This window comes from Pantoea sp. nfd-35 (assembly GCF_056892255.1).
On record NZ_CP122403.1, the window covers coordinates 802989 to 1033674 of the forward strand.

Consider the following 230686-nt stretch of genomic DNA (forward strand, 5'->3'; position numbering starts at 1 on the left):
TGCTCCAGACCGGACTCTCAGCGCGTAACCGGTTTCGGTAAGCTTGTTTAATTTCATCCGCATTCATCACGCGGAGCGAATCCAGATCCCCGCGCAGTTGATGAGTGGCGTCGCTGCCGACCAGGTTTGCGCTTTCCAGATAGTAGCGACCGTCATCGTAACGCAGGCTCAATGAACCAAAGCGATACAGCTGATCGTTGTGGCTCAGCGCCCGGCTGTCCTGCGAGTAACGCAGAATGTTTTGCGCAATCTCGACAAAGCTGGAGAACAGCCGCCGCCTGACTTTTTGCGACCGCTCGTGATTCTCCAGAAACAGTTTGACCACTTCGCCCATCGCCGTGATGTTCTGCGGTGAAAAAAAGCCGGTATACTGCAATGCAATAAGGCCGGACTGCGATTCGGTATTAAAGGGCAGACCCCGTAGTGACTCGTTTTTCATTTTCTTCCCGGTGCAGTCAATAGCGAAAGCCAAACCAGGTGACGTCATCGCGTCGCGCCTGATTACCTTGCCAGCTTAAATAGTCTTGCTGAAACGCCAGCGATAACTCCGCCATAGGCAAATGCTGATAGCGCATCAGCAGAGACTGAATACGCTTATTGCCAAACATGATATTCCGTTCGCCACCCGGTTGATCGGTGACGCCATCCGTGAGGACAAACAGCATGTCGCCCGGATTAAACGCCAGGCTCTGTTCAGGCCAGTGATAGTCTTCCGGCGTATCGGTATAGCCGACGCCGACGCGATCCTGACTGAGCGAGATAATTTCATTGCTGATGTTGCTGAGCATAAATGCCTGGGTTCGGGCGCTGGCCCAGCGCAGCTGATGCAGTCCGGTATCAACTGACATCACGATGGCATCGCAGCCATCGTTAGAGAGTGAGGTTTGCTGGGAGGCGTTCAGCTGGCCCAGGGTTTGTTTAATATGGTGATTAAGGGCATGCAGGATGCTGGCAGGTGCCTGCAGATCGGCCTCGCGCAGCGCGTTTTCCAGCGCAGACTGCAAAATCACCGTCATAAAAGCGCCTGGAATTCCGTGGCCCGTACAGTCGGCGATGACCGCCAGCCAGCCATTGTCATGGCGGTGAAAAGCGTAGTAATCGCCGCCCACGCCGTCTCGGGGCTGCCAGTACAAACACCAGTCGTCGAGCAGGGAGGCAATCAGCTGGTTGGAACGATCCAGCATCGCGTCCTGAATGACTCGCGCGTAATCAATGCTTTGTAAAATTTGCTGATGCTGGCGCGCCTGCAAATCGGAGACGCGGCGAATCAGATCGATCCCCAAGCCAATGCCGATATAGTGCCCGTTCTCCGTCAGGATAAACCCATCGGCGACGGACTTATCCCCGTTGGCCACGACCTGCTGCGCAACGCTTTCCAGCGTATTTTCCACGTCAATCACCAGCGGGAACTTATCCATAAAGGCAATGCAGCTCTTGCGGTCATAGAGTTCGGGAAAGAAAGGGCGCGCCATCTGCGACAAAAAGATGTGGCGGTTGATCATGCCGAACGGCTTGCCGTTTTCCACCACGGGCAACCCGATCAGATCTTTGTGTTCGGCAAAGAGTGCCATGACGGCACGGTTATCTGTCTCCGGACTGACGAAAGGGACCTCAATGCATAACACCCGCGCGTCATAACGGCTTGAGGCGGAAACCACAGTATTCACAGAGGCGGGTAACTGCATGATGCGGCTCTTGATTGTCCAGGAATAATCTTAGAGTAATGAGCGCAGATGACGGATTTATGGCAAAAAAACGGTTGGTAAAAAGAGGGCCGATAAATCGCAGTTAAAGCAAAATTGCAGCGAAAAATAGCCTGCCAGAGGGCGTTCTGCAGCGCGAAAATCCGGCGGTTGATTGGGCGGATTGTTAAATTTTCGCCCGTTCCCCTTCCTGTTGATGGAAAACCCGTCAGTTGATTTCATTTTTGTGAAAAGCGTTTGACGCTGGGGCCTGCTTAAGGTTTAATGCGCCCCGTTGCCCGAATAGCTCAGTCGGTAGAGCAGGGGATTGAAAATCCCCGTGTCCCTGGTTCGATTCCGGGTTCGGGCACCACAAATTTGAAACCCTCGCTTCGGCGGGGGTTTTTGCGTTTGAGGGCTTTAACGCTGTGATGTTGTTGGGGTAAGGTTGATTTACGCGATCGTAATGTTCTGGTTTACGGTTTCGATGGTCGGCATTTTCACTATGTGATGCTGAAAGCATATGGGCGGGGATGGCACAGAGGCGCATTTCGTCATTGCCTTGCACAACACGCAGCTTCGCCGTGTGCGAGCTGATGAGATACCGCAGAAGCGAATTATTCCCTGGATAACCAAGCAGGCTAAACAGCAACAGGAAGCTGTATGATGAAACGTACATTATTTTTAGGCATCTTATATCCTGCGTTGGCATTCTCAGATACTCCCGGTTTTATGACACCCGAAGTGGAATGCCTCAATGACAATACGATTCCTTTCATAAACACAAAAATTCCAGCCAAAAAATCGTTAACGACGCATACATAAAATGCAAGTCGGAATTGGATGCCTGGTCAAAATCTCGTGAAATGCTTCCTAAAGAAATCAGAGAAAGCCAATATAAAGAATTTCATGATTTCTATATAAGAATGATCGAGAAAAGACGGGCATACGAAGCTAAGAAATAGTGTAAATTGCTCAAAAAGCATAAGGAAGTTTTACAGTTAATGAGCAGGCTATTGCTAAGCTGACTAATTTATTGAAATATATTTCAATTTTTAATTGTTAGTCCATGTAAAATACATATTTATTTAAGCTATCTGAGTATCACTACACTGTTTTTTATAGCTTATATGTTAATTTTGAGGAGTGGTTTGATTTGGTAAGGGGGTTATCTATTTGTGCAAAGGACGGGCTAATCATATAGCTAAAATAATGAACCCGATGAAAAATTAAAAGCAATAAAAAACTGATAATAATATTAATCCAGAAAGATTTGGTTAGCTTATTGAGGTGCGTGCGTTCTATACCTGTTTTTCCTGTTTCTTATATTGATGAAAAAACCGATTAGTGAAGCTAAGCCTCTTGTTACGTAGGAAACAAGATAAAGCACAAAAATAATTTTAATTGTGCCAGGGCTGAAACTGACTCGTCAAAGTCTTACGAAATGTCCATCATATTACCTTCATTCACGCTTAATTGGCGGTTTACCGCCTCCACGCTGTTTCTGCTCAGATCATTTGACTGACGGACTCCTCCGCTGCTCAAGAAGCTCTGTATGCTGAGCCGCAGAAAATGCATCACCTTTCATCTGTCCCCTCTGGCAGCCTACCGTCGAGCTCATACATCAGCGCGTGAGAGAGTACTGGTCGAAGGTGTTCGAGTTTCGTTAGCGGAGGGAAATCGAGTTGTGGTTGCATCTTACCTGGGGTCAGACTCAGGGGCTACCTGAAGGTGTGGGGCTGACTTAATCGCAACCTGCTAAAAGGCGTCCCTTTGAGAGATTCTGCCCGCGCCCTGCCCTGATGCAATTGGAAATTTTCTCCCGGCAGTGGCATTGCATGTTACGCACCAGATGGCCGGAAATGCTGTTGAAAATAACTTCTTAACCGAAAAAATAATTTCGAATGTTAATTCATAAAAGGGATGTCCACACTGATTACAGACATGTATTCGATTTGAACGATCGAAATATCGCGTTATGGACTGAAGCATTTAACGATGCCATGGGGGAACCCGCGTGGCATCTTCAGGTCGACGATGCTTACGGCCCACTTTTCGTACCGATCAATACGGTGGTGCATCTGAAGGAAAAGTTTGGCTTCGTCTATGACGCGGGTGTAGCGGCCGCGCATAACAGCGGCCAAAAGAATACAGACTGCTCAGCCTCGGCCGTTTTAGAGGGCACCATCTGGTCAGCAGAGCCCGGCAACTATTACTGCATGTCCAGAAACTGGGCGGGAAATAACAGGCTGACGATTGAGGTTAGCCGCACGTCTGATATAGCTGGTAGCTCCGCCACAAGGAAAGGAGCTTTATTAAATCGATGTATATCACATCCGATCTTAAGCTAGTCACTGATGCCTGGACGAAGCGTCTTTTCAGTCAGATTCATACGGGGACACGCATTGAAGAGGAGTAGAGCTGTCAGCTGGCACCGGATTGTACGGTGCTTCAGAACCATGAAGGAGAATGCTGACTATGAATGTGTGCTGCGAAGAGCATGCACACATTCATTACGTTGAGCCCTTTATTAACGCGACCTAATTTACTATGCCCGGTAAGCCTCTGGAGTGTTTATGAAGAATTTGCATAGTAAAATCAACTTACTGGATTCAGAGAGAGATACGGACATACAAACCGTAGAACGTCGAGAGCGTTCTGTAAAGCGTGCGGAGCGCAATCTGGTCCAGGCTGAGTGACCGCTGTATGAACTTTATATTCAGAGAGACATACTGGTGATTAAGTCTTGGGGAGATAAACCTAACTGGCAGGCCATTTATTATATATCGGCCCCAACACCTATAAAGAAGAACGTCAGAAAGGGAATTTATGCTGAGCGAAGAAAAAACCCGGAAACATATCACGGTACTGAATGGAAGGATCGTACTCACTCGGCTGCTTTCAACGGTTATGCCATGAACGAATAATGCCACCAACGTTATCTGTCCCAAAATGCGGATCTTATCACCCAAGATGAAAACAGGGGATTCAGTAACAGTCAAAGTGAGGCGTGTAAGATCAATTTATCCCCCGCCTTAAGCAATTTTCCAAAAGTCATTATCGTGGAGCTTGAGATAAGATAATTAACCTCGGATATAAGATAAATCTCATTTACTTGGAAGTGGCGGCACACGGAGAACGCTTGAGTATAAACAAATTAAAACAAAGTTTATTAACAAAAGAAACAAATTGTTTCGTACTAAAAGTTACATCAGAAAATACATAGAGTTAAAAACATGAATAAGTTTCATCTGTTACATGTTTTTTGTGGTGACTATCCTAAGTGTAAAAGATTGCTCTTTTCTAATGTTTAATATCGAATTGCCGCCATTAAATTTAATTTTAATTAAAGTTTAACAATGTAAAGTGTTGGTTTTAAGGGTTTTTTTGCAAAATTGACAAAAGATTACACTTTGATTAACAAATTGAAATATAAATTAAGTTGATAAGATTGTCGGGCGATAGCTATAAGATAGTTCACAGACATAAGCGTGACGGCAGTGATAAATCACGGTTAGTGTTTAACATTACTAATGTTGAAGCATTTTCAGTGTCGAAATACTCCAAACCAGATAGCCAGAATTTAAAGGCGTATTGAATAAACGAACGACTTTTTTCAAAAATTTTTTATTGATCATTTTATCACCACGGAAATGTAAAGCGTTTAGGCAGGCACTCTATAAGAGCGTCTTAATTTCTCATCTTTACGCATCAAAGGTGTTTATATGATCAAAAAACTTATTGCAGAAAAGGGTACTCTGATTTTTATTGAGGCCCATAATCCGCTCTCCGCATTAATTGCGTCTAAAGCAGAACAAACTAATTCAGAAGGCCGTATTGTCAAATTTGACGGTATATGGTCAAGCTCGTTAACGGACTCAGCATCTCGCGGTATTCCCGATAACGAAACACTGGCATTAAGCAGCAGGTTAGAAAATATTGCTGATATCCGAAATGTGACAGACATGCCCATCATCATGGATGCTGATACGGGGGGAAAACCAGAACATTTTAGTTATTACGTAAAAAGAATGATTAACAACGGTGTAAATGGCGTCATCATCGAAGATAAAACAGGATTAAAGAAAAATTCTTTGTTCGGCACTGAAGTAGAACAGACTCTCGCAGATATTAATGATTTTTCAGAGAAGATTAAAAGAGGAAAATCTGCAGTTTATATTGATGATTTTATGATCATAGCCAGACTTGAAAGTCTTATTGCAGGGTTCGACGTAGAACATGCACTCGAACGTGCCGACGCATACGTCGAAGCCGGGGCAGACGGAATTATGATTCATAGTTGTAAGAAGACTCCGGATGAGGTTTTCTTATTCAGTACGAAATTTCGGAAAAAATATCCATCAGTACCATTAATTTGTGTTCCTACTACTTATTCTGCAACCAGCAACAGAGAACTCAGTGAAGCGGGTTTTAACGTGATCATTTATGCAAACCATATGCTCAGGGCTGCTTATAAAGCAATGGAAAATGTTTCAAAAGAAATATTGAGATATGGCAGGACGGCAGAGATAGAAAAATCTTGCATGAGTGTAAAGGAAATTATTTCACTGATTCCTTAAAGAGAATGACCATGAAAAAAAAAGAGATGATAATAGGTGCCTATATATCGTATGGAACAGGACATCATCCTGCTTCATGGCGCGAAAGTGGCGTAAATGCAGCGGCAGCGCTTGATATTGATACGTATGCCAATCTTGCAAGAGTATGTGAGAAAGGATTAGCTGATTTACTTTTTCTTGCAGATACGCCTTCTGTATTTCAGGACAATATGGACGGTTATGGCAGCAGGGTATCTGTACTGGAGCCATTATCATTATTATCGTATTTAGCATCTCAAACACAAAATATTGGGCTGGTTGCGACGGCTTCAACGACGTACAAACACCCTTACAACATTGCGAGGGAATTTGCTTCGCTGGATTACATTAGCAAAGGAAGGGCAGGGTGGAATCTGGTGACATCCTCAAAGTCGGATGCGGCTAAAAACTTTGGCCTTGCCGCTCATCCAGAACATTCAAAGCGTTATGATATGGCCTGGGAAGCATGGCAGGTTATCAGTGGTTTGTGGGACAGCTGGGAAGACAATGCTTTAGTAAGGAATAAAACCAGTGGACAATTCTTCGTTAAGGATAAATACCGGGAAATAAATTTTGAGGGTGAATATTTTAATGTAAAAGGCCCATTAAACATAGCTCGCCCTCCTCAGGGCTATCCCGTCATCGTCCAGGCGGGTTCCTCTGAGGAAGGAAAAGAGTTAGCTGCAAAAACAGCAGATATTGTTTTTACTGCACAAAACAATATTGAAGATGCAAAAAAATTCTATGATGATCTTAAAGGGCGAATGGAAAAATACGGAAGGTCAAAGAGTGAACTTCTTATTCTTCCCGGATTAAGCTTTTATATTGCAAGTGACGAATCTAAAGCCCGTAAAAAGCTTAATGATCTCAACGCACTGATCCCTCAATCATTTGGCTTAAGTATGTTATCAGATTTACTGGGTGGGGTTGATTTAAAAAACAATGATCCTGAAGGACCATTACCAGATTTACCGAAATCTAATGGTAATCAGAGTAGACAAAAAATTATTATCGATTTAGCTCGAAAAGAAAAACTATCTATCAAGCAACTTTATGAAAAAATAATCATTTCAAGAGGACATTATACATTTACAGGTTCCTATCAAGATTTAGCAGATGAGATGATTAAGTGGGTTGAAAATGAAGCATGTGATGGTTTCAACATTATGCCTCCTCTCATGCCTGAATCTCTTATTAATCTTTTCGATCATGTCATTCCACTTATTCAGGCAAGAGGATGGTATAAAAAATCATATTCTACTGGAACATTAAGAGAAAAACTGGGGCTTAAAAGACCTACTAATAAATTGTTTAATCAATAATGTATTGCGAGGAAATATAAAATGCTTAATAAAAATCTGATTCTTGAAGATACCACTTTACGTGATGGTGAGCAGGCGCCAGGTGTTGCATTTACACCAGAGCAAAAAGTAGAAATTTTTTATCTACTTGCAAATATGGGCGTTAAATGGATCGAAGCCGGAATACCTGCGATGAAGGGTGATGAAGTAAAGGCTCTGTCGGAAATGTTAGAGAGAAAAAATGAAATTAACATCATCGCGTGGAACCGAGGCGTGCTTGAAGACATTGAGTACAGTATCTCACTTGGATTCAAAGCGGTGCATATCGGGCTACCGACTTCAGCTATCCATTTAGAGAAAAGCGTTAAGAAAGATAAGTCCTGGCTTGTAAAGACGGCTTCAGATTTAGTTAAGTTTGCCAAAGACAAAGGGATGTTTGTTTCTATCAGCGCAGAAGATATAGGCCGAACAGATATTGGATTCTTACAGGAGTATGCACAGGTAGTTGCTGAGGCTGGAGCCGATCGTCTTCGCCTCTCTGACACGATTGGTATTCTTTCTCCTGCACAATACAAAGAAAAAGTCTCTTTGTTAAATAAGAACGTCAACATCGATTTGCAGTGCCATTGCCACAATGATTTTGGTTTTGCAGTTGCTAACACGCTGGCAGGCATTGAAGCAGGAGCACGCTACTTTCATGTCTGCGTCAATGGCATTGGTGAAAGGGCTGGAATGCCAGACCTGGCACAAGTTGCTATGGCATTGCACTTTTTCCACGGGGTTGATTTAGGGCTCGATTTAACAAAATTAATCGCGTTGAGTGAAACGGTCGCCAGGTACAGCCATCAAAAAATCAGTCCATGGCAGCCGATCGTAGGCGATAACGTTTTTGCACATGAATCGGGCATTCACGCAAATGGTATGCTCAAAGACAGCAGTACTTTTGAACCCTTCGACCCAGCTACGGTGGGAGGAGAACGACGTCTGGTCGTGGGTAAACATTCCGGTCGCGCCATTATCAAACATTTTCTCGAAGAATCAGGCGTGAAAGCTGCCGACGATAAGGCTCTTGATCGCTGTTTAGAACGCGTGAGAAGTCATGCCGTGCGCCACCCCGGTGGGATCCCTCCACATGTATTAGTTGATCTGTATACCGCGGGGTAAACAGGTATGAAAAGTAATCAGCCGATTGTTAACCAGATCATTGCGTCACACAGTGGCAGAGGTCAGGTTTCAGCAGGTGAACTGATCACGGTAGATGTTGACTACGTCTATGTTCAGGATGGAAATTCACCGACCGTGGCAAAACTGTTTCAGGATTATCATCTGTCTGAGGTGCTAAAACCCGATAAAATCGGGTTCTTCTTCGACCATTCAGTTCTGGTACCTGATAAAACCATGGCTAAACGTGTCAACGAGGCCATGGAATTTGCAAAAAAACTTGGAATAAACATCTATTCACGAGGGGAGGGAATTAGTCACGTCATTGCCCTGGAGAGTAAAATATTTAAACCCGGCAATATAGTGCTGGGCGCAGATTCCCATACTTGTACAGGGGGGGCCGTACAGTCTTTAGCGCTGGGAATGGGGGCTTCGGATATTCTGGTTGCTATGTTAACAGGACAAACGTGGTTGAAAGTCCCTCAAACAGTCCATTTGTGTATTAAGGGTAAAACGGGAAAAGATGTGCGGGCAAAAGATGTCATGTTGGCACTTTTAAATAAGTACGGACAAACACCATTTCTTTATAAATCGATCGAAGTTTCAGGGGAATGGGCAGAAGAGCTAACGCTTGACGAAGCTGCAAGTTTTGCAAGTATGGCTGTTGAGTTAGGAGCCAAATGCATATTTATGCCAGATGGGCAAGGCAGGCCTGAGGGGCTATTGAAGGCGGATGCCTCAGTGGCAGACAGTGTCATCAATTTTTCTGTATCAGAATTAATGCCCCATATCGCACCACCTCACAGTCCTTTGTATGCTAAACCTGCAAATGACTTTGAGGGTCTGAAATTTGATTATATTTTCATTGGAAGCTGTACTAACAGCAGACTTGAAGATATCAAAGAGGTGGCCGAAATTGTTGCTGGTAAAACAATACATCCCGATATTCACTGCCTTCTGACGCCAGGATCGAAAAGTGTTTATCTAAAAGCTCTCCAGGCGGGATATATCGATACGCTTATCCGCTCGGGCATTATTGTCACCCCACCGGGTTGTGGAGCTTGTGTGGGTACCCAAGGAACCATTCCTGCGGATGGGGAGAAAGTATTAAGTACGATGAACCGCAATTTTAAGGGAAGAATGGGGAATGCTGAGGCAGACATCTTTTTATGTTCTCCACGAACTGCAGCGATGGTTGCATTGAACGGCACTGTTCCACATTTTGAGGGAGAGTCCGCATATGAGTAAAACTGCTGAAAATTATCGCGTCAGACGCGTGGAAGGGAACATCTCGACCGACGATATTATACCTGCGCGCTATAAACATATGTATACCGAGCCGGCCCAGCTGGCACCGCATCTTTTTGAGAGCCGTTTTCCCGGATTTAGGGAAACGCTCAGTATCAATGATGTGCTTGTATGTGATCAAATATTCGGTATAGGGAGTTCGCGGGAGCAGGCAGTAACAACTCTGTTGGCATGTGGTGTTAAATATGTATTTTCCCCTTCTTTCGGGAGGATTTTTTTTAGGAACTCTTGGAATTTGGGTTTACATGCGATTGAGGTCGATACGAGTGAACTTGCAGATTTAAGTGAAATTAAAATAGAACTGACTGGAGGGGTAATTTATACAGAAAATAATCAAATAAATTTTTTCCCTCCCAGCTCGCAGATGACGGCAATTGTCAGTGCAGGTGGCATAATACCCTACACCATAAATAAAATTATGGAAAAAAAAGGTGATATTTTAAGAGGTTATAGCAATGAAAAGTGAAAAGTTTGATGGTTTGGCTGATAACTATGATAAATATCGTCCCCGTTATCCTGCAATCCTTTTCAAGGAAATCCATGACTGGATGCAGCCGTCTGCCAAAAATATATACGATATTGGCGCAGGCACAGGTATTGCTATTGAAGGTATGACACGTGTCACTGGAAAACACTATGATTTCACGGCGATAGATATTTCTGAAGATATGATAAAAAAAGGAAGGGAAAAACTGCCTGGTACGACTTGGGTTAAAGGAAAAGCGGAAGATATTCTTTCTGATAAAAGCCGTATTGACGTCATTATGGCGGCACAGTCCTTCCAATGGATGGATAGAGCTAAAACATTAGAAGTTTCGATAAAATCTTTAAATAAGGGCGGGGTTTTTGCAGTTTTGCAAAACAATCGAGATTACAGAAATAATGAAATGCTTAACAAATATGAAGGTTTGCTAGAGAAATTTAGTCCAGGTTACAGCAGACATTATCGCGACTATGACTATGAAAATGAAATCACCAATGTTTTTAAATTGCCTATTGCTAACTTTAAGAAAGTCGTCACAGGGTGGACTATGGAAATGATTTCAGAAGATTTTTTTGGATTCATTTCTTCCTCAACCCAGGTACAAAGAGCTATTGAGAACGATCGTAATGGATTCTGGAAGGAGATTGAAATCTTGATTGACGAACACTCAGTTGGTGGAAAAATTAGCATAGATTATATAAGTGAGTTATTTATAGCTAAGAAGCGTGATGATTCATAGCATGACGATTCAGGACATCAGCATTGAACAAGCTTCGTATGAAGATGCGAAGCTGTTAAGAAAGGCTTTAGAAAAAGTTTACGAACCTTATACACTGAATTTCTCACCTACCGCTTTGCAGTTTACTGAAAATATCATTGCTCAGGAATCCTCGAAGTGGCTAGTCGCGAAATACAAGTCAGACATTGTGGGGGCAGTGAGATATGAACTTTATGATATTTATCTGGACTTCCATTTTCTCTGCGTCACACCACCATTCAGAAAAATGGGAGTAGGGAATGAATTATTTCATAAACTGAAGAAAATAGCGTATGAAAAAAGAAAGGATTTTATGAAGATCGTTTTGCGAGATTCGCTAAGCTATAACCGACGCTATTTTGAAAGTAAAGGATTTTACTTTTATCATAAATACCAGACAAATATGCATAGTGTATTTATTTTAAAATTAAACGGTGAAAAGCCATGAATAAAAAAGCATTGGTTATTGGGTTGAAAAGTAATATGGAAAGAGTCATCAAAGGGCTCAATGAGATAGAATTTATTATTATTGACAGAGGAACACTGGATAACGAAAGTATAGATTATATCATTAATCTTTCAGATGATTTAATGCATAAAAAATCATTCAGTTATGTTATAGCCAGTTCTGAGGATTTTATCGCTTTGGCTGGGTTATTGCGTAATCGTTATTCACTTTATGGTGAAAAATATTATAAAAGTACAATTGCAACCAATAAATTCCTGATGCGTAATTTTTGCTCAGGTTTTTTATCCTGTCCAAAGTTCTGGCTATCAGGTGAGATCATCAATTCAGAGAATCTTTTACTGTCATCCCAGAAAGATTACATCGTAAAACCTCTTACAGGTAGTTCTGCAAAACATGTCGAAACAGTCACACAGGAAGACTTAAACCAATATCTTAATGAAAATAACAAATTGATGTTAATTGAAGAAAAGGTTTTAATGAGAGATGAATATCATCTTGATTGTATAATCAAAGACGGTAATATCCTCTTTTCAACACTGTCAATTTACGACAGGCCTATACTCGAGGCAAAAAGTAAAAACAGAGCCAGTATCAACTTACCCGATGGCACACGGCTTCATGAAGATGCCTTAATACTTGCCACGAATTTGCAAAGTCATTTTGAAATGACTAATGGCGTTTTTCATATTGAAATGTATCATACTCAGGATGGATTTATACTCGGTGAGTTTGGTATCCGCCCTCCCGGAGCGGGTGTGACCGATATGTATTATATGTATAGAGGCGTCGATTTCTGGGAGGCATTTATTTATTCTCAGATTGATAAAGAATTTATTTTACCCCTAAATCATAAGTCCGATAAATATTGTGCTGCTATTGGGATATGTTCTTCTTTCCCGGTCGATGATATCAGAAGTACGTCAAAAGTATCCGTGGATAAATATGTAAATTTGCGTGAGAATGCTGCTAAACCCGCAGTTCCCAGTTCAACGTCTTTTAATCATATGATTTATGTTTCTTCATCATCCTTAGAAGAAATAAGGAATTTTTTGCATGATATTTCTGACAGACAAGAGTAAGATTCGATATGTTAAAATATGAAACCAAAAAAAACGCTTTCTTCCAGATATACAATTTTCTTTCATGCTCGGCTGAAGGGATTCAGACGGTTATATTTTTGTGGCTTATATATCATGAAACTCATAGTCCGATGCTTGTCAGTCTGACTATAGTTTCTTCATATCTTCCATCAGCCGTATTAGGATTCTTTTTCCTCAAAAAAGCTGATGCGAGCAGTCCTGGAAAACAGTTATTTATCAGTAATGTTTCTCTTAGTGCCATATCGCTAATTGTCTATTTTATTTTAATGAGAAATGAGGGTTTTGAACTAATCACGCTCAGTATCTTTTATTTGGCACAGGCCGTATTATCTGTTGTCAAAATGTTTAATAAGACATCCCAAAATCGCATTATCAGAACAGCATTCAGTAATAGTGATGCAATAAAAGCACTTCAGCTTGCCTCCTCTGGCATGCAGGCCGCTCAGGTTTTTGGCGCGGCCATAGGAGGATGGGCTATCAGTACGGGTTACTACATGCAAGCGCTCATGCTGACCTGCTGCATCTACCTTTTGAATATTTATATTTCGACACTTTTTGAGAAAGGGAATCCTGATAATAAAGACGCTGAGGTTATTGTGCAGATTCACTCTGTCACTAAGAAAAATGAATCCTTTACATATCTTTTTCGCAGTAAGGACTTTTTGTTACCCTTGATTTTTACTGTTCCATCAAGTGGAGCTTTACAATTTTTAAACACATCCCTTCCTTCATTATCTTCTCTATATGGTAATAGCGAGAAAATTTATCCAGTGCTGAATATGACTCTACAATGTGCTGTCATTATCTCGGGGATAGCAGCAGCACTCAATATGCTTTCTCTAAAGTCTTCATTACGGTTTTCTCTGTGTATTTCTGGCATCTGTCTGATTTTGATGTGTTTATCAACGAGAAATTATTATGCCGTATACTTTTTTTTATTTCTCACTTCTTTTTTTGTTTCATGGCATATGATTTCTATTAAGGTACTCACGAATCAAATGCCTGATATAGAAAATATTGGTAAATTCACAATGATGAGAAACTCAGTCGCTTCTGGTGTGAAAATTGTCTTTTCTATTTCGTCTGGTGCTTTTTTGACTTTTTACAGCATAACTACAACTTATCTAATACTTGCGATACTGCTTATTTTTTTCAATGTATTATGGGTTTGTCAGAGTCGCAGTTTTAACTATGAGGATTTAGGTGATGTTAAATTTCAAAAGTGATTTTTCTGAATTTATTACTGGTTTTTATCTTAAACAGTTTACTCATTTAAATACGCAGGAAAGAGAACATGTGCTTGAAACGCTTGGCGTCACACCCAGCGCAATCAATGAGTTTATAACATCAGAAGATATTTATATTACCTTACCTCATGCAAGTATGAATGTTTTTTTTCCAAGAGCGGGGGTCTCACGTTATGTCTACGATCTACAAAATAGTAACAAAAACGCGTTCCATTTAAGGTTTTTCTTGACCCATACCAACTTTAGCGATCTGAACTGGCGCCCTTATGCATGGTGGTTTAATAACGGCGGGAAAATAGATAAACTTACCTTTTTCACACGAAATAAAAAAAAGAAACATAATATCGTTTACTCGCTAAAACCAAATGAAATGCACTCTGCCTCTGTAGATCGACGTCTGCGTCATGACTTTGATACAAGTATGAAGTTTAAACGTATTTCTCTTAGCTTCATCTATATGACAGCCGTTCAAGAGGTCAATAGCGGTTTTGCACATAAAGGCCGTACCCTTTATCTCCCACTTGACGCATTTGTAGCTTTTATTATTCATCAGGCAAAAAACGATGTTATATCTTTTAATTTTTTAGAAGCTTTTTTAAGCCAGGCACAATGCAGAAGACTGAATGGCGAAGAATTGAGTTTTACCAGTGAATGGCGCGATGCATTTATCTTTGATAATTTTACAAACATTGCGCTGTTAAATTTTTTTCAGCCTGCAGCATTTGTGGGAGGCGAAAAAATGGATAACTACTGGCATCAGGTGATTGAAAAATGGAAAATGGCATTACCAAATCAATCTGAAGTTGAGTTTGCGTTACCCACTAATCTGGTCATGCCTGCCGTTCAAGAGTATATTTACCCTTATAAACCATCAAGCGATATAGCAGAACAGCTTATTAAAAATAACATCCCATACAGTCTTACCATGGCTATTCAGGAACATGATCTTTTTTCAAAGAAAGAATAATAAAACATAAACTAGAAATAACCTCTCATTTTGAAAAGGCGACATGGTTACCGGGTTGAAGGTTGTATATAAGAACCAGTTTAAAATATTTTAAAGTTACATGTCATTGCTCATTTAACATCATGCGATAACACCTCAACACTCATTGGAGCTCTATTATGCTAGATAAAAGTGCTTTTCGCCACGCAATGTCGCATCTTCCTACTGCAGTCACTATTGTAACATCAAGCGGCTCCTGCGGGGCTGCAGCATGTACAGTTTCATCCGTGTGTTCTGTCACCGACGACCCACCCACTTTACTCGTATGTATAAATCGTGCCTCCAATAACAATAGTGTTATAAGAAATAATGGCTCTTTGTGTGTCAGCATTCTTTCAGGAGAGCAAAGCAACATTGCAATGCAATGTGCTAATCATCAGGTTTCAGTTGAGGAGCGCTTAGCATTATTCGACGCAGACGTTCTGGTCACGGGGTCTCCTGCTGTAGTTGATTCCGTTTGCTGTTTAGATTGTCGTGTAGATAATATTGTGGAATCAGGAACCCACTCTGTCTTCTTTTGTCAGGTTCTTTCTTCTAAAGCTTTTGTGGGGAAAGATGCGCTGGTTTATTATTGCCGGAATTATCATCGTGTATCATAAGGCACTATGCCTAAAATGCTGTAATACTGTCTTTATTTCGTGGCATAAATATTCTGAGAAAAAACAGGCCGCATCATATTCATCAGATATAATCACCAGGTGTTAATATTCTTGTTTCTACATTAAAATAGAGTTGTAAGGTGTGTTTTTTTTAGGTGTTTAAATTATACCTTCCGTGTAAATATTAATTTTTTATTTGATTTTCACTTTCATTTAAATTCTGAATTTTTGCTTCCTTTTTCCTGAACCCATTATACCTGAATCCCAATTTAAATCAGATTCGGGAACCAGGTCAGGAAGTCAGGAAGGCCGTCAGCAGGAATCAGGGGATCTTCATCCACTATGTGTCCGTAATTAAGACGAAGGTTAAGCTGAGTTTTTACGTAATGCACTATAATTTTTGCAGAAGCCGTCTAATCATAATTCAGTAACATAAGAGGATTAGTCATCCTGATGTAATGCATAGGTACGATTCCTTAATAAAAAGGGAACCTTCCCAGAGGAAAATTATTTTTTTGAAGTGAGAATCAGGCACAAAATGCCAGATGAGTAAAACAGGTGTATGGGAGTGTGATGTGAAGTAGAAAAGGACCGGTGCTCTATTTTAAAGGTTAAACGGATTTGTTACCGCCCGATAGCGTCATCTCTCAGGTAATGATGACATTTGGATGTGGTTACCCCAAGGCGTTTCTCTCAATTCACTGGAACATAGGCAGTTGTTATGATGACAACAGCTAGCATTGATATCGTATTTTTTGATAAAACTAATGCCGATTTGTGGTCATTCTGGTCGTCTTGATGTAGTATTAATTCAGGTTTGGCTTACATATTAGACACTTGTTAGTAAAGGCGATTCCAGCCAAAGGACATGTATTGACGGCTTGCCGTCAGGCTCACAGTGCATGTATTATTATATTTAAGATATCGAAACTACATACTTATTTAGTGCGAGTTAGAAATTTAAATCTGGCATTTAGTTACTCTTTATAACCATTTTAGCTATTGAGTTAGTATTTTATAAACGTTCATTTTTCTATGGATGAAATTAAAGTAGCATAACTAAAGGTGTAAAATGATGAAAAGTTTAATTATTACGTCGCATTTTAATAGTGATTTATCCTCTATGGCATGCGATGAGTTTGGATTAAAAAGATCACTAATTTTCTATACTCCAAAAATAAATGAACTTAGCTTAGGTTTAAAATATGAGTACTACGATAAGATAGATTCTTACTCTGTAAGATTAATGGAGCTTGGGAATGAAATTGATTTTATATGGAGCACTTCCGGTTCTGAAATCAACTCGTTCGCTGAATTAAAAGCTGTTGAGTTGGCAGGATTAAGAAACATCTATCTAGGCATGAATGAAAATGCTTTTTCTACAGCTGCTTATAAAAGCATCACGCAAGAGTTAATGGCATTTTTGGGTGTTAGTATTCCCAAAGGGCTTCAATGTAACACAAAAAAAGAAATACATGATTTCCTTGAATATAATGGTGGAACTATAGTCTGTAAAGCTAACAATGGAGCAGGTGGTGTAAATCAATTTTATTGCCAAAGATTTGATGACATATATAAACTCCCTCATGAGGTAACTGATTGGTATGTAGAACAGTTTCTGAAAGGACTTGAGTTTTCTGTAAACGCTTATATGCTAAATGGGTTTTATATAGCCTCCCCGATAATGTTTAAAGGCGAAACTGATATTCATAGCGGGCACGCAATGGACAAATTCAGGTATATTAGCAAGCTAAAAAATAAAAGCTTAAATGAAAAAATAAATGCCATATTAAGTAAAATTAGTAATACCAATATCTTTAATGGATGGATAGAGGTTGAGTTTATAAAAACACATCAGGATTTGGTAGTTATAGAAATTAATGCGAGGTATAATGGAACAATCAGAGCTACTGGATATGCTTGTAATGAAAATTTATATCAATTGGATTTGGAAAGTAAAATTTATAATAAATTTTCTTCACAATTAAATCATGAAAACGAAGTCATTGAGATGCCAATTCATTTGAAACTTGAAACAGGTTTAAAAGAATTTGGTTTCGTCCAAAAAATGAAATCTCGAAAAACCAACACAGGAAGGGCCACAATATGGGGTGAAGATCAATGTGAACTATTAGAGAGGATCAAAAATACTGAATTAGAAATATACTCAGAAAGAATTATTCATGGCATAAATGAGAGTAAGGAGTTATTCGAAAAATATATTTAAATTTACATGTATTTGTAATATGCAGTTTTAAAATAGAAAACTATAAGTTTATTGGGGAAATAAAATAATTAACTGTATTATTTTGAGGTTGTCAAAAAAATTAGAATTAATTGATAAGTATGATGATTAATTATTATAGTAAACAGAGTGGGGTAGTAATTGATTAATTTAAAGATGGTTGCCCTCCCTGGTGTGGAATTAATTTTTTCAAAAAATGATCTATATTATTGGTTAGCTATGGTGAGACTATACGTGGTATTATATTTATTTAACTCGTAGGCAATGTTTTTGAAGGTCTGTAGATATTTAGATGTTCTGAGTTAATGGGAGTTTCGATGTTCAGAGGGGAGTTGTAATCTGCCTCAATGTTACTTCGCATTGATAAATATCATGTGTCTACGAATTGATGCCAATAATTGTTCATTTTGCCTCCCACAAATGCAGTTGGTATAAAAAGAGTTTAAAAGAACAATGTTTGTGATGTTATCAAAATTAAATGCTTCTTGCCATTAATAAGTTAGACTTAGCTCTTAACCATCAATTCTTCTGCAGCAAGCACTTTTTAAAAATTCATTTAAGATTTAATAATAGATAGTATCATATTTAGCTGTCAGCATCACGTCAAAGCGGACCATTCAACTTTAGAGATCTTTCGGCATAATAATTATTTTACCGGAGGAGATTGTCATGCGCAAAGCCCGATTCATCGAACACCAGATCTTTGCCGTTCTGAAGTCCGTGAAAGATGTCTGCCGCGAAGTCGGAATTTCAGAGGCCTGTGATATCAAAAACATGAAAGACCTCGAAAATGTAAACCGCCGGCTAAAACCGATGTTTGTGGACCTGAGTCTCGAGTGTCGGCATTGAAAGACGTTATTTAAAATAAATGTTAAAACCAGCGATAAAGCGTCAGGTAGTCAGCTGTCTGACCGCGCAGTTTGCTATGAGATGACGTCATGCCTGCAGGATATTTTCGCTGAGCAGGACGGTATTTCGATATCAGCCGGATACGCGACGTGATGAGCCGGCCATTATGGCACTGACCGTGACGGCTGAACGCTATCCGCGATAAGGCTTTAAAAGCTTTTTCAGGTGCTGCGCATGCAGGGCAATAGCTGGAACCATAAGCGCGTTTACCGGATTTATTGCCTGCTGAACCTGAATTTTCGCCATAAGGGAAAACAGCGCTTTGCCGGTGAGTAATCCAGGCTCGCTGCCTACGCCAGAGGCAATGAACCAGAGCGGGTCCATCTATTTTATGCACGATGCGCTGGTATGCGGAAGACGCTTCCGGACCTAAAATGGGTTGGGTGATTTTAACAGCGAAGTACTGGCGTTCGAATTGACCTGAATATCACAGCCCAACGTGTCATCAGGGGACTGGACAGGATAGTGGCGAACCGCGGATATCCGCTGAGGGTGCGGATATGGTTAATTGCCTGGAGCGGGTCTCGCTGAGCTGGCACAATGGGCAGAAGAGCATGGTGTGATGCCAGAGTTTATCAGGCCTGGCAAGCTAACGCATAATGCCTTTGTCGAGCGATTCTGCGGGACGTACTGGACAGAAATACTGGGTTTTTATCTGTTCAGAACCCTGAATGAAGCACAGGAAATTCTAGAGCGCTGGCTGATGGAATATAAAAGCGAGCGCCCTCATGAATCCCTGAATAACCTGACGCCGGAAGAATACCGGCTGATAACTGAAAACCCGGAAATCTCAAAAAGTGCGTGGAACTAAAAAGGTGTACTTACAAGGGAGGAAGCCCGTAGCGATTTTTTTGATTACATCGAAATGTTCTATAACAGTAAGCGTCGGCATGGTTCGAGCGATCAGATGTCACCGACAGAATATGAAAACCAGTATTATCAACGGCTCAGAAGTGTCTGGATTATCCGTGGCGATTCATAGTGGTAAACTTGTTAAAAAAACTTTAAAAGAATATTAAAGTGAATCTTATTAATTTCTCTATGCTTGTGCTTATTATAGTCACTTCTTATCTCTTGAGAGATTTTTTTTAATTTTTAGATGTTATATTCAAACCCAGAAAAATAATCAGTTAAAATAAAAAACCTCTCCACATCAACTTTATACTCGCCTTCACTAAATATGACTTTCATTATATAAGTAGAGTCATCAAATTTATAAAGAGTGAAGTCCTATGGATTAATTGCAACTTTTACTGCACTCATTATAAATCCTCACCTGTCTAAAGCCATTTAGCTATGTAATCTTTACTTTTAACCATACCCTCTTTATTAACTACTGCTTCGAGATCACTTTGGGGTAATTTTACTCTACGTATCCATTATTCGTCAGCACTGTAGTAGTCAACTAAAACTGGCAACCGCATAAGCATTTATCTCTGGCAGCTGAAACATTGGCTGGTTGTTGAGACAACAATAATAATGCCGTTAAAGCGAAATAACTCCAACCTAAATTCCCCTTCGGCTCAATGCCCCTTACCTTAAGCTCTTTCCGCAGTACCCGCTTTATCCACGTCGCCAGGTTGACGTCACCATCCTCACACGCCTGTTCTTCGAGCTGCGTCCGAAACTCGTGAGAAAGTCGGATTTGGTACTGATTTGTTTTGGTCTTTTCCTTAGAGATTGTCATCCCATCATCCTTGTTATGAGAGAGGTACACACTTCAATGACTGGGCATGATGCAACAAAAAGAGTGAAGCCCGGTCATGCTGAAATCGAACCGAGTTGCTGACCACACCGTAAAGATGAACCATGCGCCATAACGTGTAAATGATTAAGGTTGCCATGACGAACAGCGGAAATCTGACATGGATGACAAAAATGGGAATCTCTTTCCAAAAACATGCTGTCTGTTCATCACGATGATAAAATCCGTCAGGTGCACAACCCTGTGCACCTGTCCTCTCACGTCACCCGCTTCTGGCTTCGCAGCAGCGCCAGGCCGCTCAGCACCGACATCGCCATCAGGTAATAGCCGGGAGCCAGGCTGGTGCCGGTGGCGGTGATCAACAGCGTGCAGATCAGCGGCGCAAATCCGCCAAATACCGTCACCGCCACGTTATAGCTGATCGCCATGCCGCTGGCGCGCGTGCCCATAGGAAACAGATCGGCCATGACCGAGGGTACCGTGGAGAAGTAAATCGACTTGAGCAACGCCATCCAGCAGACCAGCACGATCAGCGTGGTGGGCGTGGTGTGATTCACCACCAGCTTAAAGGCAGGGTAGATGGTGACAATCAGTAAAATCAGCGATCCCCACATCAGCGGAACCCGGCCCACGCGCTCTGCCCACAGGCCCATAATCGGCGTCACCACGGTCAGGATCACCCCCGCCAGCAAGGTGGCGGTAAAGGCCACAGAGCCGGGCAGGTGGAGATTGCGGGTGGCGTAGGTCGGCACATAGTTGAGCATGTAGTTAACCGCCGTAGAGATAACCATCAGGCCAATCGCCAGCAGCATCAGCTCTTTCTGGCGACCAAACAGGCGCTTAAGCGGGGCGACCTCGGGCTGCCGGGTGGCGAAGCTGGCAGGTTCATGTACGTGGCGGCGAATATAGATCCCCAGCGGGCCGATCAGCAGACCAAAGGCAAAAGGAATGCGCCAGCCCCAGTCCTGGATCTCGCTTTCCGTCAGGATTTTCGTTAATCCCAGACCAAAGGCCGATGCCATCAGGGTACTTGCCCCTTGCGTGGCGAACTGCCAGCTGGCGATAAAGGCTTTGCGCTCGGGAAAATGCTCGACCAGAAACGCCGTCGAGCTACCAAATTCGCCACCGGCAGAGAAGCCTTGTATCAGACGCGCCAGCAGAATCAACAAGGGCGCAGCCAGACCAATGTGTTCGTAGCCCGGCATAAACGTAATGATGGCACCGCCCAGCATCATCAGATTGATGGAGAGCAGTAGCGCTTTTTTACGCCCGTGGCGATCGGCATAGTTACCCAACACAATCGCGCCCAATGGCCGGATCAGGAAGGAGACACCGAAACTGCCGAAGGTCAGCAGCATAGAAACGGACGGATCGCTGGTCGGGAAAAACGCATGGGCAATATAGCTGGCAAAAAAGCCGTAAACCGCAATATCAAACCACTCCAGCGCGTTACCGATGCAAGTGGCGAAAAGGGTTTTATGCAGGCTGGGTTTATTCGCGTGCAGCGGTGCAGCGGTGTTGAGCGTGCTCATGCGGCACCTCCGGCATGTTGACGGTGCTTCGCCACCAGTTCGCGGCCTTGCTCGCCTAAGTCCCATAACAGTCGGGTCATGATTTGCAGACCTTCACGCGCAATCGACTTCAGCATATGTTCGTTCACGCCGTGTTGGCCGCAGGCGGGATAGGAGTGCGGCACCCACAATGTGGGCAGGCCGAGGATGTCAGAAAACACCTCGTTGGGCAGCGAACCACCCAGGTTGGGCAGCAGAGCCGGTTTCTTACCGCTGGTTTCGGCGATGCTGGCCAGCACCCAGTCGACCAGCGGATCGGTGGGATCAAGGCGGGTTGCCGGCGATCCGCGCAGGAACTCGACCTTCACATAGCCAAAGCCGTGCTGCGTCAGATGTTCGCTGACGTGCTGCGCCAGCTTTTCCCAGTCGGTGCCCACCACAAAGCGCAGCTGACAGACGGCCGTTGCCTCACCCGGAATGGCGTTCATCGGGCGCGCAGGATTGCCGGTCAGGAAGGCCAGCACTTCCAGAGTGTTCCAGCCGTACAGGCGTTCCGTTGGCGTTAATGCGGGTTCGCCCCAGTTCGGATCGATCTCGGGATCGCCCGGCATCCCGCCCACGTTGATCTGGCTGAGAATGTCACGTACCTGCGGCGACAGTGAGTCAGGCTTCAGTGCTTCCACCTGAAGTACGCCCTGTGCGTTAACCAGCGCGGCAATGGCGTTGGCCAGCTGCGTGCCGGGATTGCTCAGCAAACCGCCCCAGTTGCCAGAGTGATAGGCGTTATCACGGGCCGTCACCGTCAGGCGGAAATTCACGGCACCGCGCGATCCCAGAAACAGGGTAGGTTGCACCGCATTCAGGCGCGGGCCATCCGAGGCGATAAACAGATCGGCTTTCAGCAGATCGCCGTGCTGCCGGCACAGCTGCGCCAGGCCGGGTGAGCTGATCTCTTCGCCCATCTCAAACAGCAGCTTGCAGTTGAAGCCCAGACGTCCGCCGCGTGCGAGAAACACCTGTTCCAGCGCGGCCAGATTCACGCAGTGCTGACCTTTATTATCTGCGCTGCCGCGGGCATACCAGCGATCGCCCTCTTCAACGAGCTGCCAGGGCATTAATCCTTCACGCCAGTTTTCATCATCGCCGAACACCACATCGCCATGGCCGTAACTCAGCAGCGTAGGGAGCGCAGGATCTTCGATGCGCACCGCCACCAGAAAAGGACGATGGGCCGCTTCGGCGTTCTCGATGAAGTGGAGGGTGAAACCCAACGCACTTAGCTGTGGGCCGATTTCGTCGTGTAAATAGTGGTGTAATTCACTGTCGCGATCCTGGCGCTGGCTCTCAGTTCGCTGCGAAACGCGGCGCGCCAGAACCTGCTGAAATTCCCCACTGTCGAACCAGGCGGTGGCCTGGTCTACCGCTTGTTGGGCTGTCATGTTTGCTCGTCTTTTATTCGTATTATGGTTTTCCCATCATTTCCGAAACGCTGCTTTGCCACAATTATCAATTTATCGAGTAAGATTTGCTTTTAAAGCAAAGCTGCCTGCCCGTTTTCGAGGCATGCACCAGCAAAAGGCGTTCGCATGATCAGTAATGAAATCCGCTATTTTCTTGCCGTCGCCAATGCCGGATCGCTCAGTGCGGCAAGCGAGCAGCTGTTTATTGCGGTATCGGCGATCAGTCGTCAAATTCAGCGGCTGGAGGCGCAGGTGGGCGTGCCGCTGTTTGATCGCCACGCGCGCGGCATGGTGCTGAATGAAGCCGGGGAAATTTTTGCCCATCACGTGCGCAAAAATATGCTGGATATGGAATACGCGCTGGCGGAAATCAAAGGATTAAAAGCAGTACGCCGCACCCTGATTCGACTGGTCTGTACCGATGGCCTGGCCTTCACGTTGCTGCCCCGCATGATCGCCGCATTTCGGGAGAATAATCCCGGCATCCTTTTTGAGATCAAGGTCGCCAGCCCACAGGGCGTATCAGAACTGATACGTAATGGCGACTGCGACCTGGCGCTGCAGTTCAGCCTGCACGCTGAGCACGGGGTTGAGATCCTCGGTTCCTGGCCTGCACCGGTGCTGTTAGTCATGCATCAGGGTCATCCACTGGCCAGCGCGCCGCAGGTAACGCTCAGCGATATCAGCCACTATCCACTGGCACTGCCGCAGCAAAACACCACGGTACGACAGCTGTTCGAGCTGGCAAGCCATATGAGCGGCAATCTGATTGAACCGGTCGTGACCTGCGACAATTTCTCAACCCTGTTCCAGTTCCTGCTGCATACGCCATTAGCCGTCACCATTTGCAGTGCGTTCAGCGTGATACAGGAAGCCGAAGCGCACGGACTGGTTTTGCGCTCCGTCGGCATCGATCAATTAAGCCAGCGCAATCTGCAGTTGCAGGTGCCTTCCGGCCGGCCCCGTAGCGCCGCGCTGGAGGTATTTCTAGCGTTTGCGCGGCAGCAACTGAACGCGCTGGACGAGTCGCTGACCATACAACCCGACCGTTAGCCCGATAATAATCAACAGCAGAGCAAGCATTTTTTGCGGTGAGATATGCTCGCCGAATATCATCATGGAACCTAAAATCCCGAAGACCGGCACCAGTAGTGAAAGCGGTGCGACTGTGGAAACCGGATACTGCTTGAGTAACGAATTCCATATCCAGTAGCCGAAAAGTGTATTGGGATAGACCTGGAACAAAACAGACAACAACGCGCGGTTGTCCATGTGGCTAAACATCTCTGTAAAGCCGCTGCTACCGTTAACCAGCCAGTCCAGGCCAAAAAGCGGTAGCGGCGAAAATGCGCTCGACCATACCAGAAAGGCGAATACCTGTTTTGTGCCTGCCTTTTTAATAATGATGTTGGCGACGCTCCAGGCAAGCGCACCGGCCATGACCAGCAGCATACCGCTCAGTGTAACCGAGCCATCCGTTACAAAAACAATGCTCAGTAAACCCGCACAGGCGATAACAAAACCGGTGATTTGATAGCGACTGAGGCGCTCCCGGAATATCAGGCTGCCCAGCAATAAGGTAAAAAAAGCGCTGAACTGCAGCGCAAGCGATGCTATCCCGGCAGACAAGCCTGTTTTGATTCCCAGATTGACCAGCCCCCACAAGCCGATGCCAAAAATCAGGCCGTAACCGATGAGGTAACGCCACGGCACATCGGGCTTTTTGATAAAAAAAAGGGCAGGCAGGGCACTCAGCGTGAAGCGAATGGCTGCCAGTATGAAGGGATCGATAGTGTGCAGGCCAAGTTTAATGACGGAAAAGTTTACGCCCCAGATTGCGGTAACCAGGATGGCGAGCAGAAGATGTGGGTATTTCATGATTAACGGGATCCTGACCAGATAAGAAAGGCACACGCGCTGACCGAGGCACCGGCAAGGCAGACGGCCTGCCATCCCCAGTAGGCATACAGTTGCGTTGCAATGAGGGCGCCTGCTGCGCTGCCCAGCGAATAAAAACACATATAAGCACCGACCAGACGGCTTGCTGCTGCGGGTCTGGCTGCAATGATGAGGCTCTGACTGGAGACATGAACGGCCTGCACCGCAAAGTCCAGCGCGATGATGCCTGCCACCAGCCAGCACAAAGAGTTTTCGACATATGCGACAGGCAGCCATGAGAACACCAATAGTGCCAATGCTAACCCTGTTGTGCGTTGGGCAAATCCTCTGTCAGCCCACTTGCCCGCGCGTGATGCCGCGAGCACGCCAGCCATTCCGGCTAAGCCAAACATACCTGTCTGGGTATGTGTCAGGGAAAGTGCCGTAAGTGGCATTACCATGGTTGTCCACAGCATGCTGAAAGCCGCGAAGATCAGGAGCGCAATCATCCCACGTTTTCGCAGTTGAGGTTCCGTGATAAACAACCGAAAAACCGACTTCAGCAGGGAGAGGTAACTGGGCCTGCAGGGCCGTGGCGGGGGCGATGGCATCACTTTCCAGACGAAACAGGTAATCAGCAACATCAGGCAGGCAGAGGTGAGATAAACAGCCCGCCAGCCGGCGATATCGGCAATGGCGCCTGAGATAAAACGGGATAACAGGATGCCTGTAACAATTCCGCTGGTCAGGGTGCCAATCACCTGGCCTCGTTTTTGTGGTGTCGCCAGCCTCGCTGCCCACGCTACGATAAGCTGCACCACCACGGCCATCAGGCCAATAACCAGCACGGCGCAGAGCAGGACCGTGATACTGCGTGATAACCCCGCCATAACTAACGCCACAACGGAGAATAACAACTGCGTCATCACTACGCGTTTAGGGTTCATCCAGTCCCCGAGCGGCACCAGAAAAAGCAAGCCGATGGCATAGCCCGCCTGTGTGGCAGTAACAATGCTGCCGATCATAGCGGGCGAGACTTTCAGGCTTGTCGCCATCGACTGGAGTAACGGTTGCGCAGAATACACATTGGCTACCGCCAGTGCACAGGTCAATGAAAATAGCATCGTCATCCCTGAACTCAGCGCAGTGACACTGGTCGATGCGATTTTCGTCCCGTCATTGCGACACGTACTTGCCTTACCTGCCATAAGGTGCCTTTATTCTGGTTTCTTTTTAAAACTAGGTTGCTTATAGAAGTAACAAGAGTGGTTTTTTTTTGCAACTGTTAAATGCGGGAATTAAGCTTACATCAGTAGACAGACTGACAGGGAGAACACTCATGGCAAAACAGGAATCACTAAGAACCAGCGAATGTCCCGTTGCGCGGACGCTGGAATCGATTGGTGAGCGCTGGTGCATGATGATTATCCGCGAGGCATTTGATGATGTGCGGAGATTCAGCGAGTTTCAAAAAAACCTGGGGCTTGCCAAAAACATCCTGGCTTCGCGCCTGAAACATCTGGTCGATATCGGCGTGTTCGACATTTTGCCAGCATCGGATGGCAGCGCCTACAGGGAATACGTCCTGACGGAAAAAGGGCGTTCCGTTTTCCCCATTGTTGTGGCGATGCGGCAATGGGGAGAGCGTTATATGTTTGAACAAGGGGAAACCTATTCTGTCCTGCTTGATAACGAACAGGGTAAGCCGGTTCAGTTTTTGGATGTGCGCTCCTCTCAGGGAAACAAACTGCAACCGGGCGACTGCCACCGCAGGCGCGTCGTTTCTGATAAAACCGCCGGGTGAATTGCTGAAATACCCGCAGTAAAAGGATGCAAAGCGCCTGAAGGTTATGGCGCAGCCTTCGATGGCTAACAGCTCGCTTACAAGGCGGCTATACCGCGCCGTGGTCACACCATGATATCTCTCGTTAGATAGTGTAAAGGACGTAAAAGGCTGTAAACAGGCGCGTTTTTTACCTGTGACACGCTTATCATTCCTGCTATGCGTTACTGTCACTCTGACGGTCATATGCCGATATAACAGAGAGCGGTGCACATACTGACCTGAACATTCATCTGCAAAGGAGAACCACCATGGATTCTTTCTTTCCTGAGGATGTCATTGATACCCTCAGTAAAACGTTCTGGCAGCGCGTCAGTGCGATGAAAGGGCTTATCGAACGTCACCAGAGTTTTCGCCTGCTGTGGTTTGGCGAGGCGCTGAAGCGTAACCGTAACTGGAAGGGCATCACTGCCGAACAGGCCGTTAATCGGGCGATTAGCGAAAGTCATGGGCTGCCGCTGTCCGACGTTAAAAAAATGACGATTGCCCAGAAGTGGGTGGCGCTGGTGCCGGTGAGAAAAGCGCTTTATTCCCGCCCGGATGGCAAAGCGTTTCAGTGGCTGGTGGAAAAGAAACTGGACGAGCTTGATCGTCCTTGTCGCTTTTCGGCCTAACGGCTTTCCCCTAAATGAGTCCGTAGGGGGAACACCGATGCTTAGCACAGCGCCTGACGGTAATTAATAACGCCCCGGATATCAGCCTGTCTCTGTATCCGGGGCGGTTATACTGCATGACGCCTCAGATGGTGGCGCAAAAGGTGATCAATATTCGTCATGCCCCGCGCAGCGTTGAGATGACGGTTTACTGACTGGAACGCGATCATCCACGGGGCATCGTCAGATAACATTGAGCACTATCATCCCTTAAACGTCCTCATTACGGCACAGGCGATTACCAACTCTTAAGCGCCTGTGCCGTTAGCGGCTTTTTGAAACGAAAACGGCATGGTCGGCCGTATGGCGATTTTCATCATCAAGCCAGCCCTTAAGATCATGCTCGATCTGCTCCAGGCTTCTGTTACGGGTTTCCGGCACGCATTTGATGCCAAAAATGGCACCAAAGAGTCCAATGGCGGCGAAAATAAAGAACGTACTCGCCAGACCGACCCAGACAAGAAGAAGAGGGAAGAAAAGAGAGATCAGGAAGTTCGCTATCCACATGGCGAATACGGCACCGCCCATAAAGATGCCACGCAGTCGCGTCGGAAATATCTCTGACAATAACAACCATGTCACGGTTGATAAGGCACCCTGCTGGAAACTGAGAAACATCAGCATGCCCGCCAGTACCCTATAAGGCCGTAGCGCATCTGGCTGACCATTAACCGTTTCAGGCAGCAGATAGCTCACCATACCGATAAAGATTAGGCAGGCGGTGCAACCAAACTGTCCCGTCATCACCATGGTTCGGCAACCCACTTTACCCAGCATCCAGATCCTAACGAACGTCATCAGGACGGACACCACGCCATTGGCGATGGTGGCAAAAAGCGCGGCGTTATACTACATACCGACTGACTCCAGCACGGTGGGGGCATAATACATAATGGTGTTAACGCCGGTTAGCTGCTGGATGGCTGATCTCCACTAATAACCTAACCCGCGATAATCAGGTACTGGCCTGACACCGGCAAAAGATTCACACCTGACTGTCGCTGTCCTCGCAGGGTGCTTAAGGGCATTTAAATGAAATGAAATTTCCATTTCATCAGGGATGCATTTTTTCACGTGAACCTGCCCATTCTTGTCAGGAAAAGAATAATGAACAGTTAGTTGTTAATTAAGAGAAATGGTGGGGTTTATTCTTTATTTTCTGGGTTATTTAACCGGGCGTTAACGTATTTGCGAGTGTCATCAAAGAACTTTATTTTCCTTTTAATCTAAAATGAAATAAATATTTTTATTATCCCATTGGGTTCGCTTGATGTTACCGGGTTCAGGAGAGTCGCATGACCATCGCCGCAGAACGTTTTTGTATTAACAGAAAGATCGCCCCCTCGCTGAGCATTGAAGCCTTCTTCAGGCTGGTGAACGGTTTAGGGTTGAATAAGGTGGAACTTCGTAACGACTTGCCCAGCGGTAACGTGATGGACAACCTGAGTGCTGCCCAGGTTTGCGCACTGGCTGAACGTTATGGCATTGACATTATTACCATAAATGCCGTTTATCCCTTCAATCAGCGTACGGAACAGGTTCGCCAACTGACCGAATCCTTGCTGGCCGATGCGAAAGCGGTGGGGGCGCGTTCGCTGGTGCTTTGTCCCCTGAACGACGGCTCGTCGGTTGCGCCAGAGGTAACATTAAACGCACTGCGCGATTTGGCACCGCTGTTCGCGACCTATGGAATAACCGGACTGGTTGAGCCACTCGGCTTCCCACAAAGCTCGCTGCGTTCGGCAGCGCAGGCGCAGAAGCTTATTCGCGATGCCCATGTTCCCTTTAAATTATTAATCGACACCTTCCATCATTATCTCTATCCCGATGCTGACGCCGAATTCAGTCAGGTGGATATCGCCCAAATTGGTCTGGTTCACCTGTCGGGCGTGGAGGACAAACGTCCGCGTGAAAGCCTGACAGATGCCGAGCGCATAATGTTGACGCCGGAAGATCGCCTGTTCACCTGTCGCCAGGTTAAACAGCTTGAAGAACGAGGCTATAAAGGCATTTATGCCTTTGAACCTTTTGCGCCAGAACTGGCGGACTGGGATGAGAACAAGATTCAGCATGAAATTAAAAACAGCATCCAACTGATTCAACATTCCTTGAAGTAAAGCGCCTCGCCTGTGAGGTTTAACCCGCTGATTTATCGATGATATCTCATGCATCTTCGGTTCGCAGAAACAGCATTATGAGGAACAGCCAACAGGGCGTAGAAGTAAACGCGCCCAGGCTTCGTTGATGCACTTACGGGCAATTATGCCCGTAAGTGTGATTCATCATCTGTCCGCTCTGAGAGACGACAAATTTCCCGGCAGAAAGGCAGGATGTTTTACTCTGTCGCTATCGGCGTAGCATTTTCGTCAATCTTCGTATCGCCCTGAATCGCCTGGATGCGTTTTTCCACCGCATTCACCTGCTCGCTGTTATTCAGCAAGGTATAGGTCAGATCGAAGGTTGCACTCGCGCCCGGTGCCAGCTGTTTCACGCGCTTCTGTTCTCGTTCAATGGTCACCGGATAGGCATAGTTGGTGCCGGGCTCAATCCCGGTGACATAGCCTTGTTTCAGCGTATCGGTATTTTTCCACAGGGTCAGCAGCGGCAGCTGTTGAGTATCAAACTGGATAGAGGCACCTTTGTTTCCGGCTTTATTCACTACGGCGGCGAGGGTCTGATGATCCTTGTCAGACAGCGGCTTGATGTTAAACACCATTTCATTGAAGTCTTTTGTCGGGCCCTGATAAGTTTGCCAGTTTTTCAAACCGGCTTTGGCATAGTCATTAAACGGACTGATTTGCGACATCGGGGCGAGAAACCGTGCGCCTTCTTCCAGAATTGGCGTGCTGAAGTTGCTGTGATAGATAATCTCGTAATCGTGTGGGTAATCGGAATGGTTGGTCAGCACGTCATGCAGGCTGAACTGATTGCTGCCCGGCACATAGCGCAATTCCGTCCACGTCTGGAGATCGGCTTTCTTGAAGGTGCTCTCTTTGATCAAACCGCGGATGCGGATTTCGTGCGGGGCCGCATCCGCCACCTCGACTTCAAGCTGTGAGACCGGCGTGTTACCAGCTTTGCCGTGCAGCGTATAGATGCGGCCTTTGTCGTTAACAGGATGGCCGGTCCATTCATAGCCGCAGCGCACCATCATCTCGTTGAACCCTTCCAGCCAGCCCAGGCCATTGCGACTTTCAAGGCTGATAAAAGCGGGATTCACCACCTCTTTAACCGGTGAATCCCAGCCCAGTCGGGTGCCAAAGCCTTCCACGCGGAGCAGGTTCATTCCCCGGGTGGGAACGAGCGTGATGGTCAGGCCATCCTGACTACGAATCTCCAGGATCTTACTGCCTTCCTGCTTACCGCCGTGCAACACTTTCTGCTCAATGCTGAACGGCTTGCCCTGGAATTTCAGCTCGCTGCTGTTAACCTGCCAGTTTCCTTTGTCTGTGCCTTGTTCAGCACTCGTCAGCACCCAGGTTTTGGCAGACGCAGAACCAGAAATCATCACGGCTAATACCGTCAGTGCGAGTTTTGTCTTCATCATTTACCCCTTTAGCTGAATCGTTTTTTCAATCATCAGAGGAATTTACTGATTCGGACGTAACGGAAACGTGATTTTCCTCACCTGCTGGAAAATGAGGAAGGATTAAGCGTGTTAGTGGGATGTTGCTCACATTTAAAATGCTTTTTAATGGTGTTAAGTCATCTTTTAATCGGCAGTAGTCAAAAATCTGTAAACGATTCAGCCACGATGGATAGGTAAGGCTTTTTTCGTAAAACCAGGATGTATAAGGGAAGCGCGAAGAAAGGGCCTCGCGCATTTCCCGCAGGGCAGATTCACGACAGATAAAACTGGCGCTTAAAAGCAAACATATCATTCAGCAGGCAGTACTCGGGATTGCCGAGCGTGATAACCGGCGCGCGTTGGGCAATCATGGTTTTCCAGTTTGCCAGTGAATGTCGCCAGGCGGCATCTTCGTCGTCGGTTAACGGCGCAACCTGATATCCCAGCGTAATATGAAACTGGTAACGATCGTGGCCCGGCTCGTGAATGCCGGTGACTTCAGACAGGCGATCGCGCAACTGGCGCAAGCGCTTCTCCGTATCGGCATCGGCCGTTAACAGGCGCAGCGTTAATGGGGTTTCATGCGCAGAGGGCGCGTCCGGATTAACGCGCATGCGATATGGCGCGGCATCTTCACCCAGCTTAAACGACCGCAGGCGATCAGCCAGGATCCGATCGCACTCTTCCATAGGCATATCAAGAGCCAACCCAGCAGGCCACAGGGGATAGCGTCTTTCCTTGTCGTTGGCACCGCCGAAAACGGTCATATGATAACTGGAGGGAGGCAGCGCGGTGACCTTTCGTGACCAGCTTTCACCGGGTAACTCACGATAGACATCAAGCAGGGCATCGAAGGGTTCCGAGCCTTCACCTTGCTGCGGCAGATGGCAAATAATCGTGTTTCCCCTAAACGGCACAACCCGGCCGTCCGCGGCAAACTTACGGCCCACGTCGTTAGGGCGGTGTTCCGCACCAATAGCGCGGGCGGCGGCCATACCGCCTAGAGTGGCAATCGTACCTTTCAACAGCATTCTCCGTGTTGTCATCGTCCTACCTCTGTATTGAGCAGATTCCGGCAAAATCATTAATGGGTTCCTCGCCTGTGCGATCTTGCACGGGCATGTAGAGAGGACGTCTTCTCTGTCTGGCCGGGATGTCACAGGACAGCAGAAGCCTGATGCAATGATGAGGGGGCGATAACACACCTGCGCGGGAGCACAGATCCCGGCATCATCGTGCTGGTTAATCAAGGGGACGCGCATCTCAATCGGCCATCCTGGCGAATGTCTGTGACTAAAAGATGAAGGGAGAGTGTAAAGTCCAGAAGAGGAACCGCGCGCCGGCGTTCTCGGCCGGGTTGGGTGCATTCAGCCTGCGGGACGCAACCTAATCGGCGGGGCGCAGCGGATCGTATTTGTCCTGTTAGCCAGGGCAAGAAGAAGCCAGCGTATTCAGCGCTGGCATGACTTTCCCACGTCTATACATTGAGCCGATGAATAACCGTCACGAATTCATTCACCCCGCGATTAATCTCCTGAAAACTGCGCGAGAGGTTGCTGATTTTGTCATTCTCGGCAGTAAGAAAGCGTTTAATTTCTTCAAGTTGCTGGGTCATGTTTTCAATAAGGGTGGTATTTTCTTCCACCACTCTGGTGATTTTAAGCGTCGCCTGCGATGTCGAGGCCGCCAGTCGCCGGACCTCCTCGGCCACCACGGCAAATCCACGCCCCGCTTCGCCTGCACGTGCCGCCTCAATCGCGGCGTTTAACGCCAGAATATTGGTTTGCCCGGCGATGGCGTTGATCGTCGAGACGATTTCTTTAATATCCATCGAAGAATGATTGAGCTTATCGCCAATTTCTGCTGCCGCACTGACCTGTGACGACATCGATTCCGCATTACGGATGGTTTCACCCAGTACATCATTCGCATTAAAGGTGATCTGAGACGTCTCTTCCGACGTTGTGACGGCAATGTCAGCAACCCGTTTAGCATTCTCAACACGTTCGGTAATATCAGATGCCAGTTTGATGACCTTATAAACGTGCTCAGCATCATCTTTTATAGGGTTGTAGCTGGCTTCCAGCCAGACGCGTTTGCCTGAGGCGGTGACCCGCTCAAAACGTCCAGTAAAAGCCCGGCCTTGCTGGATCTTTTGCCAAAAATCAGGGTGCTCTTTATAAAATTCATCATAGCAAAACATACGATGATGTTTGCCCTTGAGGCCATCAAGCGGGTAGCCCATTAATTTCAGAAAATTGTTATTGGCATCAACAACCTCACCCTGCGGGGTGAACTCGATCATAGCCATAGAGTTATTTAGAGCGGTGATAATGGCTTCTTTATGCTTCAACGCTTCATGTTTGTTAGTAATGTCGTTGGCGATTTTGATGACTTTTTTTACCGCGCCGTGACGATCCTTCACAGGAAAATACGTCGCGCTTAAATACAGCCGGCTGTGATTTTTGCGAAAGCGCTCAAAAATGCCGCTAAAGGAGTGACCGGCGCCCAGGGTTTGCCAGAAATGCGCGTAGTCGCTGGAGCGCACGACGTTATCATCGCAGAACAGGCGATGGTGCTGACCCGCAATCTCGTTGAGCGTGTAACCCGTCAGTTCAAGAAAGGGCTCGTTTGCCGTAATGATGCTGCCGTCAGGCGTAAATTCAATCCAGCCAATGTTGGCTTTGATCGCCTGCGTGTTGGTCTGGTCATCTGCGGACCCCCATGAAGCGCTACCGGGCATAAAACGTGTCAGGGCAAACATAACGCTCTCCATCTTTTTCAGATAAAAGGGACAAACGATTTGGGCCTGTGTCGGGGAGTTTGCTGCCTGTGAAAAGTAAAGCGTCCGGCGCGGGTCGTCTTAGATTATCGGCACTGATGGATTCATATTTAGAAATAGATTAAAAAAAGTGATGTTTATCACAATGGCAGGCAAAGCGATCCAGTGCGGTATAAGCACGCGGACTTTCTTGCCTGGCGTGCAGCCCGAAGATGAGATGGTGGTGTAAAATACGCGAGCAGCAGTAATTTAGCGGGTTCCCTCGCCATGTTTGCTGTTCCGACTGAAAAAACGCCAGGGGCAGCGGACGGCCTGCCTCAGGACGGAAGCCATTAAAAATTGCCAGCACACCGGTGGAATTGTTAATCATAACTTGTTGAATGATGACAAAAAACATTGGGGACGTTTTTGTTATCCAAATGAATCGGGGGATGATTCGATTGACAGGCGTTCGTTCAGCTGGACTGATTTCACTTCGGGCAACCCAGCTGCGTTTTTATCATCGGCTTAAGCGAGGGCGCTCTGCGTAAGACAACGAAATACCTGAGGAGCGCAGCGCAAGGTAATGGCGTCCGCACCCCTTTCTCAGACGGACAGCAAAAGATACCGGCGATAGCGCAATCCCCAGTACCGGCCTCTGCCGTGCTGACGCGCAGGCGGCGAAATTAAAATACAGGCGCGTAGAGGGCGGATAGTGGCAGGGGCTGACGAGCCAAACAATCACGCGCCAGCGGGTGGGCCTCTGCCGGGCTGACGCGCAGGCGACGAGAATAAAATACAGGCGCGTAGAGGGCGGATAGTGGCAGGGACTGACGAGCCAAACAATCACGCGCCAGCGGGTGGGGCGCTGGCGTGGCGATGACATCTCAGGCGGTGTCGCCAATGTCAGACTGCAACATCGCCTGTGCCGTCACACATTCAGTCGATGAATCACCGTAACGCATTCGTTCACACCGCTGAAAATTTCCTGAATACTGTCTGAGAGATGAATCATCTTGTCGTTTTCCGTCGTGAGAAAACTGTTGATGCCATCAAGTTGCTGATGCATGTCGCCGATAAGACTGGCATTTTCTTCAACTACCTTGCTGATTTTCTGCGTTGCCTGAGAGGTGGAGGCGGCAAGACGTCTGACTTCTTCCGCGACTACCGCAAACCCACGTCCCGCTTCGCCCGCGCGTGCGGCCTCAATGGCGGCGTTCAGCGCCAGAATATTGGTTTGTCCGGCAATGTTGTGAATCGTGGAGACAATCTCTTTGATGTCTTTGGCCGAATAATTCAGTTTGTCACTGATCTCCGCAGCGGCTGTTACCTGAGAGGCCATGGATTCTGCATTTCGCACCGTTTGGCTCAGAACCTCATTGGTATTCGCGGTGAGATGCGACGTTTTTTCAGAGGTATTCATGGCAATATCCGCAACCTCCTGCGCCGTGACGACACGTTGGGTGATATCCGAAGCCAGCTTAATCACTTTATAAATGTGCCCCGCAGCATCTTTCACCGGGTTGTAGTTGGCCTCAAGCCAGACACGTTTTCCTGATGCCGTTACCCTTTCAAAACGCCCGGTGAACGCGCGGCCATGTTGAATTTTCTGCCAAAAATCAGGGTTTTCTTTGTAAAAGGTATCAAAACAGAATATACGGTGGTGTTTACCCTGAATCGCCGCAAGATCGTATTCCATCAGCGTCAGAAAATTTTTATTGGCGTTGAGGATCTCGCCCTGCGGGGTAAATTCGATCATCGCCATGGAGTTGTTCAACGCAGTAATAATCGCTTCTTTATGCGTCAGCTCTTCGTGCCGGTCAGTGATGTCATTGGCGATTTTGATGATTTTCTTCACGGTGCCGTGTTTGTCTTTCACAGGGAAATAGTTGGCGCTTAAGTAGAGCAGACTTTTATTTTTTCTGTAGCGTTCAAAGATGCCGCTGAAAGACTGGCCTGATGCCAGGGTTGCCCAGAATTCGGCATATTCACGAGAGCGCACAAAGTCTGGCTTACAGAACATACGATGATGCTGGCCGGTAATTTCACTGAGCTGGTAGCCCGTGACCGCCAGAAAGACCGGGTTGGCCGTAAGAATGATGCCCTCGGGCGTAAATTCAATCCAGCCGCTACAGGCTTTGATCGCCTGTACGTTACTCCGATCGTCGGAGACATTCAGCGGGGTTTTGCCCGGTTTAAAACGCGTAAAGGAAAACATAGCACTCTCCATTTATAGCCGTAAAAAGGTCAAAGAGTTGACCACGTAGTGGAGAGACAGCGACCTGTTTACAGGGAGGTCGATCGGCTCGGGTCCACTAACGTTATCGGCATCGCGCGTGTCATATTTAGGTCACATTACGGACACAATTAAAGTCTGGTGAGGTGCATCACGCTATTCACAAAGGGCATGCGGTGACGTCAACAATGCGCATGCCCTTCAGCGTAGGTTTCGCTCTCAACACTGTCAGTGTCGGGGAGCGGATGGTGCTGCAATGAAGCGGCCTGAAGCCGCGTTATGACGGGTTATCCGGTATTGCACTGCGCAAAAATTCAGGGATGGCAGGGCGACCGTTTTCCAGACAGGTGCCGGTGAAAACCGCCTCGGCATAAACGACATTATTCACCAGAATTTGTTGGATGAAGTTAACGCGGTTGCGTTTTTCATTGGCCGCCAGTGTACAGGTCACCTGCATCTCATCACCTTTCTTCAGGCTCTTTTTGAAGCGCAGGGTGTACTCCAGCAGCATATGAATACGACCCGCGGTAAACTCTTCTTCGAGATCGACACCAATGTGCTCTTTCATAAAAGCGTGACGTGTCCATTCCATATAAAACGGATAGTAGAGTCCGTCCACCACGCCCTGAAAATCGATGTGCTTTTCGTCAACCTGATACGTTTTCGTAAACATAATAGCGCCAGTAGTGAGTGAGGTTATGCTCACTTTAGTGATCATTGGCGCTTTGTGAAATGCTTTTTATTGGGGATGCGCGGGGACCGCGTACGGTGATATATCATGCTGTAACATGGCCGGGCCAGCGAGGCGCTGGCCCGGGTGAGGCGATAAAACGCGGTTATCGGAAAAAAAGCGCGTCAGTTATCGGAAAGCCGGCGTCGCGAGAGTGCCGCTTCTTTCGGTGCGGAAAATAGACACTGCGTTGCGCAGCATCACGGTTTGTTCCAGCATGCCCTGCGCGGCGGAGGAAACCTGCTGAACGAGCGCGGCGTTCTGCTGGGTAACCTGATCCATCTGGCTAACGGCAATGCTGACCTGACCGATACCATTGCTCTGCTCATCCGATGCGATGGTTATTTCGCCCATAATGGTCGTTACGCCCTGCACCGATTTCACGATCTCCTCCATCGTATTACCGGCTTCTCTTGCCAGGCCTGAGCCTTTCGCCACATGCTCGACCGACTGTGTGATCAAATCTTTGATCTCTTTGGCCGCGGTTGAACTGCGTAAGGCCAACGAACGCACCTCACCGGCGACGACCGCAAATCCGCGCCCACCTTCGCCCGCTCTTGCGGCTTCAACGGCGGCGTTAAGTGCCAGGATATTGGTCTGGAATGCAATGCCTTCAATGACTGAAATGATTTCGGCAACTTTGCCCGAGCTTTCTGAAATAGAGCGCATGGTTTCCACCACCTGCTTCACGACATCCCCGCCCTGGATCGCCACATGTGATGTAGTGTCGGCCTGAGTATTCGCGTGACGTGCGTTGTCAGTATTCTGACGAACGGTGGCGGTAAGTTCTTCCATGCTGGCAGCCGTTTGTTCAAGCGCGGCAGCCTGCTCTTCTGTGCGCTGAGCCAGATCGATATTGCCCTGCGCGATTTCGTTGGCTGAATTGTTGATCAGCTCCGCAGACGACTGAATGCCGCTGACGATGGTGACCAACTGCTGACGCATAGCTTCAAGCGACGCCATCAGGCTGCCCTGGCCTTTAAGCGGAACAGCAATGTCCACGGTCAGGTTACCCTGCGCAATCATTCCGGCAATATCGGCCGCCGCTTTTGGCTCGCCGCCCAGTGCGCGGATAATGCTGCGCGTAATAATCGTACCCAGAATAATCGAAAGCAGAATCGTAATAATACCGGCCAGGCTCAGCGTCATTTTGGTGGCAAAGGCCAGGCTGTTCACCTCTTCAGAGCGTTTAGCTAACAGCGTAGCTTCAGCGTTGTTGAATTCAGCGGCAAGGGCGCGATAGCGATCCATAAATGCCTTATCGCGGCCCTCCTGAAAGAAATGCGTCAGCGTTTCCAGCGGTTGTTTGCCGCTGTTTACATCCCGGCGCAAGGCGATCAGTTGATCGTCCACAGCCTGAACACTGTTATGCAGTTCAAGCAGCGAGGTCAGCCTTTGCTGCTGCTCGGCATTATCCGCCGTCATGCTGCGAAGCTGATTGTATTTCTGATCGAAAGCGGTTTTACCAGCGTTAAACGGTGCCAGGAAATTGTCATTGCCTGAAACAACAAACCCACGCACGCCCGTCTCCATATTCACCATATCGGTCAGCATACTGTCGCTGACGCTCATGACCTGATAACTGTGGATGTTCCAGGTGTTGGCCTGACGCAGTTTAAGAAAATTGGCGATCGACAAGCTGCTGCCAATCAGCGAAACAATAACGATGATGCCGAACGCGAAGGCGATTTTACGGCCGGTTGTGATTTTCATGTTTTTCCCCGATAAGTGATCTTATTATTTTTGTGATAAAAGCCATTACATTTCGTTTATCGGCAAAGAAGAGTGGCAGTTTATAACCGCACCTCCTTTTTTTATAAAACCTGTCCTTAAGGTTAGCCGCAGATAATTACCTGGGTTATCTATAGAAAGGATACGATGCCGTGGGGATAACATAACCGTATGTTACGAGCAGTCACGTGACTTTTAGCCGTTCCATAAGCACGTGACAAAACAGCTTAATAAAGAGAAAGCAATTTCGCTTTGCGGAGGTGAAGGGATTCAAAACGCTAATGCAGAAAAAAACATGGAGAAAGTTGCTAATGGATATGTATAAAAAATGTCGCTTTCATTCGAAATAATGAAAGCGACAGAGCAGTTAAATAACGTCGTTTTTATTAACTGCGATGATTAGCCTTTACTCCCTGTCTGCGCATGAGCGCCCGTTTGGGTGTGGTGCATCGTTGGGCTCACAGGAAGCTCAGAATAGGTTTGAGTATCATAAATTACCCCTTCTTCAGCGGATTTCAGCAACATACCTGCCTGATAGTATTTGTCCTGTTTCATCATGGCGAGTGCGCTGGAAACATCGTTTTCAGTCTGCTGCAACGGCATCAGTTCCTGCGTTTCGGTAACGGCAACGCCTGCCAGTTTCAGCTCATCAAGCGCGCCCTGTTTATCACCCGCTTTGATGTGCTGGTTGGCCTGATCGATAGCATCATTTTTCTGTTTCGAAAACTGATAATCTTCTGAAACGGAGACGTCGGAACCGATACGAATATAGTTATCGCCATTCATAGGGGCTTTCTTGTCGTAGCGAATATATTTGGTCCAGTCCACGCTATTATCTTTCAGGTAGGTTTCTGCCTGGGTGGCCAGCGCTTTTGCCTGTTGCGTCTGACCGTTAAATAACGCGTTGCGAGAAAGCTGAATATCATTCATCGCCTGGGCCGCCTGCGCGGATACGACTTCGTTATTTAACGTGTGGCTGTCTTTAAAAGATTCAGCGGCAGCGGCTCCGCCAGTAAACACTAATACGGCTACAATCATTGAGCTAACAATCATCTTTTTCATGATATTAATCCTCTGTATGTATGCATCCGAAAGGTGCTAACGTCATTAATTACATAAAGCGTGCCTTATTACGGGTAATAAATCTTTCCGGAAAAATCATAGACAGTGATTGTCAGATGAATATCGCCGTCTGGGTTTTGCTACTGTGGAAATGATTATCCAGAACAGCATTACTGACACAGAAACGATCGGGAGCCGTGCTGTCTGAGGCGTAATCTTTTACAGGACAGTTGCTGCCGCGCAGTTGGGTAAAAAACATATCGCCTGAAAAGCATGCTTCGGTAAGGTGTACATCCTGCTGTGACGGGTTTTCACACTGGCTGCCGTGAAAAGAAAGGGTCATTAACCGGGCCATAATTTATCTCCTTGATGTCGTGCTGATGTCTTTAATTAACACCCGAAAGATATTTAAGTGTGATTATGAGTTTGCAGAAAAATGTCATCGTTACATTTGTCATCTTTATTTTTCATTAAAAGTCATTGAGTTAGATGAATGAGTTTGTAACAGGTCCTCCGTTCTTTAAGAAACCTGAGTTTTCTATAGAAGAAAACGTACAGGCTGACATCAGGTTGAATTTTCATCATCCTGTTAACGGGAAAATAAGGCGGGTAACGACAGAGGAAACACACTGTCTTTTTCCCCTTAAGATTTTGTCGTGTGCTGGCCCGGTGGCCGTTAAGCGTGGGAAATCCTGTGTGTGTGGATTTTATCCGCGTCTCGTCTTCTTTTGAGTAGGCTGCTTTACACAACCTCTGGCACTGGCAAAATAGTCATTTCCCTTTCCAGTAATCGCTATGTCTGAAGAAGCTCTGCGGCAGCAAATCGCGAATTTAAAAAAGCACAATGCGCGATTAAAGCGTATTGCGCACGATGCCCGTAATAAATTAAGCGCCGCACTGGACGGAACAGGACTGTGCTTGTGGCAGCTGGATATTCCCAGCGGCAAACTGGTCATTTTTAACCGACGCTGGGGATCGATGCTGGGTTTTCAGCCCAAAGAAGTTGGTGCGCATTTCGACGTATGGAAATCCTGCCTGCATCCGGACGATGCCAGCGACGTATTGAAGGCTTTCTACGATCATATTAACGGAAAGGCACCTTTCTATGAGGCGTTGCACCGCATGGTGGGCAAAACGGGCAAGATCACCTGGGTACTGGATCGCGGTCGGGTCAGCGAATGGGACGAGCAGGGAAGGCCCTCCAAAGTAACGGGCACCCATATTGATATGACCAAAGAGAAACAGTACGAAGAGCAGCTGGCGACACTGGCGATGCATGATCCTCTTACGCAGTTAACTAACCGCCATGCATTACTCACCCATTTTCGCGATATGAAAACGGAAGCCGTGTTTTGCATTGCCTTTATTGATTTAGATAATTTCAAACACGTCAACGATACGCTGGGGCATCGCAGCGGCGACGACGTTCTGATTCAGCTCAGCCAGCGCTTTATCGCCGCCTGTCCGTCTAATGTCATTATTGGCCGACTGGGCGGAGATGAATTTGTTTTGTTGATCCCTTTCGCCTTGTCCCATCCGCTCACAGATAAACTCACACAAGCCTGTCTTGAAGCTGCCCTGCAGCCCTTCGAACTGGCTAACGGTACAGCGTCCATTGGCGCTTCGATTGGTGTGGTTCAGGTTAACAGCCCCGAGAACTTTGACAGCGCGCTCGCCCGGGCCGATGAGGCCATGTACAGCATCAAAAAAAATGGCAAATGTGGCGTCGCCCTGTCACACGGGGAAGGCTTATAAGGACGCTTCCCGCGACTGGAACATTTTTCGCCCTCTGCCAGGCTTATGTGGTATCACCATTCTGCCAGCGCTGTCGCGGCAACATGAGCGGCGGAGGCCTGAGGCGTAATGACTTCCACCTGGAGCGAGGCACGCATGAGTCTGTTTAAAAGCAAAGATGGATATAATCTCTATTACAAAGACTGGGGTAAAGGTCAGCCAGTATTGTTTAGTCATGGCTGGCCGTTGGATGCGGACATGTGGGACAGTCAGCTCAATTTTCTTGCAGAACGCGGCTACCGCGCCATCGCCTTTGACCGACGTGGCTTTGGGCGTTCCGATCAGCCCTGGGACGGTTACGATTACGACACCTTTGCTGACGACATTCATTGCCTGATTGAACATCTGCAACTCAGAGACGTGACCCTGATTGGCTTCTCAATGGGCGGCGGGGATGTGTCACGCTACATCGGCAAATACGGGACAGATAAGGTTAAAAAGCTGGTGCTGCTGGGGGCGGTAACGCCGATTTTCGGCCAGACTGACGATCATCCCGAAGGTGTCGAGAAATCGGTCTTTGACGGCATTAAACAGGGGTTGTTGAAAGATCGCGCGCAGTTTATCAACGAGTTTGCTGCGCCGTTTTATGGCACCAATGCCGGTCAGCAGGTTTCAGAAGGCGTGCTCACGCAGACCTTAAACATCGCTTTACTGGCATCGCTTAAAGCAACGCTGGACTGTGTTACCGCGTTTGCCGAAACAGATTTCCGCGCAGATCTGGGGAAAGTGGATGTGCCAGCCTTAATTATTCACGGCAGTCATGACCAGATAGTGCCTTTTGAAGCCACGGGCAAGCTGGCACATGCGCTGATACCGGGTTCGGAACTTAAGATCTATGACAATGGCCCACATGGTTTTGCCGTCACGCATCAGGACCAACTCAATCAGGATTTACTGACGTTTTTACAACAGTAACGGAACAGAATAATCTGAAAGCAACGCCCGTCAGGGCGTTTTTTTTTATTCCTCAACGCTTCGCTTATTTAAAACACCTTTTTTACCTTCTTCTCTTTTATTTTTCATGACCGTTTTACTAATTGATGCTTTTTTGATTATTTAATGATCTGCTTTTAACAGAAACATCGATAATTAACGAATTTACCGCTTCGCTTATTTTCAGATGATGGAAGTGTGATGTTGTTGAATTTGCTTTATCAGGCGTGGTTAAAAAGAACATTTATTGATCATATTGACGACGTTCCGTGATGCTGATCCGATTTACCGCTTCGCTTATAAAGAAAAACGGGGTGGACTTTTTAATGAATCGATCGATTAATAGGGGCGGGAAGAGTGGCTGTCACAAGGCTGACATGATCGGCATTCTCGTTAAGTTTCTTGTTTAGATAGTTTCGTTACTAAAGAATTAAAGGGATGAGCAGCAAAAAGGTTTTGTCTGGCAACCCACGCCAGCGCTCAGCGTTTATGCTTGATAAGGTGATTTTTATGGCTACATTTAATTCTGTAGCCGTTAAGGTAATGCAGCTTTAACTGTGCCAGTTGAATAATGAAATTTGAGGAGAATACAGAATGACGCAATATCGTGGTGGCGCGGGTAATTTCGCCGCAGATAAAGAGCGCGCGGCAGAGGCCGGGCGTAAAGGCGGGCAGAACAGCGGTGGGAACTTTAAGAATGACCCGCAGCGAGCGATCGAAGCAGGCCGCAAAGGAGGTAAAGTAAGCCGTCGTAGTTAATCATTTACTTACAATGACTTGCTATTATCTTTGGCGGTTTAAAAAAGGGAAATACGTTCAGTACGCTTCTGTCTTCCCGTCTGACCTGTTGTGAAAACACGCTCTGGTGTGAGGTCGCAAGAATCTTACCGGAAAGAACGCCCCCTTTCCGGTGTCTTTTTCAGCGCTCCGCTGACATCAAAAAATAAATATAAAAAATGGAACCTCAATCCAATGGGCGGAATGGGCATTATTTTCCTTGGGTGCTAAGTTGTACGCGAATGGGAATATTCGTACAGATTTGGCTGAATTTAAACAGATCCTCATTTTTAATAAATTTAAATTAAAAAGATAAATCACTGGTAATGAAAGAAAAAATGCATTTTTAATGCCACTTATGTTGTCAGGTTTTGCAAAGTTAAACACTATTCCCGCCAACTCCACTAAGGTTATATAAAGTGCGATTGACTGAAGCGGCGCTGAAACCTCGGTGCTGCTGTCTAATTAATGAGGCTCTTTTCATGACTGTTAAAACGTTAAATGATCTTTTCATCCACGACCTGTCAGATGTTTACAGTGCAGAAAAACAGATTGCCCGGGCTCTGCCAAAAATGGCGCGCGCTGCCAGTGATGAAAACCTGGTTGCTGCGTTTAATCAGCACCTTGAAGAGACAAGCGGGCAAATTGAGCGTCTGGATGAATTAGTTGAGGCCACGCCCGAGGTAAAAATTAAACGTATGAAATGTCATGCGCTGGAAGGGCTGGCGGAAGAAGCACAGGAAGTTATCGAGTCGGTAGAAAAGGGAGAGGTACGCGATCAGGGATTGATCGGAGCGGCGCAAAAAGTTGAGCATTATGAAATCGCGACCTACGGTACCCTGCAGGCGCTGGCACTCAAGCTAGGCTACACCAAAGCGGCGAAGCTGCTGGCACTGACGCTTGAGGAAGAAAAACAAACCGATGTAAAACTCACCACGCTTGCTCAGGCAATCAGCACGGTTGAAGGAGCAGCAAAATGACCACGGCGATTGAAAACTATCATGACTGGCTACGCGATGCGCATGCCATGGAGAAGCAGGCCGAGAGCATGCTGAGCAAAATGTCGGGCCGCCTTGAGCACTACCCGGCACTGGAACAACGCCTGGCACAGCATCTGGAAGAAACCAAACATCAGCTTCAGCTGCTTGAGCAGCTGCTGGATCGTCACGGCATTGACCACTCCATCATGAAAGACGTGATGGGAAAAATGGCGGCAATGGGGCAGGCGATCGGCGGTATGTTCACCTCTGATGAAGTCGTGAAAGGGGCGATGAGCGGCTATGTGTTCGAGAACGCAGAGATCGCCAGCTATACCAGCCTGATTGCGGCAGCAGAACAGGTCGGTGACAGTGAAGGTGTCAGAGTGCTGAGCGAAATTCGCAATCAGGAGATTGCGATGGCTGAATGGCTGTTCCAGCATCTGCCTGAGGTGACGCAACAGTTCCTGCAGCGCTCCGCGCAGCCGGGCGTTGAAGCGAAGAAATAATGCGTTTGCGGTGCCGCAGGCGGTAAAAAGCCGGGAAATGTTCCCGGCTTTTTTACGTGCTTCTGGGGCGGTTAGTCAGCCATTAAATGACCGTACATCGCCATCAGGCGACGCGTTACGCCGTTTGTCCAGCCGAAGCCGTCCTGTAACGGATATTCGCCACCGCCGCCCGGGCGGGCACGATCGCCGCTGATATCGTACTTTTCTACCAGCTTATGGTGCAGCTGGTAGAAATTGTTCACCGTGGTCAGCCAGTTAACGGCAATCTCGTTCGCCAGCGACTCTTCCCCATAGTTGTTTAAGCCCACAACGGCCATCCACTGCATGGGCGCCCAACCGTTCGGTTTATCCCACTGTTCACCGCTTTCCACCATTGAGGTCAGCAGGCCGCCGTTGCTGAGCAGCAGGTGGCGCAGGGCGATAGCTTGCAGGTGGGCCTGATAGGGCGTTGCCAGCCCGACAAACAGCGGCACGACGGCGGCGGCGGTAAAGGCACCGAAGCGCGCACGGCGCCAGTCATAATCGCGAAAGACTCCTGCCGTGCTGTCCCACAGGTAACGGGTAATCGCCCGCTTACGCGCCTCGGCCTTTTTCTGCCAGGCCAGCGCAGTCAGCTCTTCACCTTTAGCATGCGAGAGCGTGGCTATCATTAACTCAAGCTTGTACAACAGCGCATTGAGATCGATAGGGATAAATTGTGTCGTGCGAATACTGGCCAGGCGTTTTGGGTTACGCAGCCAGCGTGACGAGTAATCCCATCCCGATGCCGCCCCTGCGCGCAGATCGCGGTAAACTTCGCTTGCCGGACGTTTTGAATGACGCGCCGTTTCCACATCTTCAATCCAGGATTCGTCGCGCGGCGTATCGCGGTCGTCCCAGTAGCGGTTCAGCAGCGAGCCGTCAGGCATTCTGACCACATGGCGGTAAGCCTGGTTTGGCATCAGCGAGCCCGCGCCATCCATCCAGAACTGATACTCTTTCATCAGTTGCTCCAGATAGCGCTGGGAGCCCTGCACACCATCTTCTTCGAACAGCTCAACCATCAGGGCGAACACCGGCGGCTGTGAGCGGCTGAGGTAATAGGTACGGTTGCCGTTTGGGACATGGCCGTAGTTATCGATCAGCCACGCGAAGTTGTCCGCCATGTGGCGCAGCAGGTCGTCGCGGCCCGACTCCGCCAAACCAAGCATGGTGAAGTAAGAGTCCCAGTAGTAGGTTTCACCGAAGCGACCGCCCGGTACGACATAGGGTTTGGGCAACGGCAGCAGCGATGAGTGCGGCATATGCTGCTGCGGCATTTTGGTCAGCACCGGCCAAAGATCGTCAATATGCTCGTTGAGCGTCTTGTCGGGATTCGAGACGTAAAAGCTTTCATTAATGCCCGGCATATAAAAATGCTCAGCAACAAAACGCGACAGGTCGAACTCCTTGCTGCGCTTTTGACGACGATAGCGCATCAGCACATCCAGAGGATCGTACTTAGGCGAGCAGTCGGGGAAAGTTTTACTGTCCTCGAAAATGCCTGACATCTGGACGGCTTCGAACAGCTCAAGGTAGCGATCGGCAGGCGTCAGCGCATCCGGAGCCGGTAAGCCTTCAATCAGCTCCGGCTCGGGTTCAGAATCTTGCATGCGGTCCAGCTTTAGTTCATGGGGATCGTATTGATACTCAACTTCCGCCCCGGCACGATTCTCTTCGAATGCATTGAGTTGCTGGCGATAAGTATTAATAACGGCCTCCTGAGCGAACGGGGTTGCACAAAGAAGGAATTATAGACCTCTCGCAGGCAGGAACAACAATGCAGATTGTCTATGAACGTAATAAAAATTGTCTATTAATCGTATGCATTGAATAAAACACAGTCAATTCAACTAAATATGGCGGGTTTAGCCGTAAATGCATTTCAGATGAATCTCTTAGGTAACAACGAAATAAATTTTAATCTACCCGGAGGGTAATGTTTATGACGCAGGTGAAGGTGATAATACACAAAAATGTCACGATGGAGCACAATGGCGTGAACAAGACCGCGAAGGACAATTTAGCGTGAAACCTTATACCTTACAGCGTCTCACTGACCGGGATATGGCGGCATTTCGGACTATCAGGCTTGACGGGCTCAAGCGTCATCCCGCTGCCTTTGGCGCAGATTATGACACTGAGCGTCATCAGCCTGACGCGTTTTTTGCGGCAAGGCTACGTGAAAACTGCGTGCTGGCAGGAGCAGACGATCGGGGCCGGTTGGGTGGCATCGTCGGTGTGCGCTTTAATGCCGCGCAGAAACAGCGCCATTACGCCACCATCTGGGGAATGTATCTGTGCCCGGAATGGCGTGGAAGCGGGCTGGCAAAGGCGTTACTCACGGCCGCGATAGCCGAAGCCAGTGAATGCTGCTGCCTGAAGCTCGCCGTGAGCACCACCAATACGGCGGCCGTCCGGCTTTACCGCTCGGCAGGGTTTCAGACCTATGGCACGGATGTGGCCGCGCTTTATGTCAACGGCGTTTATCACGATACCTTGCTGATGCGGCTGGACAAAGAACCCGAACGCTGAGCAATAAGCCTTACGTGCTTCGTCACCCGTAGAACTAACGGGCGACGTAAAGTGTGCGTCAGCTCAGGCTGATGTTGAACAGACGCTGAAGGGCCAGTTTGCCGCTGTCTGTCACAACCAGTTCCCGGTATCCCGCCGCCTGAACCAGCCAGTGCTTTTGCAACAGAAAGCGTAACAAGGCGGCACCCACTTCGCCTCCCGCATGGAAGCGTCTTTCACTCCAGTCCAGGCAGGGACAGCAGGCTTTTCGCCGGGAGCGGGGCGCAAGCGCAATCCCTGCATTTGCGAAATTAGCTGTGCCACGTGGCGTCAGCCCAGTGCCGTCCTCACATATCCAGCCTTCCAGTTGCAGAAAATCATAGATGGCTACGGCAATTTCGCCGGCCAGATGATCGTAGCAGGTTCGGGCTCGCCTCAGACGGTTTGGCGTCGTGGTTTTAAGCGGGGCGTCGGGCCTTACCGAAACGCCCATCAGATTTTCCAGCAGGCTGGCAACCTCGCGACCGGCCAGGCTGTAATAACGATGCCTTCCCTGCACTACACAGACGAGCAGGCCCGTCTCAAGCAGCTTATTCAAATGGCCACTGGCGGTTGACGGGGCGATATCGGCCACCACGCTCAACTCGGTGGCGGTCCATGCCCGGCCATCCATCAATGCACAAAGCATGTGCATTCTGGAGGCATCTGCCATCGCCGAGGCGACCACAGACATGCTGATCTCCAGCGAGGGCTGATTATCCTGATGATGGCGGGAAGGGATCAGTTTCATTCTGTCGCGCATGTCCATTGACGGGTCAGGTTGCCAGCCCGCAAATCGTCATCTGTGAGCAGGATGAGGCGGTTACTGTGATCGCTGTACTGAACGCATATATTAATGTCGTTTTGCGCAATAATCCGCGCAATTTCGCCCAGCTCCCCCGGCCGCGCCTGTGCCAGCTTTCTGATTAGTGGCTTTTTAACGTCCCTGACGTCAAAACCGGCCTGCGACAATACCTGTTGGGCTTTGGGGCCATCTTCAACAAGGAAGTGGGCATGGCTCTCCTGGGGCGTAGAAAACACACCGCCCCCTTCCAGACCAATGCCATGCTGGCCGAGAAGCGTGCCAAAGGCGGCAAGCGCGCCTGGCGTGTTGCTGAATACGACATGAATATCAAACATGATGACGTCCCTCCGGCCCTGAATAGTCGCGCATCACCTGAGCAACGCGTATCCGGTAATGTGAAAAAATATGGCTTTTACCTTCTTCCTGCGCTGACTGATGTTCTCTGTTTTCTCGCCAGTTTTTTACCGCACTCTCATCTTCCCACCAGGAGAGCGATAAGATCTTTCCGGGCGTGCTCAGGCTCTGGAACCTTTCAATCTGGATAAACCCCGGTAATTCAGCCAGCCCGGGCGACAACTCAGCCGCCAGCGCAAGATAGCGTTGTTGCGCTGCGGGTACGGCTTCTGCTTCAAAAAGAACAGCAATCATTTTAGATCTCCATGAGTAAGCATGCGGGCAGTTTACGCGCGGCAGAATGCGATGCTTCGGCGTGTACCGAACAATGGCGTGCTCCATGTGGAGAAGGGCAGGGCGAGAAGAGAGAAGGGACGTGCGCCTGGCAGAGTAAAAACCGACAGGGGAGAAATCCGCCGTTGCCTGCCGGCGACTCTGCTCCGGTAAACAACGGCGCGATCGCAGGGCAAAACGCCTGCGATTCGGCTGATCTTATCCTTGTACCAGCGTGGCGCGAATCACGTCCTGGTAAGGCGTGGTTGGACGACCAATAAGCTGGCTCAGCGCGCGGGAATCATCGAACAGACCGCCCTGAGACGCGCCGACATCAGAGTCCGCCAGTAAGTCCGCCAACGGCGCCGGTAAGCCTGCGCCTTTCAGCGCCGCCGCAAAGTCTGCCTGCGGCAGGTTAACGTAATCAACCTGCTCACCGCTTTGCGCGGCAATCTCAGCGGCAAATTCAGCCAGGGTGTAGCTGTGATCGCCTGCCAGTTCGTAGACCTTCCCTGCCTGATCGTCACGAACCATCACTTCAGCCGCCGCATCGGCATAGTCCTGACGCGCAGCAGACGAAATCCGTCCTTCGCCCGCCGCACCAATGAACGCATGATGTGCCAGAGCAGGTGCGATGCTCGCTGCATAGTTTTCCGTGTACCAGCCGTTGCGCAGCAAGGCATAAGGCACACCTGACGCCGCCAGCATGGCTTCGGTTGCGCGGTGCTCGATCCCGAGCGAAAGCGGAGAGGTATCCGCATGCAGCAGGCTGGTATAGGCAATAAATTTCACACCTGCGGACCTGGCGGCCTCAATAACGGCTCTGTGTTGAGGTTCACGCTGGCCGACTTCGCTTCCCGAAATGAGCAGCAATTTTTCGACTCCTGCAAAGGCGTCCGCTAACGTCTCAGGTTTATTGTAATCCGCCTCACGCACGTTAACGCCCAATGCGGCAATATCCGCCGCTTTAGCAGGCGTGCGCACGGTAGCAACAATCTTGTCTGCCGCAACTTTTTTGCTTAATGCATCAATGACTAAACGGCCCAGTTGGCCAGTGGCACCCGTAACAGCGATCATGAGGTTACTCCTTAAGATGACAGTTGGTAAAATGCAGCCTAAGCGATAAACTAACTTTTAGTAAGTACTTACAGAATTGTTAGCATGGGGTGAAAGCGTTAAATGTCTGAAAAACTGAGCGAAAAATTTAGCCGGGGCGAGTTGCTCAATGTTAACTGTCCGTCACGCGACCTGTTAAAGCGTATCACCAGTCGCTGGAGCGTGCTGATCCTGCTCGCGCTTAAAGATAAAACGCTGCGATTTAGCGAACTCCGTCGTGCGGTGGGGGGCGTCAGTGAACGTATGCTGGCCCAGAGCCTGCGCTATCTGGAAGAGGACGGCTTTGTGCAACGTATAGCCTATGATGTCGTGCCGCCACATGTGGAATACCGCCTGACGCCGCTGGGGCGTGAAGTCGGGGAGCAGGTCGTAGGGCTGGCAGACTGGTTAGAAGAGAATCTTGAGCGCATCCTGTCTCACCGCGAAAAGGACACTGCCGCTGAATAGCCTGTTGATCCTGACGGGCGAGCGCCTGCCGGGACGAAGCGACGTTCCCTGACCAGACGATGCCCGCTAACGAATGCGCAACGCTTAGTGGAGATAAACCGTCGGCCTTATCTGCAACCTGGCGATGATATCCCGTAGCTTTTAACATCATTTTTACTACGCGGTTATTTTGACAAGGCTGCACCCGTAAATAATGGCACTGCCAGTTAATGAACACCGGGTCATTTACATGTTCGATATTTTTTTAACATAAATAGCAAACTAATCCAGGCCGCCTGCGGCGGATAGACGCTTTTTTACAGTTCATTAAATATGTCCCAATCTGAAAAATAACCTCAGAAGGGGTAGATAAGATAAATACCCTGCTAAGGATATAAAAAAACACATAATTTCAGTGTGGGATGTGCATTTTAGCCGGAGGCAGGTGCGCGGAGTTGTGCTGAATAACAGCTAAAAACAGCGGGTTGCGCGTTTTTTCGTGCTAAGCCTGTCTGGACAGGAACTCACTTTTTTATCCCCTAATTTAATAACAATAATGTCACAAAGCTACGCTGTAATTAACCTTTCCTCGTTGTTTTTTAAATAAAAGATCTTTCAACAAAAAAATGATCTAAATCAAAAAATACTGTTATAGTTTTTACTTATCCAATTGTCTCTGTTTCACCAAGGCGAAGCGTTTTACATTCGCCATGGAATTTTTCTGTGCAATGGAATGACGTTCTTTGTACATAAGTTGTTAATTATAAGTAACTATACGGTGTTCTATGTGGCAAAGAGGTAAGCAATGTTTGGATTAGATGCCTTTCATCTCGCCAGGATCCAGTTCGCATTTACTGTTTCCTTCCATATTATCTTTCCAGCCATCACGATCGGCCTGGCCAGTTTTCTGGCTGTGCTGGAGGGAATGTGGCTCAAAACGCGTAATCAAACCTATCGCGATCTCTATCATTTCTGGTCAAAAATATTTGCTGTCAACTTCGGCATGGGCGTGGTGTCCGGGCTGGTGATGGCGTATCAGTTTGGCACCAACTGGAGTGGCTTTTCCCAGTTCGCGGGCAGTATTACCGGCCCCTTGCTGACCTATGAAGTCTTAACGGCGTTCTTCCTGGAAGCCGGTTTTCTGGGCGTCATGTTATTTGGCTGGAACCGCGTCGGTCCGGGCCTGCACTACTTTGCGACCTGCATGGTGGCGCTCGGCACGTTGATTTCGACGTTCTGGATCCTCTCGTCAAACAGCTGGATGCAAACCCCGCAGGGCTACCTTATTCAGAACGGCGTTGTCGTGCCGGAAGACTGGTTTAAAATTGTCTTTAACCCCTCTTTCCCTTACCGCCTGCTGCATATGTCTGTAGCGGCCTTCCTGGCCAGCGCCTTCTTTGTCGGCTCCTCCGCCGCCTGGCATTTACTTAAAGGCAACGACAATCCCGCCATTCGTAAGATGTTTTCGATGGCGCTGTGGATGGCCCTGATTGTCGCACCCGTTCAGGCAATGATTGGGGATGCGCACGGGCTTAATACCCTTGAGCACCAGCCGGCAAAAATTGCGGCGATTGAAGGCCACTGGGAAAATCCGCCGGGTGAGGCAACACCGCTCATTCTGTTTGGGCTGCCGGATATGGAGGAGGAGCGCACCAAGTACGCGCTGGAGATTCCTTACCTGGGCAGCCTCATCCTGACGCACAGCCTGGATAAGCAGGTGCCGGCGCTGAAATCCTTCCCGAAGGAAGATCGTCCAAACTCAACCATCATCTTCTGGTCATTCCGCGTGATGGTGGCGCTGGGGCTGCTGATGATTACGCTGGGCGTGGTCAGCTTGTGGTTGCGCTATAAAGGTCGCCTGTATCAGTCACGTCCCTTCCTGTGGTTTGCCTTGCTGATGGGCCCTTCCGGCCTGATTGCCATTTTAGCGGGGTGGTTCACCACCGAGATTGGCCGTCAGCCTTGGGTGGTTTATGGCGTGCAGCGCACTATTGATGCGGTGTCACCGCATGGTGAAATGCACATGAGTATCAGCCTGCTCGCCTTTATCCTGGTTTACTCCTCCGTATTCGGTGTGGGTTATCACTATATGATGCGGTTGATTAAGCAAGGTCCGGTCACGGGCGAAGGCGATATTGTTGAAACGGGTGGTCCCGGCCAGATTAAAACGCCAGCACGTCCGCTCTCTGCCGCCACTCACAAGAATGAGGAGCGTTGAGATGGTTGATTACTCTGTTATCTGGTTCGCGATTATTGTCTTTGCTGTTCTGATGTATATCGTGATGGACGGTTTCGACCTGGGCATCGGCCTGCTGTTTCCCTTTAATAAGGATGCAGGTGAGCGCGACATGATGGTGAATACCGTTGCGCCGGTCTGGGATGGTAATGAAACCTGGCTGGTGCTCGGCGGTGCGGGCCTGTATGGCGCTTTCCCACTGGCCTATGCGGTGATTGCGGATGCGCTTTCCATTCCGCTGACCGCGATGCTGATTGGGCTGATATTTCGCGGCGTGGCATTTGAGTTCCGCTTCAAGGCCGTGGAGCATCACCGGGCGTTCTGGGACAAGTCGTTTATCGCCGGTTCGCTGCTGGCAACCTTCAGCCAGGGGGTTGCGGTGGGTGCCATGCTGGATGGCATTCCGGTATCAGGTCGTAGCTTCGCCGGTTCCACACTGGACTGGCTGGCGCCGTTCCCGCTGTTCTGCGGCGTAGGACTGGTGGTGGCCTATGCACTTCTGGGCTGTACCTGGCTCATTATGAAAACCGAGCATGAGCTGCATCGCAAGATGTCCGCTCTGGCAACGCCGTTGCTTATCGCACTGCTGGTGATTATCGGCGTGATCAGCATCTGGACGCCGTTTACGCATGAGAATATTTCGCACCGCTGGTTCAGCATGCCGAATCTGTTCTGGTTCCTGCCGGTACCAGTCCTGGTCGTGCTGAGTGCCTGGGGGCTGAGAAGGGCGATCAAGCGTGAGGCGCACTATTCGCCTTTCCTTCTCACGTTAGCGCTGATTTTCCTGGGCTTCTCAGGTCTGGGTATCAGTATCTGGCCGAATATTATTCCGCCATCGGTATCGATCTGGCAGGCGGCGTCACCGCCTCAGAGCCAGGCCTTTATGCTGGTGGGTAGCCTGCTGATTATCCCGATGATCCTGGGCTACACCTTCTGGAGCTACTACGTGTTCCGCGGAAAAATCAAAGCAGACGAAGGATACCATTGATATGCAAACCCAGGTCGACAGCAAAGAACGTCAGAATGAAACCCGGTCGCCGTGGTGGAAACGTGTGCTGTGGCTGGTGGTCATCTATGGGGCAAGTGTGCTGGCGCTCGGTGTGGTGGCCACGCTGTTCAGAATGATGATGACCGCCGCCGGTATGCGAAGCCACTGAGGATTTATTCTCCGTACGTTTCTTAACCGCAGTACGCGCGCTTTACGCCAGGCTGCACTCTGCCTGTCTACTCAGCCAGCCTTCGGGCTGGCTTTTTAAATAGTAACCCAGGCAATTAATGCGCTTTTTGCCTTTCCACCCTCTCGTTTACCCGGTGCTTCATTACAATCCCTAAGGCTTTTTGTTACTCTTTTATGACGAATTTCCCTTCTGTTTTCTGTTCATACATCAATGCTAAGTCAAACCATAAAAAAACAGCATATTAATGATTTAGTCGACTGGATTGAGGCCAATCTCACCAACGACATCAATATCGACCAGATTACCCTCAAGTCTGGCTACTCCAAATGGCATATGCAGCGTCTGTTTAAAGAGATGACCGGGCAAACCCTGGCGGCCTATACCCGAAAACGACGCCTGACTCTCGCCGCCATGGCGCTGCGGCTGACCCGGATGCCGTTGATTGATATTGCGGTGCGCTTCGGCTTCGAAAATCAGCAGAATTTTAACCGGGTCTTTAAAAACCACTTTATGATGACGCCGGGCGCCTTCCGTCGCCACAGAGTCTTACCTGTGCGCCATTTTCACGGCCGCATTGCGCAGCGCGCACCAGTCAAGCAGGCGGTGCTGGTTATACGTGAAGAAGCCCTTCAGCTACAGGGTGAGACACTGGAGTGGGAGTGCCGCTATGGCGACTATATAAGCGACCGCCATCATCGCGTTGCTGAGCAGGTGCGCCAGGTTGTTCGCGCCCGTCACGGGGCTGCGCAGGGCTGGCTGGGGTTCCAGTACGGGCCGGGAAACGGCTCTGTCGAGCAGCAGCATATTAGCCTGTTTCGTGGCCTGGAAGCACAGCAAACGGCTGATGCACATTCCGCCCTGCCGGTTCGTACCATTGCGCCAGGCCTCTACGCCAGCCTCGCGTGGAGCGGGTCGCCGGACCAGCTCACGCGCTTCATCGCAGACATTTATTATCTGCATTTGCCTAAGCTGGGCGTAGCCTGTCGGCCGGGGATGGATTTACTGTGTCTGGACTTGGCCCGAAGCACGCAGGACAGAATCGAAGGCGTATTTTTCATCCCGGTGACCCAGGGCTGAATGCACATAACGTGCGCCATAATGTGATAAAGCGCACGATTTTATAAGCGGATTAGCTGTGCAGGCGTAAAATTCTTCCTGAAGCTCACAGAGGCGCCATTACCACGGCTTTTATTTCTCAGGGCTGGAATATTCACCTGCTTTCTACGCCTTATCAGGCTAAAACACATGATTAAAATCTCTCAGATATCAGCGATGCTGCTGGCTATCGCGCTGTGTGCGGCCCCAACGTTGGCTGCCGCACAACTGACCGATCCTGCCAATGTGCCCACAGGGTTACATCCTGGATCGCAGGGGACGCATAGCGAGATACTCGGTGACAGCTCCCTGCCGCAAGGCAGTGGACAAAACCCGGCGCGGTAACCACGTTATTACCGCTATCCCCTTAAAAGGCGCCTGAGCGCCTTTTTCGTTTTCTGTGCTTCCTTCCTTTTTGTCCGTGTTTTTTCACAACGTATCGCATTTTTAGTCATTGTTCTTAAGATATATCATGGCTATTCTTAGCGGGTTTATATGAGAATGATTTCTATTTACTTAAGCGGCGCGAAAACAGCTTCTTTGCATGCAGCCGCGTTTACGGAGAGTCCTCGTGCCTACATCTTATTCCCGCCGCTTACCTGAACGCGTGCGTAACGAACTGCGCTTCCGCGCTATCCACGTCGCCGAGAAAACCCGAATTGCCGGGACGTTTTGGCGCATTGTCTTCACGGGCGACGATCTGAAGGGGTTTCATTCTCCCGGTTTTGACGATCACATTAAGGTCTTCTTTCCCCCTGCTGACGGCGCGCCGCTGGCACTGCCGACGATCAACGATGACGGTATTCAGTGGCAAGGCGGATTGCGCCCTGTCGCGCGCGACTATACGCCGCTGGCGTTTGATGGTGCGTCATCGCTGACGCTGGATTTTTATATCCACGACAGCGGTGTTGCCAGCGACTGGGCATCCCAGGCACAGCCGGGTGACAGATTGATCATTGGTGGGCCGCGTGGCTCTCTGCTGGTGCCAACGGATTATGCTTTTCAGCTTTACGTCTGTGACGAAACCGGGTTGCCTGCTTTCAGGCGGCGTAGCAGTAGTGTGGAGGCTCAGGCGCTGCATCTGTTTGCCTGTGCTGATGAGGTGACCGGACAAGCCTACCTGGGCGATACCGGCAATGCCTCTGTTAACTGGCTTGGCAGCGGCAAGATGACGCTGGCGGATTTACCACATTTGACGGCCGCGCTGGACAGGATCGCGATTCCGCAGCACGACGCTTTTATCTGGCTGACCGGAGAAGGGCAGTTCGTAAAACAGCTGTGTGACTATTTCACCACACAGCGCGGGGTTGACGCTGACCTGGTGCGCGCCGTAGCCTACTGGCATCAAAAACCCGCTGTCGTTCGTTAACTGAATTTAAGTGACCTGCCGTTGATTGAATTTCGCCTGATGGCCCACTACCATCAGGCTCTTTCCACTGACTCAGGCAGATAATGAAAATGGATTCGGCACGTTCAGGGCAAGATAACCGCGATGCGCCCTGCAGTGGACGGCGCAAGCGCCGTGAGAAAATGCTGGATGCCAGCGAGATCCGTCTGCTGATGCTGCATTTTATCTCGCAGCGCGCCACACATGGCTATGAGCTGATTAAATGCATTGAAGACCTGTCAAAGGGCGAGTATTCGCCCAGTCCAGGCATCATTTACCCGAATCTGACATGGCTGGAGGAGATGGGGGCTATTCACATCAGTGACCCTCAGGCTGCACGTAAGGCTTACGTGCTCACCGAAACGGGGCAGGCCATGCTAAAGCACGATGCACAGCCGCTGTCAGGTCTCATCGACCGGTTATCGTCTTTGGCAGTGCTGGTCAACAACCGCAGCATTCCTGAAATTGAGCAGGCGATCGATCATTTTAAAACTGCCCTGAACATGCGTCTGGCGCAGCAGGACATTACCGATGAAACCCGGCAAACAATCGTCGCTGCTCTGATGACTGCGGCAGAGGATATCAGCCGCAGTTAATCTGACGTGGACGATCAGCTGTCGTCCGATCGGTTTTTATCGATATGCCCTAGCGAACGCTCCGGAAAACAAATATCCCTTACCCGCTGCTTGAGTGCCTGAGCATCCGGGAATCCGCCATCGCGCTTGCGCTCCCACAGCAGATGTTCATCCAGGGTGATTTCAAATACGCCGCCGGTGCCGGGACGCAACGTCACGCTGGCGAGATCCTGTGCGAAGGTCTGTAACAGTTCCTGTGCCATCCACGCGGAGCGCAGCAGCCAGTTACATTGGGTACAATAGTGAATGACGACCACGGGTTTTTGCATCTTTCCCTCTCTTTATCATTAATTAACGCTCAGGCCAGCAGGGGCCGCAAGCATGCCGGCCGGGCTTTTCGCATGGGTTTTCTGTTTTCTTTATACGTTGCTAACCCTGACGCGAATCCTCACCCGTGGCAGACAGCAGCGCAAACCTTACCGCATCGCTGGCCGAAACGGTACCGGTGTGCCCCTGCGTTTATTCTGATAAAACATCAAATTAGCGGCTCCGGAACCGACAGCGAAGGGGCCGGGGTAAGGCTGTCTGACGTGAGTGGGAAGCCCTAAAAAAACAGATGGCGGTAAGTCAGGAGGCCCTCTGTAAGATGCCTCGGGACGCTCGGGACGCTCGGGATGCTCGGGATGCTCAGGATGCTCAGGTAAGCCCATGAGCCAGGCTTGTCAGCAGTAATGCGAGCCTGCGGGCGGGGAAGATAGCCCGCCCCCAGGCTCAGTCTGGATGAGCCGGGCATTGCCAGCAGGTGAAGTTATCGCCCGCTGGCAGCACTTTCCCGGCAGCCAGAAGTGGTAAGGGAAGGGGCGAGCGGGGCAATTCAGGAACTAAGCGAATGACTGATGCGCCCGCCTTCGTCGCCCCTGGCGGAAGGCGAACGTTAAGCGCAGTCAACCACCAGACGGCCCCGAACTTTGCCATCCAGCAGATCCTGTGCGCCCTGGTGCACGTCACGCAATGGAATGACCGTTGTTATCTGGTTCAGTAACGCGTCATCCAGAAGCTGCCCCAGCCGCTGCCAGGCCTGCTGGCGCAGCGGTTTAGGGCACATCACGCTGTCTACGCCAGCCAGTGTCACACCGCGCAGAATGAAGGGCGCGACACTACCGGGCAGATCCAGGCCTTGTGCCATACCACAGGCCGCGACCACGCCGTCACGCTGGGTGCCGGCCAGCACGTTGCTCAGCGTATGGCTACCGACGCTGTCGATGGCGGCGGCCCAGCGCTCTTTCCCGAGGGGTTTACCCGGTTGAGCCAGCTCGTCGCGATCTATCACTTCGGCTGCGCCCAGGGTGGTTTTTAAATAGTCTTCATCGCTGGCTCGCCCGCTGGAGGCGATGACGTTATAGCCCAGTTTTGCCAGCAGAGAGACGCTGAAGCTGCCAACGCCTCCGCTGGCCCCGGTCACCAAAACCGGGCCGCTGGCAGGCGTAATGCCTTGTTTTTCGAGTGCCAGCACGCACAGCATGGCGGTAAAGCCCGCCGTTCCGATGGCCATGGTATTCAACGGAGTTAGCGTTTCAGGCACGGCTACCAGCCAGTCGCCAGGCACGCTGGCTTTCTGAGCCAGCCCGCCCCAGTGTTTTTCCCCGACGCCCCAGCCGGTGAGCAGCGCCGCATCGCCTTGTTTCCAGTCGGGATGGCGACTTGCTGTGACCCGTCCCACGAAGTCAATGCCCGGCACCATTGGAAACTGGCGCACAATCGGCCCTTTATTGCAGATGGCCAGCGCGTCTTTATAGTTGAGGGTGGAATAGCTGACGTCGAGGGTGACGTCTTCATCGGGTAATTGTGTTTCGGAGAGTTCTTTTAGCTGAGAGCGGTAACCTTGTTCGTCCTTATCAATCACCATTGCCTTAAACATGTATCCTCCGTTAGGCGTAAGAATAATCAGGCAAGTTTACGCCCGATGCGCCGATTAGGGTAGGGCACTGGCCCGACAAGTGCGAGGCTTGGCGCAAACCTGAGGCATTTCAGTGGCGATTTCAGTAGCAATGAGGGAGCGACTGCCAGCGTGCTGAAAAATGCATAATTGCGCATAAATAACAGAAACTTAAGCGGTTATTCACTGATATTTCTTTATAAGATATTGATATTTAATGGTTTTATATTTTGCATTTATTGACCTGATATTTAAAGTTGTCGGGTTGTTCCTGCGGATAAAAAATGACATTATGACGGCCACTTTTTTCTCGCCACCGCCCGATAACAGAGGACGCTGCCATGTTCGGTTCAATGTGCAACTGCACGTGTCCCCACTCGCCTGAATTCGCGCGCGATCTGTTCTTCGTCATGTCAGTTACACACACATCGTTCACTATGCGGTGAGGCCAACCGGGCCGCTGCTGTTGGACATGAGTAAGGACTACTCTTTACTGATGTCTATCGGTTTATCGCGTCAGACATTATTCGCCGGGGAAATTTCCCCATTGCCGTGCCTCAGGCACCCACTCCCTGACTGTTAGGGATTTGTGTTATGACACCACTGAAAATTGCTGCCAGCGCTGCTGTTGCGCCTAACCTGACCCTGAATACTGCGCGCGACGTGGTCACGCTGGATAATACTGATTTTACCGATGTGGCGGCTGTTGTCGTCTCGCTGGCTGATACGCGCAGTGGCGTGCTGGCGTTGTTACGCCACACGGGTTTTAATTTACCGGTGTTCGTTGCTAATGCCTTTGAAGAAGAGGTGATGCACCTGCCCGGCGTGACCGGCGAACTGAATGGCGAGCCGCAGGACTGGGTAGCGCTGGAAGCGGCGGCTCAGGCTTATGAAGCCGCGCTGCTGCCCCCGTTTTTTGAAACGCTGACCCGCTATGTTGATATGCAGAACAGTACCTTTGCCTGTCCGGGCCATCAGGGCGGCGCATTTTTCAAAAAGCACCCAGCGGGTAAGCAATTTTTTGATTTCTATGGCGAGAACGTTTTTCGTTCGGACATGTGTAACGCTGACGTCAAGCTGGGCGACCTGCTGATTCACGAGGGGTCGGCTAAGCATGCGCAAAAGTTTGCCGCCAAAGTTTTTAACGCGGATAAAACCTACTTTGTGTTAAATGGCACGTCAAGCGCGAACAAAGTGGTCACCAATGCGCTGCTGACGCGCGGTGATTTAGTGCTGTTTGACCGCAATAATCACAAGTCCAACCATCATGGTGCGCTGATTCAGGCGGGCGCGACGCCGGTTTACCTTGAAGCGGCCCGTAATCCGTTTGGCTTCATCGGCGGCATTGATGCGCACTGTTTCGATGATGGCTACCTGCGCGAACAGATCAAGAAAGTGGCGCCTGAAAGGGCTAACGAGGCGCGTCCCTTCCGGCTGGCGATTATCCAGTTGGGCACCTACGACGGCACGGTATACAACGCGCGGCAGGTGGTGGATCGCATTGGGCATCTGTGTGACTACATTCTGTTTGACTCGGCCTGGCTGGGCTATGAGCAGTTTATTCCGCTGATGGAAGGCTGTTCTCCACTGACGCTGGAGTTGAACGAAAACGATCCCGGCATTTTTGTTACCCAGTCAGTGCACAAGCAGCTGGCGGGCTTTTCGCAGACCTCGCAGATCCACAAGAAAGATAACCATATTCGTGGGCAAAAGCGTTTCTGCCCGCATAAGCGCCTGAACAACGCGTTCATGCTGCACGCTTCAACCAGCCCGTTCTATCCGCTGTTTGCCGCGCTGGATATTAACGCCAAAATGCATCAGGGCGAGGCGGGGCGCCGCATGTGGGATGAGTGCGTGATGCTCGGGATCGAGGCACGTAAAGCGATCTTTGATCGTTGTGACATGATCCTGCCTTTCGTGCCGGAAAGGGTAAACGGCCAGCGCTGGCAGGATGCACCAACGGAAGCGATCGCTCGCGATCTGCAGTATTTCAGCTTTGAACCCAACGCTAAATGGCACGGTTTCGCCGGATACGATCGCGATCAGTACCGTGTCGATCCCTGCAAGCTGTTGCTGACCACGCCAGGCATTGACGCAGCCAGCGGTGAATATGCTGAGTTTGGCATCCCGGCGACCATTCTGGCGAATTACCTGCGTGAAAACGGCATCGTGCCGGAAAAATGCGATCTCAATTCTATTCTGTTCCTGCTGACTCCAGCCGAAAGTCCGGAAAAAATGGCGATGCTGGTGGCGATGCTGGCGCAGTTCGAGCAGCATGTAAAAGACGATACGCTGCTGGCCGAAGTGTTGCCGACGCTGTACCGCAAAAACGCTAAACGCTATGCGGGTTATACCTTGCGCCGTCTGTGTCAGGAGATGCACGACCTGTACGTAAGCTATAACGTAAAAGACCTGCAGCGCATGATGTTCCGCGAGCAGGGGCTGCCGCAGGTTAAGGTGAACCCACAGGATGCGCATCAGGCTTACATTCGTGGCGAAGTCGAACTGGTACCTATTGCAACGGCAGAAGGTCGCATCGCGGCGGAAGGCGCTCTGCCTTATCCACCGGGCGTCCTTTGTGTGGTTCCGGGCGAAACATGGGGCGGGGCGGTACAGCGCTATTTTCTGGCGCTGGAAGCGGGCATTAATCGACTGCCCGGTTTTTCGCCGGAGCTGCAAGGGGTTTACACCGAGGAAGGCGCTGACGGACGTAAGTATCTGGTGGCGAATATGATGGTGGGTTGAGGGGGCTGTCGCCTGGATAGCTCATAGAGCTTAACTGTTAGCGCTGAGAAGGTATCGGTTTGTGCCTGCGGTTTGGTGTTTCGCGAAGCTTTCAGTTAATGACTCCGAGAAAGTTTCGCTCGCCAGGCGGCAGGGAGTTTCAGTTTGCCCCTGCGGGCGACCGACAAGGGGCCGCCAGCCGCCGCGGCCCCTTGACCCCGGGCTCCCGTCCTGCCCACCCGCCGCTGCGCGGTCCCTTCGCTGCTTCAGGATTTCTGCCGGACCGCCAGGACGCGCCATCCCTGGCGCGGCCCGGCTCTCGCCGACGTCCTGTCGGCTCATCCGGAAATCCCTCATCCGCTCAGCGGTCGGGAAGGCCGCCCAAAACCCCCGCTTCGATATCTGTAGTAAAACAAACCGCGTTGCCGCTTCAGATGCAGGAAAAGCCTTCTGGCTCATTACGGTTCATCTGTTTCTGTTTCTTCAGGCTTTCCAGTCTTCAGTTCTGATCGCACATGTTAACAACAGGCGAAGCCAGTCTTCCGGGAAAACATTCGATCTTACAGGCGTGGGTTTTCAGGAGGCATCCGGCCGGCCCGTCAGGCCGCAGTGAGTGACGAAGGAACAGCGACGGCTGCCGGGCGCCGGGATTGTTAAGGGGCTGGCGTAAGCCCCTTAACACGTCCGCCTGCACGGGCAGGCTGAAACTGCCCATCGCCTGGCGGGCGGAACCTTATCAGAGGCAGAGGACAGAACCCCATCGCCTGGCGGGCGGAACCCTCTCAGAGCCAGAGGGCAGAACCCCAGCGCCTTGCGCGCAAAAACCTCTCTGCGCCAGCAATCCCCCGCCAGGGGAAACCCTTCGCCATCAATACCGATGGTAGCTCCGCTGCGCCGAGCTCACCTTATACAAATAACGCCGCGATTCCGCAGACGGATGCTGTTTAGACAGCGTCTGATAAACCTGACTGGGTGACATGCCGTTAATGATAGTGACCGCACGATCCTTATCGCTGGAGAACACGCGCAGCACGCTGCCTGCACCGCCGTTATAGGCGGTAATGACCGCGTAGCGACGCGACAGCGGATCCTGAATGCCTGCCAGATAGCTGCGCTGCAGCAATGACAGGTAAGCCGTACCGGCATCAATGTTGTTCTCGGGATCCAGCAGGTAGCTGCGGCTTGGTTTGCCCCATTTACCCTTCATACGGAATACATCGACGCCCGCAGTATGCTGTACCACCTGCATTAAACCCAGTGCGTCAGAATGGCTGACGGCGTAGGGGTTAAAACTGGATTCGGTCTGCATAATCGCGAGGATCAGAGACGCATCAACACCATATTGCTCAGCAGCCTTGCGCACCATCGGCAGATATTTATGCGCACGCTTATCAAGATGGTTCGGCACCATCGGGATGGTGACCGAGTAGATTACGTGCAGGCCGGAATTGCGACGCTGCAGTTTATTCGCAATCAAATAGTCCGCAAACGCCTGAGCGCGGCCCTGCCAGCGGATGGCCTGCCCGGTGTTATCCAGTACCTGTCCGTAAAGCAGCGGTTCTTTACTGATTTGGATATCGTTGACATCAGAATAAAGATCGACATTGCCCGGATCGTCGCCGATCAGCAAGGTGGTCACGATCGCCTGACGCAGGCTGGCAGCGGGATCGGTACCGGAAATGGTCTCAATCGTGATGTTACCGCTTTCAAAGTTGATATGGCTGCGGGTGTAATAGTTGTCGGTGTATTTGACGTAGTCTTTCGGTCCGGCAATCAGAACCTCATTGATACCCCAGATGTTCTCAATGTTATGGGCGAACTGCCCCATCAGGATGTCAAATCCGTTGGTGTCCTTCACCCACTCTTCTGAATAGGTCGGGTTCTTTTTGCCGGAACAGGAAACTAAAAGGGGTGCAATCACCAGCAGGGCTATCAGCTTTTTATTCATCTAAAATACATGCCTGACCTGGAAAACGGCCCCAGTACTGAGGCCAAAAAAAGTTATGCTTCGGGTGGCGTATAGCCTTCAATGTGAACGTCTTTGCCTTCGAACAGGAAGTTAATCATTTCCTTTTCCAGCACTTTGCGATCTTCGGGGTTCATCATGTTGAGTTTTTTCTCGTTGATCAGCATCGTCTGCTTAGCCATCCATTGCTGCCAGGCTTCTTTCGAGATTTCATTGTAAATGCGTTTTCCCAGATCGCCAGGGTAGAGTTGGAAATCTTGCCCTTCAGCATCACGTTGTAAAAAAGTACAAAAAATAGTGCGGCTCATTATTCTTCCTCGTTAATCTCACAGCTGCCTAAAGGCAACTGCTGGGGATGGCGCAGTTCGTGCAAAAGACGCTCTACAGGTGCGGCTAATCCCACAGGCGGCGGCAGCGTTAAGTTATACCAGAGACCGCCAGCTTCATCCATTAATGCCCCGGCAGAAGGCCATGACAGCCACATTGGGACAATATCCAGATGGAAATGGCTAAAGGTATGACGAAATGCCGTAAGCTGCTGGGGTTTGGCGTGAATGCCGCGCGCATGCAGCCAGTCGGTCATCGCCTCTTCAGTGGTGAATTGCGGGAAGCAGAATAAACCGCCCCACAGGCCCACCGGCGGACGCTGCTCCAGCCAGACCTTGTCGCCATGTTGCATCATCAAAAACCAACCGCTGCGTTCCGGCAACGTCTGCTTCGGCTTTTTACCCGGATAGCTGGCCCAGCTGTTGTTAGCCCTTGCTTCGCATCCGCTGTTGAGCGGGCAGATGTCGCATTTTGGTCTGGATCGCGTGCACACCATGGCACCCAGATCCATCATCGCCTGGTTAAACTGGCTGACGCCTTGAGCAGGCGTGACCTCTTCGCTGATTTGCCAGAGCCGCTTTTCCACATCCTTCTTACCCGGCCAGCCGCCTACCGCGTAGCAACGCGCTAAAACCCGTTTAACGTTGCCATCGAGAATAGGGAAATGCAGACCCAGCGACAGAGATAAAATCGCGCCAGCGGTGGATCGGCCAACGCCGGGTAAAGCGGCGACCTCATCATAGTGGCGGGGAAACTCACCGCCATGAAGGTCCACCACCTGTTTTGCCGCTTTATGCAGGTTGCGCGCACGGGCGTAATAGCCCAGACCGGTCCAGAGATGCAGCACCTCATCCAGGGGCGCGGCGGCCAGATCGCTGACGTCAGGAAACCGCGCCATGAAGCGCTCAAAATAGGGGATAACCGTGGCAACCTGAGTTTGCTGCAACATGACTTCGGACAGCCACACCTTGTAGGGTGTTTTTTCCAGCTGCCACGGCAGGGTTTTGCGGCCAAAGCGCTGATACCAGTCCAGCACCTGTTGCGCGAACTGCGGGGCTTGCATCATAAAAAGGATATTTCCGTGATTACGCGATATTCGGGCAGGAATTCCAGCATAAGCGCCAGTGAGAGTAAACCGGAAGATTGAAAAGGCCTGTTTCATACCGGCCTGTCTGTCCCGTGCGGCAGCGTCGTGCCGGGCCTGACAATATCAGGAGCCGCCGGGAGACAGTAGCAGGCCAGACGATGTGAATCCGGCCCGCGACATCTTTCACAGAAGCCTGCAAAGGGCTTTTACTGGTCAGACGTTGATCTTGTCTTGCATCCTGAGCGGGAGGGTTTCTGGCTCCTGCGGTTTACGGTATTTATCGAGCAGATGGATCTGGATTTTCCGCAGCATATCGCCGTTCAGCTTATAGAAGCGGAAATAGAGCAGTAGCGTCAGCATAAAAAACAAAGCCGGCAGCGCAATCATAATAAATTGCATGCCTACAAGGGTTTCCTGCGACTGTACGATATTGGGCATATAGCCAATCATGCCCAGCACCACGGCGATAAAGAAAGCGGCAAAGGCGGAGCCGCCTTTCACCACCATCGTCTGCACTGAATAGGCGATGCTCTCGCAGCGCACGTGCAGCTTGTATTCGCCGTAATCAACGGTGTCCGCCACCATAATGACCTGGAGCACCCAGAAAAGCGCGGTACCGGTGTTTAACAGGATGCCGGCCACCACAATCAGCAGCGTTGAGTGATAGCCTGCCAGTGCCATAGCGAACAGCACGCCACAGCTCAGTATCGGCAGCGCGGACGCGCCCGCCCACAGAATGCGGCGCGACAGGATGTTTACCAGTTTCGGGAACAGGATTAACGTGACGAGGTTTGCCGCGCCTGCATAAGAGAGGTAGTAGGGAAACAGCCCGGCATCGCCGATGACGTAGGTGAAATAGTAAATGGCAAAGCCGGTAATGATGTTAGCCGCGATGTTGTAAGCCAGCGCCATTCCCAGCAGGCAGGAAAGCTGATCGTTACGGTAAATGAGGGCAACAATGGCTTTTAGCCCCAGGCGGTCACTGCCTGAGGTTTCGTCGCGGGTGGACGAATAGACTTCATGCACGTTTCGCAGCGTGACTAACATGGAGACGATAAAAAAGGCGATTAACACCAGGGTAAACATCTGGAAGCCTAAGCCACGATTGTCGCCGCCAACATAACTGACAAAGGGCAGGGCCAGGCCTGCGGTAACAAACCCGGCAAGGCTGGCGAAAAAGCGTGGCCAGGGAACCAGCTGTTCACGTTCGCGCTTGTCCAGCGTGATGGTAGGCACCAGCGACCAGAACGGAATATCCATAATGGTGTAGGTCATGCCCCACAAGATATACGTCACACAGACATAAATAACCTGCGTGGTGCCTTCAAACAGATGGGCGCTAAACAACAGGAACAGCACCAGCGAGTTTGCCAGCGTGCCTGCAAAAATCCAGGGTTTGAATTTCCCCCAGCGCGATCGCGTGGCATTTACGATCCAGCCCATGATCGGATCGTTTATTGCGTCCCAGATCCTGGCCACTAAAAACAGCGTACCGACGAGGCCAACCGACAAACCTACCACGTCGGTGTAGTAATACATCAGGTACATATAAACAATGCCAATAGCAAAATCTTTCCCAAATGCGCCGAATCCATAGCTGAGTTTTGTCGTTATTGAAATGCTCATCGGGTACCGGGACGCTGTTGCCAGCGCCCGCCTTCTGTTAAGGAATAGAGCCGCAGCCGGACAGCACGCCCGGAGACACAGGCATTATTTGTGCAGCCAGGCGGGCAGCCAGTCCCCGTGTTCGGCGATCAGCTCATCCACCAGCGCATAAATCTCCTCGATGCCCAGCACCGCCGCCGTATGGGGATCCAGCATGGCCGCGTGGTAAACCCGCTCAGGGTTTTCGGTCAGGATGGCTTCGGTCAGCAGCGTCTGCACGTTGATATTGGTTTGCATCATGGCTGCCAGATGTGAGGGCAGGGTTCCCACCTTCGTAGGCTGAATCCCGTTGGCATCCACCAGGCAGGCGACCTCAACACAGCATCCCTGCGGCAGGTTGTCGATCAATGCATCGTTACGCACGTTGCCGTAAATCACGGCCGGTTCACCTGTCCAGATGGCATTCATAATGGCGCTGGCATATTCGCGCGAGGGTTTGCTTTCAATACGCTCAGCGCGCTTGTAATGTTCAAGCTCGGTACGCCAGTTATCCAGCTGCTCGACGCAGCGTTTGGGATACTCATCCAGCGGGATCTGGTAGCGCGCAATCAGATCCTCTCGTCCCGGCTTGATAAACCAGGGCGTATATTCTGCAAAATGTTCTGAAGACTCGGTAACGAAATAGCCCAGTTTTTTGAACATCTCATAGCGCACAATGTTGGGACAGCGCGTATTGCCATGCATGTTGGGTTTCGGTACCTGCCCGGCGTCAAAAGCGGCAAGCAGTTCCGGGTAGAGATTCACGTAAGCCCCGTCTGCAGTTTTTCGCTCCAGCTCCAGGTAAAAGGCCATGTGGTTGATGCCGGCAGAGCGGTAACGTAAATCGGCCGGGTTAAGATTGAGATCGTAAGCCAGCTCTTCCGCCGTTCCCTGAACGGAATGGCACAGGCCAACCTGTTTGATATGCGGATAACGCGCGTACATCGCCCAGGTGTTCATCGCCATGGGGTTAACGTAATTAAGCATGGTGGCATCAGGACATACTGCCGTCATGTCTTCACAAATCTGCCAGAGATGCGGGATGGTGCGCAGCGCGCGCATGATGCCGCCCGGGCCAAGCGTGTCGGCGATGGTCTGCTCAAGACCGTAACGCTTACACACCGCAAAATCAGTGAGGGTACAGGGTTCATAGCCGCCTATCTGAAACGCGACCACGACAAAATCGGCATCCGCTAATGCCGCTTTCTGGTCGGTGTGGCAGGTGATTCTTCCGGCCGCACCAGCCGAACTCATCAGCTTACTGACCACGGTAAAGGACTCTTCAAGCCGGGTCGCATCAATATCCATCAACGCGATATGGGCGGATTTCAGCGCATCGCGGTGAAAGACATCGCCAAGGATATTTTTGACGAAAATAGTGGAACCCGCGCCAATAAAGGTAATTTTGGGTACAGACATCAGGACGCTCCATTACAAGGTTGGATAACGCCAGAATGTCACGCCATTCATCGAGAAACTTCCGCCTTACGGAACGAGCATTCCCGAAAACTCAGATCTGATGCTGGCGGCGAGCAGATCTGAGTTTTTGGGACAAATTTGCACGGAAAGAAGAGTATCTGGTGTGATGACAGGCGAAAACGTCATGCTGACCGCGCATTTCTCGCCTCTGAGACTGGCCTGAGCCGTTCAGATATGGCAGGGTTCTGATAATTCAGGAGAGGGAATGATGATTATGCAGCCTGTCGTACCACTTCCGCCCGACCCGCATATGTGCAGCAGCGATGAAAAGCAGACCCGCAGCCCGCTGTCGCTCTATTCTGAATATCAGCGCATGGATATCGAACTGCGTCCGCCGCTGGCCATGACCACCAGCCACTGGCACGGTCAGGTTGAGGTGAATGTGCCCTTTGACGGTGACGTGGAGTACCTCATTAATAACGAGGTCGTTCAGATCAAGCAGGGTTACATCACCCTGTTTTGGGCCTGTACGCCACATCAACTCACCCGTCCCGGACGCTGCCAGAACATGGCTATTCTGAACCTGCCGATGCATCTGTTTTTGTCCTGGCCGCTCGACAGGGAGTTAATCAATCATGTCACCCACGGCATGGTGATTAAATCTGTGGCGAAGCAGCAGCTCAGCGCGTTTGAAGTGCAGCGCTGGCAGCAGGAGCTGAACAGTCCCGACGAACAGATTCGCCAGCTTGCCGTTGATGAAATTGGTCTGATGCTTAAGCGCTTTAGTTTGTCGGGATGGCAGCCGGTGCTGGTGAACAAAACGTCGCGCACGCACAAGAACAGCGTTTCGCGCCATGCTCAGTTTTATGTCAGCCAGATGCTGGAGTTTATCGCAGATAACTACGATCAGGCTTTAACCATCAATGACGTGGCCGAACACGTTAAACTCAATGCGAATTATGCGATGGGCATTTTTCAGCGCGTGATGCAGCTGACGCTAAAACAGTACATCACGGCCATGCGGATCAATCATGTCAGGGCGCTCCTGAGCGATACCGATATCACCGTTCTGGATGTAGCGCTGACGGCCGGTTTCCGCTCCAGCAGCCGTTTTTACAGCACGTTTGCCAGGTATGTTGGCATGTCTCCTCAGCAGTACCGCAAGCTGAGCCAGCAGCGGCGGCAGACAATGTCTTTATAAGTTTCCGATAGCGTTGGCCGTCTTTGCCTGCAGGCTGGCATCATAACAAGGAAATTTTTGCGGTTTACTCTACACTCAGGCAGGAAATTGCGCTTCAGGGCACGCAGGAATAAAGCAGAACGTGGCAAAGGCTTGCTTCTGCTTTTGAACTTTGCATAATGCCCGTTTCCCAGAACAGGCAAACCAGCAGGCTTCAACATGATTAATGATGTCATCACCCCGGAATTTGATGAGAATGGACGCCCGTTGCGTCGGATTCGCAGTTTTGTGCGCCGCCAAGGCCGCTTAACCAAAGGCCAGCAGTTGGCGCTGGATAACTACTGGCCAGAGATGGGTGTTGAATATCAGCCTGATCCCGTAGATTTGCCCGCGCTGTTTGGCCGCGAAGCCCCGGTAACGCTGGAGATCGGCTTTGGCATGGGGGCCTCGCTGGTGACCATGGCGCAAAACACTCCCCACCAAAACTTCCTGGGAATTGAAGTGCACGCGCCAGGCGTAGGTGCCTGCCTGGCCTCGGCGAAAGAAGCCGACGTCAGCAATCTGCGCGTGATGTGCCATGATGCGGTTGAAGTGCTGGAAAAGATGATCCCTGATAACTCACTGCGCATGGTTCAGCTGTTCTTTCCCGACCCGTGGCACAAAGCCCGTCACAATAAACGCCGTATCGTGCAGGTGCCTTTCGCCGAGTTGGTGATGCGTAAGCTCAAGCTGGGTGGCGTATTCCATATGGCAACCGACTGGGAAGCTTATGCAGAACATATGCTTGAGGTCATGAGCAGCATCGCAGGTTATCGTAACCTGTCTGAAGACAGCACCTATGTGCCGCGTCCTGAAACGCGTCCATTGACAAAATTTGAGCAGCGCGGGCAGCGTTTAGGCCATGGCGTATGGGATTTAATGTTTGAGAGGGTGAAATAATGGCCACACAACGCAGCCGCCGTTTACGTAAAAAATTACATATCGATGAATTCCAGGAACTGGGCTTTTCCGTGGCCTGGCGTTTTCCTGAAGGCACGTCTGAAAGTGACATCGATGAAACCCTGAACCAGTTCATCAACGAAGCGATCGATCCTAATGGTCTGGCTTACGATGGCAGCGGTTATCTGGCGTGGGAAGGGCTGATTTGCCTGCAGCAAACCGGTAAATGCACCGATGAGCATCGTGAACTCGTGCGCAAGTGGCTGGAAGACCGCAAGCTGCAGGATGTGAAAGTTACCGAACTCTTTGACGTCTGGTGGGACTAAGTTACCAGCAGTGTCGCTTTCACACCCAGACAGGGAGATTGTATGATTCGTAACGCGCTGGTCGCCGGCCTTTTACTGGCGGCAACGCAGGCCCAGGCTGCCTGGGAGTGCAGTGTCAAACCGCAGGATGATGTTGTGATTACGCCACAAAGCGTGCAGGTGGTGGGCGCAAATGGCAATCTGCAGATATCGACGCTGGGGGATGTGCAGTTCAACGGTCAGAAGATGGCCCTGAACGCCGCTAACCGTCAGAAGGCGATTGATTATCAAAATGCCTTACGCCGCGATCTTCCCTGGATCGATAACGGAGCAACATCCCGTCTGGAGAAAGGGCGTGCCGCGCTGGATAACATCATTACTCAGCAGGTTGGCGAATCCAGCCGGTTACATAGCCGACTGGCTACGCTGAATACGCAGTTAAAAACCCAGATGAACCGTATTATTGAGCATCGCAGCGATGGTTTAACCTTCCATCATCAGGCGATCGATCAGGTGCGTGCCGATGGTCAACAGCTGGTTAATCAGGCGATGGGCGGTATTCTGCAGGACAGCATCAATGAGATGGGCAGCAAGGCGATGTCCAACGGTGGCGGTAGCGGTTTGCAGGGCTTGATGGGCAATCTTGGCGGCCTGCAAAACGCCATTCAGAGCGAGTGGAACAATCAGGAAGCCGATTTCCAGCAGTTTGGCAAAGCGGTTTGTAACCGGGTGATTACGCTTGAGAATGACCGTAAAGCCCTGGTCGGTTCGCTGAAATAGTGCTTTTCAGACGGCCTGCGCCGCCTGGTCGTCTGCCTTTCATCCTGAACGTCACGCCGCCACGGCTGGCGTTTTTCTGCTTTAGCACGTTGTTGAAAAAAGGGGCTGGAGTCAGCCCCTGATGCCTGTCAATCGTTATTGGCCTCTTTGACGACCGTTTTGCTACGGGCGACATAGTTATAGATAACCAGCAGGGCAAAAATTCCAGTGATCACCATGGTAATGGTCCCTTTATCAAGGAATCTGGCCATATTCCCCAACAGAATCCCCGTGACGCCGAAGTCGGTGTCTGAGAAGGTGGTATTCGTCAGGCCGATGGCGCCCAGGACAGGCAATAAGGCGACCGGGAGGAAGGTAATCAGAATACCGTGGGCAAAGGCACCTAACATGGCCCCGCGTTTCCCGCCGGTAGCATTACCAAAAACGCCTGCGGTTGCGCCGCAGAAAAAGTGCGGTACCACGCCAGGCAGAATTAATATCCAGTGCAGCTGTCCCAGAATAAACAGCCCGACCAGGCCGCCGATAAAGCTGGAAATAAAACCGACCAGAACGGCGTTAGGCGCATAGGGGAACACAATAGGGCAGTCGAGTGCCGGACGCGCGCTTGGCACCAACTTCTCTGAAAACCCGGTAAACGCCGGCACAATTTCGGCCAGAATCAAACGCACGCCCTGGAGGATAATAAAAACACCTGCAGCGAAGGTAATGGCCTGCACAAAGGAGTACACCAGATAGTTTTGCCCGTGGCTGAACTGACTCTCCACGTATTCTCTGCCTGCCGAAATGGACAAAATAAAATAGATGACCATCATCGTCAGGGAAATAGAGATGGTGCTGTCACGCAAAAAACTCAGGTTTTTTGGCATGTTCATCTCTTCGGTGGATTTAGAACCTTTGCCCACCAAAGAACCTATCCAGCCCGACAGGACATAGCCAACCGTACCGGTGTGCGCCAGCGCGACCTGATCGTGCCCAATGATTTTACGCATGTAGGGCTGCGCCAGTGCCGGGAAAAAGGCCATTAACATGCCCAGCGTCAGCGAGCCGGTATAGATAAGCTGCACGCCCTCGAAACCCGCCACCGAAAGAATAATCGCGATCATGCAGGCCATATAAAAAGTGACATGACCTGAGAGGTAGATATATTTCAGACGCGTAAAGCGGGCGACGGTAATATTGGCCACCATGCCGAAGGCCATAATCAGCGTCGTGGGCGCACCATACTTCGCCAGGGCGATAGAAACCATCGCCTCGTTATTGGGAATAATGCCCTGGACGTTGAACGCGTGTTTGAAAATATCCCCCAGCGGCGTCAGCGATCCCACTAACACAGTGGCACCGCCTGCCAGTACTAAAAAACCCAGGATGGTTTTTACCGTACCCTTTATCACATCCGGCAGCGGTTTACGTTGCGCTATCAGACCGAACATGGCGACCAGCCCGACCAGAATAGAGGGGACTTTCAGCACGTCGACAACTACCAGTAAAAGGTTTTGTATAAACATAATAACCTCAGCGGTAAGTGTTCTTTTTTAAGTGGGTGACAGGGTTATTTATTGAAGTAGTCGCGAATTTTCTGCTCAACTTCCTTCAGGTCGATAATGTTATTGATAATGATGACTTTTTCCGGTGGCAGGTTAGCGCTGTAGGCGATGTCTTTTGCCATCACGAACACATCTGCCACGTCTGGCGTGACCGAACCGAGATCGGCGTGTTCAACGTCTGCCGTCATATCCATCGCTTTAAGCACTTTTTTGATGTTCATTTCCATCATGAAGCTGCTTCCCAGGCCTGAACCACAAACTGCCATAATTTTCATAAAAACCTCTTTTAATTTTAACGAGTTAACGGGATATGCTGTCTGCTAACAACAGGGCACAGAGTGCGTGTTGGCTTTGTGCCTGATAAACGCGCTCCATCACGTCGTCATCGGTAAGCACCTCAGCCAGCTGGGAGATCATCTCAATGTGGCTGTTGCTGTCAGGGGCGGAGAACATAAAAAGGATATCGACAGGATCATTCTCTCCTGCATCAAAGGTGACCGGGTTAGCCAGCTTGACTACGGATAATCCCAGCTTTTTGGCACCCTGCTCAGGGCGGGCATGCGGCATGGCAATGCGCGGCGCAATAACGAAGTAGGGACCGGTTTCCTGTTTGAGGCGGATGATGGTGTCAATGTAATCCTGTGAAATCGCCCCCTCACTAAGAAGAGGATCGCCCGCGACCTGAATCGCGGCTTTCCAGTCGGATACGCGCTCAATATATTGAATTTTTTCAGCATTCAGCCATTGGGTCAGATTCGGCATACAATGTCCTGGATAAAAGGTTAGGCAAAAAAGTCAGCCAGCTGGCTTCCAGAATTCATCAAGCTGTACAGTCATCTTTCTCTGTTTATCCCTGCGGCTTTGCCTTTTTTATTTCATCTGACAAAACTACTCACGGCTGAGGGGTAAACGTAAATGACATTAACTTACTCTAAAACAAGGTATTAATTTAAGTTGCACTCGTCAGTTCTGACAAATTGCTGTTGCAAAAACCGGCTTGTACGTATAGACATGTTCAAGCTGTCTAGTCATCTTGATGATGCACCTCGACCTGTACAGATACAATATGCAAGAATCATTTCTGGCGGGGCGCGTGGGGTTTGAGTGCAAAATCGTTAGCTGGATCACATCTGGATCTTTGCTCACGGGCACGTCGTGACGAAAACCGGGCCTGCAGGGTTTGCTGCAGGGCACCGCAGGCACGGGCACACTATTCGGGAATATGCTGATGTTCGATGGCATTACAGAGAAGCAAAAAGAGGTAGTCGACTATATCCTGACAAAGATCATGCAGGATGGACTGCTGCCGGGCGATAAGCTGGACACGGAAATCGCGATTGCTAAGAACATTGGTATTACCCGGGCGACGGTGCGGGAAGCCACCCGCATTCTTATTGAGCAACAGCGTATTTATCGGGTGAAAGGCTCCGGGCTGTTCGTGGGGTCCATCGGCAAGAGTAATCACTCAGGCCGGTTTCATGCGCTTTCCCCGTTTGATTATCAGGCACACAAAAAAGGGCATAAAGCGGTCAGAAAGGTGCTGACTGCCAGCATCATTAAAGTGCCCGGGCCGGATATGGCGCAGGCTTTACGCATCAAGAACAGTGACCAGATTTACAAAATTGTTCGTCTGATGTGTTTTGATGACATCCCCGTTGCGCTGGAATATATCCACCTGCCTGTCAGCCTGTTTAGCAGCATGGAGTTTGGACGACTGGAGATCTCAAAGTATTCGTACATTGAACAGATCACCGGCAAGAAAATTCAGCGTCGCGATCAGCAACTGAATGCCATCAACGTCACCGATGGTGAGCAGCTCAGACTATTGAATTTTAATGCGAATGAGGCGGCGCTGGAGATCAACGAAACCGTCTATCTGGATGATGGTATGCCCTGTGAGGTCAACATCGCCATTATAAATACGAAGCTGTTACAACTGAGACAGAATACCGAACGCGGTTGATGTTCGCGCAAACGGCCCGGTCGCTTTAGTGATGCTTCCGGGCCAGAATGCTCTAGGCTTCCGCTAAAAACAGCTCCAGCAACGAGTTCAGAAACAGTTTCCCTTTCTCTGTAATCTGCCAGTGTTCCGGCGATTCAGTGATGTAACCTGCGGCAATGGCCTCGTCGAGCTGTGGGCGAATCAGCGTTTCATGCAGCCCGGTATAGCGGCTAAAGTCTGCACGCGGCGCGGCCTCCAGCAGACGAAAACGGTTCATGAAGAACTCAAAAGGCTTATCCTCGTCTGCAACGTCGTACTGCTTATCGAGATAATTGCCCTTCATAAAGCCACGCGGATGGCGCACTTTTACGGTACGGACAATACGGCCATCTGGCTGAGTCAGTTTGCCATGCGCACCACAACCAATGCCCAGATAATCGCCAAAGCGCCAGTAGTTCAGGTTGTGCTCACAGCGGTAGCCCGGTTTAGCATAGGCCGAGGTTTCGTATTGCTCATAACCTGCCGCAGTCAGCAACTGGTGGCCCTGCTCAAAAATATCCCATAGCGCATCATCATCCGGCAGGGTTGGCGGGCGAGAGCCAAACAGCGTATTGGGCTCAATCGTCAACTGATACCAGGAGAGATGCGGCGGGTTGAGCGCAATCGCCAGGCGCAAATCATCCAGCGCCTCGGCCAGCGACTGATCGGGCAGGCCGTGCATCAGGTCAAGGTTGAAGCTGCGCAGCCCTAAACCCTGTGCCAGTGCTGCGGCACGCTTCGCTTCTTCCGGTCCGTGGATACGGCCCAGACGTTCCAGTTTCTGCGGGCTGAAGCTCTGGACACCAATCGAGATTCGGTTAATACCGGCGCGTTGATAGGCGCTGAAGCGATCCGCTTCCACCGTGCCCGGATTGGCTTCCATCGTGACTTCAGCATCGGCTGTTAGCGTCAGCCGCTCGCGTACGCCATCCATCAACATCTGCATGGCGCTGCTGCTTAACAGGCTTGGCGTCCCGCCGCCGATAAAGATCGTGCGAACCTCACGACCCTGGATCAGCGGCAGGTCGTGTTCAAGATCGCGCAGCAGGTGCTGCACATACTCAACGTGCGGCACCTCATCCTTCAATGCGTGAGAATTAAAATCGCAGTAGGGGCATTTCTGTACACACCAGGGAATGTGGATGTACAAACTCAGAGGCGGTAAATCAGGCATTACGCATCGCTTCCAGTAACAGCGTCAATGCTTTACCACGATGAGAGACTTTTCCTTTCTCTGCCTTAGTCAGTTCGGCTGCAGTTTTACCCAGTGCCGGAACCCAGAACACCGGATCGTAACCAAAGCCACCTTCACCGGATGCCGTTCGGGTAATTTCCCCTTCCCAAGCACCGTGGAAGACCAGCGGCGTTGGGTCGGCAGCATGACGTAGATAAACCAGCACGCAGTGAAACTGCGCCTGACGTTGTCCGTCAGGCGTGTTTTCCAGAGCCTGAAGCAGGTTTTCCAGATTCTGCTGGTCGCTGGCGTCTTCACCAGCATAGCGGGCTGAGTAAATCCCGGGCGCGCCACCCAGCGCATTCACGGCCAGGCCAGAGTCATCTGCGATAGCAGGCAGGCCGGTAACCTGCGCGGCATGGCGCGCTTTCAGGATGGCATTTTCAATAAAGGTCAGGCCGGTTTCCTCGGCGGATTCCACGCCAAGTTCGGTTTGCGCCACGACATCCAGACCAAAGTCAGCGAGCAGATCCGCCAGCTCACGTACTTTGCCGGGATTGCCGGTGGCAAGAACAACTTTTTGCATAACAGTTCCAGTTTGATTCATTTACAGCAAATACCAGAGACCCGGGAAAAGATCCATGCCAAGGAAATTCAGGGCATACAGCACCAGAATCACGATCATGGCTGAGAAGTCGATGCCTCCCATGGCAGGAAGAATACGACGAATCGGCGCCATTAACGGCTCGGTCAACTGAATCAGCACATAGTCCATCGGGCCGCGGCCCTGACTGATCCAGCTCATCAGGGAGCGAATGATAATGACCCAGAACACCAGATAACCTGCAGATTTCAACAGCGACAGCAGGCCAACCAGCAAATTCGTGGGATCAACAGAGAACACGCCGACCTGAATCAGCAGCAGAAGGGGATATTTAAGCGTTGTCAGCACAAAGGCCAACAGCAGTGAGGCCGTATCAATCGGACCCAGAGCCGGAAGGATACGACGCAGGGGTTTTACAATCGGCTGAGTAATCTTCACGACAAACTGCGCAAGCGGGTTATAAAAATCACAACGTGACCACTGCATCCAGATGCGCAGCAGCAGCACCATGACGTAGAGATCGATTAGCGTTTTTACTAAAAACGTCATTGTTAACATGAAGTTCCTCAATTATTGTTGTGAAGGTTGTGTGTAATCTCGCGCGCCAAAAATGGCGGTGCCAATGCGCACCATCGTACTGCCAGCGGCAATTGCCGCCTCCATGTCATCGCTCATCCCAAGGGAAAGCGTATCAACGTCGCTATACTGCTGTTTAAGCTGGTCAAAAGCATCAGCCATTTGCTGGCATACCGCCAGCTGTCGCTGATAATCTTCTTCGGGTGCCGGAATCGCCATCAGCCCGCGCAAACGCAAACGCGGCATTGTCAGGATGTCCTGAGCCAGTCCGGCAACCGCCTCCAGCATGATGCCAGATTTGCTGTTTTCATCACTGATATTTACCTGGATTAAGACATTGAGCGGCGGCAGATGTTCAGGCCGCTGATCGTTAAGACGCTGTGCGATCTTCTGACGATCGACCGTATGACACCAGGCAAAGTGTTCAGCGACCAGGCGGCTTTTATTGGACTGCAGCGGGCCAATGAAGTGCCAGGTCAAGGCAGGATGTGAGGTCAGTGACTGAATCTTTTCAACCCCTTCCTGAACGTAATTCTCACCAAAATCGATCTGTCCCGCCGCTGCGGCTTCTTCGACCGCGCTCGCAGGCTTTGTTTTGCTCACTGCAAGTAGCGTAATTTCTTCTGGCGACCGGCCGCAACGGGTTGCAGCAGCAGCGATTCGCTGACGGACTTGCTGTAAGTTGTGCTGGATTGAAGTCATAGTCTGGAGATCAAAATGGATTTGGATGAATTAGTGGAGCTTAGTGTAAAGCATAACGCCGCCGATCTGCACCTTTGTAACGGACATTCGCCGTACTGGCGCCGTCAGGGCGGGCTTGAAACGCTGCCCGGCCAGCCCATCCTGCCATCCGACTGGATGGCGCGATTTACCTCGTCATGGCTGGACAGCGAACAGCAGCAGGTGCTAAAGCGAGAAGGGCAGCTGGATTTCGCCTTAACACTGGTTAACGGGCAGCGCCTGCGCGCGAACCTGTTTATGCAGCGCAACGGGCTGTCTCTGGCGCTGCGTATTATTGCCAGCCGCTGTCCTTCGCTTGCGGATTTACGCCTTCCGCAGGTTGTGCCCACCTTGCTGAACAAACAGGACGGGCTGATTTTGATTACCGGCGCGACCGGTAGCGGTAAATCCACCACGCTCGCCGCCATGGTCGATGCCATCAACCGGCAGCAGGCCCGTCATATTCTCACGCTGGAAGATCCCATTGAGTTTATTCATCACAGCCAGCAGTCCCTGATTCAACAGCGCGAAGTGGGGCTGCATTGCCGCTCGTTTAGTCTGGGCCTGAAAGCGGCCTTACGCGAAGATCCCGATGTGATTATGCTGGGAGAGTTACGCGACAGCGATACCTTTCGCCAGGCATTAACCGCGGCAGAAACCGGACATCTGGTGCTGGCGACGTTGCATACGCGCGGCGCAGTCCAGGCGGTGGATCGGCTGGTGGATGTGTTCCCTGCAGATGAAAAGGCGCTGATACGCACCCAGCTGGCGGGCAGTCTGAAAGCCGTTATTGCGCAGCAGCTGGTTTCAGCCACAGATGAGACACGCGTGGGGCTGTTTGAGGTGCTGATTGCCACCAGCGCGGTGGTCAATCTGATTCGGGAAGGCAAAATGCATCAGATTCCCGCTATTCTGCAAACCGGCGCGCAGGCCGGAATGCAAACCTTTGAGCAGAGTCGGTTAGCCCGTCAGGCCGAAGGGGTGATTCATTAATGGGTTTCAAACCAGTCCTGCAGGATAATCGCCGCTGACTGGGAATCGACTGAACCTTTATTCAGGGCACGATAGCCACCCCGTTCAAACAAACCGGCGCGCGCTTCAACGGTGCTGAGGCGCTCATCCTGTAGCTCAACGCGAATACCAAAACGGCCATGCAGGCGATTCGCAAACTTACGGGCGCGGGCTGTTAAAGGCTGCTCGGTGCCGTCCATGTTCAGTGGCAAACCCACCACAACAAAGTCGGGCTGCCACTCTTTAAGCAGCTTTTCAATTTGCAGCCAGTCTGGCGTCCCGTCCTGCGCCTTAATCGCGCTTAACGGACGGGCGCTGCCCGTCAGCTGCTGACCAACCGCAACGCCGATGCTTTTGGTGCCGAAGTCAAAACCTAACAACGTTTGTGTATTCATCAGGCGTGACCTGCATCGCTGGCCATGTTGTGAATATCAATGCCCATACTGCGCGCGGCTTCACGCCAGCGCTCGGCGATGGGCGTCTGGAACAAAATATTGCTGTTAGCCGGTGTGGTCAGCCAGGCGTTCTCCATCAGCTCATTTTCAAGCTGGTCTTTTTCCCAGGCACAATAACCCAGCGCGACCAGCACATGATCGGGCTGTGAGGCTGTACCGATCGCTTCCAGCACGTCACGTGAGGTGGTAATCACGGTGTTGTCTGACACCCGAATGCTGGAAGTAAAGGTGCGCTGTGCCGAGTGCAGGATAAAGCCCCGATCTTCCGCCAGCGGACCACCGCTGAACACAGGCTTATCAAGATTGATAGCCGGATCGCGGTTATCTTCGGCGATCTTGAGCTTTTTCAGAATGCCTTCAACCGTCAGGTTTTCCATCGGCTTATTGATAATCAGCCCCATTGCCCCTTCTTCGTTATGCTCACAAACGTAGACGACAGAACGTTTAAAAAAGGGATCTTGCAACGATGGCATGGCAATTAAAAAGTGATGCTGTAAATTCATTCTCACATGCTTTACCAAAGATAACCGGTGCGTGATTGCTGCACCGGTGTTGGGTTGATCACGGAGCATGGCCCCAGCGTTATGCTCAGCTCAGGCGCTTCTCAATGGCGTCCATCAGCATACCGGTGATGGAGACAGGGAAGGCGGCCTCAATTTCACGAATGCATGTTGGGCTGGTCACGTTAACTTCAGTCAGTCTATCACCAATAATGTCGAGGCCCACAAAAATCAGGCCTTTGGCCTTCAGTGTTGGACCGACGCGGCGGGCGATTTCCCAGTCACTTTCGCTCAGCGGGCGCGCTTCACCGCGTCCGCCAGCCGCCAGGTTTCCGCGGGTTTCTCCCCCCTGGGGAATACGCGCCAGACAATAAGGAACCGGTTCGCCATCCACCACCAGCACGCGCTTATCACCGTCTTTGATAGCTGGCAGGTAGTTTTGCGCCATGCAGTAACGGCTTTCATGTTCAGTCAGGGTTTCAGCGATAACGCCGAAATTCGGATCGTCCTGCTTCACTCGGAAAATAGAGGCGCCGCCCATGCCGTCCAGCGGTTTCATGATGACGTCGCCATGCTCTTGCCAGAACGCCCGCAGCTGTTGCTTAGAACGCGTGACCAGGGTGTCCGGCGTGAATTCAGCAAACCAGGCGGTATACAGTTTTTCGTTACAGTCGCGCAGGCTTTGCGGCTTGTTGACGATCAGCGTGCCCTGCTCTTCAGCCCGTTCCAGGATGTAGGTACAGTAGATAAACTCGGTGTCAAACGGCGGGTCTTTACGCATCAATACGACGTTGAGATCGGCCAGTTTAATCTGCTGCTCACTGCCAAACTGATACCAACTTTCGGCATTCTGTTCCACGCTAAGCAGGCGAGTGCGGGCGTAAGCCACACCACCGCGCAGGGAGAGATCGTTCATCTCCATGTAGTGGATTTCGTAACCCCGGCGCTGTGCTTCCAGCAGCATTGCAAAGCTGGAGTCTTTTTTAATGTTGATGGATGAGATTGGGTCCATCACGATGCCAAGCTTGATCATTATTATCTCCTGAAGGAGGCGGCGGTTACCGTCTCGTTTCGTTCGGGCAAAAAGGGGCTGAGCAGTCAGAACGCGATGTTGATTACAGGCGTCCCAGTGGAGCTAAAAGTATCGCTTAACCCAGGTCACCAAACCTCACCTGAAGTGCCGTAATGGCAGTCAGGGCCGTTGTTTCGGTACGTAAAACCCGTGGGCCAAGCAGAATATCGGTAAAACCGTGCTGCGCCGTCATGGCAATTTCGTCAGCTGAAAGCCCGCCTTCCGGACCAATCAGCAGGCGAACGCGCTCAACCGGCTGAGGCAATGTGTTGATGCTATGGCTGGCGCGCGGGTGCAGGTTCAGTTTTAACCCACTTTCCGCTTCACTGCACCAGGCTTCCAGTGCCATGGCCGGACGGATTTCGGGTACCCGGTTACGACCACACTGCTCGCAGGCGGCAACAGCAATCTTTTGCCACTGCTGAATTTTTTTTGCCAGGCGTTCGGCATCCAGTTTGACACCACAGCGTTCAGAAAACAGCGGCGTAATAACATTAACGCCCAGTTCGATTGATTTCTGGATGGTAAATTCCATTTTTTCGCCGCGAGACATGACCTGACCGAGATGCAGATGGAGGGGCGACTCGCGATCGTCTTCCTGACTTGCCGTGATGGATACTTTTACACGTTTTTTATCAACATGCGTGATTTCTGCAGCGAAAGTCAGATTACTGCCATCAAAGAGTTCTAAATGCTGTCCGCTGGTCATACGCAGCACGCGACCAACATGACCGGACGCGTCTTCATCAAGCGTGATTTCACTGCCAACATGAACAGGCTGTGAGTGATAAATGCGAGGTATGCGCATAATGTCCCTGAGAGCTAAACGCCGCGAGGTTGACGCGGCGGGGCTGTGAAACAGTTAGTTTAGGGCAGGGATTTTAACGCGTGCAAGCCTCAAGCACATAAGGATTATGATTCCCCTGTACGCGAGCGATGCGCTGGTCGCGCTCGCATTCCCATTTGCTGACCGGATAGAGCTTGTTCCAGGCTGTAAATAACTGCGTTTGCTGACGTGACAGACGCAGATGATACTGGTCGCGCATATAGAAGTAAGTCCGGGCTATCGCGCCACGGGCCCGTTCGGGCGGCTGCGCCTGCTTGTTTTTAAAATCAATCTGCATGCTGCACTGACCGTACTGTTTATCCGTACCGTTCCACTGACTGTAGGCATAGTTACCGCGATCGCCATTCACTTCACCGATTGCCGGCTGCAGATTATGCAGGTCGGTTTCGATACGGCGATAGTCGGCATCTTTGCTGCAATTTTTGCGGCCGCCGTTCTGCCAGCACTGACGTTGATGGCCGAACTCCCAGGCGGGCATCACGTGTTCCCACTCGATACGTGCGGCGCGGTGGGCATTTTTGCGCGGCTGGTAGCCACAGCTGTTCAGATCAGGCTCCCCCTTTTTGCCGTGCCAGGTAATTTTACAGCCACAGTAAAAGCTGCCGGGCGCATCGTCATTAATCTCTGCGGCGTAGGCTTTTGCCTGTTGAAAATTATTTTGATGATAGTTGTTGAGGTTTAGGGCCTGGCTGTTAAAAGACGCGAGTAACAGTGCAGTCGTGATGAGAAATTTGCGAGACATGTTCCAGTTTTACCCCTGGTCCTTAAAAGGGCGGCAGGGTAACAGAATGCCTGCTCAGGCGGAATGAGAATCCGCTCAGGAAAGGGGAAAAACCTCGGCTTTCAATAGGCTACCGCAGTGAACGCAGCGGTACTCGCTTTCGCCGCGAACGACACGATTATGGCGCCTCACGGTAAGCTGGTGCTGTTGACACTGGCAGCGATAAGCAAAGGTGCGGCTGCGCACCGACTCGACCTCAAACTGATGGGTGCGCCGCGCCGGCACGCCCAGCACAGTCTCCATCATCCATTTCCACTCTTTGCCATGCGGTGCAACGCGGCCGAAGGTTTTCCACACCAGCAAATGGGCCAGCTCATGGGGAACGACTTCATCAATAAAGGCCTGCTGATTTTCCATCAGCAGGACAGGATTCAGGCGGATTTCCCATTTTTCCAGCCAGGCCGTTCCGGCAGCCGTGCCGCGCTGCTGATAAACCAGCCTGGGTTCGGGATAATGTTGTTCGAGCTTTTCATTTGCCCGTTCGAGCCCACTACGCAGGGCGCGCATAACGGCTTGTTGTAGGGCAATGGGAAGACGGGATGTTTTCATGGCGCTCAGCATAAGCGGCAGCGGCGTGGAACTCAACTCAACAGCAATATCGGTCCTGCAAAAAAGTCGTACCCGCCGAACCCGACGGGCAGACATGACATTATTTTAATGGAACTGCCTTATTGTCTGAGCCAGTTGCTGCGCCTGATCCTCAAGTGAGCTGGACGCCGCTGACATCTGCTGAACCAGCGCAGCGTTTTGCTGGGTCGTGCCATCCATTTCATTGACCGCGATGGTCACCTGCGCAATACCGCGGGCTTGCTCATCGGATGCAGCAACGATTTCACCAATGATGCGCTGCACTGATGAAACGGCATTTGTCATCTCATGCATGGTTTTGCCTGCATCGTTGACCAGCACAACGCCATTTTCAACCCGAACAACTGATTCCTCAATCAGGGCGGAAATATCTTTCACGGCGCTGGTTGTCCGCTGCGCGAGATTCCGGACTTCGGCGGCTACGACCGCAAAGCCGCGCCCCTGTTCGCCTGCGCGTGCAGCTTCAACAGCAGCATTAAGTGCCAGAATGTTGGTCTGAAACGCGATGCTGTTAATCAGCGTGGTGATATCACCGATTTTCTTTGAACTTTCATCAATCTGCGCCATGGTAGTGACCACCTGATCGACCAGGGTTTCCCCCCGGCTGGCGATGCGCGTGGCATTTTCAGTCAGGCTCGTTGCCTGCTGTGCATTATCCGCGTTCATGCGGATAGCTGCACTAATCTGCTCCATGCTCGCGGCAGTTTCTTCCAGTGCAGCAGCCTGTTCCTCGGTGCGTGAGGCGAGGTTGAGGTTTGCACCGGCAATTTCGCCCGCTCCCTGCTGGACCGAGGTGCTGGCGTCTTTGATTTGTCCCACAATGCTCTGCAACTGTGTCTGCATGGTGTTGAGGGCATAAAACAGGCTGCTGCTGTCGCCTGGCGCAACCTGAATGCCATTGTTTAACTGACCTTCAGCAACGGCCAGCGCAATGCGCGCCGCCTCTTCGGGTTCACCGCCAAGATGACGCATCACTTTACGGTTGAATAACAGACCCAGCACGGCCCCCACGGAAAGGATACTGACAATCATCAGCGCAATAGCCCAGTAAAGCTGCTTGTCAGCCGCCGCCATTACCTGGCTGACGGGTGCCACAATCCCTACATACCAGGGTTTCGTGTTGTTGCCCACGCTTATCGGGTACCAGGTGTACATGGCATTTTCTTTCAGTACGGGATCGTACTGTTCTGTCACTGCCGTACGGTAGCTGTTGCTGTTTCCCTGCCATTTTTTGCCGGCTTCACCTGCATTGGGGGAGGAAATCACGTTGCCGCTGTTCGAAAGCAGCAGCGCGTAGCCGGTTTCGTGCCAGGGTTTGATCTGGTTTACTTTTTTCTGGATGGCGGAAAGCAGGATATCGGAACTGACAACCAGCTTCAGTTTGTCATTGACCATAACAGGGGTAGCCACCGAGGTTAACCACTCTGGTTTTGCGCCATCATAAGCGAAGCTGTAAGGCTCAATCAGGGTGTCCTTTTGCGTTTCTTTCGGCAGTAAATAGTAATTACCGGCCCCCGGCTGCAGAAAGTCCAGCGCCGGATTCATTTTGTAGCGCCCGTCTTTGTCCCGGTCAACATACCAGGCATAGCGACCACCCGGTGGCGTTCCCTGCGGCCCGACAAAGGCACTGTCACGGCCATCAAAGGCATCGGGTTCAAACACTACGGTCATCGACACAAAGTCAGGGTTTTTATTTAATGCATATTCCATCAGCTTGTCGGCAACTTTGCGATCGTTTATCCCTGCTGCAGGCAGGGCAGCAAGGCTTTGCCCCAGGTTTTGAGCGGCATCCAATGCATGCGTCAGTTCCTGCTGAATTTGCCCGGCGTGACTAGCAGCAATTTGCTGCAGGTAGTTAGCGGCAAGAGATTTTTGTTCTTTCGAGGACTGCCAACTGAGTAATCCGATGGTCGCAGTAAACCCCACGACGATCGTCATTCCGCCTGCCAGCAGCATCTGAGCACGGGTGCTCATCGTCTTTTTAGGGCTGGTATTGTTCATGCTATTTCCTGGTCAACGCGAAGTCTGAAAAAAGCTTTTTATAATGAAAACGTCAGGTAATTTATCGGCGTATATTTTTTCGACTTTAATGAAAGAAAAGCGAAGCGGGGAGGTGCAAGCCAGTAACGGCAAGGTCTGGGCGTTGAAACGGTAGGATATTTTTCGTTGTCAGTTGTGGGTAAAGCGGCAAGAAAAAAGCCAGTCAGCTTACCTTGACTGGCTCTAGGGGACATATTGAGGAGGGCTTACTGACCGATATCGCGCAGCTTTTTACCTGCCATCAGGTTACGTTCAATGTGCTCCAGCGAAACGTTTTTGGTTTCGGGAATCAACATCACCGTCAGGACGATGAAGAAGACGTTGAGCAGGCCGTAGACCCAGAAGGTCGGCGCATTGCCCAGCGTATTCAGCATGGTCAGGAAGGTTGCGCCGACAATCATGTTGGCGATCCAGTTAGTCGTGGTTGAAACGGTGATACCGAAATCGCGTCCTTTCAGTGGCTGAATTTCAGAACACAGAACCCAGATCAGCGGACCGGCTGACATGGCAAAGCCCACGATAAACATCAGCAGCATGCCAATGGCAAAGTACTGTGCACCTTGTGAATGAATGCCCATGTGCAGCATGGTGCCAAGAACGCCCATACCGGCTGCCATCACCAGGAAGCCCAGAATCAAGGTAGGCTTACGGCCCCAGCGATCCACCAGACCGATAGCAATAAAGGTTGCCAGTACGTTAACCAGGCCGACAATCACCGTTCCCCACATCTGCTGGGTGGTATTCGCGAAACCCGCAATCTCAAAAATTTTCGGTGCGTAATACATGATGACGTTCATGCCGGTAAACTGTTGCATCACCTGCAGCAGAATGCCCAGGTACACCGCACGACGGAAGTGGCTGCTGCTGGTAAATAATCCCCAGCCTGACTGTTTGATCTTCAGGCTTTCACGGATCTCATCCAGCTCGCGCTTCGCCTGCTCACTGGTATCACGCAGGCGATCCAGTACGCGTTGCGCATCACGGAAGTTTCCTTTCGCCGCCAGCCAGCGTGGGCTGTTTGGCAGGAAGAACACGCCGATCAGCAGCAGCAGGGCAGGAATGGTGATCACGCCCAGCATCCAGCGCCAGTTACCTGTGAAGCTGAACGCGGTATCGGAAAGGTACGCACCCAGAATACCGATGGTAATCATCAACTGATAAAGCGAGATCATACTGCCGCGGATTTTTTCAGGCGCAATCTCAGAAAGATAGAGCGGCGCAGTGTAAGAGGCGATACCGACCGCCAGGCCTAACAGCACGCGTGCGCTGATCAGCATTTCTGGGTTAGGTGCCATGGCTGACCACAGTGAGCCAATAACAAACAGGATCGCACCAGCCATCAGGCTTTTTTTACGCCCCAGACGCGATGACATCCAGCCGCTGCCGATAGCACCGATGGCCGCCCCGAACATCATTGAGCTGACAATCCACTCCTGTTGGTGTGCCGTAACGTTAAAGTCCTTCGCGATAAAGGGCAGTGCACCGGCGATAACGCCGATATCCAACCCAAACAGCAGGCCTGCAAGGGCTGCCAGAAAGCAGACAAATAAGGTCATTGCCTTATTTGAGGTTCTGCTTTTATGTGAATTGCCAGGCATGGTTGCCTCCAAAATTATCCATCATTGTTGTTATCGATGTTAAAAAACCTTATCTGGGCAAAAAGTGAGCCCGATCACATTGATGTAATCGCTTACACTTGCTGAAACCCTGAAATCCAGCATTTATAACCCAGAAAGGTCAAGTAACCAGTGAGGTATAGCACCCTCGAAGTTTCTGACAATGCCCTGTTTAACGCCTATCAGATGACGCTGAAAATAACGCATTTTAGGAAGAATAACTACGGCGATAAATTCCTAAATAGCCGATATCTAAAGCGTTTCAAATTGTAAGCGTTAACACATTAGCTGAGCACAGGCTGAGAGAAAGTGTAGCTGAGTTAAAAAAATGTGCAGGTGGGGGAAACTGAAGGCCCGAGAGGAATAAAAAGAAAAAAAAAGCCCCGCCGCGAGGCAGGGCTTTTTGAGACGTTTTCAGGCTTACAGGCCCGCAGCCTCACGCAACTGTTCTGCTTTGTCAGTTTTTTCCCAAGGGAAATGTTCGCGACCAAAGTGGCCATAGGCAGCGGTTTCTTTATAGATCGGATGCAGCAGATCCAGCATCTGAATCAGGCCGTAAGGACGCAGATCGAAAAACTCGCGCACCAGTAAGGTCAGCTGTTCAGTAGACACTTTCTCAGTGCCAAAGGTCTCGACCATGATGGAGGTCGGCTCGGCAACACCGATGGCGTAGGAAACCTGGATCTCACAACGATCGGCCAGACCCGCTGCCACGATGTTTTTTGCAACATAGCGGGCGGCATAGGCGGCTGAACGGTCAACTTTTGACGGGTCTTTGCCTGAGAAGGCGCCACCGCCGTGACGTGCCATACCGCCGTAGGTATCAACAATGATTTTGCGACCGGTCAGGCCACAGTCACCCATTGGGCCACCAATAACAAAACGGCCCGTTGGGTTGATGTGATATTTGGTGGATGCGCTCAGCCACTCGGCAGGCAGGACGGGCTTGATGATTTCTTCCATCACCGCTTCCTGCAGATCTTTTTGTGAGATCGCTTCGCTGTGCTGAGTTGACAGAACGACCGCATCAATACCGACGATTTTGCCGTCGTCGTACTGGAAGGTCACCTGGCTTTTGGCATCCGGACGCAGCCATGGCAGCGTGCCGTTCTTACGCACTTCGGCCTGGCGCTGAACCAGACGGTGCGCATAGGTCACCGGGGCTGGCATCAGAACATCGGTTTCGTTTGTCGCATAGCCAAACATCAAACCCTGATCGCCCGCACCCTGTTCCAGCGGATCGCTGCGGTCAACGCCCTGGTTGATATCCTGAGACTGTTTGCCAATTGCGCTTAATACTGCGCAGGAGTTGGCATCAAAGCCCATATCGGAATGAACATAGCCGATTTCACGTACGGTATTACGAGTGATTTCTTCAATATCAACCCAGGCGCTGGTGGTGATCTCACCGCCAACCAGAACCATACCGGTTTTAACGTACGTTTCGCAGGCCACGCGCGCTTTGGGATCCTGTTCCAGGATCGCATCAAGCACAGCATCAGAAATCTGGTCGGCGATTTTATCAGGATGTCCTTCGGATACGGACTCGGATGTAAAAAGATGTTTAGCCATTATGTTCTTTACCTTACCAATGGTTTGAATTCGACTGCATAGCGCAAGTGAGTATTAGCTGACTTAACGCCCCTTAAGGCAAAGCCGTGAGCAGTCAGGTAGTGTCAGCACGCAGGCCAACTCCGCCTGGATATTAACCTGTTTAGATGGAAAACCATCTGGACGTCTATTTTAGGTTACGCGGTGAGCGAATTACCAGCCCTTTTTGATGTTGCACTGTTAACTTTACGCGCAGCAGTGGAAAATCCTGCTGACAGCGCGTGCATTAAGCAAATAATCTCTTTGCTTTTTTTAGGCGCAAAATGTATAAAACGCCGCTGCGTTCTCAGCAGCAAAAAGGATGACGCGCTTACCGCGTCGCGCCCGTCAGACAGCTGTCTGGCTTTCACCCAGGTGGTTTTCCACATGTCCAGGACATGTGCGGAGGTGATACGAGTAATGAGCCTTATCTTCTCTCTCCCGGCCTTTTCGCGTGCTGGCACGGCGCTGGCGTTATCCTGTTTCCCGTCCTTATTTCTCTTCTGCCGACATTTTATTGGTTTCGGTAATTATCCCGACACAAGCGCTGGTTAACCTCTGACGCGATAGCGGTTTATATCGTCCAGGCGGTGAGCGTCGTGAATTATTCGCGGCCCTTTTGTACCTGACGCGGCTGAGTGTTTTACACTTAACACTACAGTGATGCATCGTGCAGGTTCGCAACGCAGACAGAGCATGACGTAATATGTGGCAACGAATTTCCAGACTCCCGACCTTCAAGTCGGTTTACATTATTATCTTTCAACGGAAAATTGAGGTTCGCGATGTCTGACGGCATGAAGAATATCAAGGGTTCGTCAGCTGGCGAACAAGGTGCACTCCGCTCAATGCAGGAGGTGGCGATGAACGATCAGGACGCCAGCCTGATGCTGCGGACCTACAACATTGCCTGGTGGGGCAATAACTACTATGACGTCAATGAACTGGGTCATATTAGCGTCTGCCCCGATCCGGATCGTCCGGATGTGCGTGTCGATCTGGCTAAGCTGGTTAAGGAACGCGAGGCCCAGGGCCAACGCCTGCCCGCGCTGTTCTGTTTCCCTCAGATTCTTCAGCATCGCCTGCGCTCAATAAACGCTGCTTTTAAACGCGCACGTGAGTCTTACGGTTACACCGGTGATTACTTCCTGGTGTATCCCATCAAGGTGAACCAGCATAAGCGCGTCATCGAATCCCTGGTCAATTCTGGCGAACCGTTGGGTCTGGAAGCCGGTTCAAAAGCCGAACTGATGGCGGTACTGGCTCATGCCGGTCAGACTCGTTCGGTTATTGTATGTAATGGTTACAAAGATCGTGAATATATTCGTCTGGCGCTGATTGGCGAGAAGATAGGGCACAAGGTTTATCTGGTTCTGGAGAAGATGACCGAAGTGCGCATGGTGCTGGAAGAAGCCGAGCGCCTGAATGTGGTGCCGCGTCTGGGCATTCGTGCACGTCTCGCTTCACAGGGTTCTGGTAAGTGGCAGTCGAGCGGCGGCGAAAAATCTAAATTTGGCCTGTCAGCAACGCAGGTACTCAAGCTGGTTGAAATCATGCGTGAAGCGGGTCGGATCGACAGCCTGCAGCTGCTGCATTTCCATTTGGGATCGCAGATGTCTAACATTCGCGATATCGCGACCGGGGTGCGTGAGTCTGCGCGCTTCTATGTGGAACTGGCAAAACTCGGCGTCAACATTAAGTGCTTTGACGTTGGCGGCGGCCTGGGCGTTGACTATGAAGGTACCCGTTCGCAGTCCGACTGTTCGGTCAATTACGGACTGAATGAATATGCCAATAACGTGATCTGGGGAATTGGCGCAGCCTGTGACGAGCATGGACTTGAGCACCCAACGGTGATTACCGAATCCGGCCGCGCAGTCACAGCTCACCACACGGTGCTGGTATCTAACATCATCGGCGTTGAGCGTAACGAATTCAGTAAGCCAGAAGCGCCAGAGATTGAGGATGCCCCGCGTCCTATCCTGAGCATGTGGGAAACCTGGCAGGAGATGCACGAACCGGACACGCGTCGTTCGCTGCGTGAATGGCTGCACGACAGCCAGATGGACCTGTTTGATATCCATACAGGCTACTCATCCGGTACCTACAGCCTGAAACAGCGCGCCTGGGCAGAACAGCTTTATCTGAGCATCTGTCACTACATTCAGCAGCATCTTGATCCCAGCAACCGCGCGCACCGTCCGATCATCGACGAGTTGCAGGAGCGCATGGCGGACAAGATCTACGTTAACTTCTCGCTGTTCCAGTCCATGCCGGATGCATGGGGCATTGATCAGCTGTTCCCTGTGCTGCCGCTGGAAGGCCTGAATAAAAAGCCGGAACGTCGTGCCGTGCTGCTGGACATCACCTGTGACTCTGACGGTACCATCGATCACTATGTTGATGGTGACGGTATTGCCACAACCATGCCGATGCCGGAGTACGACGTGGACAACCCACCGATGCTCGGCTTCTTTATGGTCGGCGCCTATCAGGAAATCCTGGGTAACATGCATAACCTGTTTGGTGACACCGAAGCGGTTGACGTGTTTGCCTTCCAGAATGGCGAGGTGGAGGTTCAGCTGTCGGATGAGGGCGATACCGTGGCCGACATGCTGCAGTATGTTCAGCTCGATCCGAACGAACTGATGACGCTGTTCCGTAAGCAGATTCAGACCTCTGAACTGGATGACGAACTGCGTGAGCAGTTCCTGCAGGAGTTCGAAAGTGGTCTGTATGGCTACACCTATTTAGAAGACGAATAAAGCCCCGCGAAGCGCTTGCAGCGGGTCGGGACATTGTTGATAATCGGCAGCAACCCATCCCTTCCTCGTCGGGCCTAACGACGCGGAGGGGATTTTTTTTATCTCAACCTTCATGGTGCGCGGCCCAGGCCCGCCTCATGCACAGACAGAGGACGACTTATGTACAATACCCTCGGCAATCAGTACGACAATTCACTGGTTTCTAACGCCTTTGGTTTTATGCGTTTTCCGGTTAATTTCCAGCCTTACGACAGCGACGCAGAGTGGGTGATCACCGGGGTGCCCTTTGACGCCGCGACCTCAGGCCGTCCGGGCAGCCGTCTTGGCCCAGGCGCTATCCGCCAGATTTCGACCAATCTCGCCTGGGAAGGCTGCCGCTGGCCGTGGGAGTTTGACCTGCGTCAGCGCCTGAACGTGGTGGACTGCGGCGATCTGGTTTACGCCTTTGGTGATTCACAGGATCTGTCTGACAAGCTGCAGGCCCACGCAGAGAAACTGCTGGCGAACGGCAAACGCATGATGACCTTTGGTGGCGATCACTACGTCACGCTTCCCCTGCTGCGCGCGCATGCGAAGCACTTTGGTAAAATGGCGCTGGTACACTTTGACGCCCATACCGATACCTACTCTAATGGTCCAACGTTTGACCATGGCACCATGTTCTTTACCGCACCGAAAGAGGGGCTCATCGATCCTCAGCACTCGGTGCAAATCGGTATTCGTACCGAATTCGACAAAAGCCTGGGCTTTAACGTGCTGGATGCTGCTCAGGTTAACGACCGCAGCGTGGACGATCTTCTGGCGGAAATTAAGCGCACCGTCGGCGACCTGCCGGTTTATCTGACATTTGATATCGACTGTCTGGATCCTGCGCATGCGCCGGGCACCGGTACGCCGGTCATTGGCGGTTTAACCACAGATAAAGCCACTAAACTGATTCGTGGTTTACAGGGCATGAATATCGTGGGGATGGATCTGGTGGAAGTCGCGCCGGGTTACGATCACGCCGATCTGACGGCACTTGCCGCCGCTACGCTGGCGCTGGACATGTTGCACGTTCAGGCAGCGAATAAAGGCTGATGCGACAGAGGGATAACTTCAGGGTTATCCCTCTGATTCTGACTTACTTGCCGTCTGCGGCGATGCGATCGCGAATATGCTGCGCACGCGCTTCGGAGTCAGGATGCGAGTCAAACATTGAGCTTTGACGGCCCTGTTCCAGTTTTGCCAGTTTTTCAAAGCTGGTTGCCAGCCCGACCGGATCAATACCGCGCTTTTTCAGCAGGTTGTATGAGTAGTCATCAGCCTGAGTCTCCTGCGTCTGCGAGAACTGGGCATTTACTAATTTTTCACCCATATCACCCAACTGCGACTGTGACAGCGAACCAATAATACCGCCAGCCGATGCCGCCGCGGTGCGTGCTGCCGTTGTGGTGAAGGCGACCTGCATCGCTTTGCGCGTATGACCCAGCGCAACGTGGCCCATTTCATGGCCCAGTACCGCCTCGACTTCATTGTCGGTCATCATATCCATCAGTCCGCTGTAAACGCGGATGCAGCCATTGGCCATTGCCCAGGCGTTAACGTCTTTGGTCTGGTAAACCTTGTAGTTAGCCGGGATACCATTGATGTTGTCGCCCAGTGCCGCAGCGATTTTATTCAGCCGTTGCTGGTACTCGCTGTCAGCTGGCGCGACCTGATTTTCTTTGTCCATTTGGGCGCAGGACTGATCGCTAAGCTGCTTAACCTGAGCATCGCTCAACGTGTAAGCCTGAAATGCCTGTGCGCCGGATTGCAGCAGACCATTACTATTTACACCCTCACAGCCGCTAAGCAGCGCAACCAGGCCCAGAGCCAGTGCCATTTTATGAATTTTCATTCTGTCGTCCCATAAGTAACAAGATAAAAAACAAACACCTGAATCCGTACAAGGTGGTTTAACCAACAGGTTATAGTTCGTGATAAACCTTTTTGCTAGCAGACATGACTGGAAAAGCCAGACGAAGCGGGAACATTTAGCGTTTTACGACATTACTTTTGCCCCGTTTTTCATGTACATTGTGGTGAAACTTTTCCCCGTGCTTTGCCCGATAGCTGATTAATTACAACAGGTTAAGGCGCAAATCATTAATCCGAACTGGAGTAGAAGATGCCCTCTCGTAAAGATCTTGCCAACGCCATTCGCGCGTTAAGTATGGACGCAGTGCAAAAAGCTAAATCGGGACATCCGGGTGCCCCGATGGGCATGGCGGATATCGCCGAAGTCTTGTGGCGCGGCTATCTCAATCATAACCCAACCAACCCACACTGGGCCGATCGCGACCGTTTTGTTCTGTCCAATGGTCACGGTTCGATGCTGATTTACAGCCTGCTGCACCTTACCGGCTACGATTTACCGATTAGCGAGCTGGAAAACTTCCGTCAGTTGCATTCTAAAACGCCGGGGCACCCTGAATATGGCTATACCGTGGGCGTGGAAACCACGACCGGTCCGCTGGGGCAGGGCATCGCTAACGCCGTAGGTTTTGCCATTGCGGAGCGCACGCTGGCAGCACAGTTCAACCGTCCGGGCCATGAGATCGTAGATCATAATACCTGGGTCTTTATGGGCGACGGCTGCATGATGGAAGGCATCTCACACGAAGTGTGCTCGCTGGCGGGTACGCTGAAGCTGGGCAAGCTGGTGGCATTCTATGATGACAATGGTATCTCTATCGATGGTCATGTTGACGGCTGGTTCACCGATGACACCGCGAAGCGCTTCGAAGCTTACGGCTGGCATGTGGTGCGCGGCGTTGACGGTCACGATGCCGACGCCATCGCGAAAGCCATTGAAGAAGCGAAAGCGGTGAGCGACAAGCCGTCACTGCTGATGTGCAAAACTGTGATCGGTTTTGGTTCACCGAATAAAGCGGGGACCCACGACTCACACGGCGCACCGCTGGGAGATGACGAGATTGCGCTCACCCGCAAACAGTTAGGCTGGGACTATCCGCCTTTCGTTATTCCTTCAGACATTTATGCTGAGTGGGATGCTAAGGAAGTAGGCAAGGCGAAAGAGGATGCGTGGAACACGAAATTCGCGGCCTATGCCAGTGCCTTCCCAGAGCTGGCTGCAGAATTTACGCGCCGCATGAGCAACGAACTGCCGGCTAACTGGCAGCAGGAATCGCAGAAGTTTATCGAGCAGTTACAGGCTAACCCGGCGAAAATCGCCAGCCGTAAAGCCTCACAAAATGCGATCGAAGCCTTTGGTAAAATCCTGCCAGAATATCTGGGCGGTTCGGCTGATCTGGCACCCAGTAACCTCACCATCTGGTCTGGCTCTAAGCCCATCAATGAAGACGCTGCCGGCAACTATATTCACTACGGCGTGCGTGAATTCGGTATGACCGCGATTGCCAACGGTCTGGCGCTGCATGGCGGCTTCCTGCCTTATACCGCGACCTTCCTGATGTTTGTTGAGTATGCACGTAACGCCGCCCGTATGGCCGCGCTGATGAAAATCCGTCAAATTATGGTTTATACCCACGACTCTATTGGCCTGGGCGAAGATGGCCCGACGCACCAGCCGGTAGAGCAGATGGCGAGCCTGCGTACCACACCAAACATGAGCCTGTGGCGTCCGTGTGATCAGGTGGAATCAGCAGTGGCGTGGAAATATGCGATTGAGCGTAAAGATGGTCCAAGCGCACTGATCTTCTCTCGTCAGAATCTGGCGCAGCAGGATCGTACCGCAGAGCAGCTGGCAAACGTGTCCCGCGGCGGTTATGTGCTGAAAGACAGCGCGGGCACGCCAGAGCTGATTCTGATCGCCACCGGTTCAGAAGTTGAACTGGCTGTGGCTGCGTATCAGAAACTGACCGATGAAGGCCGTAAGGTTCGCGTGGTTTCCATGCCATCAACGGATGCGTTCGACAAGCAGTCTGCAGAGTATCGTGAATCTGTCCTGCCGAAGGCCGTTGCCGCTCGCGTTGCTATTGAAGCGGGTATTGCAGACTATTGGTTCAAATATACCGGCCTGAACGGCGCTATCGTCGGCATGACCACCTTTGGTGAGTCAGCGCCAGCTGAGAAGCTGTTTGAAGTCTTCGGCTTCACGGTAGACAACGTAGTCGCGAAAGCAAAAGCGTTGCTGGCCTGACAGAAGGGCACAGGCGAGTGAAGGCTCGCCTGTGCCCAGATGAAAGGGGGCGCAGTTTGCCCCCTTATCGACAAAATTATTCCTGTAGTAATAGCGATTTTTTGCGTAATTTTGTGATGTAGATCCAAAAATACGCAGCCCGCTTGATCGCAATCATTCCCGTTATTCCTTCCTTCTATTATCCTAGCTGAACCGTTTCAGTTTAGGCTGCTTTGCCTGCGGTCGGGCTAAGAATCTCCTGTACAAAATGCAGTGAAACGCTCAGGCTATCTGCACCTTTTTTTCAGTCTGGTTTGGCAGGAGAAAGATGACCATTCGGGTAGCGATAAACGGCTTTGGTCGCATTGGGCGCAACGTGTTGCGTGCACTGTATGAAACGGGCCGCCGCGCGGAGATCACAGTGGTGGCAGTTAACGAACTGGCTGAGGCTGCGGGCATGGCGCACCTGCTAAAGTACGATACCAGTCATGGGCGTTTCGCGCTGGATGTGCGTCAGGAGCGGGATCAGCTGTGGGTCGGAGACGATATTATCCGTATTCTGCATCGTGCCGGACTGGACGAACTGCCCTGGGGCGAGCTTAACGTTGACGTGGTGCTGGACTGCACAGGCGTTTACGGTTCCCGTGATGACGGCGAAGCCCATCTGCGTGCAGGAGCGAAGAAAGTGCTGTTTTCCCATCCAGGGGGGAACGATCTTGATGCAACCGTGGTGTACGGCGTTAACGAGCAGGAACTGAAACAAACGGACTGTATTGTCTCTAATGCATCCTGTACCACTAACTGCATTATTCCGGTGATTAAGCTACTGGATGACGCTTTTGGTATCGAGTCGGGGACGGTAACGACTATCCATTCGGCGATGCACGATCAGCAGGTGATTGACGCCTACCACAGCGATCTGCGCCGTACGCGTGCGGCCAGTCAGTCTATCATCCCGGTGGATACCCGGTTGGCGGCAGGCATTGCGCGTATTTTTCCGAAATTTAACGATCGCTTCGAAGCCATCGCGGTTCGCGTACCGACGATCAACGTGACGGCCATTGATCTCAGCGTTTCCGTGCGCCAGCCCGTTCGGGCCTGTGAGGTTAACGCCTTGTTGCAAAGCGCGGCAGAAGGGGCATTTCGTGGTATAGTTGACTATACAGAATTGCCGTTAGTCTCAGTAGATTTCAACCATGATCCGCACAGTGCCATTGTGGACGGTACACAAACGCGGGTCAGCGGTCAGCATCTGATCAAAACCCTGGTCTGGTGTGACAACGAATGGGGCTTTGCTAACCGAATGCTCGACACAACGTTAGCGATGGCCGCAAGCGGTTTCAGGTAAGACGCGGTTTGCGTCTGGCAAAACTTATGAGAATCAACGAGAGGGTTCACCATGTCCGTAATTAAGATGACCGATCTGGATCTTGCTGGCAAACGCGTTTTAATTCGCGCCGATCTCAACGTACCAGTGAAAGAAGGGAAAGTGACGTCAGATGCACGTATTCGTGCTTCACTGCCAACTATCGAAGCGGCGTTGAAACAGGGCGCCAAAGTGATGGTTACCTCTCACCTGGGTCGTCCGACCGAAGGTGAATACAACGAAGAATTCTCACTGCTGCCAGTAGTGAACTACCTGAAAGAGAAACTGAACGGTACTCAGGTTACCCTGGCGAAAGACTACCTCGACGGCGTCGATATCGGCGCGGGCGAACTGGTCGTACTGGAAAACGTTCGCTTCAATAAAGGCGAAAAGAAAGACGACGAAGCGCTGTCTAAGAAATACGCTGCGCTGTGCGACGTCTTTGTTATGGATGCTTTTGGTACCGCGCACCGCGCCCAGGCATCCACGCATGGCGTTGGCAAATTTGCCCCTGTCGCCTGTGCTGGCCCGCTGCTGTCAGCTGAGCTGGAAGCGCTGGGTAAAGTGATGAAGAACCCTGAGCGCCCGCTGGTGGCTGTGGTCGGTGGTTCTAAGGTTTCAACCAAATTTGACGTGCTGCAGTCGCTGGTGAAGATTGCCGATACCGTGATTGTCGGCGGCGGCATCGCCAACACCTTTGTCGCTATCGACAACAACGTGGGCAAATCGCTGTATGAGCCAGACTTCGTTGACGCGGCTAAAGGCCTGCGCGATCAGTACGGCATTCCTGTTCCAACCGATTCACGTGTTGGCACGGAATTCTCTGAAACTGCCCCGGCAACCGTGAAAAAGGTTTCGGAAGTCGCAGATAACGAAGAGATTATGGACTTCGGTGATGAAACCGCTCAGGCCATGGCGACCATCCTGAAGAATGCCAAAACCATTCTGTGGAACGGCCCGGTGGGCGTGTTTGAATTCCCGAACTTCCGCAAAGGCACCGAGATTGTGGCTAACGCCATTGCAGACAGCGAAGCATTCTCAGTGGCGGGCGGCGGTGATACGCTGGCGGCTATCGACCTGTTCGGTATCGAAGACAAAATCTCCTACATCTCTACCGGCGGCGGTGCCTTCCTGGAGTTCGTGGAAGGCAAAAAACTGCCTGCCGTAGCCATGCTGGAAGAGCGTGCGAAGCAGTAATCCTTTGGGGGCGGTGCCCTACGGCATCGCCTGAAAACTCGCCCGAAACCGGGCGTTTAAATCGCTGTCCCCGTATCGGGGATAACCGGTCACGAAACAGGACACAATCATGTCTAAAATTTTTGATTTCGTAAAACCCGGCGTTGTCACTGGTGATGACGTTCAGAAGATCTTCAAAGTAGCGAAAGAGAACAAATTCGCTCTGCCTGCGGTCAACTGCGTCGGCACCGACTCCATTAACGCTGTACTGGAAGCCGCGGCGAAAGTAAAAGCGCCGGTTATCGTACAGTTCTCCAACGGTGGTGCTGCATTCATCGCCGGTAAAGGTTTTAAAACAGACAAGCCACAGGGCGCAGCGATTTTCGGTGCCATCTCTGGCGCACACCACGTGCATCTGATGGCTGAGCAGTACGGCGTGCCGGTTATCCTGCATACCGACCACTGCGCCAAGAAACTGCTGCCGTGGATCGACGGTCTGCTGGACGCGGGCGAAGAGCACTTCAAGAAAACCGGTAAGCCGCTGTTCTCTTCTCACATGATCGACTTGTCCGAAGAGTCACTGGAAGAAAACATCGAAATCAGCAGCAAATACCTGGCGCGCATGGCGAAAATCGACATGACCCTGGAAATCGAGCTGGGCTGCACCGGTGGTGAAGAAGATGGCGTAGATAACAGCCATATGGATGCTTCAGCGCTTTACACTCAGCCAGAAGACGTAAACTACGCGTACGAAAAACTGAATGCGATCAGCCCGCGCTTCACCATTGCGGCCTCTTTCGGTAACGTGCACGGCGTTTACAAGCCAGGCAACGTTAAACTGACCCCAACCATTCTGCGTGATTCACAGAAATATGTCTGTGAAAAACACGGTCTGCCGCACAACGCGCTGGATTTCGTATTCCACGGTGGTTCAGGTTCATCTGCTGCAGAAATCGAAGAGTCTATCAGCTACGGCGTGATCAAGATGAATATCGATACCGATACCCAATGGGCAACCTGGGACGGCATCCTGCAGTACTACAAAAAGAACGAAGGCTATCTTCAGGCGCAGCTGGGTAACCCAGAAGGCGCAGACAAGCCTAACAAGAAATACTATGACCCACGTGTATGGCTGCGCTCTGCCCAGGCATCCATGGTGGTGCGTCTGGAGCAGGCGTTCAAAGAACTCAACGCCGTTGACGTTCTGTAAGCATCACGTTGCTGGCGTCTGAGTTCGAGAGAACGGCAGACGAACGACTCAGTCCCGATCGTCCGATCGGGACTTTTTTTTTATCCTTTCTGCTCACGCTCAGTTTCATTTCTTTTTGTCGGGCGACACATTCTGACGTGCTGTCACAACCTCACTGCAGCGTGCGCTGTATCCTGTATGTGGCTTAACAGGTGAGGGCAATCGTATGGCCGTCAAACGCATTGTGGCGAATATTCGGGCCGGAAATATGGAAGAAGCAGAACGCTTCTACGGTGACATTCTCGATCTGAAACTGGCGATGGATCACGGATGGATCATGACCTGGGCCGCGGATAACACGATGGTGCCGCAGGTCAGTATTGCGCGGGAAGGCGGCGCCGGCACAGCTGTTCCGGATTTATCCATTGAGGTTGATAATCTTGATGAGGTGTATCAACGCGTTGTCGCTGCGAGGCTGCCGGTCGACTATGCGCTTACAGAAGAAGCGTGGGGCGTGCGTCGTTTTTATGTCCGTGATCCGTTTGGCAGGCTGATTAATATACTCAGCCATGTGCCCTGAACAAACATCGTGCGCGGAGGCCGGCGTGCTGATGCGTAAGTGTGCAAAACCGCCTTCCCGTATCACTCAGTTTGGCGTCTGGCTAAATAATTGATTACCCTTAACCATTGGGTGTCGGATTACATCTGGCAGTTTTTTGTCTTTCCCCACAGGGGAACTATCGACAGGGCTTACAAATGGAAGACTTGAATGTTGTTAATGGCATTAACAGTGCCGGTGGCTGGCTGGTACACAACCAGGCGCTGATTCTGAGTTATGCCGTCAATATCGTCGCGGCAATTGCCATTATCATTGTCGGCATGATCATCGCCAGGGTAATTTCTAACACGGTTAATCGCCTGCTGCTCGCGCGCCATATTGACGCCACCGTAGCCGATTTCCTTTCCGCCCTGGTGCGCTATGGTGTTATCGCCTTCACGGTCATTGCTGCGCTGGGTCGTGTCGGCGTGCAGACGGCATCGGTTATCGCCGTGCTGGGTGCCGCCGGTCTGGCAGTAGGTTTAGCCCTGCAAGGCTCGCTCTCCAATCTGGCGGCTGGCGTCCTCCTGGTCACCTTCCGTCCTTTCCGCACCGGTGAGTTTGTCGATTTGGGCGGCGTAATGGGCACCGTGCTCAATGTGCAAATTTTCTCGACCACCCTGAAATCTGCCGATGGCAAAATCGTTGTGGTGCCAAATGGTAAAATCATCAGTGGCAATATCATCAACTTCTCGCGCGAGCCAGTGCGCCGGAATGAATTCATTATCGGCGTTGCCTACGAAGCCGATGTGGATGAGGTGATTGCCCTGTTGCGCGGCGTCGTTGAGGCCGATCAGCGCGTACTTAAAGAACGTGGCATCCAGATTGGCCTGAATGAATTAGGGGCGTCATCGCTTAACTTCGTGGTGCGTTGCTGGAGTAACAGCAGCGATCTGCAGGACGTTTACTGGGACTTACTGAAAAACTTTAAACGTGCGCTGGACAGCAAAGGTATTGGCATCCCTTATCCACAAATGGATGTGCACCTGCACCAGGTTCAACAACCTGAAAGCGAGACGACCGCAACGCAGTAACGTTAATGGGCGGCAGCGGTCGCCCATTAATTTTGTTAATAGCAGATTAATTTTTTCAATTTCCGCTAATCTGACTCGCTCTTTATAATCCCTGCATCTCACCGATGTAAGGAATGTCATCCAGTGTTAACCATTTACTTTCAAGGGCTTGCTCTTGGGGCGGCGCTTATCCTGCCGTTAGGCCCACAAAACGCCTTCGTGCTGAACCAGGGGGTAAAGCGCCAGTATCATTTGATGACTGCGGCGCTTTGTGCGTTAAGCGATATCGCATTGATCTGTGCGGGCATTTTTGGCGGCAGTGCGCTCCTGAACCAGTCTCCCTTACTGCTGATGCTGATTACTTGTGCCGGGGTTGCCTTTCTGCTCTGGTTCGGGTGGGGCGCCTTACGTACGGCATTTAGCCGTAACATTGAACTGGCGTCGGGTAGCCACGCAACGCAGAGCAGAAAACGAATTATCGCGACGATGTTGGCGGTGACCTGGCTGAATCCACATGTTTATCTTGATACCTTTGTTGTGCTGGGCAGTCTGGGCGGGCAGTTACCCGGAACGGTTGCGCGACAGTGGTTTGCGCTGGGGACCATCAGCGCCTCGGTGCTGTGGTTTTTCGGTCTGGCGCTGCTGGCGGCCTGGCTTGCGCCTCTACTGCAAACGGCGCGCGCTCAACGCATCATTAACCTGCTGGTCGGTGCGGTCATGTGGTTTATTGCGTTTCAGCTTGCCCGGCAGGTCATCACGGGATTTTGAGTAAAAGCTATACGAAAACGGGTTATTGAGGCCAGTCTGCCGAACTTTTGCCATAATCTTCACTCCAAACAACGCGTAATATGATGCGCTTGTGGGCTTCATGTACCGGGAGCCATCGAACTGACCTTTTCAAGGAGGACTTTCATGAAACTGAAAGCATTGGCGCTTGCCGCGATGATGAGTGCAGGGGCATTGCCTTTGAGCGTACAGGCTGACGAACTGCCGAACGGACCCCATGTTGTTACGTCAGGTAAGGCAACTGTAGATGCCCGCCCGGATATCGCGACGCTGTCAATTGTGGTGAATGTCTCATCGAAAGATGCCGCAGAGGCAAAAAAGCAGGTCGATAGCCGCGTAGCGCAATATTTTGATTTCCTGCAAAAAAACGGTATTGAGAAAAAGGATATCGAAGCCGCGAACCTGACGACGCAGCCAGAATATGATTACACCAAAGACGGTAAGTCACAGCTCAAAGGCTACCGTGCGGTGCGTCAGGTTCAGGTCACCGTACGTCAGCTGGACAAACTTAACGATCTGCTTGATGGTGCGCTGAAGTCCGGTCTGAATGAAGTGCGTAGCGTTGAACTGGGCGTCGCTAATCCTGAAAGCTACAAGCAGCAGGCACGTCAGGCCGCAATCAAAAATGCGACCCAACAGGCGGCTGAACTGGCTGAAGGTTTTAATGCCAAACTGGGCCCGATCTACAGCATTCGTTATCAGGTGGCAAACTATCAGCCAATGCCAATGAACCGCATGTTTAAAGCCGCGGCTGTGGCAGATACTTCTGCACAGGAAACCTACGATCAGCAAAGCATCAACTTTGATGACCAGGTGGATGTGGTTTTTGAGATGAAACCAAATACGGCACAGTAAGCCTTTATTGGTATTGTGGTTAAGCCATCAGGGGCAATTTTTGCCAGGCGGTCCTCGCGCCGCTGATGCGGTTCCTTCACATCGCTCATCAACCTGACGGACCGGCGCAGCCGGCACATCCCTGTGGCGGCTGCGCCTTTTACCCGCATCCTTGCGGGTAAATCTTGGTTGATTCCCTCTGCTCAGCGCTGCGTATTGCCTTCTAAAAAATGCCCCTGACGGCCATTAACGCCGTGCCGCTTTCACAAGTGCACCTTCTCACCGCAACGCCCAAATTTTGCTGCGGCAAAGGGCGATTATTCCGCCGTATCCTGACGTAGCACCCGATGGCCATGCGCAATCAGCGCATCCGTTACCCGACGCATCAGGCGGCTTTCAGGCGCAAAACGGTGCCAGTACAGCATCCGGCGTTGATACAGCCCCGGCGTGAGATCGATTAGCTCGCCACTCGCCAGTTCGCGTTCAATCTGCAGATGAGGGATCATACAGCAGGTCGAGCCCTGCCGGGCCATCTGCACAAACGCTTCGGACGAGTTGACGATGTGGCAGGGAACGCTACCCGGTGATAAATCAAAATTCTGCTGCAAAAAGGCCTGATGCATATCATCCAGGTGATCAAATGCCACGGCTGGCGCTTTAAGCAGGGCGGAACGCGTTACACCGTTGGGGAAAAAGCGCTCTGCAAAATCCTTTGACGCCACAAACAAATAATCCAGCGCACCCAGTTGATCCACCAGACAGCTGGGTAGCGGCTGCGGTTGAATACTGACTGCGCCAACCACTTCGCCTCGTCTCAGACGCTCTTGAGTGCGGGTTTCATCCTCAACCTGAAGGTTCAGGCGCACAGGCGAATCGGCCAGTACGTCTTTTAATGCCGGTAACAGCCACGTTGCCAGACTGTCGGCGTTTACCGCCAGCGACAGCAGTAGCGGCGTGGTGCCGCTGTTCTCATCGCCCAGCCACTCTTCCTCCAGTAACTCAACCTGGTGCAGAAGTGCGAGCAGCTTTTGCCCCTGTTCAGTGGGACGAGGCGGTACCGTACGAACTAATAACGGCTGACCAAACAGATTTTCCAACTGTTTAATGCGTTGCGAGACGGCAGACTGCGTAATGCAAAGTTTTTGTGCGGCACGTTCAAATCCGCGTTCACGTATCACTGCGTCCAGCGCCTGAAGCGTTCTGTAGTCCGGGCGTTTCATTATTTTTCTCTCTCCTTCAGGATGGACGTTACTATGCCACAAATACTCCAACGGAAATGTCAGCGATATTTTTGTGGGCTGGCTTCCAAAGCATTAAATCCGCCCAATGCATCCGAGCATTTTCAGCAAGCCTTGCTTTATACTACGCGCATTTCCTTATCGCACAGGTTCTAAACATATCATGACCCAGGATGAACTGAAAAAAGCTGTTGGTTGGGCCGCACTGGATTATGTGCAGCCCGGTACTGTCGTCGGCGTCGGTACGGGTTCTACGGCCGCTCACTTTATTGATGCGCTCGGCAGCATTAGACATCAGATTGAGGGGGCCGTATCCAGTTCCGAAGCGTCGACGCAAAAGCTAAAAAGCCTGGGCATTCAGGTGTTTGATTTGAACGAGATTGATGATCTGGCCATTTATGTCGACGGTGCCGATGAAATTAACCCACAAATGCAGATGATCAAAGGGGGCGGTGCTGCCTTAACGCGCGAGAAAATCGTCGCGGCGGTTGCCAAAAAGTTTATCTGTATCGCCGACGCATCCAAAGAAGTGGACGTGCTTGGACGCTTCCCGTTGCCGGTTGAAGTTATCCCGATGGCGCGAAGCTATGTCGCGCGTGAACTGGTGAAGCTGGGCGGTTTGCCGGAATATCGTCAGAATGTGGTGACTGACAACGGTAATATCATTCTTGATGTGCACAATCTGCGTATTCTCGATCCCATTGAGCTGGAAAAAACGATTAATGCCCTGCCTGGCGTCGTCACTGTGGGGCTGTTCGCCACGCGTGGCGCAGATGTCGCATTGATTGGCGGACCTGACGGTGTCAAAACCCTCAAAAAATAAAGTACGGGCGCGCAACAGGGCGCCCGCTTTTTTTGATTTAAAAAAACTTTTCTCACCAGGCTGAAATTTGGTGACTTATGTCACATAACCGTCATCGGCAGCGGGTTCGTTCTTCTCGATGCGGCCAACCCACGATTTTGTCTGGCAAAGTACGTCCTCTGAGCCCTGCCATGCTGGCGGTCAGGCAATCGTTTGTATTGCCGCAGGCGATTTTTTTGATATTTTGACAGACGGCTGACTGCGTTCAGTCCTCGTTGAATTCTGAATAGGGTTGGGAAATGGCAAAGGTATCACTGGAAAAAGACAAAATTAAGTTCCTGCTGGTGGAAGGTGTCCATCAGAGCGCGCTGGAAAATCTTCGTGCTGCAGGTTACACCAATATTGAATTCCACAAAGGCGCACTGGATGCCGAGGCGTTAAAAGCTTCCGCTCGCGATGCGCATTTTATCGGTATCCGTTCCCGTTCCCAACTGACCGAAGAGATTTTTGCCGCTGCAGAAAAACTGGTAGCGGTAGGCTGTTTCTGTATCGGAACGAATCAGGTTGATTTAAATGCCGCAGCGAAACGCGGTATCCCGGTTTTTAACGCACCTTTCTCAAATACGCGTTCTGTGGCCGAGCTGGTTATTGGCGAGATGCTGCTGATGCTGCGCGGTGTTCCGGAAGCGAATGCCAAAGCGCACCGTGGTATCTGGAATAAAATCGCCAAAGGCTCTTTTGAAGCGCGCGGTAAAAAGCTGGGTATCATTGGCTATGGCCATATCGGTATGCAACTGGGCGTGCTGGCAGAAAGTCTGGGCATGCACGTTTACTTTTATGACATCGAAAACAAGCTGCCGTTGGGCAACGCATCACAGGTTCGTAGCCTGACGCAGTTGCTAAATATGAGTGACGTTGTCAGCCTGCATGTCCCGGAAACCGCCTCTACGCAAAATATGATTTCTGCCAATGAGCTGGCGCAGATGAAGCCTGGCGGCCTGCTGATAAACGCCTCACGCGGCACCGTGGTAGATATTCCTGCACTGTGCGAAGCGCTGGCCAGCAAGCAGGTTGGTGGCGCTGCGATTGATGTGTTCCCTGTAGAGCCGGCGACCAACAGCGATCCGTTTGTTTCCCCACTGAGCGAATTCGACAACGTTATCCTGACGCCGCACATCGGGGGATCGACGGAAGAAGCGCAGGAGAATATCGGGATTGAAGTCGCGGGCAAGCTGGCGAAATATTCGGATAACGGTTCAACGCTGTCCGCCGTCAATTTCCCGGAAGTGTCATTGCCGATGCACGGCATTAGCGCCAGTCGTCTGCTGCATATTCACGAAAACCGTCCGGGCGTTCTCACCGCGATCAACCAGATTTTCGCTGAACAAGGCATCAACATTGCCGCTCAGTACCTGCAAACCTCTCCGATGATGGGTTATGTGGTCATCGACATTGATGCTGAGCACGAACTGGCAGAGAAAGCTCTGCAGCTGATGAAGGCGATTCCGGGAACGATTCGCGCCCGCCTGCTTTACTGATCCCACGCTGTCACCTACCCGGGCACACAAGCATGCCCGGGTTTATTCATCCCATAGCCACAGTTTTGATGGCGTCAGCACGGCCGGCAAAGGAATGTCCCACGCCGCTGTAGGCAGCGCGTCAACCCGCTGACAGTCATGAGCGATGCCCACCGGTAAAAAACCATGCTGTTTCCAGTTCTGTAAGGTGCGATCGTAGAAGCCGCCCCCCATTCCTAAACGCTGTCCGGCGCGATCAAACGCCACCAGCGGTACCATCATTACGTCCAGTTCATCCAGCGTGATCAGATGGCGGATATCCAGTGGGGGTTCGGGAATGCGCAGTTTATTTTGGATTAACTGTGTTTCTGGCGTATAGCGCAGAAAAAGCAGATGGCCCGCTGCGAAGGGGTGCAGAACCGGCAGGTAAACCCGTTTGTTTTGCTGCCACAGCCTGGCGATAAGCGGTCGTGTATTGATTTCGCCATCAACAGACAAAAACAGTGCCACGTTGTTGGCATCGGCCAGTGGTGCAAAGTTTATCGCATGTTGGGCGAGTTGTTCGGCTGCCGCATGTTGCTGCTCAGCGCTCAGAGCGCGACGTAAGTGGCGAACGTGCTGACGGATGTCCTGACGCAGTACTAAAGAGGGTGCTGACATGGTGTCCCCCAGACAAAGTCGCTTAAGCGACGCATTATATCATGCCTGGTGGGAGGTAATGCAGTACGACCAGAAAGGAGATCTCCGAGATGCCGCCGTAGGCTGTAACCCTTGAACCCTTGGTTCAAGGTGAACATGCCGTCGCAACCATCAGGCTTCTCGGACGGACCGAGCATGCTCACAGGTTGCGGAGCGTCACATTCTGTTGGTATGAAATATCGGCTCAGGGGACTGGCCCACTTGCAAACATCTCAGAGAAAATTGACTTCACCGTTAGTGTAGCACACTGACCATGAAGTGTTATTCGAACTTCGCATCCTGGCGGTCGGTTATGCGACCTTGCTCAACTAAAGCCTGTTCAATGGTCTGCTGTAACATACGGATTCGTTGTTCCATGTTAGCAGCATAGTCACGCGTCTTACCTTTCTCTTGTGCCAGTTCATGACAAATGTTTAACGCGGCAATGAACACCAGTTGCTCTGTATTTGTGACTCTAGTGCGAACTTTTAAATCTTGCAACCGTTGATTGAGATCTTCTGCTGCCGCGTTCAGCGCATCTTGCTGTTCAGGCGGACAATTCACTCTCAAAGAACGACCAAAAATTTGTAAATCTACCGGTTGTGCAGACATGCCACCTTCCTGACTGATTACCTGGCTCGCCATTCCCCTTAGCCTTCAATGGCCTGGGAGGCGGGCAACTATATAGACCTGAGAAATAAGATACAACCCCTTTTCTGGAAACCTTGAGGCAGCTAGTGGTAGCATACCACGAACTCTTACAGCCAACGACGATGAAAAATGATGTCTTCACAGAACGCAACCCCCGATTACAACGCGCTGGCGGCGGCGCTCTCACAGCATGGCGTGGGCATGACGCCTGCGGAAATGCACGGCTTACTCAGCGGCATCTTATGTGGCGGTAACGCGGATAACAGCTGGAAAACGCTGGTCCACGATCTTGCGAACGAAGGCATGGCTTTTTCGCAGACGCTGTCCCTGCCACTGCAGTCTTTGCATGAAAACATTGCGACTGCGCTGGAGGACGATGGCTTCCTTTTTCAACTGATGCTGCCCGCCGATGATGACATTACGGTGTTTGATCGCGCTGATGCACTGGCGGGCTGGGTAAACCATTTTTTACTTGGTCTGGGCGTAACTCAGCCTAAACTGGATAAGGTCACCGGTGAAACGGGCGAGGCCATTGACGATCTGCGCACGATTGCTCAGTTGGGCTACGACGAAGACGAAGATCAGGAAGAATTAGAGCAGTCGCTGGAAGAGGTGATTGAGTACGTTCGTGTTGCAGCACTACTTTGCCACGACACTTTCACTCGTCCGCAACCGACTGCGCCAGAAGTACAAAAGCCAACGCTACACTAAGCCAGCTATCTGAGTTTAACAGGGAGTGCAGACATGATTTCACTGGAAAATTTTCAGCAGCGCCGTCAGGCGCTGCTGGCGAAAATGGTTCCGGGCAGCGCAGCGTTAATTTTTGCCGCGCCTGAAGTAACGCGCAGTAATGATAGCGAATATCCGTTTCGTCAGAACAGCGACTTCTGGTACTTCACGGGGTTCAACGAGCCTCAGGCGTTACTGGTGCTGATCAAAAGTGATGAGAACCATAATCACAGTGTGCTGTTTAATCGTGTTCGCGACCTGACTGCAGAAATCTGGTTTGGCCGCCGTCTGGGACAGGATGCGGCGCCCGCTAAGCTCGGCGTGGATCGGGCCCTGCCCTGGAACGATATTGGTGAACAACTCCACCTGCTGCTGAACGGCCTGGATGAGGTGTACCACGCGCAGGGCCAATATGCTGAAGCCGATAAACTGGTGTTCGGTGCGCTGGATAAACTGCGGCAGGGTTTTCGCCAGAATCTGAGCGCGCCTGCCAGCCTGACAGACTGGCGTCCCTGGGTGCATGAGATGCGCCTGTTCAAAAGTCCGGAAGAAATCGCCATTCTGCGCCGTGCGGGTGAGATCAGTGCGCTGGCGCATACGCGCGCAATGCAGGCCTGTCGTCCGGGCCTGTACGAATATCATCTGGAAGGCGAAATTCATCACGAATTTAACCGCCACGGTGCGCGATTCCCGTCTTACAACACGATTGTGGGTTCCGGCGAAAACGGCTGCATTCTGCACTACACCGAAAACGAGTGTGAGATGCAGGACGGTGATCTGGTGCTTATCGATGCCGGATGTGAATGGCAGGGCTATGCGGGTGACATTACCCGGACGTTCCCGGTTAACGGTAAATTCACTCAGCCGCAGCGGGCGGTGTACAACATCGTACTCAAATCACTGGAAACGGCACTGTCCCGATTCCGCCCTGGCGTTAGCATCCGCGAGGTTAATGATGACGTCGTGCGCATTATGGTCACTGGACTGGTTGAGTTGGGGATAATGCAGGGCGAGGTAGATACGCTGATCGCTGAAGATGCCCATCGTAAATTCTTTATGCATGGTCTGGGCCACTGGTTGGGTCTGGATGTCCACGATGTGGGGCACTACGGCACACCAAGCCGCGATCGTATTCTGGAGCCGGGCATGGTTATCACCGTCGAACCGGGGTTGTATATCGCGCCCGATGCTGACGTCCCTGTGGAATACCGTGGTATCGGCATCCGCATCGAGGATGACATTGTGATTACCGAAACCGGTATTGAGAACCTCACCGACAGCGTCGTGAAAGATCCTGATGCAATCGAATCGCTGATGGCGGCGGCACGCGCGTTATGACCATTCTTATCGCCGGTGGAGGAATGACCGGCGCCACCCTGGCGCTGGCCATCGCGCACCTGACACAGGGTAAACTGCCCGTGACGCTGATTGAAAGCAGCGAGCCTGGCAGCCGTGCGCATCCGGGCTATGACGGCCGGGCGATTGCGCTGTCTGCCGGAACTTGCCAGCAGCTTGCTGATATCAATCTCTGGCAGCGGATTTCCCCCCGTGCCACACCGATTACCACTATTCACGTATCCGATCGCGGCCATGCCGGTTTCGTGTCACTCGCCGCCAGCGATTATGCGATTCCCGCGCTGGGGCAGGTGGTTGAATTATTCGACGTAGGGCAAAGCCTGTTCACACAGTTAAAACAGGCACCCGGCGTCACACTGCGCTGTCCCGCGCGCGTCACTCAGGTGGCCCGATCCCAGGAAAGCGTGCGGGTCACGCTTGATAATGATGAACAACTGGAAGGCGATGTGCTGGTAGCCGCTGATGGCACCCGTTCAGCCGTTGCGGCCGCCTGCGGCATGCAGTGGCACACCGAGCCTTATCAGCAGTTAGCGCTTATTGCCAACGTCACCAGTGAACTTCCCCATCAGGGCCGGGCTTTTGAACGCTTTACCGAGTTTGGCCCGTTGGCGCTGTTGCCAATGTCAGATAATCGCCTCTCGCTGGTGTGGTGCCATCCGCTGGATCAGCGCCCGCAGGTCGAAAGCTGGAGTGACGAGGCGTTTCTCAGCCAGCTTCAGCGCGCGTTTGGCTGGCGACTGGGCAAATTTATCCATACCGGTAAGCGTGACGTTTATCCGTTAGCGCTGCAGCAGGCCGATTCGGTGGTTTCCCATCGCGTCGTTACGGTTGGTAACGCGGCACAGACGCTGCATCCTATTGCCGGTCAGGGGTTCAATCTTGGCCTGCGTGACGTGATGTCGCTTGCAGAAACCCTGGCAACCGCGCACCGACAGCAGCAGGATCCCGGCAGCTATGCGGTCCTGCAACATTACCGCCAACGTCGCCAGCAGGATCGGGCCATTACCGTGGGCATCACTGATGGCCTGGTGCGTATGTTTGCCAACCGCCATGCGCCGCTGGTCGTCGGGCGCAACCTTGGCCTGCTGGCAATGGATCACCTGCCATGGCTGAGAAATCTTCTGGCCGAGCGTACGCTCGGCTGGGTTAAGCGTTAACTGAGAGGCACTGATGCAAACTTACGATGTAGTGGTCGCCGGTGGCGGTATGGTGGGTCTGGCAGTAGCCTGCGGTCTGCAAGGGAGCGGATTACGCATTGCCGTGCTGGAGCAGTCTGCCGGGCCGCAATTTGATGCAGGCGCATCGCCGTCCGTACGCGTATCCGCAATTAACGCGGCCAGTGAACGTCTTTTGCAGAAGCTGGACGTCTGGTCAACGATTCTGTCGCTCCGTGCCAGCCCTTACCAGGCAATTGAGGTCTGGGATCGCGACAGCTTCGGTGCGATCGCATTTGACGGTGAGCAGCAGGGCCTGACGCATCTTGGGCACATCATCGAAAACCCTGTGATCCACAGCGCCTTATGGCAGCGCGCCAGCCAGTGCAGTGATGTTACGCTGCTGCCTGCTTCCCAACTGCAGCAGGTGGCCTTTGGCGATAATGAAGCCTTTATTACGCTGCAGGATGGCAGCATGATGAGTGCGCGGCTAATGGTGGCGGCGGACGGGGCCAACTCCTGGTTGCGTAACAAAGCCGATATTCCCCTGACGTTCTGGGATTACGATCATCATGCGCTGGTCGGGAATATTCGCACGGCGCTGCCACACGACGGCGTAGCGCGCCAGGTTTTTCACGGCGATGGCATTCTGGCTTTCCTGCCGATGCAGGATCCCCATCTTTGTTCTATCGTCTGGTCTCTTTCTCCTCAGGAAGCCAGCCGTCTCGAAACCATGCCGGAGGCGCTGTTTAATCAACAACTGTCGGTCGCGTTCGATATGCGCCTGGGGCTGTGCCAGCTGGAAGGCGAGCGCAAGTGTTTCCCGCTTACGGCACGCTATGCACGTAACTTTGCCGCTCACCGGCTGGCGCTGGTGGGCGATGCGGCACATACCATTCATCCGCTGGCAGGACAGGGCGTCAACCTGGGTTTCATGGATGCTGCTGAGCTGATTGGCGAAATCCGCCGCCTGCACCAGCAGGGCAAAGATATCGGCGAGCACCTTTATCTGCGCCGCTACGAGCGCAGTCGCAAACACAGCGCTGCCATGATGCTTGCCGGAATGCAGGGTTTTCGTGAACTGTTTGCAGGCAATCATCCAGCCAAAAAGCTGTTTCGCGATCTGGGCCTGAAACTGGCTGATAACCTGCCGGGCGTGAAGCCGGTAATGCTGCGTCAGGCTATGGGCCTGAATGATATGCCAGCATGGCTGCGGTAACGCCGCTCACCCGCAAAAAGCCAGCATAATTGCTGGCTTTTTTTATGCTCACCCTCCGCTGCACCGTAAAAATGCAGGGCTGCACTCTGACTGCGCATCGTTTGATTTATTCTAATTTTGCGTGAAGTTTCGCATTACTTTTTTTTATCCATGACTGTTTTCGATCCGCTATTTTTTTAACATCCTGCTGGACTGTGCGCATAAATTTGCTGTGAATAAATCACTATGGCGTATTTATTGCGTGGTTAATCACAAAATTATAGTTTTTTATCCTGATTAATCCCGGGCCTGGTTAGGCTGTGCCACGTCTTTCGACCTCGCTTTGCTTATGGTTAATCGCCTGATTCGGTGGTAACGTCAAGGCAAAGAGAACGTTTGCGTCGGCTACATGGCGCGTGGTTTCAAACTCACTCGTTTCTGCACAGGATAGTTATGACTCAGCACACACCTTTGTTTGAACAGCACCAGGCAAATGGCGCGCGGATGGTGGATTTCCACGGTTGGATGATGCCGTTGCACTATGGCTCTCAGATGGATGAGCATCATGCCGTGCGCAGCGACGCGGGCATGTTCGATGTTTCGCACATGACCATTGTGGATTTAAAAGGTGAGCGCACGCGCGAGTTTTTGCGCTTCCTGCTGGCAAACGACGTCGCCAAACTGACTCAGCCGGGCAAAGCCCTGTATACCGGCATGCTGAATGCTTCCGCTGGCGTAATTGACGATTTAATTGTTTATTTTATGGACGAGACGTTTTTTCGTCTGGTGGTCAACTCCGCGACGCGTGAAAAAGATCTGGCCTGGATCGGCGAGCATGCACAGGGTTACGGCGTCGCGTTAACAGAACGTGACGATCTCGCACTCATTGCTGTACAGGGCCCGCAGGCACAGCAAAAAGCCCAAACCTTATTCAGTGACGCACAGCGCCAGGCTGTACAGGGCATGAAGCCATTCTTCGGCGTGCAGGCCGGTGAACTGTTCATTGCCACAACCGGTTATACCGGCGAAGCGGGCTATGAAATTGCGCTGCCTGCCGCCGATGCCGTCGGATTCTGGCAGCGTTTGTTGAGTGCGGGCGTCAAACCCGCCGGGCTGGGCGCACGCGACACCTTGCGTCTGGAAGCGGGTATGAATCTTTACGGTCAGGAAATGGACGAGAGCGTATCGCCGCTGGCGGCCAATATGGGCTGGACCATTAGCTGGGAACCTGGCGACCGCCACTTTATCGGACGTGAAGCGCTGGAAAGCCAGCGAGAAAAGGGCACTGAAAAACTGGTTGGGCTGATCCTCACGGAAAAAGGTGTTCTGCGTAACGGGTTGCCGGTGCGTTTTACCGATCAGCAGGGTCAGTTGCAGCAGGGGGTGATCACCAGCGGTTCCTTCTCACCGACGTTGGGTTACAGCATTGCACTGGCCCGCGTGCCGGCAGGGATTGGGCAAAACGCGATTGTTGAGATCCGTAACCGTGAAATGCCTGTGAAAGTCACTAAACCAATTTTCGTTCGCGCCGGAAAACCGGTTGCGCAGTAAAACATAATTACAGGAGAAAGGGCGATGAGCAATGTGCCAGTGGAGTTGAAGTACCGCGACAGTCACGAATGGCTGCGCAAAAACGCGGACGGTACCTATACCGTTGGTATCACCGAACATGCGCAGGAGTTGCTGGGCGATATGGTGTTTGTTGACCTGCCTGAGGTCGGTGCCACTTTCTCTGCCGGAGAAGAGTGCGCGGTTGCGGAATCGGTCAAAGCCGCTTCAGACATTTACGCGCCCATCAGCGGTGAAATCGTTGCCGTCAACGACGCCCTTAACGATTCCCCTGAACAGGTTAACAGCGAGCCTTATGACGGCGGCTGGTTATTCCAGATTAAGGCCAGCGATGAGTCAGAAATCGACTCGCTGCTGGATGCGGATGCTTATAAAGCCTCCATTGACGAGTAATCGTCGTGCGGCCTCAAACTGAGGCCGCAGATATCTGACTTGCATTCTCTGTTCCCCAGCCCGATTCAGGATTTACAGCTCATGACTCAGACTCTCAGCCAACTTGAACACAACGGTGCCTTCATTGAGCGCCATATTGGTCCGTCGCCAGAACAACAGGCCGTCATGCTGGAGGCGATTGGTGCCAGCTCTCTGGCGTCGTTGATTGGTTCTATCGTTCCCGCCGACATTCAGTTGCCAGGCCCGCCAGCGGTGGGCGATGCCGCAACTGAACAACAGGCGCTGGCTGAGTTGAAGGCCATTGCCGGGCAAAACCTGCTTTATAAATCCTGGATCGGCATGGGATACAGCGCGGTGATTACGCCGCCGGTGATTTTGCGAAATATGCTGGAGAACCCCGGCTGGTACACGGCGTATACGCCGTATCAGCCAGAAGTGTCGCAGGGACGGCTTGAAGCCCTGCTTAACTTCCAGCAGGTTACGATCGATTTGACCGGCATGGACATTGCCTCCGCTTCTCTGCTGGATGAAGCGACCGCCGCCGCCGAAGCGATGGCGATGTCAAAACGCATCAGCAAACTGAAAAACGCGACCCGGTTCTTTATCGCTGACGATATTCATCCGCAAACGCTGGACGTCGTGCGTACCCGTGCCGAAACCTTTGGCTTTGAACTGATTATCGACAACCCGGCCAAAGCACTGGATCACGACAACCTGTTTGGTGTGCTGCTACAGCAGGTGGGCACCACGGGAGAAGTACACGACTACACCCACCTGATTAGCGAGCTGAAAGCACGCAAGGTGGTTGTCAGCGTCGCTGCCGACTTTATGGCGCTGGTGCTGCTGACATCTCCGGGCAAACAAGGCGCGGATATCGTGTTCGGTTCGGCCCAACGCTTTGGTGTGCCAATGGGTTATGGTGGCCCGCATGCTGCCTTCTTCGCCAGCCGCGACGAACATAAGCGTTCAATGCCTGGCCGCATTATCGGCGTTTCCCGCGATGCCGCAGGCAACACCGCCTTGCGCATGGCGATGCAAACCCGTGAGCAGCATATCCGTCGCGAAAAAGCGAACTCCAATATCTGTACTTCTCAGGTGCTGCTGGCCAATATCGCCGGGCTGTATGCCGTGTTCCACGGGCCGGTAGGGCTGAAACGTATTGCGTCGCGTATCCACCGCTTTACCGATATTCTGGCTGCCGGACTGCAGCGTGGCGGGCTTAAACTGCGTCATAGCCATTGGTTTGACACACTGACGGTGGAGGTTGCGGATAAAGCGGGCGTACTCAACCGTGCGCTGAGCTTCGGTGTGAACCTGCGTAGCGACATTCTCAATGCCGTCGGTATCACGCTGGATGAAACCACGCGCCGTGAAGACATCGTTACACTGTTCGCTATTTTGCTGGGGGATGAGCACGGCCAGGATATCGATCGACTCGACAGCCTGGTCACGGCTGACAACCCGTCCATTCCGGCCGCGCAGCAGCGTGAAAGCGAGATTCTGACGCATCCGGTGTTTAACCGTCATCACAGCGAAACTGAGATGATGCGCTATATGCACAGCCTGGAGAAAAAAGATCTGGCGCTGAATCAGGCCATGATTCCGTTGGGTTCCTGCACCATGAAACTCAATGCCGCCGCCGAGATGATCCCGATCACCTGGCCTGAATTTGCCGAACTGCACCCGTTCTGCCCGGCTGAACAGGCTGGCGGCTACCTGCAAATGATTGGGCAGCTTTCACAGTGGCTGGTTCAACTGACTGGTTACGATGTACTCTGCATGCAGCCTAACTCGGGTGCGCAGGGTGAATATGCCGGTCTGTTAGCGATTCGTCGTTATCACGAAAGCCGCGGTGAGGGTGAACGGCATCTCTGCCTGATCCCCAGCTCGGCGCACGGTACTAATCCGGCTTCGGCTCAGATGGCGGGCATGGATGTCGTGGTGGTCGCCTGTGACAAGCAGGGCAACATCGATCTGGGCGACCTGCGTGAAAAAGCGGCTCAGGCTGGCGATAAGCTGTCATGCATTATGGTGACCTATCCGTCCACCCACGGCGTTTACGAGGAAACTATTCGCGAGGTGTGCCAGATTGTGCATCAGTTCGGCGGTCAGGTTTATCTTGATGGCGCCAACATGAACGCGCAGGTAGGCATTACCACCCCGGGCTACATCGGCGCAGACGTTTCGCACCTTAACCTGCATAAAACCTTCTGCATCCCGCACGGCGGAGGTGGGCCGGGAATGGGACCGATCGGCGTGAAAGCCCATCTGGCGCCGTTTGTGCCGGGCCACAGCGTTGTTCAAATTGACGGCATGCTGACGCAGCAGGGCGCTGTTTCCGCTGCGCCATTTGGCAGCGCATCTATTTTGCCTATCAGCTGGATGTATATCCGTATGATGGGGGCAGAAGGGCTGAAGCAGGCCAGTTCGGTCGCGATCCTTAACGCTAACTATATTGCCAGCCGGCTAAAATCGGCCTATCCCATCCTGTATGCAGGGCGCGACGGCCGCGTAGCGCACGAATGTATTCTTGATATTCGTCCGTTAAAAGAGCAAACCGGTATCAGCGAACTGGATATCGCTAAACGCCTCATCGACTACGGTTTCCATGCGCCCACCATGTCGTTCCCGGTCGCCGGAACACTCATGGTCGAACCGACAGAATCAGAAGGCAAAATTGAACTGGACCGCTTTATTGATGCCATGCTGGCGATTCGCATGGAAATCGGCCGGGTGGAAACGGGTGAGTGGTCACTTGAGGATAACCCGCTGGTTAACGCGCCTCATACACAAATGGAAGTCATCGGAGAATGGTCTCATTCCTACAGCCGTGAACTGGCCGTGTTCCCTGCAGGCAGCCACAATAAATACTGGCCAACGGTGAAGCGCCTGGACGATGTCTTTGGCGATCGTAACCTGTTCTGTTCGTGTGTCCCGATGAGCGATTATGCGTAAGTCAGCTTAACGCGTTTAGTTATGAGGGCCGATTTTCGGCCCTTTTTTTATGGAGGTTTGTATGCAGCTCGCACTCGTTACCGGCGGCAGTCGCGGCATTGGTCGCGCGACGTCCCTCTTACTGGCATCCCGAGGCTACCGGGTGGCGGTCAATTTCCGTTCACGTGCCAGTGAAGCCCATCAGGTTGTAGATGAGATTGTACGTAACGGCGGTGAGGCCTTTAGCGTTCAGGCCGATATCAGCGATGAAACACAGGTGATGTCGCTGTTTCAACGGCTGGATCAGGAAGATCTGCCGCTCACGCTGCTGGTGAATAACGCCGGCATTCTGTTCCAACAATGTCGCCTTGAGCAGCTGGATGCCTCACGTATTCAGCAGGTTTTTGCCACGAATGTGCTTGGCACATTTCTTTGCTGTCGTGAAGCCGTCCGGCGCATGGGCACGCATCATGGCGGTCAGGGCGGCAGCATCGTCAATGTCTCCTCTGCAGCTGCCCGCACGGGGTCGCCAAACGAATATGTCGACTATGCGGCATCGAAAGGCGCAATGGACACCATGACCAAAGGCCTGTCGCTGGAAGTGGCCCAGCAGGGAATTCGGGTCAATGGCGTACGTCCGGGGATGATCTACACCGAGATGCATGCTGACGGCGGAGAACCCGGCAGGGTAGACAGGCTGGCCAGCGGCATACCAATGGGGCGTGGCGGCTATGCCGAAGAAATCGCAGAAGCCGTTGTCTGGTTAGCCAGCGATGCCGCTTCTTACATTACGGGCAGCATTATCGATGCTGCCGGCGGGCGCTAGAATGATGCCGCAGCAGGGCGCTGCGGCAAACGACTTACAGCTTTTCACCATTGCTGGCGATGACCTGTTGATACCAGGCAAAACTCTTTTTCCTGGAGCGCGAGAAGTCTCCGCTGCCGTCATCGTTTTTATTCACGTGAATAAAACCGTAACGCTTGTTGTACTGACCGGTAGTGAAAGACACGCAGTCGATACAGCCCCAGGGCGTGTACCCCATGAGATCCACCCCGTCATGAATGACGGCTTTTTTCATCTCTTCAATATGCGCGGCCAGATAATCAATGCGGTAATCATCCTCTATCACGCCCTGCGCATTCGGTTTATCGATGGCGCCAAAACCGTTTTCAACAATAAACAGGGGTTTCTGATAGCGTTCATACACATCATTAAGAACATACCGCAGACCAACAGGATCGATCTGCCAGCCCCAGTCTGAGGCTTTAACGTGCGGATTTTTAACCGTGCCTTCGAAGCCGGTAATAGGATCATCAACGCCACTGGCGCGGGTCTGAACGGCTGTACTCATGTAATAACTGAAGCCCACATAATCGGCACATCCATTGCGCAGGGTTTCAGCGTCTTCAGGCTCCATGTCGATATGATAGCCTTTGCGCGACCACTCTTTCAGGGCGTAAGCCGGGTAGTAACCGCGCATCTGCACGTCGCTAAAGACATAGCGTTGATGCATCGCTTCCTGAGCGAGCATGACGTCATCCGGATGGCAGGAGAAGGGGTAAACCGGCACCATGGCGATCATGCAGCCAATCTTAAACTCCGGGTTGATCTCGTGGCCCAGCTTCACGACTTTGGCGCTGGCAACAAACTGGTGATGCATGACCTGATACATCGCCTGTTCAGGTTTTTCATGTTCCGTGAAAATAACGCCTGAGCAGCAGTAACCAAACAGCGGATATTGCCAGTTACGCTGGTTGTTAATTTCGTTAAAGGTCATCCAGTATTTCACTTTATTCTTATAACGCTTCAGCACAACTTCACTAAAGCGCACAAAGAAATCGACAACCTTACGATTGTGCCAGCCACCGTATTCTTTTACCAGGTGATAGGGCATTTCAAAATGGGAGAGAGTAATAACCGGCTCAATACCGTATTTAAGCAATTCATCAAACAGGTCGTCATAGAATTGCAGGCCGGCTTCATTGGGTTGCGGTTCATCGCCGTTAGGGAAAATACGGGTCCAGGCAATTGAGGTACGGAAGCATTTAAATCCCATCTCAGCAAACAGCGCGATATCCTGTTTGTAATGAGAATAAAATTCAACAGCCTGATGATTTGGATAGAATTTTCCTGGCTGGACGCCGTCGGTGATGACGCGGTCCACGCCATGAGCGCCGCCGGTCAGTACATCAGCAATACTGATGCCCTTACCGCCCTGATCCCAGCCGCCCTCTACCTGATGAGCCGCGACCGCGCCGCCCCACAGAAACGTTTTTGGTAAGCTCATTATGCACTCTCCCCTGAAGATTAAATTGGGGTGAGTGTAGCAAAGCACTTAATAATGTCACGCTATAACACCACCGCGAAAAAGGGATTTGTTACAGCTAAAAAACGCTTTGTTTTATTTACTCAGTTGCCGACCCAGTGACTCGATAATATACATGACAGGCACCTGGGTCGTAATATCGCTCTGGTCGGGCATGCGTATCACCGGTACATGATAGGACACCGTAAAGTCGCTCATTTTGGCCAGCGAGCAGGTTTCACTATTCGTAATGGCGATGATTTTACACTGATTCAGGTTGAACTGACTGGCGATGCGCAGCACCTCTTCCGTTTCACCGGAGACAGAAAGAATAATGGCCAGGGCATTTTCATATAAACTCGGACTGATCGGATAATAGGGATCGTCGATCGCGTGGCTGAATTTGCCTACGTTCGAAAAAAAACGTGCCCCGTATTTCCCCAGGCTGCCCGATGTGCCGACACCAATAAAAAACACCCGCTCAGCCTGATTAATCATCCCCACAGCCCGATGGATGACCTGCTCAAACTCATCATTATTGATGCTTTTAAAAAAACTCAGCATATCTGCGATGCCGGAGACAGGCAGCGCAGGCGCGGTTTGTTCCCTGGCCAGACGCAGTCGGATACGGAATTCTGACCATCCTTCACACTGCATCTTGCGACAGAAGCGTAATACCGTCGTGGTCGATACCGCAGCCTGTTCAGCCAGCTCGCGAATGGTCATGTAACTGACGCTGTCACGATGTTTGATAATGTACTGATAAACCTGCATTTCAAGATCGTTCAGGGTAGCAAGATCGTGATGCGAGAACATGGAAAAGCTCACCCGGCAATTAACTGGCCCGCATTTTAACAGAATTCGAAGGGGAGGTGACCGCAATAATTATTTTAAGCTTACACTTGTACACTGAAAGTTTTTCTGGGTAATCTGTTGGACGATAAATCTGCAGTTGCTATCACTTTCAGGCAGGAATGTTATGAGTCACAAAAGTTTGCCGACGCAGGGTTATCCATTGGCAGAGGAAATTGCCAACAGTATTAGTCATGGACTGGGTTGTCTGTTCGGCATTGTAGGGTTAATGCTGCTGCTCGATAAGGCATCGGTCATGGATGCCGGGCTGACCGCCATTATCAGCTCCAGCCTCTATGGCGGCAGTATGATTCTGCTGTTTCTGGCCTCAACGCTTTACCACGCCGTCAGCCACCCACGTGCGAAGCGCGTACTGAAAAAAGTGGATCACTGCGCAATCTACCTGTTAATTGCTGGCACCTACACGCCGTTTCTGATGGTCGGTCTGCAGTCGCCTCTCGCCTATGGGCTGATGGCGGTAATATGGGGCCTGGCACTGTTGGGCATTATTTTTAAGCTGACGATTGCCGAACGCTTTAAGGTACTGTCGCTGGTGACTTATCTCTGCATGGGATGGCTGTCGCTGATTGTGGTCTATCAGCTGGCGATGAAACTGTCGGCGGGGGGCATCTGGCTGCTGGCGTCGGGGGGCATTATCTATTCCCTGGGCGTGATTTTTTATGTCGCGCGTCGGGTGCCGTTTAACCATGCTATCTGGCACGCGTTTGTTTTAGGCGGTTGTGTTTGCCATTTCTGCGCCATCTACTTCTACGTTATGTAACGTCACAGGGCGGGACGTGGTCCCGCCCCTGAACTCAGCTTTCTTCCAGCGAGTAAGGCAAGGGCTGAATCATCAGCTTACCGCCTTCATCGCCTTCAACCCGTAATACGCTGTCCGGCTCCAGATCGTTGTTCATGACCACCTGCACCCAGATGACGCCGTCGTCCAGTTGCACCGCAGCAAGAACGGTGCCCGTGCGACGCCAGCGCTCGCCCATCTGCAGCTCCAGGGAATCGTTGGCGGCGGGCAGGTGGCTGGCTTGTCCTGACAGCCAGTAGAGCGCCCGTTTATTCGCGCCCCGGTATTTGGCTCTGGCCACCATCTCCTGGCCGGTATAGCAGCCCTTTTTAAAGCTAATCGCGTCCAGCGCCTGCATGTTTGCGGCCTGGGGAATAAACTGCGCGCTGGTGGCTGCGTCAATAACCGGAATTCCGGCTTCGATGTCCAGGGCCAGCCACTGGGTGCTGTCATTGAACTGCGCATCGTCTGCCAGCGTCTGCTTCAGGGCATCGGCCTGGGCGGGCGACGTGACCAGCAGAAAGCGTTCTGCTGGATGGGCAAACCACAGCAGCGTGGTGTCGCCCTGCTGTACCACCGGGGTGGTGCTGTCAGGCAGCGTGTCAAAAACATTGGCCAGCGCCGCACGGGCCTGGAAACCTGCCACGCCCAGCAGTGCGACATCGTCATCTGCGGTCAGGGTAACTTTAGAAAATACGGCGTATTTTTTTAACTCCGGCAGCTGAGTGTCTCGCAACTCACGACGCACTAAATAGGCATAACCCTCAGCGCGATGAAACAGGCGCAGGTTGCTCCACATCTTGCCCTTGGCGTCACAGTGGGCGGCAGGCAGGTGATGAGAGGCATCCAGTGCCGCCACATCCAGGGTCAACTGGCCTTGTAAATAGGACGTGCTGTCAGGGCCGACCACGGCAACCAGTGCCCAGGCATCCAGAGACATTAACGTGAGCGGCAGACGTGATGAGGCCGCAGGTTGGCGTGGGGGAAGCGTAAATGTTGGCATCGATAAATCCTGAGTCTGAAGGTTCATCCGAAACAATGTCTTCAATGGTAAAAGAGCACACTGACAATGCAACCTGTTTACTAAAGAGGGCGCACAAAACGCGTGCCGATGTGTAAAAAAAGCCTGAGTCTGCGGCGCGTTGCACAGGGTCGGTTTGTGAACCTGCAGCCAGCAGTAATCCAGGGTACACTAGCTGCCACGATGTGAAATGTGGAAACGAATGCATGGATATTCATAATAAATCGCGCGTTCAATGGGCCTGCCGTCGTGGCATGCTGGAACTGGATGTCGCTATTATGCCGTTCTTTAAGTACGAATATGACACGTTAAATGATACCGATAAGCAGGTGTTTATCGCACTGCTGAAAAGTGACGATCCCGATCTTTTCAACTGGATGATGAACCACGGTGAGCCTGCCGATCCCGAGCTGAAACGCATGGTGAAGCTGATTCAGCAGCGTAATCGTGAACGCGGTCCGGTGGCAATGTAAACTTCATCCCTCTTTGCGCGCACGCCTGATCCTCGCACTGACGCTGTCAGTAACGATAGCAGGCGTTGGCATCATGGAACTGCCTGCGGCAGAGTGGATGATAAAGCCCGGGCTGGTCGTGGTGGTGCTGTGGGAAGGATGGAAACAGGATCGCCGCTTGCGTCAACGGCATGGACGGTTACGGCGCGACAGCAATCGTGACTGGCACTGGCAGGGAGAAGACTGGCAAACGCAGCAGCCGTTGTACTGGTTGCCTGGCGCGGTGTTGCTGGTCGCACGAAACCGCAAGGGCAAGACCTTACGGCTCTGGCTGATGCAGGACAACATGCAGCCAGAGGCGTGGCGCGCCTTGCGGTCATGCTGTTTCAGCGAAACCGCAAGGCGCTAAATGGCGTGCCCGGAACAGCGCGTCACGAGAAAGCGTGCCGATTTCAGAACACGCTTTTCCAGGTCAGGCTTTCCAAATACAGTCGTATCGACGGCGCGTCCTTTGCCAGGATTTCAGGATTGCGTTTTAGCGCGCGGCTTAAAGCCGCTCGGCGGTTTCCGTCAGAATCTGCTCGCACCACTGCTCAACGCGCTCATCCGTGGCTTCAAACTGATTGACGTCATCCAGCGCCAGTCCGACAAATTGCTTGCCGTCGGCACTCAGCGGTTTGGGGCTGGTAAAGTCATAGCCGTCCAGCGGCCAATAGCCCACAAACTGCACCCCCATCGGCTGGAGCAGTTCATGCAGCATGCCTAAAGCATCCAGAAACCACTCACCGTAGCCAATCTGGTCGCCCATGCCGTACAGCGCCACGATCTTGTTGCGCAAATTGAGCGTCGGCAACTGGGGCCAGATAGCCTCCCAGTCCTCCTGCAGCTCGCCAAAGTCCCAAGTGGGAATCCCCAAAATCAACAGATCATAGTCTTCCATCAGACGCGGATCGTCATCTTTCACGTTGTGCAACGTCACCAGCTCGTCGCCAATAAAATCCCTAATTTTCTCCGCTACGATTTCGGTGTAACAGGTACTGGAACCGTAAAAAAGACCTATTTTCATGCAGATAGTGCTCTGTTAATCCTGACTTTGGCGTAATTGTATCAGAAGCAGGGTTGAATCAGGCATAATGAGCACGATTTCATACTGACGGTGGGGAAAACGTGCAAGATAGTGAACTGACAGAACAGTTTCTTGATGCGCTGTGGATCGAGCGCAATCTGGCGCAAAATACCCTGTCCTCCTATCGGCAGGATCTGCAAACTCTCACCGGCTGGCTGGCGCATCACGGCTTAACGCTGACAACCCTGAGCGCGCCCGATCTGCAACAGTTTCTCGCGGAGAGACTGGAAGGCGGCTATAAAGCCTCCAGCTCTGCACGCCTGCTCAGCGCCATGCGCCGTCTGTTTCAGTATTTGTACCGCGAAAAGATGCGCACTGACGATCCCAGCGCGATGCTGGCCGCGCCCAAGCTGCCCCAGCGGTTGCCAAAAGATCTGAGCGAGGCGCAGGTGGATCGCCTGCTGCAGGCACCCGATGTCAACGTGCCGCTTGAACTGCGCGATAAAGCCATGCTGGAATTGTTATATGCCACCGGCTTACGGGTTTCGGAACTGGTGGGACTGACCCTGAATGACGTCAGCCTGCGCCAGGGCGTGGTGCGCGTGATCGGTAAAGGCAATAAAGAGCGGCTGGTGCCATTAGGTGAAGAGGCGGTTCACTGGCTGGAATACTATATGGAGCACGGGCGGCCGTGGTTGCTCAATGGGCAGACGCTGGACGTGTTTTTCCCCAGTAACCGTGCCCAGCAGATGACGCGGCAAACCTTCTGGCATCGTATCAAGCATTACGCCCTGCTGGCGGGCATTGATAGCGAAAAGCTTTCTCCCCACGTGTTGCGCCATGCTTTCGCCACGCATTTGCTGAACCATGGGGCTGACCTACGTGTCGTACAGATGTTACTGGGGCACAGCGACCTCTCAACGACGCAGATTTATACGCATGTCGCCACGGAACGTCTGCGACTGTTACATCAACAGCATCATCCGCGCGCATAGCTGGCGGAGAGTAAGGAAAACAATGAACAAACATGTTGCCATGCTGGCGCTGCTGGCCAGCGCTTTTTCCGGTTTGACCCACGCTGATGACAGCGCCATTCAGCTTTCCCTGAAGAAACTGGGTTTGCACCAGGCTGAGATCCAACCTGCACCGCTGCCGGGTTTTAAAACCGTGCTCACCGAAAGCGGCGTGCTGTATGTTACCGATGATGGTAAACACATGATCCAGGGGCCGCTTTACGATGTCAGCGGTGCTCAGCCGGTCAACGTGACGAACGCGCTACTGGATAAAAAAGTTGAGGCGCTGGTTCCGGAAATGATCGTGTATAAAGCGCCCAAAGAGCAGCACGTGGTGACAGTGTTTACGGATATCACCTGTGGCTACTGCCACAAACTGCACGAACAAATGGCTGACTACAACGCGCTGGGCATCACCGTTCGCTATCTGGCTTTCCCACGTGAAGGCATGAACGGCAAAGTTGCCAGCGCCATGAAGGCCGTGTGGTGCAGCGCCGATCGCAACAAAGCCTTTGATGAGGCGATGAAAGGCGATGTGCCGAAGATGGATGCGCCAGCCTCCTGCACGATTGATATCGGCAAGCAGTACCAGCTTGGCGTACTGTTTGGTATCCAGGGCACGCCGGCGATTCTGACCGATAGTGGCATGATGATCCCCGGCTATCAAAGTCCACAGGAGCTCAAGCAGGTACTGGATAATCAAAAGCGTGGTGGTTAAGGCGTGGTAAAGCACGAAGTAGAGTTACGTCGCCGTGAAGCGGTAGCCGATTTGCCGGGGTTACCGGCAGATTTACCGCCGCTCCTGCGTCGGCTTTATCTGCAACGTGGCGTCACCAACGCCGCCGAGCTCGAAAGGGGCGCGAAAAACCTGCTCCCTTTCAGTGCACTGAGCGGCATAGACAAGGCCGTTAACCTGCTTCATCAGGCGCTGCTGGATGGCCGCTGCATTATGGTCGTCGGGGATTTCGACGCTGACGGTGCCACCAGTACCGCCCTGACGGTGCTGGCGCTGCGCAGCATGGGATGCAGCAACGTGCAGTACCTGGTGCCCAATCGTTTCGAAGATGGCTACGGCCTGAGTCCGGAAGTGGTTGAGCAGGCCCGCGCGCGCGGTGCAGAGATGATTCTGACCGTCGATAACGGCATTTCGTCCCATGCGGGTGTGGCGCTTGCGCATCAGCACGGCATTGCGGTGTTGGTGACCGACCACCACTTACCGGGCGAAACGCTGCCTGACGCCGATGCTATCGTTAATCCCAACCTGCCTGACTGTCATTTCCCCTCTCGTTCGCTGGCGGGCGTGGGCGTCGCTTTCTATCTGATGATGGCCCTGCGCGCCCATTTGCGCACTCAGGGCTGGTTTGGCGTCACGCGGTCGGAACCCAATCTGGCCGACCTGCTCGATCTGGTGGCGTTGGGCACGGTGGCAGATGTGGTGCCGCTGGATGCCAACAACCGCATTTTAGTGTGGCAGGGCCTGAGTCGTATTCGGGCCGGAAAGTGCCGTCCGGGCATCAAGGCCCTGCTGGAAATCGCCAACCGCGATGCCCGACAGTTGGCCGCCAGCGACCTGGGTTTTGCCCTGGGGCCCCGGCTTAACGCTGCCGGTCGGCTGGACGATATGTCTGTCGGCGTGGCGCTGTTACTGACCGACGATCTCAGCCAGTCGCGCATGTTAGCCAGCGAACTGGATGCGCTTAACCAGATGCGCAAAGAGATTGAGCAGGGGATGCAGAGCGAGGCACTGGCGTTATGCCAAAAGCTGGAGAACGAGCAAACCGATTTGCCGCTGGGGCTGGCCTTTTATCATCCTGAGTGGCATCAGGGCGTGGTCGGGATTCTGGCTTCCCGCCTGAAAGAGCGTTTTCATCGCCCGGTTATTGCCTTCGCACCGGCCGGTGATGGCATGCTGAAGGGATCGGGACGATCGATTGCCGGTCTGCATCTGCGCGATGCGCTGGAGCGTCTTGATACGTTGCATCCTGGCCTGATGCAGAAGTTTGGTGGTCACGCGATGGCCGCCGGACTGTCGCTCGAAGAGGCCCGCTACGACGAGTTTCGTCAGCGTTTTGCGGACCTGGTGGGCGAATGGCTGGCCGGCGAAGCGTTGCAGGGCGTCATCTGGTCGGACGGTGCCCTGCAGCCCGCTGAATTTTCTCTTCAGACGGCGGAAGTACTGCGTGATGCCGGCCCATGGGGCCAGTCTTTCCCTGAGCCCGCTTTCGACGGCCGGTTCAGGCTACTGCAGCAGCGCCTCGTTGGTGAACGTCACCTGAAGGTCATGGTTGAACCTCTGGAGGGCGGACCGCTGATCGACGGTATCGCGTTCAACGTGGATACCACGTTGTGGCCTGACAGCAGCGTGCGCCAGGTCGAACTGGCCTATCGGCTTGATATCAATGAGTATCGCGGCAATCGCTCCGTCCAGCTGATCATTGAACATCTCTGGCCGCTCAGTTAGCCAGCGGTGACGGCGGGGCCTCACATTCCCGCCGTTGCCAGTTTAACCTTGCCACGCCCGCGTCGGCAGAGCCAGTCCAGCTGGCTCAACGAAAGATTAACCTCTGCGCATTTTCTCAACGCTACAAACCGCCGTCGGTTTCGGGTAAACTCGCAGGTTAAATTTCTTATTCCATCGAACGTAAAAAAGACGCTAAACACATGTTTGAAATCAACCCGGTCAAATACCGTATTCAGGACCTCAGCGAACGCAGCGACGTTCTTCGGGGGTATCTTTGACTACGATGCTAAGAAAGAACGCCTTGAGGAAGTAAACGCCGAGCTGGAACAGCCCGACGTCTGGAACGAGCCTGAACGCGCTCAGGCACTGGGCAAAGAACGCTCCTCCCTGGAAGCCATCGTGGATACGTTCGATCAGATGAGCCAGGGGCTGGAAGATGTGCAGGGGCTGCTTGATCTGGCGGTAGAAGCCGATGACGAAGAAACCTTCAACGAAGCGGTCGCAGAGCTGGACGCGCTGGAAGGCAAGCTCGGCGAGCTAGAGTTCCGCCGCATGTTCTCTGGCGAGTACGACAGCGCCGACTGTTACATCGATCTGCAGGCCGGTTCTGGTGGAACAGAAGCGCAGGACTGGGCCAGCATGCTGATGCGCATGTATCTGCGTTGGGCAGAAGCCAAAGGGTTCAAAACAGAAATTATTGAAGAGTCAGAAGGTGAAGTCGCGGGCATTAAGTCGGTGACGATTCGCGTGTCTGGCGATTACGCGTTTGGCTGGCTCCGCACCGAAACCGGCGTACATCGTCTGGTACGTAAGAGTCCATTTGACTCCGGTGGTCGCCGCCATACCTCCTTCAGTTCAGCCTTTATCTATCCGGAAGTGGATGACGATATTGATATCGACATCAACCCTGCCGACCTGCGTATTGATGTGTACCGCGCCTCTGGTGCAGGTGGTCAGCACGTTAACCGTACGGAATCGGCGGTGCGTATTACCCACGTTCCAACCGGTACGGTCACCCAGTGTCAAAACGATCGCTCTCAGCACAAAAACAAAGATCAGGCGATGAAGCAGATGAAGGCGAAGCTGTACGAGCTTGAAATGCAGAAAAAAAATGCCGAGAAGCAGATGCTGGAAGACAACAAGTCTGACATTGGCTGGGGCAGCCAGATCCGTTCTTATGTTCTGGATGACTCACGTATTAAAGATTTGCGTACCGGCGTGGAAACGCGCAACACGCAGGCGGTGCTGGATGGCGATCTGGACCGTTTCATTGAAGCAAGTTTAAAAGCAGGGCTATAAGGAACCGACATGTCTGAACAACAACCGCAGAGCGCTGACGTCGCACTTGAGTTAAATAACGAACTGAAAACGCGTCGCGAGAAGCTGAGCGTGCTGCGTGAAAACGGCGTGGCGTTTCCTAACGATTTTCGTCGTGATACCACCTCCGATCGGCTGCATGCCAGCTATGACGAGAAGAGTAACGAAGAGCTGGAAGACTTAGGCATTGAGGTCAGCGTGGCTGGCCGTATGATGACGCGCCGTATCATGGGCAAGGCGTCTTTCATTACCCTACAGGACGTGGGCGGCCGCATTCAGCTGTACGTGGCACGTGACGATCTGGCTGAAGGTATCTACAACGAGCAATTCAAAAAGTGGGACCTGGGCGATATCCTCGGCGCACGCGGTAAGCTGTTCAAAACCAAAACCGGCGAATTGTCGATTCACTGCTCAGAGCTGCGCTTGTTAACGAAAGCCCTGCGCCCGCTGCCAGACAAATTTCACGGTCTGGCCGATCAGGAAACGCGCTATCGTCAGCGCTATCTTGATCTGATCGCCAACGATGAATCACGCAACACCTTCAAAATCCGTTCGCAGATCATGGCCGGCATTCGTCAGTTCATGGTTGGACGCGATTTTATGGAAGTGGAAACGCCAATGATGCAGGTGATCCCGGGCGGAGCTTCAGCGCGTCCGTTTATCACGCATCACAACGCGCTGGATATCGATATGTATCTGCGTATTGCGCCAGAGCTGTATCTGAAACGCCTGGTGGTGGGCGGTTTCGATCGCGTGTTCGAGATCAACCGTAACTTCCGCAACGAGGGGATTTCGCCTCGTCACAACCCAGAGTTCACCATGATGGAACTCTATATGGCTTATGCGGATTACAAAGATCTGATTGAACTGACCGAAAGCCTGTTCCGTACGCTGGCGCAGGATATCCTGGGCAGCACGGTTGTGCCTTACGGTGAGCAGGAATTCGATTTTGGTAAGCCGTTTGAAAAACTCACCATGCGTGAAGCGATCAAGAAGTACCGTCCGGAAACCGATCTGGCCGATCTTGACGATTTCGACAAAGCGGTGGCGATTGCTCAGACCATTGGCATCAAAGTCGAGAAAAGCTGGGGCTTAGGGCGCGTAGTGACCGAAATTTTTGAAGAAACCGCTGAAGCACATCTGATTCAGCCAACCTTCATTACCGAGTATCCGGCTGAAGTGTCGCCGCTGGCCCGTCGCAACGACGAAAATCCTGAGATCACCGATCGCTTTGAGTTCTTTATTGGCGGACGTGAAATCGGCAACGGTTTCTCTGAGCTTAACGATGCGCAGGATCAGGCTGAGCGTTTCCTGCAGCAGGTGAATGCGAAAGATGCGGGCGATGATGAAGCGATGTTCTACGACGAGGATTATGTCACCGCCCTGGAACATGGTTTACCGCCAACGGCAGGCTTAGGCATTGGTATTGACCGCATGGTCATGCTGTTTACCAACAGCCACACCATCCGCGACGTAATTCTGTTCCCGGCGTTGCGCCCAGGCGCAAAGTAACGCGCTGATGCAGGTAAAGGCCGGATGATTCCGGCCTTTTTTATTTCTGCTCTGCAACCCGCCACGGCATGTCCGCTTGAGTAATCCCGTCCCCTCTGCCAGGCTGAACATCTCAACCTGGAGCCACCATTATGAAGCCACGTCCTGACTGTATTCTTCACTGGCAAGCGCTGGAAGGCGAAGACAACGAACATTATTCCGATAGCGATGAGCTGATGTCCATTGGTACACCACTGGCGAAACTGTCTGGATTAACCCGGCTGGGCATTCATCATGAAAGGTTGCCGCCCGGACGCCGCATGTCTTATCCCCATGCGGAAAGTGCGGAAGAGGAGTTTATCTTCGTGCTGGAAGGTTATCCACACGCGTGGATCAATGGCGAATTGTATCCGCTGTCACCGGGAGAGGCCGTGGCGTTTCCGGCCGGTACCGGCATTTGTCACACCTTTATCAATAACAGCGACGCCGACGCGCGCTTTCTGGTGATCGGCGAGGTCAGCAAAGCGGAGAACCGCATTACCTATCCGCTAAACCGCGACTACGAAGCCACGCGCGAAGACAAGTGGCTTAACCCACCGCAACAGCAGATGGGCACACATCCCGGACTGCCGGACGAAAAGCCTTAAGATTTCACAGCATTATCCAGCCAGGTCTGGAAGCGTGAGTAGGGCACATAGAGCGCCACATCTTTATACAGCGTTTTTCCGCTCTGGTTGTCGTTGATGCGCTGGCTGTAACCCACAATCACGCCTGCCAGCGTGTCGTCAGATGCATTATAAACCGCGCCCCCTGACATGCCCTTAACCACGCCCGCATTGGCGGCCACGACAACGCAGTTCGCTTTGTTCCAGTCATTTGCCAGCGTGGTGTTCACCAGGTTTTTCCCGGTAGAGCTCACGGGCATTGCAGAGATGAAGCTGTAGCCGTAAAGATTCACTTTGTCGCCAATATGGCTGTTACGGAAGGACGGTGGCAGGTTGGCTTCGCTGTTCTTGTGGTAGACGACCGCGAGATCGCACTCAGGATGCCAGGCTTTCACGCGGTAAAGCGAATATTTTGCGACGTGGGCGGCCGTGAGGCTGTAGTCAGGGGTAAGGGGAATAGTCGTGCCCAGCGTGCCCAGCCCCAGCACGGTGGGAATGCCTGTTACGGTCATATCCACGCGCTTCTCTGCTTCTCTGCTGTATTCATAGTGGCCGACTGAGCAGCCTGTAAGACTGATTACCATCAAAACGATAAGCCGTTGCATTTTCTCTCTCCGCGTCAGTTGGACTGCATTTCATCTGGCGATTCATAAGAGCTATATCGGCAACGCTAATACTTTATTGATAACTAAAATCGGTATTAGCAAAAAAACGGCTACTTCGCTGGCAACCTTTATCATCGTCCGGTGCGTTACGCGGCGGCATGCTCGCTAACTGTATGTTTAATAAGCCTGGTTGATGTGTGTGTCAATTATTGCCATACACGCAATAGATTGTTGTTGTTATGTGAGTATCAGATGACAGGTAGCTATGCTGTAATACGTAGTGTGATATAGATCATAAATTATAGCTCGTTTATCAGGATGCATGCGTCATCCGTCTCGTTGTAATTATCATTTTTGGGAGAGTGTTATGCCTGTTGCATTGCTTGCACTGGCGCTGAGTGCGTTCGCTATCGGAACCACTGAGTTTGTGATCATGGGCCTGTTGCCGGAGGTCGCAAACGATTTGCGCGTGTCCATTCCGTCCGCAGGTTGGTTAATTAGCGGCTATGCATTAGGCGTAGCAATCGGTGCACCGATCATGGCGCTGTTAACGGCGAAGTTGCCCCGTAAAAAAACGCTGATTCTGTTGATGGTAATTTTTATCATCGGCAATCTGCTGTGTGCTCTGGCCTACAGCTATAACCTGCTGATGCTGGCACGGGTGATTACCGCCCTCTGTCACGGAGCTTTCTTTGGGATTGGATCGGTGGTCGCGGCCAGTCTGGTTTCCGCCGATCGTCAGGCTTCTGCCGTGGCGTTGATGTTTACCGGTCTGACGCTGGCCAATGTATTAGGCGTGCCGTTGGGAACCTGGTTTGGTCAGCTGTTTGGCTGGCGTGCGACATTCTGGGGCGTTTCGGCTATCGGCGTACTGGCCTTCATTGCCTTAATCACCAGCCTGCCGGGAAATAAGAATGAGAAGCCGGTCGATCTGGCGAGCGAAATCAGCGCGCTGGCCAACGGCAAACTGTGGCTGTCATTACTGATGACGGTCTGTTTTGCTGCCGCCATGTTTGCCCTGTTTAGCTACATAGCACCGCTGCTGCTGCAGGTTACCGGCATCAGCGATCGTGGCGTGAGCTGGACGTTGTTTCTGATTGGCGCGGGCCTGACCGTGGGCAATATTCTGGGGGGCAAAATGGCCGACCGCAAAGTCTCCCTGAGCCTGATAGGCAGTTTTTCGCTGATTACGCTGTTCTCACTGCTGTTTAGCTGGACCAGCCACGCGCTCTGGCTGGCGGAGATCACCTTGTTCCTGTGGGCAATGGCAACCTTTGCCACGGTTCCCGGCCTGCAGATCAATGTGGTGCGTCACGGTAAAGCGGCACCTAATCTGGTTTCCACCCTGAATATTTCTGCCTTTAACGTTGGCAATGCGCTTGGCGCGTGGGTGGGCGGCGCGGTGATTGCGCGCGGCTATGGACTGACCGCGGTTCCTGTTGCCGCCGCCGCGCTGGCGGCGGTTGGACTGATGGTTTGCTTGATCACTTTCCGCAAATCCGGCGGTGCTGCGGCCCGGGTGCATGCCTAAGCGAGTCTGTCCGCAATTTGCTCAGGAAAACGGGCCACCTGTTGCTGCAGGTGGTTCACAAACGCCTCTACCAGCGCGGATGCCGGCCGATGCTGCGGCCTGACGAGGCTAACGGTAAAAGGCACAGCGACGCTAAAAGGGCGCATCACCACACCGCTGTCGGCGTAATCCAGCGCCGTCAGCGGATTCACCACTGAGATCCCCACTCCGGCCTGCACCATCGCGCACACGGACGCCGCGCTGTGGGTTTCCATCACCATCCTGCGTGTCACATCTTGCTCATGAAACAGTGCGTCGAGCAGCTGGCGGTAGCTGTCCGTGCGCGACAGGCTGACATAGTTCTCACCGGCGAAGTCCTGCGGCGTCAGCAAGGCGCGTTGCGCCAGGCGATGGTGCTGCGGTAACACGCACACTTCATCGCAGGTCAGCAGAGCCTGGCGATCGGTCCCGGCGGGGGCGTGCTGCGTTTCCGTAATGCCCAGATCGTAACGCTGAGCCGACAACCACTCTTCCAGTAACGGGGATTCCTGCGGAATAATGTTCAGACTGACATCAGGGTAGCGCTGCAAAAAGGTCTGGCAGACGGGCGGCAGCAGTGACTGGGAAAAAACCGGCAGGCAGGCGATAGAGAGCTCACCCTGGCGAAACTGGCGTAATCCCTCTGCGGCATCAATGATGCGATCCAGCCCATACCATGAGCGCTGCACCTCTTCGAACAGCCGTAAGCCCTGTACGGTAGGCTGTAAGCGGCCGCGCACGCGCTCAAACAGCGTCAGACTCAGCTGCCGTTCCAGGCGCGCCAGCTCGCGGCTGACGGTAGGCTGGGACGTCTGCAGCAGGGTCGCAGCCTGGGTGAGGTTTCCGCTGGTCATAACAGCATGAAAAATCTCGATATGCCGCCAGTTGATTTTTGCCATGCATCATTCCATATCATTTTTGCATAGATGCTATTAAAACAGATATTTTTCGGCATGGCACGATTCTGGCTTAATGGTTTTATTGCCACAGGAGAAACCCATGCCTCGTCCACTTAATACCACCGAAACCGCCCTGAACGTCGATAATTTACTGCCGCTGGCACGTCAGTACAGCGGCCCGTTCTGGGCTTATGATGCGCAGGTTATCCAACAGCGTATTGCTCAACTCCACGCATTTGATGTGGTGCGCTTTGCGCAAAAAGCCTGTTCTAACACCCACATTCTGCGCCTGATGCATTCTGCGGGCGTTAAGGTTGATTCGGTTTCCCTGGGCGAAATTGAGCGTGCGCTGGTGGCCGGCTTTCAGCCTGACAGTGACGAAATCGTATTCACTGCCGATGTCCTGGATAACCCTACGCTTGCCAGGATTGCAGAGCTTAAGGTGCCGGTTAACGCCGGATCCGTGGATATGCTGCATCAACTGGGTGTCGTTTCGCCAGGACATGCCGTCTGGCTGCGCATTAACCCCGGCTTTGGTCACGGGCACAGCCAAAAAACCAATACCGGTGGCGAAAACAGTAAGCACGGCATCTGGCCCAGCGATTTGCCCGCTGCTCAGGCGGCTATCGAACAATATGGACTGCGCCTGATCGGCATTCATATGCATATCGGTTCAGGCGTGGACTATGCGCACCTGCAGCAGGTCTGCGATGCCATGGTGGATTTGGTCGTGGAATTTGGCCAGGATCTTGAGGCTATCTCTGCCGGAGGCGGTTTATCCATTCCCTATCACTACGGGGAAGAGGCGATCGATACCGATCACTATTTTGGCCTGTGGGACGCGGCACGCCAGCGCGTGGCGAACCATCTGGGCCATGCCGTGAAGCTGGAAATCGAACCCGGCCGTTTCCTGGTCGCGGAGTCAGGCGTGCTGGTCTCTCAGGTTCGGGCAGTAAAAGAGATGGGCAGCCGCCACTTTGTGCTGGTGGATGCAGGCTTCAGTGATCTGATGCGCCCCTCCATGTACGGCAGCTACCATCATATCTCTGTGATGGCGGGCGATAACCGGGCGATCGATGAACAGGCAACGATCGACAGCGTGGTTGCTGGCCCTCTGTGCGAGTCGGGCGATGTTTTCACCCAGCTTGAAGGTGGCAAGGTGGAAACCCGGGCTATTCCGGCCGCGAAAGTCGGGGATTATCTGGTGTTTCACGACACCGGCGCTTACGGCGCATCGATGTCCTCAAACTACAACAGCCGCCCACTGATTCCTGAGATCCTGTTTGAAAACGGCGAGCCGAGAGAAATCCGCCGCGCGCAGCGCATTGAAGATCTGCTGGCGCTGGAATGAGTCTACTGCGCCTGTTGAAAGACGATGACGGACAGGCCAGCCGTGCCACCGCACGGCTGGTCGTCCCCGTCAGGGGGCTGGATAGGTGTAACGGCGATGGATCGCTTCGAGTTCTTCCAGAACCTCATTGCTGAGCGTCACGTTGGCGCTGTCGATATTGATCTTTAACTGATCCAGCGTGGTTGCGCCCAGCAGGGTGCTGGACACAAAAGGTTGCTGACGAACAAACGCCAGTGCCATTTGTGAAGGATCAAGCTGATGTTTTTGGGCCAGCGCCACATATTCCGCCACCGCCAGTTGAGACTGCTCACCGCTGTAGCGGGTAAAGCGGCTAAACAGGGTATTACGTGCACCCGCGGGCTGCGCGCCATTCAGGTATTTACCGCTCAACGTGCCAAACGCCAGGCAGGAATAGGCCAGCAGCTCCACGCCTTCATGCTGGCTGATTTCCGCCAGGCCCACTTCAAAACTGCGATTTAGCAGGCTGTAGGGGTTTTGAATAGAGACGATACGCGGCAGTTCATGCTTTTCTGCCAGCTGCAGATAACGCATGACGCCCCACGGCGTTTCATTCGACACGCCGATATAGCGGATCTTACCTGCCCGCACCTGCTCAGCCAGAGCCTCCAGCGTTTCTAACAGCGTGACAGGGACGCTGTTCTCACTGTACTGATAGCCCAGCTTGCCAAAAAAGTTGGTTTGACGCTGCGGCCAGTGAAGCTGATACAGATCGATGTAGTCGGTGTTTAAACGTTTCAGGCTGGCATCCAGCGCCTCGCGGATATTTTTGCGATCCAGCGCCATATTAGGGCGAATCGACGCATCGTTGCCGCGCGTTGGGCCGGCAACTTTACTGGCAAGAACGATTTTATCCCGGCTACCGGTCTTTTTTAACCAGCTGCCAATATATTTTTCGGTCAGCCCCTGAGTTTCGGGACGCGGGGGAACAGGATACATCTCGGCAGTATCAATCAGGTTGATGCCCGAACTGAGGGCTAAATCCAGTTGAGCGTGGGCGTCGGCTTCGCTGTTTTGCTCACCAAACGTCATGGTGCCCAATCCAAGCTGGCTCACTTCCAGCGAGCTATGGGGGATACGGTGATAGTGCATTGCCGGCTTCCTTTTCTGTAGGGATAAGTAATATGACTTCAGGGACTATAGCGCGAGGCGTAGCGGCTAAGAAAGGGGGATAACAGAGAGAAATAGCCTGCCGACGCGGGGGAGGGGCGACAGGCCGATACTTTTCGCATCTAGCGTTCAATAATGGTAGAAACGTCGTCACTGTTGATCTGCACCGTATGGCCTGACTGATCGGTGTATTGCACCAGCCCCGTTTCTTTATCAATGCTCGGTTTGCCTTCGGTCATAATCATCCGGCCATCTTTTGTTGCCATAACATAATTGGAACTGCATCCACCCAATGTCACCGCAGCAACGGCCAATAATACAATTTTACTCAGCCCTTTCATTATGCTCATCCTCACGAATCGTCCACTGCAAAAAGTGTAGTAATAAATCCTTTTACCGATTGGGTTAATCGTATCAATCTGAAAATAACCGGGCGGCGCGGAGCCGCCCTTGACAACATTAGTGCGTTTTTTTCTTACTGCGCATCAGGTTAAGGCACTCAACGGCCATCGAGAAGAACATGGCAAAATAAATGTAACCTTTTGGTACATGCACCGCGAAACTTTCCAGGATCAGGGTAAAACCCACCAAAATCAGGAACGAGAGAGCCAGCATTTTGACCGATGGATGACGATCAACGAACTCGCCAATACTGCGGGCAGCGACCATCATCATTAATACCGCAATCACCACTGCCGCCATCATAATAAACAAATGGTCGGAGAGGCCCACGGCCGTAATAACGGAGTCGAGACTAAAAATGATGTCGAGCAACATGATTTGAACAATGGCACCCATGAACGAGTGAACGTTGGTTTTGTGCTCGGCTTCTTCGCCTTCTATCGTTTCATGAATCTCCATGCTGGACTTCCACAGCAAGAATAATCCACCAAACAACAGAATGAGATCGCGTGCTGAAAAAGCATGATCCATGAGGGTAAACAATGGGTTGGTCAGTCTTGCGACCCAGGCAATAGAGGCCAGTAATCCCAGACGCATCAGCATTGCGCCCATCAAACCGATGCGGCGTGCGCGGGCTTGCTGATGTTTGGGGAGTTTTGCCACCACTAACGACAGAAAGATAATGTTATCAATGCCCAGAACCACTTCCAGAATGGTCAGGGTGCCCAGCGCCAGCCAGGCGTTGGGATCGGTAATCCACTCGAACATACCTGCACTCATATCCTAAACGAAAATTAAACAAAGATTATACGCACCAAATTTGTCTAACTCACATTTAAATACCGTCAGGGACGCGAGAATAAGGCTGTCAGACCAGAAAATGGCGTGCCAGAAGCGGGCCTGTAAAACTTTTCTTGAGATAAAACCCGCGTGGCAGCGTCATGATGGGCTGTCCGCGATCGCCGATCCCTTCCGTTAAGGCTTTGCTGTTTGCTGCTTTGGGGCGAATCTGCAGCCAGGCACCGTGACGGGCGGTGATGCGTTCTACCTGACCCAGTACGATCATATCCATCAACTCCTCCCAGTCCTGGCGCAGCATCTCATCTTCCTGCGCGTCGGGGCTCCACAGCAGCGGCGCGCCAACCCGACGTTCGCCTAATGGGATGTCACGCTCGCCCTCTACCGGCATCCACAGGACGCGCGCCAGCTTATGGCGGACATGGCTGTTTTGCCAGGTGACGCCGCTGTTTCCGGTGAGGGGCGCAACGCAAACAAATGTTGTTTCCAGCGGCTTGCCATAGCGATCGACAGGGATCGTTTTCAGTTCAATTCCCAGGTGTGCGAAATCCTGTTCTGCTTTACTGCCCGCACTGGCGCCCAGATGCCATTCCAGCAGCATCCCGACCCAGCCTTTATCCCGTTTCAGGTTGGCCGGTATCGGAATGCCTGCCTGGTCGGCCAGGGTTTGCAGCGTTAAACCTGCCAGTGACTGGGCGCGCGATAACAGTGTTGACTCGTCTTCAGGTGGCCCGGGAAGGAATGTCATGTGAATAACTCATAATGATTAATAATTAAGCAGCCTGCGGCAGCCTCAGGTTTTCCACAGGAAAGAACGCGGTATAACTCACATAATAACATGAAACATAGTACTTTTTTTTACAGCGAAATTGGCAGGCTCCAACTCATGTCGCAGGTTATCCCAACTTGCTATCAACAATGAACAGGATCTCAAGCCCAGTTATCCACAGAAAAATGGGATAACCCCGTCTCAGGTTGCCTACTGGTTCCATTTACAGCCTTGACTTTGCTGTTTTTCAACAAAAATTAAGCCGTTTGATGCAAGCTTGAGCCGATCGCTGTGGATAAAAAGCATTGTGGTGGATCTTTAGCCAATTGTCAGCACGAAGGAATTATCCGCCCCCTTTCCGGCAGGGTAAAAGGCAGCAGAGTAAAAAAATAGGCTTATATTTCAAGAATAAATCGTGGGCTGGTTTTTGGTGCCTTCAGATTCATCCTGGTACGTTATTCAGTTAACTCCCGTGTTCTGCACAAAGCTATCCACAGAAAACGTGAATAAGATCTCTCTTTTTACGGACTTTTGTTTATAACTTCGCATGAGTCTGTGAGTTATCCCGACATTACGCCCCTAAGCGCCCGCAAATCCAGTGGTTTACCGCCTGTAAGGAGTGTGAAACAATCAGACCATTCAATTTTAGCTTTTGAGGTAGTCCGGTGATCGATGATGATGGCTACCGCCCGAATGTTGGTATCGTAATTTGTAACAGGCAGGGGCAAGTGTTATGGGCCAGGCGCTTTGGACAGCACTCCTGGCAATTTCCTCAGGGAGGCATCAATCCCGGTGAAACCGCGGAACAGGCGATGTATCGCGAACTGTTCGAAGAAGTCGGGTTACACCGCAAAGATGTTCGAATACTTGCATCTACCCGTAACTGGTTGCGCTACAAGTTGCCAAAACGTTTGGTGCGTTGGGACACAAAACCGGTTTGTATTGGTCAGAAACAAAAGTGGTTTCTTCTGCAGTTGATGTGTAATGACGCAGACATTAATGTGCAGCACAGCAGCACGCCGGAATTCGACGGCTGGCGGTGGGTAAGCTTTTGGTATCCGGTCCGTCAGGTTGTCTCTTTTAAGCGCGATGTTTATCGTCGGGTGATGAAAGAATTCGCTGGCGTAGTGATGTCCATGCAGGAGAGTGCGGTGCAGCGAAATCATCCTGCCCATCGACGTAAAAGAGGATAGGCCACGCCCTTTATGCTCACTCAGTTGCGAGAAATTGTTGAAAAGGTGGCGAGTGCGCCACGTCTGAATGAAGCACTCGACATTCTGGTTAATGAGATCTGCCTGGCGATGGAAACGGAAGTCTGTTCCGTCTACCTCGCCGATCACGAACGTCGCTGTTATTACCTGATGGCGACACGCGGTTTGAAAAAACCGCGTGGGCTAACGGTCAAGCTGGCGTTTGATGAAGGTATTGTCGGTCTGGTGGGGCGACTCGCTGAGCCGATTAACCTTGCCGATGCGCAGAGCCATCCCAGCTTTAAGTACATTCCTTCAGTAAAGGAAGAGCGCTATCGCTCTTTCCTTGGCGTGCCTATTATCAGCCGCCGCCAGCTTATGGGCGTGCTGGTGGTTCAGCAGCGTGAACATCGGCAGTTCGACGAAAGTGAAGAGTCGTTTCTCGTTACCCTGGCCACGCAGCTGGCTGCCTTACTGTCACAATCGCAACTGAGTCAGTTGTTTGGTCAGTATCGTCTGGCACGTATTCGGGCCATTGCTGCCGCCCCAGGCGTTGCCGTCGCGCCGGGCTGGGTAGACGAAACCCAGCCCTTACTCGATCAGGTTTCTGCCGCCTCAACGCTGGATCCGCAGCGTGAACGCGAGCGTTTGTCACTGGCCATGACCGAAGCCGCCAGTGAATTCCGTCGCTTCAGTAAACGCTTTACCGCCAGCGCGCAAAAAGAGAGCGCGGCGATCTTCGATCTCTACTCGCACCTGTTAACGGACGCACGCCTGAAAAAGGATCTTTTCGCGGAGATCGAGCGGGGATCCGTTGCCGAGTGGGCGGTCAAAACCGTCATTGAAAAGTTTGCCGCCCAGTTTGCCAGCCTGACGGACAGCTATCTGAAAGAGCGCGCCGGCGATCTACGGGTGTTGGGTCAACGTTTGCTGTTCCATCTCGATGATTCTCTGGTGGGCGTGAACGCCTGGCCTGAGCGTTTCGTGCTGGTGGCAGACGAACTCACCGCCACAACGCTGGCGGAAATTCCGCACGAGCGGCTGGCAGGGATTGTGGTACGCGACGGCGCAGCGAACTCCCATGCGGCCATTTTGACCCGGGCGATGGGCATTCCGACCGTCATGGGCGCGGACATTCAACCCAGTCAGTTAAACAAACGTTTGCTGATTGTCGATGGCTATCGCGGTGAACTGCTGATCGATCCTGAACCGGTTCTGGTGCAGGAGTACCAGCGGCTAATCAGTGAAGAAAATGCCCTCAGCAAAATGGCTGAAGGCGGCGTGGACAGGCCGGGCGAGCTGCGTAGCGGTCAACGTATACAGGTTATGCTGAACGCGGGGCTGAGCCCGGAGCATGAGCAAACGCTGGGCAGCTGGGTTGACGGCATTGGCCTTTACCGCACTGAAATTCCCTTTATGCTGCAAAGCGGTTTTCCATCGGAAGAAGAGCAGGTTGCTCAGTATCAGGGCATGCTGCAGCTGTTCCACGAAAAGCCGGTAACGCTGCGCACGCTGGATATCGGGGCAGATAAGCAACTGCCTTACATGCCAATCAGTGAAGAGAATCCTTGCCTGGGCTGGCGGGGCATCCGTCTCACGCTCGACCAACCCGAGATTTTTATGGTGCAGGTGCGCGCCATGCTGCGTGCTAACGCCGCGTCAGGCAATTTGAGCATTTTGTTGCCGATGATCAGCCATATCGATGAGATCGATGAAGCCAGGCGGCTCATTCAGCGTGCCGGGACAGAAGTGGAAGAGATGCTCGGCTATACCATTCCGACGCCGCGCATCGGGATTATGATTGAAGTGCCTTCTATGCTGTTTATGATCCCGCACCTGGCGTCGCGCGTCGATTTCGTCTCTGTCGGAACCAATGACCTGACGCAGTATTTACTGGCGGTGGATCGTAATAATACCCGCGTGGCGAACCTGTATGATTCGCTGCATCCGGCTATGCTGCGTGCGCTACAGGCAATTTCCATTGAAGCCCATTTGGCGAATCTGGAATTATGCTTGTGTGGTGAAATGGCGGGCGATCCGATGTGTGTGGCGCTATTGATAGGGATGGGATATCACCATCTCAGCATGAACGGCAAGAATGTCTCACGCGTGAAATATCTGCTGCGTCATCTGGATTACGAAGAAGTCCAGAAACTCAGCACCCAGGCGCTCAAAGCCTATTCAGCGTCAGATGTGCGTCAGCTGGTCTCGGCGTTTATGGAAGAGCGCGGCCTGGGCGGCCTGATTCGCGGCGGTCGTTAACCCAGGTTACATTTCTGCGGCTACTCAGAAAACTGGCTGTGCTATCATGCCCAGCCCTAATTTATGTGCATCACGTCCCCTTTTCAGGGCTGAAAAAAAACGGTGAATGATGAATAACGGCTATATCGCATTTCCGCAGTTCGATCCGGTAATCTTCTCGATCGGACCGCTTTCGCTTCACTGGTACGGATTGATGTATCTGGTGGGTTTTGTTTTCGCCATGTGGCTGGCGGTGCGTCGGGCCAACAAGCCAGGCAGCGGCTGGAAAAAAGAGGAAGTAGAGAACCTGCTTTACGCGGGCTTCCTGGGCGTTTTCCTGGGTGGTCGTATTGGTTATGTGCTGTTTTATAACCTGCCGCTGTTTCTCGATAATCCGCTTTACCTGTTCAAAGTCTGGGATGGCGGTATGTCATTCCACGGCGGGCTGATTGGCGTGATCCTGGTGATGCTGATATTTGCGCGTCGCACCAAACGTAATTTCTTCCAGGTCTCTGATTTTATTGCGCCGCTTATTCCATTTGGCCTGGGCGCCGGTCGCCTGGGTAATTTTATCAATGGTGAACTCTGGGGCCGTGTCGATCCCAATTTCCGTTTCGCCATGCTGTTCCCCGGCTCGCGCAGCGAAGATATCGCGCTGGCGGCCAACAACCCACAATATCAGGCCTTACTGAACACCTATGGCGTGCTGCCGCGTCATCCTTCACAGCTGTACGAGCTGTTTCTTGAAGGCATCGTGCTGTTCATTATCCTGAACCTGTTTATTCGTAAACCTCGCCCGATGGGCAGCGTCTCTGGCCTGTTCCTGATTGGCTACGGCACATTCCGCATTATTGTTGAATTCTTCCGTCAGCCAGACGCACAGCTTGGTTTGCTCACCGGTGGACTGAGCATGGGGCAACTCCTGTCGATCCCAATGATTATTGCCGGTGTGATTATGATGATTTGGGCGTATCGCCGTCGCCCGCAGCAACAACTTCACGAGGAAAAATGAAACAGTATCTGGACTTAATGCGCTACGTGCTGAACGAAGGCACACCAAAATCTGACCGTACCGGTACAGGCACGCTTTCAATTTTTGGTCACCAGATGCGTTTTAATCTGCAGGATGGTTTTCCGCTGGTCACCACAAAAAAGTGCCACCTGCGCTCCATCATTCATGAACTGCTGTGGTTTCTGCAAGGCGATACCAATATCGGTTACCTGAAAGAAAACAACGTCTCAATCTGGGATGAGTGGGCGGACGAGCAGGGTAATCTTGGGCCAGTCTACGGCAAGCAGTGGCGCAGCTGGGGCACGGCAAGCGGTCAGGAAATTGATCAAATCACCAAGGTGATTGAACAACTGAAACGCGATCCGGATTCCCGCCGCATTATTGTGTCAGCCTGGAACGTCGGCGAGCTGGATGAGATGGCGCTGGCACCGTGCCATGCGTTTTTCCAGTTCTATGTTGCGGACGGTAAACTCTCCTGTCAGCTTTATCAGCGTTCTTGCGATATCTTCCTGGGGCTGCCGTTTAATATCGCCAGCTATGCGTTGCTGGTGCATATGGTGGCACAGCAGTGCGATCTGGACGTGGGTGATTTTGTCTGGACCGGGGGCGATACGCACCTTTACAGCAACCATCTGGAGCAGGCCCATCTGCAGCTGACACGTGAGCCGCGACCGCTGCCGACGCTTGTCATCAAGCGCAAACCTGCTTCGTTGTTCGATTATCGCTTCGACGATTTCGAGATTGAAGGTTACGATCCGCATCCGGCGATTAAAGCCCCGGTTGCCGTCTGACGGTTTCCTGATACTAAGCCCCGGTATGACTTTGCATACCGGGGCTTTTTTTATCTTTCCGCCCGGCGCTTTGCGGCGATGATCTCAAACGATGCTTCAAACACGGCATGCAGCTGAAATAGTCTGCAGCGCCGCTTCCCGTTCCCGCTTTTACACATTGCCATCCCGCCCGCCAGATCGCACGCTGTTGCCATGAAAAGACCAACATCAAAAGGGTTTACGCTGGCAGAGCTACTGTTTGTCATGGTGATTGTCGGCATTCTCAGCGCGTTTGCCACGCAGGGCTGGCAGCGCTGGCAGCAGCGTCAGCAACTGCGTGACAGCGCTCGCCAGCTGCAATTTTTTTTGCTCAGCGTACGGGCGCAGGCCAACTGGCAAAACCGCGACTTTGTGTTATGGGCGCGAACCATGCAGCCCTGGTGCTTAGGTGTTGGCGATGCGCCGGTAAACGGCTGTGATCCCGCCCGACGCCTGCATTTTATTGCGCCGCACACGGGCGTGACCTTGCAGCCGCTGCGCGGTGAGCCTGGCTTTTACGGACGTCGCAACGTGGCCAGAGCGGGCAGCATTGAGCTGGTCAATCCAGCGGGACGAATCCGGCTGATTATCTCGTCACGGGCGCGGATTCGCCTGTGCTCCTCAGAGGAAGCAGGCTGCGAATGAAAGTGGCCGGATTTAGCCTGCTGGAAATGCTGATTGCGATGGCCATCAGTGCGGTACTGATGGTGGGCGCAGGGCGCTTTATGCCGCTGCTGTTGGGGGAAAATCTCCGTCTGCAACAGCGGGTGCAATTGCAAACGGAGCTGCAGCAGATGTTGTCTACACTGGAAAAAGCCGTGCGACGGGCAGGCTATTGCCAGGGAGAATGTGGCCGTGAAGGATTAACAATAACCGGGAGCTGCCTGCTTATCCGCTTTGATGAGAACAGCAACGGTCGCTGGGAAGATATCAGCCAAGGTGAAAGCGACTATTACGGCTACCGGCTGCGGCAAAAGCAGCTGGAGATGCAGCGCGGTGTGGATAACTGCAATGGCAGTGGCTGGGAGCGCTTGTCCGACCCCGCGTTTCTCTCTGTGGAAGCCTTTGAACTGCAGCGGGAAGGCCAGCGGGTCAGGATAATGCTGCAGGGGCGAACGGGTCAGCAGGAGGAAACAGTGGTGCGCTGGGTAGAGGGCATGAATTTGTGAAGGCGCAGGGCAACAGCGCGCTGGGGATGGTGTTAATCATCATGCTGACAGGCGGCATAACGCTACACGCCAGCCGCGACATGCTGACGCAGGGGATGCGCGGGGTTGCCGATGAGCAGCGTTTCATTCAGGGATTCTGGCAGGCGCAGTCGGCGCTGCAGTGGGGGCTGACCTTACAGTGGCCCGAGCAGCCGCCGTTATTCTGCCAACAGGAGAACCAGTATGGCTGGCAGAGCTGCCTGCAAAGAACCGCAGATGACAAAGGATTACTTAAAGGTGAAGACCGCACTGGCGAGATGGCCCTGTGGCGCTGGGTACGGGTGCAGGGCAGCTCCATTCACCCTTTGCCGCAGGGCTGGATTGACTACTGCCCGCTGGCCGCGTCAGAGCAATGTTTCTGACGCGCGTGGGTTCAGCCTGCCGGAAGCCCTGTTTGCCCTGCTACTGATGGCTGTGAGCACCAGCGCTCTGCTTCAGTATCACCGGGTGTTGACGCTGGGTTTCAGTCAGCAGTGGCAGCAACGAGAAGCCTGGCGCGTTGCAGAGCAGCGACTGCTTGGCCACGAGGTGCCAGGCTGGCAATCCCGTTTCGAGAAAACACAAGGTCCGGGAGGCTGTGTGCTGGAAAAAGCCGAGGTGAGCGGGCCGCATCAACGTCACGCCAGCCTGATGCGTTTAACCTGTTAAGCGGTTAGGGCATTATGCTTACCCGCCTTTTGGTAGGCTTGAAATGCGATACGCGGTAGAGTGAGTATCCTCTGAGGTCGCTATGCCGTTTTGATTTTCCACAGGAGTTTTCATGTTTCACGTTTATCACTCTAATCAGCTTGATCTGCTCAAAAGCCTGGCAGCCAGAGTGATTAAACTGGATCCGCTTGACGATCCTTTTGCCTCAGAAATGGTGCTGGTACAAAGTCCGGGCATGGCGCAATGGTTACAGATGGAGCTGGCGCACACCTTTGGCATTGCGGCGAATATTGAATTTCCGCTACCGGCCAGTTTTATCTGGGAAATGTTTGTTCGCGTACTGCCGGACATTCCGGTCGAAAGCGCTTTTAGCAAAGCCAGCATGAGCTGGAAGCTGATGCACCGTTTACCCTCGCTGCTGCTACAGGATGAGTTTGCCTCACTGCGCCATTACCTGAGCGATGATGGTGACAAGCGCAAACTGTTTCAGCTCAGTGCCCGCGTCGCTGACCTGTTTGACCAGTATCTGGTTTATCGCGCCGACTGGCTGAACAGTTGGGAGCGGGGTCAGCACATCGACGGCCTGGGCGATGCCCAGATTTGGCAGGCGGCGCTATGGCGTGACTTAGTGAATTACACCGAGGAACTGGGCCAGCCTAAATGGCACCGTGCCAACCTCTATGCGCGCTTTATCCATACGCTGGAGCAGACGCAGACCCCACCAGCCAACCTGCCCGAACGGGTTTTTATTTGCGGCATATCAGCGCTTCCGCCGGTCTACCTTCAGGCGTTACAGGCGCTGGGGCGACATATCGATATCTATCTGCTGTTCACGAATCCCTGCCGCGACTACTGGGGCGACATTCAGGATTATGCTTTTCTGGCGAAGTTACAAAGCCGTCAGCGTCGCCGCCACGATCGGGAGGAGTATCGTGGATTGTTTAGCGATGTGGCGCGTGCGCCTGCGCTGTTCAGTGACGAAGGCGAGCAGCAGCTCACGAACCCGCTCCTGGCCTCCTGGGGCAAGCTGGGGCGCGATAACCTTTACCTGCTCAGCCAGATGGATCTTAACAGCGAAATTGACGCCTTTGTCGATGTAGAGGAAGACAACCTGCTGCACAGCATGCAGCACGATCTTCTCAATCTGCAGGACAAGGCCGTGATCGGTCTGACGGCCGACGAACTGGCCTACAGTGGGCAAAAGCGTTGTCTGGATCCAGCGGATCGATCCATCGCCATACAGGTTTGTCACAGTGCCCAACGCGAAGTGGAAGTGTTGCAGGATCATTTACTGGCGCGGATGGAGGCGGATCCCGGGCTAAAAGCACGCGATATCATTGTCATGGTCGCCGACATTGACGCCTATGCGCCCTTTATTCAGGCCGTGTTTGCTAATGCTCCGGCCGAACGTTATCTGCCGTTTGCCATCTCTGACCGCCGTGCCAGTCAGGCGCATCCAGCGATTGTGGCTTTTCTGCATTTACTGGCGCTGCCCGACAGCCGTTTCGTCTCCGAAGATGTGCTGGCGCTGCTGGACGTGCCCGCCTTAGCGAACCACTTCTCGATTGACGAAAGCGGGCTGCGTTTACTGCGGCGCTGGGTGAGCGAATCGGGCGTACGCTGGGGGCTGGATGATGCCAGCGTTGAGGCACTGGCCCTGCCGGTTACCGGTCAGCATACCTGGCGCTTTGGGCTGCAACGCATGCTGCTTGGCTATGCGATGGAAAGCCAGCATGGCGACTGGCAGGGCATCCTGCCCTACGATGAGTCAAGTGGACTGGTGGCCGAACTGGCAGGTCATCTGGCTGAGCTGCTGTCGCGGCTCAACCACTGGCGTCAGGTGCTGTCCGAACCGCGCCCGCTGGAAGCGTGGCTGCCTTTGTGCCGCGAGCTGCTCAATGCATTCTTTACGGCCGATCCCGAAACTGAAGCTGCACTGCTGCTGGTGGAAGAGCAGTGGAAGGCGTTGATTGAATACGGCATGGACGCACGCTTCGATGAGCCCATTCCGGTGGTGTTGCTGCGCGACGATCTGCGCGGCCGACTGGACCAGCAGCGTATCAGTCAGCGTTTTCTCGCCGGACAAATCAACTTTTGTACCCTGATGCCAATGCGTTCCATCCCGTTTAGCGTCGTGTGTTTACTGGGGATGAACGATGGCGTTTATCCGCGTACCCTGGCGCCGCTGGGATTTGACCTGATGCAACAGCAGTCGCGTAAAGGGGACCGTAGCCGCCGTGATGACGACCGTTACCTGTTTCTGGAGGCCCTGATCTCCGCGCAGCAACAGCTCTATATCAGCTATATCGGACGCGCGATACAGGACAATACCGAACGTTATCCGTCCGTGCTGGTCACAGAATTACTGGAATATATTGGGCAAAGTTTTTATCTGCCAGGCGATGAAGACCAGGATCTGGACGAGAGCGCGCGCCGGGTCAGGTCGCATCTGGAACACTTGCACAGCCGGATGCCGTTCGCGCCCGAGAACTTTCAGCCCGCGTCGGCAGCCCACAGTTTTGCCCGCGAATGGCTTCCCGCCGCGCGGGGTACGGGTCAGCCCCAGCCCGATTTCGTTCAGCCCCTGCTCACGCTGCCCGTAGAGACATTAGCCCTTGAACAGTTCCTGCGATTCTGGCGTCATCCCGTGCGGGCCTGGTTTCAGCAACGCCTGGGCGTGAGTTTCTGGCTTGAAGAAAATGAACTCCCCGACAGCGAACCCTTTGCGCTGGATAGCCTGGAGCGTTACCAGATTAATGCCCAACTGCTGAATGCACTGGTAACAGGCGAGGACACCGATCGTCTTTATGCCCATCACCGCGCTGCCGGAAACTTACCTTACGGCGCGTTTGGTGAACTGTTCTGGCAGGCTCAGCGTGAAGAGATGCAGGAGGTGGCGGCAGACGTCACCTCTCAACGTAGCGAAGGGGAAAGCTGGGAAATCAATCTGGATCTGGACGGCGTCAGCCTGTCCGGCTGGCTGACTCAGGTGCAGAGTGACGGGCTACTGCGCTGGCGGCCAGGCGTGCTGAATATCAATGATGGTTTATTACTGTGGCTCGAACATTTAGTTTATTGTGCACTGGGCGGTAACGGCAGAAGCCGCATGTTTGGCCGCCAGCAGAGCTACTGGTGCTTCCACGCCGTTGCGCCGGATGACGCCACGGCCCAGTTAGCGCGCTACATGCAAGGTTATCTGCAAGGAATGCGCGAACCCTTGATGCTCCTGACTAAAAGCGGGGGCGCCTGGATCAGCACCTGTTTTGATAAGAAAAGCCATCAGTTCCTCAGTGATGAGGCCACGCAGCTCAAAGCCCGCAACAATTTGCTGGCGGCCTGGGTGGGGGGGTATCAGCAGGAGGGCGAGGGAAGCGATCCCTATTTGCAGCGGCTGTGCAGAGTACTGGACGAATCCCAGCTACAGCGCATAACCGAGGCGGCGGCGTGCTGGTACTCACCGGTGCTGCAGGCCCATCAGGACGATCGGTAAGTCACACCTTTGCAGGTGATGAGAACACCAACGAACGTTTGTTGTATTTTCAGCCGCCAATGCGCTGGCAAGGCGGCTTTTGGGTAACGTAAGAGGTTTACATGCGCACACATGCACGCTTGATCCTGGCCATGCTGTTCAGCCTGGTGGCGTTTACGGTTCAGGCCGAAACGGGCCAGGGCTGGCAGCCCGTTAACAGTACCATCGGTAAAAGCGAACAGGATCCGCGTCAGTATCAGGCTATTACGCTGGATAATGGCATGACCGTGCTGCTGGTGTCAGACAAGGATGCTCCTAAATCGCTGGCGGCTTTAACCCTGCCGATTGGTTCACTGGACGATCCTGCGCAACAGGCTGGCCTGGCACATTATCTTGAGCACATGGTGCTGATGGGCTCAACGCGTTATCCGGAACCTGACAGCCTGGCGGACTTCCTCAAAAAGCATGGTGGCAGCCACAATGCCAGCACGGCGTCCTACCGCACCGCTTTTTACCTTGAAGTGGAAAACGATGCCCTTGCGCCTGCCGTCGATCGCCTGGCCGACGCCATTGCGGCACCGTTACTGGATCCGGTCAATGCCGATCGGGAACGTCATGCGGTCAATGCTGAGCTGACAATGGCGCGCGCCCGCGACGCTTTGCGCATGGGCCAGGTGGGGGCCGAGACGATCAATCCGGCCCATCCGGCTGCGCACTTCTATGGGGGCAATCTTGAAACCCTGCGAGATAAACCCGGCAGTAACCTGCATCAGGCGCTGCTGGACTTTTACCACAGCCACTATTCTGCCAACCTGATGAAGGCCGTTATCTACAGCAACCAGTCCCTGGCGCAGATGGCCGCCATTGCGGCAGACACCTTTGGTCGGGTGGCTAACCACAATGCCAGCGTTCCGATGATTAATGAGCCTGTTGTCACCGAGGCGCAGCAGGGTATTCTTATTCATTATGTGCCTGCACAACCCCGTAAACAGCTCAAAATTGAGTTCCGCATTCCGAATAACAGCGATCGCTTCCGTAGTAAAACGGACACGCTCATCGGCTATTTAATTGGCAACCGTAGCCCCAATACGCTGGCTGACTGGCTGCAAAAACAGGGGCTGGCCGATGGCGTCAGCGCCGGAGCCGATCCGGTTACCGAGCGCAACAGCGGCATCTTTACGATCAGCGTCTCACTCACCGATAAAGGCCTCGCCCAACGCGACGACGTCGTGGCGGCCGTCTTTAGCTACATTGCCATGCTGCGCGAAAAAGGCATCGATCGTCGCTACTTCGACGAAGTTTCACATGTTCTGGCGCTGGATTTCCGTTATCCCTCCATTACCCGCAACATGGACTACATCGAGTGGCTGGCCGATACGATGCTGCGGGTACCGGTAGAGCACACGCTGGATGCCCCTTATCTTGCCGACCGCTACGATGCCGGGGCAATTCAGGCCCGTCTGGAAGAGATGACGCCGCAGAAGGCGCGCATCTGGTATATCAGCCCGCAGGAGCCGCACAACAGGCTGGCCTATTTCGTCAATGCGCCTTATCAGGTAGATAAAATTACCGCTCAGACGTTTACGCAGTGGCAGCAGCGTGGGCGCGAGATTCAGCTCGCGATGCCGGTGCTGAATCCCTATATTCCCGATGATTTTACGCTGGTTTCTGCCGCAGAGAAGGCCTATCGCCATCCGGTAAAGTTGGATAACGATTTCGGGATGCGCATTTACTGGATGCCAAGCCAGTTCTATGCGAATGAGCCCAAAGCCAGCATTACCGTGGCGTTGCGAAACCAGCAGGCCATCAGCGATGCGCGCCAGCAGGTGCTGTTTGGTCTGAATGACTATCTGGCCAGCCTGGCGCTGGATGAGTTGAGCTCACAGGCCTCCATTGGCGGTATCAGCTTTTCGACCAGTGAGAACGATGGTCTGGTCTTTAACGCCAGTGGCTTTACGCAACGTCTGCCCGCCTTGCTTAAACAGCTGGTGGATCGTTATCGCACCTTCCAGCCCAGTGAGTCGCAGCTGGAGCAGGCTAAATCCTGGTACCTGGAGCGACTGGACGCGGCCGAAAAAGGCAAAGCCTTTGAGCAGGCTATTCAGCCAATGCAGCTCCTGTCGCAGCTGCCTTATACTCAGCGAGAAACACGCCGCAAACTGGTGAGCGGCATTACGCTGGATGAGGTGGTGGCTTACCGCGATGCGTTATTAAAAAATGCCACGCCGGAGATGATGGCGGTTGGCAACCTGAGCGCCGACAGCGTCACGCAGTTGGGGCGCGATCTGAAACAGCAGATGCAGTGCAAAGGGACTCACTACTGGCACAGCAACTACCTCAGCGTTGAAAAGCCGTTAAAGGCGAATCTGGAGCAGCACGGCAGCAGTACCGACTCTGCGCTGGCCGCGCTCTATATTCCTTTGGGCTATGACGAATACCAGAGCATGGCCAACAGCGCGATGCTCAGCCAGATCGTGCAGCCATGGTTTTACAATCAGCTACGGACGGAAGAGCAACTGGGCTATGCCGTCTTTGCCTTCCGGATGCCGGTGGGACGTCAGTGGGGAATTGGTTTTCTGTTGCAGAGTAACAGCAAGCAGCCCGCCTATCTAATGCAGCGCTATCAGGCATTTTATCCCCAGGCTGAGCAGCGTCTGCGTACGATGAGCCAGGCCGATTTTACGCAGTATCAGCAGGCGATGCTCAACGATCTCAGACAGCGTCCACAAACGCTGAACGAAGAAGCCGATCGTTTCAGCCGCGATTTTGATCGCCAAAACAACGACTTCGATACCCGGCAAAAGCTGATGGAGCAGGTCCAGCTGCTTACGCCTGCCGGCCTGGCCGATTTCTTTCATCAGGCCGTGATGCAGAAAAAAGGCATGGCCATGACGTCGCAGATCGCCGGAAGCGGCGAGCGTAAAATCGAATTTGCCCCGCTGCCTGGCTGGAGAACCTGGCAGGAAATCGCCAAACTGCAGCAGTCGCTGCCGGTAAAGAGTGAAACCCAATGATGCAGTCAAGACCCGAGTCGCTTAACCCGTTAACGCTGCCGCTGAGCGGCGAGCGGTTAATTGAGGCGTCAGCGGGGACCGGTAAAACCTTTACGATCGGCCTGCTCTATTTACGTCTGCTATTAGGGCTGGGCGGCGAGAACGCCTGGCGCAGGCCGCTGTCCGTCGAAGAGATTCTGGTGGTGACCTTTACCGAAGCCGCTACGGCTGAACTGCGCGGTCGTATCCGTGACAATATCCATCAGCTACGTCTGGCCTGCGTGCGTGGTAAAAGCCATAACCCCATGCACCAACAGCTGATGGAGCAGATCGCCGATCTGCCCCAGGCCGCGTCACAACTGCTGGCGGCCGAGCGACAAATGGATGAGGCGGCAATTTTTACCATCCACGGCTTTTGTCAGCGCATGCTTAACCTGAACGCTTTTGAATCGGGCATGCTGTTCGAGCAGGAGCTGATTGAAAACGAACAAACGCTGCTCCGACAGGCCACGGCCGATTTCTGGCGTCGCCAGTGTTATCCCCTGTCGCTGGATGTGGCCAGAGTCATTGCGGCGGAGTGGAGCGGGCCGGACAGCTTACTGACCACGCTGCGGCCCTGGCTGCAGGGGGAGTCACCGACGCTCAGGCGCCCACCTCGCCCAGAGGAAACGCTGGCCTCCCGCCATGCGGCCAATCTTGAGCGAATTAACGCCCTTAAGCAGCAGTGGCAGGCTGCCAGCGCCGATGTGGAAGGGCTCATTAGCGCGTCTGGTGTTGATAAGCGCAGTTATAGCAGTAAGCACTTACCTAACTGGGTGGCTAAAGTCACCCAGTGGGCACAGAGCGAAACGCTTGATTATCAATTGCCCAAAGAGCTGGAGCGCTTTGGACAGCAGGTGCTGCACGAGAAGACCAAAAAGGGCGAGGCACCGCAGCATGCATTGTTTGATGCGGTAGATCGCTTTCTGGCCGAACCGCTGACGTTGCGAGACGTCATTATCTGGCAGGCCCTGACCGAGGTCCGCGAGGCGGTCCAGCGCGAAAAGCGTCAGCGCGCACTACTGGGCTTTGATGACCTGTTGAGCCGTCTGGATGAGGCGCTTCAACAGCCGGGCGGGGCACTACTGGCGGAAACGATTCGCGGGCGCTTCCCGGTCGCGCTGATTGATGAATTCCAGGATACCGATCCGCAGCAGTATCGTATCTTTCGTACGCTGTATCTGCATCAGCCAGAGCTGGCCCTGCTACTCATTGGTGACCCCAAGCAGGCGATTTATGCCTTCCGCGGTGCGGATATCTTTACCTATCTGCGCGCCCGTAGTGAAGTTAGTGCTCACTACACATTAGATACTAACTGGCGCTCCTCGCCTGGCATGGTGGACAGCGTTAACCGGCTGTTTTCACAGGTTGATTCGCCGTTTCTGTTCTCTTCGATTCCTTTTCTCCCGGTCAGTCCGGCTGCGCCTAATCAGGCTCTGAAGCTGATTTATCAGCAGCAACCGCAGCCCGCGCTGCGCTTCTGGCTTCAGCCGGGTGAAGGTGTGGGAGTGAGTGATTACCAACAATTTATGGCGCAGCAGTGTGCCGCGGATATCAGCCGCTGGCTGGTAGCCGGACAGCAGGGGCAGGCGCTGATTGGCAAAGGCGATGCCCTGCAGCCGGTTAAGGCATCGGACATTACCGTGCTGGTGCGCAGCCGTAACGAGGCCAGCCTGATCCGCGATGCACTAAACAGCCTGTCGATTCCCTCCGTTTATCTTTCCAGCCGCGACAGCGTTTACACCACGCCGGAAGCGCGCGAACTGTTATGGCTCCTGCAGGCGGTTCAGTCACCTGAACAGGAGCGATTGCTGCGCAGCGCGCTGGCGACGTCCATCTTTGCTATTGATGCCGCCGAACTGGACGCGCTGGCGCAGAACGAACGCCACTGGGATGCGCTGGTGGAGCAGTTTGTCAGCTGGCAGCAAATCTGGCATCAGCGCGGCGTTTTACCCATGCTGCGCGACGTGATGATCACGCGGCAACTGGCCGAAAATATGCTGGCATCAGACAATGGCGAACGGCGCTTAACCGATCTGATGCACTTGGGTGAACTCCTGCAGGAAGCGGCGGTTCAGCTCGACAGCACCCATGCGCTGGTGCGTTTTCTGGCGCAGCAAATTGCCCGTCCCGATAGCCAGGCCGCCAGTCAGCAACTGCGTCTTGAAAGCGATCGTCATCTGGTGCAAATCGTCACCATTCATAAGTCGAAAGGATTGCAGTATCCCCTGGTCTGGCTGCCCTTTGCCGCCGGATTCCGCGAGTCCGCCAGTGCGCTGTATCACGATCGTGAAAGCTTTGCTGCGATGCTGGACGTGCAGGGGGATGAGTACAGCCTGACGCTGGCAGAAGAGGAGCGCCTGGCAGAGGATTTACGCCTGCTCTACGTGGCTCTGACCCGTTCGGTTCACCACTGCAGCGTAGGTATTGCACCGCTGATTAAGGGCGCGCGTAAAAAAGCGGGTGAAAGCGACTTGCACAAAAGCGCGCTCGGTTTCCTGGTGCAGCGCGGCGAAATCGCCGATGCCGCGCAGCTCAGTCAGCATCTGCAGGCGCTTGAGGGCGCGGGAATTGAGGTTATCAGCAGCGCGCTCCAGCCCGGGGCGATCTGGCATGAAGGCCTGGGCAGCAACGATGCGCTGAGCAGTCGGGAAATGACGCGAGCGCTGGCCGACAGCTGGCGCGTCACCAGTTATTCGGGTTTGCAGCAGCACGGTAGCTCACCGCTGCTGGACGCCTTGCCTAAATTTGATATCGACGCCGCAGGCGAAACGGCAGACGAAGAGGATACCCTGTTGACGCCGCACCATTTTCCGCGCGGTGCGGCACCCGGGACGTTTCTCCACGGATTGTTTGAATCAATCGATTTCACCGAACCGCCAGAGGCGCTGTGGCTGGAAGATCAGCTCCAGCAAAACGGGTATTCACTCAGTTGGCTTCCGGTCATTCAGCAGTGGATTGCGCGCGTCCTGACAACGCCGCTTAACAAGGAAGGCGTAACGCTGTCCAGTATTAACAGCCGCGACCGGCTGATTGAAATGGAATTTTATCTCCCGATCAATAACCTGCTGACCGCGACCGATCTGGATGCGCTGGTACGCCGGTACGATCCGCTGTCGCAGCGCGGTCCGGCACTGGATTTCCGCCAGGTTAAAGGCATGTTGAAAGGGTTCATTGATTTGGTGTTCCGCTGGCAGGGAAAATACTATCTGCTGGATTATAAATCGAACTGGCTGGGGGAAAGTCATGCCGCATACACGCCCGAGGCGATGGAGCAGGCGATGATCGACCACCGCTACGATCTGCAATACCAGCTGTATACCCTGGCGCTGCACCGTTATCTCCAGCATCGTCTGGCAGGCTATGACTACCAACAGCATTTCGGCGGCGTCTTTTACCTGTTTCTGCGTGGCGTCGATGGCAGCCCGGCCGACAATGGCATTTTCGCCACCCGACCCGACCCGGCGTTTATTGATGAAATGGACAGGCTGTTTGGCAATACAGAGGAAATGTTATGAGTGATATAAACGCCTTACTGCTCCAGGCAGTCGAAAAGCGTTTACTGCGTCCTCTGGATATACAGTTTGCCCGCTTGATTGCTGATGACGCCCAGCCTTTTCTGCTGCTGGCAGCGGCCTGCGTCAGTGCCGATGCCGGAGAAGGTCACGTCTGTCTGCCGCTGGCTAATCTGAGCGAGGCCGGACTCTTTGCGGGGCGTCAGCCGGCCCTGGCCCAGGCACTGTGGCAGGCCGCAGGCGCGCCGGACGATGTGCATGCTGCACTGGCGGGCTGGTCAGCAATAAGTGATGGCAGTGCCGTCACCCCGCTGGTGCTGAGCCATGAGCGTTTGTATCTGCATCGCTTGTGGCAGAGCGAAGGGCAGGTTGCGCGCTTTTTCTCGCTGCAGCCCGACGAAGGAACATTTGATGCGCACCGGGCCAGCGAGGTACTGACCAGCCTGTTTGGCAGCCGTCCTGACGACTGGCAAAAGATTGCCGCAGCCGTGGCGCTGACGCGAAAAACCGCCGTGATTTCAGGTGGGCCGGGAACCGGTAAAACCACCACGGTGGCAAAGCTGCTGGCTGCGCTAATCCGATTGAATACGGTGCCGCTGCGCATACAGCTGGCGGCGCCCACGGGCAAAGCCGCGGCCCGTTTAACGGAGTCGCTGGGTAAAGCTCTACAGGGACTGGCCGTGAGCGAGGAAGAGCGCGCCCGGTTCCCTGCGGAAGCGACGACGCTGCACCGCCTGCTGGGTGCACAACCGGACACGCAGCGTCTGCGCTATCACGCGGGCAATCTGTTGCATCTGGATGTGCTGGTGGTCGATGAGGCCTCAATGGTCGACCTGAGCATGATGGCAAAACTGATCTCTGCCTTGCCACAGCATGCGCGCGTGGTCTTTCTGGGCGATCGCGATCAGCTGGCTTCGGTGGAGGCGGGCGCCGTGCTGGGGGATATTTGCCGCTGCAGCGAAACAGGATTTAGCCCGTCACGGGCTGCACAGCTGACGGCCCTGACCGGCTGCACGCTCACAGGCGACGATGTTGAGGCCGCGCCAGCCGTTCGCGACAGCATTTGCCTGCTGCGACAGAGCTATCGTTTTGATGAAAAGTCCGGAATAGGTCAGCTGGCACGGGCGGTGAACCAGGGCGATGCGCGCCGGATGAGCGCGATTTTTGCCGCCGGACACCAGGATGTTTCTTTTCAGCCGCTGAACGACGGCGACGCTTATCAGGCTATGCTGGACGAGGTAGCGCGGGGTTATAGCGATTATCTGCATGCCGTTCAGCATCAGGCTACGCCAGAGCAGGTCATTGACGCATTCAGCCGTTATCAGCTGTTGTGTGCCCTGCGTGAAGGGCCCTTTGGCGTGCACGGGCTGAATCAGCGCATTGAGCAACGCCTGATGCAGCTGCAGCGCATCAGACGTCCTGCGTTGGGCAGCCGCTGGTATGCGGGAAGGCCGGTAATGATCACCCGTAATGACAGCGCACTGGGGCTGTTTAACGGCGATATCGGTATTACTCTGCGCGATGAGGAAGGCCAGCTCAGAGTCTTTTTTCCGTTGCCAGACGGCAGCGTGAAAGCGATTCAGCCCAGCCGTTTGCCGTCTCATGAAACCGCCTGGGTTATGACGGTACATAAGTCGCAGGGATCGGAGTTTGACCATACCGCGCTGGTCATGCCGACCCAGTTTCTGCCGGTGCTGACCCGCGAGCTGGTTTATACCGCAATTACGCGTGCGCGCAGTCAACTGACGCTTTACAGCGATCGTGCAATATTTGACCGCGCCGTACAGCTGCAAACGCAGCGGCGAAGCGGGCTGGTGGAAAGGTTAGGGGCGGCCGGGCAGGCGTAACAGCAAGGGCGGCATGGCTGCCGCCCGGTGACTGTCAGGTTAAATCCGCCATCAGCACCTTTGAGCGGCGCTGATAGTTGTACATCTCTTTCTTACTTTCTGGCAGCGACTCAATATCCACCGGCGTAAAACCGCGCTCCTGAAACCAGTGAATACTGCGCGTAGTCAGCACGAACAGTTTTTCCAGCCCCATTTGCCGAGCCTGTAGCGCGACGCGCTGCAACAGCAACTCGCCACGCGATGAACTGCGATAGTCCGGATGCACTGCGACGCAGGCCATTTCCCCAATCTTTTCATCCATAAACGGATAAAGCGCGGCACAGGCGATGGTCAGGTTATCGCGCTGGATGATGGTGAATTTATCGATCTCCATTTCCAGTTGCTCACGTGAGCGACGCACCAGAATGCCTTGCTGCTCCAGCGGGCGAATCAGCTCCAGAATACCGCCGATGTCGTTGATGGTGGCACGGCGGATCTGCTCGGCCGACTCCATCACAATCTGCGTCCCGATGCCGTCGCGCGAGAACAACTCCTGCAGCAGCGCACCGTCTTCCTGATAGCTGATGAGATGGCTGCGGCGCACGCCACTGCGACAGGCTTTTACCGCGCCCCGTAAAAAACGCACGGTACCTGAAAGAAAATCACCGTCGCTTTCCATTTCATCGATACGTGCCTGCGCATCGTTAGGAAAGAGCTCCGAGACAATATTGCCTTCACGATCGATCACGCCTTGTTCAGAACAGAAGCCAATCATCTTTTCGGCCTTGAGCTTAATGGCGAGCTGGGTGGCAACCTCTTCAGACGTCAGGTTAAAGCTTTCACCCGTCACCGACACCGCCACCGGGCCAAGCAGCACAATGGCATCGTTATCCAACTGACGATGAATGGCCTCTTCATCAATACGACGAATGCGTCCACTGTGGCAGTAATCCACCCCGTCATCCACGCCGAGCGGTTGAGCAATAATGAAGTTACCGCTCACCACGTTAATGTGCGCGCCCTGCAAAGGTGTGTTGTTCAGGCTCATTGAGAGCCGGGCCGTGATATCCAGCTGCAGCCGGCCTGCGGCCTGTTTGACGAGTTCCAGCGACTGAGCATCGGTCACACGGGTATATTTGTGGTAAGCCGGTTCCAGCTGATGTGCCGCCAGGCTGGCATCAATCTGTGGGCGCGCGCCATACACCACGACCAGACGGATACCGAGGCTATGCAGCAAGCCGATATCATTGACAATACTGGAGAAATTCTCATGCTCAATGGCTTCACCGCCGAGCATGATGACGAATGTCTTATCCCGATGCGCATTGATATAGGGAACGGTGTGGCGAAAACCCTGAACCAGTTCGGTACTACGTTCCTTCACGGCTAACCCTCAGTGAATGTTTATTCGTATTTTGTGTATTTTTATGCCTTTAGCCATCGTTTTGCAAGCGCTAATCCTGACGATAATTTACGTTTTTTTTGGTGCCAAAGCCGCTAACAGCCTGCATTATTTGGGGTTTCCGGGGTGACATTGCCTGCAGGATTGGATAAAGTTTTCGCCGCCATTTTATTTGGCTGCCGTTTTTTTAAACACTATATAACAGCTGGAGTGGCATGTCGGAAGGTAATCCCCTGGTTTCACGTAGACGATTATTAAAAGGTACAGGGGCGCTGTTACTGCTCAGCGTCAGCGGTGTGAGTATGGCCGCGACCAGCCATATTTTAGCGGTCCGCATCTGGCCCTCTTCCACATACTCGCGTATGACGCTGGAGTCTAACGTCGCGCTTAAGTACAAGCAGTTTGCCCTGACGAACCCTGACCGCCTGGTCATTGATATCGATGGCTTGCATCTTAACTCAGTCCTTAAGGGCGTGAATCAGCACGTGCGTGTTGACGATCCTTTTATTAAAAGCGCCAGAGTGGGGCAGTTTGATGCCAATACCGTGCGCGTCGTACTGGAACTGAAACGCAACGTGTCCCCTAAAATCTTCAGCCTTGACCCGGTGTCCACGATCAAACACCGACTGGTGGTCGATCTCTATCCCAGCCAGGATAGCGTTGAAGATGATCCGCTTCTGGCATTGCTTAAAGATTACAATCAGGGCGATCTGGAAAAAAATGAGGCCGTTCAGGCGCCTCTGCCCGGTAAAGCGGGACGCGATCGCCCGATCATCATCATGATCGATCCCGGGCATGGCGGTGAAGATCCCGGTGCCCACGGTAAACATAAAACACGTGAAAAGGATATCGTGCTGAAGATTGGCCGTCGGCTGAAAACCTTGATCGAAAAAGAGCACAACATGAAGGCTTACATGACCCGCAACGAGGATGTGTTTATTCCTCTGCGGGTGCGGGTTGCTAAAGCACGCAAGCAACGTGCCGACCTGTTTGTCTCAATTCATGCCGATGCGTTCACCAGCCGGGCCGCGCGCGGTTCTTCCGTGTTTGCGCTGTCGACCAGCGGTGCGACCTCTGCGGCGGCGCGTTTCCTGGCGCAAACCCAGAACGAAGCCGATCAGATTGGCGGCGTCAGCATGAGTGGAGATCGCTATCTGGATCACACCATGTTTGATATGGTGCAGCGCCAGACGATCCATGACAGCCTGAAGTTTGGTAAAGAAGTCTTGCACCGCATGGGGCGCATCAATCACCTGCACAAACGCACTGTGGATCAGGCCGGTTTTGCCGTGCTTAAGGCACCAGATATTCCCTCTATCCTGGTGGAAACGGCCTTTATCAGTAATGTTGAAGAAGAGCGTAAGTTGCGCACCACGCGCTATCAGCATCAGGTGGCAGAGGCGATACTGGAAGGAATCAAAGCCTATTTTAAAAGCGGTGTCGCACTGGCTCATCGCTGAGTAATACTCAGGAAAACGGCCGCTGGCGCATTTTCCTGGCCTGCTGAGACACCAGGACCGGAAAGCGATTCCGCGCGGCTTCAGGATCAGGCCGCGCAGGTTGGCCTGCTGTTCAGAGGCCGCCGGGTGCTCAGCGCCCCTTTGCCAGATAACGGACCATTTCGTCTTCCGGCACCATTCCGCCGCCTGTTGCCCAGACCAGATGTGTCGCCTGACCTAACTGCGCCGCGGTAAAACCGTGCATTTGCAGGTAAGCTGTGGCACTGCAGACGCGCTGGGGGCCAGCCATACCGGCAAGGGCCGAGGGCTCCAGCCGCAGGTCTTCTTCCTGCGCCAGCCAGCTCAGCATGTCGTACAGGCTTTGATCGTCAAGCGTATAGAGCCCGTCCAGCAGGCGCTGCATGGCCCGGCCAACGAAGCCGGAAGCGCGTCCGACCGCCAGTCCATCGGCTGCCGTGATATTGTCGATGCCGATTTCCTGTACCGAAATACCCTCGTGCAAACCCGTGCAGATGCCCAGCAACATGCAGGGAGAGTGGGTGGGTTCGGCGAACAGGCAGTGAACGTGTTCACCAAAAGCCAGCTTCAGACCAAAGGCGACGCCGCCGGGGCCACCGCCCACGCCGCAGGGTAAATACACAAATAACGGATGATGGCGGTCAACTACGCGGCCCTGCTGTTCAAACTGAGCCTTCAGGCGCTGCCCGGCAACGGCATAACCTAAAAACAGGGTGCGGGAGTTTTCATCGTCGATAAAGAAACAGTCCGGGTCGGACTCTGCCGCTTTACGTCCTTGCTCTACCGCTACGCCATAATCCTCTTGATACTCAATTACCGTGACGCCGTGACTGCGTAGTTTGGCTTTCTTCCATTCGCGGGCGTCCGCCGACATATGCACGGTAACTTTAAAGCCAAGACGGGCGCTGACGATGCCAATCGACAGGCCAAGATTACCGGTTGAGCCCACGGCAATACTGTACCGGTTAAAAAATTGCCTGAACGAAGGCGAGAGTAGCCTGCTGTAATCCTCTTCCCGGGTCAGTAAACCTGCATCCAGTGCCAGTTTCTCGGCATGGGTCAGCACTTCATAAATCCCACCACGCGCTTTGATTGAGCCAGAAATTGGCAGGTGGCTGTCTTTCTTCAACAGCAGCGTACCCGCAATGTGTTGTCCGTATTCCCTTTGTAGCCGCGCCTGCATCGCCGGTATGGCTACGAGCTCCGACTCAATAATTCCTCCCGTGGCGGCCGTTTCAGGAAAGGCCTGTGCCAGAAAAGGTGCAAACCGGTTCAGGCGTGCATGCGCCTCTTCAACATCCTGAGCCGTCAGGCCAACATGGGGTAAGGCTTCTGCGACGGTGGTCGTGGCGGGATTAAACCAGGTGGTTTCATTGAGCGCAATTAAATCCGCGACCTGCGGAAACTGAGTGGTCAGTGCAGCAATATTGTGGTTATTCATAGCAGACCTTGTGATGTCCGAATGAATCATCAAAACAGAAATATAGCGGCAAGAGCAATAGCTGCGGTCTGAACAGGGTTCTGTCTGAGTGGCAAACGCGATAACAGCTTAAAAAGAGGGAGAGAAGGAGAGGTGACTACACTGGCGGTTTAGCGAATTTCAGAAACAAAAAAACACCCTTTCAGGTGTTTAAAGTGGTTGCGGGGGCCGGATTTGAACCGACGACCTTCGGGTTATGAGCCCGACGAGCTACCAGGCTGCTCCACCCCGCGTCCGATTGCGCATAGCGACTTTCACATTGTCTCTTCTGTGTGAGCAAAATCACAGAAAATTGGTTGCGGAGGCCGGATTTGAACCGACGACCTTCGGGTTATGAGCCCGACGAGCTACCAGGCTGCTCCACCCCGCGTCCGATTGCGCATAGCGACTTTCACATTGTCTCTTCTGTATGAGCAAAATCACAGAAGAATTGGTTGCGGGGGCCGGATTTGAACCGACGACCTTCGGGTTATGAGCCCGACGAGCTACCAGGCTGCTCCACCCCGCGTCCGTGGATGCGCACTATACTCCGCACGATGATTGTTGCAACCCCTTTTTGCCCTAAAAGGCTAAATTTGCTGTTAATTGATGAAGGATTCCTCCATTTGGTGATTTATTGCGCCGATATCCGTTATGACGAAACAGGATGGATTTCATTCTGATGACGGCTTTGCTATCGTCGCGTGGCGAACAGTTATAAAAAGAGATGAAGATGAAAGGACGTTGGGCGAAGTACGCACTTACTGGCGCATTTTTAGCGCTGCTGGCTGGCTGTAGCGGTAAGCCAACCGATCGGGGTCAGCAATATAAAGACGGCAAACTGGATCAGCCCCTTGCGCTGGTCAATCAACCTAATGCTAAAGGCCGCCCGGTTAACGGCCGGGACTTTGGTGAACAGGTCCGGCAGATTCAGTCTGCCTCCTCTGGCCTGTTTCTCCGTAACAACAGTACTTACAGTGCGGTAGAAAACTGGCTGATAGCCGGCGGCGATACGCGCCAGCTGCGCCAGTTTGGTCTGGACGCGTTTCAGATGGAAGGCACAGACAATTACGGCAACGTGCAGTTCACCGGGTACTACACGCCAGTCGTTGAGGCACGTTACACCCGTCAGGGTGAGTTCCAGTATCCCATTTACCGGATGCCGCCACGTAAGCGCGGACAAAAGCTGCCAAGCCGTGCTTCTATATATAGTGGTGGGTTGGACGATCGCTATGTGATAGCCTGGAGTAATTCACTCATCGATAACTTTATTATGGACGTACAGGGGAGTGGCTACGTTGATTTTGGCGACGGGCGTCCAATGCGCTTTTTTGGTTATGGCGGAAAAAACGGCTGGGGCTATCATAGCATCGGTAAAGAGCTGATCGATCGTGGCGAAGTGAAGCGAGAAGACATGTCCATGCAGGCGATTCGCCAGTGGGCTGAGGAGCATTCTCCGCAGGAAGTGCGTGCGCTGTTAGAAACCAACCCTTCATTTGTGTTTTTCAAACCTGAAGACTATGTGCCGGTGCGCGGTGCCAGCGCTGTACCTTTGGTGGCGAAAGCTTCTGTGGCATCAGACCGCTCACTGATTCCTGCCGGAACGGTGTTGCTGGCAGAAGTGCCGCAGTTAAATGAAAAAGGGAAATTTAACGGTAAATATGAGATGCGAATGATGGTGGCGCTGGATGTTGGCGGTGCCATCAAAGGCCAGCACTTCGACATTTATCAGGGCGTGGGCCCGGATGCCGCTCATCTTGCCGGTTTCTATAACCATTATGGACGCGTATGGGTGCTTAAATCTGCCCCTGGCGCCGGTCAGCCGCTGTTCAGCAATGCGCAGGGCGGCAACAACGGCACCCTGTTGTTGGGTGCTAACTAATTTTTGATGTGGCGGGCGTTCTGGCCCGCACTCTGTAACAGGTTTGACTATGAAAGTGTTAAACGATGCCTGGCACCAGCGCTTTGGTGGCACGGCACGTCTTTATGGCCAGCAGGCTCTGCAGCGGTTTGCGGATGCGCATTTCTGCGTTATTGGGATTGGTGGCGTAGGTTCCTGGGCTGCAGAGGCATTGGTACGCACCGGTATTGGCAGGATTACCCTGATCGATATGGACGATGTCTGCATCACCAATACCAATCGTCAGATACATGCGATCCATGGCAACGTGGGTAAAGCCAAGACGGAAGTCATGGCGGATCGCCTGCGCGCCATTAATCCTGATTGTGAAGTGGTGTGCATTGATGATTTTATTACGCCGGAAAACACGGCGACCCTGCTGACGGGCGATATCGATTACGTGATTGATGCCATTGATAGCGTACGGCCCAAAGCCGCGCTAATTGCCTGGTGTCGGCGCAACAAGATCCCGCTGGTCACTACCGGTGGTGCAGGCGGCCAGATCGATCCGACACAAATTCAGGTCACCGATTTAGCCAAAACGATCCAGGATCCTCTTGCGGCCAAACTGCGCGAGCGCCTTAAACAGTTTGGTGTCGTGAAGAACAGCAAAGGCAAGCTGGGCATTGACTGCGTATTTTCTACTGAGGCGCTGGTTTATCCGCAGGCGGATGGCACGGTTTGCGCCTCACGCAGTACGGCAGAAGGGCCGAAAAGAATGGACTGCGAATCCGGGTTTGGCGCGGCAACGATGGTGACGGCCACCTTCGGCTTTGTTGCGGTATCCCATGCCCTGAAGAAGTTTCTGGCGCGCGCGGCGCGCCAGGCTTAACCCTGATACCGTTGGGCACTCTGCCGCACGGCGTCAGCCAGCGCTTTCAGGCCACTGCTGCGTGATGCGCTAAGCTGAGCGCGCAGGCCCAGCGCCTCAAACAGATCGAGCGGATCGGACGCCAGCAACTGAGCTGGCGTCTTGCCTTCAACGGCGGTTAGCAACACGGCCAGCAGACCGCGCACGATACGACCTTCGCTGTCTCCATAGAAGTGCAGGGTACCCTTCTCTCCCAGTTGACTGCCGAACCAGACGCGGTTTTCGCAGCCGCTCAGTTCGATATCCGCCGTTTTTAACGCGTCAGGCAACCCGGGTAACTGCCGTCCCAGTAAAATCAGCTGCCGGTAGCGATCTTCCCACTGATGAAAGCGGGAGAAGGTAGCCTGTAAATCAGCCGTGGTGATTTCAGCGCCGAACGGGTGAGGCGCTAACAGCGGTGCGTTCATCATTAAAACTCCGATAACAGATCGATGGCGCTGCGCATGGCGCGCAGCAGGGCATCGACATCCTGAAGATTATTATAAGGTGCAAACGAAACGCGCAGCGTGCCGTCAACGCCTAATGCCGCCATCAATGGCTGAGCGCAATGCTGACCCGCCCGCAGGGCGATACCGTGCTCGGCCAGAAGCGTCACGATGTCGCTATGATGAATGCCCTGAATGTCGAAGGCCAGCAGGCTGGTACTGCCACAGCGGAAGCTACGAAAGCCGGGCAGTTCAGCCAGTTGCTCCTCGGCCAGGCTGGCAAGCTGCTGGCTCCACATCTCGGCTTTGCGCATATCCAACTGCTGCAGCCAGCCGAGCGCGGCGCTTAACCCGGTAACGCCAGCAACGTTGGGTGTGCCCGCCTCGAAACGCCAGGGAACGGGCTGCGGCGTAAAGCCGGTAAAATCGACCTGTGTCAGCATCTTTCCGCCGCCCTGTAAGGGGACCATCTCTTCCAGCTGTTCCGCTTTTCCGTACAGCACGCCAATGCCCATTGGCCCGTAGAGCTTGTGGCCGGAAAAAGCATAAAAATCAATATCCAGCGCCTGCACATCCGGTGGGCAATGCACCACGCCCTGAGCGCCATCCACCATGACTTTTGCGCCTGCTGCGTGGGCCAGCGCAATGGCCTGCGCTAAATCGGGACAGCCGCCGGTCACGTTAGACATCTGCCCGACCGCCAGCAGCCGGGTCCGGTTGTTAATCAGCGCAGGCAGCAGTGAGATATCCGGCAGGCGATCGGCACCAATCGGCCATTTCACCACCCGCGCGCCGCTGGCCTGCGCAACCATCAGCCAGGGCACCAGATTCGCATGATGTTCTGCCTCACTGACAATTATCTCATCGCCAGGCTGTAAACGCGGCGCTAACCAGCCATGCGCCACCAGGTTTATCGCATCAGTGGTGCCGCGCGTCCATACGATCTGGCGATCGCTGGCGGCATTCAGCCAGTGTGCCACCATGCCACGCGCCTGTTCGTACTGCTCCGTTAACTGGCGGGCAGCAGCAAACTGGCTCCGGTGAACGGTGCCAGCGCTCAGGCTGTAGAATTGCTGCGTCGCGTCTATCACCGTCTGCGGTTTCAGCATGGTGGCGGCACTGTCAAGATAGACACCGGCATCGTTTAGCGCAGGAAACTGCTGACGAAATGAAGAAGGGTTGAAGGCGCTCATACGTGGCTCACAGGTTGTTAATTTTCAGGTCCAGGCTGAAAGATGGCTGTCTGTCTGGCAAAGCTGGAAAAGCGGGTTATGCTGAGTATTGCAAGGTATAAACTTAACCCGCATGGCGAGACGACCTACTTACAGTCGATCGCACTTGACCGTTTCTTTGGTCAGCGTAACGCGGGGGGTTTGGTGCAATCAATCTGCAAGGAGATAGAAGATGAAAAAACTCGCCGCAATGCTGGCCATTTGTACAATGGCCTTTACCCTGGCTGCCTGTTCAAGCAACTACGTGATGCATACCAATGATGGACGCACTATCGTCGCTGAAGGCAAACCAAAGGTCGATACTGACACCGGTATGATCAGCTATAAAGATGCGAATGGCAATGAGCAGCAGATTAACCGTTCAGATGTGAAAGAAATGGTTGAAATGAAGTAATCAGCCCATAAAAAAAGCACCGCAATTTGCGGTGCTACTCAATATCACAATGGACAGACAGGGTAAATCTACAGGAATTAAAAAAGCTTGATCTGTAAAGGTCAGACCAAAATTGCAAACACAACATCACGACCACAAGCCAAAAGCTTTCAGAAAATCTGCGAACTCACTCACAAATCTAAAAACTTTTCGTTCCGGCTCAGGAAGTAGCGCAACTATAGGTATTTGCTGGAGCTTCATCAACGGACAATTTATAATGTCTCGGATTATAAATTCTAATACGTAAAGCCTTTGTATTAGTTCGCGTATTTTTTGCCAGGCTGGCTATGGATAACCATGTCAAAACGTCTTCCTCCCCTTAATGCACTGCGGGTTTTCGATGCCGCAGCACGCCATTTAAGCTTTACCAAAGCGGCTGAAGAGCTGTTTGTCACCCAGGCTGCCGTCAGCCATCAGATCAAATCACTGGAAGATTTTCTGGGATTAAAGCTGTTCAGGCGGAGGAATCGTTCGCTTTTGCTCACGGAAGAGGGGCAAAGCTACTATCTGGACATTAAAGAAATCTTCTCTGCCCTGAATGAAGCCACGCGCAAGCTGCAGGCACGCAGTGCCAAAGGCGCGCTCACGGTCAGTTTACTGCCGAGTTTTGCCATTCAATGGCTCGTGCCGCGCCTCTCCAGCTTTAATCTGGCTTATCCGGGAATCGATGTCCGTATTCAGGCCGTTGACCGCGATGAGGAGAAACTGGCCGACGATGTGGACGTGGCGATTTTCTATGGTCGGGGCAACTGGCCTGGCTTACGTGTGGAAAAACTCTACGCAGAATACCTGCTGCCGGTCTGTTCTCCGGCGTTGATGACCGGGGAAAATCCGCTTAAAACCCCTATGGATCTTGCTCGCTTTACTCTGCTGCATGATGCGTCGCGTCGTGACTGGCAATCCTATATTCGTCAGCTCGGCGTTCAGCATATCAACGTTCAACAGGGCCCCATCTTCAGTCACAGCGCCATGGTGTTGCAGGCGGCGATTCATGGTCAGGGCGTGGCATTGGCCAATAACGTTATGGCGCAGAGCGAAATCGAAGCGGGGCGGTTGATTTGTCCGTTTAATGACGTTTTAGTGAGCAAAAATGCTTTTTATCTGGTTTGTCATGACAGCCAGGCAGAACTGGGTAAAATAGCCGCCTTTCGACAGTGGATCCTCGCTAAAGCGGCAACCGAACAAGAAAAATTCCGCTTTCGTTATGATCAGTAACTTTTTGATTTTTTTGCAGGGACCTGCAAACGCACCTTGAGGATAGATTGATGTCCAGACGTGCCATGTTTATTTTTGCGGCCATCAGCGGCTTTTTCCTGGTGGCATTTGGTGCTTTTGGTGCTCACGTGTTGAACAAAACGCTGGGAGCCACTGAAATGGCCTGGATTCACACCGGGCTGGAATATCAGGCTTACCATACGCTGGCTGTACTGGGGCTGGGTGCGGCAATGCTGTATCGCTGTAACATCTGGTTTTACTGGAGCAGTGCGTCTATGGCGCTGGGAACCGTATTATTTAGCGGCAGCCTCTATTCACTGGCGCTGTCGCATTTAACGTTTTTTGTATTTATCACGCCAGTCGGAGGCCTATTCTTCCTCGTCGGCTGGCTATTGATGTTGATTGGCGCACTGCGTCTTAAAACCAAGGCAGAACGCCATGAATAAAGTTTTACTGTATTGCCGCTCCGGCTTTGAAAAAGAGTGTGCGGCAGAGATTAGTGCGAAAGCCGCAGAGCGTAACGTCTACGGCTTTCCACGGGTAAAAGAAGATGCCGGTTATGTGCTGTTTGAATGCTATCAGCAGCCCGATGCGGAAAGGCTGATTCGGGAACTGCCATTTGAAACCCTGATTTTCGCCCGCCAGATGCTGGTTGTCGGCGAGCTGCTGCGTGACTTGCCTCAGGACGATCGTATTTCGCCTATCGTTGGCATGTTGAGCGGTGTGGTCGAGAAAGGCGGCGAGCTGCGTGTTGAGGTGCCTGACACCAATGAAGCAAAAGAGCTCACCAAATTCTGCCGCAAGTTTACCGTTCCCCTACGTGCCAGCCTGCGTGAGAGCAAAATTCTGCTTAATTACGAGAGCCCAAAACGCCCGGTCGTGCACGTGTTCTTTATTGCTCCCGGTACCTGTTACGTGGGCTATTCGCTGCCAGAAAACAATTCCCCCTTTTATATGGGCATTCCGCGTCTTAAGTTTCCCTCTGATGCGCCAAGCCGTTCAACGCTTAAGCTGGAAGAGGCTTTCCACGTTTTTGTGCCCGCCGACGAGTGGGATGAGCGGTTAGCCAGCGGCATGTATGCGGTGGATCTGGGCGCCTGCCCTGGCGGCTGGACGTATCAGCTGGTACAGCGCAGCATGATGGTCTACGCCGTGGATAACGGCCCCATGGCACCGAGTCTGATGGATACCGGACAGGTCTTTCACGAACGCGAAGACGGTTTCCGCTTCCGCCCACCGCGCACCAATATCAGCTGGCTGGTCTGCGACATGGTGGAAAAACCGGCTCGCGTGGCAAATCTGATGGCGGACTGGCTGGTGAATGGCTGGTGTCGTGAGGCCATTTTCAACCTGAAGCTGCCCATGAAGAAGCGGTATGAAGAAGTCACGCAGAATCTGGCCATGATCGAGCAGCGCCTCACGGAAAATGGCATTAATGCGCAAATTCGCGCACGCCAGCTCTACCACGATCGTGAAGAAGTAACGGTGCATATTCGTCGTATCTGGGCCGCGGTCGGTGGCCGTCGCGACGAGCGCTAATCGAACCGATCGGGCGCGATGGCGCCCGATCGGTTGACGATGCTAGTCACCGCTGTAACGCAGTAAATTCAGATTTCCTTCCAGCACCAAATCCTGTTTCAGCCGGGCGACGTCGCGGCTTATAAACGCCATCTCTTGCCCTGTCTGCAGTTTATTGCGCCATTTGGTGGGGACCTGATCCAACTGTTGGTAAAGCGATTCCAGTGAGCCAAACTGCTGCAGCAGTTCCCGGGCGCTTTTGGGGCCGATGCCCGCGATACCCGGGATTTTACTGCTGCTGATGCCGCATAATCCCCAGTAGTCGGGCAGCACAGTGGGCGCAACGCCAAACTCCGTTTCAATAAACGGCAAATCCAGCCAGCGCTTCTGAAAATAATCGCGGATGCGAATGTCCGGCGCCAGTAGCTGACAGTAGCCTTTATCGGTGGAAACGATAGTGGCCTGATGGCCCGCCCGCGCCATTTTTACCGCCAGCGTGGCCGCCAGATCGTCGGCTTCATCCTGTTCGGCAATCCAGCAGCTCACGCCCGCGGCCCGAAACGCCGCCTGCAAAGCGGGCATTTCAGCCTGCAAATCTTCCGGCATGGGCGGGCGACCGCTTTTATAGTCGGGCAGCAGCTGATGCCGCCATCCCTGATGGCGCGCTTCACCGTCAAACACGGCCACAACGTGAGAAGGACGCGTGTGGCCGAGAAGCTGGCGCAATGCCGCCACGCAGCCGTCCACACAGGGAGAGCCTTGAACGGCGTGAAGGCGGCGAATGAGATTGAGTGCATCAACAATAAGTAAGTGATGTGACATAAGGTACGGGCAGCCCGGCGGCTGCCTCCTGATTTACTTAATGATTTCGTAGCACGGGATATAGGCAGTACCTGGCAGTTTCATACGCTGCTGCGCCACAAAGCCCTGTAGCAGTTCATCCATGCGGTGCATGATGTCGGCATCACCGTGCAGTTTATAAGGGCCTTTTTCCCGGATCTCACGGATGCCCATCTCTTTAACGTTACCTGCCACAATGCCCGAGAACGCCCGGCGCAGGTCGGCTGCCAGTTTTTCCGGCGGCTGGTTAGTATAGAGATTGAGATTGGCCATATTTTCATGCGTTGGCATAAAGGGCACCTGCAAATCCTGCGCGATGCGGATAGACCAGTTAAAGCTGTAGGCATCACCTGTTTCGCGGCGGTGTTCTTTCACCTGCGGCATCGCTTTTCTCATCAGGCGGGCCACCTCGGCGGCATCATCAATAATGATCTGATAATGCTTACGTGCCTGCTCCCCGAGCGTGCTGACAATAAAGTCATCCAGCACACGGAAATAGTCGGCGCTTTCTTTCGGCCCGGTCAGAATGAGCGGCAGAACCTGATGCTCATTTTGCGGATTCATCAGAATGCCCAGCAGGTAAAGGAACTCCTCTGCCGTCCCCACGCCGCCAGGGAAAATAATGATGCCATGTGCAATGCGTACAAAGGCTTCCAGACGTTTTTCGATGTCCGGCATGATGATCAGTTCGTTCACCAGCGGGTTAGGCGGTTCAGCCGCGATAATCGACGGCTCGGTTAAACCGATAAAGCGGCTGTCGCGGTAGCGTTGCTGTGCATGGCCTACCGCCGCCCCCTTCATGGGCGCTTCCATCACGCCCGGGCCACAGCCGGTACAAATATTCAGTTCACGCAGGCCCAACTGCGTACCGACGTTACGACAGTACTGGTATTCCACCGCGTTAATCGAGTGGCCGCCCCAACAGACAACGGTATTGGGATATTCGCCCACGTGTAATGCCCGGGCATTACGCAGAATAGAAAACACGGTGTTGGTAATCATGACCGAGTCGTTGTCTTCTGCGCAGGGTAACCGGCCGGAACTGGCTAACTGGCCGTTAACAAACAGGATATCGCGCAGCACGGCAAACAGGTTAGCCTGCAGTGAACGAATAATATGGCCGTCAACAAAGGCCTCTTCGGGGGGATTGATCAGTTCAAGCTTGATGCCGCGCTCGCGGCGCAGCACGTTAATATCGAAGTTCTCAAAGCGGGACAGGAGCTCGTGGCTGCTGTCAGTCTGGCTGCCAGAATTGAGCACGGCGAGCGAGCAGTTACGGAAAAGTTGATATAAATCGCTGCTGGCTGTGCGCTTCAGCATATCTACTTCCAGTTGGGAGAGCAGATCCATAGAGCCAAGAGGGCTGACATGTGTAATCAAATGAACTCCTTTGCACCCGCTGGGGTGATGGCTGACACTGCAAATGCAGTGACGAAAATCCCTGGTTGGCAATCCACTGTATGCCGCCTTGCCCAGAGTAGCCTTGTCGGCAGGGCTGACTCAAGTGGAACGCTATAGTTGACCGGCAGCCTGAGAAATACCTCGCAAACTACTGACGAACCAGACGAGAATGACCCGGCGTAAAGGGCACATTACTGCGCCATGGATTAATATCCAGTCCGCCCCGACGCGTATAGCGCGCGTAAACGGTGAGCTGTTCGGGCTGACAAAAACGCATCAGGTCATTGAAGATACGCTCAACGCACTGTTCATGAAACTCATTATGCTGACGAAATGAAATGATGTAGCGCAGCAGCGCTTCGCGATCGAGCCGTGGGCCCTTATAGCGAATCATCACCGAGCCCCAGTCAGGCTGATTCGTGATCAGACAGTTGGACTTCAGCAGGTGACTGACCAGCGTTTCTTCCACCTGTTCCTGACCGGCTGCGTTAATCAGATAATCGGCATTAAAGGCATAATCTTCAATTTCGATATCCTGCTCATCTATGCAGTAGCCTGCAAAGTGTCCCACAGGTTGACCTTCAATTTCATTTAACCGAAACAGCGCGACGCGCACCTCGCCTTCGGCACAGACACGCAGATCCTGCTCCAGCGTCTGGCGCACCTCGCCCCAGTCTGCGAACCGCGTCTGGTTAAAGCTGTTAAGATAGAGTTTGAAACTCTTGGACTCGATAAGATTACGACTGTGGGCGTCCAGCACCACTTCGCCAACCGCCACCTGTGGAACGCCTTTGCTGTTGAGCCAGGAGAGTTCATACAGCGTCCAAATATCGCCTCCCGTAAAAGGCAGGTTATCAGGATAAAGGCCGAGTGGTTCGCGGTTCATGCTGCGCGGAACGGCCTGTAATAAGCTGTTGTCGTAGCGATCGTGATAAGCTGTGGGCTTGCCAAGCGTCAGGTTGCTGAGCGCCGGATCCGGCTGATAAGAAGACATAACGGTTACCACTGAGGTCATCAAAGTGAGTAAGTGTAACCTATCAGAAGTGAGAATTTGAATGATGCAGCAAACGGCTGAAGCGTTAACTGATTTTACCACCCGATACTGTCTGCACTGGCAGCAGAATAATGGCCATGCACCGGCCAGTAGCGATCTTTATGGCGTTCCTTCACCCTGCCTGATTGAAAATCGTGGCGAGCGGGCGCTGTGGCAGCCGCAGCCCTTTAGCCTGCCGCCGTCTCTGGATGCCGTTGAGCGCGCGCTGGATATCCAGCTCCAGCCGCAGATTACCGCATTTTATACCCACCAGTTCGCAGGAGACATGCGCGCCACTCACGACCAAAACAGGCTAACGCTTCTGCAGGTCTGGAGCGAAGAGGATTTTGTCCGACTGCAGGAAAATCTGATTGGTCATTTAGTGATGCAGCGCCGGCTGAAGCAGGCGCCGACGCTGTTTATCGCGACAACGGATTCCGAAGAAAACATTATCTCGCTGTGTAACCTGAGCGGACATGTCATTCTGGAAACCCCAGGGCGCAAACATCGCCAGACGCTGGCACCTGATATCCCATCATTTCTTAATGATTTACAACCGCTTAGTGACTAGTTGCAGATATCCGCTATCAGCGGTGTGAGAGATCTCTTACAAGCTCTGTGAGAGATCGCTCTATCCTTCACGCAGTGATCATTTCGGAAAGATGTAAAAATATTGTAAATCATTAACTTATTAGCTGCGCTGATGAGCGCTTTTCATAAGATATCGTTATAAGGCGTTTTACCACCTTGTGCTCTGAGTAATTTCTGACGAGAATATCACTCGCGGACAGGATGTCCTGGACAACAGGAGCCGTCAGGATGACGGTAGCCAGGAGACCGGAACGTAACGGAGTTTACGTCACAAGGAAGGCTTCAGGATGAAGCAGGACACTCTGGATTGAGTTAAAGGACACCTCCAGGACGGAGAATGAGAGCCCCTCAGAAGAGGTGGCGGGCCTGGATGCTAAGGATTTGTCAGGATGATGCGCGAATGGAATTCGCACGGGAAAAGTTGTCACGGATGAGCAGGGAGCACTAACGTAGCGGGAAAGCTGCAAACGAACCGGGAGCACTGTTTAATACAGTGCTCCCTTTTTTTATGCCTGCGGGTTATGCTTGCCGCCCATTTTTATCCAGTCAGAGGTGAAGCATGACGCTGGAACACTTAATTTTGCAACGACTCGAACAGGTCGAAGCGATAATGCGCGAGCACGATCTCTGGCAGTCTGTTGCGCCAGACGATCACGCGTTCACCAGCCAGCAACCTTTCTTCCTTGATACGCTTCAGCCGCTGGAATGGTTACAGTGGGTGCTGATACCGCGCGTTCAGGCCATCATTGGTGCCGGGCAGCCGTTGCCGAAGAACGTCGCGATCGCCCCCTATTTTGAAGTGGCGTTAACGCCCGGGCAGCCCGGTCGTGCCCTGCTGGTGTTGACGTTAAAGCAGCTGGATGCCCTTCTGGAGGATGAGTCTGCCTGATGTTAGAGATCATTTATCAGGATGCGTGGCTGGTGGCGGTGAACAAACCCGCCGGTTGGCTGGTCCACCGTAGCTGGCTTGATCGCCATGAAACGCAGTTTGTCATGCAGACGGTACGCGACCAGATAGGCCAGCATGTTTTCACGGCGCACCGGCTTGATCGCCCCACATCGGGCGTTCTGCTAATGGGCCTGTCCAGTGAGGTGGGCCGCCTGCTTTCCCAGCAGTTTGAGCATCATCAGATGGAGAAGACCTATCATGCCGTGGTGCGCGGCTGGCTGGAAGGCCGCGATCGGCTGGATTATCCGCTTGTCGAAGAGCTGGATAAAATTGCCGACAAATTTGTCAGCGACCCCCGCGCGCCTCAGCCTGCGGTGACCGATTACGCCTCACTGGCAACCGTAGAAATGCCGGTGGCAGTGAGTCGTTATCCCACTGCACGTTACAGCCTGATTGAGCTCAAACCCAAAACCGGACGCAAGCATCAGCTGCGTCGGCATATGTCTCATCTTCGCCATCCCATTATCGGCGATTCGGCCCATGGCGATTTGCGTCAGAATCGGGGGGCGGCTGCACACTTTGGCGCAAATCGTTTAATGTTGCATGCCAGCAGCTTGTCGCTCAGCCACCCGGTGACGGGAGAACCCCTGGTTATTCGCGCCGGACTTGATCTTGTCTGGCAACGGGTAATGGATCAGTTTGGCTGGCAGGCCTGTATGCCGGATGTGCCACGGGTTGAGTTTATAGCTGGCTCAGGTCAGGATAGCGGGACGGAATAAAGGGGAAAAGAAATGGCGAAAATTGGTATTTTTGTAGGCACCGTTTATGGCAATGCATTACTGGTTGCAGAAGAAGCAGAACCGGCATTGCAGCAGCAGGGCCATGACGTAAGGATTTTTGAAGATCCTACGTTAGCCGAATGGCAAAACTATGCGAATGATGTCGCCTTAGTGATTACATCAACCACCGGTCAGGGCGATTTTCCGGATACTATTTCTGGCCTGTTCCATGACGTGCAGGACAAGCTGGGCCACCAGCCAGGGCTGCGCTACGGCGTTATTGCCTTGGGCGACAGCAGCTACGAGAATTTCTGCGGTGCGGGTAAGCGCTTTGATGCCCTGTTACAAGAGCATCAGGCTAAACGGGTGGGTGAGGTTCTGCTGGTTGATGCCACGGAACATCCAGAACCTGAATCCGTCACCACGCCGTGGGTTGAGCAGTGGGGCAAGCAACTCTGATAAGATCAAGGCTGCTACGCTGTTCCGCTGCCGTTCGGATTACACCGGCGGCAGCGGTGTTACGATAACAGGATTCTGCGTACAGCGCGTTCCGTCATTGCCCTGCGCGCTCCCGTTTCTCAGGTTATCGGCGCGGGATTAAATACGGCCAGCTGATTACGAATTCCCCAGCGATCTGACCAGGTTTGCTTTCTGCCACTGGCAATGTCCAGTATCAATTCAAACAACCGCCAGCCAACCTGCTCAATGGTTTCCTCGCCTGTTGCAATCGTGCCAGCATTGATGTCCATCAGGTCATGCCAGCGCTCGGCTAGCGCGTTACGGGTAGCCATTTTTATTACCGGGATTGCCGCCAGGCCATACGGGGTTCCTCTGCCGGTGGTAAAGACCTGCAGGGTGATACCTGAGGCGAGCTGCTGCGTGCCGCACACAAAATCGCTGGCGGGCGTCGCGGCAAAAATCAGTCCACGTCGTGTCGGACGCTGTCCGGGCGACAGAACCTCCACAATCGGGCTTCGGCCTGATTTGGCAATGGAACCCAGGGCTTTTTCCACCACGTTTGCCAGCCCACCTTTCTTGTTGCCCGGTGAGGGATTGGCGCTGCGATCGGTTTTGCCTTGATCAAGGTAGCGGTCATACCATGCCATCTCTTCAATCAGCCGCTGACCCACTTCCTGATTGATCACGCGCGGTGTCAGTAAGTGAATGGCATCGCGCACCTCGGTGACCTCAGAGAACATAACGGTCGCGCCGCTGCGCACCAGCAGGTCGGAAGCAAAGCCCACCGCGGGATTCGCCGTCACGCCAGAAAAAGCATCACTGCCGCCGCACTGCATGCCCATGACCAGTTCCGAGGCAGGGCAGGTTTCACGCTGGCGCTGGTTAAGCCGTTTCAGATGGCGCTCTGCGACCTGGAGGATCTCATCCACCATGGCGCCAAAGCCCACCAGCTTCTCATCCTGCAAACGCACAATATCCTCCTCATCCAGCGAGATGGGCTGCACGTCGGGCGAACCGGTCAACAAGCGCTCAGGTTGTAATTTTTCACAACCCAGACTGACTACCATGATCTCCCCGCCAAAATTCGCGTTAAGGGCCAGGTTGTGGACGGAACGGATAGGAATAACCGCCGCAGGCGCGTTGATTGCCACGCCGCAGCCGTAGAGATGATTTAGCGCAACCACGCCGTCCACATTGGGATAACGGGGCAGCAAATCACGCTCTATCATTTGCACCACATAATCCACCACGCCCGCCACGCAGTGAACGCTGGTGGTAATGCCCAACAGGTTACGGGTGCCCACGCTGCCGTCAGCGTTGCGATAGCCCTCGAAGGTATAACCTTCAAGCGGCGGTAAGTCAGGCGGCACGTTATTCGCCAGGGGCAAACTCTGCAAATCCGGTGCGTCCGGAAGCGCAATGAGTGATTCATCGATCCAACTGCCTTGGGCAATATCACGAACGGCAAGGCCAATAATTTCACCATAGCGCAATACAGGCTGACCCTGAGGAATGGCGGCCAACGCCACCTTATGCCCCTGCGGTACATGTTCGGTTAGTGTTAATCCATCTTTAAACGTGGTGCCCGCAGTCAGCCCCTGGCTGTTTACCACAATCGCAACGTTATCGTTTTCGTGAACTTTAATGTAAAGCGGTTGCTCTTTTGAAATGGGGTTCATCGCTCACCTTCCAGTGCGTAGCGCCTTGCTGGTACGGCGCATTCATTATGAGACGTCAGGTGTCACAGGTTCGGTATTTGCCACCGTCAGTATAAGAAGGTGTTACTGCCTGCACATTGTGCAATTGACCTATATTCGGCTGAGAGATGACGCGGTTTTATTATCTTTTTACTAAATCAAGTGAAGATTCTCACAAAGCCGCTTATCAACGCCTGTTTGGGCGTGCTTATTGTGACTTTTTACAAATAACGTGAAACGTCCCGCAGCAGTTTATGCATTAGCCCAAAAAATCATCGTTCATTCACCTTATTCCAGGGTGATGTTCCAATGCCTCACCCAAACCCGCTTCCTATACTGATTTCCGTTTTCCCGATCAGGTTATTCGTCACGACGCATTATCGGTTTGCCATTAAAAAAAATCGCCGTGTTTAACCTACATCTCTCTGATACCCAACGCGATGTGTATGCAGTCAGAGCGAATGTAGCTTTCGCTATATTTCAGGAGTGCATCATGAGTAGTTATCACCAGACAACGGAGGCGGTACAAAAACGGACGAACGCGCGTTACTGGATAGTGGTCATGCTATTTATTGTGACCTCATTCAACTACGGTGACCGCGCCACGTTGTCTATCGCGGGTTCGGCCATGGCAAAAGAAATTGGCCTCGATCCCGTGGGGATGGGGTTTATCTTCTCTGCTTTTTCATGGGCCTATGTCATTGGGCAAATCCCCGGTGGCTGGCTGTTGGATCGCTTTGGTTCTAAGCGCGTCTATTTCTGGAGTATCTTTCTTTGGTCGTTGTTTACCCTGCTGCAGGGGTTCGTGGACGTGTTCAGCGGCTACACCATCGTCATGGCGCTGTTTATGCTGCGCTTTATGGTCGGGCTGGCGGAAGCCCCTTCATTCCCGGGTAACAGCCGTATTGTGGCAGCCTGGTTTCCGGCTCAGGAGCGCGGCACTGCCGTGGCGATTTTCAACTCCGCACAATACTTCGCGACGGTAATTTTCGCGCCCATCATGGGCTGGTTGACCTCCGCGGTGGGCTGGGCGCACGTGTTCTGGTTTATGGGAGGGCTGGGCATTATTTTGAGCTTTATCTGGCTCAAAGTGATTTACGATCCCTGCGATCATCCCGGCGTGAACAAAGCGGAGCTGGACTACATGGCGGAGGGCGGCGCGCTGATCAATATGGATCAGAAAAGCGAGAAGCAAAAAGTCAGCTTCAGTGATAAGTGGTTCCAGATCAAGCAACTGCTGCAGTCGCGCATGATGATCGGTGTCTACATTGGCCAGTACTGCATCAACGCCCTGACCTACTTCTTTATCACCTGGTTTCCGGTTTATCTGGTGCAGGCAAGGGGCATGTCGATCCTTAAAGCGGGCTTTGTCGCCTCGGTGCCTGCGCTGTGCGGCTTTATCGGTGGCGTGCTCGGCGGGGTGATCTCTGACTGGCTGATGCGCAAAACCGGCTCACTCAATATCGCCCGTAAAACCCCGATTGTGCTCGGCATGTTGCTCTCGACGTCCATGGTGGTCTGTAACTATGTCGAGACGGACTGGGTCGTGGTGCTGTTCATGGCAACAGCCTTCTTTGGTAAAGGGATTGGCGCGCTGGGATGGGCAGTGATGGCGGACACCGCACCGAAAGAGATTAGCGGCCTGAGCGGCGGTCTGTTCAATATGTTCGGTAATGCATCCGGCATTATTACCCCTATCGCGATCGGCTACATCATTGCCTCTACCGGTTCTTATAACGGCGCGCTGGTTTATGTCGGTATCCACGCGTTCGTTGCCGTACTCAGCTACCTGGTGCTGGTGGATAACATCAAACGCATTGAGCTGAAAACACGCTAAGGAGCCTGCATGAATACGCAATCGACGCCCGTTATTACGACTATGCAGGTGGTCCCTGTGGCTGGCTACGACAGTATGCTGCTCAACATTGGCGGGGCACACAATGCCCGCTTCACGCGCAATATCGTGATCCTGACCGACAGTGCAGGACACACCGGACTGGGTGAAGCACCGGGGGGAGAAACCCTCTATCAGACCTTAATCGAGGCCGCGCCGCAGGTGATCGGTCAGCAGGTCGCCCGTATGAACCGGCTGGTGCAGAAGATTCATCAGGGGAATCAGTCCGCCGATTTCGAGACTTTTGGCAAAGGGGCCTGGACTTTTGAGCTGCGCGTCAACGCGGTCGCGGCACTGGAAGCCGCACTGCTGGACCTTCTGGGACAATGCCTGGGCGTGCCGGTCGCCGAACTGCTTGGACCGGGTAAGCAGCGCGATGAGGTGACGGTTTTAGGCTACCTGTTCTACTTAGGCGATCGCCGTAAAACCGATTTGCCTTATCTGACGGGTGAGAAGGCGCAGCATGACTGGTATCACCTGCGCCATCAGGAAGCGCTGAATAGCGAGTCGGTTGTCCGGCTGGCCGAGGCGGCGCAGGATAAATACGGTTTCAAAGATTTCAAACTCAAGGGCGGAGTGCTGCCAGGCGAACAGGAGATCGCCACCGCGCAGGCGCTGAAAAAGCGCTTCCCCGAGGCGCGCATCACCGTCGATCCTAACGGCGCGTGGTGGCTGGACGAGGCGATCGGATTCTGTAAGGGCATGCAGGATGTTCTGACCTATGCAGAAGATCCCTGTGGCGCCGAGCAGGGTTATTCAGGGCGCGAGGTGATGGCCGAGTTTCGTCGTGCGACCGGATTACCGGTCGCCACCAACATGATCGCCACCAACTGGCGTGAAATGAACCATGCGCTGATGCTCAATGCTGTCGATATCCCACTGGCCGATCCACACTTCTGGACGATGAGCGGCGCCGTTCGGGTCGCGCAACTGTGCGATGAATGGGGCTTAACCTGGGGCTGCCATTCGAATAACCACTTTGATATTTCTCTCGCGATGTTCACCCACGTCGGTGCCGCCGCGCCCGGTAATCCCACCGCCATAGATACGCACTGGATCTGGCAGGAGGGCGATCAACGCCTGACAAAAGAGCCGCTGCAGATCCGTCAGGGCAAAATCACGGTGCCAGATGCGCCTGGCCTGGGCATTGAACTGGATTGGGAACGACTCCGCCTGGCAAACGAACACTACAAATCACTGCCGGCGGGCGGACGTAATGACGCCACAGCCATGCAGTACTTGCTACCAGGATGGACATTTGACCGTAAACGGCCGGCCTTTGGCCGGGCCTCTGCTTAAGGGATAACAGATGAATACCACACCAAAAATTACCGCCATGCAGGTCATCCCGGTTGCCGGCTATGACAGCATGTTACTGAACCTGAGCGGCGCACATTCGCCTTTTTTCACCCGCAATATCGTTATCATTGAAGACAACGCAGGCCATACTGGCGTAGGTGAAATCCCCGGTGGCGAAAAGATTCGTCAAACCCTGGAAGAGGCTGCCGCGCTGGTGGTGGGCAAAACGATTGGCGAATATAAAAACATCCTGAGCCAGGTTCGCGCCACTTTTGCCGATCGCGATGCCGCTGGGCGAGGTAATCAGACCTTTGATCTTCGCACCACCATTCACGTGGTCACCGGCATCGAAGCCTCACTGCTGGATCTGCTGGGGCAGCATCTGGGCGTCAATGTCGCCTCGCTATTGGGCGACGGACAGCAGCGCGACAAAGTCGAAATGCTGGGTTATCTGTTCTACGTTGGCGATCGCAACAAGACCTCGCTGGCCTACCAGCATCAGGACAACGATACCTGCGACTGGTATCGCCTGCGCCATCAGGAAGCGCTCACGCCGGATGCCGTGGTGCGGCTGGCCGAAGCGGCCTATGAAAAATACGGGTTCAACGATTTTAAACTTAAAGGCGGCGTGCTGAGCGGCAGTGATGAGGCAGAAGCGATTACTGCACTCGCGAAGCGCTTCCCCCAGGCGCGCGTCACTATCGATCCCAACGGTGCCTGGTCGCTTGACGAAGCCATTACGCTAGGTAAGCAGCTTAAAAACGTCCTCGCCTATGCAGAAGATCCCTGTGGCGCAGAGCAGGGCTATTCGGGGCGTGAAGTGATGGCCGAGTTCCGGCGCGCTACCGGTCTGCCGACGGCGACGAATATGATCGCCACTGACTGGCGTCAAATGGGCCACACGTTGTCATTACAGTCGGTGGATATCCCACTGGCCGATCCGCACTTCTGGACGATGCAGGGTTCCGTGCGCGTGGCGCAAATGTGCCACGCGTTTGGCCTGACGTGGGGTTCGCACTCCAACAACCATTTCGATATTTCACTGGCGATGTTCACCCATGTTGCCGCTGCCGCACCGGGCAAGATCACCGCTATTGATACCCACTGGATCTGGCAGGAAGGCAATCAACGACTGACGAAAACGCCTTTCCAGATTGAAGGCGGCATGGTCGCAGTGCCGCAGGCACCGGGCCTGGGCATTGAACTGGATATGGACCAGGTCATGCAGGCTAACGCGCTGTATCAAAAGCATGGCCTTGGCGCACGTGATGATGCTCAGGCCATGCAGTTCCTGATCCCACAGTGGACGTTTGATAACAAGCGTCCGTGCCTGGTGCGTTAACTTTTTTGGGCTTCCTTCAGGAAGCCCGTTCCACAGGAGTCAAATCATGAGTAATACAGCCTGGCCAAATGAATTCCGTCGCCGCCTGCTGGCAGGTGAAACCCTGATCGGCAGTTGGTGCGCCCTGGCAAGTCCTGTTTCGACCGAGGTGTTAGGGCTGGCCGGATTTGACTGGTTAGTTCTGGATGGCGAGCACGCACCGAACGATATCACCACGTTTGTTCCCCAGCTAATGGCGCTGAAGGGCAGCCGCAGCGCGCCGGTGGTGCGTCCACCCTGTAATGAACCGGTCATCATTAAGCGCCTGCTGGATATTGGTTTTAATAACATCCTTGTTCCCTTCGTCGAGAACGAAGACGAAGCCAGACGTGCAGTTGCCTCCACGCGCTATCCGCCTGCCGGAATTCGCGGCGTGTCGGTTTCCCATCGCAGCAACATGTACGGCACGGTGCCGAATTATAACGCCACCATCAACGACAACATTTCGGTGCTGGTCCAAATAGAAACCCAGCAGGCTGTCAACAACATTGACGCCATCGCCGCCGTTGACGGCGTGGACGGCATTTTTATCGGGCCGGGCGATCTCTCTGCCGCTCTCGGCTATCTCGGACAGCCGGCCCATCCGGAGGTGTTAACAGTCATCAAACACATCTTTGAGCGGGCAAAAGCCGCCAACAAGCCCAGCGGCATTCTGGCACCGGTGGAAGCCGATGCCCGTCGCTATCTCGAATGGGGCGCAACCTTTGTTGCCGTTGGCAGCGATCTCGGTGTTTTCCGCAGTGCCACGCAGGCGTTGTGCGACAAATTTAAAAAGTAATCATCCAGGAGAAACGACATGAAAATTGGCTTTATTGGCTTGGGCATCATGGGCAAACCAATGAGTAAAAACCTGCTGAAAGCCGGTTATTCACTGGTGGTACGCGATCATAATGCAGAAAACGAAGCCGAGCTGGTGCAGCTGGGGGCGGCCACAGCGGCGAATGCCAAAGAACTGGCGCAACAGTGCGATGTGGTGATCACCATGGTGCCAAATTCCCCACAGGTGAAAGAGGTTTGCCTGGGCGAAAACGGCATTATCGATGGCGCGAAACCGGGCCTGATTGTGATCGATATGAGCTCCATTGCGCCGCTGGCGAGCCGTGAAGTCCACGATGCGCTGGCAGCAAAGCAGATTCACATGCTGGATGCGCCGGTGAGCGGCGGCGAGCCCAAAGCGATTGAGGGGACGTTATCCGTGATGGTGGGCGGCGATAAAGCCGTGTTTGACCAGTGCTACGACATCATGAAAGCCATGGCGGGATCGGTGGTTCATACCGGCGATATCGGCGCAGGTAACGTGACGAAGCTGGCAAATCAGGTCATTGTAGCGCTGAATATTGCCGCCATGTCTGAAGCCTTGTCGCTGGCGACCAAAGCGGGCGTCAGTCCGGAACTGGTGTATCAGGCGATTCGTGGCGGTCTGGCGGGCAGCACCGTGCTGGATGCCAAAGCGCCCATGGTGATGGACCGCAACTTTAAGCCGGGTTTCCGCATTGATTTACATATCAAGGATCTGGCTAACGCGCTGGATACCTCGCACAGCCTTGGTGCGCACCTGCCGCTGACGGCGGCCGTGATGGAAATGATGCAGGCGTTGCGTAATGACGGACAGGGGAGTGCCGACCACAGCGCGCTGGCCTGCTATTATGAAAAATTAGCAAAGGTTGAGATCTCTCGCTAATGCCTTGCCCGGCTTCTGTGGAGGCCGGGCCGATTTCACGCTCTGATCGTTAATTAATACCGCCTGGATTGCCTATGAAAATCGTAATCGCACCGGATTCATATAAAGAAAGTCTTTCTGCTCTGGAAGTGGCATCGGCAATCGAAGCGGGGTTCCGTGAGGTTTTTCCCGATGCCCATTATGTGAAAATACCGGTTGCTGATGGTGGTGAAGGCACGGTGGAAGCCATGGTGGCTGCGACCCAGGGAAAGCGGGTCAGGTTAAAGGTCACCGGTCCGCTGGGTGAACCCGTCGAGGCGTTTTACGGCCTGTCGGGTAATGAAGATACCGCCTATATCGAGATGGCGGCGGCCAGCGGCCTGGAGCTGGTACCGGCAGCGCAGCGGGATCCCCTTATCACCACCTCGTTTGGGACTGGGGAGCTAATTAAAAACGCGCTGGATAAAGGCGTCCGACACATCATTATCGGTATCGGTGGCAGCGCCACCAATGACGGTGGTGCTGGCATGATGCAGGCGCTGGGCGCTCGCTTGCTGGATAAACAGGGCGAGCAAATTGGTCGGGGAGGTGGCGCATTGCCTGACCTGGCAAGCATTGACGTTACCGGACTGGACCCGCGCATTCGGCAGTGCCGCGTTGAAGTGGCCTGCGATGTAACCAATACGCTGACGGGCGATCACGGTGCCTCTGCGGTGTTTGGCCCCCAGAAAGGCGCGACGCCGGAACGGGTTGAGCAACTGGATCGAGCCCTGACACATTACGCTGCGCTTATTCAGCGCGATTTGGGTATTGATGTGCTGCAGATCAGCGGTGGCGGCGCTGCCGGTGGCATGGGGGCTGCGCTGCACGCGTTTTGTCAGGCGGAATTACGCCGTGGGATTGAGATTGTGACGGAAGCGCTGGGCCTGGAGGAGCAGGTAAAAGATGCCGATCTGGTCATTACCGGCGAGGGGCGAATCGACAGCCAGAGCATCAAGGGCAAGGTGCCGATTGGTGTGGCAAAGGTCGCTAAGCGTTTTAATATTCCCGTGATAGGCATTGCCGGTAGCCTGACTGACGATGTCGGTGTGGTGCATCAGCATGGCCTGGATGCCGTATTTAGCGTGCTTTACCGTATTTGCTCACTGGATGAGGCGCTAAAAGGGGCAGAAAACAATGTCCGTCTCACCGCGCGCAATGTGGCTGCCACAATGAAAATCGCCGGGTTTCACTAAGCGTATTCACGGCCCTTCACCTGACAGGGCCGTTCGTTCTTCCGCAGTATGCCCGGCTAAGGCATGGAGAGGATGCGCCGTGCCTGTCTGGCGACGTTCTCCATTTCATCCTGAAGCTCCAGCAGTTCCGGCTCCAGCGCTTCGATATCGCTTGCCTGATGAAGCTCTTTCTCAAGCTTACGGCACAGTTGTTTCATCCGCGGAACGCCGCTGTAGCTGGCGCTGCCGTGAAGTTTATGAATGATCTCACGCAGGGAGGTCGCGTCGTTGTCGGCGATAAACTGCGCCATTTTACTGTGCACTTCCGGCAGGAATGCCAACAGCATTCGGAGTAAATCCCGCGCCAGATCCGGCTTATTCGCTGCCTGGCGTAATGCCAGCTTCCAGTCCAGCGTGGGTAAGATTGGGGGGATCTCGGGCGCCGTGGTGCTCGGGCTGGGCATATAGCGGGCCAGGACCTGAGCGAGCTTGTTTTCATCAATAGGCTTGGCCAGGTAGTCGTTCATGCCGGCCCGGATAAGATGTTCGCGTTCACCGTCAATAGCGTGGGCGGTAACGGCGACTATCGGGGTGGTTGCGTGGTTGGGCAGCGTGCGGATGATCTCGCTGGCCCGAATGCCATCAATATCGGGCATTTGTATATCCATTAAGATCACGTCCAGCACTTGCCTGTGGGCCACACGGATGGCCTGCTCCGCATTATTGCACAGTACGATGTGTTGAACCTGCTCTTCCAGCAGCGCCCCAATCAGCTTGAGGTTAGCGGGATTGTCGTCCACGGCCATCACGGTCAGCGGCAGACGCGGTGAGGCCGATAGTTCGCTGCTGTGACGGGCATGCAGCTCCAGCAGCATCGGCAACAGGCGCGTCTGCGAGACGGGTTTTGCGATGCAGCCATCAATGCCACGCACTTTCAGCTCATCGGCCAGTAACATCATCGGACTCGGCAGCGCCATAATGACCTGGTCGGCGCACTCCAAAAGCGTATGGATCAGCCTGTCCTCAAGCACCTGCGGCTGGCTGGCGTTGACCGGCATGGCCATTAACACAATGGGATAGCGCGACTGGCTCAGGCCCTCCAGGGTTAAACTGTGCTCAACCTGCAACGGCGTGGCACCTAAAATCTCTACCACCGCGCTGGCGACGTCGGGGTTCGCCTCCACATAGGCCATGCGCGTGTTCGACAGTGCATCCAGCACTCGAGGCATACTCGGTGCATTGGGATTGAGGTCCAGTTTAACGCGCACCCAAAAGGTGGAACCGTGGTTCTGACGGCTGACGAAGGTGATCTCCCCGTTCATTTCCCTTACCAGTTTTTGGGTAATGACCAGGCCCAGCCCCGATCCTCCGTGGCGGCGGGAAATACTGGCATCCGCCTGGCGAAAGGCCTGAAACAGCTGGGCCTGCTGCTCTTCAGAAATGCCAATCCCTGTGTCGCGAACCTGAATCTCCAGTTCAACATGCGTCGCCGTAATCGTGTGCTGTTCTACCCGTAAATTGATGGTCCCTTTTTCGGTAAATTTAATCGCGTTGCCCATCAGGTTGATCAGGATCTGCTGCAGGCGGAGCGCATCGCCAATCACGTTGTCCGGCACGCTGTTATCGCAGACCACGGTCAACTCCAGCCCCTTCTCATGGGCGGATGGGGCCAGCAAAACCAGGGTTTCATCCAGGGTGGCGCGCAACGGAAAGGGAATGGACTCCAGCATCAGCTTGCCGGCTTCCAGTCTGGAAAAATCAAGCACGTCATTAATGATGGACAGGAGATTGTTGGCCGAGCGCTCAATGGTCAGCATGTAGTCGCGCTGCGTGGTGCGCAGCGGCGTTTTCAACATCTGACGGGTAAAGCCCAGCACGCCATTAAGCGGCGTACGCAACTCATGCGACATATTTGCCAGAAATTCGGATTTGATACGGGCGGCTTCCTGCGCGCGCTTTTTGGCCAGATCCAGCTCGACGTTCTGAATCTCCAACTGCTCCAGCGTTTCCCGCAGGTCCCATGTGGCCTGATCGATATTGTGCTGCATCTCTTCGTGATAGGCGGTGAGCGACATCGCCATCGCGTTGATACCGTTTTTCAGGATACTCAATTCACCCAGCATATGGCCTTCAACCCGGCTGTCCAGTTGTCCACGGCGAATTCGGTCAACGGTGCTGACCATATTACGAATAGGGCCGGTGACGTCCCGCATCAGGCGGTAGGCAAACAGCATGGCAATACACAGGCAGAACAGCAGCATCAGGGTAGCAATAAAAACTTCCCGATATTGCTGTAAGCGCACGGATTGCAGATCCAGTTCTATCGCCACATAGCCCAACGGGTTACCTGCGGGTTTGGCATCCTGACCCGGCAGCTCATCCACGGCGTAACGTTCAGAGATAATCGGCTTGCGTAAGATCAGCAGGTTGCCACTGCCTTCAACGGACACATCCTCAGGCAGCGCGCGAATAGCCTGCTTGCTTTCCAGACTCAGGTTTTGGTGATTATTAGAGGTGACATAAAGCTGATTATTATCGTCGAAAACGGAGATGGCGCGCACGATCCCGGAATGGCGGCGATGCAGTAAACTGACCAGTTCACGCAGCGCGTCACGATTGTGCCATGTCATGCTGTATTCGGTAGAAACCGCCAGCGGTTCGATGATATTGGCCCCGGCATCGATGACCTGGCGCTGCAGCTCATTATAACGATGCACGACAAAAAATGAGCTGAGCAGTAACCCAACCATCAACGTTGGGGCCAAAATTAAAATCATCATTCGCGCCCGCAGGCTGTATTTGGTCATAATAGTCGCCTGCTGTCCGGCATGAACGTCCCTGTGCATATGCTGAACCTTGTGCACATCGAATCTTAAAGAGAAAGAACCACACTATGGCGCAATTTTACTCCGCAAAACAGCGCGTGACGACCCAACAACGGATCACCGTCACCATTGAAGACCTCGACCCGTTTGGTCAGGGCGTTGCCCGCTACAAGGGCAAAACCCTGTTTGTCTCGGGCGCGCTGCCCGGAGAGCAGGCCGAGGTCACCCTGCTGGAGGATAAACGCCAGTATGCCAGAGCGAAAGCCGTGCGCCTGCTTAACCACAGTCCTTCACGGGTTGCGCCGCGCTGTCCCCATTTTAGCCGCTGTGGCGGTTGTCAGCAGCAGCATGTCGACGAGGCGTTACAACAGCAAAGTAAATCACGTGCGCTGGCACGGATGTTGACCCAGGCAGCGAACCAGCCGGTGGCGGTTGATGAGATCATTGCCGGACCTGCCTGGGGCTACCGTCGCCGCGTCAGGCTTGGCCTGCAGTGGCAGAACAAAACACAGCAGTTGCTGATGGGGTTTCGCCAGGCGGCCACCAACGATCTCGTCGATATCCAGCAGTGCCCCATCATGGTGCCCCAGCTTGAAGCGCTGATTATTCCGCTGCGCAATTGTCTCACTATGCTTAATGCTGTCAAACGCTTAGGTCATGTTGAGCTGGTGCTGGCTGACAACGGCCCGGTGCTGTTATTGCGCCATCTCGATGCATTAAGTACCGATGATATTGCAAAACTGGAACGTTTTTCGCATCAGCACCAACTGATGCTGTTTCTGGATGATGGAAGCGAGACGCTGCGCGCATCTGGCGATCGGCAGCCGTTTTATCATTCTCACCAGCTTGAGCTAATCTTCAGTCCAAAGGATTTTATTCAGGTCAACGATACGGTGAATCAGCAGATGGTGGCGAAGGCCATTGCGTGGCTGGATTTGCAACCTGAAGATCGGGTGCTGGATCTGTTTTGCGGCATGGGAAACTTTACGCTTCCTGTAGGAAAATCGGTACAAAGTGCCGTGGGTGTGGAGGGCGTTGCAGCATTAGTGCAGCAGGCAGAGTATAATGCTGACGTGAATGCGCTAAAAAACGTCAAATTCTTCCAGCATAATCTGGAAGAAGATGTTTCGCGCCAGCCCTGGGCTATGCAGGGATTTAACAAGGTATTACTCGATCCGGCTCGCGCTGGGGCGGCAGGTGTCATGGCACATGTCGTCAAATTATCGCCAGAATGCGTGGTCTATGTTTCGTGTAATCCTGTGACACTCGCACGTGACAGTGAAACATTGCTGTCAGCGGGTTACCAATTGGAAAGGGTCGCGATGCTGGATATGTTTCCTCATACCCGTCATCTCGAATCCATGGTGCTGTTCAGAAAAAAAATATAAGTGTCCGGCAGGGGCGCTGTGCAGGAGAGGATATGGTTGCGGTCAGAAGTGCGCATTTAAATACGGAAGGGGAGTTTGCCCTTGACCAGTGGATCGCCAGTCTTGGCGTTGCTAACCCGCATTCCTGTGATCGCCTTGCTGAAACCTGGCGCTATTGTGAAGCGCAGACTCAGGGGCATCCTCACCAGTCGCTGCTGCTGTGGCGCGGCATCGAGATGGTGGAAATTCTCTCGATGCTCAGCATGGATATCGAAAGCCTGTGCGCCGCATTGATTTTCCCGCTCGCGAATGACGAAGTGGTCAGCGAAGAAGAGCTGGAAAAAACCGTCGGTCCGGGCATCGTTTCGCTGGTGCACGGGGTCCGCGATATGGACGCCATTCGTCAGCTGAAAGCCATTCATAACGATTCAATGGCTTCTGAGCAGGTGGATAATGTCCGCCGTATGCTGCTCGCCATGGTGGAAGATTTCCGCTGCGTGGTGCTGAAGTTGGCTGAGCGCATCATGAACCTGCGCGAAGTTAAAGACGCGCCGGAAGATGAACGCGTACTGGCGGCGAAAGAGAGCACCAATATTTATGCCCCGCTGGCGAACCGCCTGGGCATCGGTCAGCTTAAGTGGGAGCTGGAAGATTACTGCTTCCGCTACCTGCATCCCGACGAGTACAAGCGCATTGCTAAGCTGCTGCACGAGCGCCGCATCGACCGTGAGCAGTACATCGATAACTTTGTCGATAATCTGCGCAAAGAGATGGCAAAAGAGGGCGTGCGGGCCGAAGTGTACGGCCGTCCTAAACATATCTACAGCATCTGGCGCAAGATGCAGAAGAAGTCGCTGGCGTTTGATGAGCTATTTGATGTTCGCGCGGTGCGTATTGTTGCCGAGCGACTGCAGGACTGCTACGGCGCGCTGGGCACGGTGCACACGCTGTATCGCCACCTGCCCAACGAGTTCGACGACTATGTCGCCAACCCCAAACCTAACGGCTATCAGTCCATTCATACCGTGGTTCTGGGGCCCGAGGGCAAAACCGTCGAGATCCAGATCCGTACCCGCCAGATGCATGAGGACGCCGAGCTGGGCGTCGCCGCGCACTGGAAATACAAAGAAGGGCCGTCGTCCAGCCATGCGCGCGGCGCGGCAGGTCACGAAGAGCGCATTGCCTGGCTACGTAAGCTGATCTCATGGCAGGAAGAGATGGCGGATTCCGGCGAGCTGCTGGAAGAGGTGCGCAGCCAGGTATTTGACGACCGCGTCTATGTCTTTACGCCAAAAGGGGACGTGGTCGATTTGCCGGCAGGTTCTACCCCGCTGGATTTCGCTTACCACATTCACAGCGATATCGGTCACCGCTGCATCGGTGCCAAGATTGGTGGCCGCATTGTGCCCTTCACCTATCAGCTGCAGATGGGCGATCAGGTGGAAGTCATCACCCAAAAACAGCCGAATCCGAGTCGTGACTGGCTGAACCCTAACCTGGGGTTCATCACCACCAGCCGAGGCCGCGCCAAGATTCATAACTGGTTCCGCAAGCAGGATCGCGATAAAAACATTCTTGCCGGTCGTCAGATTCTGGATAACGAGCTGAATCAGATGGATATCAGCCTGCGTGAAGCCGAGAAACTGCTGCTGCCGCGCTATAACGTTACCTCGCTGGACGAGTTGCTGGCTGCCATCGGCGGGGGGGACATTCGCCTTCATCAGATGGTGAATTTCCTGCAGGCGAAGCTCAATAAGCCGACGGCGGAAGAGCAGGATCGTGAAGCTCTGCGCCAGCTCACACAAAAATCGCATGCGCCAACGTCACGCAAAGAGAGCGGCCGTGTGGTCGTGGAAGGCGTGGGCAACCTGATGCACCATATTGCACGCTGCTGTCAGCCGATTCCGGGTGACGACATCGTGGGTTTTATCACGCACGGACGGGGCATTTCGATTCACCGCGCCGATTGCGACCAGCTGTCTGAGCTGATTTCTACCGCGCCCGAGCGCATTGTTGATGCCGTATGGGGCGAAAGCTACTCCAGCGGCTATTCGCTGGTCGTAAGGGTGACGGCCAACGATCGTAGCGGGCTGTTACGCGATATCACCACCATCCTCGCGAATGAGAAGGTTAACGTCCTGGGCGTTTCAAGCCGCAGCGATACCAAAAAACAGCTCGCCACCATTGATATGGACATTGAGATTTATAACCATCAGGTCCTGGGGCGCGTGCTGTCTCGCCTGAATCAGGTGCCTGACATTATCGATGCCCGCCGCCTGCACTAATCGTCCGTTATCAGGCGCATGTCTTGACCGACGTGCGCCTGGCTGCTTTTATCACCGCTGTTATGCCAACTGAACACCTGAAGGATTTCCCTATGACGTCAATTGATCGCCTGCTGGGCATTATGAAAACCCTGCGCGATCCGCAGCAGGGTTGCCCGTGGGATCGCGAGCAGACCTTTGCCACTATCGCGCCTTACACGCTGGAAGAAACCTATGAAGTGCTGGACGCCATCCAGCGCGAGGACTTCGACGATCTGCGGGGGGAGCTGGGCGATTTGCTGTTTCAGGTGGTGTTTTATGCCCAGATGGCCCAGGAGCAGGGGCGTTTTAATTTTGATGATATCTGCCATGCAATAAGTGACAAGCTGGAACGCCGCCATCCACACATTTTTGCGGACGGCACGGCAGAGAACAGCGCAGACGTGTTAAAAAACTGGGAAGCGATTAAAAGCGCCGAACGGGCAGAAAAAGCGCAGCACTCCGCGCTGGACGATATTCCCAAAGCCCTGCCAGCCCTGATGCGCGCCCATAAAATTCAGAAACGATGCCACAACGTGGGCTTCGACTGGAGCACACTGGGGCCGGTGGTCGATAAGGTGCATGAAGAGATTGACGAAGTCATGCATGAAGCGCAGCAAAGCGTTATCGATCCCCAAAAACTGGAAGAAGAGATTGGCGATCTCCTGTTTGCGACCGTTAACCTCTCTCGTCATTTGGGCAGCAAGGCCGAAACGGCGCTGCAGAAAGCCAACGACAAGTTTGAGCGACGTTTCCGCGCGGTAGAAGCTATTATCAGCGCGCAGGGCCTGACAATGCCGGGGGCGACGCTGGAACAGATGGAGGCCGCCTGGCAGCAGGTGAAGGCAACGGAAAAAAGCTGATTATTCCTGCGCCGCGCATAAAGTGTGCGCTCGAGCTTACTCGATTCAGCCTGACGTCAGATTTGTGACGCAGGTCAAAATTTTGTTTACCGCTATCCGCTATGTTACCCGCAGCAATGCTTTGGGAGAGGGATGTGATTCATCAATTGTGGCTGATAGTGGTTTCCAGTATACTGTTTTCCCGTCCTGGTTATTCCACCGTCTTTAAACCTAAACTCTCAGGTTCAGCATGACAACGAATTATATTTTTGTGACCGGCGGGGTCGTATCCTCTCTGGGTAAAGGCATTGCCGCAGCCTCCCTCGCAGCCATTCTCGAAGCGCGTGGTCTGAATGTGACCATCATGAAACTGGATCCGTACATCAACGTCGATCCGGGTACCATGAGCCCTACTCAGCATGGTGAAGTGTTTGTCACCGATGATGGTGCCGAAACCGATCTGGATTTGGGTCACTACGAGCGCTTCATCCGCACTAAAATGTCGCGCCGCAACAACTTCACCACGGGCCGTATCTACTCAGAAGTCCTGCGCAAAGAGCGTCGCGGTGACTACCTTGGCGCCACTATTCAGGTCATCCCTCATATCACGAATGCGATCAAAGAGCGCATTCTTGAAGGCGGTGAAGGCCACGATGTGGTGCTGGTCGAAATCGGCGGTACGGTCGGTGATATCGAATCCCTGCCGTTCCTGGAAGCGATTCGTCAGATGGCGGTGGATGTGGGCCGCGAGCATACGATGTATATGCACCTGACGCTGGTGCCTTACATGGCCGCCGCAGGCGAGGTGAAAACCAAGCCGACGCAGCACTCGGTCAAAGAGCTGCTCTCCATCGGTATTCAGCCTGACGTGCTCATTTGCCGGTCCGATCGTGCGGTGCCAGCCAATGAGCGTGGCAAAATTGCCCTGTTCTGTAACGTGCCGGAAAAAGCCGTTATCTCGCTGAAAGACGTCGACTCAATTTATAAAATTCCTGGCATGTTGAAATCACAGGGCCTGGACGACTACATCTGTAAGCGTTTCAACCTGAACGCCCCGGAAGCCAATCTGGCCGAGTGGGAGCAGGTGATTTATGAAGAAGCCAATCCGGGCGGCGAAGTCACCATTGGCATGGTGGGCAAATATGTCGAGCTGCCGGATGCCTATAAATCCGTTATTGAAGCGCTGAAGCACGGCGGTCTGAAAAATCGTGTGACCGTAAACATCAAGCTGATCGACTCACAGGACGTTGAAACCCGTGGTGTCGAATTGCTGAAAGATTTGGATGCCATTCTGATCCCTGGCGGCTTTGGCTACCGTGGCGTAGAAGGCAAGCTGATGACGGCGAAATACGCGCGTGAAAACAACGTGCCTTATCTCGGCATCTGCCTCGGCATGCAGGTCGCACTGATGGAGTTCGCCCGTAACGTCGCCGGAATGGAAGGCGCTAACTCCACTGAATTTGTGCCAGACTGTAAGTATCCGGTGGTGGCACTGATCACCGAATGGCGTGACGAAGAAGGCAACGTGGAAGTGCGTACTGAACAGAGCGATCTGGGTGGCACCATGCGCCTGGGCAGCCAGCAGTGCCAGCTGAATCCGGAAAGTAAGGTTCGCCAGCTGTACGGTTCTGACACCATTGTTGAGCGCCATCGTCACCGCTATGAAGTGAACAACATGCTGCTGAAGCAAATTGAGGCAGCGGGTTTACGCGTGGCAGGTCGTTCAGGTGACGATCAGTTGGTTGAGATCATTGAGATCCCGAATCATCCATGGTTTATTGCTTGCCAGTTCCACCCTGAGTTCACATCGACGCCTCGCGATGGTCATCCGTTGTTTGCGGGTTTTGTGAAAGCAGCACATGAGCATCAGAAGCGTTTAGCGAAATAAGTTTAACGAACAACGCGCGAACTTTTCGCGCGTTGTTTGTCTTAGGATTGACTAACTTGTACTGAGGAAAATCGTAATGGCCAAAATCGTAAAAGTCATCGGTCGCGAAATTATCGACTCACGTGGCAACCCAACTGTTGAAGCAGAAGTTCACCTGGAAGGTGGTTTCGTTGGTCTGGCTGCGGCACCGTCAGGTGCATCTACCGGTTCTCGTGAAGCACTGGAACTGCGTGACGGTGACAAATCCCGTTTCCTGGGCAAAGGCGTAACCAAAGCCGTTGCTGCGGTTAACGGCCCGATTGCTGAAGCGGTAAAAGGCAAAGACGCGAAAGATCAGGCGAACATCGATAAAATCATGATCGACCTGGACGGTACTGAGAACAAATCTAACTTCGGTGCTAACGCCATTCTGGCTGTTTCCCTTGCATCAGCGAAAGCCGCAGCAGCCTCTAAAGGTCAGGCGCTGTATGAGCACATCGCTGAGCTGAACGGCACCCCGGGCAAATACTCTATGCCACTGCCAATGATGAACATCATCAACGGCGGCGAACATGCAGACAACAACGTCGACATTCAGGAATTCATGATTCAGCCGGTTGGCGCTTCAAACGTTAAAGAAGCGATCCGTATGGGTTCTGAAGTGTTCCACAACCTGGCAAAAGTGCTGAAAAGCAAAGGCATGAGCACGGCGGTGGGTGACGAAGGTGGCTATGCGCCAAACCTGGGTTCTAACGCCGAAGCGCTGGCCGTTATCGCTGAAGCGGTAAAAGCAGCCGGTTACGAGCTGGGTAAAGACATCACCCTGGCCATGGACTGTGCGGCTTCTGAATTCTACAAAGATGGCAAATACGTTCTGGCCGGTGAAGGCGGTAAAGCGTTTACCTCAGAAGAGTTCACCCACTTCCTGGAAGATCTGACTAAACAGTATCCGATCGTTTCTATCGAAGATGGCCTGGACGAGTCTGACTGGGATGGCTTCGCCTACCAGACCAAAGTGCTGGGCGACAAAATCCAGCTGGTGGGCGACGACCTGTTCGTAACCAACACCAAAATCCTGAAAGAAGGTATCGAGAAAGGCATCGCTAACTCTATCCTGATCAAATTCAACCAGATCGGTTCACTGACCGAAACCCTGGCTGCAATTAAAATGGCGAAAGATGCAGGCTATACCGCTGTGATCTCTCACCGCTCAGGCGAAACTGAAGATGCGACCATCGCTGACCTGGCGGTCGGTACAGCTGCGGGCCAGATCAAAACCGGTTCAATGAGCCGTTCTGACCGTGTTGCTAAGTACAACCAGCTGATCCGTATCGAAGAAGCGCTGGGTTCAAAAGCCCCCTTCAACGGTCTGAAAGAAGTTAAAGGTCAGTAAGTTTACTGCCGTCTGACTTCTGATCATAACCCGCCCACGTGGCGGGTTTTTTTATGCCCGGACCTTATTCGGCTTCCTCCATCTTTTTGCGCGACGTCTATGCTGTTTACATCCGTTCTTAATAAAACCCACCGACACTGAATAACGAGCAAGGTGCGCCGGGCTGACCCCGCACCTTACCGCTGGCCTGAAGCACGCGCTTCAGGTTCACATTTCTGACAGGCAGAAGGGGGAAACGCATGAGACTGGCTTCTTATAACGTGGAAAACCTGTTCGATCGCGCCAGAGCAATGAACCAAAACGAATGGCGTGAGGGCAAACCGACGCTGGAAAAATTCGCCCAACTGAATGCACTGCTGGGGCAGGTGGAATACAGCGATGCGACTAAGAAGCAAATGGTGGAATTGATGGAGGCGCTGGGGCTGCAAAAGTCAGATACCGGGCCCTTTGTTATCCTCCGGCGTAACCGGGGCAAGCTGTTGACCCGCCCCACAGACAACAGCGGAATAAAGATTATTGCCGCAGGACGCGCCGACTGGGTCGGTTCGCTGGAACTGCGGCGTGCGCCGGTAGATGAAATAGCTATGGGATTAACAGCGCAGGTCATGATTGACCTCAAGGCAGATATTTTGACCGTTGTTGAGGCAGAAAGCCGGCCCGCTTTACTGGAATTTAATAACGCCATGCTGCCTGCGCGCCAGGGAACGCCTTTTGACCACGTCATGGTGATTGACGGCAACGATGAGCGGGGCATTGATGTTGGCCTGATGACAGGAGCAGGCTGCGCAATCGACACCATTCGCAGCCACGTTGATGATAAGGATAAGCAGGGCGACCTGATTTTCTCGCGCGACTGTCCCGAATTTGCGATTCCGCTACCCGATGGACAAACCCTGCACGTGCTGGTTAACCATTTTAAAAGCAAAGGCTACGGTGCCAAAACGCTTTCCGACGCCCGCCGTAAACTGCAGGCCGAACGGGTGAAGGCAATTTATCAGCAACGAATTAAAGAGGGACAAACGCTGATTGCTATCACCGGAGACTTTAACGATACGCCGGACAGCGAGGCGCTGGCACCTCTGCTGAAAGAAACCGATCTGAAAGATATCTTCACCCATGAAAAATTTGATAACGGCGGCTATCCAGGAACCTGGGGCGGCTGCAGCGCCAGTAATAAAATTGACTACATTTTACTGTCCCCCGCGCTGTGGAAAAAAGTGGAAAAGGGCGGCGTGTGGCGCAAAGGGATGTGGCCAGGCGTGCGCCCGGTAAAATGGGAAACCTATCCCGAACTGAAAAAAGAGGTGAATGCCGCCTCGGATCATGCGGCAGTCTGGGTGGACCTGAAGATCTAGTCCGAGGTATAGACGGCACAGGTCGCGGCGCTGACCGCAGCCTGTGCAGCCACAGCATTACAGCGACTGAATGATGCGTTTCAGTAAACGAATGCGCGGTTCAATGCTATTCAGTTCCATATATTCAGACGGGCTATGAAAATTTGCGCCGATGGGGCCAAACCCATCCAGTGAGGGCGTGCCCACTGCGGCGGTATGGTTGGCATCTGAGCCCCCGCCTACAGCCTGCCAGCTAATCTCAATGTCTTCTGTTTGCCCGGCTTGCTCGACGATCTGCATTAGCGCTTCTGTTTTAGCATCTGGCGTCATGGCAGGCGTGTAAGCCTGCTGGGTAACCTGCGTCGTTACGCCGGGCTCCGTCTCAGAATGCGCAAGGGCTTTCATCGCCATGTTGACCCGCTCAAACTCAGCGTTAAGCTGAAAGCGCACGTCTACGATCATCTCTGCGTGGTCTGGCACAATATTTGCCGCGTCCCCGCCTGAGATCACGCCGGTGTTTACCGTTGTGCCCTGTGCGGGATCGGCCAGGTTCGCAACGGCAATGACGCTGTACGCCAGTGCGTTGATGGCTGAACGGCCTTTATCGGGATCGTTGCCCGAATGCGCAGCAACGCCGCTAAAATTCAGCCGATACCGCGCCATGCCTTTCCGTGATCTGCCCTTCATCAGCCAGTACGCGGGTTAATGATGCGCCAACATCCGTGCTTTGCAAACTCCCAATCATGGCCAGCCCGGTTGAGCCTGGAATCCCCATCAGAGGCCGCAGTAGCGGGGTAAGTAGCTTACGGGCTGCACGAAGTGCGCCGTAGTGCTCAAGCACGTTGATCATGCCTAACGCAAACATAACAGCAGGGATCAAGCCAAATGCGAACAGGAACCCATCCATTGCCCCATAACCGCCTTTTCCCCGAAAGGCGCTTTGCGCGACATCCAGGGTGTCGGTTTGAAGACTGACACCGGATACCACTTTTCCGAATGCCCCGTTTAATGTGGTGAAGTCAAACACGCCATACCACTCTTTTCCGCCAGGCAGACCGGAGAAAAACACCATGGCAAACAGCAAGGACAGGTAAGCGCCCGGTCCGACCTTGAGCGGTTCGGATTGAGAAGAGTCAGTCATCGTTTATTTCCTTACATCTTTGGCGACAAAAGGCGATGCTAAAAGTGGGATGTAAGCGGAGGAATGATGACGATCAATTTGCAGGACAAAGAGCCAGCAACGGGCCAAATAGTGCTAAACAGCTCACAATAATCAGTGAAATTCGCCTCTGGATAAACGCAAAAATCCGGCTTGCCTTAGACAGAGTCAGCCACGCCGCATCACCTGACATGATCTTAACCCGGAGTTCTGCGATAATCGCGTTTTGCTAAAACCACAGAGACCATTATGCAGTACCCGATTAACGAAATGTTCCAGACGCTGCAAGGCGAAGGTTATTACACCGGCGTGCCGGCTATTTTCATCCGCTTACAGGGATGTCCGGTAGGATGCAGCTGGTGTGACACCAAACACACCTGGGAAAAACAGGCGGATCGGGAAACATCATTAGGCGATATTCTGGTCAAAACGGTGGAAAGCGATGCCTGGGGCAACGCCGATACGGCGACGCTGCTCAGCAGCATTGCGCAACAGGGCTGGACGGCCCGGCATGTGGTGATCACTGGCGGCGAACCGGCCATTTACGATTTACGCCCGCTGACCGCATCGCTGGAGGCGGCAGGATTTCAATGCCAGATTGAAACCAGCGGAACCCATGAAATCTACTGTTCCGAACAAACCTGGGTTACCGTTTCACCGAAGGTAAATATGCGCGGCGGATACGACGTGCTGGCTCAGGCCCTGAGCCGTGCGGATGAAATCAAACATCCGGTTGCCCGGCAACGTGATGTGGAGGCGTTAGACGACCTGCTGGCTGGCATTCAGGACAGCAAAGCTCGAATCATTGCGCTGCAGCCAATTAGCCGCAAAGATGAGGCGACAAAACTTTGTATTGAGACCTGTATTGCGCGCAACTGGCGCCTGTCGATGCAGACACATAAATATCTGAACATCGCCTGATAAGACTCAGGCGGCCTCTCGCCGCCTGACCGTTATTGCTTCGCTTTCCAGGCTTCAAAAGCCTGCTTGATCTCCGCTTTGGCCGCGCTGGCGTCTTCGAATCCCTTCAGCTCCACGTTTTTACGCCCTTCCGGCAGCGCTTTATAGACGCGAAAGAACGCTTCCAGCCGCTGCTGTTCCAGCTTTGGCAGATCGGCGACCGTCTGAATCGCATCATAGGTCGGATCGACTTTGCTGGCCGGAACCGCCACGATTTTGTCATCCACTTCGCCACCGTCGATCATTTTCAGTACGCCAATCGGGCGCAGTTTAATTAATGTCCCGGGCGCAAGTGGGGCGCGGGTGTAGAAGATCACATCCAGCGGATCGTTATCGCCGCCCAGCGATTGCGTCAGCGAACCGTAGTTTGCCGGATAAGCGACCGGCATCGACTGAAAACGATCGGCAACGATAAAACCGGTTTTCGCATCGGTTTCATATTTGATGATTCCGCCTGCGGGAATTTCCGTCACGGCATAGAATTCGTCGGGCAGTGAATCGGGTTGTGGAAAGCTGAGGATGTTTTCCGCCTGAACGGCGGCAGAGGCGGTGATAAAAAAGAGACAAGCAAAAAGCGGTTTTACCAGGTTCATTTTTGATTCTCTTGATCTTTAATGAAGGAGAGAACAGCCTGGTGGGGAAAGATGACAGAAGGATGACGTCAGACAGAGGAGGTGAGTTCAGCTGATGTCGTGCAGGAGAGGCGGCAGCAGGCCGATCAACAGGTCAGTAAGCGGGTGACCGGCCCTGCGCTGCCGTACAGAGCAGATTAACCGCGATAGGTGCAGCCTGCAGTACAGGTTTCTTTGATCATCACCGCGCTCAGCAGCGGCAGGCGAGGCTTCATGTGATCCCAAATCCATTTTGCCAGGACTTCGCTGGTGGGATTCTCCAGTCCGGGGATCTCATTAAGATAGTAGTGATCGAGCCTGTCATAGAGGGGTTTAAACGCCGCTTTCAGCTCAGCAAAATCCATGACCCAGCCGGTATGCGCATCCACTTCACCGGTAATTTCCAGACGAACAAGGAATGAGTGACCGTGCAGACGGCCGCATTTGTGTCCTGCCGGCACATTGGGTAAATAGTGTGCGGCTTCGAACTGGAACTCTTTAAATAACGTGGTAGACATAATCGCTCTCAGGCATTAAAAACGGCTGAATTCTACCTGAAAGGGCAGTTTTTCGCATCTGCTAAGCGCCGTTAAACGACGATTAAGCCAGAATAGTAAAAGGATTCGCGCGCCTTTCCCAAAATGCGCTCAGCCATGACCCGGATCGTCAGCCGGAAGCCGCGCCACGATAGCTTCCGCTATGCCGTAATCCTCAATCAGCAGCCGTTGCTGCTCTGAACGTGACAGCGGCGTAAAGGTTTCTTTTCCGTCAGGGTCCCTGATAACCCGTTCTCCCTTCACGATTCCGGTGATGCTCCCGGCGCTGGCGCGGCGAATCAGCAAGGCACCGTCAAAGCGACTGCTATGTCGGCTCTGTTGATGACGTGACTGAAACGCGTCAACGGGGAGGCCGGTAGTCAGAATTTTGCAGTCGATTCCTGCCCGACCCAGCGGTTTCCAGTGTATGTACCAACTGCCGTCTCGCTCATAAACGCGTGTGCCCCAGACGGGATGGGGATTCAGCCTGGCTTCCAGCGGGAGCGGATGGCCATGGAGCAGCGTGCTGTCAACCACCCGCGTGCCTGCATCCATGTTAACAAACAGCATGCCATGACCGGGGGAACCTGCGGGCGTCGGACGTGAGGACAGCATGGTGGAAAGGCCAAACTGCACGTTAAATCCCACGTGTATCAGCAGGGCATGCAGCGCGCCATGGCCCGCCCAGCAGGTGCCGCCTGTGCCATAGGTTAACCAGTGAGTGAAAAAGTCGGTTGCCGTGCTGCCGGGCAAGGGGAGGGCGCTGTCGTGGTCAGTCATCAGACGGCGGCGAAGATTATCAAAGGGTACCGACTGGCACCAGGCGCGATATATCTCACTCAGTCCGACCTCATCAGGAGCGGGAGGCGCGCTAAACCCCAGCTTTTGCAGAATCTGCTCCGCCATTGCTTGCGGTAACGCGGTTATAATGCCTGGCACCTGTCGTTGCTCCTGGCCGTTTTCCTGTTGTTAACCCAGCAATTTGCTGCGATCACCCGTCGTAAAGTCCAGTGCGCGCCGTGATTACCTGAGTGTGTTAACTCTCAATATTCTTACCACTTTTAACGATTAATTTTATCTGAAAAACCATTTAGTCATTTTGGTTATTTGATATGTCGAAGGCGTATTTAATCGTTAATATAGCAGCCTGTACCCTTTCTTCTCTTCCGCTACTATTCGGTCCGGACTTCTGCTACTGGAATTTTTATCGCGATGACGACTCAGGCACCAGGCTCAATGCTTCCGCTCTCTCCGGAGCAACTTGCTCGTTTACAGGCAGCAACGACAGATTTTTCCACCACTCAGATGGCCTGGCTCTCTGGCTATTTCTGGGGCATGGTCAATCAAACGCCAGGCCAGGCGGTTGCCAGCGCGCCTGCGCAGGCTGAAACCCCGGCGATTACGCTGCTCTCTGCCTCACAAACCGGCAATGCCCGCCGGGTAGCCGAGCAGTTACGCGATGACCTGCAGTCGGCAAAACTGACCGTGAATCTGGTCAACGCGGGCGACTTTAAATTTAAGCAGATTGGCCAGGAAAAAATTCTGATTGTCGTGACCTCGACGCAGGGCGAAGGCGAACCACCGGAAGAGGCCGTTGCGCTGCATAAATTCCTGATGTCTAAGAAAGCGCCCAAAATGGACGGCGCGGCCTTTGCCGTGTTTGGTCTGGGCGATACCTCCTATGAATTCTTCAGCAAAGCGGGCAAAGATTTTGACAGCCGCCTGGCCGAGCTGGGTGCAGAACGACTGCTGGATCGGGTCGATGCGGATGTTGAATATGCCGAGCAGGCCAGCGCCTGGCGCGCGGCAATTACTGCTGCACTGAAAGAACGCGTACCGGCAGCGTCACCGGCCCAGAGTGCGGCAACCGTCGCCGGCAGCGTGAACGAAGTCTTCACCAGCCCTTACACTAAAGAGCAGCCGCTTAGTGCCAGCCTGGCGGTGAACCAGAAAATTACCGGGCGCGATTCGGACAAAGATGTGCGTCATATCGAGATCGACCTGGGCGATTCAGGGTTACGCTACCAGCCTGGTGATGCGCTGGGCGTCTGGTATGAGAATGACGCGGCCCTGGTGAATGAACTGCTTGAGCTGGTGTGGCTAAAAGGCGATGAGCCGGTTGAGGTGCAGGGCCAGACGTTACCGCTGGCAGAGGCGTTGCAGAAGCATTTTGAGTTAACGGTCAATACGGCGCAAATCGTGGCGCAATATGCGAGCTTAGCGCGTAACGACGAACTGCTGTCGCTGGTGGATGACAAAGCCAAACTGCAGCAGTATGCGCAACGCTATCCGATTGTTGATATGGTTCGTCTGGCACCAGCCCAACTGAGCGCAGAACAGTTATCCGGCTTGCTGCGTCCGTTAACGCCGCGTCTTTACTCTATCGCTTCGTCTCAGGCCGAAACCGATACCGAAGTACATATCACCGTGGGGGCCGTGCGCTTTGATATTGAAGGGCGCCCGCGCGGCGGCGGCGCTTCCACATGGCTGGCGGATCGCATTGAAGAAGACGGTGAGGTGCGCGTGTTTATCGAACACAACGATAATTTCCGCCTGCCCGCCAACCCGGATGCACCGGTCATTATGATTGGGCCTGGCACCGGTATTGCGCCGTTCCGCGCCTTTATGCAGCAGCGCGAGAACGACGGCGCCAGCGGTAAAAACTGGCTATTCTTTGGCAATCCCCACTTTACTGACGATTTCCTGTATCAGGTGGAATGGCAGAAATACGTGAAAGATGGCCTGTTAACGAATATCGATCTGGCCTGGTCGCGCGATCAGGCCGAGAAAATTTACGTACAAGATAAAATCCGCGCTAAGGGTGCGGAGGTGTGGAGCTGGTTACAGGAAGGCGCGCACCTTTACGTCTGCGGCGACGCCAATCGTATGGCAAAAGACGTTGAGCAGGCATTACTGGATGTGGTGGTCGAACACGGCGCTATGGATCGTGAAACGGCTGACGAATTTTTAAGTGAGCTGCGCATTGAGCGCCGTTATCAGCGAGACGTTTACTAATGACTGAAAAATACCCTGGCCCGCTGGTGGTTGAAGGCAAACTCACCGACGCTGAGCGTTTAAAAAAAGAGAGCAACTACCTGCGCGGTACCATCCTTGAGGACCTCGACGAGGGCCTGACCGGTGGTTTCAGCGGCGATAACTTCCTGCTGATCCGTTTTCACGGCATGTATCAGCAGGATGACCGCGATATTCGTGCTGAACGTGCGGAGCAAAAACTTGAGCCTCGCCATGCGATGATGCTGCGCTGTCGTCTGCCGGGCGGGATCATTACGCCCACACAGTGGCTGGCGATTGATAAATTTGCTACCGATAAAACCCTTTACGGCAGCATCCGTTTGACCAACCGTCAGACTTTCCAGTTTCACGGCATTCTGAAGAAGAACGTGAAGCCGACGCACCAGATGCTGCACGAAGTGGGGCTGGATGCGCTGGCGACCGCGAATGACGTTAACCGTAACGTCCTCTGCACCTCAAACCCAGTGGAGTCTGAGTTGCATCAGGAAGCCTATGAGTGGGCCAAAAAGCTGTCGGAGCATCTGCTGCCGCAAACCCGCGCTTATGCAGAGATCTGGTGGGATCAGGAAAAAGTGGCGACCACCGACGAAGAGCCGATCCTGGGCCAGACCTACCTGCCGCGTAAGTTTAAAACCACGGTGGTGATTCCGCCGCATAACGATGTTGATCTGCACGCTAACGATCTGAACTTTATCGCGATTGCGGAAAACGGCAAGCTGGTGGGCTTTAACCTGCTGGTGGGCGGCGGCTTGTCTATCGAGCACGGTAATAAAGCCACCTACGCGCGCACCGCCAGCGAATTTGGCTACTTCCCGGTGGATAAGATCCTGGATGTGGCAGCGGCGGTAGTGACGACCCAGCGCGACTGGGGCAACCGTACCGATCGTAAAAACGCCAAAACCAAATACACGCTGGAACGCGTAGGCGTAGAGACGTTTAAGGCGGAAGTCGAGAAGCGCGCCGGTGTCACGTTTGCGCCGACACGTCCTTACGAATTCACCACCCGTGGCGATCGCATTGGCTGGATCAAGGGCATTGATAACAAGTGGCATCTGACGCTGTTCATCGAAAACGGTCGTCTGCTGGATTATCCGGGACGTCCGCTGAAAAGCGGCGTGGCGGAAATCGCCAAAATCCATCAGGGCGATTTCCGTCTGACCGCCAACCAGAACCTGATTGTGGCAGGCGTGCCGGAAAGCCAAAAAGCGCAGATTGAAGCGATTGCCCGCGAACACGGCCTGATGGAAAACGTGACGGCCCAGCGGGAAAACTCGATGGCCTGCGTGGCGTTTCCAACCTGTCCGCTGGCGATGGCGGAGGCTGAACGTTTTCTGCCGTCTTTCGTGACGAAAGTCGAAGAGATCATGCACAGCCATGGCGTAGGCGAAGAGCACATAGTGTTACGCGTTACCGGTTGTCCGAACGGCTGTGGCCGTGCCATGCTGGCAGAAGTGGGCCTGGTGGGGAAAGCGCCGGGCCGTTACAACCTGCATATCGGGGGTAACCGCATCGGAACGCGCATTCCACGTATGTATCGCGAAAATATTACTGAAAGTGAAATTCTCGCCACACTTGATGAGCTGGTAGGTCGCTGGGCGAAAGAGCGCGAGGCCGCAGAAGGCTTTGGTGACTTCGTGATTCGGGCTGGCATTGTTACGCCGGTGTTGGATCCTGCGCGCGACTTCTGGCAGGAGGCAAAATGAGTATCGATCTTGCAGCACTGAATGAGATGTCGAAGGTCCAGCGCGCGATGGCGTTGGCGGCAACCAACGCCCAACTGGAAAAAGCCACGGCTGAAGAGCGTGTAAGCTGGGCACTGGAAAATCTGCCGGGGGCTTACGTGCTCTCGTCCAGCTTTGGCATTCAGGCTGCGGTATCGCTGCATCTGGTGACGCGCGTACAACCGGATATTCCGGTCATCCTCACCGATACCGGCTATCTGTTTCCGGAAACCTACCGCTTTATTGATGAACTGGCTGACCAGCTTAACCTTAACCTGCAGGTGTTCCGGGCGGAAACCTCGCCAGCGTGGCAGGAAGCCCGCTACGGAAAGCTATGGGAGCAAGGGGTAGAGGGCATTGAACAGTACAACCAGATCAACAAAGTTGAGCCGATGAACCGGGCGCTGGAAACCCTGGGCGCCCAAACCTGGTTTGCGGGCCTGCGACGCGATCAGTCAGGCAGCCGCGCCACATTGCCGGTACTGGGCGTGCAGCGCGGCGTGTTTAAAGTGCTGCCAATTATTGACTGGGATAACCGCCAGATTCATCAGTATCTGCAAACCCACAACCTGAAATACCATCCGCTGTGGGAGGAAGGCTATCTGTCTGTCGGAGATACGCACACCACGCGCAAGTGGGAGCCGGGCATGGCAGAAGAAGAAACGCGTTTCTTTGGCCTGAAACGTGAGTGCGGCCTGCACGAAGGCTAACTGACGCGCTTAGTTCTGGTAACGGGCGATCCTCTGGGGTCGCCCGTTTTGCTATGGCCTCCGTCATCGCCTCAGGGGAAGGATGTCGGCTGCGATCAAAACGCCGTCTCGACGCTGTCCACCACCCGGTATTCATCATCCACTAAGGGAAGATAACGCCATTTATCAAATGCCGTGCACGGATGAGAAATACCGCATCCGACCCAGTCTCCCGGCATCAGCGATTCATCGTCAGGCACGCGTAAATAGGCGTGCTGATCGTTAACCTCACTGATGTGCAGATGCGTGCCGGTTCGTGGCGCGGTGCCATCCGGCTGGCGAATCCACAAAGGCACGGGCAAATCCTGATCGAAGGGCACGTCCCGTCTGCCGAAATCCAGCAGCGCCAGACCAGATTCAGGGCGGGAAAGCACGCGCCCCCAGATTTCCAGGGCCGCTTCAAAATGGTGGTCAGCACCGGGCTGGGAAAAAGGCGCAATACGCGAATAGAGCCCGCTGTCGTGTGCCATGTAGGCACCCGAGCGAATCAAAGGCTGAACCGGCAGCGGCAAAACGGCCTGGGTAAAACAGGCTGTCACCACATCAAACCACGCCCCCCCGCCTGCGCTGAGCAGAATCGTCTTGCTGTGGAACAGCTGGCGTTCAGCCAGCATTCTGGCGCAGTCCAGCATAACGTTGCAGTAGTGCTGAATTAACGCCACGCCAGCCGCATCCCGCCCGGCACCCAGCGCGCCTTCGTAGCCTGCGACACCCACAAGATGAAGATGGCGACTTTGGGCGATGCGCTCAGCAATCGCCAGCACCTCCTCTTCGGTTCTGCATCCTGTTCTGCCGCCGGGAATCGACACTTCAATCAAGACCGCAATGGCCGTGTCGCCCAGGTTTTGCTCCAGCAGCGTGACGCCCGCCAGGGAGTCAACGTAACAGAGAAAGCCGTGGTCAGGATGCCGACGCTGCCATTCACCAATCCAGCGAATTCCGCCAGGATCGACACATTCGTTTGCCAGAAACACGTTGCGGATACCGAAATGGCGCAGGGCGCGCACCTGAGCAGGTGTTGCTGCGCTGATCCCCCACGCGCCGCCCTGGGTCACGGCCCGGCGTAAGACTGCCGGTGCCATTGAGGTTTTGCCATGTGCCGCCAGCATGACGCCTTTCTCCTGGCAAAACGCCGCTAACTGCCGCAGGTTGTTTTCCAGAGCGGACTGTTTCATTACCATGACGGGCGAAAAGACATCTTCACTACTCAGCACGGCGGTGCCGACCTTAAGGGGAGCATCGCCCTCACCGGCAACCGATTTAAAGCGGGGCGACGGCTGCGCAGTGTCCAGCTTCGCGTCTGCGACCAGCGGAAAATGCAAAGACATGGCGGCACCTTAGTGCTCAAGCACGCGTGACAGAAACTGTTGCGTGCGCGGATTCTGCGGATGAACAAAAATGTCGTCCGGCTTACCCTGCTCAGCAATCACGCCCTGATCCATAAAAACAACGCGATCGGCTGTTTTCCGGGCAAACCCCATTTCGTGGGTCACCACCACCATTGTCATGCCCTCGCGCGCCAGCCCGCGCATCACTTCCATCACTTCACCCACTAATTCAGGATCGAGAGCGGACGTGGCTTCATCAAAGAACATGATTTTTGGCTGCACCGCCAGAGCGCGCGCAATGGCCACACGTTGTTGCTGTCCCCCGGAGAGCTGAGAAGGATAGTGATCGGCGCGGTCAGCCAGTCCAACGCGCTCCAGCGCTGCCATCCCGCGCGAATTCGCCTCGGCCACTGACAGCTTCTGCGCTTTTATCAGTGCCAGGGTGACATTGCCGAGGGCGGTTTTATGAGGAAACAGGTTGAACTGTTGGAACACCATCCCCACCTGACCACAAATATCACGATTGCGTTTTGGGTCGTGCAGCGGAACGTCGTTAACCCAAATTTCGCCGCCGTCGGCCTTTTCCAGACCACTCATGATCCGTAGTACGGTACTTTTACCGGAACCGGATGCGCCGATCAGCACCAGCACCTCTCCGGGCGAGACATCAAGGCTGATCTCTTTCAGAACTTGCGTAGCGCCAAATGACTTCGTAATCCGGCTCAGAGTAATGGCTGCATTTTTCATGATAACGAGTTCCTGGTTTGCTGATGCTGGACCCAGCGGGAAAGCGGAAAACAGATAACGAAATAGAGCAGGGCAACCAGACCATAAACCACTACGGGCTGTCCGATGCGATCGACGATGGCCTGGCCCTGATGCATCAGTTCCGACATGCCTATCATGCTGACGATAGAGGTATCTTTAATCAGCGACAGATACTGACCCACCAGCGGCGGCAATACGATGCCGCGAGTTTGCGGCAGAATCACGCTGGTAAAAGTCTGCCGCCTGGAGAGCCCAAGGATCCACGAAACTTCCCACTGTCCTTTCGGCACGGCTTCAATCCCGCCACGAAAAATCTCGGCAATGTAAGCGCCCTGATAAATGCTCAGGCCCAAAATGCCTGCGGCAAACAGGTTGATGTCATACCCGAAATAGGCCACGCCAAAGTAAATAAACATCAGCGTGATAAGCACGGGCGTGCCGCGAAACAGCTCGGTATAGATCACGGCAATTTGCCGGGCGACAGGGATGCGGCTGGTACGCAAAATCGCGGCCAGTAAACCCAGCAACGTGCTGCCCGCAATGGCAGCGACCGACAGCAATAACGTAATCACCAGACCGCGCCACAGGAGCGGCAGACTGCTGAGGATCAGTTCGCTCATTGGGCTGGCTCCCGTTTAATCGTATGGGAAAACATTCTTTTCGCCTGCGTCCAGATGGGCCGTTTGACCGAGACAACCAGCGGCGGCATAAACAGTCGGCGTCCCGCGACATTGCCCAGCCAGGAAAACAGGTTACTGAGAAACAGATAGACCAGCGCGACGACGCTGAATGTCTGAATGTAGAGCAGCGTACGCGCATTGATGACCGTTGCAGTTCCCGTCAACTCCGGTAGCGCAATGGCTGACAGCAGTGAGGTGCCCAACAGTAGCTGAATCAGGTTGTTAATAATCGCGGGCCAGACGGCGCGCGCGGCCTGAGGCATGACCACGTTTAAAAATCGCTGGCGACGACTAATGCCAAGAATCCAGGCGGCTTCCAGCTGACCTTTGGGGACGGACTGAATACCGGCGCGAAAAACCTCAGCCAGATACGCACCGACGTTAATCCCCAGCGCCAGCACGCCCGCGGTAAAGGCGCTCATGGTAATGCCCAGCGAGGGAAGCCCGAAAAAGACGATAAAAATCTGCAGCAACACGGGCGTGTTACGAATAAATTCAACGTAGCCGTGGCTCAACCAGCGCAAAGGCGCAAAAGTCGCAGATTTCGCCAGCGCGGCCAGCAGTCCCAGTACCAGCGCCAGCATAAAAGCCAGCAACGTCACCTGAAGCGTTAACCAGGTCGCGGCGAGAAAGGTATCGGCATATTGCCAGAGTGTCAGCCATTGGTAGCGCATAGAAAGCCTCCTCAGGAGGACACAGGCGTGACCTGCGTCCTCTTCTGTCAGAACTGCGGATTCAGCGGATAGCGAGGCTTACTGCCAAACCATTTTTGGTAGAGCTGAGCGTTCTCACCTGATGCGTTAATTTCAAACAGGAATTCGTTGAGATAGTTCGTCCACACCTGATCGCCTTGCTTGACGCCGAACGCGTTGTATTCCAGCGGAACCAGGGCTTCATTAGTGACTTCCAGTGTTGGGTCGAGTTTGGCCTGATAGGCGAGGAAGTTATTATCTTCAATCATGGCATCTGCCTGACCCTGCTTCACGGCCAGAATTGCTGCCTGAGAGGAATCATATTCCTGGATCTTTACATCGATCCCCATGCTGCGAACTTCGTCGCCGTTGGTCGAGCCTTTGACCGTCGCGATAGTTTTTCCTGCCATGTCGTGGGCCGATTTGATTCCGCTTACTTTGCGAACCAGCATCGCTTCACTGGCCACCACGTAAGGCTGAGTAAAACCAATCTCTTTGGCGCGCTCCAGGTTGCGGGTGAAATTACAGAACACGACATCCACTTTATTGGTTTGCAGATTAGGAATGCGGTTAGCGCTGGTGGTGTTCACCATTTCGAGCTTTACCCCCATCGCTTTTGCCAGGGCTTTGGCCAGATCCACATCGTAACCGTCGGGATTACCGGCTTTATCGTAAAAACCGAAGGGCGCAAAGCTCAGGCAGTCACCCACCCGCAACGTGCCACGCTGAAGCACGGTTTGCAGCGTGGATGCCGGTGCGGCACCTGCGGTTTCATTTTTATTGTCCGTTGGCGTACAACCGGCCAGTGCCACCACGGTGAACAGGGCAGGCAGGAACCGGGTGAATACATTTTGCTGGAAAGTGGTATTCATATTTCTGCTCTCAAATAAAAGAGGGATATCACCAACATTATTAAATAATGTGGAGAGACGTTTTTTAATTATCACTTTTATACCGAATGCGTTTATTTCTGGCCGGGGAGATAAGAATCAGCTTTTATTTCCGTTCGGCATTAAAACACGTCATATCGACTTCGACTTTGCAATCCACAACCAGGTCCTGCACGCTGCAAATACGGGCGGGCGGGTTATCATGAAAAAGCTCACTAAACACTTTATTAAATGAGCTGAAGTAACGTGCATCCGTCAGGACCGCCGTCACATGCACCACATCCTGAATCCGATAGCCTGCTTCCTGCATAATGGTCAGACAGTTGTCGAAGGCCAGGCGCGTCTGCTCAATGATGCCGCCTTCAACGACCTCGCCGCCTTTCATTGGCGTCTGCCCGGAGATATACAGCCAGCCGTCGGCTTCTACCGCACGGGCAAAAGGCAGCTTTTGTCCTCCGGTACCGACACCGCCCTCTGTGCCATAGCGCTTGATTGTCATGCTTGTGCCCTTAGAATCATTCCTGTAGCTTGTCTGATATACCGGAATTAAATCTGCAATACCGGATGGGTCGAGATTTGCACAATGTTATTTCTTTTGCAATAGCCTGATCAGGGATTATTTTGATGCTTTACAACTGGCTTCACGAATATTTGTCATTAATGATAAGTTTTTTAAATAAATGGTGATGAAGATCTCTTTTTATCATTATTGAGTGCGCTCTTTTGGTGCCCTGATAAATAGCATGTCGCGAAAAAAAGAAAAGGCGGGATAGCGTGCGCGACCGTAGGTAAAACAAAGTGGGCTGTGTATGATGTATTACATCAACCTTAACGTGACGATCCCGGCAGGAGAATAAGGGTATGCAGGAAGATAAACCCGCCAGAGCACGTGGCGTGGACCGTGTGATCGCGATTTTTCGTCAGTTACACGTTGCCCGCCAGCCCATGGCGATGCGTGAACTGATCGAGGCGACGGGCGCGCCCCGCTCAAGCGTGTATGAACTGGTTAATCTGTTGAGTGAGGCGGGGCTGGTCGAAATTGATTCGGAAGGCAGTATCTATTTTGGTCGTGAAATGCACTATTACGGTGCGGATTATATGGCGCACAATCCCCTGATCCGTCGTGCCCATCAGTTAATGATCGAGATGGTTGCTGAGCATGGTGAAACCGTGCAGCTGTGTATGCTGGAAGGCAATAAATACACGGTGGTTCTGTCAGAGAGCAATGCCCATCCGTTCAAGATAACCTCCGATATCGGCGTTAAAATCCCGATTCCCTGGACAGCCACCGGCCGCTTGCTGCTGAGTAACTGGAGCGATGAGGCGATTTTGGCCCTGATCCCGGAAGAGGATTACCAGCTGGCGAACGGGAAGGTGCTGGATAAGCAGGACTTTCTGGCTGACATTCACCGGGCCGGGCATCTTGGCTACTCCATGACGGAAGGGCTGTCAGAGAGCTTTACCTGCTGTATGGCTGCGCCTATTCGCGCCCGCAACGATCTGGCGGTGGCGGCCATCTGTTTTATGGTCAGCCGGGATACACCAGAAGCGCGGCGTCAGATGCTGCTGAAAACCTTAATTAACGCGGGTCAGAAGCTGTCTGACTTTACCTGAGCCGACGGGCAAGTTGAAAGCAGCGCCGCGTGGGGAAACGAGGCGCCCGGCGCTGTTGGCTCAGGGGCTACAGGTCTTTCAGCCCCGCAAACGCATCGGCTGTGCGCGTCACGTTGACCTTTGTGACCTCATAATGGGCCACGGCGACAAAGGGATCTTCCGCCAGAATCGTATCCAGCCGGGCGCGATCCATGTCTCTTACCATGATCATGCCGCCCGTGCGGGGATCTTTGCGGCCGGCAGCAATAAACTCACCGTTGTCAAAATAGCGATCCAGCCACGTTATATGGGGTGCCAGCAGGGCTTCCACTTCCTCGATGGGCCGAAAATAACTCAGGTAAATGACATACATCGTCTGTCCTCACACTTTGGGGTTGGTTAACTCGCTCAGCAATGGCAGCAGCACTTTAACGCTGTCATGGGTACGAAGACCAATCCGGCCGGGTAGCCAGTGATCTAAAAAATCCAGATTATCGCGATCGGTCTGATGCCAGGTCGTGCCATCCGGGAAATGCCGGGAACGGGTGCGTTGCTGTTCACCATCCTTGCTGCCCAGGTTCCAGTTTCGCGCAGTGACATCAAGCAAAGGGAATCCTGCCGCGTCGAAAGGATTGATGCCCTGAAAATCAGTGCTCTTCATCTGACGACTGACGGCAGAAATGCCATAGCGGCGAGCCAGCAGTAAGGCGCGTTCGCTGGTCTGTTTACGCACGGCGCGCGGCGTGTTGATGCCGCTGTTGAAATAAAGGTGGTCGCCCGTAATCAGGCTGTTGAGATCGATCACCAGCAGCGTATTTTTTTTCTCTTTCTCACTCATGCGTGCCACATAGTCTTCCATGCCGTGCAACTGTGATTCGCTGGCGCTGAGCGCGACAAAGCGCACGCCATAATGGAGCGGTTTATGACTCATCTGCCGGGCCAGTTCCAGCATCACGCCAAGCCCGGATGCATTGTCATCAACGCCTTGCAAACGCAATCCGCCTACGCTGCGCGCGGTTTCACTGCGGGTAAGCGGAATCCAGGTATCCAGGCTGGCGACAACCAGGATTTCCTGGGGCGCACTGCCTTCACGCGCGGCAATAACCGATGTAGCGGTAAGCTTATGCCAGCGCGAGGTGCCGTCATTTTCATGCCAGCTGTAGCCGGTATTAAACTGCCGGGTATTAGTTTCAAAACCGAGTTGGGTAAACTGCTGCTGCAGATAGTCGGCCGCCATCAGTTCAGCCGGGCTTCCGCTCATGCGGCCGGGAAAATAGGTGGCAATATGACGAACCTGTTGCTCAGCAAAGTGCCCGGTGAGGTCGGTCACGGCCTGAGCGCTAAAAATAATGCAGCCGCCAAGCAGTACGGCCAGGCGGAGAAAGGCAGACATGTCGGGTTCCTTGTGGATCATTCCGTAAAAGAGGGCCATATTTTTTTGTGCCTAGTATGAAACTGTGAAGGTGATTACACAATTTGAATCGTCCGGAAAGCCTCATAAGATCATTCGCTAAGCACATTTTGTTCTGAGCTTTTGCCGAGCGTTATTCCATTCGGTAACATCTCATTCCAATTCGTAATTTCATCTCAATAAACCTGTGAACGTATAGTCGCGATAACGCTTCGTAACAACACTAGGGTTAACGTGGATTATTTGCCTCTTTTTGCCGATCTCGCAGGTCGACCCGTACTGGTCGTCGGCGGCGGAGATATCGCGGCGCGCAAGATTGAGCTGCTGCGTCGGGCCGGGGCGCGCATTCAAATCGCCTCACGCGAACTCTGCCCCGAGTTACAGGCTTTGCTGGATGAACAGCAGCTTGAATGGCTGGCCACGTCCTTTGAACCCGCTCAGCTCGACAAGGTCTTTCTGGTCATTGCCGCTACCGATGACAATGCGCTGAATGCGCAGGTCTATGACGAAGCGAATGCCCGCCACAAGCTGGTAAACGTGGTAGACGATCAGCCTAAATGCAGCTTTATTTTCCCCTCTATTGTTGATCGTTCGCCACTGGTCGTGGCGATCTCCTCCAGTGGCACCGCGCCGGTGCTGGCCCGCATGCTGCGCGAGAAACTCGAAACGCTGCTGCCATCCCATCTGGGCCAAATGGCCGAGCTGGCGGGTCAGTGGCGTGACAAAGTCAAAGCTCGCTTCAGCCGTATGTCCGATCGCCGTCGTTACTGGGAAAGAATATTTAATGGCCGTTTTGCCAGTCAGATGGCGACGGGCGACGTTACGGCCGCTAAACAGACGCTGGATAGCGAACTGGGCGATCAGCCGCCCCGACAGGGCGAAATTATTCTGGTTGGCGCGGGGCCTGGCGACAGCGGCCTGTTAACCCTGCGCGGACTGCAGGTGATGCAGCTGGCGGATGTGGTGCTCTACGATCATCTCGTCAGCGATGAGGTGCTCGATCTGGTCCGGCGCGATGCCGATCGTATCTGCGTAGGCAAGCGTGCCAGCGCCCATCTCCTGCCGCAGGACGAAATTAACCAGTTGATGGTGCAGCTGGCGCAGAAAGGCAAACGTGTGGTGCGCCTTAAAGGCGGCGATCCCTTTATTTTTGGCCGCGGCGGCGAAGAGTTGCAGGCGGCGCAGCAAGCGGGTATTCCATTCCAGGTCGTGCCTGGCGTAACGGCCGCCGCAGGGGCTACCGCCTATGCTGGCATTCCGCTGACGCACCGTGATTACGCACAAAGCGTGCTGTTTATCACCGGACACTGCCGTCCGGATGGCGATGATATTGACTGGCCATCCCTCGCGCGTGCCCGTCAGACGCTGGCGATCTACATGGGCGCAGTCAAGGCGGCTCACATCAGCCAGCAGCTTATTCTTCATGGGCGCGCCGCCTCAACACCGGTTGCGGTGATTGGGCGCGGTACCCGGCCGGATCAACAGGTATTGACCGGCACACTCGAACATCTGGAGACGCTGGCAGCGTCAGCGCCTTCCCCGGCCCTGCTGGTGATTGGGGAAGTGGTTAATTTACACGGGCAACTGGCCTGGTTTCAGCATTCGGCACAGCAGGGGGCTCGCGAGTCCGCCGTTGTCAATCTGGCTTGAGAGGAAAAACGATGGACCAAAAACGACTCACTCATCTGCGCCAACTGGAGGCGGAGAGCATCCATATTATCCGCGAAGTGGCAGCCGAATTCGGCAATCCGGTCATGATGTATTCCATCGGCAAGGATTCCTCTGTCATGCTGCATCTGGCGCGTAAGGCCTTCTATCCAGGCACGTTGCCGTTTCCGTTGCTGCACGTGGACACCGGCTGGAAATTTCGCGAGATGTATGAATTCCGCGACCGCACCGTCAAAGCGATGGGCGCGGAGCTGTTGGTACATCGCAATCCCGAAGGGGTGGCGATGGGGATAAACCCCTTTGTGCATGGCAGTGCCAAGCACACCGACATTATGAAAACCGAAGGCCTGAAGCAGGCGCTGAACAAGTACGGCTTTGATGCGGCCTTCGGCGGCGCCCGTCGGGATGAAGAGAAGTCACGTGCCAAAGAGCGTATTTACTCGTTCCGTGACCGTTTTCACCGCTGGGACCCAAAAAATCAGCGCCCGGAACTGTGGCACAACTACAACGGCCAGATTAACAAAGGCGAGAGCATCCGTGTTTTCCCGCTGTCTAACTGGACCGAGCTGGATATCTGGCAATACATCTTCCTGGAAAACATTGAGATCGTGCCGCTTTATCTGGCCGCGCCGCGTCCCGTACTGGAACGTGATGGCATGTTGATGATGATCGATGACGATCGAATTAACCTCCAGCCAGGTGAAGTGATCAAACAGCGCATGGTTCGTTTCCGTACCCTTGGGTGCTGGCCGTTGACCGGTGCGGTGGAATCTGAAGCGCAAACCTTGCCTGAGATTATTGAAGAGATGCTGGTTTCCACCACCAGCGAGCGTCAGGGCCGTGTGATTGACCGCGATCAGTCCGGTTCGATGGAACTGAAAAAACGTCAGGGTTATTTCTAAGGAGACGCCAGATGAATACCGTAATTGCACAACAGATTGCCGAACAGGGCGGCGTTGAAGCCTGGCTGACCGCACAACAACATAAAAGCCTGCTGCGTTTTTTGACCTGCGGCAGCGTCGATGACGGCAAAAGTACGCTGATTGGCCGCTTGCTGCATGACACGCGTCAGATCTATGAAGATCAGCTGTCTTCATTACAAAGCGACAGCAAACGTCACGGCACCCAGGGCGAGAAACTGGATCTGGCGCTGCTGGTCGATGGCTTACAGGCCGAGCGCGAGCAGGGGATCACAATTGATGTCGCCTATCGCTATTTCTCCACCGAAAAACGTAAGTTCATCATCGCCGACACGCCAGGCCATGAGCAGTACACCCGCAATATGGCAACGGGCGCATCAACCTGTGACCTGGCGATCCTGCTGATCGACGCCCGCAAAGGCGTACTGGATCAGACGCGTCGCCACAGCTTTATTTCGACGCTGCTGGGCATCAAGCATCTGGTTGTGGCGATAAACAAAATGGATCTGGTGGATTACCAGCAGTCTGTGTTTGAGCAGATCAAGCAGGATTACCTCGATTTTGCCGGCCAGTTGCCTGAAGACCTGGATATTCGCTTTGTGCCGATGTCGGCGCTGGAAGGCGAAAACGTCGCCTCACAGAGCCAGAGCATGCCGTGGTACAGCGGCCCGACGTTACTCGACGTTCTGGAAACCGTGGAGTTAAACGCGGTGGTGGATCACCAGCCGATGCGTTTCCCGGTGCAGTATGTTAATCGTCCCAATCTCGACTTCCGCGGTTATGCCGGTACGCTGGCCTCTGGCGTGGTGAAAGTGGGACAGCGCGTTAAAGTCCTGCCTTCAGGCGTGGAGTCCACCATTGCCCGCATTGTGACCTTTGACGGCGATCTGCAGGAAGCGGGAGCGGGCGAGGCCATTACGCTGGTCCTGAACGACGAAATCGATATCAGCCGTGGCGATCTGTTAGTGGACGCCAGCGCCGAGCTGCGCGCCGTTCAGTCCGCCACCGTCGATGTGGTGTGGATGGCTGAGCAGCCGCTTCAGGCCGGACAGAGCTACGATGTAAAAATCGCCGGTAAGAAAGCCCGTGGGCGAGTGGAAAAGGTCATTCACCAGGTTGAGATTAATTCACTGGAGAAACGGCAGGTGGACAATCTGCCGCTGAACGGGATTGGCCTTGCTGAGTTTACGTTTGATGAGCCGCTGGTGCTTGACAGCTATCAGCAAAATCCCGTAACCGGCGGCATGATCATTATTGACCGTCTGAGTAACGTCACCGTAGGCGCGGGGCTGATTCATGAACCACTGAACGATCGGCCGCAGCACAACGGCGAGTTCAGCGCGTTCGAACTCGAGCTTAATGCACTGGTCCGTCGCCACTTCCCGCACTGGAATGCGCGCAATCTGCTGGGCGGTCAGTAATGGCCCAACACGATGAAAACGTAGTATGGCATGACCATCCGGTTACGCAGCAGGCACGCGAACAGCAACATGGCCATCAGGGCGTGGTACTGTGGTTTACCGGCCTTTCGGGGTCCGGTAAATCCACCGTTGCGGGGGCGCTGGAGCAGGCGCTACACCGTATCGGTGTCAGCACCTATCTGCTGGACGGCGATAATGTCCGTCACGGGTTGTGTCGCGATCTGGGCTTTAGCGATGAACATCGTAAAGAGAATATCCGCCGTGTAGGCGAGGTGGCCAAACTGATGGTGGATGCCGGTTTGGTCGTCCTTACCGCCTTTATCTCACCGCACCGTGCCGAGCGCCAGATGGTGCGCGATCTGCTGGACAGCGACCGGTTTATCGAGGTTTTTGTCGATACGCCGCTGGCAGTGTGTGAAGCGCGCGATCCTAAAGGGTTGTACAAAAAAGCCCGTGCAGGCGAGTTACAGAATTTCACTGGAATAGACAGCGTTTATGAAGCGCCGGACCAGCCAGAAATCTGGCTTAACGGGGAACAATTGGTTACAAAACTGACGGCCCAATTGTTAGATCTGCTGCGTCAGCGCGATATTATCAGTTCCTGAACAGACAGCGGCAAAGCGCCTTTCGTTTTGCCGCCTTCGCGTTGACAGGATATTTATGCAGAACATTACTCCCATGCTGGCACGCAAAGACCACCGTACACCGGATGAGCCTCGTTCCGTCCTTCCTGGAGGCGTCATTGGCTTTATCTGTTACTGGTGCGCGCTTGCCATACCTTTCCTGTTGTACGGCTCCAGCACGCTGTTTTTCTTCCTCTACACGTGGCCCTTTTTCCTGGCCCTGTTTCCCGTTTCCGTTCTCACAGGAATGGTATTGAATACCTGGCTCCGTGGGCAACTGCTCTGGACCGTTCTGATCTGCGTTGCTGCGGTGGCCTGTCAGTTCTGGTTACTGTTCCTGTTTCTGTCCCGCTGGTAAGGACACTGATGTCTAAACGCAGCAGCAGGTTACAAAAGTTTTCCTGCTTTGCGTCCGATCTTTTCCTCCCTTTTTTGTCTGCATAAACGGCATTGCACGCCATTTTTACTGCCAGTGTGGAGTCCTGGGTAAAGTTATGGGATGATTGGGCCGTTTTTAGGGGGCGGGATGGGAAAACTGACGTTACTGCTGTTGGTGCTGTTGGGTTGGCTGCAATATTCATTGTGGCTGGGTAAGAATGGCATCCATGACTTTACGCGCGTCAACGATGACGTTGCGGTACAAAAGGCGAATAACGCCAAATTGAAAATGCGCAACGATCAACTCTTTGCTGAAATTGACGATCTCAATGGCGGCTCTGAAGCGATTGAGGAACGCGCACGCAGCGAATTAGGCATGATTAAGCCTGGTGAAACCTTCTATCGTCTGGTCCCTGACCAGAACAAACGCAACGCGCAACAAGCCGCGCAAAACCAACAACGATAAAACATGAACAATCGGTCCCACTCTGCGGATGTGATTGCCGTTGTGCCCGCTGCCGGTATCGGCAGCCGCATGCAGGCAACCTGCCCTAAACAGTATCTGACGATTGGTCAGCACACCCTTCTGGAACACAGCATTGCCCGTCTGTTTTCCCATCCAGCTGTCTCGCAGGTTATCGTCGCGTTAAGCCCAGACGATCGGCACTTTGCTGCTTTGCCTCTGGCAGACGATCCGCGCGTGATTTGCGTCACCGGGGGCGATACGCGCGCGGAGTCGGTTCTGGCTGGCCTGCAGGCAGCTCAGGGTGCCAGCTGGGTGCTGGTTCACGATGCGGCACGGCCTTGCCTGCATCCTGACGACCTGGATCGTCTGCTGCAGTTGCGGGAAACCAGCAAAACGGGCGGCATTCTGGCGGCGCCCGTGTGTGACACCATGAAACGCGGCGAGCCTGGTCAGGCGGCGATTGCGCACACTGTCGATCGCGACAACCTGTGGCACGCTTTAACCCCGCAATTTTTCCCCCGGGCCTTACTGACGGCCAGCCTGATGCGAGCCTTGAACGAAGGGGCGACCATTACCGACGAAGCCTCGGCGCTGGAGTACTGCGGTTATCATCCTGAGCTGGTAACAGGCCGTAGCGACAACATCAAAGTTACCCGCCCGGAAGACTTAGCCCTGGCGGCTTTTTATCTCAGTCAGATTCAGTCAAAGGAGAGCACATAATGCGTATCGGTCACGGTTTTGACGTTCACGCCTTCGGTGGAGAAGGTCCGCTGGTGATTGGCGGTGTGCGAATCCCATTTGAGTATGGCTTTATTGCCCATTCCGATGGTGATGTGGCGCTGCATGCGCTCACCGATGCGCTGTTGGGCGCGGTGGCCATGGGCGATATTGGCAAGCTGTTCCCGGACACCGATCCGGCGTTCAAAGGCGCGGACAGCCGCGGGCTGTTGCGTGAAGCATGGCGTCGCATTGAGGCCAAAGGCTACTGCATTGGCAACGTCGATGTCACGCTGATTGCCCAGGCACCTAAAATGCTGCCGCACGTGCCGCAAATGCGCATTAATATTGCCGAAGATCTGGGCTGCCACATGGACCAGGTTAACGTTAAAGCCACCACCACCGAGAAACTCGGTTTTACCGGTCGGGGTGAAGGTATTGCGTGTGAAGCGGTGGCCTTACTGTTGAAAGTGGAACCGGCATGACGCTGCACTACCTGCAGGGTACGCCAAAGGCGACAGGCGTGATTAAAGCGACACCGGAAGATTTCGTGGTCGTGGAAGATTTGGGTTATCAGCCGGATGGCGAGGGTGAGCACGTGCTGGTGCGCATTCGCAAAAGCGGCGCCAATACCCGTTTTGTTGCCGAAGCCCTGGCGAAGTTTATGAAGGTCAGCGTACGCGACCTGAGCTATGCGGGCATGAAAGATCGCCACGCGGTCACGGAACAGACGCTTTGCTTTCGCGTCCCCGGCAATTCCATGCCCGTTCTGGCGGGGTTTGCGCTGGACGGCGTTGACATACTTGAGGTGGTGCGCCATAAGCGCAAGCTGCGCATCGGTGCCCTGGCGGGAAATGCATTCCGGCTGGTGATCCGGCAGGTCAGCCATCGTGAGGAAACAGAGGCGCGGCTGGTTAGCATCCGTGATAACGGCGTGCCCAACTATTTTGGCGAACAACGCTTTGGCCGCAACGGCAATAACCTGGTGACGGCGGCAAAGTTAGCGCGGAACGAGATTCAGATACGCGATCGCAGCAAGCGCGGACTGATGCTCTCGGCGGCGCGCAGTGCGCTGTTCAATCAGGTGACCAGCATGCGTTTAGCGCAGCAGGGCGGATTAACCCAGGTTATGAACGGGGATGCACTGCAGCTTACCGGTCGCGGCAGCTGGTTCGTTGCCCAGCCGGAAGAGCTGGCCGAGCTGCAGACGCGTGTTAATCAGCATGCGCTTCGCATTACGGCACCGTTACCGGGGCAGGGCGAGCCCGGCCCTCAGGCGGATGCGCTGGCTTTTGAACAGCAGTGCCTGGCCGATGCCGGTGAGCTGCGCGGTCTGCTTGAGCGTGAGCGCGTGGATGCCGGGCGCCGGGCGATGCTGGTGGTTCCGCGCGACCTGCGCTGGCGCTGGCAGGATGAGGCCACGCTGGAGATGCAATTCTGGCTGCCCGCAGGCAGCTTTGCCACCAGCGTTGTCCGGGAGTTGCTCAACAGCACCGAGTTACTTGATATGCCTGACGAATAAGCCACGACGTCGCCTGTGTATCAGAACCGGCCTCGTCGTCAGGCTGCCAACGAGCCGCGTAGGCGGCCCGTTGGCATGGCAGTGTGCGTATTTCACTGTTCCAGATGCTTTAACATCGTAGCGACCTTGCTCTTTTCCTGCCCGTTCGTTTGATTTTCGCCTACCACTTCCTCTCGCTCACCGCTAGAATGCAAAAGTCGCTGTCCACTCTTAACTTGTTGCCATGCCTCAAAACAGGTCCATATAACGGCGGCCCGGTTGAACAGAAAAGGTCAGAATTAAATGCGGATATTGCTCAGCAACGATGATGGCATCTACGCGCCTGGTATTCAGACGCTGGCAAAGGCTTTGCGTCAATTTGCCGAGGTGCAGGTTGTGGCACCGGATCGTAATCGCAGTGGTGCCTCTAACTCATTGACGCTGGAAACCCCGTTGCGCACCTTTACCCATGACAATGGGGATATTGCCGTGCAAATGGGGACGCCCACCGATTGCGTTTATTTGGGCGTGAATGCGCTTATGCAGCCCCGGCCAGACATCGTGGTGTCAGGCATTAATGCCGGCCCCAATTTGGGGGATGATGTGATCTATTCCGGTACGGTTGCGGCCGCAATGGAGGGCCGCCATCTGGGATTGCCCGCCGTGGCGGTATCGCTAAATGGCCAGCTGCACTATGACACTGCCGCGGCAGTGACCTGTGCCATTCTTAAAGCGCTGACGCAACAACCGCTGCGCACCGGACGCATCTTAAATATCAACGTGCCCGATTTGCCTCTGGCTGAAATAAAGGGCATTCGCGTCACGCGCTGCGGCAGCCGTCATCCGGCCGATCGGGTGATTGCGCAAACCGACCCTCGTGGTAATCCGCTGTACTGGATTGGCCCGCCCGGTGAAAAACTGGATGCGGGCCCTGAGACTGACTTTGCCGCCGTAGATGAGGGTTATGTGTCAGTGACTGCATTGCACGTCGATCTGACTGCGCATAATGCGCAGGCTGTTCTCAGCACCTGGCTGGCCAACGCTGAGGTACACCTGGCATGGTAAGTCGGCGTATTGAGACATTGCTGTCACAGCTGCGTCAACAGGGCATTAAAGATGAGCACCTGTTAAAAGCCATTGCCGATGTCCCGCGCGAACGCTTTATTGATGAAGCCTTCGAGCACAAAGCCTGGGACAACATGGCGCTGCCCATCGGGTCCGGTCAAACCATCTCGCAGCCCTATATGGTGGCACGCATGACCGCGTTGCTGGCGCTGACAGAGCACGCGCGCGTGCTGGAGATTGGCACCGGTTCCGGCTACCAGACCGCCATCCTCGCCCACCTGGTTGAACACGTTTACTCGGTCGAGCGTATTAAAGGCCTGCAGTGGCAGGCCAAACGGCGCCTGAAACAGCTTGATTTACACAATGTTTCAACCCGACACGGCGATGGCTGGCAGGGTTGGCCGTCTCGTGGTCCTTTTGATGCCATTATCGTTACCGCGGCACCGCCTGAAATTCCGATTGCGCTGATAGCGCAACTGGCGGAAGGCGGCATTATGGTGCTGCCCGTAGGTGAGGAGCAGCAGGTGTTAAAGCGTCTGCGCCGCCGCGGCAATGAGATTACAGAAGAAACCATTGAGCCGGTCCGTTTCGTTCCCTTAGTTCAGGGCGATCTGGCCTGACTGCCTTGTTAGCATTTCTTCATAACTGTTTCATGGAATCAGGTAGTTGATATTGCTACTATCCAGTTCATTCAACGAAAATCCAGCGTTTAACGTGCCGCACAGTGTATTGTGCTGGTGAGACGAGTAAGTCAGTTTTTTAAAGGTTGCCACCACGGGGGATTAATGAGCACGGGAAGCACAATTTTTCAGTTACGCCGTCTGGCGGCGCTTTCACTGGTGAGTTTTTGGCTGGCAGGCTGTAGTTCAGGCGATAATACTCAGGCGCCGATAAGCAATATCGGCGACAGCAACAGCGTTAATGACAACAGTAATATGGCTGGCTCTGGTACTGCGCCAGCCACCGGCGGCGTGCCCTCTGTGCCACCGCAGGGCGGAATGTTAAGCCGTAGTACACCTTTACCGCAGAACAATTCGGGAATCATTAGTGCCAATAATAATGTGCAAACTGAAAATGGCCGGATTGTGTACAACAGAAGTTATCAGAATATTCCTAAAGGTAGCTATTCTGGCCAGACCTACACCGTAAAACGTGGGGATACCTTGTTCTATATCGCCTGGATTACGGGCAATGACTTCCGCGATTTAGCGCAGCGCAACAATGTTCAGGCCCCTTACAGCCTGAATGTGGGACAGACGCTACAGGTTGACAACGGCTCGGGTCAGCCCATTACCGGTGGCAACGCCATCACCGCTGCAGATGCAACGCAAAGCGGCGTTGTGAGTGCACCACAAATAAAACAGGCCCCTGTTGCACAGCAGCCTGTTATTACGTATTCTGATGATTCGGGTGAATCGAGTGGCAGCAAATTGTTGCCTTCGAAGGGAGCAAATGTTGCAACGACAACAGCTCCAGCCGTTACCGCACCGCCTACGGTTAGCAGTACAACTAACAGTTCAACCCCTGTGGGAAGCTGGCGTTGGCCAACTGAAGGTAAGATCATCGATAACTTCTCTGCCGCCGAGGGTGGCAATAAAGGCATCGATATCGCAGGTTCGCGCGGACAGCCAATTGTAGCCACTGCTTCAGGAAGGGTGGTTTACGCAGGCAATGCGCTTCGTGGTTACGGTAATTTAATCATCATTAAACACAATGATGATTACCTGAGTGCCTACGCCCATAACGATACAATGCTGGTCCGGGAACAACAGGAAGTTAAGGCTGGGCAAAAGATCGCTACCATGGGTAGCACCGGAACCAGTTCAGTTAGATTACACTTTGAAATTCGTTACAAGGGGAAATCCGTAAACCCGTTGCGTTATTTGCCGCAGCGATAATCCGGCAGAGTCCTCAGGAATCTGCCCTGGAATCACGGGTAGGAGCCACTTATGAGCCAGAATACGCTGAAAGTAAACGAGTTACATGAGAACGCGGAATTCGAAGAGAATGGAGCAGAGATTTTTGATGAGAAGGCACTCGTTGAAAATGAATCTGGCGACAATGATGTAGCAGAAGAGGAGTTGCTGGCGCAGGGTGCGACGCAACGTGTACTTGATGCTACTCAACTCTATCTTGGGGAGATTGGCTATTCTCCATTGCTGACGGCAGAGGAAGAAGTTCTCTTTGCTCGCCGCGCATTACGAGGTGATATTCCTTCTCGTCGCCGCATGATCGAAAGTAACTTACGCCTGGTGGTTAAGATTGCCCGACGTTACAGCAATCGCGGTCTGGCTCTGCTGGACCTGATTGAAGAAGGTAACCTCGGCCTGATCCGCGCCGTTGAAAAGTTTGATCCAGAACGTGGATTCCGCTTCTCAACGTATGCCACCTGGTGGATTCGTCAGACCATTGAACGGGCAATCATGAACCAGACCCGTACAATTCGTTTGCCAATCCATATTGTTAAAGAACTGAACGTTTATCTGCGTACTGCGCGTGAACTTTCTCACAAGCTTGACCATGAGCCGAGTGCGGAAGAAATTGCAGAACAACTGGATAAACCGGTTGACGACGTTAGTCGTATGTTGCGTCTCAACGAACGCATTACCTCAGTTGATACTCCACTGGGAGGGGATTCTGAGAAAGCGCTGCTGGATATTCTGGCCGATGAAAAAGACAACGGCCCAGAAGACACTACGCAAGATGACGATATGAAACAAAGTATCGTTAAATGGTTGTTCGAACTGAACGCTAAGCAGCGCGAAGTGTTGGCTCGTCGTTTCGGCCTGTTGGGCTATGAAGCGGCAACGCTCGAAGATGTTGGCCGTGAAATCGGTTTAACCCGCGAGCGTGTGCGTCAGATTCAGGTTGAAGGTTTGCGCCGTCTGCGTGAAATCCTGCAGGGTCAGGGCCTCAGCATTGAAGCACTGTTCCGCGAATAAGCCGTCACAGAGCACATCAACAGAAAGCGATGGTTAACCCCATCGCTTTTTTTTTATCTGCGTGTTATGCCTCTGCCCGCAGGGCAAAATACTCGCCTGACAAAAAAAACAGGGCCGACGGGCCGCATCTTTTGTCAGGCACAATGTTACATCCTCCGGAAAACCGCGCTGTATCAGTTCTGTTGCTGACGAACAGTGAAACAGCGCCGTGAAATCCTGCAACTGATGAGCGTGCCAGGCTGCGACAGCGGTCTGTGCTTCCGGTGACAGCGAGTTTCGCTCAAGTGCGGCAATGATCCCCCCGGCAACCACATAGTCCTCAATACAGGGGCGAAGGCTCCCGTCCGGCCAACGCTCGCCGCAAGGGACAATCAAAAGACGTTTAAAGGGGCGGCAGGCCTCGGCGGTGGCAGTGAGGTTTCTCAGACAGCCTGTCAGCACGGGCACGCCCCACTCTCGTGCCCGGAAGCAGGTTGCGGAGCCATTAGGGGAAGGCAGTACCAACCTTTCACCAGGGCGAACGCTGAGCAACGTTCGGGGCGACAGGCTGTAGCCTTCGCCACCGAATCGCCTGTCGCTGTTCGCCGCGACAGCACCGACGGACTGCGCATAATGGACGACAGTCTGATCTTTCCAGGGATAGGGATACACGCGTGCCCCGTTCTCCACCGCAAGACTGACGCAGGTGGAAAAGGACATCACATCCACTATCACAATGGCATCCACATTGCCGGCAAGATGATCCAGTGCGGCGATGCCCCATTCGAGACGAATTGCAAACGCGTCCTGACTGTACCAGTGCATAAGCTGTTCCTGAAGTGTGAGGATAACAGGAAGGCGCAACCCGCTAAGTTACCCCTGCCTGCGCAATAACTTTTGCAGCCGTCTTTGCTGCCAACGGCGGATCGCTTCCTTGAAAATAAACAGGCGTAATGCTCTGACCACGAGTAAGGCTCCCCAAATAGCAGCGACCCAAAGTGACCAGCGCTCATTCGGCGAGGTAAAGTGGTTGAGGACGAACAGCAGTGTGCACACTACCACGGCGCTAAACAGAGAACGGTAAAACCGACTCTCGGCAGCAAGCTGCAGGCGGGCATCTGAAATGTAGCTGTCCAACGCTTCGCCGTTCTCCGCTGATGCCTCGCTGGTCAGGTCGGTGATTTTACACGCAAAGACGGCCGCCAGCGCACTCAACGTTTCCAGACTGGGTGGATCACCGTTTTCAATGCGTTGTACGGTTCGGGTGCTGAGTCCGGCCATTTCGGCCAGTTGCTCCTGTGACCAGGCGCGGGCAAGACGATATTCTCTGACTTTATTCAGGTTACGCATAGTGCAGTCTCCGAAAGAGTAAACAATCGGTAAGCAGCATCCCCGGTTAGCGTCGTCAGGAACACGATCGCAGCACGACAGGCACACGACAGCAGTATGACACCGCTTTAACGGCCGGTCATAGCGTAAAGCAGTAACAGAAAAATGCGCCAGCAGAATGGGAAACGCAGGCGCAAGAGAAGGTTGACACGCAGTCAGTTGCCGCCCAGACAAGGGCGGCAGTGATCAGACCAGCGATTTAAGGCGGTAGATCCAGTCCAGCGCCTGTCGCGGTGTCAGCGTATCGGGATCCAGTGCCTCAAGTGCTTCCACGGCAGGGGAGGTTTCTTCCACCAACAGCGGCAACTGCGAGCCGTCAATGTTTGACGTCGCGGACTGACTGGAAACCGTTTCGAGCTCTTTCAGCTTATTGCGCGCCCGTTTAATGACCTCTTTGGGCACGCCCGCGAGCGCAGCTACGGCCAGTCCGTAGCTTTTACTGGCAGCCCCGTCTTGCACGCTATGCATGAACGCAATCGTATCGCCGTGTTCAACTGCGTCCAGGTGAACGTTAACCACGCCTTCCAGTTTTTCAGGCAGGGTTGTCAGTTCAAAGTAGTGCGTTGCAAACAGGGTCATCGCTTTAATACGGTTAGCCAGATTTTCCGCACAGGCCCAGGCCAGCGATAAACCGTCATACGTCGAAGTGCCGCGGCCGATTTCATCCATCAGGACAAGGCTGTTTTCTGTCGCGTTGTGCAGAATATTGGCCGTCTCGGTCATTTCAACCATAAAGGTCGAACGCCCGGAGGCCAGATCATCTGCCGCGCCCACACGGGTGAAGATACGATCCAGTGGACCAATGACCACCTCTTCGGCAGGAACGAAGCTGCCAATCCAGGCCATCAGGGCGATTAACGCCGCCTGGCGCATGTAGGTACTTTTACCGCCCATATTCGGACCGGTGATGATCAACATGCGGCGTTGTGGGGCCAGAGAGAGCGGGTTCGCGATAAAAGGTTCTTTCAGGACCTGCTCCACTACCGGATGGCGGCCCGCGGTAATTTTAATCCCGGGCTTGTCGTGCAGCGTGGGACGGCAGTAGTTAAGTGTCCAGGCACGTTCCGCGAGGTTACTCAGGACATCCAGTTCGGCCAGCGCCGCCGCACTGAGCTGCAGCGCTTCAAGATGCGGCAACAGCTGGTCAAACAGGCCTTCATACAGGCTTTTCTCCAGCGCCAGCGCTTTGCCCTTAGAGGTAAGGACTTTATCTTCGTACTCTTTCAGCTCTGGAATGATGTAGCGCTCTGCGTTCTTCAACGTCTGACGGCGAACATAGTGGATAGGCACCTGATGGCTCTGGCCACGGCTGACCTGAATGTAGTAGCCGTGAACGCCGTTAAAGCCCACTTTCAGGCTGTCCAGACCGAGCTTTTCGCGTTCGCGAACTTCCAGTCGATCCAGATAATCTGTTGCGCCATCGGCCAGCGCTCGCCACTCATCAAGCTCGGCGTTATAACCGGGCGCAATAACGCCACCATCCCTGATTAATACCGGGGGGGATTCGACAACGGCCTGCTCAAGCAGAGTGCGCAGTTCGCTAAACTCGGCCATCTGTGCACGCAGCGTTTTTAACTGGGCGGATTCGGCGTTTGCCAGCAGATCGTTGAGTTCCGGCAACTGCTGAAAGGCATGGCGCATGCGCGCCAGATCACGCGGGCGCGCCGTTCGCAGCGCCAGTCGGGCCAGAATACGCTCTAAATCACCGACCTGACGCAGAACGGGTTGCAGCACATCGCTGAGTGGTTGCAGCTCTGCAATTGATGCCTGTCGTTTCGCGATGATACTACTGTCACGCAGCGGCATATGCAGCCAGCGCTTTAGCATCCGGCTTCCCATTGGCGTGACGGTTTTATCCAGCACGGCGGCCAGCGTGTTCTCTGTTCCGCCCGCAAGATTTTGCGTGATTTCAAGGTTACGGCGCGTGGCCGCATCCATAATGATGCTGTCCTGCTGACGCTCCATGCTAAGAGAGCGGATATGGGGCAGGCTGGTTCGTTGGGTATCTTTCACATACTGCAGCAGACAACCGGCGGCGCGCAGACCCAGGTGCGCCTGCTCAACACCAAAACCGTTTAAGTCCCGTGTGCCAAACTGCATGTTGAGCTGCTGACGCGCCGTGTCGATTTCAAACTCCCAAAGCGGACGGCGACGTAAACCGCGACGCTGATCGATAAGCGCCATCGCAGCAAAATCTTCCGGATAAAGTAGCTCGGCAGGATTCGTTCGCTGCAGTTCTGCCGCCATCGTTTCCTGATCGGCAGGTTCACTCAGGCGAAAACGGCCTGAGCTGATATCCAGCGTGGCATAACCATAGCCGCGCGCCCCCTGAACAATTGCCGCCAGCAGGTTATCCTGGCGTTCCTGTAACAGGGCTTCATCGCTGATGGTGCCCGGGGTAACTATACGCACGACTTTGCGTTCCACCGGGCCTTTACTCAGCGCAGGGTCGCCAATTTGCTCACAGATGGCGACTGATTCACCGAGTTGCACCAGCCGGGCTAAATAGTTTTCGACGGCGTGATGGGGCACACCGGCCATTGGGATCGGCTCGCCTGCCGAGGCGCCGCGTTTGGTTAAGGAAATGTCTAACAGCTGAGAGGCACGTTTGGCATCGTCATAAAACAGCTCGTAGAAATCGCCCATGCGATAAAACAGCAGGATATCCGGATGCTCAGCCTTGAGGCGTAAATATTGCTGCATCATTGGCGTGTGAGTACTCAAGTCCATGTGCGCTGTTTTGTTCATCTCATTCTTACTCAAGGTTGACTCTTCCTTTTCCCGTCACGGTTTTCGCTGGGTTAAACAAGGGTGATAGGCAGCGACCATCATGCTGCATATGCCGCGCGGAAATAGTACCATTTTACGGCTCCTGCATCATCCGGCTTACCGCAGCGGGTAATGAAGTTAGCAAAGCCGGGTCGCCAACTGAATGATTTTTTTGATGAGAGAGAAAGCAGTAGAGGCATTTCACAAAACAGCCGGTTTGATTGTTAAAAAAAGTGTTTTTTTTACGATCTCGTTTGTATGTATCCGCGTTGAACGATTAACATTAAAATCCCTGGTCTGGCCTGTTATATGGATATCTGATGCGTTTTAAGCTTGCTTACCTTCCGCTTTTTGCCCTGCTTGCCGCCTGTAGCAGTAAGCCACACTCTTCGCAGCCGCCCGCCGAACGGGTTGCGCCTAAAGGCGGCTTTTTGCTGGAGCCGTCTCATGCTGTTCAGCCGATGTTTGGTGACTTCGCCAGCAATCCTGTTGCGGAACAGTTCATCGACAAAATGGTGGCGAAACACGGCTTCGACCGTGAGCAACTGCACGCCATTATTGGCCAGGCTAAGCGGCTGGACTACGTCCTGCGTTTAATGGATCGTCAGGCACCGTCCTATACACCGCCGAGTGGGCCTAACGGTGCCTGGATTCGCTATCGCAATAAATTTATCACACCGGATAACGTGCAAAATGGCGTCGCGTTCTGGAATCAATATCAGGATGCACTGCAGCGTGCGCAGCAGGTCTACGGCGTTCCGCCTGAGATTATTGTTGGCATTATCGGCGTGGAAACGCGCTGGGGCCGCATCATGGGGAAAACCCGCATTCTGGACGCGCTGGCAACGCTCTCATTTGATTACCCGCGCCGTGCTGCTTACTTTAGCGGTGAGCTGGAGACCTTCCTGCTCATGGCGCGTGATGAGAAGGACGATCCGCTCGATCTTAAAGGCTCCTTTGCGGGCGCGATGGGCTACGGTCAGTTCATGCCATCGTCCTACAAAGCTTATGCGGTAGATTTTAACGGTGACGGCCATATCAATTTGTGGGATCCCGTCGATGCGATAGGCAGTGTCGCGCACTATTTCCAGCAGAACGGCTGGCGTCCGGGTGAAAATGTTGCCGTGCCAGCCAGTGGTCAGGCACCCATGCTCGAAAACGGTTTCAAAACCCGTTACAACGTCAGCACGCTGGCAGCATCGGGGCTTTCTCCACAAGGTTCGCTGGATGGCCATGACGAGGTCAGCCTGCTCCGTCTGGATCTCGGCACCAGCTACCAGTACTGGTACGGCTTGCCTAACTTCTATGCCATTACCCGCTACAACAACAGCACGCATTACGCGATGACCGTGTGGCAACTGGGAGATGCGGTCAGCAAGGCGCGTCAGGGATCGCTGTTTTAAAACTACCCTTAGCAACTGTAAGGATATATGATGACGGCCCTTTATTCTGTGCCGTCCTCATTTTCTGGAGCCGTTATGTCTTTACCTGCTTGCCCTGTTTGCCATGCCGATTACACCTGGCAAGATGCTGAAAATCTTAACTGTCCGTCCTGTGGTCATATCTGGACTCAGGCTGAAGGGGATGACAGCGGTCAGGATTTGATCGTTCGTGATGCAAACGGCAATTTACTCGCCGATGGCGACAGCGTCACGGTCGTTAAAGATCTGAAGGTCAAAGGCAGTTCGTCTGTGCTGAAAATAGGCACCCGGGTTAAGAGCATCCGGCTGGTTGAAGGCGATCACAATATTGATTGCAAGATCGACGGATTTGGTCCGATGAAGCTCAAATCTGAGTTTGTGAAAAAGAACTGATTCTGCCGGGCGCCTGCTCGCTGCGCCCGATCTTATTCCTGTCAGCCCGACCGGGCTTTTCCCTTATAAAGACCTCCTGCCCGTTTGCGTGCCGCTGACATATTTTGCTGTTGGTCGGGCACTTTATGTTTATTTATACGTCTCATCTTCTGTGAATCTTTAACCCCTGAGAGGAGACGCAATATGCAAGACTGGGATCCCGCGCTGTATCGTAAATTTGAGGCAGAAAGAACGCGGCCTGCGCATGAATTACTGGCACGAATTGAGGTTGAAGATGTCCGGTTCGTTACCGATCTGGGCTGTGGCCCCGGGAACAGCACCGAACTGCTTTACGATGCCTGGCCGCAGGCGCAGGTGATCGGGCTTGACAGTTCTGCCGCCATGCTCGCGCAGGCGCGGGAACGTTTGCCTCAGTGCCAGTTTATTCAGGCGGATATCGGCAACTGGACAACCGACATCCCGCAGCAGGTCATTTATGCCAACGCGTCGCTGCAATGGCTTGGCGATCATCCCACCCTGTTACCACGGTTAGTCAGTCAACTGGCACCTGCCGGTGCGCTGGCGGTTCAAATGCCCGATAACCTGGAAGAACCTTCGCATCAGTTAATGCGTGAGGTCGCGGCATCCGGCCCCTGGCGCGACAAGATCAGCGCGCAGGCGGCGGAACGCAAAAAATTACCCTCAACTGAACACTATTATGACGTGCTGACAAAGGCAGGCTGCGCGGTTGATATCTGGCGAACCACCTACTATCACGTTATGGACGATGCGCAGGCCATCATCCACTGGTTAAAGGCTACCGGGCTGCGTCCTTTCCTTGCGCCGCTGGACGTCTCTGAGCAGGAACAGTTTCTGGCTGCTTATCATCAGTGTCTTATTACCGGCTATCCCGCCCGTCAGGATGGCAAGGTACTCTTAGCTTTCCCCCGGCTTTTCATGGTGGCGACACGCAACGGCTAAACTGGAGCGTAACGCGCAATTTGTTGACTAAGCGCCCCTGAGTGCTTGAAAAAGCGCAGAGCATGCACCATGTTCACTCAACGGCGACAGGGAGCGAAAAATGAATGACCAGCAGTTGCACGCGCTGAGTGCGCAGACAGGTGAGGCGCTTAAACGGCGTAACGCTACCGTAACTTGTGCAGAATCCTGCACGGGCGGCTGGATAGCAAAAGTGTTTACTGACGTGAGCGGAAGCTCTGCCTGGTTCGAACGGGGTTTTGTCACCTACAGTAACGATGCCAAACAAGAACTGGTCGGTGTCAGCGCGGCGTCACTGGCGCAATACGGCGCCGTCAGCGAGGCGGTAGTTCGTGAAATGGCCCTTGGTGCACAGCAGCGGGCGCGCGCCGATTACGCTATTTCCGTTAGCGGTATTGCCGGCCCGGATGGTGGCAGTGAAGACAAACCGGTAGGCACGGTCTGGTTTGGCTTTGCGGCGCCGGGTGGCGTGGTCATGGCTTTTCGTCAGCAGTTTGATGGCGATC

208 protein-coding genes, 4 tRNA genes, 1 other RNA gene and 5 pseudogenes (2 of these 218 only partly in view) are annotated in these 230686 nt (G+C 53.1%); 130 read left to right on the forward strand and 88 right to left on the reverse strand.

Annotation, left to right across the window (positions count from 1 at the left end; all coding sequences use genetic code 11):
- Together P9J57_RS03855 and P9J57_RS03860 are read right to left on the reverse strand one after the other, a co-directional pair.
- On the reverse strand, window positions 1–439 hold the 5' portion of the coding sequence (locus P9J57_RS03855) for a SiaB family protein kinase (protein ID WP_014605071.1). It extends 128 nt beyond the left edge of the window; 439 of the gene's 567 nt are visible here — the first part of the coding sequence; it begins with the start codon at window positions 437–439; its stop codon lies beyond the left edge, outside the window.
- A gap of 16 nt (window positions 440–455) precedes the next feature.
- Entirely contained in the window at window positions 456–1685 is a 1230-nt protein-coding gene (locus tag P9J57_RS03860; protein ID WP_013027163.1) for a SpoIIE family protein phosphatase, read from the reverse strand.
- Between the two features lie 294 nt (window positions 1686–1979).
- On the opposite strand from P9J57_RS03860, the gene P9J57_RS03865 reads away from it, so the two are divergent.
- From P9J57_RS03865 to P9J57_RS03940, 16 genes and pseudogenes are all read left to right on the forward strand, one after another.
- Window positions 1980–2055 (forward strand) — tRNA-Phe (locus P9J57_RS03865).
- Between the two features lie 290 nt (window positions 2056–2345).
- The gene (locus tag P9J57_RS03870) at window positions 2346–2507 is read left to right on the forward strand and encodes a hypothetical protein (RefSeq protein ID WP_227022900.1); all 162 of its coding nucleotides are present in this window, start codon (window positions 2346–2348) and stop codon (window positions 2505–2507) included.
- 2900 nt (window positions 2508–5407) lie between these two features.
- Window positions 5408–6262: a phosphoenolpyruvate mutase gene (gene aepX, locus P9J57_RS03875; RefSeq protein WP_013027161.1), complete on the forward strand. Its 855-nt coding sequence runs from the start codon at window positions 5408–5410 to the stop codon at window positions 6260–6262.
- Window positions 6263–6273: 11 nt separating this feature from the next.
- Complete coding sequence (locus P9J57_RS03880; protein WP_014605074.1) at window positions 6274–7602, forward strand: LLM class flavin-dependent oxidoreductase; 1329 nt, start codon at window positions 6274–6276, stop codon at window positions 7600–7602.
- Between the two features lie 21 nt (window positions 7603–7623).
- Window positions 7624–8745 carry a homocitrate synthase/isopropylmalate synthase family protein gene (locus P9J57_RS03885; protein ID WP_013027159.1) on the forward strand — a complete coding sequence of 374 codons (1122 nt, stop codon included), beginning with the start codon at window positions 7624–7626 and terminating at the stop codon, window positions 8743–8745.
- A 6-nt stretch (window positions 8746–8751) separates the two neighbouring features.
- Window positions 8752–9990, forward strand: coding sequence for a 3-isopropylmalate dehydratase large subunit (locus tag P9J57_RS03890; RefSeq protein ID WP_014605075.1), 1239 nt, complete (start codon window positions 8752–8754; stop codon window positions 9988–9990).
- A complete protein-coding gene (locus tag P9J57_RS03895) occupies window positions 9983–10516 on the forward strand; it encodes a LeuD/DmdB family oxidoreductase small subunit (protein ID WP_014605076.1) in 534 nt (177 codons plus the stop codon). The genes P9J57_RS03890 and P9J57_RS03895 overlap by 8 nt, the downstream gene beginning before the upstream one ends.
- Complete coding sequence (locus P9J57_RS03900; RefSeq protein WP_013027156.1) at window positions 10506–11273, forward strand: class I SAM-dependent methyltransferase; 768 nt, start codon at window positions 10506–10508, stop codon at window positions 11271–11273. Before P9J57_RS03895 ends, P9J57_RS03900 begins: the two co-directional genes overlap by 11 nt.
- A 1-nt stretch (window position 11274) precedes the next feature.
- Window positions 11275–11739, forward strand: coding sequence for a GNAT family N-acetyltransferase (locus tag P9J57_RS03905; RefSeq protein ID WP_158279691.1), 465 nt, complete (start codon window positions 11275–11277; stop codon window positions 11737–11739).
- Entirely contained in the window at window positions 11736–12839 is a 1104-nt protein-coding gene (locus P9J57_RS03910) for an ATP-grasp domain-containing protein (protein ID WP_013027154.1), read from the forward strand. The genes P9J57_RS03905 and P9J57_RS03910 overlap by 4 nt, the downstream gene beginning before the upstream one ends.
- 8 nt (window positions 12840–12847) lie before the next feature.
- Entirely contained in the window at window positions 12848–14086 is a 1239-nt protein-coding gene (locus P9J57_RS03915; RefSeq protein ID WP_014605078.1) for an MFS transporter, read from the forward strand.
- Window positions 14067–15074, forward strand: coding sequence for a hypothetical protein (locus tag P9J57_RS03920; protein WP_014605079.1), 1008 nt, complete (start codon window positions 14067–14069; stop codon window positions 15072–15074). Before P9J57_RS03915 ends, P9J57_RS03920 begins: the two co-directional genes overlap by 20 nt.
- Window positions 15075–15232: 158 nt before the next feature.
- Window positions 15233–15712 (forward strand): flavin reductase, encoded by a 480-nt coding sequence (locus tag P9J57_RS03925; protein ID WP_013027151.1) that lies wholly within the window; start codon window positions 15233–15235, stop codon window positions 15710–15712.
- 1072 nt (window positions 15713–16784) lie between these two features.
- On the forward strand, window positions 16785–17939 hold the full coding sequence (locus tag P9J57_RS03930) for an ATP-grasp domain-containing protein (protein WP_013027150.1): 1155 nt from the start codon (window positions 16785–16787) through the stop codon (window positions 17937–17939).
- Window positions 17940–18626: 687 nt separating this feature from the next.
- A pseudogene (locus P9J57_RS03935) lies at window positions 18627–19677 on the forward strand (integrase core domain-containing protein).
- Window positions 19678–19689: 12 nt separating this feature from the next.
- Window positions 19690–19848 (forward strand): annotated as a pseudogene (locus P9J57_RS03940) (IS3 family transposase); the annotation flags it as partial.
- Window positions 19849–20271: 423 nt separating this feature from the next.
- On the opposite strand, the gene P9J57_RS03945 reads toward P9J57_RS03940, so the two are convergent.
- The 3 genes from P9J57_RS03945 to P9J57_RS03955 all read right to left on the reverse strand — a co-directional run bounded on the left by P9J57_RS03945 (window position 20272) and on the right by P9J57_RS03955 (window position 23521).
- Window positions 20272–20553 carry a hypothetical protein gene (locus P9J57_RS03945; RefSeq protein WP_014605081.1) on the reverse strand — a complete coding sequence of 94 codons (282 nt, stop codon included), beginning with the start codon at window positions 20551–20553 and terminating at the stop codon, window positions 20272–20274.
- 275 nt (window positions 20554–20828) lie between these two features.
- Entirely contained in the window at window positions 20829–22103 is a 1275-nt protein-coding gene (locus P9J57_RS03950) for an MFS transporter (protein WP_024471011.1), read from the reverse strand.
- Window positions 22100–23521, reverse strand: coding sequence for a M20 family metallopeptidase (locus P9J57_RS03955; RefSeq protein WP_126843399.1), 1422 nt, complete (start codon window positions 23519–23521; stop codon window positions 22100–22102). Before P9J57_RS03955 ends, P9J57_RS03950 begins: the two co-directional genes overlap by 4 nt.
- A 147-nt stretch (window positions 23522–23668) precedes the next feature.
- Here P9J57_RS03955 and P9J57_RS03960 point away from each other — a divergent pair, with 147 nt between their 5' ends.
- Window positions 23669–24595, forward strand: a complete 927-nt coding sequence (locus P9J57_RS03960) for a LysR family transcriptional regulator (protein WP_013027144.1) — start codon at window positions 23669–23671, stop codon at window positions 24593–24595.
- On the opposite strand, the gene P9J57_RS03965 is transcribed toward P9J57_RS03960, so the two are convergent.
- Entirely contained in the window at window positions 24530–25420 is an 891-nt protein-coding gene (locus P9J57_RS03965) for an EamA family transporter (protein WP_014605084.1), read from the reverse strand. The genes P9J57_RS03960 and P9J57_RS03965 overlap by 66 nt on opposite strands.
- 2 nt (window positions 25421–25422) lie before the next feature.
- The gene (locus P9J57_RS03970; RefSeq protein WP_483279394.1) at window positions 25423–26550 is read right to left on the reverse strand and encodes an MFS transporter; all 1128 of its coding nucleotides are present in this window, start codon (window positions 26548–26550) and stop codon (window positions 25423–25425) included.
- A 290-nt stretch (window positions 26551–26840) separates the two neighbouring features.
- Between P9J57_RS03970 and P9J57_RS03975 the strand changes: the two genes are divergently transcribed.
- Both P9J57_RS03975 and P9J57_RS03980 read left to right on the forward strand, forming a co-directional pair.
- Window positions 26841–27224 (forward strand): winged helix-turn-helix transcriptional regulator, encoded by a 384-nt coding sequence (locus P9J57_RS03975; RefSeq protein ID WP_230957805.1) that lies wholly within the window; start codon window positions 26841–26843, stop codon window positions 27222–27224.
- A gap of 290 nt (window positions 27225–27514) precedes the next feature.
- Window positions 27515–27877: a hypothetical protein gene (locus tag P9J57_RS03980; RefSeq protein WP_013027140.1), complete on the forward strand. Its 363-nt coding sequence runs from the start codon at window positions 27515–27517 to the stop codon at window positions 27875–27877.
- 303 nt (window positions 27878–28180) lie between these two features.
- Here P9J57_RS03980 and P9J57_RS03985 read toward each other — a convergent pair.
- A pseudogene (locus P9J57_RS03985) lies at window positions 28181–28843 on the reverse strand (MFS transporter); the annotation flags it as partial.
- Window positions 28844–29211: 368 nt separating this feature from the next.
- Between P9J57_RS03985 and P9J57_RS03990 the strand changes: the two are divergent.
- Window positions 29212–30033 carry a TIM barrel protein gene (locus tag P9J57_RS03990; protein WP_014605087.1) on the forward strand — a complete coding sequence of 274 codons (822 nt, stop codon included), beginning with the start codon at window positions 29212–29214 and terminating at the stop codon, window positions 30031–30033.
- A gap of 218 nt (window positions 30034–30251) precedes the next feature.
- Here the strand turns inward: P9J57_RS03990 and P9J57_RS03995 are convergent, their stop codons facing one another.
- The 6 genes from P9J57_RS03995 to P9J57_RS04020 all read right to left on the reverse strand — a co-directional run bounded on the left by P9J57_RS03995 (window position 30252) and on the right by P9J57_RS04020 (window position 37154).
- On the reverse strand, window positions 30252–31460 hold the full coding sequence (locus tag P9J57_RS03995) for an aldose 1-epimerase family protein (RefSeq protein WP_483279499.1): 1209 nt from the start codon (window positions 31458–31460) through the stop codon (window positions 30252–30254).
- A gap of 296 nt (window positions 31461–31756) precedes the next feature.
- Complete coding sequence (locus P9J57_RS04000) at window positions 31757–32530, reverse strand: DUF1868 domain-containing protein (protein WP_072139033.1); 774 nt, start codon at window positions 32528–32530, stop codon at window positions 31757–31759.
- 431 nt (window positions 32531–32961) lie between these two features.
- On the reverse strand, window positions 32962–34248 hold the full coding sequence (locus P9J57_RS04005) for a methyl-accepting chemotaxis protein (RefSeq protein ID WP_014605089.1): 1287 nt from the start codon (window positions 34246–34248) through the stop codon (window positions 32962–32964).
- A 139-nt stretch (window positions 34249–34387) separates the two neighbouring features.
- Window positions 34388–34663 carry a hypothetical protein gene (locus P9J57_RS04010; RefSeq protein WP_458038838.1) on the reverse strand — a complete coding sequence of 92 codons (276 nt, stop codon included), beginning with the start codon at window positions 34661–34663 and terminating at the stop codon, window positions 34388–34390.
- A gap of 513 nt (window positions 34664–35176) precedes the next feature.
- Entirely contained in the window at window positions 35177–36463 is a 1287-nt protein-coding gene (locus tag P9J57_RS04015) for a methyl-accepting chemotaxis protein (RefSeq protein WP_019104783.1), read from the reverse strand.
- 295 nt (window positions 36464–36758) lie between these two features.
- Window positions 36759–37154 carry an acyl-CoA thioesterase gene (locus tag P9J57_RS04020; protein ID WP_014605092.1) on the reverse strand — a complete coding sequence of 132 codons (396 nt, stop codon included), beginning with the start codon at window positions 37152–37154 and terminating at the stop codon, window positions 36759–36761.
- Window position 37155: 1 nt separating this feature from the next.
- On the opposite strand from P9J57_RS04020, the gene P9J57_RS04025 reads away from it, so the two are divergent.
- Complete coding sequence (locus P9J57_RS04025) at window positions 37156–37212, forward strand: hypothetical protein (protein ID WP_353938860.1); 57 nt, start codon at window positions 37156–37158, stop codon at window positions 37210–37212.
- Window positions 37213–37340: 128 nt separating this feature from the next.
- Here the strand turns inward: P9J57_RS04025 and P9J57_RS04030 are convergent, their stop codons facing one another.
- The 3 genes from P9J57_RS04030 to P9J57_RS04040 form a co-directional block, all read right to left on the reverse strand.
- Complete coding sequence (locus P9J57_RS04030; protein WP_072138288.1) at window positions 37341–38924, reverse strand: methyl-accepting chemotaxis protein; 1584 nt, start codon at window positions 38922–38924, stop codon at window positions 37341–37343.
- Window positions 38925–39341: 417 nt separating this feature from the next.
- Window positions 39342–40004, reverse strand: coding sequence for a YfdX family protein (locus P9J57_RS04035; RefSeq protein WP_458038837.1), 663 nt, complete (start codon window positions 40002–40004; stop codon window positions 39342–39344).
- 112 nt (window positions 40005–40116) lie between these two features.
- Window positions 40117–40359: a hypothetical protein gene (locus tag P9J57_RS04040; RefSeq protein WP_014605094.1), complete on the reverse strand. Its 243-nt coding sequence runs from the start codon at window positions 40357–40359 to the stop codon at window positions 40117–40119.
- A 440-nt stretch (window positions 40360–40799) separates the two neighbouring features.
- On the opposite strand from P9J57_RS04040, the gene P9J57_RS04045 reads away from it, so the two are divergent.
- The 5 genes from P9J57_RS04045 to P9J57_RS04065 all read left to right on the forward strand — a co-directional run bounded on the left by P9J57_RS04045 (window position 40800) and on the right by P9J57_RS04065 (window position 44994).
- The gene (locus P9J57_RS04045; RefSeq protein WP_013027128.1) at window positions 40800–41759 is read left to right on the forward strand and encodes a sensor domain-containing diguanylate cyclase; all 960 of its coding nucleotides are present in this window, start codon (window positions 40800–40802) and stop codon (window positions 41757–41759) included.
- 135 nt (window positions 41760–41894) lie between these two features.
- On the forward strand, window positions 41895–42713 hold the full coding sequence (locus tag P9J57_RS04050) for an alpha/beta fold hydrolase (RefSeq protein ID WP_014605095.1): 819 nt from the start codon (window positions 41895–41897) through the stop codon (window positions 42711–42713).
- 612 nt (window positions 42714–43325) lie between these two features.
- The gene (locus tag P9J57_RS04055; protein WP_006118264.1) at window positions 43326–43490 is read left to right on the forward strand and encodes a con-10 family general stress protein; all 165 of its coding nucleotides are present in this window, start codon (window positions 43326–43328) and stop codon (window positions 43488–43490) included.
- A gap of 500 nt (window positions 43491–43990) precedes the next feature.
- Window positions 43991–44488, forward strand: coding sequence for a YciE/YciF ferroxidase family protein (locus P9J57_RS04060; RefSeq protein WP_088900532.1), 498 nt, complete (start codon window positions 43991–43993; stop codon window positions 44486–44488).
- Complete coding sequence (locus tag P9J57_RS04065; RefSeq protein ID WP_013027125.1) at window positions 44485–44994, forward strand: ferritin-like domain-containing protein; 510 nt, start codon at window positions 44485–44487, stop codon at window positions 44992–44994. The genes P9J57_RS04060 and P9J57_RS04065 overlap by 4 nt, the downstream gene beginning before the upstream one ends.
- Window positions 44995–45065: 71 nt before the next feature.
- Here the strand turns inward: P9J57_RS04065 and P9J57_RS04070 are convergent, their stop codons facing one another.
- Window positions 45066–46724, reverse strand: coding sequence for an alpha,alpha-trehalase (locus P9J57_RS04070; protein WP_071785178.1), 1659 nt, complete (start codon window positions 46722–46724; stop codon window positions 45066–45068).
- 316 nt (window positions 46725–47040) lie between these two features.
- Between P9J57_RS04070 and P9J57_RS04075 the strand changes: the two genes are divergently transcribed.
- A complete protein-coding gene (locus P9J57_RS04075; RefSeq protein WP_013027123.1) occupies window positions 47041–47547 on the forward strand; it encodes a GNAT family N-acetyltransferase in 507 nt (168 codons plus the stop codon).
- A 58-nt stretch (window positions 47548–47605) separates the two neighbouring features.
- Here the strand turns inward: P9J57_RS04075 and P9J57_RS04080 are convergent, their stop codons facing one another.
- The 4 genes from P9J57_RS04080 to P9J57_RS04095 all read right to left on the reverse strand — a co-directional run bounded on the left by P9J57_RS04080 (window position 47606) and on the right by P9J57_RS04095 (window position 50113).
- A complete protein-coding gene (locus P9J57_RS04080) occupies window positions 47606–48334 on the reverse strand; it encodes an ArsR/SmtB family transcription factor (protein WP_019104776.1) in 729 nt (242 codons plus the stop codon).
- The gene (locus tag P9J57_RS04085) at window positions 48313–48705 is read right to left on the reverse strand and encodes an amino acid-binding protein (RefSeq protein WP_014605098.1); all 393 of its coding nucleotides are present in this window, start codon (window positions 48703–48705) and stop codon (window positions 48313–48315) included. The genes P9J57_RS04080 and P9J57_RS04085 overlap by 22 nt, the downstream gene beginning before the upstream one ends.
- Complete coding sequence (locus P9J57_RS04090; RefSeq protein ID WP_029570635.1) at window positions 48698–49018, reverse strand: antibiotic biosynthesis monooxygenase family protein; 321 nt, start codon at window positions 49016–49018, stop codon at window positions 48698–48700. Before P9J57_RS04090 ends, P9J57_RS04085 begins: the two co-directional genes overlap by 8 nt.
- A gap of 237 nt (window positions 49019–49255) precedes the next feature.
- The gene (locus tag P9J57_RS04095) at window positions 49256–50113 is read right to left on the reverse strand and encodes an SDR family oxidoreductase (protein ID WP_014594532.1); all 858 of its coding nucleotides are present in this window, start codon (window positions 50111–50113) and stop codon (window positions 49256–49258) included.
- Between the two features lie 102 nt (window positions 50114–50215).
- Between P9J57_RS04095 and P9J57_RS04100 the strand changes: the two genes are divergently transcribed.
- The 8 genes from P9J57_RS04100 (at window position 50216) to P9J57_RS04135 (ending at window position 57070) form a co-directional block, all read left to right on the forward strand.
- Entirely contained in the window at window positions 50216–50599 is a 384-nt protein-coding gene (locus P9J57_RS04100) for a winged helix-turn-helix transcriptional regulator (RefSeq protein WP_014594531.1), read from the forward strand.
- 784 nt (window positions 50600–51383) lie between these two features.
- Window positions 51384–52796 carry a cytochrome ubiquinol oxidase subunit I gene (locus tag P9J57_RS04105; RefSeq protein WP_014594530.1) on the forward strand — a complete coding sequence of 471 codons (1413 nt, stop codon included), beginning with the start codon at window positions 51384–51386 and terminating at the stop codon, window positions 52794–52796.
- Between the two features lies 1 nt (window position 52797).
- Complete coding sequence (gene cydB / locus P9J57_RS04110) at window positions 52798–53802, forward strand: cytochrome d ubiquinol oxidase subunit II (protein ID WP_014605101.1); 1005 nt, start codon at window positions 52798–52800, stop codon at window positions 53800–53802.
- 1 nt (window position 53803) lies between these two features.
- On the forward strand, window positions 53804–53971 hold the full coding sequence (locus P9J57_RS04115) for a DUF2474 domain-containing protein (protein WP_013027115.1): 168 nt from the start codon (window positions 53804–53806) through the stop codon (window positions 53969–53971).
- Window positions 53972–54202: 231 nt separating this feature from the next.
- Window positions 54203–55069: a helix-turn-helix domain-containing protein gene (locus P9J57_RS04120; protein WP_014605102.1), complete on the forward strand. Its 867-nt coding sequence runs from the start codon at window positions 54203–54205 to the stop codon at window positions 55067–55069.
- A 168-nt stretch (window positions 55070–55237) separates the two neighbouring features.
- On the forward strand, window positions 55238–55432 hold the full coding sequence (locus P9J57_RS04125) for a hypothetical protein (protein WP_015699569.1): 195 nt from the start codon (window positions 55238–55240) through the stop codon (window positions 55430–55432).
- Window positions 55433–55631: 199 nt separating this feature from the next.
- Window positions 55632–56456 carry a siderophore-interacting protein gene (locus P9J57_RS04130; protein ID WP_014605103.1) on the forward strand — a complete coding sequence of 275 codons (825 nt, stop codon included), beginning with the start codon at window positions 55632–55634 and terminating at the stop codon, window positions 56454–56456.
- 83 nt (window positions 56457–56539) lie between these two features.
- Window positions 56540–57070, forward strand: a complete 531-nt coding sequence (locus P9J57_RS04135) for a PadR family transcriptional regulator (protein ID WP_210494842.1) — start codon at window positions 56540–56542, stop codon at window positions 57068–57070.
- A gap of 14 nt (window positions 57071–57084) precedes the next feature.
- Here the strand turns inward: P9J57_RS04135 and P9J57_RS04140 are convergent, their stop codons facing one another.
- Window positions 57085–57378 carry an Rdx family protein gene (locus P9J57_RS04140; RefSeq protein WP_013027111.1) on the reverse strand — a complete coding sequence of 98 codons (294 nt, stop codon included), beginning with the start codon at window positions 57376–57378 and terminating at the stop codon, window positions 57085–57087.
- A gap of 605 nt (window positions 57379–57983) precedes the next feature.
- Window positions 57984–58967 (reverse strand): acrylyl-CoA reductase (NADPH), encoded by a 984-nt coding sequence (acuI, locus tag P9J57_RS04145; RefSeq protein ID WP_014594526.1) that lies wholly within the window; start codon window positions 58965–58967, stop codon window positions 57984–57986.
- Between the two features lie 612 nt (window positions 58968–59579).
- Here acuI and P9J57_RS04150 point away from each other — a divergent pair.
- Window positions 59580–61730: an ornithine decarboxylase gene (locus P9J57_RS04150; protein WP_126843402.1), complete on the forward strand. Its 2151-nt coding sequence runs from the start codon at window positions 59580–59582 to the stop codon at window positions 61728–61730.
- Window positions 61731–62577: 847 nt separating this feature from the next.
- Here P9J57_RS04150 and mltC read toward each other — a convergent pair.
- The 5 genes from mltC to melA all read right to left on the reverse strand — a co-directional run bounded on the left by mltC (window position 62578) and on the right by melA (window position 68155).
- Entirely contained in the window at window positions 62578–63657 is a 1080-nt protein-coding gene (gene mltC, locus P9J57_RS04155; RefSeq protein WP_013027108.1) for a membrane-bound lytic murein transglycosylase MltC, read from the reverse strand.
- A 53-nt stretch (window positions 63658–63710) separates the two neighbouring features.
- Complete coding sequence (locus P9J57_RS04160; protein WP_013027107.1) at window positions 63711–63983, reverse strand: oxidative damage protection protein; 273 nt, start codon at window positions 63981–63983, stop codon at window positions 63711–63713.
- Window positions 63983–65068, reverse strand: a complete 1086-nt coding sequence (gene mutY, locus P9J57_RS04165; RefSeq protein ID WP_019104771.1) for an A/G-specific adenine glycosylase — start codon at window positions 65066–65068, stop codon at window positions 63983–63985. Before mutY ends, P9J57_RS04160 begins: the two co-directional genes overlap by 1 nt.
- Before the next feature lie 234 nt (window positions 65069–65302).
- On the reverse strand, window positions 65303–66715 hold the full coding sequence (melB, locus tag P9J57_RS04170) for a melibiose:sodium transporter MelB (protein WP_064372595.1): 1413 nt from the start codon (window positions 66713–66715) through the stop codon (window positions 65303–65305).
- A gap of 84 nt (window positions 66716–66799) precedes the next feature.
- The gene (gene melA, locus P9J57_RS04175) at window positions 66800–68155 is read right to left on the reverse strand and encodes an alpha-glucosidase/alpha-galactosidase (RefSeq protein ID WP_148275575.1); all 1356 of its coding nucleotides are present in this window, start codon (window positions 68153–68155) and stop codon (window positions 66800–66802) included.
- 265 nt (window positions 68156–68420) lie between these two features.
- Between melA and melR the strand changes: the two genes are divergently transcribed.
- From melR to P9J57_RS04195, 4 genes are all read left to right on the forward strand, one after another.
- Entirely contained in the window at window positions 68421–69353 is a 933-nt protein-coding gene (melR, locus tag P9J57_RS04180) for a transcriptional regulator MelR (protein WP_029569116.1), read from the forward strand.
- A 198-nt stretch (window positions 69354–69551) separates the two neighbouring features.
- Window positions 69552–70271 carry a tRNA (guanosine(46)-N7)-methyltransferase TrmB gene (gene trmB, locus P9J57_RS04185; protein ID WP_013027102.1) on the forward strand — a complete coding sequence of 240 codons (720 nt, stop codon included), beginning with the start codon at window positions 69552–69554 and terminating at the stop codon, window positions 70269–70271.
- On the forward strand, window positions 70271–70597 hold the full coding sequence (locus tag P9J57_RS04190) for a YggL family protein (protein ID WP_013027101.1): 327 nt from the start codon (window positions 70271–70273) through the stop codon (window positions 70595–70597). The genes trmB and P9J57_RS04190 overlap by 1 nt, the downstream gene beginning before the upstream one ends.
- Window positions 70598–70639: 42 nt before the next feature.
- Complete coding sequence (locus P9J57_RS04195) at window positions 70640–71356, forward strand: YggN family protein (RefSeq protein ID WP_014605108.1); 717 nt, start codon at window positions 70640–70642, stop codon at window positions 71354–71356.
- Between the two features lie 128 nt (window positions 71357–71484).
- On the opposite strand, the gene P9J57_RS04200 is transcribed toward P9J57_RS04195, so the two are convergent.
- From P9J57_RS04200 to P9J57_RS04210, 3 genes are read right to left on the reverse strand one after another with little or no spacing between them, the layout of a single operon-like run.
- Window positions 71485–72861: a PTS ascorbate transporter subunit IIC gene (locus tag P9J57_RS04200; RefSeq protein WP_013027099.1), complete on the reverse strand. Its 1377-nt coding sequence runs from the start codon at window positions 72859–72861 to the stop codon at window positions 71485–71487.
- 44 nt (window positions 72862–72905) lie between these two features.
- Entirely contained in the window at window positions 72906–73175 is a 270-nt protein-coding gene (locus P9J57_RS04205) for a PTS sugar transporter subunit IIB (protein WP_013027097.1), read from the reverse strand.
- A 25-nt stretch (window positions 73176–73200) separates the two neighbouring features.
- Window positions 73201–73662: a PTS sugar transporter subunit IIA gene (locus P9J57_RS04210; RefSeq protein WP_015699575.1), complete on the reverse strand. Its 462-nt coding sequence runs from the start codon at window positions 73660–73662 to the stop codon at window positions 73201–73203.
- 466 nt (window positions 73663–74128) lie between these two features.
- On the opposite strand from P9J57_RS04210, the gene P9J57_RS04215 reads away from it, so the two are divergent.
- A complete protein-coding gene (locus P9J57_RS04215) occupies window positions 74129–74863 on the forward strand; it encodes a GntR family transcriptional regulator (RefSeq protein ID WP_015699576.1) in 735 nt (244 codons plus the stop codon).
- A gap of 52 nt (window positions 74864–74915) precedes the next feature.
- Here P9J57_RS04215 and hemW read toward each other — a convergent pair whose 3' ends face one another.
- The 4 genes from hemW to P9J57_RS04235 are packed head-to-tail and all read right to left on the reverse strand — an operon-like array spanning window position 74916 to window position 77937.
- Window positions 74916–76055 carry a radical SAM family heme chaperone HemW gene (gene hemW, locus P9J57_RS04220; protein WP_210453919.1) on the reverse strand — a complete coding sequence of 380 codons (1140 nt, stop codon included), beginning with the start codon at window positions 76053–76055 and terminating at the stop codon, window positions 74916–74918.
- Complete coding sequence (locus P9J57_RS04225) at window positions 76048–76641, reverse strand: XTP/dITP diphosphatase (protein WP_029570628.1); 594 nt, start codon at window positions 76639–76641, stop codon at window positions 76048–76050. Before P9J57_RS04225 ends, hemW begins: the two co-directional genes overlap by 8 nt.
- A 21-nt stretch (window positions 76642–76662) precedes the next feature.
- Entirely contained in the window at window positions 76663–77217 is a 555-nt protein-coding gene (locus tag P9J57_RS04230) for a YggT family protein (RefSeq protein ID WP_014594515.1), read from the reverse strand.
- 12 nt (window positions 77218–77229) lie between these two features.
- A complete protein-coding gene (locus tag P9J57_RS04235) occupies window positions 77230–77937 on the reverse strand; it encodes a YggS family pyridoxal phosphate-dependent enzyme (protein ID WP_013027091.1) in 708 nt (235 codons plus the stop codon).
- Window positions 77938–77952: 15 nt separating this feature from the next.
- Here P9J57_RS04235 and P9J57_RS04240 point away from each other — a divergent pair, with 15 nt between their 5' ends.
- Window positions 77953–78948 (forward strand): type IV pilus twitching motility protein PilT, encoded by a 996-nt coding sequence (locus tag P9J57_RS04240; RefSeq protein ID WP_483279395.1) that lies wholly within the window; start codon window positions 77953–77955, stop codon window positions 78946–78948.
- Here P9J57_RS04240 and ruvX read toward each other — a convergent pair.
- The 9 genes from ruvX to metK form a co-directional block, all read right to left on the reverse strand.
- Entirely contained in the window at window positions 78945–79361 is a 417-nt protein-coding gene (ruvX, locus tag P9J57_RS04245) for a Holliday junction resolvase RuvX (RefSeq protein WP_013027089.1), read from the reverse strand. The genes P9J57_RS04240 and ruvX overlap by 4 nt on opposite strands.
- Window positions 79361–79924, reverse strand: a complete 564-nt coding sequence (locus tag P9J57_RS04250; RefSeq protein WP_019104764.1) for a YqgE/AlgH family protein — start codon at window positions 79922–79924, stop codon at window positions 79361–79363. Before P9J57_RS04250 ends, ruvX begins: the two co-directional genes overlap by 1 nt.
- A gap of 85 nt (window positions 79925–80009) precedes the next feature.
- A complete protein-coding gene (gshB, locus tag P9J57_RS04255) occupies window positions 80010–80954 on the reverse strand; it encodes a glutathione synthase (RefSeq protein WP_013027087.1) in 945 nt (314 codons plus the stop codon).
- Window positions 80955–81069: 115 nt separating this feature from the next.
- Window positions 81070–81801 carry a 16S rRNA (uracil(1498)-N(3))-methyltransferase gene (rsmE, locus tag P9J57_RS04260; protein ID WP_014605115.1) on the reverse strand — a complete coding sequence of 244 codons (732 nt, stop codon included), beginning with the start codon at window positions 81799–81801 and terminating at the stop codon, window positions 81070–81072.
- Between the two features lie 73 nt (window positions 81802–81874).
- Window positions 81875–82582: a deoxyribonuclease I gene (gene endA / locus P9J57_RS04265; RefSeq protein WP_014594511.1), complete on the reverse strand. Its 708-nt coding sequence runs from the start codon at window positions 82580–82582 to the stop codon at window positions 81875–81877.
- A gap of 75 nt (window positions 82583–82657) precedes the next feature.
- The gene (locus P9J57_RS04270; protein ID WP_042677525.1) at window positions 82658–83170 is read right to left on the reverse strand and encodes a SprT family zinc-dependent metalloprotease; all 513 of its coding nucleotides are present in this window, start codon (window positions 83168–83170) and stop codon (window positions 82658–82660) included.
- 105 nt (window positions 83171–83275) lie between these two features.
- Complete coding sequence (locus P9J57_RS04275; protein WP_013027083.1) at window positions 83276–85210, reverse strand: methyl-accepting chemotaxis protein; 1935 nt, start codon at window positions 85208–85210, stop codon at window positions 83276–83278.
- A gap of 245 nt (window positions 85211–85455) precedes the next feature.
- Entirely contained in the window at window positions 85456–86847 is a 1392-nt protein-coding gene (locus P9J57_RS04280; protein WP_014594508.1) for a sugar porter family MFS transporter, read from the reverse strand.
- A 438-nt stretch (window positions 86848–87285) separates the two neighbouring features.
- Window positions 87286–88437 carry a methionine adenosyltransferase gene (metK, locus tag P9J57_RS04285; protein ID WP_013027081.1) on the reverse strand — a complete coding sequence of 384 codons (1152 nt, stop codon included), beginning with the start codon at window positions 88435–88437 and terminating at the stop codon, window positions 87286–87288.
- Between the two features lie 803 nt (window positions 88438–89240).
- Between metK and speA the strand changes: the two genes are divergently transcribed.
- Complete coding sequence (speA, locus tag P9J57_RS04290; RefSeq protein ID WP_014594507.1) at window positions 89241–91220, forward strand: biosynthetic arginine decarboxylase; 1980 nt, start codon at window positions 89241–89243, stop codon at window positions 91218–91220.
- 159 nt (window positions 91221–91379) lie between these two features.
- Window positions 91380–92300, forward strand: a complete 921-nt coding sequence (gene speB, locus P9J57_RS04295; protein ID WP_013027079.1) for an agmatinase — start codon at window positions 91380–91382, stop codon at window positions 92298–92300.
- Between the two features lie 43 nt (window positions 92301–92343).
- On the opposite strand, the gene loiP is transcribed toward speB, so the two are convergent.
- A complete protein-coding gene (loiP, locus tag P9J57_RS04300) occupies window positions 92344–93099 on the reverse strand; it encodes a metalloprotease LoiP (RefSeq protein ID WP_015699583.1) in 756 nt (251 codons plus the stop codon).
- 270 nt (window positions 93100–93369) lie between these two features.
- Between loiP and tkt the strand changes: the two genes are divergently transcribed.
- From tkt to P9J57_RS04340, 8 genes are all read left to right on the forward strand, one after another.
- On the forward strand, window positions 93370–95364 hold the full coding sequence (gene tkt / locus P9J57_RS04305) for a transketolase (protein WP_014605119.1): 1995 nt from the start codon (window positions 93370–93372) through the stop codon (window positions 95362–95364).
- 307 nt (window positions 95365–95671) lie between these two features.
- The gene (gene epd / locus P9J57_RS04310; RefSeq protein ID WP_013027076.1) at window positions 95672–96691 is read left to right on the forward strand and encodes an erythrose-4-phosphate dehydrogenase; all 1020 of its coding nucleotides are present in this window, start codon (window positions 95672–95674) and stop codon (window positions 96689–96691) included.
- Between the two features lie 51 nt (window positions 96692–96742).
- Window positions 96743–97906 (forward strand): phosphoglycerate kinase, encoded by a 1164-nt coding sequence (gene pgk, locus P9J57_RS04315; protein WP_013027075.1) that lies wholly within the window; start codon window positions 96743–96745, stop codon window positions 97904–97906.
- Window positions 97907–98015: 109 nt separating this feature from the next.
- Window positions 98016–99095: a class II fructose-bisphosphate aldolase gene (gene fbaA, locus P9J57_RS04320; RefSeq protein ID WP_013027074.1), complete on the forward strand. Its 1080-nt coding sequence runs from the start codon at window positions 98016–98018 to the stop codon at window positions 99093–99095.
- Window positions 99096–99300: 205 nt separating this feature from the next.
- Window positions 99301–99654: a VOC family protein gene (locus tag P9J57_RS04325; protein ID WP_015699585.1), complete on the forward strand. Its 354-nt coding sequence runs from the start codon at window positions 99301–99303 to the stop codon at window positions 99652–99654.
- A gap of 176 nt (window positions 99655–99830) precedes the next feature.
- Window positions 99831–100706 (forward strand): small-conductance mechanosensitive channel MscS, encoded by an 876-nt coding sequence (gene mscS / locus P9J57_RS04330; protein WP_014594505.1) that lies wholly within the window; start codon window positions 99831–99833, stop codon window positions 100704–100706.
- A gap of 123 nt (window positions 100707–100829) precedes the next feature.
- A complete protein-coding gene (gene argO, locus P9J57_RS04335; RefSeq protein ID WP_013027071.1) occupies window positions 100830–101453 on the forward strand; it encodes an arginine exporter ArgO in 624 nt (207 codons plus the stop codon).
- A 144-nt stretch (window positions 101454–101597) separates the two neighbouring features.
- A complete protein-coding gene (locus P9J57_RS04340; protein ID WP_013027070.1) occupies window positions 101598–102326 on the forward strand; it encodes an oxidative stress defense protein in 729 nt (242 codons plus the stop codon).
- A 296-nt stretch (window positions 102327–102622) separates the two neighbouring features.
- On the opposite strand, the gene P9J57_RS04345 is transcribed toward P9J57_RS04340, so the two are convergent.
- A complete protein-coding gene (locus P9J57_RS04345) occupies window positions 102623–103525 on the reverse strand; it encodes a LysR family transcriptional regulator ArgP (protein WP_014594503.1) in 903 nt (300 codons plus the stop codon).
- Window positions 103526–103706: 181 nt separating this feature from the next.
- Between P9J57_RS04345 and rpiA the strand changes: the two genes are divergently transcribed.
- Entirely contained in the window at window positions 103707–104366 is a 660-nt protein-coding gene (rpiA, locus tag P9J57_RS04350; protein ID WP_483279396.1) for a ribose-5-phosphate isomerase RpiA, read from the forward strand.
- Window positions 104367–104644: 278 nt separating this feature from the next.
- Complete coding sequence (serA, locus tag P9J57_RS04355; protein WP_013027067.1) at window positions 104645–105883, forward strand: phosphoglycerate dehydrogenase; 1239 nt, start codon at window positions 104645–104647, stop codon at window positions 105881–105883.
- A gap of 42 nt (window positions 105884–105925) precedes the next feature.
- Here serA and P9J57_RS04360 read toward each other — a convergent pair whose 3' ends face one another.
- The 3 genes from P9J57_RS04360 to zapA form a co-directional block, all read right to left on the reverse strand.
- Entirely contained in the window at window positions 105926–106522 is a 597-nt protein-coding gene (locus P9J57_RS04360; protein WP_013027066.1) for a 5-formyltetrahydrofolate cyclo-ligase, read from the reverse strand.
- Window positions 106523–106599: 77 nt separating this feature from the next.
- Window positions 106600–106783: non-coding RNA, 6S RNA (ssrS, locus tag P9J57_RS04365), on the reverse strand.
- 39 nt (window positions 106784–106822) lie between these two features.
- Complete coding sequence (gene zapA / locus P9J57_RS04370) at window positions 106823–107152, reverse strand: cell division protein ZapA (protein WP_015699590.1); 330 nt, start codon at window positions 107150–107152, stop codon at window positions 106823–106825.
- 171 nt (window positions 107153–107323) lie between these two features.
- Here zapA and P9J57_RS04375 point away from each other — a divergent pair, with 171 nt between their 5' ends.
- The 8 genes from P9J57_RS04375 to P9J57_RS04410 all read left to right on the forward strand — a co-directional run bounded on the left by P9J57_RS04375 (window position 107324) and on the right by P9J57_RS04410 (window position 117350).
- The gene (locus tag P9J57_RS04375) at window positions 107324–107902 is read left to right on the forward strand and encodes a YecA/YgfB family protein (RefSeq protein ID WP_483279500.1); all 579 of its coding nucleotides are present in this window, start codon (window positions 107324–107326) and stop codon (window positions 107900–107902) included.
- Between the two features lie 33 nt (window positions 107903–107935).
- On the forward strand, window positions 107936–109258 hold the full coding sequence (pepP, locus tag P9J57_RS04380) for a Xaa-Pro aminopeptidase (protein ID WP_013027063.1): 1323 nt from the start codon (window positions 107936–107938) through the stop codon (window positions 109256–109258).
- The gene (gene ubiH, locus P9J57_RS04385) at window positions 109255–110433 is read left to right on the forward strand and encodes a 2-octaprenyl-6-methoxyphenyl hydroxylase (RefSeq protein ID WP_072139022.1); all 1179 of its coding nucleotides are present in this window, start codon (window positions 109255–109257) and stop codon (window positions 110431–110433) included. Before pepP ends, ubiH begins: the two co-directional genes overlap by 4 nt.
- 13 nt (window positions 110434–110446) lie before the next feature.
- A complete protein-coding gene (ubiI, locus tag P9J57_RS04390; protein WP_210523781.1) occupies window positions 110447–111649 on the forward strand; it encodes an FAD-dependent 2-octaprenylphenol hydroxylase in 1203 nt (400 codons plus the stop codon).
- 432 nt (window positions 111650–112081) lie between these two features.
- A complete protein-coding gene (gene gcvT / locus P9J57_RS04395; protein WP_015699593.1) occupies window positions 112082–113179 on the forward strand; it encodes a glycine cleavage system aminomethyltransferase GcvT in 1098 nt (365 codons plus the stop codon).
- Between the two features lie 24 nt (window positions 113180–113203).
- A complete protein-coding gene (gene gcvH, locus P9J57_RS04400; RefSeq protein WP_014594498.1) occupies window positions 113204–113590 on the forward strand; it encodes a glycine cleavage system protein GcvH in 387 nt (128 codons plus the stop codon).
- Window positions 113591–113671: 81 nt separating this feature from the next.
- A complete protein-coding gene (gene gcvP, locus P9J57_RS04405; RefSeq protein ID WP_483279397.1) occupies window positions 113672–116545 on the forward strand; it encodes an aminomethyl-transferring glycine dehydrogenase in 2874 nt (957 codons plus the stop codon).
- Window positions 116546–116606: 61 nt separating this feature from the next.
- Complete coding sequence (locus P9J57_RS04410) at window positions 116607–117350, forward strand: SDR family oxidoreductase (protein ID WP_028715757.1); 744 nt, start codon at window positions 116607–116609, stop codon at window positions 117348–117350.
- A gap of 34 nt (window positions 117351–117384) precedes the next feature.
- On the opposite strand, the gene P9J57_RS04415 is transcribed toward P9J57_RS04410, so the two are convergent.
- Together P9J57_RS04415 and P9J57_RS04420 are read right to left on the reverse strand one after the other, a co-directional pair.
- A complete protein-coding gene (locus tag P9J57_RS04415; protein ID WP_483279398.1) occupies window positions 117385–118812 on the reverse strand; it encodes a 6-phospho-beta-glucosidase in 1428 nt (475 codons plus the stop codon).
- Between the two features lie 114 nt (window positions 118813–118926).
- The gene (locus P9J57_RS04420; RefSeq protein ID WP_028715756.1) at window positions 118927–119646 is read right to left on the reverse strand and encodes a MurR/RpiR family transcriptional regulator; all 720 of its coding nucleotides are present in this window, start codon (window positions 119644–119646) and stop codon (window positions 118927–118929) included.
- A 163-nt stretch (window positions 119647–119809) separates the two neighbouring features.
- On the opposite strand from P9J57_RS04420, the gene trhA reads away from it, so the two are divergent.
- Complete coding sequence (gene trhA, locus P9J57_RS04425) at window positions 119810–120463, forward strand: PAQR family membrane homeostasis protein TrhA (protein WP_105091887.1); 654 nt, start codon at window positions 119810–119812, stop codon at window positions 120461–120463.
- Between the two features lie 34 nt (window positions 120464–120497).
- On the opposite strand, the gene ygfZ is transcribed toward trhA, so the two are convergent.
- On the reverse strand, window positions 120498–121484 hold the full coding sequence (gene ygfZ / locus P9J57_RS04430; RefSeq protein ID WP_015699598.1) for a tRNA-modifying protein YgfZ: 987 nt from the start codon (window positions 121482–121484) through the stop codon (window positions 120498–120500).
- A gap of 224 nt (window positions 121485–121708) precedes the next feature.
- On the opposite strand from ygfZ, the gene sdhE reads away from it, so the two are divergent.
- Both sdhE and P9J57_RS04440 read left to right on the forward strand, forming a co-directional pair.
- Window positions 121709–121975, forward strand: a complete 267-nt coding sequence (gene sdhE, locus P9J57_RS04435; protein ID WP_014605131.1) for an FAD assembly factor SdhE — start codon at window positions 121709–121711, stop codon at window positions 121973–121975.
- Window positions 121950–122363 (forward strand): protein YgfX, encoded by a 414-nt coding sequence (locus P9J57_RS04440; protein WP_015699599.1) that lies wholly within the window; start codon window positions 121950–121952, stop codon window positions 122361–122363. Before sdhE ends, P9J57_RS04440 begins: the two co-directional genes overlap by 26 nt.
- Before the next feature lie 138 nt (window positions 122364–122501).
- Here the strand turns inward: P9J57_RS04440 and fldB are convergent, their stop codons facing one another.
- Complete coding sequence (gene fldB, locus P9J57_RS04445) at window positions 122502–123020, reverse strand: flavodoxin FldB (protein WP_013027050.1); 519 nt, start codon at window positions 123018–123020, stop codon at window positions 122502–122504.
- A 101-nt stretch (window positions 123021–123121) separates the two neighbouring features.
- On the opposite strand from fldB, the gene xerD reads away from it, so the two are divergent.
- The 6 genes from xerD (at window position 123122) to P9J57_RS04475 (ending at window position 129949) form a co-directional block, all read left to right on the forward strand.
- On the forward strand, window positions 123122–124015 hold the full coding sequence (xerD, locus tag P9J57_RS04450) for a site-specific tyrosine recombinase XerD (RefSeq protein WP_015699600.1): 894 nt from the start codon (window positions 123122–123124) through the stop codon (window positions 124013–124015).
- 22 nt (window positions 124016–124037) lie between these two features.
- Window positions 124038–124751, forward strand: coding sequence for a bifunctional protein-disulfide isomerase/oxidoreductase DsbC (dsbC, locus tag P9J57_RS04455; RefSeq protein ID WP_015699601.1), 714 nt, complete (start codon window positions 124038–124040; stop codon window positions 124749–124751).
- 3 nt (window positions 124752–124754) lie between these two features.
- Window positions 124755–126494, forward strand: coding sequence for a single-stranded-DNA-specific exonuclease RecJ (gene recJ, locus P9J57_RS04460; protein WP_013027000.1), 1740 nt, complete (start codon window positions 124755–124757; stop codon window positions 126492–126494).
- Between the two features lie 200 nt (window positions 126495–126694).
- Window positions 126695–127793, forward strand: a protein-coding gene (prfB, locus tag P9J57_RS04465; RefSeq protein ID WP_104933680.1) for a peptide chain release factor 2 whose coding sequence is annotated in 2 segments (ribosomal slippage) — window positions 126695–126769 and window positions 126771–127793 — 1098 coding nt in all. Because the reading frame shifts where the segments join, the coding sequence is not laid out codon by codon here.
- A 9-nt stretch (window positions 127794–127802) separates the two neighbouring features.
- Window positions 127803–129323 carry a lysine--tRNA ligase gene (gene lysS, locus P9J57_RS04470; RefSeq protein ID WP_029570621.1) on the forward strand — a complete coding sequence of 507 codons (1521 nt, stop codon included), beginning with the start codon at window positions 127803–127805 and terminating at the stop codon, window positions 129321–129323.
- 131 nt (window positions 129324–129454) lie between these two features.
- Complete coding sequence (locus tag P9J57_RS04475; protein ID WP_014594486.1) at window positions 129455–129949, forward strand: cupin domain-containing protein; 495 nt, start codon at window positions 129455–129457, stop codon at window positions 129947–129949.
- Here P9J57_RS04475 and P9J57_RS04480 read toward each other — a convergent pair.
- Entirely contained in the window at window positions 129946–130572 is a 627-nt protein-coding gene (locus P9J57_RS04480; RefSeq protein WP_028715750.1) for a hypothetical protein, read from the reverse strand. The genes P9J57_RS04475 and P9J57_RS04480 overlap by 4 nt on opposite strands.
- A 367-nt stretch (window positions 130573–130939) precedes the next feature.
- Between P9J57_RS04480 and P9J57_RS04485 the strand changes: the two genes are divergently transcribed.
- The gene (locus P9J57_RS04485; RefSeq protein WP_028715749.1) at window positions 130940–132103 is read left to right on the forward strand and encodes an MFS transporter; all 1164 of its coding nucleotides are present in this window, start codon (window positions 130940–130942) and stop codon (window positions 132101–132103) included.
- Here the strand turns inward: P9J57_RS04485 and P9J57_RS04490 are convergent.
- Window positions 132100–133020, reverse strand: coding sequence for a LysR family transcriptional regulator (locus P9J57_RS04490; protein ID WP_028715748.1), 921 nt, complete (start codon window positions 133018–133020; stop codon window positions 132100–132102). The genes P9J57_RS04485 and P9J57_RS04490 overlap by 4 nt on opposite strands.
- 100 nt (window positions 133021–133120) lie before the next feature.
- Here P9J57_RS04490 and lysA point away from each other — a divergent pair, with 100 nt between their 5' ends.
- Window positions 133121–134371, forward strand: a complete 1251-nt coding sequence (lysA, locus tag P9J57_RS04495) for a diaminopimelate decarboxylase (RefSeq protein ID WP_028715747.1) — start codon at window positions 133121–133123, stop codon at window positions 134369–134371.
- 69 nt (window positions 134372–134440) lie between these two features.
- Here lysA and P9J57_RS04500 read toward each other — a convergent pair whose 3' ends face one another.
- From P9J57_RS04500 to mutH, 4 genes are all read right to left on the reverse strand, one after another.
- The gene (locus P9J57_RS04500; protein WP_013026992.1) at window positions 134441–135481 is read right to left on the reverse strand and encodes an NADP(H)-dependent aldo-keto reductase; all 1041 of its coding nucleotides are present in this window, start codon (window positions 135479–135481) and stop codon (window positions 134441–134443) included.
- A 140-nt stretch (window positions 135482–135621) separates the two neighbouring features.
- The gene (locus P9J57_RS04505) at window positions 135622–135840 is read right to left on the reverse strand and encodes a YgdI/YgdR family lipoprotein (protein ID WP_014594481.1); all 219 of its coding nucleotides are present in this window, start codon (window positions 135838–135840) and stop codon (window positions 135622–135624) included.
- A 118-nt stretch (window positions 135841–135958) separates the two neighbouring features.
- Window positions 135959–136669 carry a TerC family protein gene (locus P9J57_RS04510; protein WP_014605139.1) on the reverse strand — a complete coding sequence of 237 codons (711 nt, stop codon included), beginning with the start codon at window positions 136667–136669 and terminating at the stop codon, window positions 135959–135961.
- Window positions 136670–136769: 100 nt separating this feature from the next.
- Window positions 136770–137447 carry a DNA mismatch repair endonuclease MutH gene (mutH, locus tag P9J57_RS04515; RefSeq protein ID WP_013026989.1) on the reverse strand — a complete coding sequence of 226 codons (678 nt, stop codon included), beginning with the start codon at window positions 137445–137447 and terminating at the stop codon, window positions 136770–136772.
- A gap of 686 nt (window positions 137448–138133) precedes the next feature.
- Between mutH and rppH the strand changes: the two genes are divergently transcribed.
- The 12 genes from rppH to recD all read left to right on the forward strand — a co-directional run bounded on the left by rppH (window position 138134) and on the right by recD (window position 156439).
- Complete coding sequence (gene rppH / locus P9J57_RS04520; protein ID WP_013026988.1) at window positions 138134–138661, forward strand: RNA pyrophosphohydrolase; 528 nt, start codon at window positions 138134–138136, stop codon at window positions 138659–138661.
- 12 nt (window positions 138662–138673) lie between these two features.
- The gene (ptsP, locus tag P9J57_RS04525; RefSeq protein ID WP_028715746.1) at window positions 138674–140920 is read left to right on the forward strand and encodes a phosphoenolpyruvate--protein phosphotransferase; all 2247 of its coding nucleotides are present in this window, start codon (window positions 138674–138676) and stop codon (window positions 140918–140920) included.
- A 109-nt stretch (window positions 140921–141029) separates the two neighbouring features.
- Window positions 141030–141911: a prolipoprotein diacylglyceryl transferase gene (gene lgt, locus P9J57_RS04530; RefSeq protein WP_024471441.1), complete on the forward strand. Its 882-nt coding sequence runs from the start codon at window positions 141030–141032 to the stop codon at window positions 141909–141911.
- Window positions 141908–142702 (forward strand): thymidylate synthase, encoded by a 795-nt coding sequence (gene thyA, locus P9J57_RS04535; RefSeq protein WP_015699606.1) that lies wholly within the window; start codon window positions 141908–141910, stop codon window positions 142700–142702. Before lgt ends, thyA begins: the two co-directional genes overlap by 4 nt.
- Window positions 142703–142894: 192 nt before the next feature.
- Window positions 142895–143365 (forward strand): prepilin peptidase-dependent protein, encoded by a 471-nt coding sequence (locus P9J57_RS04540; protein ID WP_013026984.1) that lies wholly within the window; start codon window positions 142895–142897, stop codon window positions 143363–143365.
- A complete protein-coding gene (locus tag P9J57_RS04545; protein WP_015699607.1) occupies window positions 143362–143889 on the forward strand; it encodes a prepilin peptidase-dependent protein in 528 nt (175 codons plus the stop codon). Before P9J57_RS04540 ends, P9J57_RS04545 begins: the two co-directional genes overlap by 4 nt.
- Complete coding sequence (locus tag P9J57_RS04550; RefSeq protein ID WP_483279399.1) at window positions 143886–144290, forward strand: DUF2509 family protein; 405 nt, start codon at window positions 143886–143888, stop codon at window positions 144288–144290. The genes P9J57_RS04545 and P9J57_RS04550 overlap by 4 nt, the downstream gene beginning before the upstream one ends.
- Entirely contained in the window at window positions 144250–144576 is a 327-nt protein-coding gene (locus tag P9J57_RS04555) for a prepilin-type N-terminal cleavage/methylation domain-containing protein (protein ID WP_019104747.1), read from the forward strand. Before P9J57_RS04550 ends, P9J57_RS04555 begins: the two co-directional genes overlap by 41 nt.
- A gap of 112 nt (window positions 144577–144688) precedes the next feature.
- Window positions 144689–148066, forward strand: coding sequence for an exodeoxyribonuclease V subunit gamma (gene recC, locus P9J57_RS04560; protein WP_013026980.1), 3378 nt, complete (start codon window positions 144689–144691; stop codon window positions 148064–148066).
- A gap of 101 nt (window positions 148067–148167) precedes the next feature.
- Window positions 148168–151059, forward strand: coding sequence for a pitrilysin (gene ptrA / locus P9J57_RS04565; RefSeq protein ID WP_105078920.1), 2892 nt, complete (start codon window positions 148168–148170; stop codon window positions 151057–151059).
- The gene (gene recB, locus P9J57_RS04570) at window positions 151056–154595 is read left to right on the forward strand and encodes an exodeoxyribonuclease V subunit beta (protein WP_483279400.1); all 3540 of its coding nucleotides are present in this window, start codon (window positions 151056–151058) and stop codon (window positions 154593–154595) included. Before ptrA ends, recB begins: the two co-directional genes overlap by 4 nt.
- Window positions 154592–156439, forward strand: coding sequence for an exodeoxyribonuclease V subunit alpha (gene recD, locus P9J57_RS04575; protein WP_029569104.1), 1848 nt, complete (start codon window positions 154592–154594; stop codon window positions 156437–156439). The genes recB and recD overlap by 4 nt, the downstream gene beginning before the upstream one ends.
- Before the next feature lie 34 nt (window positions 156440–156473).
- On the opposite strand, the gene argA is transcribed toward recD, so the two are convergent.
- The gene (argA, locus tag P9J57_RS04580; protein ID WP_013026976.1) at window positions 156474–157802 is read right to left on the reverse strand and encodes an amino-acid N-acetyltransferase; all 1329 of its coding nucleotides are present in this window, start codon (window positions 157800–157802) and stop codon (window positions 156474–156476) included.
- A gap of 233 nt (window positions 157803–158035) precedes the next feature.
- On the opposite strand from argA, the gene amiC reads away from it, so the two are divergent.
- Window positions 158036–159280: an N-acetylmuramoyl-L-alanine amidase AmiC gene (gene amiC / locus P9J57_RS04585; protein ID WP_013026975.1), complete on the forward strand. Its 1245-nt coding sequence runs from the start codon at window positions 158036–158038 to the stop codon at window positions 159278–159280.
- Between the two features lie 130 nt (window positions 159281–159410).
- Here amiC and dsdA read toward each other — a convergent pair whose 3' ends face one another.
- From dsdA to P9J57_RS04605, 4 genes are all read right to left on the reverse strand, one after another.
- Window positions 159411–160739 carry a D-serine ammonia-lyase gene (dsdA, locus tag P9J57_RS04590; protein ID WP_072139012.1) on the reverse strand — a complete coding sequence of 443 codons (1329 nt, stop codon included), beginning with the start codon at window positions 160737–160739 and terminating at the stop codon, window positions 159411–159413.
- A 195-nt stretch (window positions 160740–160934) separates the two neighbouring features.
- Window positions 160935–161011: transfer RNA gene (locus P9J57_RS04595), tRNA-Met, on the reverse strand.
- Window positions 161012–161071: 60 nt separating this feature from the next.
- A tRNA-Met gene (locus P9J57_RS04600) sits at window positions 161072–161148 on the reverse strand.
- Between the two features lie 61 nt (window positions 161149–161209).
- Window positions 161210–161286: transfer RNA gene (locus P9J57_RS04605), tRNA-Met, on the reverse strand.
- A gap of 204 nt (window positions 161287–161490) precedes the next feature.
- Here P9J57_RS04605 and mltA point away from each other — a divergent pair.
- Entirely contained in the window at window positions 161491–162639 is a 1149-nt protein-coding gene (mltA, locus tag P9J57_RS04610; protein WP_019104743.1) for a murein transglycosylase A, read from the forward strand.
- Between the two features lie 49 nt (window positions 162640–162688).
- Entirely contained in the window at window positions 162689–163489 is an 801-nt protein-coding gene (tcdA, locus tag P9J57_RS04615; RefSeq protein WP_014594469.1) for a tRNA cyclic N6-threonylcarbamoyladenosine(37) synthase TcdA, read from the forward strand.
- Here the strand turns inward: tcdA and csdE are convergent.
- Together csdE and csdA are read right to left on the reverse strand one after the other, a co-directional pair.
- A complete protein-coding gene (gene csdE / locus P9J57_RS04620) occupies window positions 163486–163935 on the reverse strand; it encodes a cysteine desulfurase sulfur acceptor subunit CsdE (protein WP_013026971.1) in 450 nt (149 codons plus the stop codon). The two genes, tcdA and csdE, sit on opposite strands and share 4 nt — an antisense overlap.
- A 2-nt stretch (window positions 163936–163937) precedes the next feature.
- On the reverse strand, window positions 163938–165146 hold the full coding sequence (gene csdA, locus P9J57_RS04625; RefSeq protein ID WP_483279401.1) for a cysteine desulfurase CsdA: 1209 nt from the start codon (window positions 165144–165146) through the stop codon (window positions 163938–163940).
- 211 nt (window positions 165147–165357) lie between these two features.
- Here csdA and P9J57_RS04630 point away from each other — a divergent pair, with 211 nt between their 5' ends.
- The 4 genes from P9J57_RS04630 (at window position 165358) to rlmM (ending at window position 168372) form a co-directional block, all read left to right on the forward strand.
- A complete protein-coding gene (locus P9J57_RS04630; protein WP_013026969.1) occupies window positions 165358–165579 on the forward strand; it encodes a YgdI/YgdR family lipoprotein in 222 nt (73 codons plus the stop codon).
- Between the two features lie 336 nt (window positions 165580–165915).
- A complete protein-coding gene (locus P9J57_RS04635) occupies window positions 165916–166833 on the forward strand; it encodes a transcriptional regulator GcvA (RefSeq protein WP_014594466.1) in 918 nt (305 codons plus the stop codon).
- Window positions 166834–166883: 50 nt separating this feature from the next.
- Complete coding sequence (locus tag P9J57_RS04640; RefSeq protein ID WP_014605150.1) at window positions 166884–167279, forward strand: DUF423 domain-containing protein; 396 nt, start codon at window positions 166884–166886, stop codon at window positions 167277–167279.
- The gene (gene rlmM / locus P9J57_RS04645) at window positions 167272–168372 is read left to right on the forward strand and encodes a 23S rRNA (cytidine(2498)-2'-O)-methyltransferase RlmM (RefSeq protein ID WP_013026966.1); all 1101 of its coding nucleotides are present in this window, start codon (window positions 167272–167274) and stop codon (window positions 168370–168372) included. Before P9J57_RS04640 ends, rlmM begins: the two co-directional genes overlap by 8 nt.
- Before the next feature lie 42 nt (window positions 168373–168414).
- Here rlmM and xni read toward each other — a convergent pair whose 3' ends face one another.
- From xni to queF, 3 genes are all read right to left on the reverse strand, one after another.
- Window positions 168415–169173, reverse strand: a complete 759-nt coding sequence (xni, locus tag P9J57_RS04650; RefSeq protein WP_072138265.1) for a flap endonuclease Xni — start codon at window positions 169171–169173, stop codon at window positions 168415–168417.
- Window positions 169174–169206: 33 nt separating this feature from the next.
- Window positions 169207–170571 (reverse strand): nucleotide 5'-monophosphate nucleosidase PpnN, encoded by a 1365-nt coding sequence (gene ppnN / locus P9J57_RS04655; protein ID WP_014605152.1) that lies wholly within the window; start codon window positions 170569–170571, stop codon window positions 169207–169209.
- Window positions 170572–170740: 169 nt separating this feature from the next.
- Window positions 170741–171586 (reverse strand): NADPH-dependent 7-cyano-7-deazaguanine reductase QueF, encoded by an 846-nt coding sequence (gene queF / locus P9J57_RS04660; RefSeq protein WP_024471444.1) that lies wholly within the window; start codon window positions 171584–171586, stop codon window positions 170741–170743.
- A gap of 61 nt (window positions 171587–171647) precedes the next feature.
- Between queF and syd the strand changes: the two genes are divergently transcribed.
- From syd to P9J57_RS04680, 4 genes are all read left to right on the forward strand, one after another.
- Entirely contained in the window at window positions 171648–172196 is a 549-nt protein-coding gene (gene syd, locus P9J57_RS04665; RefSeq protein ID WP_024471445.1) for a SecY-interacting protein, read from the forward strand.
- Between the two features lie 579 nt (window positions 172197–172775).
- Window positions 172776–173105 (forward strand): YqcC family protein, encoded by a 330-nt coding sequence (locus P9J57_RS04670; protein WP_013026961.1) that lies wholly within the window; start codon window positions 172776–172778, stop codon window positions 173103–173105.
- Window positions 173105–173884: a tRNA pseudouridine(65) synthase TruC gene (gene truC, locus P9J57_RS04675; RefSeq protein ID WP_019104738.1), complete on the forward strand. Its 780-nt coding sequence runs from the start codon at window positions 173105–173107 to the stop codon at window positions 173882–173884. The genes P9J57_RS04670 and truC overlap by 1 nt, the downstream gene beginning before the upstream one ends.
- Window positions 173885–173896: 12 nt before the next feature.
- Window positions 173897–174343, forward strand: coding sequence for a flavodoxin (locus P9J57_RS04680; protein WP_019104737.1), 447 nt, complete (start codon window positions 173897–173899; stop codon window positions 174341–174343).
- Between the two features lie 119 nt (window positions 174344–174462).
- On the opposite strand, the gene garD is transcribed toward P9J57_RS04680, so the two are convergent.
- The gene (garD, locus tag P9J57_RS04685; protein WP_483279402.1) at window positions 174463–176022 is read right to left on the reverse strand and encodes a galactarate dehydratase; all 1560 of its coding nucleotides are present in this window, start codon (window positions 176020–176022) and stop codon (window positions 174463–174465) included.
- 511 nt (window positions 176023–176533) lie between these two features.
- Here garD and P9J57_RS04690 point away from each other — a divergent pair.
- The 6 genes from P9J57_RS04690 (at window position 176534) to P9J57_RS04715 (ending at window position 183509) form a co-directional block, all read left to right on the forward strand.
- Window positions 176534–177877, forward strand: coding sequence for an MFS transporter (locus tag P9J57_RS04690; RefSeq protein WP_014594458.1), 1344 nt, complete (start codon window positions 176534–176536; stop codon window positions 177875–177877).
- Window positions 177878–177886: 9 nt separating this feature from the next.
- On the forward strand, window positions 177887–179233 hold the full coding sequence (locus tag P9J57_RS04695; protein ID WP_014605155.1) for an enolase C-terminal domain-like protein: 1347 nt from the start codon (window positions 177887–177889) through the stop codon (window positions 179231–179233).
- A 10-nt stretch (window positions 179234–179243) separates the two neighbouring features.
- On the forward strand, window positions 179244–180575 hold the full coding sequence (gene gudD, locus P9J57_RS04700) for a glucarate dehydratase (protein WP_024471447.1): 1332 nt from the start codon (window positions 179244–179246) through the stop codon (window positions 180573–180575).
- 46 nt (window positions 180576–180621) lie between these two features.
- Complete coding sequence (gene garL / locus P9J57_RS04705; RefSeq protein ID WP_116585007.1) at window positions 180622–181392, forward strand: 2-dehydro-3-deoxyglucarate aldolase; 771 nt, start codon at window positions 180622–180624, stop codon at window positions 181390–181392.
- Between the two features lie 18 nt (window positions 181393–181410).
- Window positions 181411–182295 carry a 2-hydroxy-3-oxopropionate reductase gene (garR, locus tag P9J57_RS04710; RefSeq protein ID WP_145033480.1) on the forward strand — a complete coding sequence of 295 codons (885 nt, stop codon included), beginning with the start codon at window positions 181411–181413 and terminating at the stop codon, window positions 182293–182295.
- A 74-nt stretch (window positions 182296–182369) separates the two neighbouring features.
- Window positions 182370–183509 carry a glycerate kinase gene (locus tag P9J57_RS04715; RefSeq protein ID WP_014605158.1) on the forward strand — a complete coding sequence of 380 codons (1140 nt, stop codon included), beginning with the start codon at window positions 182370–182372 and terminating at the stop codon, window positions 183507–183509.
- Between the two features lie 56 nt (window positions 183510–183565).
- On the opposite strand, the gene barA is transcribed toward P9J57_RS04715, so the two are convergent.
- Complete coding sequence (gene barA / locus P9J57_RS04720; RefSeq protein ID WP_145033486.1) at window positions 183566–186295, reverse strand: two-component sensor histidine kinase BarA; 2730 nt, start codon at window positions 186293–186295, stop codon at window positions 183566–183568.
- Window positions 186296–186381: 86 nt separating this feature from the next.
- Here barA and rlmD point away from each other — a divergent pair, with 86 nt between their 5' ends.
- The 6 genes from rlmD to P9J57_RS04750 all read left to right on the forward strand — a co-directional run bounded on the left by rlmD (window position 186382) and on the right by P9J57_RS04750 (window position 195440).
- On the forward strand, window positions 186382–187701 hold the full coding sequence (rlmD, locus tag P9J57_RS04725) for a 23S rRNA (uracil(1939)-C(5))-methyltransferase RlmD (RefSeq protein ID WP_014594451.1): 1320 nt from the start codon (window positions 186382–186384) through the stop codon (window positions 187699–187701).
- Between the two features lie 32 nt (window positions 187702–187733).
- Window positions 187734–189965 (forward strand): GTP diphosphokinase, encoded by a 2232-nt coding sequence (gene relA / locus P9J57_RS04730; RefSeq protein ID WP_013026949.1) that lies wholly within the window; start codon window positions 187734–187736, stop codon window positions 189963–189965.
- A 92-nt stretch (window positions 189966–190057) separates the two neighbouring features.
- A complete protein-coding gene (gene mazG, locus P9J57_RS04735; protein WP_028715728.1) occupies window positions 190058–190846 on the forward strand; it encodes a nucleoside triphosphate pyrophosphohydrolase in 789 nt (262 codons plus the stop codon).
- Between the two features lie 229 nt (window positions 190847–191075).
- Window positions 191076–192713 carry a glutamine hydrolyzing CTP synthase gene (gene pyrG / locus P9J57_RS04740; RefSeq protein ID WP_013026947.1) on the forward strand — a complete coding sequence of 546 codons (1638 nt, stop codon included), beginning with the start codon at window positions 191076–191078 and terminating at the stop codon, window positions 192711–192713.
- A 76-nt stretch (window positions 192714–192789) separates the two neighbouring features.
- Window positions 192790–194085, forward strand: coding sequence for a phosphopyruvate hydratase (gene eno, locus P9J57_RS04745; RefSeq protein WP_174261362.1), 1296 nt, complete (start codon window positions 192790–192792; stop codon window positions 194083–194085).
- Window positions 194086–194324: 239 nt separating this feature from the next.
- A complete protein-coding gene (locus P9J57_RS04750) occupies window positions 194325–195440 on the forward strand; it encodes an endonuclease/exonuclease/phosphatase family protein (protein WP_019104730.1) in 1116 nt (371 codons plus the stop codon).
- 57 nt (window positions 195441–195497) lie between these two features.
- On the opposite strand, the gene P9J57_RS04755 is transcribed toward P9J57_RS04750, so the two are convergent.
- Together P9J57_RS04755 and P9J57_RS04760 are read right to left on the reverse strand one after the other, a co-directional pair.
- The gene (locus P9J57_RS04755) at window positions 195498–196106 is read right to left on the reverse strand and encodes a M20/M25/M40 family metallo-hydrolase (RefSeq protein WP_014594447.1); all 609 of its coding nucleotides are present in this window, start codon (window positions 196104–196106) and stop codon (window positions 195498–195500) included.
- Window positions 196060–196560 (reverse strand): annotated as a pseudogene (locus tag P9J57_RS04760) (nucleoside recognition domain-containing protein); the annotation flags it as partial. The pseudogene P9J57_RS04760 and the gene P9J57_RS04755, both read right to left, overlap by 47 nt.
- A gap of 267 nt (window positions 196561–196827) precedes the next feature.
- On the opposite strand from P9J57_RS04760, the gene queE reads away from it, so the two are divergent.
- Window positions 196828–197499, forward strand: coding sequence for a 7-carboxy-7-deazaguanine synthase QueE (gene queE, locus P9J57_RS04765; RefSeq protein ID WP_072139004.1), 672 nt, complete (start codon window positions 196828–196830; stop codon window positions 197497–197499).
- A gap of 32 nt (window positions 197500–197531) precedes the next feature.
- On the opposite strand, the gene P9J57_RS04770 is transcribed toward queE, so the two are convergent.
- The 3 genes from P9J57_RS04770 to P9J57_RS04780 form a co-directional block, all read right to left on the reverse strand.
- A complete protein-coding gene (locus tag P9J57_RS04770; protein ID WP_013026940.1) occupies window positions 197532–198131 on the reverse strand; it encodes an inorganic diphosphatase in 600 nt (199 codons plus the stop codon).
- A 176-nt stretch (window positions 198132–198307) separates the two neighbouring features.
- Complete coding sequence (gene queD / locus P9J57_RS04775; RefSeq protein WP_013026939.1) at window positions 198308–198667, reverse strand: 6-carboxytetrahydropterin synthase QueD; 360 nt, start codon at window positions 198665–198667, stop codon at window positions 198308–198310.
- A 129-nt stretch (window positions 198668–198796) separates the two neighbouring features.
- Window positions 198797–199624, reverse strand: coding sequence for an arylamine N-acetyltransferase family protein (locus P9J57_RS04780; RefSeq protein ID WP_483279403.1), 828 nt, complete (start codon window positions 199622–199624; stop codon window positions 198797–198799).
- Between the two features lie 273 nt (window positions 199625–199897).
- On the opposite strand from P9J57_RS04780, the gene cysJ reads away from it, so the two are divergent.
- The 3 genes from cysJ to P9J57_RS04795 are packed head-to-tail and all read left to right on the forward strand — an operon-like array spanning window position 199898 to window position 204149.
- Window positions 199898–201700 (forward strand): NADPH-dependent assimilatory sulfite reductase flavoprotein subunit, encoded by a 1803-nt coding sequence (gene cysJ, locus P9J57_RS04785; RefSeq protein WP_015699628.1) that lies wholly within the window; start codon window positions 199898–199900, stop codon window positions 201698–201700.
- A complete protein-coding gene (gene cysI / locus P9J57_RS04790; protein ID WP_014594442.1) occupies window positions 201700–203421 on the forward strand; it encodes an assimilatory sulfite reductase (NADPH) hemoprotein subunit in 1722 nt (573 codons plus the stop codon). The genes cysJ and cysI overlap by 1 nt, the downstream gene beginning before the upstream one ends.
- Window positions 203418–204149, forward strand: a complete 732-nt coding sequence (locus P9J57_RS04795; RefSeq protein WP_014594441.1) for a phosphoadenylyl-sulfate reductase — start codon at window positions 203418–203420, stop codon at window positions 204147–204149. Before cysI ends, P9J57_RS04795 begins: the two co-directional genes overlap by 4 nt.
- Window positions 204150–204244: 95 nt before the next feature.
- On the opposite strand, the gene P9J57_RS04800 is transcribed toward P9J57_RS04795, so the two are convergent.
- The 6 genes from P9J57_RS04800 to P9J57_RS04825 form a co-directional block, all read right to left on the reverse strand.
- A complete protein-coding gene (locus P9J57_RS04800; RefSeq protein WP_019104722.1) occupies window positions 204245–205516 on the reverse strand; it encodes an alanine racemase in 1272 nt (423 codons plus the stop codon).
- Window positions 205517–205525: 9 nt separating this feature from the next.
- Window positions 205526–206263 carry an amino acid ABC transporter ATP-binding protein gene (locus P9J57_RS04805; protein WP_013026933.1) on the reverse strand — a complete coding sequence of 246 codons (738 nt, stop codon included), beginning with the start codon at window positions 206261–206263 and terminating at the stop codon, window positions 205526–205528.
- Window positions 206260–206904 (reverse strand): amino acid ABC transporter permease, encoded by a 645-nt coding sequence (locus tag P9J57_RS04810; RefSeq protein ID WP_013026932.1) that lies wholly within the window; start codon window positions 206902–206904, stop codon window positions 206260–206262. The genes P9J57_RS04805 and P9J57_RS04810 overlap by 4 nt, the downstream gene beginning before the upstream one ends.
- A complete protein-coding gene (locus tag P9J57_RS04815) occupies window positions 206901–207638 on the reverse strand; it encodes an amino acid ABC transporter permease (RefSeq protein WP_013026931.1) in 738 nt (245 codons plus the stop codon). Before P9J57_RS04815 ends, P9J57_RS04810 begins: the two co-directional genes overlap by 4 nt.
- A 47-nt stretch (window positions 207639–207685) precedes the next feature.
- Complete coding sequence (locus tag P9J57_RS04820) at window positions 207686–208528, reverse strand: ABC transporter substrate-binding protein (protein WP_013026930.1); 843 nt, start codon at window positions 208526–208528, stop codon at window positions 207686–207688.
- A gap of 124 nt (window positions 208529–208652) precedes the next feature.
- Entirely contained in the window at window positions 208653–209045 is a 393-nt protein-coding gene (locus P9J57_RS04825; protein WP_013026929.1) for a RidA family protein, read from the reverse strand.
- Between the two features lie 362 nt (window positions 209046–209407).
- On the opposite strand from P9J57_RS04825, the gene P9J57_RS04830 reads away from it, so the two are divergent.
- A complete protein-coding gene (locus P9J57_RS04830; RefSeq protein WP_013026928.1) occupies window positions 209408–210160 on the forward strand; it encodes an IclR family transcriptional regulator in 753 nt (250 codons plus the stop codon).
- Window positions 210161–210227: 67 nt separating this feature from the next.
- Here P9J57_RS04830 and P9J57_RS04835 read toward each other — a convergent pair whose 3' ends face one another.
- A complete protein-coding gene (locus tag P9J57_RS04835; RefSeq protein ID WP_013026927.1) occupies window positions 210228–210512 on the reverse strand; it encodes a YciI family protein in 285 nt (94 codons plus the stop codon).
- Window positions 210513–210521: 9 nt separating this feature from the next.
- Window positions 210522–211532, reverse strand: coding sequence for an aminopeptidase (locus tag P9J57_RS04840; protein ID WP_014605170.1), 1011 nt, complete (start codon window positions 211530–211532; stop codon window positions 210522–210524).
- A gap of 252 nt (window positions 211533–211784) precedes the next feature.
- Between P9J57_RS04840 and cysG the strand changes: the two genes are divergently transcribed.
- The 13 genes from cysG (at window position 211785) to rpoS (ending at window position 223251) form a co-directional block, all read left to right on the forward strand.
- Window positions 211785–213200: a siroheme synthase CysG gene (cysG, locus tag P9J57_RS04845; protein WP_013026925.1), complete on the forward strand. Its 1416-nt coding sequence runs from the start codon at window positions 211785–211787 to the stop codon at window positions 213198–213200.
- A gap of 11 nt (window positions 213201–213211) precedes the next feature.
- Window positions 213212–214120, forward strand: coding sequence for a sulfate adenylyltransferase subunit CysD (cysD, locus tag P9J57_RS04850; RefSeq protein WP_006120739.1), 909 nt, complete (start codon window positions 213212–213214; stop codon window positions 214118–214120).
- Between the two features lie 11 nt (window positions 214121–214131).
- Window positions 214132–215559: a sulfate adenylyltransferase subunit CysN gene (gene cysN / locus P9J57_RS04855; RefSeq protein WP_483279404.1), complete on the forward strand. Its 1428-nt coding sequence runs from the start codon at window positions 214132–214134 to the stop codon at window positions 215557–215559.
- Window positions 215559–216164: an adenylyl-sulfate kinase gene (cysC, locus tag P9J57_RS04860; protein WP_014594432.1), complete on the forward strand. Its 606-nt coding sequence runs from the start codon at window positions 215559–215561 to the stop codon at window positions 216162–216164. Before cysN ends, cysC begins: the two co-directional genes overlap by 1 nt.
- A 55-nt stretch (window positions 216165–216219) precedes the next feature.
- Window positions 216220–216540: a DUF3561 family protein gene (locus P9J57_RS04865; protein ID WP_013026921.1), complete on the forward strand. Its 321-nt coding sequence runs from the start codon at window positions 216220–216222 to the stop codon at window positions 216538–216540.
- 168 nt (window positions 216541–216708) lie between these two features.
- Entirely contained in the window at window positions 216709–217026 is a 318-nt protein-coding gene (gene ftsB, locus P9J57_RS04870) for a cell division protein FtsB (RefSeq protein ID WP_024471451.1), read from the forward strand.
- 3 nt (window positions 217027–217029) lie between these two features.
- Entirely contained in the window at window positions 217030–217746 is a 717-nt protein-coding gene (gene ispD / locus P9J57_RS04875) for a 2-C-methyl-D-erythritol 4-phosphate cytidylyltransferase (protein ID WP_014594431.1), read from the forward strand.
- Entirely contained in the window at window positions 217746–218228 is a 483-nt protein-coding gene (gene ispF / locus P9J57_RS04880) for a 2-C-methyl-D-erythritol 2,4-cyclodiphosphate synthase (RefSeq protein WP_013026918.1), read from the forward strand. The genes ispD and ispF overlap by 1 nt, the downstream gene beginning before the upstream one ends.
- Window positions 218225–219265: a tRNA pseudouridine(13) synthase TruD gene (truD, locus tag P9J57_RS04885; protein WP_013026917.1), complete on the forward strand. Its 1041-nt coding sequence runs from the start codon at window positions 218225–218227 to the stop codon at window positions 219263–219265. The genes ispF and truD overlap by 4 nt, the downstream gene beginning before the upstream one ends.
- Before the next feature lie 282 nt (window positions 219266–219547).
- Entirely contained in the window at window positions 219548–220309 is a 762-nt protein-coding gene (gene surE / locus P9J57_RS04890) for a 5'/3'-nucleotidase SurE (protein WP_483279405.1), read from the forward strand.
- On the forward strand, window positions 220303–220929 hold the full coding sequence (locus tag P9J57_RS04895; protein ID WP_014605172.1) for a protein-L-isoaspartate(D-aspartate) O-methyltransferase: 627 nt from the start codon (window positions 220303–220305) through the stop codon (window positions 220927–220929). The genes surE and P9J57_RS04895 overlap by 7 nt, the downstream gene beginning before the upstream one ends.
- A 165-nt stretch (window positions 220930–221094) precedes the next feature.
- Complete coding sequence (gene nlpD, locus P9J57_RS04900) at window positions 221095–222207, forward strand: murein hydrolase activator NlpD (RefSeq protein ID WP_089527752.1); 1113 nt, start codon at window positions 221095–221097, stop codon at window positions 222205–222207.
- A 51-nt stretch (window positions 222208–222258) separates the two neighbouring features.
- Complete coding sequence (rpoS, locus tag P9J57_RS04905) at window positions 222259–223251, forward strand: RNA polymerase sigma factor RpoS (protein ID WP_013026913.1); 993 nt, start codon at window positions 222259–222261, stop codon at window positions 223249–223251.
- 64 nt (window positions 223252–223315) lie between these two features.
- Here rpoS and P9J57_RS04910 read toward each other — a convergent pair.
- From P9J57_RS04910 to mutS, 3 genes and pseudogenes are all read right to left on the reverse strand, one after another.
- Window positions 223316–224055, reverse strand: a pseudogene (locus tag P9J57_RS04910) (2-phosphosulfolactate phosphatase).
- A gap of 48 nt (window positions 224056–224103) precedes the next feature.
- Window positions 224104–224580, reverse strand: coding sequence for a helix-turn-helix domain-containing protein (locus P9J57_RS04915; RefSeq protein WP_014594427.1), 477 nt, complete (start codon window positions 224578–224580; stop codon window positions 224104–224106).
- Between the two features lie 225 nt (window positions 224581–224805).
- Entirely contained in the window at window positions 224806–227367 is a 2562-nt protein-coding gene (mutS, locus tag P9J57_RS04920; RefSeq protein WP_483279501.1) for a DNA mismatch repair protein MutS, read from the reverse strand.
- 341 nt (window positions 227368–227708) lie between these two features.
- On the opposite strand from mutS, the gene mltB reads away from it, so the two are divergent.
- The 4 genes from mltB to pncC form a co-directional block, all read left to right on the forward strand.
- Window positions 227709–228791, forward strand: a complete 1083-nt coding sequence (gene mltB / locus P9J57_RS04925) for a lytic murein transglycosylase B (RefSeq protein ID WP_483279406.1) — start codon at window positions 227709–227711, stop codon at window positions 228789–228791.
- Window positions 228792–228866: 75 nt separating this feature from the next.
- Entirely contained in the window at window positions 228867–229202 is a 336-nt protein-coding gene (locus P9J57_RS04930) for a zinc ribbon domain-containing protein YjdM (RefSeq protein WP_014605175.1), read from the forward strand.
- A gap of 183 nt (window positions 229203–229385) precedes the next feature.
- The gene (tam, locus tag P9J57_RS04935; RefSeq protein WP_014594424.1) at window positions 229386–230162 is read left to right on the forward strand and encodes a trans-aconitate 2-methyltransferase; all 777 of its coding nucleotides are present in this window, start codon (window positions 229386–229388) and stop codon (window positions 230160–230162) included.
- A 100-nt stretch (window positions 230163–230262) separates the two neighbouring features.
- Window positions 230263–230686: the 5' portion of a nicotinamide-nucleotide amidase gene (pncC, locus tag P9J57_RS04940; protein ID WP_089517109.1), read on the forward strand. The gene runs 71 nt beyond the window's last position; 424 of the gene's 495 nt are visible here — the first part of the coding sequence; it begins with the start codon at window positions 230263–230265; the stop codon falls past the right edge of the window.

Excerpts from the sequence above, each read along its gene's own strand:
- P9J57_RS03910 (WP_013027154.1), top strand. The coding sequence starts at position 11,736 with ATGAATAAAAAAGCATTGGTTATTGGGTTGAAAAGTAATATGGAAAGA.
- P9J57_RS04215 (WP_015699576.1), top strand. The coding sequence starts at position 74,129 with ATGTTCGATGGCATTACAGAGAAGCAAAAAGAGGTAGTCGACTATATC.
- serA (WP_013027067.1), top strand. The coding sequence starts at position 104,645 with ATGGCAAAGGTATCACTGGAAAAAGACAAAATTAAGTTCCTGCTGGTG.
- P9J57_RS04480 (WP_028715750.1), bottom strand. The coding sequence starts at position 130,572 with ATGCAACGGCTTATCGTTTTGATGGTAATCAGTCTTACAGGCTGCTCA.
- ispD (WP_014594431.1), top strand. The coding sequence starts at position 217,030 with ATGAACAATCGGTCCCACTCTGCGGATGTGATTGCCGTTGTGCCCGCT.
- P9J57_RS04005 (WP_014605089.1), bottom strand. The coding sequence starts at position 34,248 with ATGTTTGCCCTGACACGTTTTATGCCCGGTAGCGCTTCATGGGGGTCC.
- garL (WP_116585007.1), top strand. The coding sequence starts at position 180,622 with ATGAGTAATACAGCCTGGCCAAATGAATTCCGTCGCCGCCTGCTGGCA.
- garD (WP_483279402.1), bottom strand. The coding sequence starts at position 176,022 with ATGAACCCCATTTCAAAAGAGCAACCGCTTTACATTAAAGTTCACGAA.
- P9J57_RS04345 (WP_014594503.1), bottom strand. The coding sequence starts at position 103,525 with ATGAAACGCCCGGACTACAGAACGCTTCAGGCGCTGGACGCAGTGATA.
- rpoS (WP_013026913.1), top strand. The coding sequence starts at position 222,259 with ATGAGCCAGAATACGCTGAAAGTAAACGAGTTACATGAGAACGCGGAA.
- mltC (WP_013027108.1), bottom strand. The coding sequence starts at position 63,657 with ATGAATAAAAAGCTGATAGCCCTGCTGGTGATTGCACCCCTTTTAGTT.
- P9J57_RS04055 (WP_006118264.1), top strand. The coding sequence starts at position 43,326 with ATGACGCAATATCGTGGTGGCGCGGGTAATTTCGCCGCAGATAAAGAG.
- P9J57_RS04020 (WP_014605092.1), bottom strand. The coding sequence starts at position 37,154 with ATGTTTACGAAAACGTATCAGGTTGACGAAAAGCACATCGATTTTCAG.
- lysA (WP_028715747.1), top strand. The coding sequence starts at position 133,121 with ATGCCTCGTCCACTTAATACCACCGAAACCGCCCTGAACGTCGATAAT.
- P9J57_RS04240 (WP_483279395.1), top strand. The coding sequence starts at position 77,953 with ATGGATTTGGATGAATTAGTGGAGCTTAGTGTAAAGCATAACGCCGCC.
- P9J57_RS04410 (WP_028715757.1), top strand. The coding sequence starts at position 116,607 with ATGCAGCTCGCACTCGTTACCGGCGGCAGTCGCGGCATTGGTCGCGCG.
- mutS (WP_483279501.1), bottom strand. The coding sequence starts at position 227,367 with ATGAACAAAACAGCGCACATGGACTTGAGTACTCACACGCCAATGATG.
- cysJ (WP_015699628.1), top strand. The coding sequence starts at position 199,898 with ATGACGACTCAGGCACCAGGCTCAATGCTTCCGCTCTCTCCGGAGCAA.
- amiC (WP_013026975.1), top strand. The coding sequence starts at position 158,036 with ATGTCGGAAGGTAATCCCCTGGTTTCACGTAGACGATTATTAAAAGGT.
- P9J57_RS04815 (WP_013026931.1), bottom strand. The coding sequence starts at position 207,638 with ATGCGCTACCAATGGCTGACACTCTGGCAATATGCCGATACCTTTCTC.
- ubiH (WP_072139022.1), top strand. The coding sequence starts at position 109,255 with ATGACCATTCTTATCGCCGGTGGAGGAATGACCGGCGCCACCCTGGCG.
- cysN (WP_483279404.1), top strand. The coding sequence starts at position 214,132 with ATGAATACCGTAATTGCACAACAGATTGCCGAACAGGGCGGCGTTGAA.
- P9J57_RS04120 (WP_014605102.1), top strand. The coding sequence starts at position 54,203 with ATGCTAAGTCAAACCATAAAAAAACAGCATATTAATGATTTAGTCGAC.
- ubiI (WP_210523781.1), top strand. The coding sequence starts at position 110,447 with ATGCAAACTTACGATGTAGTGGTCGCCGGTGGCGGTATGGTGGGTCTG.
- P9J57_RS04795 (WP_014594441.1), top strand. The coding sequence starts at position 203,418 with ATGAGTATCGATCTTGCAGCACTGAATGAGATGTCGAAGGTCCAGCGC.
- rpiA (WP_483279396.1), top strand. The coding sequence starts at position 103,707 with ATGACCCAGGATGAACTGAAAAAAGCTGTTGGTTGGGCCGCACTGGAT.
- mutH (WP_013026989.1), bottom strand. The coding sequence starts at position 137,447 with ATGACATTCCTTCCCGGGCCACCTGAAGACGAGTCAACACTGTTATCG.
- P9J57_RS04360 (WP_013027066.1), bottom strand. The coding sequence starts at position 106,522 with ATGTCAGCACCCTCTTTAGTACTGCGTCAGGACATCCGTCAGCACGTT.
- dsdA (WP_072139012.1), bottom strand. The coding sequence starts at position 160,739 with ATGAATAACCACAATATTGCTGCACTGACCACTCAGTTTCCGCAGGTC.
- P9J57_RS04640 (WP_014605150.1), top strand. The coding sequence starts at position 166,884 with ATGTCCAGACGTGCCATGTTTATTTTTGCGGCCATCAGCGGCTTTTTC.
- P9J57_RS04190 (WP_013027101.1), top strand. The coding sequence starts at position 70,271 with ATGGCCACACAACGCAGCCGCCGTTTACGTAAAAAATTACATATCGAT.
- P9J57_RS04035 (WP_458038837.1), bottom strand. The coding sequence starts at position 40,004 with ATGAAAAAGATGATTGTTAGCTCAATGATTGTAGCCGTATTAGTGTTT.
- cysD (WP_006120739.1), top strand. The coding sequence starts at position 213,212 with ATGGACCAAAAACGACTCACTCATCTGCGCCAACTGGAGGCGGAGAGC.
- P9J57_RS04130 (WP_014605103.1), top strand. The coding sequence starts at position 55,632 with ATGCAGCCGCGTTTACGGAGAGTCCTCGTGCCTACATCTTATTCCCGC.
- P9J57_RS04420 (WP_028715756.1), bottom strand. The coding sequence starts at position 119,646 with ATGTTCTCGCATCACGATCTTGCTACCCTGAACGATCTTGAAATGCAG.
- P9J57_RS04715 (WP_014605158.1), top strand. The coding sequence starts at position 182,370 with ATGAAAATCGTAATCGCACCGGATTCATATAAAGAAAGTCTTTCTGCT.
- P9J57_RS04680 (WP_019104737.1), top strand. The coding sequence starts at position 173,897 with ATGGCGAAAATTGGTATTTTTGTAGGCACCGTTTATGGCAATGCATTA.
- cydB (WP_014605101.1), top strand. The coding sequence starts at position 52,798 with ATGGTTGATTACTCTGTTATCTGGTTCGCGATTATTGTCTTTGCTGTT.
- P9J57_RS03970 (WP_483279394.1), bottom strand. The coding sequence starts at position 26,550 with ATGACGATGCTATTTTCATTGACCTGTGCACTGGCGGTAGCCAATGTG.
- relA (WP_013026949.1), top strand. The coding sequence starts at position 187,734 with ATGGTTGCGGTCAGAAGTGCGCATTTAAATACGGAAGGGGAGTTTGCC.
- ptrA (WP_105078920.1), top strand. The coding sequence starts at position 148,168 with ATGCGCACACATGCACGCTTGATCCTGGCCATGCTGTTCAGCCTGGTG.
- csdA (WP_483279401.1), bottom strand. The coding sequence starts at position 165,146 with ATGAGCGCCTTCAACCCTTCTTCATTTCGTCAGCAGTTTCCTGCGCTA.
- P9J57_RS04490 (WP_028715748.1), bottom strand. The coding sequence starts at position 133,020 with ATGGCAAAAATCAACTGGCGGCATATCGAGATTTTTCATGCTGTTATG.
- speA (WP_014594507.1), top strand. The coding sequence starts at position 89,241 with ATGTCTGACGGCATGAAGAATATCAAGGGTTCGTCAGCTGGCGAACAA.
- nlpD (WP_089527752.1), top strand. The coding sequence starts at position 221,095 with ATGAGCACGGGAAGCACAATTTTTCAGTTACGCCGTCTGGCGGCGCTT.
- dsbC (WP_015699601.1), top strand. The coding sequence starts at position 124,038 with ATGAACAAACATGTTGCCATGCTGGCGCTGCTGGCCAGCGCTTTTTCC.
- P9J57_RS04695 (WP_014605155.1), top strand. The coding sequence starts at position 177,887 with ATGAATACGCAATCGACGCCCGTTATTACGACTATGCAGGTGGTCCCT.
- truC (WP_019104738.1), top strand. The coding sequence starts at position 173,105 with ATGTTAGAGATCATTTATCAGGATGCGTGGCTGGTGGCGGTGAACAAA.
- P9J57_RS04085 (WP_014605098.1), bottom strand. The coding sequence starts at position 48,705 with ATGTTTGATATTCATGTCGTATTCAGCAACACGCCAGGCGCGCTTGCC.
- barA (WP_145033486.1), bottom strand. The coding sequence starts at position 186,295 with ATGACCAAATACAGCCTGCGGGCGCGAATGATGATTTTAATTTTGGCC.
- P9J57_RS04830 (WP_013026928.1), top strand. The coding sequence starts at position 209,408 with ATGCAGGAAGATAAACCCGCCAGAGCACGTGGCGTGGACCGTGTGATC.
- P9J57_RS04060 (WP_088900532.1), top strand. The coding sequence starts at position 43,991 with ATGACTGTTAAAACGTTAAATGATCTTTTCATCCACGACCTGTCAGAT.
- thyA (WP_015699606.1), top strand. The coding sequence starts at position 141,908 with ATGAAACAGTATCTGGACTTAATGCGCTACGTGCTGAACGAAGGCACA.
- P9J57_RS04500 (WP_013026992.1), bottom strand. The coding sequence starts at position 135,481 with ATGCACTATCACCGTATCCCCCATAGCTCGCTGGAAGTGAGCCAGCTT.
- syd (WP_024471445.1), top strand. The coding sequence starts at position 171,648 with ATGATGCAGCAAACGGCTGAAGCGTTAACTGATTTTACCACCCGATAC.
- cysI (WP_014594442.1), top strand. The coding sequence starts at position 201,700 with ATGACTGAAAAATACCCTGGCCCGCTGGTGGTTGAAGGCAAACTCACC.
- P9J57_RS04160 (WP_013027107.1), bottom strand. The coding sequence starts at position 63,983 with ATGAGCCGCACTATTTTTTGTACTTTTTTACAACGTGATGCTGAAGGG.
- P9J57_RS04195 (WP_014605108.1), top strand. The coding sequence starts at position 70,640 with ATGATTCGTAACGCGCTGGTCGCCGGCCTTTTACTGGCGGCAACGCAG.
- acuI (WP_014594526.1), bottom strand. The coding sequence starts at position 58,967 with ATGTTTAAGGCAATGGTGATTGATAAGGACGAACAAGGTTACCGCTCT.
- gcvH (WP_014594498.1), top strand. The coding sequence starts at position 113,204 with ATGAGCAATGTGCCAGTGGAGTTGAAGTACCGCGACAGTCACGAATGG.
- P9J57_RS04340 (WP_013027070.1), top strand. The coding sequence starts at position 101,598 with ATGAAACTGAAAGCATTGGCGCTTGCCGCGATGATGAGTGCAGGGGCA.
- surE (WP_483279405.1), top strand. The coding sequence starts at position 219,548 with ATGCGGATATTGCTCAGCAACGATGATGGCATCTACGCGCCTGGTATT.
- P9J57_RS04095 (WP_014594532.1), bottom strand. The coding sequence starts at position 50,113 with ATGATCGCTGTTACGGGTGCCACTGGCCAACTGGGCCGTTTAGTCATT.
- metK (WP_013027081.1), bottom strand. The coding sequence starts at position 88,437 with ATGGCTAAACATCTTTTTACATCCGAGTCCGTATCCGAAGGACATCCT.
- lgt (WP_024471441.1), top strand. The coding sequence starts at position 141,030 with ATGAATAACGGCTATATCGCATTTCCGCAGTTCGATCCGGTAATCTTC.
- P9J57_RS04825 (WP_013026929.1), bottom strand. The coding sequence starts at position 209,045 with ATGACAATCAAGCGCTATGGCACAGAGGGCGGTGTCGGTACCGGAGGA.
- P9J57_RS03995 (WP_483279499.1), bottom strand. The coding sequence starts at position 31,460 with ATGAAGACAAAACTCGCACTGACGGTATTAGCCGTGATGATTTCTGGT.
- P9J57_RS03900 (WP_013027156.1), top strand. The coding sequence starts at position 10,506 with ATGAAAAGTGAAAAGTTTGATGGTTTGGCTGATAACTATGATAAATAT.
- P9J57_RS04015 (WP_019104783.1), bottom strand. The coding sequence starts at position 36,463 with ATGTTTTCCTTTACGCGTTTTAAACCGGGCAAAACCCCGCTGAATGTC.
- P9J57_RS04505 (WP_014594481.1), bottom strand. The coding sequence starts at position 135,840 with ATGAAAGGGCTGAGTAAAATTGTATTATTGGCCGTTGCTGCGGTGACA.
- mltB (WP_483279406.1), top strand. The coding sequence starts at position 227,709 with ATGCGTTTTAAGCTTGCTTACCTTCCGCTTTTTGCCCTGCTTGCCGCC.
- cysC (WP_014594432.1), top strand. The coding sequence starts at position 215,559 with ATGGCCCAACACGATGAAAACGTAGTATGGCATGACCATCCGGTTACG.
- P9J57_RS04810 (WP_013026932.1), bottom strand. The coding sequence starts at position 206,904 with ATGAGCGAACTGATCCTCAGCAGTCTGCCGCTCCTGTGGCGCGGTCTG.
- P9J57_RS03885 (WP_013027159.1), top strand. The coding sequence starts at position 7,624 with ATGCTTAATAAAAATCTGATTCTTGAAGATACCACTTTACGTGATGGT.
- P9J57_RS04915 (WP_014594427.1), bottom strand. The coding sequence starts at position 224,580 with ATGCGTAACCTGAATAAAGTCAGAGAATATCGTCTTGCCCGCGCCTGG.
- garR (WP_145033480.1), top strand. The coding sequence starts at position 181,411 with ATGAAAATTGGCTTTATTGGCTTGGGCATCATGGGCAAACCAATGAGT.
- P9J57_RS04770 (WP_013026940.1), bottom strand. The coding sequence starts at position 198,131 with ATGAACCTGGTAAAACCGCTTTTTGCTTGTCTCTTTTTTATCACCGCC.
- P9J57_RS03880 (WP_014605074.1), top strand. The coding sequence starts at position 6,274 with ATGAAAAAAAAAGAGATGATAATAGGTGCCTATATATCGTATGGAACA.
- gcvP (WP_483279397.1), top strand. The coding sequence starts at position 113,672 with ATGACTCAGACTCTCAGCCAACTTGAACACAACGGTGCCTTCATTGAG.
- epd (WP_013027076.1), top strand. The coding sequence starts at position 95,672 with ATGACCATTCGGGTAGCGATAAACGGCTTTGGTCGCATTGGGCGCAAC.
- queF (WP_024471444.1), bottom strand. The coding sequence starts at position 171,586 with ATGTCTTCTTATCAGCCGGATCCGGCGCTCAGCAACCTGACGCTTGGC.
- P9J57_RS04895 (WP_014605172.1), top strand. The coding sequence starts at position 220,303 with ATGGTAAGTCGGCGTATTGAGACATTGCTGTCACAGCTGCGTCAACAG.
- loiP (WP_015699583.1), bottom strand. The coding sequence starts at position 93,099 with ATGAAAATTCATAAAATGGCACTGGCTCTGGGCCTGGTTGCGCTGCTT.
- P9J57_RS03925 (WP_013027151.1), top strand. The coding sequence starts at position 15,233 with ATGCTAGATAAAAGTGCTTTTCGCCACGCAATGTCGCATCTTCCTACT.
- P9J57_RS04510 (WP_014605139.1), bottom strand. The coding sequence starts at position 136,669 with ATGTTCGAGTGGATTACCGATCCCAACGCCTGGCTGGCGCTGGGCACC.
- tkt (WP_014605119.1), top strand. The coding sequence starts at position 93,370 with ATGCCCTCTCGTAAAGATCTTGCCAACGCCATTCGCGCGTTAAGTATG.
- P9J57_RS04045 (WP_013027128.1), top strand. The coding sequence starts at position 40,800 with ATGTCTGAAGAAGCTCTGCGGCAGCAAATCGCGAATTTAAAAAAGCAC.
- P9J57_RS03895 (WP_014605076.1), top strand. The coding sequence starts at position 9,983 with ATGAGTAAAACTGCTGAAAATTATCGCGTCAGACGCGTGGAAGGGAAC.
- zapA (WP_015699590.1), bottom strand. The coding sequence starts at position 107,152 with ATGTCTGCACAACCGGTAGATTTACAAATTTTTGGTCGTTCTTTGAGA.
- P9J57_RS04080 (WP_019104776.1), bottom strand. The coding sequence starts at position 48,334 with ATGGACATGCGCGACAGAATGAAACTGATCCCTTCCCGCCATCATCAG.
- P9J57_RS04755 (WP_014594447.1), bottom strand. The coding sequence starts at position 196,106 with ATGAAGGGCAGATCACGGAAAGGCATGGCGCGGTATCGGCTGAATTTT.
- P9J57_RS03990 (WP_014605087.1), top strand. The coding sequence starts at position 29,212 with ATGACCATCGCCGCAGAACGTTTTTGTATTAACAGAAAGATCGCCCCC.
- P9J57_RS03975 (WP_230957805.1), top strand. The coding sequence starts at position 26,841 with ATGATTATCCGCGAGGCATTTGATGATGTGCGGAGATTCAGCGAGTTT.
- recD (WP_029569104.1), top strand. The coding sequence starts at position 154,592 with ATGAGTGATATAAACGCCTTACTGCTCCAGGCAGTCGAAAAGCGTTTA.
- P9J57_RS04040 (WP_014605094.1), bottom strand. The coding sequence starts at position 40,359 with ATGGCCCGGTTAATGACCCTTTCTTTTCACGGCAGCCAGTGTGAAAAC.
- ftsB (WP_024471451.1), top strand. The coding sequence starts at position 216,709 with ATGGGAAAACTGACGTTACTGCTGTTGGTGCTGTTGGGTTGGCTGCAA.
- P9J57_RS04805 (WP_013026933.1), bottom strand. The coding sequence starts at position 206,263 with ATGAAAAATGCAGCCATTACTCTGAGCCGGATTACGAAGTCATTTGGC.
- P9J57_RS04275 (WP_013027083.1), bottom strand. The coding sequence starts at position 85,210 with ATGAACAATACCAGCCCTAAAAAGACGATGAGCACCCGTGCTCAGATG.
- pepP (WP_013027063.1), top strand. The coding sequence starts at position 107,936 with ATGATTTCACTGGAAAATTTTCAGCAGCGCCGTCAGGCGCTGCTGGCG.
- P9J57_RS04230 (WP_014594515.1), bottom strand. The coding sequence starts at position 77,217 with ATGTTAACAATGACGTTTTTAGTAAAAACGCTAATCGATCTCTACGTC.
- P9J57_RS04635 (WP_014594466.1), top strand. The coding sequence starts at position 165,916 with ATGTCAAAACGTCTTCCTCCCCTTAATGCACTGCGGGTTTTCGATGCC.
- recB (WP_483279400.1), top strand. The coding sequence starts at position 151,056 with ATGATGCAGTCAAGACCCGAGTCGCTTAACCCGTTAACGCTGCCGCTG.
- rlmM (WP_013026966.1), top strand. The coding sequence starts at position 167,272 with ATGAATAAAGTTTTACTGTATTGCCGCTCCGGCTTTGAAAAAGAGTGT.
- P9J57_RS04540 (WP_013026984.1), top strand. The coding sequence starts at position 142,895 with ATGAAAAGACCAACATCAAAAGGGTTTACGCTGGCAGAGCTACTGTTT.
- hemW (WP_210453919.1), bottom strand. The coding sequence starts at position 76,055 with ATGCCTGATTTACCGCCTCTGAGTTTGTACATCCACATTCCCTGGTGT.
- P9J57_RS04545 (WP_015699607.1), top strand. The coding sequence starts at position 143,362 with ATGAAAGTGGCCGGATTTAGCCTGCTGGAAATGCTGATTGCGATGGCC.
- P9J57_RS04065 (WP_013027125.1), top strand. The coding sequence starts at position 44,485 with ATGACCACGGCGATTGAAAACTATCATGACTGGCTACGCGATGCGCAT.
- P9J57_RS04630 (WP_013026969.1), top strand. The coding sequence starts at position 165,358 with ATGAAAAAACTCGCCGCAATGCTGGCCATTTGTACAATGGCCTTTACC.
- mscS (WP_014594505.1), top strand. The coding sequence starts at position 99,831 with ATGGAAGACTTGAATGTTGTTAATGGCATTAACAGTGCCGGTGGCTGG.
- P9J57_RS03860 (WP_013027163.1), bottom strand. The coding sequence starts at position 1,685 with ATGCAGTTACCCGCCTCTGTGAATACTGTGGTTTCCGCCTCAAGCCGT.
- rlmD (WP_014594451.1), top strand. The coding sequence starts at position 186,382 with ATGGCGCAATTTTACTCCGCAAAACAGCGCGTGACGACCCAACAACGG.
- tam (WP_014594424.1), top strand. The coding sequence starts at position 229,386 with ATGCAAGACTGGGATCCCGCGCTGTATCGTAAATTTGAGGCAGAAAGA.
- P9J57_RS03915 (WP_014605078.1), top strand. The coding sequence starts at position 12,848 with ATGTTAAAATATGAAACCAAAAAAAACGCTTTCTTCCAGATATACAAT.
- P9J57_RS04280 (WP_014594508.1), bottom strand. The coding sequence starts at position 86,847 with ATGCCTGGCAATTCACATAAAAGCAGAACCTCAAATAAGGCAATGACC.
- P9J57_RS03920 (WP_014605079.1), top strand. The coding sequence starts at position 14,067 with ATGTTAAATTTCAAAAGTGATTTTTCTGAATTTATTACTGGTTTTTAT.
- mazG (WP_028715728.1), top strand. The coding sequence starts at position 190,058 with ATGACGTCAATTGATCGCCTGCTGGGCATTATGAAAACCCTGCGCGAT.
- melR (WP_029569116.1), top strand. The coding sequence starts at position 68,421 with ATGATTATGCAGCCTGTCGTACCACTTCCGCCCGACCCGCATATGTGC.
- P9J57_RS03890 (WP_014605075.1), top strand. The coding sequence starts at position 8,752 with ATGAAAAGTAATCAGCCGATTGTTAACCAGATCATTGCGTCACACAGT.
- ispF (WP_013026918.1), top strand. The coding sequence starts at position 217,746 with ATGCGTATCGGTCACGGTTTTGACGTTCACGCCTTCGGTGGAGAAGGT.
- fldB (WP_013027050.1), bottom strand. The coding sequence starts at position 123,020 with ATGAAAATAGGTCTTTTTTACGGTTCCAGTACCTGTTACACCGAAATC.
- endA (WP_014594511.1), bottom strand. The coding sequence starts at position 82,582 with ATGTCTCGCAAATTTCTCATCACGACTGCACTGTTACTCGCGTCTTTT.
- mutY (WP_019104771.1), bottom strand. The coding sequence starts at position 65,068 with ATGATGCAAGCCCCGCAGTTCGCGCAACAGGTGCTGGACTGGTATCAG.
- P9J57_RS03905 (WP_158279691.1), top strand. The coding sequence starts at position 11,275 with ATGACGATTCAGGACATCAGCATTGAACAAGCTTCGTATGAAGATGCG.
- P9J57_RS04100 (WP_014594531.1), top strand. The coding sequence starts at position 50,216 with ATGTCTGAAAAACTGAGCGAAAAATTTAGCCGGGGCGAGTTGCTCAAT.
- gshB (WP_013027087.1), bottom strand. The coding sequence starts at position 80,954 with ATGATCAAGCTTGGCATCGTGATGGACCCAATCTCATCCATCAACATT.
- P9J57_RS04375 (WP_483279500.1), top strand. The coding sequence starts at position 107,324 with ATGTCTTCACAGAACGCAACCCCCGATTACAACGCGCTGGCGGCGGCG.
- P9J57_RS04930 (WP_014605175.1), top strand. The coding sequence starts at position 228,867 with ATGTCTTTACCTGCTTGCCCTGTTTGCCATGCCGATTACACCTGGCAA.
- P9J57_RS04835 (WP_013026927.1), bottom strand. The coding sequence starts at position 210,512 with ATGTATGTCATTTACCTGAGTTATTTTCGGCCCATCGAGGAAGTGGAA.
- P9J57_RS03870 (WP_227022900.1), top strand. The coding sequence starts at position 2,346 with ATGATGAAACGTACATTATTTTTAGGCATCTTATATCCTGCGTTGGCA.
- truD (WP_013026917.1), top strand. The coding sequence starts at position 218,225 with ATGACGCTGCACTACCTGCAGGGTACGCCAAAGGCGACAGGCGTGATT.
- sdhE (WP_014605131.1), top strand. The coding sequence starts at position 121,709 with ATGGATATTCATAATAAATCGCGCGTTCAATGGGCCTGCCGTCGTGGC.
- eno (WP_174261362.1), top strand. The coding sequence starts at position 192,790 with ATGGCCAAAATCGTAAAAGTCATCGGTCGCGAAATTATCGACTCACGT.
- trhA (WP_105091887.1), top strand. The coding sequence starts at position 119,810 with ATGAGTCACAAAAGTTTGCCGACGCAGGGTTATCCATTGGCAGAGGAA.
- gcvT (WP_015699593.1), top strand. The coding sequence starts at position 112,082 with ATGACTCAGCACACACCTTTGTTTGAACAGCACCAGGCAAATGGCGCG.
- P9J57_RS04750 (WP_019104730.1), top strand. The coding sequence starts at position 194,325 with ATGAGACTGGCTTCTTATAACGTGGAAAACCTGTTCGATCGCGCCAGA.
- P9J57_RS04225 (WP_029570628.1), bottom strand. The coding sequence starts at position 76,641 with ATGCAAAAAGTTGTTCTTGCCACCGGCAATCCCGGCAAAGTACGTGAG.
- queD (WP_013026939.1), bottom strand. The coding sequence starts at position 198,667 with ATGTCTACCACGTTATTTAAAGAGTTCCAGTTCGAAGCCGCACACTAT.
- P9J57_RS03965 (WP_014605084.1), bottom strand. The coding sequence starts at position 25,420 with ATGAAATACCCACATCTTCTGCTCGCCATCCTGGTTACCGCAATCTGG.
- P9J57_RS04690 (WP_014594458.1), top strand. The coding sequence starts at position 176,534 with ATGAGTAGTTATCACCAGACAACGGAGGCGGTACAAAAACGGACGAAC.
- P9J57_RS04670 (WP_013026961.1), top strand. The coding sequence starts at position 172,776 with ATGACGCTGGAACACTTAATTTTGCAACGACTCGAACAGGTCGAAGCG.
- melB (WP_064372595.1), bottom strand. The coding sequence starts at position 66,715 with ATGAGCATTTCAATAACGACAAAACTCAGCTATGGATTCGGCGCATTT.
- P9J57_RS04090 (WP_029570635.1), bottom strand. The coding sequence starts at position 49,018 with ATGATTGCTGTTCTTTTTGAAGCAGAAGCCGTACCCGCAGCGCAACAA.
- P9J57_RS03950 (WP_024471011.1), bottom strand. The coding sequence starts at position 22,103 with ATGAGCACGCTCAACACCGCTGCACCGCTGCACGCGAATAAACCCAGC.
- fbaA (WP_013027074.1), top strand. The coding sequence starts at position 98,016 with ATGTCTAAAATTTTTGATTTCGTAAAACCCGGCGTTGTCACTGGTGAT.
- P9J57_RS04840 (WP_014605170.1), bottom strand. The coding sequence starts at position 211,532 with ATGTCTGCCTTTCTCCGCCTGGCCGTACTGCTTGGCGGCTGCATTATT.
- P9J57_RS04010 (WP_458038838.1), bottom strand. The coding sequence starts at position 34,663 with ATGTTTTTTGTCATCATTCAACAAGTTATGATTAACAATTCCACCGGT.
- P9J57_RS04135 (WP_210494842.1), top strand. The coding sequence starts at position 56,540 with ATGAAAATGGATTCGGCACGTTCAGGGCAAGATAACCGCGATGCGCCC.
- P9J57_RS04210 (WP_015699575.1), bottom strand. The coding sequence starts at position 73,662 with ATGCCGAATCTGACCCAATGGCTGAATGCTGAAAAAATTCAATATATT.
- P9J57_RS04200 (WP_013027099.1), bottom strand. The coding sequence starts at position 72,861 with ATGTTTATACAAAACCTTTTACTGGTAGTTGTCGACGTGCTGAAAGTC.
- P9J57_RS04325 (WP_015699585.1), top strand. The coding sequence starts at position 99,301 with ATGGCCGTCAAACGCATTGTGGCGAATATTCGGGCCGGAAATATGGAA.
- P9J57_RS03955 (WP_126843399.1), bottom strand. The coding sequence starts at position 23,521 with ATGACAGCCCAACAAGCGGTAGACCAGGCCACCGCCTGGTTCGACAGT.
- P9J57_RS04115 (WP_013027115.1), top strand. The coding sequence starts at position 53,804 with ATGCAAACCCAGGTCGACAGCAAAGAACGTCAGAATGAAACCCGGTCG.
- P9J57_RS03930 (WP_013027150.1), top strand. The coding sequence starts at position 16,785 with ATGATGAAAAGTTTAATTATTACGTCGCATTTTAATAGTGATTTATCC.
- P9J57_RS04140 (WP_013027111.1), bottom strand. The coding sequence starts at position 57,378 with ATGCAAAAACCCGTGGTCGTCATTCACTATTGTACCCAATGTAACTGG.
- P9J57_RS04270 (WP_042677525.1), bottom strand. The coding sequence starts at position 83,170 with ATGAAAACATCCCGTCTTCCCATTGCCCTACAACAAGCCGTTATGCGC.
- csdE (WP_013026971.1), bottom strand. The coding sequence starts at position 163,935 with ATGAACGCACCGCTGTTAGCGCCTCACCCGTTCGGCGCTGAAATCACC.
- lysS (WP_029570621.1), top strand. The coding sequence starts at position 127,803 with ATGTCTGAACAACAACCGCAGAGCGCTGACGTCGCACTTGAGTTAAAT.
- P9J57_RS04105 (WP_014594530.1), top strand. The coding sequence starts at position 51,384 with ATGTTTGGATTAGATGCCTTTCATCTCGCCAGGATCCAGTTCGCATTT.
- ruvX (WP_013027089.1), bottom strand. The coding sequence starts at position 79,361 with ATGAATACACAAACGTTGTTAGGTTTTGACTTCGGCACCAAAAGCATC.
- P9J57_RS04150 (WP_126843402.1), top strand. The coding sequence starts at position 59,580 with ATGACACCACTGAAAATTGCTGCCAGCGCTGCTGTTGCGCCTAACCTG.
- P9J57_RS04250 (WP_019104764.1), bottom strand. The coding sequence starts at position 79,924 with ATGAATTTACAGCATCACTTTTTAATTGCCATGCCATCGTTGCAAGAT.
- ygfZ (WP_015699598.1), bottom strand. The coding sequence starts at position 121,484 with ATGCCAACATTTACGCTTCCCCCACGCCAACCTGCGGCCTCATCACGT.
- tcdA (WP_014594469.1), top strand. The coding sequence starts at position 162,689 with ATGAAAGTGTTAAACGATGCCTGGCACCAGCGCTTTGGTGGCACGGCA.
- pyrG (WP_013026947.1), top strand. The coding sequence starts at position 191,076 with ATGACAACGAATTATATTTTTGTGACCGGCGGGGTCGTATCCTCTCTG.
- P9J57_RS04865 (WP_013026921.1), top strand. The coding sequence starts at position 216,220 with ATGCAGAACATTACTCCCATGCTGGCACGCAAAGACCACCGTACACCG.
- P9J57_RS03980 (WP_013027140.1), top strand. The coding sequence starts at position 27,515 with ATGGATTCTTTCTTTCCTGAGGATGTCATTGATACCCTCAGTAAAACG.
- P9J57_RS04485 (WP_028715749.1), top strand. The coding sequence starts at position 130,940 with ATGCCTGTTGCATTGCTTGCACTGGCGCTGAGTGCGTTCGCTATCGGA.
- P9J57_RS04820 (WP_013026930.1), bottom strand. The coding sequence starts at position 208,528 with ATGAATACCACTTTCCAGCAAAATGTATTCACCCGGTTCCTGCCTGCC.
- pgk (WP_013027075.1), top strand. The coding sequence starts at position 96,743 with ATGTCCGTAATTAAGATGACCGATCTGGATCTTGCTGGCAAACGCGTT.
- P9J57_RS04030 (WP_072138288.1), bottom strand. The coding sequence starts at position 38,924 with ATGAAAATCACAACCGGCCGTAAAATCGCCTTCGCGTTCGGCATCATC.
- P9J57_RS04800 (WP_019104722.1), bottom strand. The coding sequence starts at position 205,516 with ATGTCTTTGCATTTTCCGCTGGTCGCAGACGCGAAGCTGGACACTGCG.
- P9J57_RS03945 (WP_014605081.1), bottom strand. The coding sequence starts at position 20,553 with ATGACAATCTCTAAGGAAAAGACCAAAACAAATCAGTACCAAATCCGA.
- queE (WP_072139004.1), top strand. The coding sequence starts at position 196,828 with ATGCAGTACCCGATTAACGAAATGTTCCAGACGCTGCAAGGCGAAGGT.
- mltA (WP_019104743.1), top strand. The coding sequence starts at position 161,491 with ATGAAAGGACGTTGGGCGAAGTACGCACTTACTGGCGCATTTTTAGCG.
- P9J57_RS04235 (WP_013027091.1), bottom strand. The coding sequence starts at position 77,937 with ATGACTTCAATCCAGCACAACTTACAGCAAGTCCGTCAGCGAATCGCT.
- P9J57_RS04415 (WP_483279398.1), bottom strand. The coding sequence starts at position 118,812 with ATGAGCTTACCAAAAACGTTTCTGTGGGGCGGCGCGGTCGCGGCTCAT.
- xni (WP_072138265.1), bottom strand. The coding sequence starts at position 169,173 with ATGTCACATCACTTACTTATTGTTGATGCACTCAATCTCATTCGCCGC.
- P9J57_RS04125 (WP_015699569.1), top strand. The coding sequence starts at position 55,238 with ATGATTAAAATCTCTCAGATATCAGCGATGCTGCTGGCTATCGCGCTG.
- P9J57_RS04050 (WP_014605095.1), top strand. The coding sequence starts at position 41,895 with ATGAGTCTGTTTAAAAGCAAAGATGGATATAATCTCTATTACAAAGAC.
- speB (WP_013027079.1), top strand. The coding sequence starts at position 91,380 with ATGTACAATACCCTCGGCAATCAGTACGACAATTCACTGGTTTCTAAC.
- P9J57_RS04205 (WP_013027097.1), bottom strand. The coding sequence starts at position 73,175 with ATGAAAATTATGGCAGTTTGTGGTTCAGGCCTGGGAAGCAGCTTCATG.
- recC (WP_013026980.1), top strand. The coding sequence starts at position 144,689 with ATGTTTCACGTTTATCACTCTAATCAGCTTGATCTGCTCAAAAGCCTG.
- rsmE (WP_014605115.1), bottom strand. The coding sequence starts at position 81,801 with ATGCGCATACCTCGCATTTATCACTCACAGCCTGTTCATGTTGGCAGT.
- P9J57_RS04475 (WP_014594486.1), top strand. The coding sequence starts at position 129,455 with ATGAAGCCACGTCCTGACTGTATTCTTCACTGGCAAGCGCTGGAAGGC.
- gudD (WP_024471447.1), top strand. The coding sequence starts at position 179,244 with ATGAATACCACACCAAAAATTACCGCCATGCAGGTCATCCCGGTTGCC.
- P9J57_RS04000 (WP_072139033.1), bottom strand. The coding sequence starts at position 32,530 with ATGACAACACGGAGAATGCTGTTGAAAGGTACGATTGCCACTCTAGGC.
- P9J57_RS03960 (WP_013027144.1), top strand. The coding sequence starts at position 23,669 with ATGATCAGTAATGAAATCCGCTATTTTCTTGCCGTCGCCAATGCCGGA.
- aepX (WP_013027161.1), top strand. The coding sequence starts at position 5,408 with ATGATCAAAAAACTTATTGCAGAAAAGGGTACTCTGATTTTTATTGAG.
- trmB (WP_013027102.1), top strand. The coding sequence starts at position 69,552 with ATGATTAATGATGTCATCACCCCGGAATTTGATGAGAATGGACGCCCG.
- ptsP (WP_028715746.1), top strand. The coding sequence starts at position 138,674 with ATGCTCACTCAGTTGCGAGAAATTGTTGAAAAGGTGGCGAGTGCGCCA.